Source organism: Bifidobacterium sp. ESL1130, assembly GCF_058507935.1.
Genome location: NZ_CP196379.1, coordinates 115,343 through 346,028, shown reverse-complemented (window position 1 = coordinate 346,028; position 230,686 = coordinate 115,343). Strand labels below are relative to the sequence as shown.

Annotated in this window: 153 protein-coding genes, 5 tRNA genes, 1 other RNA gene, 5 pseudogenes and 1 riboswitch (2 of these 165 cut by a window edge); of the genes and pseudogenes, 57 read left to right on the top strand and 107 right to left on the bottom strand. The window is 57.5% G+C overall.

The window, feature by feature from the left end:
* The 5 genes from ACSYSO_RS01245 to ACSYSO_RS01225 all read right to left on the bottom strand — a co-directional run.
* Positions 1 to 56, bottom strand: partial view of an exo-alpha-(1->6)-L-arabinopyranosidase gene (locus ACSYSO_RS01245; protein WP_491701838.1) — the 5' portion only. The gene continues 2,200 nt to the left of window position 1, outside the view; only the first 56 of its 2,256 coding nucleotides appear in the window; it begins with the start codon at positions 54 to 56; its stop codon lies off the left edge, out of view.
* Between the two features lie 290 nt (positions 57 to 346).
* Positions 347 to 428, bottom strand: a tRNA-Leu gene (locus ACSYSO_RS01240).
* An 80-nt stretch (positions 429 to 508) separates the two neighbouring features.
* A complete protein-coding gene (locus ACSYSO_RS01235; protein ID WP_491701837.1) occupies positions 509 to 1,252 on the bottom strand; it encodes a non-canonical purine NTP pyrophosphatase in 744 nt (247 codons plus the stop codon).
* Between the two features lie 80 nt (positions 1,253 to 1,332).
* Positions 1,333 to 2,073: a ribonuclease PH gene (gene rph, locus ACSYSO_RS01230; RefSeq protein WP_489799181.1), complete on the bottom strand. Its 741-nt coding sequence runs from the start codon at positions 2,071 to 2,073 to the stop codon at positions 1,333 to 1,335.
* Between the two features lie 91 nt (positions 2,074 to 2,164).
* Complete coding sequence (locus ACSYSO_RS01225; protein WP_489760615.1) at positions 2,165 to 2,824, bottom strand: Pr6Pr family membrane protein; 660 nt, start codon at positions 2,822 to 2,824, stop codon at positions 2,165 to 2,167.
* Between the two features lie 163 nt (positions 2,825 to 2,987).
* Here ACSYSO_RS01225 and ACSYSO_RS01220 point away from each other — a divergent pair, with 163 nt between their 5' ends.
* Positions 2,988 to 4,307, top strand: a complete 1,320-nt coding sequence (locus ACSYSO_RS01220) for a nicotinate phosphoribosyltransferase (RefSeq protein WP_489760614.1) — start codon at positions 2,988 to 2,990, stop codon at positions 4,305 to 4,307.
* Here the strand turns inward: ACSYSO_RS01220 and ACSYSO_RS01215 are convergent.
* From ACSYSO_RS01215 to dnaK, 6 genes and pseudogenes are all read right to left on the bottom strand, one after another.
* The gene (locus ACSYSO_RS01215) at positions 4,291 to 4,974 is read right to left on the bottom strand and encodes an HAD family hydrolase (RefSeq protein ID WP_489760613.1); all 684 of its coding nucleotides are present in this window, start codon (positions 4,972 to 4,974) and stop codon (positions 4,291 to 4,293) included. The genes ACSYSO_RS01220 and ACSYSO_RS01215 overlap by 17 nt on opposite strands.
* A 58-nt stretch (positions 4,975 to 5,032) precedes the next feature.
* Positions 5,033 to 5,395 (bottom strand): thiamine-binding protein, encoded by a 363-nt coding sequence (locus tag ACSYSO_RS01210; protein ID WP_489760612.1) that lies wholly within the window; start codon positions 5,393 to 5,395, stop codon positions 5,033 to 5,035.
* Between the two features lie 484 nt (positions 5,396 to 5,879).
* A pseudogene (locus ACSYSO_RS01205) lies at positions 5,880 to 6,377 on the bottom strand (heat shock protein transcriptional repressor HspR); the annotation flags it as partial.
* A gap of 71 nt (positions 6,378 to 6,448) precedes the next feature.
* A complete protein-coding gene (locus ACSYSO_RS01200) occupies positions 6,449 to 7,480 on the bottom strand; it encodes a DnaJ C-terminal domain-containing protein (RefSeq protein ID WP_489760611.1) in 1,032 nt (343 codons plus the stop codon).
* Positions 7,481 to 7,607: 127 nt separating this feature from the next.
* Complete coding sequence (gene grpE, locus ACSYSO_RS01195) at positions 7,608 to 8,369, bottom strand: nucleotide exchange factor GrpE (RefSeq protein ID WP_489760610.1); 762 nt, start codon at positions 8,367 to 8,369, stop codon at positions 7,608 to 7,610.
* Between the two features lie 2 nt (positions 8,370 to 8,371).
* Positions 8,372 to 10,246, bottom strand: coding sequence for a molecular chaperone DnaK (gene dnaK / locus ACSYSO_RS01190; RefSeq protein WP_489760609.1), 1,875 nt, complete (start codon positions 10,244 to 10,246; stop codon positions 8,372 to 8,374).
* A 517-nt stretch (positions 10,247 to 10,763) separates the two neighbouring features.
* Between dnaK and ACSYSO_RS01185 the strand changes: the two genes are divergently transcribed.
* Entirely contained in the window at positions 10,764 to 12,278 is a 1,515-nt protein-coding gene (locus ACSYSO_RS01185; protein ID WP_489760608.1) for a glycoside-pentoside-hexuronide (GPH):cation symporter, read from the top strand.
* 163 nt (positions 12,279 to 12,441) lie between these two features.
* Here the strand turns inward: ACSYSO_RS01185 and ACSYSO_RS01180 are convergent, their stop codons facing one another.
* The 5 genes from ACSYSO_RS01180 to ACSYSO_RS01160 all read right to left on the bottom strand — a co-directional run bounded on the left by ACSYSO_RS01180 (position 12,442) and on the right by ACSYSO_RS01160 (position 17,481).
* Positions 12,442 to 13,221, bottom strand: coding sequence for a hypothetical protein (locus tag ACSYSO_RS01180; protein WP_489760607.1), 780 nt, complete (start codon positions 13,219 to 13,221; stop codon positions 12,442 to 12,444).
* Positions 13,218 to 14,024: an ABC transporter ATP-binding protein gene (locus ACSYSO_RS01175; RefSeq protein WP_489760606.1), complete on the bottom strand. Its 807-nt coding sequence runs from the start codon at positions 14,022 to 14,024 to the stop codon at positions 13,218 to 13,220. The genes ACSYSO_RS01180 and ACSYSO_RS01175 overlap by 4 nt, the downstream gene beginning before the upstream one ends.
* Before the next feature lie 58 nt (positions 14,025 to 14,082).
* Positions 14,083 to 15,012 (bottom strand): HAAS signaling domain-containing protein, encoded by a 930-nt coding sequence (locus ACSYSO_RS01170; protein WP_489760605.1) that lies wholly within the window; start codon positions 15,010 to 15,012, stop codon positions 14,083 to 14,085.
* Positions 15,013 to 15,070: 58 nt separating this feature from the next.
* The gene (locus ACSYSO_RS01165; protein WP_489760604.1) at positions 15,071 to 15,511 is read right to left on the bottom strand and encodes a PadR family transcriptional regulator; all 441 of its coding nucleotides are present in this window, start codon (positions 15,509 to 15,511) and stop codon (positions 15,071 to 15,073) included.
* A 239-nt stretch (positions 15,512 to 15,750) separates the two neighbouring features.
* Positions 15,751 to 17,481 carry an MFS transporter gene (locus ACSYSO_RS01160; protein ID WP_489760603.1) on the bottom strand — a complete coding sequence of 577 codons (1,731 nt, stop codon included), beginning with the start codon at positions 17,479 to 17,481 and terminating at the stop codon, positions 15,751 to 15,753.
* Positions 17,482 to 17,853: 372 nt separating this feature from the next.
* On the opposite strand from ACSYSO_RS01160, the gene ACSYSO_RS01155 reads away from it, so the two are divergent.
* From ACSYSO_RS01155 to ACSYSO_RS01135, 5 genes are all read left to right on the top strand, one after another.
* Positions 17,854 to 18,129 (top strand): glutaredoxin domain-containing protein, encoded by a 276-nt coding sequence (locus tag ACSYSO_RS01155; RefSeq protein WP_489760602.1) that lies wholly within the window; start codon positions 17,854 to 17,856, stop codon positions 18,127 to 18,129.
* A 1-nt stretch (position 18,130) separates the two neighbouring features.
* Positions 18,131 to 18,658 (top strand): class Ib ribonucleoside-diphosphate reductase assembly flavoprotein NrdI, encoded by a 528-nt coding sequence (gene nrdI, locus ACSYSO_RS01150; protein ID WP_489760601.1) that lies wholly within the window; start codon positions 18,131 to 18,133, stop codon positions 18,656 to 18,658.
* Positions 18,659 to 18,897: 239 nt separating this feature from the next.
* The gene (gene nrdE / locus ACSYSO_RS01145; RefSeq protein ID WP_489760616.1) at positions 18,898 to 21,057 is read left to right on the top strand and encodes a class 1b ribonucleoside-diphosphate reductase subunit alpha; all 2,160 of its coding nucleotides are present in this window, start codon (positions 18,898 to 18,900) and stop codon (positions 21,055 to 21,057) included.
* A gap of 1,326 nt (positions 21,058 to 22,383) precedes the next feature.
* Positions 22,384 to 24,987: a YhgE/Pip family protein gene (locus tag ACSYSO_RS01140; protein ID WP_489760600.1), complete on the top strand. Its 2,604-nt coding sequence runs from the start codon at positions 22,384 to 22,386 to the stop codon at positions 24,985 to 24,987.
* The gene (locus ACSYSO_RS01135) at positions 24,984 to 27,272 is read left to right on the top strand and encodes a YhgE/Pip family protein (RefSeq protein ID WP_489760599.1); all 2,289 of its coding nucleotides are present in this window, start codon (positions 24,984 to 24,986) and stop codon (positions 27,270 to 27,272) included. Before ACSYSO_RS01140 ends, ACSYSO_RS01135 begins: the two co-directional genes overlap by 4 nt.
* A 34-nt stretch (positions 27,273 to 27,306) precedes the next feature.
* Here ACSYSO_RS01135 and ACSYSO_RS01130 read toward each other — a convergent pair whose 3' ends face one another.
* The gene (locus ACSYSO_RS01130; protein ID WP_489760598.1) at positions 27,307 to 28,296 is read right to left on the bottom strand and encodes an AraC family transcriptional regulator; all 990 of its coding nucleotides are present in this window, start codon (positions 28,294 to 28,296) and stop codon (positions 27,307 to 27,309) included.
* Between the two features lie 196 nt (positions 28,297 to 28,492).
* On the opposite strand from ACSYSO_RS01130, the gene ACSYSO_RS01125 reads away from it, so the two are divergent.
* The 3 genes from ACSYSO_RS01125 to ACSYSO_RS01115 all read left to right on the top strand — a co-directional run bounded on the left by ACSYSO_RS01125 (position 28,493) and on the right by ACSYSO_RS01115 (position 32,835).
* Positions 28,493 to 29,788 carry an MFS transporter gene (locus ACSYSO_RS01125; protein WP_489760597.1) on the top strand — a complete coding sequence of 432 codons (1,296 nt, stop codon included), beginning with the start codon at positions 28,493 to 28,495 and terminating at the stop codon, positions 29,786 to 29,788.
* A gap of 74 nt (positions 29,789 to 29,862) precedes the next feature.
* Positions 29,863 to 31,434 carry an alpha-L-rhamnosidase-related protein gene (locus ACSYSO_RS01120; RefSeq protein ID WP_489760596.1) on the top strand — a complete coding sequence of 524 codons (1,572 nt, stop codon included), beginning with the start codon at positions 29,863 to 29,865 and terminating at the stop codon, positions 31,432 to 31,434.
* A 99-nt stretch (positions 31,435 to 31,533) separates the two neighbouring features.
* On the top strand, positions 31,534 to 32,835 hold the full coding sequence (locus ACSYSO_RS01115) for an MFS transporter (RefSeq protein ID WP_489760595.1): 1,302 nt from the start codon (positions 31,534 to 31,536) through the stop codon (positions 32,833 to 32,835).
* Positions 32,836 to 32,921: 86 nt separating this feature from the next.
* On the opposite strand, the gene ACSYSO_RS01110 is transcribed toward ACSYSO_RS01115, so the two are convergent.
* The 10 genes from ACSYSO_RS01110 to menB form a co-directional block, all read right to left on the bottom strand.
* Complete coding sequence (locus ACSYSO_RS01110; RefSeq protein ID WP_489760594.1) at positions 32,922 to 34,742, bottom strand: ABC transporter ATP-binding protein; 1,821 nt, start codon at positions 34,740 to 34,742, stop codon at positions 32,922 to 32,924.
* A 26-nt stretch (positions 34,743 to 34,768) separates the two neighbouring features.
* A complete protein-coding gene (locus ACSYSO_RS01105) occupies positions 34,769 to 36,625 on the bottom strand; it encodes an ABC transporter ATP-binding protein (RefSeq protein WP_489760593.1) in 1,857 nt (618 codons plus the stop codon).
* Positions 36,626 to 36,899: 274 nt separating this feature from the next.
* A complete protein-coding gene (locus tag ACSYSO_RS01100) occupies positions 36,900 to 37,469 on the bottom strand; it encodes a MarR family winged helix-turn-helix transcriptional regulator (RefSeq protein ID WP_489760592.1) in 570 nt (189 codons plus the stop codon).
* 228 nt (positions 37,470 to 37,697) lie between these two features.
* Positions 37,698 to 39,155 carry an amino acid permease gene (locus ACSYSO_RS01095; RefSeq protein ID WP_489760591.1) on the bottom strand — a complete coding sequence of 486 codons (1,458 nt, stop codon included), beginning with the start codon at positions 39,153 to 39,155 and terminating at the stop codon, positions 37,698 to 37,700.
* Between the two features lie 562 nt (positions 39,156 to 39,717).
* Positions 39,718 to 40,770 carry a ketol-acid reductoisomerase gene (ilvC, locus tag ACSYSO_RS01090; RefSeq protein ID WP_489760590.1) on the bottom strand — a complete coding sequence of 351 codons (1,053 nt, stop codon included), beginning with the start codon at positions 40,768 to 40,770 and terminating at the stop codon, positions 39,718 to 39,720.
* Positions 40,771 to 41,935: 1,165 nt separating this feature from the next.
* Positions 41,936 to 44,620, bottom strand: a complete 2,685-nt coding sequence (locus ACSYSO_RS01085) for an InlB B-repeat-containing protein (protein ID WP_489799203.1) — start codon at positions 44,618 to 44,620, stop codon at positions 41,936 to 41,938.
* Positions 44,621 to 44,703: 83 nt separating this feature from the next.
* Positions 44,704 to 44,844, bottom strand: coding sequence for a hypothetical protein (locus tag ACSYSO_RS01080; protein WP_489799205.1), 141 nt, complete (start codon positions 44,842 to 44,844; stop codon positions 44,704 to 44,706).
* A 168-nt stretch (positions 44,845 to 45,012) separates the two neighbouring features.
* On the bottom strand, positions 45,013 to 45,309 hold the full coding sequence (locus tag ACSYSO_RS01075) for a DUF234 domain-containing protein (RefSeq protein ID WP_491701836.1): 297 nt from the start codon (positions 45,307 to 45,309) through the stop codon (positions 45,013 to 45,015).
* 113 nt (positions 45,310 to 45,422) lie between these two features.
* Positions 45,423 to 47,933 carry an AMP-binding protein gene (locus ACSYSO_RS01070; RefSeq protein WP_491701835.1) on the bottom strand — a complete coding sequence of 837 codons (2,511 nt, stop codon included), beginning with the start codon at positions 47,931 to 47,933 and terminating at the stop codon, positions 45,423 to 45,425.
* 275 nt (positions 47,934 to 48,208) lie between these two features.
* Positions 48,209 to 49,054, bottom strand: coding sequence for a 1,4-dihydroxy-2-naphthoyl-CoA synthase (gene menB, locus ACSYSO_RS01065; RefSeq protein ID WP_489799211.1), 846 nt, complete (start codon positions 49,052 to 49,054; stop codon positions 48,209 to 48,211).
* Between the two features lie 99 nt (positions 49,055 to 49,153).
* On the opposite strand from menB, the gene ACSYSO_RS01060 reads away from it, so the two are divergent.
* Positions 49,154 to 49,570: a PaaI family thioesterase gene (locus ACSYSO_RS01060; protein WP_491701834.1), complete on the top strand. Its 417-nt coding sequence runs from the start codon at positions 49,154 to 49,156 to the stop codon at positions 49,568 to 49,570.
* A 235-nt stretch (positions 49,571 to 49,805) separates the two neighbouring features.
* Positions 49,806 to 51,227: a DASS family sodium-coupled anion symporter gene (locus ACSYSO_RS01055; RefSeq protein WP_489799214.1), complete on the top strand. Its 1,422-nt coding sequence runs from the start codon at positions 49,806 to 49,808 to the stop codon at positions 51,225 to 51,227.
* 12 nt (positions 51,228 to 51,239) lie between these two features.
* On the opposite strand, the gene ACSYSO_RS01050 is transcribed toward ACSYSO_RS01055, so the two are convergent.
* Both ACSYSO_RS01050 and ACSYSO_RS01045 read right to left on the bottom strand, forming a co-directional pair.
* Positions 51,240 to 52,604: an ATP-binding protein gene (locus ACSYSO_RS01050; RefSeq protein ID WP_489799216.1), complete on the bottom strand. Its 1,365-nt coding sequence runs from the start codon at positions 52,602 to 52,604 to the stop codon at positions 51,240 to 51,242.
* Between the two features lie 228 nt (positions 52,605 to 52,832).
* Complete coding sequence (locus tag ACSYSO_RS01045) at positions 52,833 to 53,531, bottom strand: histidine phosphatase family protein (protein ID WP_491701833.1); 699 nt, start codon at positions 53,529 to 53,531, stop codon at positions 52,833 to 52,835.
* 57 nt (positions 53,532 to 53,588) lie between these two features.
* Between ACSYSO_RS01045 and ACSYSO_RS01040 the strand changes: the two genes are divergently transcribed.
* The 8 genes from ACSYSO_RS01040 (at position 53,589) to ACSYSO_RS01005 (ending at position 64,183) form a co-directional block, all read left to right on the top strand.
* Positions 53,589 to 54,167: a DUF4235 domain-containing protein gene (locus ACSYSO_RS01040; protein WP_491701832.1), complete on the top strand. Its 579-nt coding sequence runs from the start codon at positions 53,589 to 53,591 to the stop codon at positions 54,165 to 54,167.
* 695 nt (positions 54,168 to 54,862) lie between these two features.
* Positions 54,863 to 57,904, top strand: coding sequence for a hypothetical protein (locus ACSYSO_RS01035; RefSeq protein WP_491701831.1), 3,042 nt, complete (start codon positions 54,863 to 54,865; stop codon positions 57,902 to 57,904).
* Positions 57,905 to 58,142: 238 nt separating this feature from the next.
* Positions 58,143 to 59,246, top strand: coding sequence for an iron-siderophore ABC transporter substrate-binding protein (locus tag ACSYSO_RS01030; protein WP_491701830.1), 1,104 nt, complete (start codon positions 58,143 to 58,145; stop codon positions 59,244 to 59,246).
* An 86-nt stretch (positions 59,247 to 59,332) separates the two neighbouring features.
* Entirely contained in the window at positions 59,333 to 60,253 is a 921-nt protein-coding gene (locus ACSYSO_RS01025) for a FecCD family ABC transporter permease (protein ID WP_491701829.1), read from the top strand.
* Positions 60,254 to 61,333 (top strand): FecCD family ABC transporter permease, encoded by a 1,080-nt coding sequence (locus tag ACSYSO_RS01020; RefSeq protein WP_491701828.1) that lies wholly within the window; start codon positions 60,254 to 60,256, stop codon positions 61,331 to 61,333. It begins immediately after the preceding gene.
* Entirely contained in the window at positions 61,330 to 62,256 is a 927-nt protein-coding gene (locus ACSYSO_RS01015; RefSeq protein WP_491701827.1) for an ABC transporter ATP-binding protein, read from the top strand. Before ACSYSO_RS01020 ends, ACSYSO_RS01015 begins: the two co-directional genes overlap by 4 nt.
* Positions 62,257 to 62,330: 74 nt before the next feature.
* Positions 62,331 to 63,299, top strand: a complete 969-nt coding sequence (locus tag ACSYSO_RS01010) for a siderophore-interacting protein (protein ID WP_491701826.1) — start codon at positions 62,331 to 62,333, stop codon at positions 63,297 to 63,299.
* Positions 63,300 to 63,397: 98 nt separating this feature from the next.
* Entirely contained in the window at positions 63,398 to 64,183 is a 786-nt protein-coding gene (locus tag ACSYSO_RS01005) for a nitroreductase family protein (RefSeq protein ID WP_489799233.1), read from the top strand.
* Between the two features lie 154 nt (positions 64,184 to 64,337).
* Here ACSYSO_RS01005 and ACSYSO_RS01000 read toward each other — a convergent pair whose 3' ends face one another.
* On the bottom strand, positions 64,338 to 65,198 hold the full coding sequence (locus ACSYSO_RS01000) for a TrmH family RNA methyltransferase (RefSeq protein WP_489799234.1): 861 nt from the start codon (positions 65,196 to 65,198) through the stop codon (positions 64,338 to 64,340).
* A 76-nt stretch (positions 65,199 to 65,274) separates the two neighbouring features.
* Positions 65,275 to 65,622, bottom strand: a complete 348-nt coding sequence (locus tag ACSYSO_RS00995) for a hypothetical protein (RefSeq protein WP_489799236.1) — start codon at positions 65,620 to 65,622, stop codon at positions 65,275 to 65,277.
* Between ACSYSO_RS00995 and ACSYSO_RS00990 the strand changes: the two genes are divergently transcribed.
* Positions 65,613 to 66,113, top strand: coding sequence for a hypothetical protein (locus ACSYSO_RS00990; protein WP_489799238.1), 501 nt, complete (start codon positions 65,613 to 65,615; stop codon positions 66,111 to 66,113). The two genes, ACSYSO_RS00995 and ACSYSO_RS00990, sit on opposite strands and share 10 nt — an antisense overlap.
* A 38-nt stretch (positions 66,114 to 66,151) precedes the next feature.
* Here the strand turns inward: ACSYSO_RS00990 and ACSYSO_RS00985 are convergent, their stop codons facing one another.
* The 9 genes and pseudogenes from ACSYSO_RS00985 to ACSYSO_RS00945 all read right to left on the bottom strand — a co-directional run bounded on the left by ACSYSO_RS00985 (position 66,152) and on the right by ACSYSO_RS00945 (position 74,632).
* Complete coding sequence (locus ACSYSO_RS00985) at positions 66,152 to 67,411, bottom strand: hypothetical protein (RefSeq protein WP_491701825.1); 1,260 nt, start codon at positions 67,409 to 67,411, stop codon at positions 66,152 to 66,154.
* Entirely contained in the window at positions 67,386 to 68,024 is a 639-nt protein-coding gene (locus ACSYSO_RS00980) for a DUF1310 family protein (protein ID WP_491701824.1), read from the bottom strand. Before ACSYSO_RS00980 ends, ACSYSO_RS00985 begins: the two co-directional genes overlap by 26 nt.
* A gap of 432 nt (positions 68,025 to 68,456) precedes the next feature.
* A complete protein-coding gene (locus tag ACSYSO_RS00975; RefSeq protein ID WP_489799244.1) occupies positions 68,457 to 68,720 on the bottom strand; it encodes a hypothetical protein in 264 nt (87 codons plus the stop codon).
* Between the two features lie 225 nt (positions 68,721 to 68,945).
* Positions 68,946 to 69,884, bottom strand: a complete 939-nt coding sequence (locus ACSYSO_RS00970) for an aldo/keto reductase (protein ID WP_489799246.1) — start codon at positions 69,882 to 69,884, stop codon at positions 68,946 to 68,948.
* A 159-nt stretch (positions 69,885 to 70,043) separates the two neighbouring features.
* Positions 70,044 to 70,140: signal recognition particle sRNA small type (gene ffs / locus ACSYSO_RS00965), an RNA gene on the bottom strand.
* Between the two features lie 302 nt (positions 70,141 to 70,442).
* Positions 70,443 to 71,585, bottom strand: a complete 1,143-nt coding sequence (locus ACSYSO_RS00960; RefSeq protein WP_491701823.1) for an inositol-3-phosphate synthase — start codon at positions 71,583 to 71,585, stop codon at positions 70,443 to 70,445.
* 248 nt (positions 71,586 to 71,833) lie between these two features.
* Positions 71,834 to 72,511: pseudogene (locus ACSYSO_RS00955) on the bottom strand (response regulator transcription factor).
* A gap of 8 nt (positions 72,512 to 72,519) precedes the next feature.
* Entirely contained in the window at positions 72,520 to 73,770 is a 1,251-nt protein-coding gene (locus ACSYSO_RS00950; RefSeq protein WP_489799250.1) for a sensor histidine kinase, read from the bottom strand.
* A gap of 166 nt (positions 73,771 to 73,936) precedes the next feature.
* A complete protein-coding gene (locus tag ACSYSO_RS00945) occupies positions 73,937 to 74,632 on the bottom strand; it encodes an ABC transporter ATP-binding protein (RefSeq protein ID WP_489799252.1) in 696 nt (231 codons plus the stop codon).
* Positions 74,633 to 74,864: 232 nt separating this feature from the next.
* Here ACSYSO_RS00945 and ACSYSO_RS00940 point away from each other — a divergent pair, with 232 nt between their 5' ends.
* Positions 74,865 to 77,279 carry a transglycosylase domain-containing protein gene (locus tag ACSYSO_RS00940; protein WP_489799254.1) on the top strand — a complete coding sequence of 805 codons (2,415 nt, stop codon included), beginning with the start codon at positions 74,865 to 74,867 and terminating at the stop codon, positions 77,277 to 77,279.
* Between the two features lie 207 nt (positions 77,280 to 77,486).
* Here the strand turns inward: ACSYSO_RS00940 and leuA are convergent, their stop codons facing one another.
* From leuA to ACSYSO_RS00860, 16 genes are all read right to left on the bottom strand, one after another.
* Positions 77,487 to 79,451 (bottom strand): 2-isopropylmalate synthase, encoded by a 1,965-nt coding sequence (leuA, locus tag ACSYSO_RS00935; protein WP_491701822.1) that lies wholly within the window; start codon positions 79,449 to 79,451, stop codon positions 77,487 to 77,489.
* Positions 79,452 to 79,703: 252 nt separating this feature from the next.
* Positions 79,704 to 80,324 (bottom strand): DUF5701 family protein, encoded by a 621-nt coding sequence (locus ACSYSO_RS00930; protein ID WP_489799258.1) that lies wholly within the window; start codon positions 80,322 to 80,324, stop codon positions 79,704 to 79,706.
* Between the two features lie 105 nt (positions 80,325 to 80,429).
* On the bottom strand, positions 80,430 to 81,503 hold the full coding sequence (locus tag ACSYSO_RS00925) for an aspartate-semialdehyde dehydrogenase (RefSeq protein WP_491701821.1): 1,074 nt from the start codon (positions 81,501 to 81,503) through the stop codon (positions 80,430 to 80,432).
* Positions 81,504 to 81,637: 134 nt separating this feature from the next.
* The gene (locus tag ACSYSO_RS00920) at positions 81,638 to 82,180 is read right to left on the bottom strand and encodes an ACT domain-containing protein (protein WP_489799843.1); all 543 of its coding nucleotides are present in this window, start codon (positions 82,178 to 82,180) and stop codon (positions 81,638 to 81,640) included.
* Between the two features lie 88 nt (positions 82,181 to 82,268).
* A complete protein-coding gene (locus ACSYSO_RS00915) occupies positions 82,269 to 83,102 on the bottom strand; it encodes an aspartate kinase (RefSeq protein ID WP_491701820.1) in 834 nt (277 codons plus the stop codon).
* Between the two features lie 88 nt (positions 83,103 to 83,190).
* On the bottom strand, positions 83,191 to 83,793 hold the full coding sequence (gene recR, locus ACSYSO_RS00910) for a recombination mediator RecR (protein WP_489799606.1): 603 nt from the start codon (positions 83,791 to 83,793) through the stop codon (positions 83,191 to 83,193).
* 132 nt (positions 83,794 to 83,925) lie between these two features.
* Complete coding sequence (locus ACSYSO_RS00905; RefSeq protein WP_491701819.1) at positions 83,926 to 84,066, bottom strand: hypothetical protein; 141 nt, start codon at positions 84,064 to 84,066, stop codon at positions 83,926 to 83,928.
* Positions 84,067 to 84,095: 29 nt separating this feature from the next.
* Positions 84,096 to 86,918, bottom strand: coding sequence for a DNA polymerase III subunit gamma/tau (gene dnaX, locus ACSYSO_RS00900; protein ID WP_491701818.1), 2,823 nt, complete (start codon positions 86,916 to 86,918; stop codon positions 84,096 to 84,098).
* A 70-nt stretch (positions 86,919 to 86,988) separates the two neighbouring features.
* Positions 86,989 to 87,390: an Rv3654c family TadE-like protein gene (locus ACSYSO_RS00895; protein WP_489799612.1), complete on the bottom strand. Its 402-nt coding sequence runs from the start codon at positions 87,388 to 87,390 to the stop codon at positions 86,989 to 86,991.
* Between the two features lie 97 nt (positions 87,391 to 87,487).
* The gene (locus ACSYSO_RS00890) at positions 87,488 to 87,895 is read right to left on the bottom strand and encodes a DUF4244 domain-containing protein (protein ID WP_491702038.1); all 408 of its coding nucleotides are present in this window, start codon (positions 87,893 to 87,895) and stop codon (positions 87,488 to 87,490) included.
* Between the two features lie 117 nt (positions 87,896 to 88,012).
* On the bottom strand, positions 88,013 to 88,234 hold the full coding sequence (locus tag ACSYSO_RS00885) for a DUF4244 domain-containing protein (RefSeq protein WP_489799845.1): 222 nt from the start codon (positions 88,232 to 88,234) through the stop codon (positions 88,013 to 88,015).
* A 291-nt stretch (positions 88,235 to 88,525) separates the two neighbouring features.
* Positions 88,526 to 89,080, bottom strand: coding sequence for a type II secretion system F family protein (locus ACSYSO_RS00880; RefSeq protein ID WP_489799616.1), 555 nt, complete (start codon positions 89,078 to 89,080; stop codon positions 88,526 to 88,528).
* A gap of 68 nt (positions 89,081 to 89,148) precedes the next feature.
* The gene (locus ACSYSO_RS00875; RefSeq protein ID WP_491701817.1) at positions 89,149 to 89,832 is read right to left on the bottom strand and encodes a type II secretion system F family protein; all 684 of its coding nucleotides are present in this window, start codon (positions 89,830 to 89,832) and stop codon (positions 89,149 to 89,151) included.
* 64 nt (positions 89,833 to 89,896) lie between these two features.
* Positions 89,897 to 90,904 (bottom strand): TadA family conjugal transfer-associated ATPase, encoded by a 1,008-nt coding sequence (locus tag ACSYSO_RS00870; RefSeq protein WP_491701816.1) that lies wholly within the window; start codon positions 90,902 to 90,904, stop codon positions 89,897 to 89,899.
* Complete coding sequence (locus ACSYSO_RS00865; RefSeq protein ID WP_491701815.1) at positions 90,901 to 92,013, bottom strand: P-loop NTPase; 1,113 nt, start codon at positions 92,011 to 92,013, stop codon at positions 90,901 to 90,903. Before ACSYSO_RS00865 ends, ACSYSO_RS00870 begins: the two co-directional genes overlap by 4 nt.
* Before the next feature lie 201 nt (positions 92,014 to 92,214).
* Positions 92,215 to 94,407, bottom strand: coding sequence for a glycosyltransferase (locus ACSYSO_RS00860; RefSeq protein ID WP_491701814.1), 2,193 nt, complete (start codon positions 94,405 to 94,407; stop codon positions 92,215 to 92,217).
* 134 nt (positions 94,408 to 94,541) lie between these two features.
* Between ACSYSO_RS00860 and ACSYSO_RS00855 the strand changes: the two genes are divergently transcribed.
* Positions 94,542 to 96,836 (top strand): glycosyltransferase, encoded by a 2,295-nt coding sequence (locus ACSYSO_RS00855; protein ID WP_489799624.1) that lies wholly within the window; start codon positions 94,542 to 94,544, stop codon positions 96,834 to 96,836.
* Between the two features lie 344 nt (positions 96,837 to 97,180).
* Here ACSYSO_RS00855 and ACSYSO_RS00850 read toward each other — a convergent pair whose 3' ends face one another.
* The 3 genes from ACSYSO_RS00850 to ACSYSO_RS00840 all read right to left on the bottom strand — a co-directional run bounded on the left by ACSYSO_RS00850 (position 97,181) and on the right by ACSYSO_RS00840 (position 99,520).
* Positions 97,181 to 98,629 (bottom strand): ATP-binding protein, encoded by a 1,449-nt coding sequence (locus tag ACSYSO_RS00850; protein ID WP_489799626.1) that lies wholly within the window; start codon positions 98,627 to 98,629, stop codon positions 97,181 to 97,183.
* Positions 98,630 to 99,315: 686 nt separating this feature from the next.
* A tRNA-Ala gene (locus ACSYSO_RS00845) sits at positions 99,316 to 99,388 on the bottom strand.
* A gap of 58 nt (positions 99,389 to 99,446) precedes the next feature.
* Positions 99,447 to 99,520, bottom strand: a tRNA-Ile gene (locus tag ACSYSO_RS00840).
* A 397-nt stretch (positions 99,521 to 99,917) separates the two neighbouring features.
* On the opposite strand from ACSYSO_RS00840, the gene ACSYSO_RS00835 reads away from it, so the two are divergent.
* On the top strand, positions 99,918 to 100,655 hold the full coding sequence (locus tag ACSYSO_RS00835; protein WP_491701813.1) for a M48 family metallopeptidase: 738 nt from the start codon (positions 99,918 to 99,920) through the stop codon (positions 100,653 to 100,655).
* Positions 100,656 to 100,755: 100 nt separating this feature from the next.
* On the opposite strand, the gene ACSYSO_RS00830 is transcribed toward ACSYSO_RS00835, so the two are convergent.
* The 3 genes from ACSYSO_RS00830 to ACSYSO_RS00820 form a co-directional block, all read right to left on the bottom strand.
* On the bottom strand, positions 100,756 to 109,284 hold the full coding sequence (locus ACSYSO_RS00830) for a hypothetical protein (protein ID WP_491701812.1): 8,529 nt from the start codon (positions 109,282 to 109,284) through the stop codon (positions 100,756 to 100,758).
* Positions 109,281 to 109,781: a hypothetical protein gene (locus tag ACSYSO_RS00825; protein WP_491701811.1), complete on the bottom strand. Its 501-nt coding sequence runs from the start codon at positions 109,779 to 109,781 to the stop codon at positions 109,281 to 109,283. Before ACSYSO_RS00825 ends, ACSYSO_RS00830 begins: the two co-directional genes overlap by 4 nt.
* Before the next feature lie 762 nt (positions 109,782 to 110,543).
* Positions 110,544 to 110,825, bottom strand: a complete 282-nt coding sequence (locus ACSYSO_RS00820) for a calponin homology domain-containing protein (RefSeq protein WP_489760650.1) — start codon at positions 110,823 to 110,825, stop codon at positions 110,544 to 110,546.
* Positions 110,826 to 111,394: 569 nt separating this feature from the next.
* On the opposite strand from ACSYSO_RS00820, the gene ACSYSO_RS00815 reads away from it, so the two are divergent.
* Positions 111,395 to 111,565, top strand: coding sequence for a hypothetical protein (locus tag ACSYSO_RS00815; protein WP_489760649.1), 171 nt, complete (start codon positions 111,395 to 111,397; stop codon positions 111,563 to 111,565).
* A 225-nt stretch (positions 111,566 to 111,790) separates the two neighbouring features.
* On the opposite strand, the gene pknB is transcribed toward ACSYSO_RS00815, so the two are convergent.
* The 7 genes and pseudogenes from pknB to ACSYSO_RS00780 all read right to left on the bottom strand — a co-directional run bounded on the left by pknB (position 111,791) and on the right by ACSYSO_RS00780 (position 122,258).
* Positions 111,791 to 113,926, bottom strand: a complete 2,136-nt coding sequence (gene pknB / locus ACSYSO_RS00810) for a Stk1 family PASTA domain-containing Ser/Thr kinase (protein ID WP_489760648.1) — start codon at positions 113,924 to 113,926, stop codon at positions 111,791 to 111,793.
* A 419-nt stretch (positions 113,927 to 114,345) separates the two neighbouring features.
* Positions 114,346 to 115,239 (bottom strand): annotated as a pseudogene (locus ACSYSO_RS00805) (serine/threonine-protein kinase); the annotation flags it as partial.
* Positions 115,236 to 116,702, bottom strand: coding sequence for a penicillin-binding transpeptidase domain-containing protein (locus tag ACSYSO_RS00800; RefSeq protein WP_489760647.1), 1,467 nt, complete (start codon positions 116,700 to 116,702; stop codon positions 115,236 to 115,238). The pseudogene ACSYSO_RS00805 and the gene ACSYSO_RS00800, both read right to left, overlap by 4 nt.
* Positions 116,699 to 118,309 (bottom strand): FtsW/RodA/SpoVE family cell cycle protein, encoded by a 1,611-nt coding sequence (locus tag ACSYSO_RS00795; RefSeq protein WP_491701810.1) that lies wholly within the window; start codon positions 118,307 to 118,309, stop codon positions 116,699 to 116,701. The genes ACSYSO_RS00800 and ACSYSO_RS00795 overlap by 4 nt, the downstream gene beginning before the upstream one ends.
* A gap of 478 nt (positions 118,310 to 118,787) precedes the next feature.
* Positions 118,788 to 120,753, bottom strand: a pseudogene (locus tag ACSYSO_RS00790) (protein phosphatase 2C domain-containing protein); the annotation flags it as partial.
* A 221-nt stretch (positions 120,754 to 120,974) separates the two neighbouring features.
* Positions 120,975 to 121,535, bottom strand: coding sequence for an FHA domain-containing protein FhaB/FipA (locus ACSYSO_RS00785; protein ID WP_489799640.1), 561 nt, complete (start codon positions 121,533 to 121,535; stop codon positions 120,975 to 120,977).
* 21 nt (positions 121,536 to 121,556) lie between these two features.
* Positions 121,557 to 122,258, bottom strand: a complete 702-nt coding sequence (locus tag ACSYSO_RS00780; protein WP_489799642.1) for an FHA domain-containing protein — start codon at positions 122,256 to 122,258, stop codon at positions 121,557 to 121,559.
* Positions 122,259 to 122,455: 197 nt separating this feature from the next.
* Here ACSYSO_RS00780 and ACSYSO_RS00775 point away from each other — a divergent pair, with 197 nt between their 5' ends.
* Together ACSYSO_RS00775 and ACSYSO_RS00770 are read left to right on the top strand one after the other, a co-directional pair.
* Positions 122,456 to 124,969: a prolyl oligopeptidase family serine peptidase gene (locus tag ACSYSO_RS00775; protein WP_491701809.1), complete on the top strand. Its 2,514-nt coding sequence runs from the start codon at positions 122,456 to 122,458 to the stop codon at positions 124,967 to 124,969.
* A 148-nt stretch (positions 124,970 to 125,117) separates the two neighbouring features.
* Complete coding sequence (locus ACSYSO_RS00770; protein ID WP_491701808.1) at positions 125,118 to 127,691, top strand: CAP domain-containing protein; 2,574 nt, start codon at positions 125,118 to 125,120, stop codon at positions 127,689 to 127,691.
* 91 nt (positions 127,692 to 127,782) lie between these two features.
* Here ACSYSO_RS00770 and ACSYSO_RS00765 read toward each other — a convergent pair whose 3' ends face one another.
* From ACSYSO_RS00765 to ACSYSO_RS00755, 3 genes are all read right to left on the bottom strand, one after another.
* Entirely contained in the window at positions 127,783 to 128,265 is a 483-nt protein-coding gene (locus ACSYSO_RS00765; RefSeq protein ID WP_489760532.1) for a Dps family protein, read from the bottom strand.
* A 227-nt stretch (positions 128,266 to 128,492) separates the two neighbouring features.
* Entirely contained in the window at positions 128,493 to 129,845 is a 1,353-nt protein-coding gene (locus ACSYSO_RS00760; RefSeq protein ID WP_489760496.1) for a hemolysin family protein, read from the bottom strand.
* Between the two features lie 164 nt (positions 129,846 to 130,009).
* On the bottom strand, positions 130,010 to 130,720 hold the full coding sequence (locus tag ACSYSO_RS00755; RefSeq protein ID WP_489760497.1) for a carbonic anhydrase: 711 nt from the start codon (positions 130,718 to 130,720) through the stop codon (positions 130,010 to 130,012).
* Between the two features lie 352 nt (positions 130,721 to 131,072).
* Between ACSYSO_RS00755 and ACSYSO_RS00750 the strand changes: the two genes are divergently transcribed.
* The 6 genes from ACSYSO_RS00750 (at position 131,073) to ACSYSO_RS00725 (ending at position 137,762) form a co-directional block, all read left to right on the top strand.
* Complete coding sequence (locus tag ACSYSO_RS00750) at positions 131,073 to 131,636, top strand: redoxin domain-containing protein (protein WP_489760498.1); 564 nt, start codon at positions 131,073 to 131,075, stop codon at positions 131,634 to 131,636.
* A 401-nt stretch (positions 131,637 to 132,037) separates the two neighbouring features.
* Positions 132,038 to 133,954 (top strand): FAD-dependent oxidoreductase, encoded by a 1,917-nt coding sequence (locus tag ACSYSO_RS00745; protein ID WP_489760499.1) that lies wholly within the window; start codon positions 132,038 to 132,040, stop codon positions 133,952 to 133,954.
* Between the two features lie 236 nt (positions 133,955 to 134,190).
* A riboswitch (guanidine-III (ykkC-III) riboswitch) is annotated at positions 134,191 to 134,252 on the top strand.
* A 10-nt stretch (positions 134,253 to 134,262) separates the two neighbouring features.
* Positions 134,263 to 134,580, top strand: a complete 318-nt coding sequence (locus ACSYSO_RS00740; RefSeq protein WP_489760500.1) for a DMT family transporter — start codon at positions 134,263 to 134,265, stop codon at positions 134,578 to 134,580.
* Positions 134,581 to 134,597: 17 nt separating this feature from the next.
* Positions 134,598 to 135,176, top strand: coding sequence for a GNAT family N-acetyltransferase (locus tag ACSYSO_RS00735; RefSeq protein ID WP_489760501.1), 579 nt, complete (start codon positions 134,598 to 134,600; stop codon positions 135,174 to 135,176).
* Between the two features lie 271 nt (positions 135,177 to 135,447).
* Positions 135,448 to 136,422, top strand: coding sequence for an alpha/beta hydrolase (locus ACSYSO_RS00730; RefSeq protein ID WP_489760502.1), 975 nt, complete (start codon positions 135,448 to 135,450; stop codon positions 136,420 to 136,422).
* A 170-nt stretch (positions 136,423 to 136,592) separates the two neighbouring features.
* Positions 136,593 to 137,762 (top strand): ATP-binding protein, encoded by a 1,170-nt coding sequence (locus ACSYSO_RS00725; RefSeq protein ID WP_491701807.1) that lies wholly within the window; start codon positions 136,593 to 136,595, stop codon positions 137,760 to 137,762.
* A 335-nt stretch (positions 137,763 to 138,097) separates the two neighbouring features.
* Here ACSYSO_RS00725 and gdhA read toward each other — a convergent pair whose 3' ends face one another.
* From gdhA to ACSYSO_RS00710, 3 genes are all read right to left on the bottom strand, one after another.
* Positions 138,098 to 139,444: an NADP-specific glutamate dehydrogenase gene (gdhA, locus tag ACSYSO_RS00720; RefSeq protein ID WP_489760504.1), complete on the bottom strand. Its 1,347-nt coding sequence runs from the start codon at positions 139,442 to 139,444 to the stop codon at positions 138,098 to 138,100.
* 169 nt (positions 139,445 to 139,613) lie between these two features.
* On the bottom strand, positions 139,614 to 140,765 hold the full coding sequence (locus tag ACSYSO_RS00715; RefSeq protein ID WP_491701806.1) for a virulence RhuM family protein: 1,152 nt from the start codon (positions 140,763 to 140,765) through the stop codon (positions 139,614 to 139,616).
* A gap of 472 nt (positions 140,766 to 141,237) precedes the next feature.
* Complete coding sequence (locus ACSYSO_RS00710; RefSeq protein ID WP_489760507.1) at positions 141,238 to 141,771, bottom strand: very short patch repair endonuclease; 534 nt, start codon at positions 141,769 to 141,771, stop codon at positions 141,238 to 141,240.
* A gap of 87 nt (positions 141,772 to 141,858) precedes the next feature.
* On the opposite strand from ACSYSO_RS00710, the gene ACSYSO_RS00705 reads away from it, so the two are divergent.
* From ACSYSO_RS00705 to ACSYSO_RS00695, 3 genes and pseudogenes are all read left to right on the top strand, one after another.
* The gene (locus ACSYSO_RS00705) at positions 141,859 to 143,097 is read left to right on the top strand and encodes a DNA cytosine methyltransferase (RefSeq protein WP_491702037.1); all 1,239 of its coding nucleotides are present in this window, start codon (positions 141,859 to 141,861) and stop codon (positions 143,095 to 143,097) included.
* A 52-nt stretch (positions 143,098 to 143,149) separates the two neighbouring features.
* A pseudogene (locus tag ACSYSO_RS00700) lies at positions 143,150 to 143,401 on the top strand (ATP-binding protein); the annotation flags it as partial.
* Between the two features lie 49 nt (positions 143,402 to 143,450).
* Positions 143,451 to 145,529 carry a toll/interleukin-1 receptor domain-containing protein gene (locus ACSYSO_RS00695; RefSeq protein ID WP_489760508.1) on the top strand — a complete coding sequence of 693 codons (2,079 nt, stop codon included), beginning with the start codon at positions 143,451 to 143,453 and terminating at the stop codon, positions 145,527 to 145,529.
* Between the two features lie 68 nt (positions 145,530 to 145,597).
* Here the strand turns inward: ACSYSO_RS00695 and ACSYSO_RS00690 are convergent, their stop codons facing one another.
* Together ACSYSO_RS00690 and dcm are read right to left on the bottom strand one after the other, a co-directional pair.
* Positions 145,598 to 147,052 (bottom strand): Sau3AI family type II restriction endonuclease, encoded by a 1,455-nt coding sequence (locus ACSYSO_RS00690; protein ID WP_489760509.1) that lies wholly within the window; start codon positions 147,050 to 147,052, stop codon positions 145,598 to 145,600.
* 108 nt (positions 147,053 to 147,160) lie between these two features.
* Positions 147,161 to 148,438, bottom strand: coding sequence for a DNA (cytosine-5-)-methyltransferase (gene dcm, locus ACSYSO_RS00685; protein ID WP_489760510.1), 1,278 nt, complete (start codon positions 148,436 to 148,438; stop codon positions 147,161 to 147,163).
* Positions 148,439 to 148,781: 343 nt separating this feature from the next.
* Here dcm and ACSYSO_RS00680 point away from each other — a divergent pair, with 343 nt between their 5' ends.
* Positions 148,782 to 149,708: an HNH endonuclease family protein gene (locus tag ACSYSO_RS00680; protein ID WP_491701805.1), complete on the top strand. Its 927-nt coding sequence runs from the start codon at positions 148,782 to 148,784 to the stop codon at positions 149,706 to 149,708.
* A 120-nt stretch (positions 149,709 to 149,828) separates the two neighbouring features.
* On the opposite strand, the gene ACSYSO_RS00675 is transcribed toward ACSYSO_RS00680, so the two are convergent.
* On the bottom strand, positions 149,829 to 152,657 hold the full coding sequence (locus ACSYSO_RS00675) for a phosphoenolpyruvate carboxylase (RefSeq protein ID WP_489760535.1): 2,829 nt from the start codon (positions 152,655 to 152,657) through the stop codon (positions 149,829 to 149,831).
* A gap of 583 nt (positions 152,658 to 153,240) precedes the next feature.
* Here ACSYSO_RS00675 and ACSYSO_RS00670 point away from each other — a divergent pair.
* The gene (locus ACSYSO_RS00670) at positions 153,241 to 155,112 is read left to right on the top strand and encodes a threonine/serine exporter family protein (RefSeq protein WP_489760537.1); all 1,872 of its coding nucleotides are present in this window, start codon (positions 153,241 to 153,243) and stop codon (positions 155,110 to 155,112) included.
* A 424-nt stretch (positions 155,113 to 155,536) separates the two neighbouring features.
* Here ACSYSO_RS00670 and ACSYSO_RS00665 read toward each other — a convergent pair whose 3' ends face one another.
* The gene (locus ACSYSO_RS00665) at positions 155,537 to 155,731 is read right to left on the bottom strand and encodes a hypothetical protein (protein WP_491701804.1); all 195 of its coding nucleotides are present in this window, start codon (positions 155,729 to 155,731) and stop codon (positions 155,537 to 155,539) included.
* A 213-nt stretch (positions 155,732 to 155,944) separates the two neighbouring features.
* Between ACSYSO_RS00665 and ACSYSO_RS00660 the strand changes: the two genes are divergently transcribed.
* The 7 genes from ACSYSO_RS00660 (at position 155,945) to ACSYSO_RS00630 (ending at position 164,185) form a co-directional block, all read left to right on the top strand.
* Positions 155,945 to 156,544, top strand: a complete 600-nt coding sequence (locus tag ACSYSO_RS00660) for a DUF624 domain-containing protein (RefSeq protein ID WP_489760538.1) — start codon at positions 155,945 to 155,947, stop codon at positions 156,542 to 156,544.
* Positions 156,545 to 156,555: 11 nt separating this feature from the next.
* Entirely contained in the window at positions 156,556 to 157,671 is a 1,116-nt protein-coding gene (locus ACSYSO_RS00655; protein ID WP_489760512.1) for a LacI family DNA-binding transcriptional regulator, read from the top strand.
* Positions 157,672 to 157,836: 165 nt separating this feature from the next.
* Positions 157,837 to 159,240 (top strand): GH32 C-terminal domain-containing protein, encoded by a 1,404-nt coding sequence (locus ACSYSO_RS00650; RefSeq protein ID WP_489760513.1) that lies wholly within the window; start codon positions 157,837 to 157,839, stop codon positions 159,238 to 159,240.
* Between the two features lie 114 nt (positions 159,241 to 159,354).
* Positions 159,355 to 160,674, top strand: coding sequence for an ABC transporter substrate-binding protein (locus ACSYSO_RS00645; protein WP_489760514.1), 1,320 nt, complete (start codon positions 159,355 to 159,357; stop codon positions 160,672 to 160,674).
* Positions 160,675 to 160,724: 50 nt separating this feature from the next.
* Positions 160,725 to 161,579, top strand: a complete 855-nt coding sequence (locus ACSYSO_RS00640; protein WP_489760516.1) for a carbohydrate ABC transporter permease — start codon at positions 160,725 to 160,727, stop codon at positions 161,577 to 161,579.
* Positions 161,576 to 162,412: a carbohydrate ABC transporter permease gene (locus ACSYSO_RS00635; protein ID WP_489760518.1), complete on the top strand. Its 837-nt coding sequence runs from the start codon at positions 161,576 to 161,578 to the stop codon at positions 162,410 to 162,412. Before ACSYSO_RS00640 ends, ACSYSO_RS00635 begins: the two co-directional genes overlap by 4 nt.
* A 657-nt stretch (positions 162,413 to 163,069) precedes the next feature.
* Positions 163,070 to 164,185 (top strand): mucin-binding protein, encoded by a 1,116-nt coding sequence (locus ACSYSO_RS00630; RefSeq protein ID WP_489760519.1) that lies wholly within the window; start codon positions 163,070 to 163,072, stop codon positions 164,183 to 164,185.
* Positions 164,186 to 164,470: 285 nt separating this feature from the next.
* Here the strand turns inward: ACSYSO_RS00630 and ACSYSO_RS00625 are convergent, their stop codons facing one another.
* Positions 164,471 to 165,946 (bottom strand): ATP-binding protein, encoded by a 1,476-nt coding sequence (locus ACSYSO_RS00625; RefSeq protein WP_491701803.1) that lies wholly within the window; start codon positions 165,944 to 165,946, stop codon positions 164,471 to 164,473.
* A gap of 566 nt (positions 165,947 to 166,512) precedes the next feature.
* Positions 166,513 to 166,737: a hypothetical protein gene (locus ACSYSO_RS00620; RefSeq protein WP_491701802.1), complete on the bottom strand. Its 225-nt coding sequence runs from the start codon at positions 166,735 to 166,737 to the stop codon at positions 166,513 to 166,515.
* Between the two features lie 785 nt (positions 166,738 to 167,522).
* Here ACSYSO_RS00620 and ACSYSO_RS00615 point away from each other — a divergent pair.
* Together ACSYSO_RS00615 and ACSYSO_RS00610 are read left to right on the top strand one after the other, a co-directional pair.
* Positions 167,523 to 168,650 (top strand): ABC transporter ATP-binding protein, encoded by a 1,128-nt coding sequence (locus tag ACSYSO_RS00615; RefSeq protein WP_489799684.1) that lies wholly within the window; start codon positions 167,523 to 167,525, stop codon positions 168,648 to 168,650.
* 382 nt (positions 168,651 to 169,032) lie between these two features.
* Complete coding sequence (locus ACSYSO_RS00610) at positions 169,033 to 170,490, top strand: DUF4032 domain-containing protein (RefSeq protein ID WP_489799686.1); 1,458 nt, start codon at positions 169,033 to 169,035, stop codon at positions 170,488 to 170,490.
* Positions 170,491 to 170,658: 168 nt separating this feature from the next.
* On the opposite strand, the gene rlmB is transcribed toward ACSYSO_RS00610, so the two are convergent.
* Both rlmB and dcd read right to left on the bottom strand, forming a co-directional pair.
* Positions 170,659 to 171,651: a 23S rRNA (guanosine(2251)-2'-O)-methyltransferase RlmB gene (rlmB, locus tag ACSYSO_RS00605; RefSeq protein ID WP_489760489.1), complete on the bottom strand. Its 993-nt coding sequence runs from the start codon at positions 171,649 to 171,651 to the stop codon at positions 170,659 to 170,661.
* Positions 171,652 to 171,918: 267 nt separating this feature from the next.
* Positions 171,919 to 172,500 carry a dCTP deaminase gene (dcd, locus tag ACSYSO_RS00600; protein ID WP_491701801.1) on the bottom strand — a complete coding sequence of 194 codons (582 nt, stop codon included), beginning with the start codon at positions 172,498 to 172,500 and terminating at the stop codon, positions 171,919 to 171,921.
* A 472-nt stretch (positions 172,501 to 172,972) separates the two neighbouring features.
* Between dcd and ACSYSO_RS00595 the strand changes: the two genes are divergently transcribed.
* Positions 172,973 to 173,043: transfer RNA gene (locus tag ACSYSO_RS00595), tRNA-Gly, on the top strand.
* A 204-nt stretch (positions 173,044 to 173,247) separates the two neighbouring features.
* Positions 173,248 to 173,883, top strand: a complete 636-nt coding sequence (locus ACSYSO_RS00590; RefSeq protein WP_491701800.1) for a GNAT family N-acetyltransferase — start codon at positions 173,248 to 173,250, stop codon at positions 173,881 to 173,883.
* A gap of 269 nt (positions 173,884 to 174,152) precedes the next feature.
* Here the strand turns inward: ACSYSO_RS00590 and ACSYSO_RS00585 are convergent, their stop codons facing one another.
* From ACSYSO_RS00585 to ACSYSO_RS00555, 7 genes are all read right to left on the bottom strand, one after another.
* Positions 174,153 to 174,566, bottom strand: coding sequence for a sterol carrier family protein (locus tag ACSYSO_RS00585; protein WP_489799692.1), 414 nt, complete (start codon positions 174,564 to 174,566; stop codon positions 174,153 to 174,155).
* A 308-nt stretch (positions 174,567 to 174,874) separates the two neighbouring features.
* Positions 174,875 to 175,081, bottom strand: coding sequence for a hypothetical protein (locus ACSYSO_RS00580; RefSeq protein ID WP_489799694.1), 207 nt, complete (start codon positions 175,079 to 175,081; stop codon positions 174,875 to 174,877).
* A 139-nt stretch (positions 175,082 to 175,220) separates the two neighbouring features.
* On the bottom strand, positions 175,221 to 176,840 hold the full coding sequence (locus ACSYSO_RS00575; RefSeq protein WP_491701799.1) for a D-alanine--D-alanine ligase family protein: 1,620 nt from the start codon (positions 176,838 to 176,840) through the stop codon (positions 175,221 to 175,223).
* An 83-nt stretch (positions 176,841 to 176,923) separates the two neighbouring features.
* On the bottom strand, positions 176,924 to 178,204 hold the full coding sequence (locus ACSYSO_RS00570) for an aminotransferase-like domain-containing protein (protein ID WP_491701798.1): 1,281 nt from the start codon (positions 178,202 to 178,204) through the stop codon (positions 176,924 to 176,926).
* A gap of 42 nt (positions 178,205 to 178,246) precedes the next feature.
* The gene (locus ACSYSO_RS00565; protein WP_491701797.1) at positions 178,247 to 182,623 is read right to left on the bottom strand and encodes a lipid II flippase MurJ; all 4,377 of its coding nucleotides are present in this window, start codon (positions 182,621 to 182,623) and stop codon (positions 178,247 to 178,249) included.
* Positions 182,620 to 184,917, bottom strand: coding sequence for a DUF6049 family protein (locus ACSYSO_RS00560; protein WP_491701796.1), 2,298 nt, complete (start codon positions 184,915 to 184,917; stop codon positions 182,620 to 182,622). Before ACSYSO_RS00560 ends, ACSYSO_RS00565 begins: the two co-directional genes overlap by 4 nt.
* A complete protein-coding gene (locus ACSYSO_RS00555) occupies positions 184,914 to 185,633 on the bottom strand; it encodes an NUDIX hydrolase (protein ID WP_489799702.1) in 720 nt (239 codons plus the stop codon). Before ACSYSO_RS00555 ends, ACSYSO_RS00560 begins: the two co-directional genes overlap by 4 nt.
* Positions 185,634 to 185,741: 108 nt before the next feature.
* On the opposite strand from ACSYSO_RS00555, the gene ACSYSO_RS00550 reads away from it, so the two are divergent.
* The gene (locus tag ACSYSO_RS00550) at positions 185,742 to 187,157 is read left to right on the top strand and encodes a CCA tRNA nucleotidyltransferase (RefSeq protein ID WP_491701795.1); all 1,416 of its coding nucleotides are present in this window, start codon (positions 185,742 to 185,744) and stop codon (positions 187,155 to 187,157) included.
* Between the two features lie 119 nt (positions 187,158 to 187,276).
* Here ACSYSO_RS00550 and ACSYSO_RS00545 read toward each other — a convergent pair whose 3' ends face one another.
* The 8 genes from ACSYSO_RS00545 to ACSYSO_RS00510 form a co-directional block, all read right to left on the bottom strand.
* Complete coding sequence (locus tag ACSYSO_RS00545; protein WP_489799706.1) at positions 187,277 to 187,966, bottom strand: LytR C-terminal domain-containing protein; 690 nt, start codon at positions 187,964 to 187,966, stop codon at positions 187,277 to 187,279.
* A gap of 93 nt (positions 187,967 to 188,059) precedes the next feature.
* A complete protein-coding gene (gene rsmA / locus ACSYSO_RS00540; protein ID WP_491701794.1) occupies positions 188,060 to 189,112 on the bottom strand; it encodes a 16S rRNA (adenine(1518)-N(6)/adenine(1519)-N(6))-dimethyltransferase RsmA in 1,053 nt (350 codons plus the stop codon).
* Between the two features lie 104 nt (positions 189,113 to 189,216).
* A complete protein-coding gene (locus ACSYSO_RS00535) occupies positions 189,217 to 190,707 on the bottom strand; it encodes a resuscitation-promoting factor (RefSeq protein WP_491701793.1) in 1,491 nt (496 codons plus the stop codon).
* A gap of 676 nt (positions 190,708 to 191,383) precedes the next feature.
* Positions 191,384 to 191,457 (bottom strand) — tRNA-Thr (locus ACSYSO_RS00530).
* A gap of 313 nt (positions 191,458 to 191,770) precedes the next feature.
* Positions 191,771 to 192,757: a DsbA family protein gene (locus ACSYSO_RS00525; RefSeq protein WP_491701792.1), complete on the bottom strand. Its 987-nt coding sequence runs from the start codon at positions 192,755 to 192,757 to the stop codon at positions 191,771 to 191,773.
* A gap of 180 nt (positions 192,758 to 192,937) precedes the next feature.
* Entirely contained in the window at positions 192,938 to 195,238 is a 2,301-nt protein-coding gene (locus tag ACSYSO_RS00520; protein ID WP_491701791.1) for a serine/threonine-protein kinase, read from the bottom strand.
* A gap of 33 nt (positions 195,239 to 195,271) precedes the next feature.
* A complete protein-coding gene (locus ACSYSO_RS00515; protein WP_491701790.1) occupies positions 195,272 to 197,143 on the bottom strand; it encodes a glycosyltransferase family protein in 1,872 nt (623 codons plus the stop codon).
* Between the two features lie 87 nt (positions 197,144 to 197,230).
* Positions 197,231 to 198,256 (bottom strand): glycosyltransferase family 2 protein, encoded by a 1,026-nt coding sequence (locus ACSYSO_RS00510; protein ID WP_491701789.1) that lies wholly within the window; start codon positions 198,254 to 198,256, stop codon positions 197,231 to 197,233.
* Positions 198,257 to 198,465: 209 nt separating this feature from the next.
* Between ACSYSO_RS00510 and ACSYSO_RS00505 the strand changes: the two genes are divergently transcribed.
* Together ACSYSO_RS00505 and ACSYSO_RS00500 are read left to right on the top strand one after the other, a co-directional pair.
* The gene (locus tag ACSYSO_RS00505) at positions 198,466 to 199,530 is read left to right on the top strand and encodes an acyltransferase family protein (RefSeq protein ID WP_491701788.1); all 1,065 of its coding nucleotides are present in this window, start codon (positions 198,466 to 198,468) and stop codon (positions 199,528 to 199,530) included.
* A gap of 149 nt (positions 199,531 to 199,679) precedes the next feature.
* On the top strand, positions 199,680 to 202,718 hold the full coding sequence (locus tag ACSYSO_RS00500) for a DUF4422 domain-containing protein (RefSeq protein ID WP_491701787.1): 3,039 nt from the start codon (positions 199,680 to 199,682) through the stop codon (positions 202,716 to 202,718).
* A gap of 106 nt (positions 202,719 to 202,824) precedes the next feature.
* Here the strand turns inward: ACSYSO_RS00500 and ACSYSO_RS00495 are convergent, their stop codons facing one another.
* Positions 202,825 to 203,646 (bottom strand): ABC transporter permease, encoded by an 822-nt coding sequence (locus ACSYSO_RS00495; RefSeq protein ID WP_491701786.1) that lies wholly within the window; start codon positions 203,644 to 203,646, stop codon positions 202,825 to 202,827.
* A 244-nt stretch (positions 203,647 to 203,890) separates the two neighbouring features.
* Here ACSYSO_RS00495 and ACSYSO_RS00490 point away from each other — a divergent pair, with 244 nt between their 5' ends.
* Both ACSYSO_RS00490 and ACSYSO_RS00485 read left to right on the top strand, forming a co-directional pair.
* On the top strand, positions 203,891 to 205,612 hold the full coding sequence (locus tag ACSYSO_RS00490) for a glycosyltransferase family protein (RefSeq protein ID WP_491701785.1): 1,722 nt from the start codon (positions 203,891 to 203,893) through the stop codon (positions 205,610 to 205,612).
* 88 nt (positions 205,613 to 205,700) lie between these two features.
* Positions 205,701 to 206,798 carry an acyltransferase gene (locus ACSYSO_RS00485; protein ID WP_489760281.1) on the top strand — a complete coding sequence of 366 codons (1,098 nt, stop codon included), beginning with the start codon at positions 205,701 to 205,703 and terminating at the stop codon, positions 206,796 to 206,798.
* A gap of 98 nt (positions 206,799 to 206,896) precedes the next feature.
* Here ACSYSO_RS00485 and ACSYSO_RS00480 read toward each other — a convergent pair whose 3' ends face one another.
* Genes ACSYSO_RS00480 through ACSYSO_RS00470 form a run of 3 tightly spaced genes read right to left on the bottom strand, consistent with a single transcriptional unit; the run spans position 206,897 to position 211,979 of the window.
* Entirely contained in the window at positions 206,897 to 208,543 is a 1,647-nt protein-coding gene (locus tag ACSYSO_RS00480; RefSeq protein ID WP_491701784.1) for a glucosyltransferase domain-containing protein, read from the bottom strand.
* Between the two features lie 37 nt (positions 208,544 to 208,580).
* The gene (locus ACSYSO_RS00475; RefSeq protein ID WP_489760284.1) at positions 208,581 to 209,570 is read right to left on the bottom strand and encodes a glycosyltransferase family 2 protein; all 990 of its coding nucleotides are present in this window, start codon (positions 209,568 to 209,570) and stop codon (positions 208,581 to 208,583) included.
* 45 nt (positions 209,571 to 209,615) lie between these two features.
* Positions 209,616 to 211,979 (bottom strand): RICIN domain-containing protein, encoded by a 2,364-nt coding sequence (locus ACSYSO_RS00470; RefSeq protein ID WP_489760285.1) that lies wholly within the window; start codon positions 211,977 to 211,979, stop codon positions 209,616 to 209,618.
* Positions 211,980 to 212,386: 407 nt separating this feature from the next.
* Between ACSYSO_RS00470 and ACSYSO_RS00465 the strand changes: the two genes are divergently transcribed.
* Positions 212,387 to 214,090 (top strand): cell wall-binding repeat-containing protein, encoded by a 1,704-nt coding sequence (locus tag ACSYSO_RS00465; protein WP_491701783.1) that lies wholly within the window; start codon positions 212,387 to 212,389, stop codon positions 214,088 to 214,090.
* A 186-nt stretch (positions 214,091 to 214,276) separates the two neighbouring features.
* On the opposite strand, the gene ACSYSO_RS00460 is transcribed toward ACSYSO_RS00465, so the two are convergent.
* Complete coding sequence (locus ACSYSO_RS00460; RefSeq protein WP_489760267.1) at positions 214,277 to 216,070, bottom strand: cell wall-binding repeat-containing protein; 1,794 nt, start codon at positions 216,068 to 216,070, stop codon at positions 214,277 to 214,279.
* 196 nt (positions 216,071 to 216,266) lie between these two features.
* Complete coding sequence (locus tag ACSYSO_RS00455; RefSeq protein ID WP_489760268.1) at positions 216,267 to 221,507, bottom strand: Ig-like domain-containing protein; 5,241 nt, start codon at positions 221,505 to 221,507, stop codon at positions 216,267 to 216,269.
* 244 nt (positions 221,508 to 221,751) lie between these two features.
* Between ACSYSO_RS00455 and ACSYSO_RS00450 the strand changes: the two genes are divergently transcribed.
* Both ACSYSO_RS00450 and ACSYSO_RS00445 read left to right on the top strand, forming a co-directional pair.
* Complete coding sequence (locus ACSYSO_RS00450) at positions 221,752 to 222,939, top strand: nucleotide sugar dehydrogenase (RefSeq protein WP_489760269.1); 1,188 nt, start codon at positions 221,752 to 221,754, stop codon at positions 222,937 to 222,939.
* Positions 222,940 to 223,042: 103 nt separating this feature from the next.
* A complete protein-coding gene (locus tag ACSYSO_RS00445) occupies positions 223,043 to 223,945 on the top strand; it encodes a glycosyltransferase family A protein (RefSeq protein WP_489760270.1) in 903 nt (300 codons plus the stop codon).
* Positions 223,946 to 223,991: 46 nt separating this feature from the next.
* Here the strand turns inward: ACSYSO_RS00445 and ACSYSO_RS00440 are convergent, their stop codons facing one another.
* The 3 genes from ACSYSO_RS00440 to ACSYSO_RS00430 form a co-directional block, all read right to left on the bottom strand.
* Positions 223,992 to 226,199, bottom strand: coding sequence for a cell wall-binding repeat-containing protein (locus tag ACSYSO_RS00440; RefSeq protein ID WP_491701782.1), 2,208 nt, complete (start codon positions 226,197 to 226,199; stop codon positions 223,992 to 223,994).
* Positions 226,200 to 226,553: 354 nt separating this feature from the next.
* Complete coding sequence (locus ACSYSO_RS00435; RefSeq protein WP_489760272.1) at positions 226,554 to 228,704, bottom strand: cell wall-binding repeat-containing protein; 2,151 nt, start codon at positions 228,702 to 228,704, stop codon at positions 226,554 to 226,556.
* Positions 228,705 to 228,899: 195 nt separating this feature from the next.
* A protein-coding gene (locus ACSYSO_RS00430; protein WP_489760273.1) for a cell wall-binding repeat-containing protein crosses the window boundary here: on the bottom strand, positions 228,900 to 230,686 show its 3' end. It continues 4,240 nt past the right edge of the window; only the last 1,787 of its 6,027 coding nucleotides appear in the window; its start codon lies off the right edge, out of view; its stop codon occupies positions 228,900 to 228,902.

Sequence of the window (230,686 nt, the reverse complement as noted above, 5' to 3'; positions counted from 1 at the left end):
GCCTGTTCCTCGATGCTGAGATCGCTTGCCTTCGTTGTAGGGTTCTGATTGCTCATATCTCGCCTTTCGTGAGATTCGTGGACGCATTCTCCATTGAGCGCCAAGCCCACCGATGTGTTCATGGTTGCTATTCCTGCTGCATACCTGGCACCACCTGTCCGAACCGAAGGAACGGACCGTGCAACCTCGCATCAGCCGAAATATTAGGCTCAGTCTAGCAACACTAACTGCGCACCGCAAGCGTGCTCGGCATAGCTCACATTATATCTGTGAGAAATATCCATAAAGACCAGCTAGCAGTAGGGTTTACGCGATATAGCAACATTGCCCGACCACACTCCACAAGTGCGCGCAAAGGGACTTGAACCCTCACGACCTAAGTCACAGGAACCTAAATCCTGCGCGTCTACCAATTCCGCCATGCGCGCGCGAACTTAAATCTATCAGCCAGCCAGGAATTCGCCGCCTCCACATGAGTCAGCAGTCGCCCATCGAGTATCAATCACATCTAGCCTTCTTGATCCCACAACTCTGCCTCAAGCAACCGAACCACCGACGGAGCCAAAGCTTCAAATGCGCGACGCCGATGAGATATGGAATTCTTGACTTCCGCACTCATCTCCGCGCTGGTAAGCGGCGGTTTGGCACGTCCGTCACGCACACGCCCGGGCTGAACGTCAGGGACAAAAATCGGGTCGTAACCAAACCCATGACTGCCTCGCGGCTCGCGCACAATACGCCCCGTCATTTCACCGGTTGCCACCGTCTCGTCGAACTTTACTGCGGAAACCGGCTGCCGAGGCATCTCGCCCGTCTCATCCAGCCAGTCCTCAGAACCACCGAACGCCTGCGTCTGCGGTACAGCGAGCGCTGCAGCGCAGCGGAAGCGCGCCTGGCGCAAATCGTCTGGAATGTCGGACAACTGATTGAGCAACAGGGCCGTATTCGCCTGATCGTCACCGTGCTTGCCTGCCCATCGTGCCGAAAGAATGCCCGGCGCGCGTCCCATCACGTCCACGATAAGACCGGAATCGTCCGCAAGTGCAGGCAGACCGGTACGTTCGGCCACACCACGCGCTTTGAGCAGCGCGTTTTCTTCGAAGGTGACCCCGGTCTCCTTGACGTCCGGCAGCTTCAGAGCGCCGGCCGAGACCAGCTCCACGCTGCCGGCCTTGTCTCCCAACGCCTCGTTGAGGATGGTGAGAATTTCAGGCAATTTACCTTCATTGTGCGTTGCTACGACAATTTTCATGATGTTCCTGTTCTCGATGCGTTGACGGCGCGTGCAAGATACCACACGAATCAGCTGGATACGGGCTCGGCGCCTTCGTGCTAATCCTGTGCAAGTGCAGCGCGCTGCGCCTCCTGCAATGCTTCGTTGCCCTGTTGCGCCAAGTCCAACAGCTGTGCCAATTCTTCGCGCGTGAAGGGCTTATGCTCGGCGGTACCTTGAATTTCGATGAATGCTCCGGAGCCGGTCATAGCCACGTTCATGTCGGTCATGGCGTTGCTGTCCTCCGCATAAGGCAGGTCAAGCATGGGAGTGCCGTCGACAATACCCACGGAAACCGCGGAAATTTGATCGGTCAGCACACGCTGCGCCGAAGGGATCTCATGATGGCGTTCCGCCCAACGCAGTGCATCCACCAACGCCACATAGGCACCGGTCACCGAAGCGGTGCGCGTCCCCCCGTCTGCTTGCAGCACGTCACAGTCGATTTGAATCTGGTTCTCTCCCAGCGCTTTGGTGTTGATCACACCGCGCAGGCAACGACCGATAAGACGGCTGATCTCTTGCGTACGGCCGCCTACTTTGCCTTTGACAGACTCACGCGGCGTACGCTCTGAGGTGGCGCGTGGCAGCATGGCGTATTCTGCGGTCACCCAACCCAAACCGGAATCCTTGCGCCAGCGCGGCACTCCGGGAGTGAAGGTGGCCGTGCACATCACACGCGTATTGCCGCAGCAGATGAGCACCGACCCTTCGGGATTGTCAGTGAAATGTCGGGTGATGCTTACCGGGCGCAGCTCGTTCGCGCGCCGTCCGTCAGGCCTGTTCACAGTATCGTTCATCGTTCCTTCTTCCCTCAATATCTACCGTCAATCTAGCATCACACGCTAACTGACAGTCGGCCGCGCCGCACGCGAATCGCCCACGGAACGCTTACCGACGCTTGCCTGCCTTGACGGTTTTCACTTCACCGAGCAGCGGTTTCGCCGGCAGTACCTTATCGATAAGGAAGAGGAAAAGACCGAGCACAATGAAGAAGACGACACACATGACGCAGTTGACCACCAACTGCTCCCAGCTGATTTGCGTCAGGTCGATGAAGCCATACGGATAGGGGTTGCCTTTCGGTTCGGGGCCGGAGTGGGGCCACAGCGCTGCGCGAATAAGAACGAACGCCAGGTAGAACGGGAAATAGATGAGCCAGGAGAAGATGTAATGCCATTTGAATCGCCGATGCTCATCGAAGAAGATGAAGTCGATGGTGGCCATGATCGGCACCACCATATGCAGGATGGTATTGGTCATCACACCAAACACGTATTTTGCGGTGGCCGGATCGGTCGGCGGCAGCACGAAGAACGCAATAAGACCGGTGACGAGGATATACAGCGTCAGCACACCCTTCAACCATGCCGGAGGCTGCTTGAGACCCGCGATCGAAGCGATGCCGGCCCACAGCATTACCAGCCCCAACACGAAATTCGTCTGATAAGTGAAATACACCCAGAAACTCAGGTTCCCCCAAGCAATGCTCGTCCAAGTCAAAGCAAGGACACCGATAACAATACGATACAGTCCAACGAAATATCTCATAATGCCACCATTCTACGAACCAGCACCGAGATGCACCTACCTCATGCTGCGTTCACGTCGCTCTGCCGCCATAAAATGAGACCAACAAGACAACGACACACGGCGCCTCGGGCGGCAATCGCCGAACCGTACGATCGCAGGCACCGGCACGAAAGGGACAGCAATGGATTACTCGCCAGCGTTGATGACCGATATGTATGAGTACACCATGCTGGATGCCGCGCTCAAAGACGGCACAGCGTCGCGCAAATGTGTGTTCGAGGTGTACACACGCCACCTTCCCGAAGGCCGCCGCTACGGCGTGGTAGCCGGAACCGGCCGCATCCTCGATGCCCTGGAGCACTTCCACCTGGACGAAAAAGACCTTCGCTTCCTTGCCGATCAGCACATCGTGAGCGCCGAAACCATCTCCTGGCTCGAGCATTTCAAGTTCACCGGCTCCATACGCGGGTACCGTGAAGGAGAAATGTTCTTCCCCGACTCCCCCATCCTGCAGGTAGAAGGCACATTCGCCGAATGCACACTGCTGGAAACGCTGGTGCTTTCCATTCTCAACTACGATTCCGCAGTGGCGTCAGCGGCCTCGCGCATGACGACCGCCGCCAAAGGGCGCCCTTGCATGGACATGGGAGGACGACGCACCAACGAGTGGGCAGCCGTCGCCGCCGCCAGAGCCTCGGCAGTGGGCGGATTCAAAGGCACCGCAAACCTTCTCGCCGCACAAATGTACGGCCTCAAACCCATCGGTACGGCGGCGCACTGCTTCACTCTGCTGCACGACAGCGAGCGCGAAGCATTCCAGGCGCAAATCGACGCACTGGGCACCTCCACCACCCTGCTGGTGGACACGTACGACATCGAACAAGCAGTGAAAACCGCTGTGGACGTAGCCGGGACCGAACTCGGAGGCGTGCGCATCGACTCAGGAGATTTGGCCTCAATGGCGCAGCGTGTACGCGGCGAACTCGACGCTCTGGGAGCCACCAACACGAAAATCACCGTGACCAACGACTTGGACGAGTATGCGCTCGCTGGGCTGCAGGCCGCTCCGGTGGATTCCTATGGTGTGGGCACCATGCTGGTGACCGGGTCGGGAGCTCCAACTTGCGCCATGGTCTACAAACTCACCGAACGCGAGGGAGCGAATGGGCGCATGGAGCCGGTCGCCAAGAAGTCAAAAGACAAGGCCAGCGTGCCCGGATGCAAGCTCGCCTGGCGTTCGTACGAATACAATCTGGCGAACGCCGAACATGTGGTTTCCGGCTCGGAAGAAGCGTTGCAGTCTTTCCAACCGGAAGACGATTGGCGGGATTTGCTGGTGGACTTCATGCGCGACGGTCAGGCTGACAGCCAGTTCCAAGGGCATGAGGCCATTGCCCAGGCTCAGGCGCATCACGCCAAGGCTCTGGCAGCCCTACCTATTACTGCACAATCGCTGATGAAGGGCGATCCCGCTATTCCGACGGTTATCGACGTGCTGTAAGCCGCTGCGCCACGTAGGCTTCCAGCGCCGCCGCATCAACGCCGTCATAGCCGTTGATGACGGCAAACTGGGGGCCTTGTGATACGTCGGAATTATTGAAACCAATCTGCGCAAGCGTGGTGGCACCTGAGCCGGCGGCCGCAGCAAGACCTGCAGGAGAATCCTCGACCGCAACGCAGTGCGCCATGTCTTCTGGAACGATGCCAAGCAGTTTGCCGGCAGCCAGATACGGCGCGGGATCCGGTTTCTTGGGAAGGTCGTCCGAACCGCTGACAAACCCCACAAACGCCCCTTGCGGCGCCTGTTTAACCAGGTTCTCCGCCATCACACGGGGCGAGGCAGTAACCAGCACTGAGGGGATGCCCGCCGCAATGAGCGAATGCAGCACGTCGAGCACGCCCGGCGTCCACGGCATGCAACGCATCTCTTCTTCGAACACCGTGGTAATCAGGCTGTCTTCAATCTCTTCAATCGGCATCTTGGTGCCGCGTTCTATCATGCGGGCAGCCACCACTGTGAGGGGCTTACCGGCATTCTCCCAAGCCAGTTCCTCATCCCACTCGCCGCCATGGGACACAGCCAACTGCCGTTCGGCCTCGTGCCAAATCGGCTCAGAATCAATCAGTGTGCCGTCCATATCCCACAGCACAGCTTTGAGCAGCCCCATGCCGCCTCCTCATCTCTCATATTGCGGCACACGGCCAGAAACGTTTATGTTGTTTACCTTAGCGTCGCTTAAGAATCTCGTCCACCAGCTTCGCTTTTTCGTGTATCTGACCGGTAAAGCCAGGGCGAATATCAAGTTTGAGCGTAACACCGGTACGGTAGCCCTGAGCCGCAAGCTTCATGGTAGCGTCGCGAACCGTTTGCAGCACATCGTCAAGATCGCCCTCAATGTTGGTAAACATGGCGTTGGTCTCATTGGGCAGTCCGGACTCACGAATCACCTCAATGGCCTGCGCCACAGGCTCGCTCAGTTCAGTACCCACGCCGCTTGGGGCAATAGCCACTGCAGCCACCGTATTGATGTAAGGTTTGCCGGTTTCCGGGTTGTTCGGCACGTCCTGCCGTTCTGCGTTTCTATCCATACTGGACCACTCTACTCAGTGCGCATCGATTTGGAAAGCGCAGCACCACCATACGGAAAGCGATACCGAAGTTCACGTCAGCGGGAGGCACACCCATACGGCGACGACCACCCATGCGGCACTACATCAGCGTTACAGCAGTGCTACATCAGATGCCTCACGCCATGAAGTTGTGCCACAGCACCAAGGCCCGGGCGTCGGCAAACGCATCATGCACTTGGGAATCCGCATCGACACCACCGGCCGGATTGGCATGGCGGCCGTGCGGCCTGTAGCCCAGAGCCTGAGCAACGTTCTTACCCTCATGGTCGGTTCTCACGCCCCGTCGTGCGCCCTCAAATTGGGTGCGATATGCACCGTCGTGGTGCACATCCATGTTGTAATCGGCACCATCCGCCTCGCCGCGCTCTGCACTACCGGCACTGAACCCGACCGTGTCATCGTCAATGAGCAGATCTTCATCAGAGGTCTCGGGACTCCATGGCCGCATGGGCAGCTCGCGCGTCCTGCCACGTACCTCATCACGCCAGTGCCGCGCCTGACGCGAATGCTGAATCTCGGTGATACCACCATCCGCATCAGCGGCGAAAATGCTGGGCTGGGACGCGTTTTTGAGCCGCTGCAGCTCACGAGTGAGCTGCCGGTTCTCCTCTTGCAAGCGCAGGATGTGTGCAATACCCGCCAGGTTGATACCTTCATCCTGACTCAGCCGCTGAGCTTGCACCAGCCGATCAACATCACGCAGCGAGTAGCGACGAGCACCACCCTCAGTGCGCTGCGGAACCACAAGCTCCTGCCGATCATACTGCCGCAGCGTCTGCGGATGAATATTGGCCAGCTGTGCCACCAAGCCTACGCTGAACACAGGCAGATCAATGTCAAAGCCAACATCGTCCGCACCGTCCAAGTCGGCTCTGCGTTCAACCAACGCCACTGCGCATAAACCATACAGCGTGCGCATCTGTTGCGTTACCCGTGCCACTGCTCACCGCCACCTTTCGTCACGTTCCGCGCTTCGCGGCAGATATTTCAACATACCCCTATGAGGTTGAATTATTCACGCTCCTGGGCCACTTGCCCAGCAAAATCAGCGGAATGCTTGTCAAACTCCTTGGCATCATGCTTAAGTTCCATACTTGGCTTTGACGGCACGCGGATTTCCACCCGCCCCACAAGGTCACCATCACGGCCAGGCACACCCTTGCAGCGCACGCGCACTTCGGTTCCGCTCGACGTACCCGCCGGCACGCGGAAGGTTTCCGTTTCACCGTCAAACCCGACGGCTTTCACCCTGGCTCCAGCCACGGCCTGCCCGACCGTCACCGGCAACGGCATCACAATATCGTTGCCCTCCATAGAGAACTTATCGTCCTCAGTCACCGTGATATGCAAATACATGTCACCCGCGGCACCGCCGTTCACACCGGTTTTGCCTTTACCGGGCAAGCGTATCTTCTGACCGCTTTTCACTCCGGCCGGCACATGAGCCTTAAAGGTCCTGCCATCCGCTTTGAGCGAGACGGTAGCTCCCTTTACCGCTTGACGGAACGTCAGCGTGATCTTCGAGTTGCGATCGGCACCGCGCACCGGCTCTTTAGGCTCTTGGTACCCGCGGGCGTCTCCATACTGACTACCCGGTGCGGCACCATATCCGGCACCGGTTCCGCCTGGGGCACCAGAGCCGAACATCGAGAAGATATCGTTCAGGTTCCCCGGCCCGCCGCCGGATGTGGAGAATCGCACGTTTTGTCCGTTCCCGCCGCCGAACATGGAGCCAAACATGTCGGAGAAGGCATCGGAGCTGAATCCGCCTTGTCCCGGGCCCGAACCTCCCGCGAACCGAGCACCGCCCATGCCGAACTGACGGATGGCATCATACTTCTGACGCTCATCTTTATTGCTCAACACATCGTACGCTTCGGAGATATCCTTGAATTTCTCCTCGGCTTCCTTGGTCTTGTTGAGGTCGGGATGATATTTGCGTGCCAATTTGCGATACGCTTTGGTAATGTCACTCTCGCTTGCGTCTTTTTCAACGCCCAAGGTTTTATAAAAGTCTTTGTTTAGCCATTCATTCTCAGCCATTGTTCACCTCTCCAAGGTTCACTATCCCAACCCAACGGGATCTCACCGCCACGTAACAGAAACGGGCACAACTTCTTGCCTTCCCAGCAAGAGAGACTGCGCCCGTCCATGACTTGTACGGAAACCTCTATGCCTGCGGGGAAGCCACCACAACGCGAGCCGCGCGAATCACGCGATCACCGATGCGATACCCTGCTTCCACGACGGCATCGACCGTCTCGCAAGTGGCCTGAGCATCAGGTCTGTGCAGCACGGCCTCATGGCGGGTGGGGTCAAATTCCTCGCCCTTCTCGCCGAACTTCTCTACGCCGAACTTCTCGAAGGCTTTATCGATCTTCGCAGCTACAGCGGTAAAGGATTCATCCATCTCGCTGTGCTCACGAATACGATCAATGTCGTCGAGAGCGGGAAGCAGCGCGGTGAGCACGTCGATAATGCCGTGTTCACGGAAGCGGCTCTGCTCTTTTTGCGATCGGTTGCGGAAGTTGACGAACTCGGCACGCTCACGTTGCAGAGCGTCAAGATACTCAGCGGCTTCCTTTTTGGCCTGCCCTAGGGGAGTCAAAGTATCCCCTTCTTCAGAGACACCCTCACCCTGGCCATCACCTTCGGTTGATGCCGTCTCGTCTTGAGTCGTCTCTGCCACAGATTCCTGACCTGCAGCGTCACCAGCACAGTCGCCCGATGCTGCACTTTCTGCCTCGGCAGCATTCTGGTTCTCGTCAACGTTATCGTCAGACATCTTCACCTCCTGTTCACCGGTCGGCTCAAACCGACTACGAGAGTCTGCCAGAGACCCGTCCGATGCTGCGGCGCTCGGCGCGCGCAGCATCGGATCATCAGGATCCGGCAGATCCCTCAAGTAGTCGTCCTTGTCGAACCCGGACATGGTTACTTGTTGTCCTTATCGTCGTCATCGTCCACGACTTCGGCATCCACCACGTCGTCGTCAGAGGAGGATGCAGCGCCGTCCGAAGAGGCATTTCCTGCGCCAGCGGCATCTTCTGCACCTTGCTGAGCATAGAGAGCCTGGCCGATCTTCTGCGAGGACTCGGTCAGCTTGGTCTGCGCGGACTTGATCTTCTCAATGTCCTCGCCCTTCAGCGTTTCCTTCAGCTCGTTGACGTCGTCGGTGACCTCCTTCACCACGTCGTCCGAAAGCTTGTCCTTGTTGTCGGCAACCATCTTCTCCATCTGGTAGGCGAAGGATTCCGCTTGGTTGCGCGTTTCCGCGTCTTCCTTACGCTGCTTGTCCTCAGCCTCGTGCGCTTCGGCTTCCTTGACCATGCGGTCGATCTCTTCCTCAGGAAGGCTCGAACCGCCGGTGATGGTCATGGACTGTTCCTTGCCGGTGCCCTTGTCCTTCGCGCCGACGTGCACAATGCCGTTGGCATCGATGTCGAAGGTGACCTCAATCTGAGGAACGCCGCGAGGAGCCGGGGCGATGCCAGTGAGCTCGAAGGTACCCAGCGGCTTGTTGTCGCGAGCGAATCCACGTTCACCCTGATAGACCTGAATGAGCACGGAAGGCTGGTTGTCTTCTGCGGTCGAGAAGACTTCCGAACGCTTGGTGGGGATGGCGGTGTTGCGGTCGATGAGCTTGGTCATGACGCCGCCCTTGGTCTCAATGCCGAGGGAAAGCGGAGTCACGTCGATGAGCAGCACGTCCTTGCGGTCACCCTTGATGACGCCGGACTGCACAGCAGCGCCGACAGCCACGACCTCGTCCGGGTTCACGGACTGGTTCGCTTCCTTGCCGCCAGTCAGATCCTTAACCAGATCCTTGACAGCAGGCATACGGGTGGAACCACCGACGAGCACCACGTGGTCGATGTCGTTCACGGAGATGTTCGCATCGCTGAGCACATTGTTGAACGGGGTACGGCAGCGGTTGAGCAGGCCGGAAGTCATCTCCTCGAAGTGAGCACGGGTCAACGTCTCGTCAAGGTGCACCGGAGTGCCGTCGGGAGTCATGGCCAAGTACTGCATCGAAATCGAGGTCTCGGAAGAGCTGGACAGCTCCTTCTTGGCCTGCTCAGCAGCTTCCTTCAGACGCTGCAGCGCAATCTTGTCCTTGGCCAAGTCGACGCCGTACTTGTTCTTCACCTGGCTTACCAGCCAATCAATGATGGCCTGATCCCAGTCGTCGCCGCCGAGCTTGTTGTCGCCGTTGGTGGCCTGCACCTGAATGGTGGCGAAACCGTCGTCGTCCTTGCCGATCTCCAGCAGGGAGACATCGAAGGTGCCGCCGCCCAGATCGAAGACCAGGATGCGTTCGTCTTCCTTGCCCTTCTCCAAGCCGTACGCAAGCGCCGCGGCAGTAGGCTCATTGATGATGCGCAGCACGTTCAGGCCCGCGATCTTGCCCGCGTCCTTGGTGGCCTGACGCTGTGCATCGTTGAAGTATGCCGGGCAGGTAATGACCGCATCGGTGACAGGCTCGCCCAAGTATGCTTCCGCGTCCCTCTTGAGCTTCATGAGAATCTGCGCGGAAATCTCCTGCGGAGTCCACTTCTTGCCGTCAATCTCCACGCTCCAGTCAGTGCCGATGTGGCGCTTGACGGAGCTGATGGTGCGATCCACGTTGGTGACAGCCTGACGCTTGGCCACCTCGCCAACAAGCACCTCACCGGACTTGCTGAACGCTACCACGCTCGGCGTGGTACGAACGCCTTCAGCGTTCACGATGACGGTGGGCTCGCCACCCTCAAGAGTTGCGATGCATGAATTTGTAGTACCCAGATCGATGCCTACTGCACGTCCCATTGTTAATGCTCCTTCTATGTTGAAGTCTCTGTACGGTCTCGCTCGGCTTGGCCCGCACGTCTGTGCAGATGTGACGAACCGATATCCGTTTCACGTTCCAAACCTGAGCCTACATCACTCAACTTTCGATTGTCAACTTTTATTCCCATTTTCCCGAAAGAAAGTTGAGCCAGGGGCACTCATGTTTGAAAAATCGCAGTAAATCTATATTTTCAAAGAAATCGCACATCTTTACACGTCACAATTTCCGCCCAAAGACGAAAATAACCAACCACAGACACACCACCTCTCGCGAACTCCCTTGCAAACGTTCAAAATCCTTCGCCGGTACAGATATTCGCAGCACAACATTCCAAATGTTAACTGAACAAAAATTAACACAACTTTTCATTTTCACTCAATTTTTGAGTTATGATATGCACACGACTTTCACACAGGGCAATGCAGCTGCCGAAAGTCGAGCACGCTGATCCACGCTCGTGAACGAACACTTGCGTAGAGACACACGAGGAGAACAATGAACAAGTTCAAGCAATCAATATCGTATGCGGCCGGCGCGTTCGGCCACGACGCCTTCTACGCGGCATTCGCCACGTATTTCGTCACGTTCGTCACCAGCCAACTTCTGGAAGACAAAGACGGCGGCCAAAGCAACGTATGGCTTATCGGAACCATCACCACACTGATGGTGACCATCCGCATCATTGAAATCTTCTTCGACCCGCTCATCGGTGCCCTCATCGACAACACCCACACCCGCTGGGGCAAGTTCAAGCCTTGGATCATGGGCGGGGCAATCGTCAGCTCACTGGGATTGGTACTGCTGTTCACCAACTTCTTTGGGCTGACCGAATCAAGCCCCGTGCTGTACCTCATCCTCTTTGTGATTGTGTTCGTCATCGTAGACTTCACCTACTCCGCAAAGGATGTGGCGTTCTGGGGCCTGCTGCCTTCGCTGAGCCTCGAGTCGTCGGACCGCACCAACATCGGCACCGTAGCCCGCTTCGGCTCGACCTTGGGATCGACCGGCGTAGCCATCGTGCTCGTACCCATCAACGTCTGGTTCTCCCAACATTTCGCAGGAACCACCGGTGACACACAAACACGCACCGGCTGGCTCGCCTTCGCCATCATCATCTGCGCCGTCTCGCTCATCGGTTCCTTCCTCACCTGCTGGGGCACCAAAGAAGGCGAAAGCGAGATTCGCAAGAACACCAAGAGAACCTCGTTCAAGGACATCTTCCACATCCTGAGTTCCAACGACCAGCTCATGTGGGTATGCGCCTCCTACCTGCTCTTTGCGCTGGGCTGGAGCGTGGCCAGCTCGCTGCTCGTATACTACTTCCGCTACGTGCTCGGCCATCCCGAGGCATATTCCGCAGTAGGCGTCATCCAAGCCATCCTGGGTATTCTCTCGGTTGTCTCATTCCCCACCCTGCAGAAAATGTTCACCCGCAAGCGCGTGCTCGTCGGTTCCATCATCGTGATGATCGTCGGCTTCGTATGCCTCTTCCTGAGCGGCAACAACGTAACGATGGCACTCATTTCCACTGGCGTGCTCTACGTAGGTCAGCCGCTCATCTTCCTCTCCGTGCTGATGACCATCACGGATTGTGTGGAGTACGGCCAGCTCAAGAACGGTGTACGCAACGAGTCCGTCACCCTTACCGTGCGGCCATTGCTCGATAAGCTCGGCGGCGCAGTAGCCAACGGCGTGGTGAGCATCGCCGCCATCGCCGCAGGCATGACCGGTTCCGCCACAGCCGCCGACATTTCCGCCAGCGGGGTTGCGACCTTCAAGGTCTACATGCTCTACGCGCCCGCCATTCTCATCATCATCTCCGCAGTCATTTTCTCCGCCAAAGTGACGCTCACCGAGAAGAAGCACAGTGAGATTGTGAAGCAACTCGAAGAGAAGTTCGACAACAAGGACACGGCAGCCGCAGGAGACAGCGAAGCTGTTGCCGCCGACACAAGCGCCACCGACAGCGGAAACGCTGCCCCAGCGTCACAAGCTGCCACGAAAGCCTAGCCAAACATAGGAAATTCACAAGATGCCTGACCGAGTGCTGCACTTGGGTCAGGCATCTTGCATGTCAGGAGATCTGCAGACCACAGCCCCCCCCCACGCAACCATCGTCCGCACGTGAATCAGCCACAAGGACCATGCACATCAATCAGCCGCCAGCCCGCAACTATTTGATGTAACTCAATTTCAGCCGAGGCACTACGAACCGGCGGCCAGCGAGCGCCAGGATCAGCACCACCACATTGGCAATCACAGGGGCCGCCCGCACCGTACTTTGCGCCGTCACCGTCGTTGAAGCAGACCCATCCCAAACCATTACCGGCAGAATATTGACAAACTGACTCGCCCCCGCAAACTCAGAATTCACGCCAATCGCAAAGTCAACTCCGTTTGAACGCACCGCCGGCAGCAGAACCACACACCCCTGAATCACACTGAACCCCACATACATCAACAGCGCCGCCACTGCAGAGACCACTGGCGACCGGAATACGGCCGCCACACACGACACCACAGCCACCATGCCCAATGCCGCAGCAATACCCAGCAGCCGCGACCCCAAATCGTAGCAAGCCACACCCGGAACCGCAGATGTTTCAACGCCACTGGACGACAACGCATGCCAAGTGAAGGGAAACTCGACAAGTGTGGCTGCCAGCAGTATCACTGCATACGCACCCACTTTGACGTCAAGACCTGCCAACGGCCCTTGCGGAAGCGTCAACAGGAAATAATCATTGCCCCCATTGGCATAACGGTACAACTCCCACGCAAAGAAACAAAACAGCACACACCAGTCCACCATGCGCACCATGCTCGCCACTGAAACCGCCACCATTTGACCGTTCGCCGCCACATTCACCACATCACATGCCAGCAGCACCGCAATGGCACCAAGTGATGGCGCCACATACCGGCGCAGCTGAATCAACACCTCGGCAATCATGACCGCTCCTCAACCTCATAGTGACTCATATGGTCCTTAAACGCCTGTTCCAGACTGCCGGATTGAGCACGGAACGTCTCCACCGGACCACTGGCTATGATGTGACCGCCCTCAATCATGATGACTTTGGAAAACACCGATTCCACTTCCGCAATGATGTGCGTGCTCATAAGAATGGTCGCACCATCGCCCGCCGCTTGGACTATCACCTCCAGCAGCTTGTCTCGCGTATACGGGTCCACGGCAGCAAGCGGCTCGTCCAACACATACAGCGGGCAACGGCGCGCAAACGACAGCACCAAGTGCAACTGTTCGCACTGGCCTTTCGAGAATGTGCCGATCGGACGGTCGAACGGCAACTTCAGCCAACGCACCAAACGATGTGCTTTGGCCTCATCGAAATCCTCATACCGCCGCACAAACTGGCATATGCATGAGGCCGCCGAGAGGAAAGGATACAGGTACGGTGCATCCGGAACATAGGCGATGCTGGCAGATGCCGGAGCACTTAACGTGCCAGAGAACCGGTTCGACATGCCGGCGAGCACTCTGATAAGCGTTGTCTTACCTGCACCGTTGGGGCCGAACAAGCCGATGACATTGGCGCCGCCCATTGAAGGAGTCTTGCCTGCGCTTGTGGTCGAAGCGCAGGAATCATAACCATTACGAGCGTTTTGCCCGACGTCCGGCCGCTGCAACGAGAAACTTACGTTCGGCACGTCCACAACCACACGCCTGCCGTAGCGCACCGAGAAATTCTCGAATCTGACTAGGTCCTCGCTATCAATACGATGTGCACCCATGATCACCCCTAATATATACGTATGCCTTACTGCGTTACCGCCCTACTGCGTTACCGCGTTACCGCCTGGCGGATATTGCATTCGCTATGTTGATCTCACCAAAAGGAAGACGCTGATTGAGTGCAGTGATGTCAAACCCGGCCAGCGCAAAACCGATAAGAAAGACCGCGATGCCGACCGTCAGCAACACAGCGGCCCTCAACCATTCCCGGCGCGTCATAGACCAACGGCGCCGCTTCTTGTCCCGGTTGTCTCCTTGACGCCGAGATCCGTCATGTCGCAGCGCATCCCCATCCCCGCGCTTGATGAACAGCATCAATATTCGCTGCACCACCTGCCAGGAAATCCTCGCAAAGAACACGGTAACCGAGAGTACGGGGGACACAAACAGCGCCGTCAATGCCAGCAATGTCAAGCCCGCACCCAGCATCATCAGCATGAAGACAACGTTCCCACGAAACAGCCCCCACACCGCAGCGGCAATGCCGAACAATCCAGCAGCGAACCCTGAAACCAGTACGCTCCACACCAGCAGTGCGACCATCCAGATCAAGACATACACGCATAAACCCAGCGCCACAACCGAGAAAAGAGCCGACGCCCAGAAGGGCGAAGCAAGCACCAGCAGCACCCAGAAAACCGGATCGCTCAGGCGAGCACCCCACGATAGCGTTCGCGGGACTACCGGCAACTCGGCAATAATAGAGGCCGCAGCAGCCTCCGGAGATTCCATGCCCGCAATGATTTCGGCCTCAGCCAACGCAGCCCCGCGCGGCAGCGGTACCACAGCAGACGGCGCATCTCCGGGCAACAACGACGGGTTCGGCTGCACATTGAGGGAAGACTCACACAGGTCACTGATAATCTCGTCGTAATATCTGAGCGCATCTCGCCGCTCTCGCCTAGGGCAACGACGTAACGCCCGGTTGAGTCGCCCCAAGTATTCACGTTTGGTGCGCGGCTGGCCTAATTCATCTTTCGTGCCCATATTTCCGTTTGAGACACAAGCACCACCAAGCCCCATTTCCCGTTGCACATGCATGCCCTCACCTCTTATCAAGCGAATACGGAGTGCGAGCGTCATCGCTGCCAGCCGCTTGTTCCCTGCGATGTTCAACCGCCGCTACAGAGGCCTGAAGCTCACCGTCGGCACCACTCTCATCCTGCATGCCAGCGAGCGCGCCACCGGTTTGCACAAAGTCATAGACGGCACGCACTTGGGAGCGACTCTCCAAAAATCGCGCAATACGTTCGACGCCCGATGGCGTGATGCTGTAGTAGCGCCGCAATCTGCCATTATGCTGAGCGGAACGCTGAGAAACAAGACCGTCAGAGGCGAGACGACGCAGCACCGGATACAGTGTGGATTCTGTCATGCCCAAGGATTCCGGCAAGCGTTTGACTATTTCATACCCATACGATTCTTGCCTGCGTACCACGGCAAGCACGCACGCCTCGATAAGACCATGTTTCAACTGCGAATCCACATTTCCCTGCTTTCAACGACTCTCGTCAGCCTTTTCCATACTACGCAATAGCATATACTATATATTACATAGTATATGTACGCAAGCCGCCCCTCTGGAAAATATTTCAACCCTCGCCACCCGCGCCACCCTGCACCATCATCCGCACACGCGACAATTACGTTCGCTTCCCATATGCAAACTGCCGCCACACCGAATCGCTCGGCGCGGCGGCAGCCCCATAAAGTTCAGTACAGCATTTAGCGCTCTGCACCGCGCTTTACCACACGCGCAATCCATACCGAAGCAAGCAGACCAATCAGCAGCATCACTATCGACGACGCCAACGTCCACTGCCCTGCCTCAATGAAACCGCTCCGCAATTCCTCAACCACCTGCGGCCCAAGAGACCCAAGACGGCCATGCGTACCCTGCGCGGCAATGCCTGGAATCACCGAACCAGCCGAGTCACTGAGTGAAGCAGTAAGCCCAATCACCGCACCGGCCGGAAGACCAGATATCGCCACAAGCTTGGCCGGCACAATACGACCTATGGCAATGGCCAACACGGCACCCGCCACCGCCGAGCCCACACCCGTACCCAGCTGACGCACCATGGACTGCGTGGCCGATCCTTCTCCCGACTGAGCCACAGGCACCCCCGAAAGCACAAGGCTGGTCAACTGCGCCGAAGCCAAGCCCAATCCAAAGCCATAAAGCAACATAGACACCAGCATCGCAATCACCGGCACCCCAGGATTCATCAACACCAGCGTGCCCACCACACCAAGCGTCTCCAACACCAACCCCAGCTGCACCGTTCCCGCCGCACCAAGCTTCTTCGTGAACGCACGCGCCAACGCACCGGAAACAATAGACCCCAGCCCCATGCTCGCCACCAGAGCGCCGGTGGCCATCATCCCCAAGCCACGCGCATTGATGAGATAGAGAGGCAGCACAAAGATGACCGCGAACTGACCGGCAGCAATAGCACAAGCGGCAATGTTGCCCAAGCTGAACGTAGGGATATGGAAGAGCGTCAGATCAAGCATGACCGGCTTACCCTTGGCGGCGCGACCGTTTTCGGTATGGATGAACAGAGCGAAGAAGAGCACGCCCAGAACGATGCAGATAGGGATGACCGAAACCGGCCACGATTGACCCCATTCGAAGCCACCAATGGAAAACTTGCCGACTGGTTTCCACCATCCATACGTTTCGCCTTCGATGAGACCAAAGATGAGGAACGCCGCCCCCAGCGCAGAAAGAGCCACTCCCGCCGGATCCGCAAAACGTTGCTTACTTGCGCCACCAGTGCTACCCGCAGCGACCGCAGCAGTGCCGGCAGGCGCAGGGCGACGAGCCACGCCACCGGTCTGCGGCACAAAGAAAATGGCGCCGATAAAGACAATAAGACCCAACGGCAGGTTCACCAAGAATATCCAGCGCCAGCCAATGGTGGAAGTGAACAGACCACCAAGCAGCGGCCCCACAGCCGCGGCAGCGCTCATCACCGAACCCCACACACCAAACGCGATAGCCCGATTTTTGCCTCGGAACGACGCCGAAACCGTCGAAAGAGTGGACGGCATAACAAGCGCGCCACCAACAGCTTGCACCGCACGCGCCGCCAACAGCAACGCCACGCCATGCGAGCATGCTGCCGCAATGGAACCGGACACGAAAATCACCACGCCCACCTGCAGCGTCGTCTTGCGCCCACGAATATCCCCAAGCTTACCGAACGGCAGCAGTAACGCAGCAAGAACGATGTTATAGAGCGACGTAACCCACTGCGCATCAGTCAGATCGATGTGAATCTCACGAATCATGGTAGGCATGGCCACATTGACAATGGAACTGTCCAGCACAATCATTGCCAGCCCAAGCGCCAGCACCCATAGCGCATTCCACGGAGCCGGCTGAGCGTCATCCTTTGGCGTTTCTTTGATTTTCGCACCCTCAGAGGGCTGTATATCATCACTCATCATACCTCGATCCGTTTCTCCTCTGCAGCGCACACAGTAGAATTCGGCGCCCTAATCCCTCGAGCCTATACGACGGCACCGCAGACCGCAAGCGGCGGAGCAATACGCACTCTCAGCAAACTCTATAGCCCCGTTTGTCTATTTATGACACCCCTTTTTAGGCATCTAAAATTCGTAGTGTGACCTCTGCTACATTAGACCAGTTTCACCTAACTTGGATTTTCCGCGCAGGCACTAGGGAACCTTGGATTACGCCACTATATGTAGTGTTCGACGGTGCGACACGACACTACAAACAGTGTTTTCTTTGGAAGCCCACCCGTGTAGGCTATGTACTTGAACACGATAAAGCAAGAACAAACCATGGAGGCCACGATGACTGTAACCGTATTTTCCAAACCGCATTGCCCGCAATGCATGGCCACCATGCGCCAGATGAAGCGTCAGAACATTGCGTTCGAGACCGTCAACCTGGCAGAGAACCCGGAAACGCTCAAGCAGCTCATCGAAGCGGGCTATCAGCAGGCACCCATCGTCATCACGCCCAACGCCTCATGGAGCGGTTACCGCCCAGACCTCATCCGCGAGCTCGGCGACGGGACCGAACAGTCCTCCACCATCAACAAACAAGCTGAGGAAGTGCTGGCCTGACATGACGCAAGACAACCAAGCAGCCACTGCAGCGGAGATTGATTCCACGGCATCCGTCTCCCCCAGTGCACCGGAACATCCCGCACAGGGCGAGCACATCGGCTCGGTTGTCTACTTCTCGTCAACCTCCGGCAACACGGCACGGTTCGTGGAAGCCTGCGGATTCCCCGATGAGGGCATCAATGTGTACCGCATCCCGCTGCGCCCCAAAGAAGCGCCGCTGGAAGTGCGCGAACCATATATTCTTATTGTGCCCACGTACGGCGGAGGCAACATCGCCAAAGCAATACTGCCGCAAATTCGCAAGTTCCTGAACGGACACGAGAACCGCAGCTTCATTCGTGGCGTCATTTCCTCCGGCAATCGCAACTTTGCCGATGCGTTCTGCGCAGCGGGAGACATCATCTCCCGTAAGTGCCACGTGCCGTTCATGTACAACTTCGAGCTGCTTGGCACGCCAGACGACCACCGCCAGGTGCGTGAAGGCGTCAAAGACTTCTTCCTGCAGGCGCAGAAGAACGAACAATAACCGCGCCGCGCAAGCGCAAGATGCATCAACGCAGGCACGCTGCGCCAGTACTTGACACTGCGGCAATGCACCAAAATTCGCGGTGAGCCAAGCCGCGCAGAGCGGACGCGTACCCTTGAAACGCGCAAACCGCCACCAATATTTCAATATCGATTCACAATCAGGGCCGCCGGACCATTCCGGCGCCACACACCGAAAGGGAACACCAACCAATGGCCATCAACGACAGCGCGCTGGACATGGACAACACCAGCGAAGCCGAGGCGTTCGACCCGGAGCACGACTACCACTCGCTCAACGCGATGCTGAACCTCTACGACGAGAACGGTCAGATTCAGTTTGATGCCGACGTGGAAGCCGAGCGCGCCTACATCGAGAGCCACGTGGAGCCCAACACCATGCACTTTGCCTCCACGGCCGAGCGCATCAAATACCTCGAAGACAACCTGTATTACAACAAGGCCGTCTTCGACCAGTACTCCGCAGAGTTCCTCGACAAGTTCTACCAGCACATCGACTCCTTGGGCTTCGAGTTCGAAACCTTCCTTGGTGCCTTCAAGTTCTACCGCTCCTACGCGTTGAAGACCTTTGACGGCAAGCAGTATCTCGAGGACTTCCCCCAGCGCAGCGGCGCCGTGGCACTCGAACTCGCCGCCGGCGATGAAGACGCAGCCATCAAGTACGCAGACGAGATCATCTCCGGCCGCTTCCAGCCCGCCACCCCCACCTTCCTGAACTTGGGCAAGGCGCAGCGCGGTGAGCCGGTAAGCTGCTTCCTGGTGCGAGTGGAAGACAATATGGAATCCATCTCACGCGGCATCAACTCCGCGCTGCAGCTGAGCAAGCGCGGCGGTGGTGTGGCACTTCTGCTCACCAACCTGCGTGAACAGGGCGCCCCCATCAAGCACATCGAGAACCAGTCCAGCGGCATTGTGCCCGTCATGAAGCTGCTTGAGGATTCCTTCTCCTACGCCAACCAGCTGGGCGCACGCCAAGGCGCCGGTGCAGTGTACCTCAACGCTCACCACCCCGACATCCTGCGTTTCCTTGACACCAAGCGCGAGAACGCCGATGAGAAGATTCGCATCAAGTCCCTGGCTCTTGGCGTGGTCATCCCCGACATCACGTTCGAACTGGCCAAGCGCAAAGAGAAGATGGCGCTCTTCTCCCCCTACGACGTGGAGCGCGTGTACGGCAAGCCATTCGCCGACATCTCCGTGACCGAGAAGTATGACGAGATGCTCGCCAACGACGAGATTCACAAGACCTACATCGATGCCCGCGAGTTCTTCATGACCCTGGGCGAGGTGCAGTTCGAGTCCGGTTACCCATACATTCTCTTCGAAGACACGGTCAACAAGGCCAACCCCATTGACGGCCGCGTCACCATGAGCAACCTGTGCTCCGAGATTCTGCAGGTCCAGGAACCCAGCACCTACAACGACGACCTGAGCTACGACCACATCGGCCGCGACATCTCCTGCAACCTCGGTTCCCTCAACATCGCCAAGGCGATGGACGGCGGCTTGGCAGATCCGGTCGAGGCAGCCATCCGCGCACTCACCTCGGTTTCAGACCAGACTCACATCGACTCTGTGCCGTCCATCAAGCGCGGCAACGACGAAGGCCACGCCATCGGTCTGGGTCAGATGAACCTGCACGGCTTCCTAGCACGCGAGCACATGCACTACGGCAGCGAAGAGGCACTGGACTTCACCGACATGTACTTCATGACGGTGGCCTTCCACGCCTACAAGGCTTCTCACAGCCTGGCAGTGGAGCGCAACACCAAGTTCGCCACTTTCGACAAGTCCGATTACGCCAAGCCTGCAGGTGCCGGCAACTACTTCGACAAGTACACCGATGGCAGCCGTTCGCTTGAACCGCGCACGCAGGCCATCAAGGATCTCTTCGAGCGTTTCGGCATCGCCATTCCTACAGTCTCTGACTGGGAGCAGCTGCGTGACGAGATTCTGCGCGACGGCATCTACAACGAGTACCTGCAGGCCGTGCCGCCCACCGGTTCGATCTCCTACATCAACCACTCCACGAGCTCGATTCACCCGATCGCCTCGAAGATCGAGATCCGCAAGGAAGGCAAGGTGGGTCGCGTCTACTACCCGGCTCCCTACATGACCAACGACAACCTCGACTACTACGAGGATGCCTACGAGGTCGGTTGGAAGAAGACCATCGACACGTACGCCGAGGCCACTCAGCACATCGATCAGGGCCTGAGCCTGACGCTCTTCTTCCCTGCCGAAGTGACGACCCGCGACCTGAACAAGGCACAGATCTACGCTTGGCGCAAGGGCATCAAGACGCTCTACTACATCCGCATCCGCCAGCAGGCGCTGGAAGGCACGGAAATCGAAGGCTGCGTTAGCTGCCAGCTGTAAGGCTCTCAGTAGAAGCTCATACTGCACAGTGGATTTCCAAGTATGCGCCGAATGGCGTGGTAACGCCTGCAGTATGAGCTGAACTACAATTGGCCCTGTGACAACCTTATTGGGTTGGCACAGGGCCAATCTAGTATCAACACGTTCTTCAGCACAGCACCTTTCAACACACCATTTCTCAACACGAATTTCTCAGCGCACCATTCCTCAACACAAACCTCCCGCGTAACATCTTTTAGCACGATTCTCCCAACGCAAGATCTCCCAACGCAACATCCCTCAACACGCCATTTATCAACGCAAGATCTCCCAACACGAATGTCTCAGCACAGCATCCCTCAGTGCAACATTTCTCAGTGCAAGACCTCTCAAGACGAACCTCCCGCTCAGCATCTTTCAACACGAACCTATCAGCACAGCATTTCTCAGCGCAACATCTTTTCAGCACGATTCTCCCAACGCCATATCACCCAATTAAGCCACGTTTAGTTCCCATATCCCAAGTAATGAGCGAGCTACACATATATGAAAACACTCGATTCCCTCATCAGCAAGCGACGCTTCTGACGCGCACAACGCACTGACCGCTACAAAGCCGCCGCTCATACACGTCCAGCGTCGGTTCAGTCGCAATTACTCTGCCTTACGCAACAGAACCGACTCCCGCGCACACTCAACGACGCTTTAACCGCAACCGCCCCCACCTAACGCAACCAAACCGACACCCATCAACATTCAGCGACGGTTTAGCCGCAATCACCCCGCAGCACGCAACAGAACCGACGCTGAATACACGTAAACGACGGTTCTATTGCGCACAACGCATCCAAAGCAACAAAACCGACGCTGAGCGCCGGCAAGCGACGGCTTGGTTGCTTTTACCATGCCACGCGCTACGAAACCGACGCTCATACACGCTCAGCGACGGTTTAGCCGCAGCCACCATACCCAACGCAGCAAAGCCGACGCTCATGAAAGTTTAGCGTCGGTTCAGTTGCGATTGCTCTGCCTCACGCAACCAAACTGACGGCCCATACATGCCCAGCAACGGTTTAGACGCAATCACCCCACCAACGCAACAAAACCGACGCTCATGAACGTTTAGCGTCGGTTCAGTTGCGATTGCTCTGCCTTACGCGACCAAACCGACACTCACGCGCGACAAACCGATGCCCGCGTCTTGGCAATGACCGCCCTCTACCCCAACAATTGTGCCACAAGCAAAAAGAGCGGCTTCTCAGCAGTCGTGCGTCGTATCCCTCCCAGCCCGCATGTTAAGGTGACCGAGGACGCTCAAAGAGTTGGCACTGAAGGTTGGAGGCCAGTATGAGGCGCGCATTTGCGGTGGTGCGCCGGGACTTGAAGCGTATGCTCAAGGTTCCGGCGGCCTGGATTATCCTATTCGGGCTTGTGTTCATCCCTCCGCTCTATGCATGGTTCAACATCGCCGGATTCTGGAACCCGTACGGCAACACCGACGGCATCAACGTCACCGTAGTCAACAACGACCGCGGCACCTCCTCACCGCTCACCGGCAGTATGAACTTAGGGAAACAAATCACCGGTCAGTTGAAGGCCAACCATCAGCTGGGCTGGAATTTCGCCGATGAAGACGAAGCCATGCGCAGAGTGGAATCAAGCGAAAGCTACGCCGCCATCATCATTCCCAAGGATTTCAGCTCGCGCATGGCAGGCGTGGTCGCCGGCAAGGAAAACCGCCCTAAACTCGAATATTACGTGAACGAGAAAGCCAACGCCCTCGCCCCGCGCATGACCGACACCGGTGCCTCCACCGTAGAAACCCAGGTCAATGAAACCTTCGTATCCACTGTCAGCAAAGTGGTTTCAGATACACTCAACAATGCCAACAGCAGCATCTCACAGGCGAGCAATACCGCCACAGCACAAACCATTGACGATCTGACCCATGTGCAGAGCACCGTGACTGCGCTGCATAACGATATTGCCGACCTCAAGACCAGCTTGGATTCCATCCCTTCCAACACCACCAAGGCAAGAGGTAGTCTGGCAGAGTTGAACCGGCAAGGCACTCAAGCAGGCAAAGATCTCAAACAAGCATCCACCGCCATCACCGACTCACAGCAAGCGCTCAACGACTTCTCCGCACATGCCGGCCCCACACTCGACGAAAGCGCAAACTTGCTCTCCAACGCCACGCAGAAAGGGAATATGGCGGTCAACTCGGTGGCAGGCGGGCTGAGCGTTGCCAACAGTACCGTGTCATCGTCGCTGGCGAGCGCCAGAACCATCGTTGCCAACAACACCAAACTCATCTCGCAGCTGGAAAGCCTCAACCTGCCCAACGGCAGCACCCTCGTCTCCAAACTCAAGCAGCAGAACACGCAGCTGAACGATTCAATCAATGCGCTCACCCAGCTGAACAACGACAGCGGCACAGCTCTCACCGACACGCAGAATACCGCAAACAGCATCACCACCGCCGCGCAGACCACGCTCGACCAAACCAGCAAAGCACGCCGAGCGCTCATGTCGGGCGCTCTGCCCAAACTCAGCACAGGGTTGAACTCACTGGCGTCAAGCGCATCACAGGTCGGCTCAGGCCTGGAATCACAACGTTCCCTTATCTCGCAATCCACGCTGGTGCTTGACGAGCTCGACAGAGCGGTCGCCAATGCCGAGAGTGCGCTCGATGGTACCAGTTCAGGACTGGACACCATATACAACCAGCTGGGCACGCTCATCACCGACATTCAGGCGATAAGCGCTTCGTCCACACTTGAGGGAAGCGGGCTGCTCGGCAAAGTCACCGGCTCGAACGGCGAGCTCGACACCGCCAAGGTCGCTTCATTGATGCTTTCACCAACCGTGCTCGACACCAAAGTGGTGTATCCGGTCAAGACATACGGCTCGGGAATGGCGCCGTTGTTCACCAATCTGACATTGTGGGTGGGCGCGTTCATGCTGGTGGTGCTGCTCAAGCTGGAGGTGGACGACGATGAGATTGAAGGGCTCACATCGGCGGAACGGTACTGCGGAAGATGGATGTTGCTCGCTCTTATCGGCGTGATGCAAGCCGTCGTCACGGTACTGGGCGAGCTCATCATCGGCGTGCAATACCAGAGTGCACCCATCTTCATCCTGACCGCCATACTGGCCTCCCTGGTGTACGTGAGCATCACCTACGCGCTTTCCACCACGTTCATGCATGTGGGCAAGGCGCTGTGCGTGGGGCTGCTGATCGTACAGATCCCCGGCACTTCCGGCCTGTACCCTATCGACATGGTACCGGGATTCTTCCACGCGATGTATCCTTTCTTCCCCTTCACCTATTCCATCAACGCTTTGCGCGAGACCATCGGCGGGTTCTACCGCTACGATTGGGGCATCAACATGGGCAAGTTGCTACTGTTCGGCGTGCTGTTCTTCGTGGCGGGCATGGCTCTGAAACCGCTGATGGGCAACGTGGCGCAACTGGTCGACCGCGAACTCAAGGCCAGCGACATCATCGTTTCAGAGACCCCGCTGCATAAACCTAACGAGTATCCGCTGTCCCAGGCAGTGCGGGCGCTGGCGGACAACGAAGAGTACCGCGAGTCCATAACCGAGCAGGCCAAGCGTTTCGTTCGTCTGTACCCCAAGCTCATTCATGGTGGATTGGCCGTAGGCCTCGTGATACCGGCCGTGCTGGCGCTGGTCTTCTCGCTCACCACCAGCGCCAAGGTGTTTGTGCTGGTGGCCTGGATCGTGTGGTTCCTGCTTGTCATCATCTTCTTGCTCACCGTGGAGGTGATGCGTGACAGCTTGATGCGCCAAGTGCGTTTGGGCTCGCTGGACGAGCGGGATGTGCGCGAGATGATCAACGATTACCACAAATCCAAGCGTCGCAGGCCGCACGGGAAAACAACCGAGAGAGCCGTGCCGCAAACGCAGGAAGGAGACGCACAATGAGGACCATGTGGAAACTGTTCACTGGCGATGTACGCAGAATGACCTCCAACGTCGTCTCCATTATCATCATGATCGGTCTCGTGGTCATTCCGCCGCTGTTCACCTGGTTCAACGTGACAGCCAGCTGGGATCCGTTCGGCAACACTCGAAACCTGAAATTTGCCGTAGCCAACACGGACAAGGGCTACAAAAGCGATTTGGTGCCCATCAAAATCTCCGTGGGCGATCAGGTGGTCAGTCAGCTGCATGAGAACAGCCAATTGGACTGGACGTTCACCAGCAAAGACGAAGCCATCGAAGGCACAAAGTCCGGCGAATACTACGCAGCGGTGATTATTCCATCCGATTTCAGCAAGACCATGATGACGCTGTTCTCTCCCGGAGCCAAACACGCCACACTTGGCTATTACACGAACGAGAAAAAGAACGCAGTGGCATCCAAGGTGACCGGTCAGGGCGCCGACAGCATTGCCAAGCAGGTAAACCAGATGTTCTCGCAGACCATCACTACCGCCGCGCTCGCAGTGGCCTCGGGTCTGATCGACGAAATGAACGAGCCGCAAGCCAAGCAGCGCATGAGTTCGTTCAGCACCAATATCACCGACTTTTCAACCCAACTCACCCAAGCTGCAGCCAATGTGCACGCTTACGGTTCACTCACCACCGCCGCCACCGGGCTGTTGGAAGATTCGAATCAGCTGCTTCACACTGCCAACAGCGATGCAAAACACGCATCAAAGCAGCTCAGCGGCACCGGTTTAAATGTCAAAGATGCAACTAGCGCGCTTGATCTCGCAACAGCAGCAACAACCAATGCGCTCAGCGCGAGCACATCCAGCTACACCGCTGTGCGCAACAACGTGGACCAGGCGTTTGCTTCCACTGGGAAAATGGCCGGTGACCTCTCAGAGAGCCTGCGCAAGCAAGCTGGGCTGGTGGGCAAACAGGTTGGGCAATACCAACAAGTCCGCACCGCTCTGGCGGCCCTGCACACCGACGACCCCGCCGGCTTACATGCTGTGCTCGCCGCCTTGGATGCTGTCATCGATCAGCAGAACGACTTGCAGCACTCGCTTGAGCGCACAGCCAACTCGTTGGCCAGCACCAACGCCGACGCGCAAAAACAGCATGATGAAATCATCACGCTCACCAAACAGGCGCAAAACAACATCACTGAGCTCAACACCAATCTGAGCGATACCCTAAAGCCTCAAATCAAGAAGATTTCAGGTACATTGAGCCAGGTCAACACGATTCTGGGACAGAGCGCGGGAACACTTGACGACAATCTGGACACCCTCGATTCCACCACCGGGAAGGCCGCCGGCAAGCTCACTTCCACACAGCAGCAGCTGAACGAAATCTCACAATCGCTCATCACAGCCAGCGACCGCCTCTCTGACTTCAACACCAAACTGGTTCAGGCGCTGAACAGCGACGACATGAGTCAAGTGAAGAAACTGCTGAGCGGCGATACCGAACAGCTGTCCGGAACGCTGGCCGCTCCCGTTGAGCTCGAACGCAATGCCGTCTACCCTGTAGAGAATTTCGGCACATCACTCACACCGTTCTACACGTTCATCCCGCTGTGGGTAGGGTCGCTGCTCATGGCATTGACGCTGCAAACCACAGTTTCACGTAAAACCAAGCGTCAACTGGCTCAGGAACGCACCGGTTGGCATTGGGCGCATGTTCGCGCAAAACAAGCACGCCGAGACCGCGATAACGACCTTGATAAGACGGCCAGTCTGACGGTCGATCAGGCCGGTACACTGTTCGATGAGCCGAAATCCTACCAACTCTTCCTCGGCAGGTTCGGCATTTTCACACTGATATCGCTGATGCAGAGTACGGCATCGTCCGCCGGCACACTGCTGTTCCTGCGAGTTCACGCCGTTCACCCGTTGCTGTTCATGTTCTCCGCCTGGGTTTCGGGACTGGTGTACGCCTTCATTATTTACACTCTGGTTGCCTGCTTCGGCACCATCGGCAAAGCAGTGTCGGTCATCATTCTTGTCATGCAGGTTTCCGGATCTTCTGGATCGTACCCCCTACAGGTGCTGCCGAAGTTCGTGAGTGCAGTCAATCCGTTCCTGCCGGCAACTCACTCCATTCAGGCTGCTCGCGCCGCTATAGCGGGCATATACGACGGGGATTACTTCAAAGAGCTGGGTATACTGCTTATCTTTGCCTCCGTAGCACTTGTTATCGGACTGGTCACACCGAAACCGACGAAGCTGAATACATGGTTCAACAAGGGAGCCGAGCGCACCAAGCTGATTTGATGGGGCACGGTGGGCGACAGCAGCAGGCCGCCGCTCAAATGTGCCTGTTGTTGAGACGGTATTTGTCAGGGGTAATACCAAGGTAGCGCGTAAACAAACGGAACAACGAGGTCACGTTGCGATACCCTATCGCAGCACTGATCTCCTGATTGCTCAGATCCGTCCCGTTCATCATCTTCTGAGCCTCAACAAGGCGGCGCCTATCCAACAGCTCCTGAAAACTCTTACCGGTGGCTTTTTTGAGTTTATTGCTCAAGTAGTTGCGATTGTAGCCGAATTCATCAGCCACCGCAGCCAGACTGACCGTATCGCAGTGCTCGTTAATATAGGCGATGATGGGAGCCACCTGCTCCGCCTGCATATTGCCGAAATCGATGACACTTCTGGAAATCAACGCTTTAAGCTCAATGATCAACGCAGAAAGCACGAGCTCCATCGCACGGTTGCGCTGCGCGGACGGGATGCCTTCCAAACCCATCTCGATAAGCGACTCAACCAAGTTCATAGGCACGGCATGCCCTTGAAGGTCGAAAATAATCAGATTGCCATGCAACGTAGAGGCATTGCCCACATTGGCGATGAGCTGGGCGATGACATTGAGTGATTCCGGCACCATGGTGAACATCGAAGCAATATCAGCGTTCTCCTGAATGAGGATATTCACCAAAATATCATCTTCGCCCGTATAGGAAATGCGGTGAGGCACCGCCTTATCCAGCAATACCAGACTGCCCTCATGCATCTCGATCAGCTCGTTGTTGATGTACTGCGTGCATCGGCCGGAATACATGTAATTCATCTCGATAAAGCTATGGGTGTGCTCAGGAACGTACGAGAACCGATTGTTCTTGGAAATGGCGATGCTGCCGTCCTTGAAGAACACCCATTCGGGCATCTGAGGAACCGGACCGTCACTGAAGTCCAAGTTCATGTAGTTGAAATTGCTGCCACCTTGCGCCAACTGACGGCGTTCGACATCGTTGTGCGCGTGCAGTGCCCGTTCGAGCTTCTGAGAAAACACCACACCTTCATGCTACTTCTAGGTATCGAGCCAGAGACGGCCGAACGCGAGGGGCACCACAAGTCGAAACGATGTTCGCACACGAATCTGTGAATATGCAATTAAAGTAAGAGTCTGCCAGCATTGCGGCTCCATCAGCACATTATTATCATAAATTTTACGTTCACACGCATCTCGATCAACGAAGAAAGAGGAGAACATGGGACAAACATCTGAATTCAGAAGATACCAGCCTCTCGCAATCGCAGCTGGAATCGGCTCAATACTTGGTTCCGGAATCATTGTGGGACTCTCTGCAACCATTACGGTATGGCAGCAAGGGCTCAACCTGACCAATGGACAGGTAGGCATCATTTCCGGAACCTTAACATTTGCAATCGCTGCCGGATCGCTGCTTTCCGGGCAAATCACCAAATACGCTGGACTGATCCGCTCGTTCAACTGGCTCAACTTCATCTATGCCATCGGTGCGCTCATATGCGTATTCTCAGGCAACTATGCGATGCTATTGGCCGGAGTCATCATCACAGGGTTCGCCTCTGGCGCAGACCTGCCCATCAGCCTGACGGTCGTTTCGCACGATTCCCCCAACGAGAAAACGTCTGCGCAGCTGGTCTCATCCACTCAGATCTTTTGGCAGATCGGCGTGCTGAGCTCTTATGTGGCGGCGTTCTTCGTCTCCAAAATCTCAGGAGCCACCGGAGCACGTATCGTATTCGCACTGCTGGCACTTGTCGCAGCCATCACTTGGCTGTGGCGGCTCCTTTCCAGCAAGTTCCGTGCTTTCCACGAGGAAGCCGATGCACGTATAGCTCAAGAACGTCAAGCCCAGGCCGATAGCGGCAACACTGTGGTGAACGGCACCAATGACGTCACCATTCGCAGCGTCTTCTTCTCAAAGGGCAGTTCAAAGTACGTTCTTTTCTTCACCTGCATCATGGTCTTCTACTTGGCTTGGAATCTCCTGGCCAACACATTCGGCCAATTCCAGACGTTTACGCTGGTACAAGCCCACGCCAGCCAGACCTTCGCCACAGGCGCCGGCATCGTGCTCAATCTGCTTGGCCTTGTGACCACCTCCCTCTTCGCCTCGCTGTCCGGCGGCAAGTGGCGCAATATCGTCTTCGTGGTGGCACAGATCATCCAGATTGCAGCCATGCTTGGTCTGGCGCTGTCCAGCTCTTCTCTGTGGCCCATCGTCATCGCCATCGGCTTCTACAACATCGGCAACAACCTCGCCGGTGAAGCCATGTACAAAGTGTGGACCCAGGAGTCCTTCCCCGTAGAGGTTCGCGCCTCCGTACAAGGTTTCATCAACGGTTTCTCACGATTCTGCTGTGGCCTGTTTGCTCTCATCACCCCGGCTCTCGTGGTGCCTTCAGCCATCCGCGGCACCATGTTCGGCTTTGCGGCTCTGCTCACCGTGGGGCTCATCGGCGGCTTGGTGATGATCGCCATGCAGAAGAAGTACAACGTTCGCGAGCTGGATGCCTAGCATCCCGGCAATACCTGTGGTGACGGTTCCACGCGCAACCGTCACCACACCATTCGCTTTCGAAAGGAACATCATTGGGTTTCACATTCCAAATCAACAGTGACGTCAAATTCAACCACAACCAATCGCTGCTTGCCAAAGCGAATAAGCTGCGGCCGGCGCTGCACACCGACACGGTCGCACCTGCGGGAACCGGCACGCTCATCCAAGACGCGGCATCACTGGGCGGTGTGCGTATCGTCACCGATACCGACGCAAAGAAACAATCATCGCCAATGAAGCGAGGAGACTCAGTCATTCTCGATTTCGGCGACCACATGGTGGGGCACTTCTCCATCCACATCGAATCGGTCGGATCGCCCATGGATGCACCGCTGACCCTGCGCCTCAAATTTGCCGAAATGCCGGTGGAGCTTTCACAGGACAGCTCCACGTATGACGGCTGGCTCAGCAAATCCTGGATTCAGGAGGAAACCATACATCTGGATGCTTTGCCGACCGACCTGGAACTGCCGCGCCGATACAGCTTCCGCTACGTGGAACTCACGGTGCTTGATACATCGCCCAAATGGCAGGCCGTGTTCAGCAACGCCACCGTGCGCACCGTCAGTTCGGTCACCGCTATGCCCCACGAGAGCGTGAGTCACGACCCCGAAATCCAGAAAATCTACGAGGTCGGATGCAAAACGCTGCAGGACTGCATGCAGGAGGTGTTCGAGGACGGGCCGAAGCGCGACAGAAGACTGTGGACCGGAGACCTCCGCCTACAGGCACTGGCGGACTATGCCACGTTTGACGACACCACACTCATCAAGCGTTGCCTGTATCTCTTTGCAGGCATGAATACTGAGGACGGGCGCATATCCGCCAACGTGTTCGTGGATCCGGATATTCCGGACGACACCTTCCTCTATGACTACGGACTGTTCTTCATATCGTCCCTCAGCGACCTGATGGAACACGAACAAGACACGGAAGTGCTGCACGACTTGTATCCCATCGCCAAGCAGCAGATGGACGTGGATTTGCGTTTTGTGGGAGAAAACGGCGAACTTCAACTTGGCGATACCCCGGTGTTCGTTGACTGGTCCAACGACTTCGACAAGACCACCGCGGTGCACGGCATTCTCATCTATGCGCTGCGCCAGTTCATCACCCTCACCACGCTTGCCGGCAACGACGCTCAACCCTACGAAGAGCGGTTGCGGGTATTGGTCGAATACGCGCGGACCAACCTGTTCGACGCCAGCAAGGGACTGTTCGTTTCCGGCCCCGACGCCGAATGCAACATCGCCAGTCAAACATGGATGACGCTGGCACACGTGCTTGACGACGGCGGCAACCGAGAGCTCATGACCAACGCCGTGCGCAGCCTCTTCCCCGTCACCGGCATCGCCACGCCATACATGTACCACCACATCGTCGAAGCATTGTTCGTCGCCGGCCTCACAGACGAGGCAGTCAAGCTCATGAAAGGGTATTGGGGCGCAATGGTCCGTCTCGGCGCCGACACCTACTGGGAAGCGTTCGATCCCAATGATCCGAATTATTCACCGTACGGCAGCACACTCATCAACAGTTACTGCCACGCTTGGAGCTGCACTCCGGTGTATCTCATCAAAAAATATTTGCCCCTGAACGATTAGGAGCAGCATGGTGCCGGGCGCAACAACGCTCCGTTCGCCACGTCCGGCACCTCCCATTGATTCTGTCATCGCATTCCAATACCAAAGGAGGTATAGGTTATGTCAGTCCAAACGAACTCTGCTGCCGTGCAGCATGACACCCTACATGATGAAGAGTTGGCACCCGACACGGGAAAACCGGTCAGTGCAGTAAGACTGGTACGTTTCGGGGCGGGATTCATCTTCTTCAACGTAGCATTCATGACTGCCGGAGGCATCGCCTCATCGGTTTTGCTTCCCGCACGCTTCAACACCTTGGGTATTGGTAAAGGCGAAACCATCCTCGGCACCATGAACTCCGTCAGCATCGTCTTCGCGCTCATCGCCAACGTCGTGTTCGGTGCGCTCTCCGACGCTTCTCATAGCCGTTTCGGGAAACGAACCCCGTGGATTATCGCCGGAGCTCCCGTTGCCGCATTGGCATACTACATGACCTCTATTTCCACCTCACTGGTCTCGATTGTGGCATGGTGGTCTTTGTTGCAAGTCGGCCTCAACTGTATGCTCGCATCCTGCGTCGCCGTTCTTTCCGATCGTGTTCCCCAAAAGTTCCGCGGCACCATGAGCGCGTTCTACGGTGCCGGGCAGATTGTAGGACAGTCTTTGGGCACCATGATAGGTTCGGCTTTCATCGACAACCCCAAAGTCGGCTTTATCATCGGTACCGTCTGCTGGCTCTTTATAGGCCTCATCACGGTCTTGCTGATGCCACGTGAGCATTCTGCCGCAAACAGTTCAGCCGCCAAGTTCAGCGCGAAGCAAGTTGTACTCCAGTTCCGGCCACCGACCCACGGTGCCGCCGATTTCTACAAGGCACTCATCGGCCGTCTGCTACTTATTCTCGGCTACAATATGATTGTCGGTTTCCAACTCTACGTATGCATGCGCTACATTGGGCAGAATCAAAAATCAGCTGCAGCCACCGTATCTTCCATGGCCATGATCACTATGATCATATCGCTCATCATCTCACTGCTTTCAGGCCCGATCTCCGATAAATTGGGCAAACGCAAACTTCCTGTTTTCGTCTCCTCGGTAGTCATCAGCTTCGGTATCGCCATACCATGGCTGTGGCCTACGAAAACGGCCATGCTCATCTATGCCGGGCTCATGGGACTCGGATATGGCACCTATACGGCCGTTGACCAAGCGCTCAATATTGATGTGCTCCCCAATCCCGACGAAGCAGGAAAAGACCTCGGCATTCTCAACCTGGCGAACACACTGGGACAAGTCGTAGCCCCCATGGTCGTCTCACCGATAGTCTCTGCAACGGGAAGCTACTTCCTTGTCTTCCCCATTGCAATCGTCGCGGTCATGGCAGGTGCTTTCATTATCCTCACCATCAGAAAAGTGAAATAACAATCAAGCGGCGCCAACACAAAACGGGCGGGTGCGCTTCCAACTCAACCATTGGAAGCGCACCCGCCCGTTATCTGCGTTGTAAACTATGCCGCGAGCTGGGAGAACTGGCTGTTGTAGAGGTCGGCGTAGAAGCCGCCCTTCTTCAGCAGTTCCTCGTGGTTGCCGCGCTCAATCACATCGCCGTGGTTCATCACCAGGATCATGTCAGCGTCCTTGATGGTGGAGAGGCGGTGCGCGATCACGAAGCTGGTGCGACCAACCGTAAGCTGATCCATGGCCTTCTGAATGAGTTCCTCGGTGCGGGTGTCCACCGAGCTGGTGGCCTCGTCGAGAATCAGAATCGGCGCATCCTGCACCATCGCGCGTGCGATGGTCATAAGCTGCTTCTGGCCTTGAGAGAGCGATGAACTCTCATTGAGCACCGTATCGTAGCCTTGCGGCAGGGATTGGATGTAGCTATCCAGTCCCACAGCCTTGCATGCATCCTCGATCTGCTTGTCGCTCACGCCCTTCTTCGAGTACGCAATGTTCTCCTTGACTGTGCCATGGAACACCCAAGTGTCTTGCAGCACCATGGAGAACTGGTCGTGCACATTGGCTCGCGTGACCTTGGCGGTATCGATGCCGTCAATCGACATGGAACCACTGTTGATGTCGTAGAAGCGCATGAGCAGATTGACCATAGTGGTCTTGCCGGCACCCGTGGGACCAACAATGGCGACCTTCTGACCAGCCTTCACCGAGGCGGAGAAGTCGTTGATAATGGTCTTGCCCGGCACATAGCCGAAGTTGACATCCTGGAACTCCACGTCACCGCGTACGCGCTCATCCTTACCGAGCAGCTCAGCCTTAGCGCTCTCGTCGCTCATCTCAGGCTCCTCAAGGAAGTCGAAGACGCGCTCGGAGGCGGCGGCGCAACGCTGCAGGTTCTGGAAGGCCTGCGCGAACTGAGACAGCGGCTGAGTGAAGAGGCGTACATACATCATGAAGGCCACAATCACACCGAACTCAATCTTGCCATTGAGCGCGAGCGAAGCACCCACGATGCACACGACCACGTAGCCCAGGTTGCCAATGAAGTTCATCATCGGGTTCATGAGGCCCGAAAGGAACTGGCTCTTCCACGCAGAATCGTAAAGGTCGTTGTTGTACTTCTCGAACTGACGGATGGAGTCCGCCTCACCGTTGTAGGCCTTGACGATGGTGTGGCCGGCGTACATCTCTTCGACATGGCCGTTCACATCGCCCAAAGCAATCTGCTGGCGGGTAAAGTACTTCTGCGAGACCTTCATGACCACCAGCATGAGCACACCACCGATCAGTGCCGTCACAATGGCGCAAAGCGTCATGATCACGTTGTTGGCAAACATCATAACCAATGCGCCAACAAACAGGGTCACCGAGGTAATGAGCGAGCCGAGGGACTGGCCGAGCGTCTGGCCGATGGCATCCACATCGTTGGTGATGCGGGAGAGCACGTCGCCGTAGCTGGTCTTGTCGAAGTAGCTCAGCGGCAGCTTGTTGATCTTCTTGGAGATGTCACCACGCAGATTCTGGGCAGTGCGCTGGGTGACGGTAGCCATCATCCAGCTCTGTACATATCCCAGCAAGGCGTAGGCCAAATACAGGGCAACCAGCGTCCAGGCAATCTTGGTGACCGCACCCATATCGATGGAGCCGAGCACCGGCTTGCCGTTCACCAGAGCCGGCAGACCTTTCTGAATCTCGTTGGTCATGTCCTTGAGCTTGTCGGGGCCGATGATCTGGCAGATGGTGCCAGCGGTTCCCAAAACCAAGGCGATGACGACCGCCGGTATGTACTTCTTGCAGTAGCGTACGAGTTTCATCATCACGCCGCTGAAATCGGACGGTTTCTCTACCGTCCTGCGCATTCTTCTTGGCATTTCGTTCCTCCTTACTTACTCGTGCTTCAGGCTGCCAGCTCGTCGGGGCTGAGCTGGGACTGCGCAATTTCCTTATAGAGTTCGCAATTGTCCAACAACTCCCGGTGCGTGCCGATGCCCGCCACCTTGCCGTCGTCAAGCACCACGATGGTGTCGGCGTCCATAATCGTGCCGATACGCTGGGCCACGATGAGCTTGGTCGTTCCGGCAGCCTTTTCTTTCAGGGCATCCCGCACAGCGCGGTCGGTCTTGAAGTCCAGAGCGCTGAACGAATCGTCGAAGATAAGCACTTCGGGCTTGCGGTACACGGCTCGCGCAATGGACAGACGCTGCTTCTGCCCGCCAGAGACGTTGGAACCCGACTGAGCGATGGGAGCCTCCCATGTGCCGTCCATACGTCCCACGAACTCGTCGGCCTGAGCCACCTGGCCAGCCTTGCGTACATCGTCGAGCTGCTGCTCGGTAAGCCCCACATTCTTGGAACTCTGCGCGATAAGCTCAGCTTCACGCTTACGCCCCTTGGCATTGGAAGTATCTGCCAACTCCACTACCTCGGTACGCTCGGCCTTGGATCCGTAACTTACGTTGGATGCCACGGTGCCCTTGAACATCACCGACTGCTGAGGCACATAGCCCAAGCGGGCGCGCAACGCTTCGGTATCCCAATCCTTCACATCCACGCCGTCAACCAACACTTGGCCTTGCGTGGCGTCATAGAAGCGAGGCACGAGGTTGACCAGCGAGGTCTTGCCGGAACCTGTAGCACCGATGAAGGCGACTGTCTGACCCTTTTCCGCCTTGAAGGAGATGCCTTCAAGCATAGGCTTGCGTGCGCCGGGATAAGTGAACTGCACGTTCTTGAATTCCACCGTACCGTTCTGCCCTTCCTTGCCGGAAATGGCAGTGCCGGACTCCACGCTCGGCTCGGTGTCAAGCACTTCCATGACACGCTGAGCCGACACATCCGCACGCGGCCAGAGCACGAAGACCATGCTCACCAGCAGGAAGGCCATAACCACCTGCATGGAGTAGCTGGAGAACACGATCATGTTGGAGAAGACACCCAGCTTGCTGGTGGCACCGGCATCCTTGATGAGGTAGGCGCCGATCCAGTAGATGGCCAGACCCAAACCGTTCATGACGGTGTTCATGACGGGCATCATGATGGACATGGTGCGGGTGGTGAAGAGCTGGGTATCGGTCAGGTCTTTGTTGGCCTTATCGAACTTGTTCTCCTGGTAGTTCTCGGCATTGTAAGCACGCACCACGCGCAGACCAGTCAGATTCTCGCGCGCCACCTGGTTGATGTTGTCGGTGAGCTTCTGCATGGAGCGGAACTTGGGGACAACGAGCGCCATGATGATCACCATGAACACCAGCATGGCCACAGTGGCGATACCAGTGGCCCAAGTCCATTCGTCACCCTTGCCCAAGATCTTGCACACGGCCCACACCGCTTGGATGGGAGCCTTGAAAATCATGAGCACACCCATGGTGATGAACATCTGAATCTGCGTTACATCGTTGGTAGAGCGGGTGATAAGGCTTGCTGTGGAGAATTTGTCCATTTCGGCGGGACCAAAGGATTCCACTTTACGGAACTCGAGCGAGCGCAGACGCTGGCTGAACGAAGCTCCCACGCGGGCCAAGAAGTAGCCCACCGCCACGGCGCATACAAGCGAACCGAGCGATATGAGCAGCATCTTGCCGCCTTCTTTCCAGATCTCCGACATCTCACTGCCTGGGGTCTCCACCAAAGTGGTGACCTGAGACATGTAGTCAGGCAGCTTCAGATCGAAGAAAATCTGCCCGACCATGAACGCGAGACCCAGCAATAGCTGCCCTATCTCCGTTTTGGAGAGGTATTTGCTAATGCGAAGCATTGGTTCCCCTTTCTTTCTTATGTTGCGCGCGGCATGTTCACCAATGGCATCTGTGCAAAACGTGTATGCCATTGCCTTATGTCATCCCGCAACAGCCGAGCCACATAGTCAGTGGCTTGACTTGCTGGATACGGGTTCGCTTACCGAGTACCCTTAAATATCTTCTAGTGTTAACTATTTAGTGTAGTGATTGATAATGTACTCTGTATCACTGACAGAGATCAGACGTTCTCCGCAGGGCGTATATGCCCTGTCCGCCCAAAACAGCAAACCGTTATGCTACCTGACTTTGCCAGTCCACACTACAGTCATCACCAACGGCCGCGATTGCGCCGTCATCGCCCCGAGCATCGACTCGCTTACGAGCACGCTCATCGAACGCATGCGCAACCACTTCACGACTCGGCCTAGGCTCACCCGGCTTACACACCGACATATAGGTCATGAACTCCTCGACCAAATCGACGAATTCTCGCGTACGCCGCTCCCCCATCTGAGAGAACACCCAGCGCGTCACCGAACTAATCTCGTCATTGGCACTCTTGGCTTCAATCTGCCCTTGTTGCGTCAACGAGACCAGAATATTGCGCCGATCCTTCGAATCAATGCAACGAGTGACCAACCCTTTCTTCTCCAATGAACCCAGCAAGGCCGAAATACGACCGGAGCTGGCATGAAGCGCCGCAGCAAGTGCGGACGGGGTGGATGTGCCATGCCGAAGCAGGTGATGCAGTACAAAAGGTCCGCCGCGGTTCGAGCGATCCAGCTCATGCCACATCGCCGACCTTTGATGATGCAGACTGTCATGAAGCGCACGGAGCGCCTCTTGTTCGAATCCTTCCATGCGTGAACACCTCCTCACAAAGTTAATTTACACTAAATAATATCTTACAGTGTAAATATTTCTGTAAGCAAATCCCATTCACGCCGAATTGCCAAACACCCGGCAGACACGCCCACGCTATACATCCACCGCCTCCGGTGCGCGGCATGACCACTGCACCTAAACAGTTCAAGGTGCAGCGCACCCCAGAATCCACCGGCAGCGGCTCATCGGTACTTCCTGCCAGCATCATTGCTCAAGCATGACCCCCGCTTTACGACCGCGAATCAGGCTATACCCACCGAACAGCGCCAACCATGCCAACCCTGCAAATGCCGACCCACGCGTATCGGACGAAATAAACAACGTGGCATAAACGAACACAAAGAACGCAATAACCAGCACACTCGTCACCTTATATGCAGGCATCACGAAACCATCAGGATCAAAATCTTCCGAACGGCGATATTTGCGGTGCGCCACCATAATGAGCACATAGACGAAGATGATTACTGCGCTGGACGCCGAAGAAAACAGCACGAACGCGCCAGAAACCTGCGGAATAGCATTGATGATAGGAGCAAGCACGATAAGAGCCGCCGAAGCGACAATGGCGCGAGCCGGCACCTTGCGTTTCGAAACGCCCGCCAAAGAACGCAACCTCGGCGACGGCGACTCCCCCGCGAGCTGGAACAGATGGCGTCCCGCAGAGTAAAGCAACGAATTGAGCGCCGAGGACGCCGCTGTGATGACCACGAAGAACACCAGTGCCGCCGCCCATTCAAGCCCCGCATATTGGAACACCATGATGAACGGGGAAGCGAACGAGCCGTCCTTGTTGGGCTGGAACGTACGCCACGGGACGATGAGCATGATGGCCAGCAGCGCCCCCACATAGAAGATGAGCACTCGCACAATAATCTCATTGATGGCCTTGGGCAGCACCTTGCGAGGGTTTTCCGTCTCTGAGACAGTAACGCCGACAAACTCAATCATCTCGTAGGCAAAGAAGACCATCTGGAAGCTCATGAGGAACGCCAACGGACCGTTGGGCGCGAGTTGCAAACCGTTGAAAATATTGTCGAACCCAACATGGCCGGCCGCACCGGGATGATCCATGCCCTGCACATGCACCGCCGGGTAATGATAGCCAATCACCAACATCACCACTGCAGTGGCAATGAGACCCACAATAAGCGTGATCTTAATCATCGAGAACCAGAATTCGGTCTCACCGAACGCCTTGACGGCAATAAGGTTGATCGTGACGAGCACAATAAGGAAGCAGATTTCGATAAGCCACTGCCAGCTCTTAAGATTAATACCGAACGTGTTGAAAAAGGTGACGAAATAGGTGCCGACCGCCGTGATTTCGGTCAGGCCCAGCAAAATCAACACAATCCAGTAGGTCCATCCAGCAAAATGCCCCCACCCGGGGCCAAGATAACGGCCAATGAAGCTGATGAATGTGTGCTGGTCAGGATCCTTATACATCAGCTCACCGATAGCGCGCATGAGCAGGAACATGATCACACCCACCGCAATATAGACGAGCACAATGCTTGGGCCGGTAAGCGCGATGGATTTGCCAGACCCCAGGAACAGACCCGTGCCGATGGTGCCTCCAATGGCAATGAACTGTACATGCCGGTTGGAAAGCCCACGCTCCAGCTGGTTGTCTTTAGTGCTGCCGCTACTACCGCTCATGTTCCCTCCACACGTACCAGATGGCAGTAGCCCCATATTCCAGAACCCAGATGCCATGCAGATTCGCCAATTTAGTATTGATACCACGGCGTAAGATACCGTATCCAACTACATTCGCGCAATCACAACACCATGGTAATGCTCAGACTCTAACCCACATGGCGCAATAAGCTCATAGATATGCCAACATATGAAACGCCTCACAGCAGCTACACGCGCTGCGAGGCCTCTCACCATGGTGTCACCGTTCCGTGAGTACTGTTCTGAAGCACTCACGCATAGCGCGATTCCATGAATGGCGGAATTCCAACGTTCTACAAGTACGTCAATCGTACACTGCAAACAAAAAGTACTCACGGAACGCACTCAGAACGCATTGCACGCCCAAATTAGAGCCACGCATTTCAAGAGTGTCGGGATTTGCGCATTGTTCAATGTGTGCTCGACCATCCCCAAGAAAATGGTCCTGTTGGACAGTGCAGTCACCCAGATATACAAAGGGAGCAACCCCGCACTGAGCTGGAGGTCACTCCCTGAGCTAGCTTACGCTACTAAAGGCAAGTTACTGCACCTGCGAGCGGGCGATCTTGCCGGTGAAGGACTCGTCCTCGTCCTTGTCGGCGGCCGGGCCGTTGTTCCAGGAGAACATGGCGCGCAGCTTGGGGCCGACCTCTTCGATCTTCTCGTGGCTGTACTTCTCCTGCAGCTCCTTGAAGTGCGGGGCACCGGCAGCCTGGTCGTCCATGAACTCCTTGGCGAAGGAGCCGTCCTGGATGCGCTTGAGCTGATAACGCATGCGATCCTTGGTGGACTCGTCCACCACGGTGGAGGTGAAGTCGCCGTACTGGGCGGTGTCGGAGCAGGACCAACGGTCCTTGTTCAGGCCGCCTTCGTTCATGAGATCGACGATCATCTTGAGCTCGTGGCACACCTCGAAGTAAGCGATCTCGGGCTGGTAGCCGGCCTCGGTGAGCACCTCAAAACCGGTCTCCACCAGGTGGTTCACGCCACCCATGAGCACGTCCTGCTCACCGAAGAGATCGGTCTCAGTCTCCTCGGTGAAGGTGGTCTTGATGGCGCCGGCGCGCAGGGCGCCCAAAGCCTTGGCGTAGGCCAGCGTAATGGCCCAGCCGTCGCCCTTGGGATCCTGCTCAACGGCAACCACGACGGGAACGCCGCGGCCTTGCGTGTACTCGCGGCGCACGATGTGGCCGGGGCCCTTGGGGGCGACCATGAAGACCAGGTGCTCCGGGCCGGGCTTGATGTAGCCGTAATGAATGTTGAAGCCGTGCGCGAAAGCAAGCGCCGCGTCGGGCTTCATGTTCGGCTCGACCTCATCGCGATAGATTTGCGCCTGGTACTGGTCGGGAGCGAGGAACATGATGATGTCCGCTTCCTTAGCCGCGTCGGCCACGGACTTGACTTCGAGGCCCTGCTCGCGGGCGAACTCGACGGACTTGGATTCGGGGCGCAGGCCGACTACCACGTCGACGCCGGAATCCTGCAAGTTGCGCGCGTGAGCGTGGCCTTGCGAACCGTAGCCGATGATGGCTACTTTCTTGCCGTTGAGATTGGCGAGGTCGGCGTCGTCTTCGTACCAGATTTGTGCTGCCATACTGATGGCTCCTTTTGTTCTACGTGTTGATCGCTTCAACGTTTCGTGCTGCGGGTGCAGCGTGTGGCTTTGCGCCGGTGAGCTCTTGGTGCAACTACGGCAAGCAAGTGAGTGCTCAAGCCTGCCGCCGGTTGGCAACGGCAGGCCCAGGCAAATCACTTCAAGTCCACGGACAGGTGCGGGATTTTGTCCCATATGTGACGAGCATAACTCATAGCGTTGGACGCAAGCGGGGCGTGTCCGACTGGTGGACACGCAACTTACTCGTTACTTCATCCGAATATCCGACGCTTGTACTCACTCATTGGCGGTCATGTGGCGCGCCCTCCACCATATGACGGCGATTCCACCGCAAACACCACCCTCAGCAGTGGAATCATCATCGCCCACGCACCTACGCACCCAACGCAACACAACCGACGCAACGCAACGCAACCGACGTTCACGCCAGCTCAGCGACGGTTTGGGTGCACCAACGTCATCCAACGCGTCAGAACCGTCACTCACACCATCTCACCGACGGTTACGACGCGCACCCCGCACACAACGCAACCAAACCGACGCTCACATCGCCTCAGCGACGGTTTAGGTGCACGGCACTCACCTTACGCATCAGAACCGTCGCTCAGGCTCAATCAGCGACGATTATGCTGCGCACCACTCAACCCACGCAACCAAACCGACACTAACACTCGCTCAGCGTTGGTTCCGTTGCGTTACCATACCCTCACGCAACAAACCCGCCGCTCACAGCGGCTCAGCGACGGTTACGTTGCGCCACCATAACAACAACGTCAGATCCGACGCTAATGCCCGTTCACAAACATCACAACGAACAAACCGCACTTACCACAGCAAAACCCGACACTTATATTCACTCAGCAGCGGTTACGTTGCGCACTCTGTACCAAACGCAACAAACCCGTCGCTCACACTGGACCAACGTCGGTTTAGCTGCGCACCACTCAACCCACGCAACCAAACCGACACTAACACTCGCTCAGCGACGGTTACGTTGCGTTACCGTACCCTCACGCAACAAACCCGTCGCTCACATTCACTCAGCGTCGGTTTAGTCGCACGGCGCTCACTTTACGCAACACAACCGACGCTTACACTCGATAAGCGACGGTTCCACTGCACCAACAGTCAGGTTGCCTGCATGTCACTGGGCCATACGACGATTCCGCCACCAACGGAACAACGACGCAGCACCAAGCAGTACGACCGCCACCAGCACCGACACCGCAACACCCTGACCACCAGTAAACGGCAACGCATACTCCACCGTCGCCCACTGCGCATACAAGATCACACCACCAACTGGAAGCTTGTCGTAGGATTGGTTTGGCCAATACGTGGTACCAGTCCCATCCGCCTTCGTATTCCAACCATTAAACCGGAAACCACGACGAGCAAACCCGTTATCCGCAACCATGGCACTACCATCAGTCACACCAGCAGTGGCCGCGGTCGCACCGGTCACCACACCATCACCCGGATTCGGATCATACGAAATATCCGCCGCCAACGGCTGCCACCCCGCATACACCACCGTATTCGCCAACACCGGAGCAGAAAACACATAAGCCGTATCACCATCAAACGAACCGGAAGCACCCGACTTCGCCGTCTTCCAACCAGTAAACCGATAACCAGACACCTTGCCCGTGTCACCAACCATCCAACCAGACCGATCAGACGTACCCAAGTTGAACCCAACCGTCTGAGAGGCCGGAGCAGCCGGAGCAGCATGACCGGCAGGCGCGTTCACATCAAACGACAGGGTCTTATCGGACCCCCACACCGCATACACGGTGATACCAGGCGAAGCCATCGTCACCTGAGTCTTCACATGCGACCGAGCATCAGACCACTTAGCCGCATTATCAACAAACCCAACCGGACTATCAGCCCAACCCAAGAACCGTGCCCCAGTCCTGGAAACCATAGAACTATCCCAGCAATCAGCATCCTGATCAGCGGTCGCCAGCTTGATCACCGCACCAGACGGATAGCGTGCAAAACAACCAGCCGTCAACCCAGACGACGCCGAACTCACCGGAGCATCACCAGACAACACCGGCACCTGCCCACCGCCACCATTCACATCATAGCCAAGCGAATACAAAACCCGCTCCCACTGCGCATACAACGTGATACCACCAACCGGAAGCTTCACCAAATCACCCGGCCGATACGTGTCACCACTACCATCCGGTTTCGTATTCCACCCAGTAAACGCATACTCCTTACGCGTAAACCACGTATCACCAGCAACCTTCACCGTCTGATCAGTAGACCCCTTCGACGAGTACCGGTTCCCATCACCTTGACCACCATTCTCATCATACGAAACAGCCTGAGGGTCGGCCTCCCACTGCGCATACACCACCGTATCCGCCACCACCGGACTCGTGAAATCATACGCCGCGGCCTCGCTCTCACCTTGCGGATCCGCATACGCCACACCCGCATACGACGGACGCACCGGCCCCACCTTAGAGATCTTCCAACCCAAGAACCTATACCCCGGCACCTTGCCCGTGTCACCAACCATCCAACCAGACCGATCAGACGTACCCAAGTTGAACCCAACCGTCTGCCCTGCTGGAGCAGCCGGAGCAGCATGACCGGCAGGCGCGTTCACATCAAACGACAAGGTCTTATCACTACCCCACACCGCATACACCGTCACACCCGGCGAAGCCATCGTCATCGTGGACTTCATATGCGACCGAGCCACACTCCAATCAGCCGCAGTATCCACCACTCCCAACGGCGTATCACTCCAACCCAAGAACCTGGCACCAGGCTTCGTCAACATCGACGAATCCCAACAATCCGAATCCTTACCAGCCGTCGCCAACGAGAACGAACTGCCATCCTGATAATGCGTAAAACAACCCGACGTACCAGTTCCAGCGACCTGAGACGGTAACGAACCCACACCACCATTCGCGTTGTACGTCAACGGATGCGAGGTTGCAAATGTAATATCATCCAAATGATTACCATTATTCGGCAAAATCGAATCTATATTCTTAAAGGTGAACCGAGTAACCGTCTGCCCTGCAGGCACCGTATATGAGCCTGTATATGTCTCCCACTGGCCCGCATGATCGCCAGCAGCAGCATTCGTGACTTTCGTAGCAATCACTGTGCCCACCGGTCCGACTACATCACCACCTTTACCATTCGCCACCGTTCGCGTGGCCTGCTGCGCCGTCTCTTGACCCGGGGCACCAATCTGCACACTCAACTTATCAAGATAGCTTGAATCCCTAGATGCATGCTTAAGACTCCACGTATACAGCGTTCCCGGTACGGTAGCAATATCCTGATAAATACCGGTACCAGCCTGAGATGCCGCCAGCTCAGCATAGATATTACCATTCGACTCACGCTGCAACTCCACAGCATCTTCCAACTGTTCAAGGCTAGAAAGATACTCCGCAGGTCCTGCTGACCAGCCCGCTTGAGACACCTGCGTCGAATCCCAGCCGAACTGCGCACTATCGAACGAAGCAGGCAAGGTGTACCACATATATTGGCTCGAACCATAAGTTCCAAGAACCAAATTATGTTTACGACTAATCGAAGTCCAACCACCCATCCAAGTGAACATCGACGTTCCCGGATAACTGAAATCCGTATTCACCAGCTTCGTCGGCAATCCACCATCACGAACTGTGCCAGACTGACTTTCTACGCCTGCCGAACTCAAGCTATCAGAACTCAGCTCCTGAGTCGTAGCATCATCGCTATTCTTGGAACCCTGACCAGACCGCCCCGCAACGGTCCCTACACCATTCTTGCTCTGCCCCAGCAAACCCTCAACACCACTCACAGACTGAGTGGGTACACCAGCACCATCACCTACAACCGGAGCGCCACCCTGCGTTCCAACACCATCACTTAACGAAGAGGCATTTACATCACCCCCCCCCCGGAAATCGCGGAGTCACCGGCAACGTCGGCCGAAGCAAACGCCGAAATCCCCAGCACCACAGCCAACGTCACTGCCGTAGCAGACGCGGCAACCGCACGACGCTTAGTACTCATACGAGCCATAACCACATCTCCATCTTCACATGCGCACACCAACTACACGTGCACACTACATCACAAATAACTCCATTCACTTTAACAGAACCCGCATATATTCACCAAACCACATACAGCATCATGCCAATTAACAACCACAACCTCACCGCCAGCACACGGCAGCAAAGCCGTCGCTCACTCGTACAGCTTCTCAGCATCCACTAGCAGCAGCTCTCCGCCATACTTAGCTTTCGTTGCCTCTCGCACTGACTGCTTAGTAAACAGGGCCAGATGTGTCGTCGTATACCCGTCAATCAGCCCGATTCGCTCGCTCAACGACTCCATAGCACGCGTCTCGTTGGAAGTATTACGCCACTTGCATTCGCCAAGCAGCACCGTCTTAGACTGCGGATCTCCTGCAACCACATCAATATCAGTCTGCTCACGTTTGACCGGGTTCGTCCCCCACCACTTGCAAAACCGCGTAGCCAAGAACGCGAAAAGGTCTGATACTTATCTACCGAGAGAGTGCAGTTAACGGTTTCTCGATTAAGAGGAACACGATTAACTTAATCATAATACTCTTATTTGTACTTGCTGAGAGACTACCGCTTTTCGGTTGCACCAAGCCGGAAGCGCTGCACTTTGCCGGTGCTGGTTTTTGGGAGCGACGCAACGCGGTAGAAGCGATGCGGGACTTTGTAGTGTGCCAAATGTTCGCGACCAAACTGGCGCAAGGCTGCATCGTCATGAATGAGACTCGCAGTAGTCATAGGAGACGCAGCTGCCGCAGCCATACCAGCACCAGCAGCCGTATCTGCTGAGGACGCAACCAGTGAAACTGCACTAGCTGGGGCCGCAACGGTCGAGACTTTGCCAACCACAGCAGTCGAAATCCCGGCAACTGAAGCCACATCTGAGACCTCTGCTGCATCGGTTGCAACATCAGCCGCGCCATCACACACTACATAGGCCACCGGAACCTGACCCCAGCGCTCATCAGGCTCAGCAGTCACTGCAATTTCAGTGATTCCTGGGCAGTCAGCATACACGCGTTCGATCTCTTCCGGATGCACGTTCTCACCGCCAGAGATCAGCATGTTGTCAAGCCGCCCATCCACATACAGGTAGCCCTCCGCGTCCATATGCCCAACATCACCGGTGCGATACCAACCGTCAGCGGTCAGCTTCTTGGCAAACAGTCCAGAAATGTGGCGTGGGTCACCATCTGTTTCACGTGAAACACAAGACTCCAACTCTGCCTCAAATGCGTGCTGGGCAACATCATCACCCCCGGAGACATCTCCTACATACCGAGTCGGCAACTCCTGGCCTGCGCCATCCGCCACAGCAGCGGAATCACCAGTCGCATGCTCCAAACGCTGCGACACCAACCCCGAAGTCCCAGCAGACCGCAAAGCAACAGCTGCGTCACCAGCATAACCAGCAAGCTGCATCAGCTGCGGATTGATATCATCCTGAATGTAACCGGTGGTAAGCGCGTCGGTTTTGAACTGAATTTCACCAAACTGCACACCATCGGAAGCCACTGTGTCACCAGAAATCACTGCGCCGCCAGCAATCACCGCACCATCATGGTTAGACTCTCTACCGAACCGAGCAGAACCACCAGCAGCATCAACACTCTCAAGCGGAGCCAACCGCAGCTGAGTGGTGAAATACGGCTTGCCTACCGATAACAGTCGGCTCATATCCTTGCTGTCAGCAAGCCCGGTTCCCACCACCTGCGAACAGGTTTCGGTCATACCATACGAGCGCACCACCGGCATATCCAACTGCGCACACTGCTCCAGCATAGCCACGTCGGACTTCTCCCCACCCAGGATGAAGCCTTTGAACGCGCGATTATACGGGGAGCGCTCGCTGCTGCGCAATGCCACCAATTGTTTGAGCATGGTCGGCACTACAGAAATCCATGTAATCGGCTCATCGGCGAGCGCCTGCGCCACCTCACCCGCGTCAAAATGTTCCACAAGCCGCACCGTAGCACCGAAAATCAGCCCTCTGAGGACGATTGAATACCCGCTGATATGAAAAATCGGCACCGTGCACAGCCACTCGTCGCCCGGCTGTACTCCCAAACTCAACGCCACCGACGTGGCCGAAGTGAAGTGGTTACGCACGGTCTGTTTGATACCTTTGGGCCGCCCCGTGGAGCCTGAGGTAAACATGACGCTTACCACTTGAGTATCGGCGAATTCGTGAGGAATCGCGTCCCTGGGCGATGTGAGGTCGACGGCCGCCGCGAATTCGCAAGTGTTGTCGATCAGCATTTGCGCGGCAGCCCACGCGTCACGACTGCCTTTGTATTCAGGAGTCGGCAGGTCGCGGGCCTTGACATCAGGTTCCGCACTGGATCTGCCCCCACGCATGCGAGTCGGTATGTTATGGGGCTCGGCATCAGATTCCGAGCTTGGACTGTCAACACGCATGCAAGTCGGTACAGCATCGTGTTCAGACTCACGCTCATCAGCACACGCCTCAAGCGCTTCGACAACTTCAGCTGTATCAGCCTCGTGCCGCGCAGCTCGCGCGAGGGCGAAAATTTCGCTAAACCGCAGGAACTGTGGCATACCGGCAGCAACACTGCCGACTTCGGTCGAAACGAACCTTCCTTGTACCAATTCATCGTCACACAAGCACACGGACACTCCCGCGTCTTGCATCTGGCTCAGCAGTTCCTCGTCAGTCAAGCGCCGATTGAGCCACACCACCGTCTTTCCGCGCAACAGCAGCGTCACCGCCATCAGATAGCCGCGCATGGTATTGCCAGCCAGGAGGGCTATGTTCTGAGCGATGAGCTCTGGGCGCTGCTGCGAGCGCTCCAGCACGTCGATGATGGCATCGAGTTGAGCGTCGTCAATGGTATCGTCTCGACCTGCAGCCTTACTGGTGTCACCAAAACCGATATTAAGTTCAGCGCCGAGATCAGGTATACACGTTCTGAGCACGCCGAATGCGTCGAGCGCGGCACCGAGCGAGATGCCCCACTCCAGCACCTGCGCGAACGTATAACTGGTCTCGCCGTCGCTCACCGCCACAGCGTTCGGCGTGAGCCGCGCTCGCTTGATCACCCAGTTTTCCATGCCACTCATCCTCGTTCCTGCACATTTGAACGAAACGTACCCACTTGCGTCAATATTCAGCGTAAATAGGTACATTTCGGTCAACAATCACCGCTTTCATGAGCGAAATGTACCCATATCGCAGGCCCGAGCTCGCAGGTGCGTACACTTTGGTCATTCTGTAATCAATGGTCGTTGTCTAACTCCCAACACCCGCCGCCTGCGGTACACGGCACGAGCGATGGACAGACGCTGCTTCTGCCCGCCGGACACGTTCGAACCGAACTGTGCGAGCAGCCGACCGATCACGGGAACTGCGGGTACTTACTGAAGTCGGGCTTGCGCTTCTCGTTGAACGCATCTCGCCCTTCTTTGGCCTCGTCGGTGGTGTAGTAGAGCAGCGTGGCGTCGCCACCGAGCTGCTGCAGCCCAGCCAACCCGTCGGTGTCGGCGTTCATGGCAGCCTTGATGAACCGTAGTGCCATCGGCGACTTCTCAAGCAGCTCGTGGCACCATTGCAGTGTCTCGGCCTCCACGTCGGCCAGCGGCACCACCTTGTTGACCCAGCCCATCGCCAGCGCCTCATCAGCGCTGTAGAAGTGATCCATAAACCACACCTCTTTGGCTCGTTTCACACCGATGGTACGAGAGAGCAGACCGGCTCCATAACCCGCATCGAAACTGCCGACCTTGGGGCCGGTCTGACCGAACTTGGCATTGTCGGCGGCAATGGTCAAGTCGCACACTAGCTGGAGCACGTTGCCGCCTCCCACTGACCAGCCGCGCACCATGGCGATAACCGGTTTGGGGATGATGCGGATGAGCCGCTGCAAATCGAGCACATTGAGCCGAGGCACGCTGTCTTCGCCCACGTAGCCGCCGTTGCCGCGCACACCTTGGTCGCCGCCGGAGGAGAACGCCAAATCGCCTGCACCGGTGAGAATGATGACGCCAATGCTCGCATCGTCGCGGCAGATCGTGAACGCTTCGATCATCTCGGAAACAGTGAGCGGAGTAAACGCGTTACGCCGTTCGGGGCGGTTGATGGTGATTTTGGCGATACGCCCTTGCCTCTCAAACAGTATCTCCCGGTATTCCTTCACGGTCTCAAACACCGGCTCGACACCAGTTTCAGCTTTGCTGTCAGCCACAGTTCCTCCTTATTCCTTGCGAATCATATAATGCAAACAACATTCAACGCCGCCGACAACGCCGGAGGCAGGCCCCAATACCACGAAAGACCCCGTATCATGCCGTTTGCAGCACACATTGGTATCCAGCATACCGAAGTCTCAGCAAGCAAGGTAGTTGTTTCGCTGCCAGTAACCTCCAACCTGCTCCAGCCGTATGGTGTGCTGCATGGAGGAGTCAACGCGGTTCTAGCCGAAGAAGCCGCGAGTTTGGGCGCTTTGGCAAACCTTGAGGACGGCTTGGTGCCGGTCGGAGTGGACCTGAATGTGCATCATTTTCGCCCTGTGACTTCGGGCACGGTTAGCGCGACCGCCACTCCCGAGTTCATCGGCCATACCTTGCAGACGTGGCACGTGAAGCTTGAGAACGAAGGCACAACAACCGCTTCAGCCACCGTCACCGTGGCAGTGAAGCACCGCGGGGCACAGACGGCAGCAGAGTCCCCCTCGCGCAGCACGCCCGATGCCGCAAAGTAGACAGACAGCACCACAGACACAACCCACAACCACAACCACAACCACAACCACGGTAAGACAAAGTCAAAGCGAAACCGGACAAAGCAGGACAAGACCGGACAACCCAATCTGCCCATCCGCCCAGCTGTCACAGCATGTCCGCCCAAAACCACGCCCTGCGGTGTACAGTAAGACGAGATATCCCACCACAGCACACTCAGCAGAGCAAGCAACGACTCTGCCAGTAAGGAACATCATGACCGCCACCAAAACCAAACACATACCGCAGATTATCTTTGCCTTATGTTGCCTAGGCCTCATCGGCATGTGGTTCACGCCCGCGCCCGCCGGAGTACAGAGTGCAGGGTGGCACAGCTTCACCATCGTGCTGATGTTCCTGGCAGGGTGCGTGCTTAACGTCATTCCGCTCTCGGTACTCTCGCTGGCCATGCTCAGCCTGCTCGGTCTGACCGGTACCATGGATGCCAAAACGCTGTTTTCGTTCTTCGGCTCCGGACCAGTGTGGCTGGTGCTGTTCGCCTTCTTCATGGCCATCGGCTTCCGTAACACCAATTTGGGGGCACGCCTCGCTTACTGGCTCATCGCCAAATTCGGCTCCGGGCCGCTGCGGCTGGCCTACATCATGGCACTGGTGGACCTGATTCTCGCGCCCGTCATTCCCAATACCAACGCCCGCGGCGCCGGTATTCTTTTCCCTGTCAACCAGTCACTGGTGGAAGCGCTGGATGAGCCGAAGGGCACCGGCAAGAACACAGTGAGTTCATACCTGACCCTGGCCACATTCCATCTGAATCTCGTGCTGGGAGGCTTGTTCTACACGTCCATGGCCACAAACCCGCTCGTGGTGAGTCTGGCCGCCAAAACATTCGGGGTGCAGGTCTCTTGGCTGCAATGGTTCGAGTATGCCAGCGTGCCCATCCTGCTGGCAGCAGTGCTGATACCGCTGGTCATCATGGCAGTCCACCGCCCGCAGGCTACCGATTTGAAAGCCGTGCAGAGCCGTGCCGCAGAACAGCTCAGAGCCTTGCCGAAGATGGGTGTTTATGAATATCTGATGATTGCCGTGTTCGCTCTGGTCGTGGTGCTGTGGGCTACATCCTCCCAGACCGGAATCGATAACACCGTAGTGGCAATGCTGGGACTGACCGCACTGTTGCTGTTGCGCATCGTCTCGCTCGACGATGTATTCGCCGAAAAGCAAGGATGGAACATCCTGCTGTGGCTCGGCCCGCTTATCGGCGTTACCGAATTCCTGAACAAGACCGGCGTGGTGGCTTGGATGAGCCACGTGCTCACATCCAGCATCGCCGGAGTGCCGGTATGGATCGCAGTGAGTGTGCTGGTGGTGCTGTACCTGTATGTGCACTATCTGCTTACCAGCGTGCTCGTGCACGTACAGACGTTCTTCATTCCCTTCGCCGTTATTCTGGTGGGTCTCGGCGTCAAGCCGATCGTCGCCACCATGCTGCTCGGCCTGCTCACCACCGTCTCACCGGGCACCACCCACTACGGCACGGGCACCGCCTCCATCTACTATTCGACCGGATACGTGACCCAGAAGGAGTGGTGGAAGGTCGGGTTCCTGGTCTCTGTGGCAGAACTGGCCATCTACGCCGGCGCAGGCGCACTGTGGTGGAAGGTACTCGGCCTGTGGTAAAGCTGGCCGCTATCAATCCAGCAGCCAGCGCCACGCAGGGACGACTCGGATACGCCCCTCAGGTACATCTATAACCTCGCTCTGGTCGAAGGTGACAATAGTCGCCTCGGCCAGACCGTATTGGCTCATAGCAGCTTGCAGGGCGCGGACTTCGCGATGTTTCGTAGCCTCATGTTCCAAGGACCAACACACCTGAACGAGCTGATAGGCCTCTTGTGTCAGCGCATCACCGACGATGAAGTCGACTTCGTACCGCTGGCTTTTCTCTTCCAACAGCAACCGCGCCACGCTGCCGTCGCGGACCAACCGCTGACTACGCCTCAGTTTGAGGAACACTGCGTTTTCAAGCCGTTGCCCAGCTTCTTGCGCAGCCGCCTTAGAGAAGGCTAAAAACATACCCGGATCCACAGCATATACTTTTGCAGACGCACGGGGATTGCTCGCCAAAGCTCGCGAAAATTCCGGAACCCTGAACAGCAAATACGCGTCCTCATAATATTCCAGCAACAGCGATAGCATTTCGCGCGATGTACGCAGACCACGGCCAGCGAATTCGCCACGTACCTTGTTCACGGAAAGCTCGCGCCCCGAACCAGCCAAGCAGCGCGACACAAACCGTGCCGCCACCACGGGATTGCGCACATTATAGCGCTCCACTACATCACTGTTCACCGTTCGGTTCGCATAGTTTTGCAGCAGTGCGACCACATCCGGTTGTTCCAAACCCTGCACGGAGATAAAACCGCCCCGTTCCAAATATTGTGAACAGAGTTGCTTCAACTGTGCTTCTTCTGCAGCAGTGGCGATTATCCCATTCTCCGTCTGCGGCAGCGTCGCAGTATCCATGCCGTGGAATCGCGTAAATTCAGAGAAGCTCATGGGGAACATCTCACGCGAGAGTGATCTGCCGCGAAACTCCGACGCTACTTCTGTGGACAGCATCTTTGACGATGAACCGGAAACGTAGATAGTGACTTTCTGCGTATCTATGATGCGCCGAAGTGCCACACCCCAGTCCGGCACCTCCTGGATTTCATCGAAGAACAGGTACGCTCCCTCTTCCCTCGCCTCGGGGTGCAGTTCATAGAAGCTTTCTACTACGTCGTTGATCAAGGTGGGAGCATAGGGGCGCAGGCGTTCATCTTCGAAATTAAAGTACAGTAGGTGCGACTGCGGGCATTGCGTTTGAGACAAAACCCGTCCCATCTCTTGATATAAGCGATACGTCTTGCCGCACCGCCTCACGCCAACAACAACCTGCACAAGGTTGCCCCGAGCGGGCTGCAGTATGTCGCCAAGTTTCACATCGCGAGCGAACACTTCAGGGACGCCTAGTTCCTGCTGTTCACGAACGATGGCAGCTACCAAATGGTTCACGTCGCCCTCAATTCTGCATCTTGAAGTATTAAACTGCAAGTTTTATATCTATCTTGCAGTATAGCACTGCAAGATTCCTTAAACGACATGCGAATAACCTTCGTTACCATCACCAAGAAATCAAACTTGCAGTATCATTTTGCAAGTTTGATATCTATCTTGCAGTTTCATACGGCAAGCTTGATACAAAACTTGACGAATTACACTGCAAGTTAGACTTCTGCGACATCACAGATTCCAGTGTTCAATGACACGATCGTTCTTGTAATAGCCAAGAGAAGAGCAATGGGCAGTGTCAAACCGCAGCAAACGCGCCTGCGCAGGCTCAAGACCCAACCATTGCGTTGCCACCAAGCGCAGCACATGCGCATGAGCCACCAGCAGCACATCATCCCCGGAACGAATCGCCTGATCAGCACGCTCGACCACACGCTCGGCACGCTGCGCCACCTGTTTCACAGTCTCACCAATTCCGTTGTGCACCGCCACCCGTTCGCCAGAAGCCAGTTCCGCCTCCCAGTCACCGTCCATATCCGCGCCCAGCACCTGCGGACCATCCGCCCACAGCTCCCAGCGGCGGCCGAGCGCCTCGCTCACCTGCTCGCGCGTGCGCCCCTCAGCCCTGCCATAATCCCACTCAGCCAGCTCATCCATCACCTTAAACTCGCCAAACCCGGCCAATTGAGCGGTCTGCCGCGCCCTACGCAAGGGGCTGACCCATATCCGCTCCGGCGCGAACCCCTGCGGGTACATCTCCCGCACGCGCGCCCCGCCATCCACAGCCTGCTCACAACCTTCATCGGTCAACGGCAGATCCGTGCGCCCCGTATGCTGCCCGGTCACGCTCCACTCGGTCTGCCCGTGCCTCATCATTACCAAGTAACCCGGCGAAGAGGCTCCATTGCCTGACGTAATGTAATTACTCATAGGTCAACTATACCGCGCAAGAACGCGCTATCAGCCGCTGCCCGTAATATGTAAGACATGAGCAAACGAGTTCGGAACGGCCAGGGTCATCTTTTCAGCTCGCGCAAGGCTCCCACCGGCGCGCATATCGCCGACGAGTCCGCCGCGAGAACAGAACTCCACGCCCAGCCCCAACCGGCCACGCGTGCCGATGCCGCACCATACTCATCCCCGGACTCCACAGCACCGACTGCACGCCGAGGAAGGCATGCACGGCAGAACTCCACAGATTCCGCTTCCTCTGAGACTCGCTCCTCCGCAGACGAAGCAGTGAACACGCTGCATCAGGTGGACGAGCGGGTGAATCGCGCTCGCACACGACTTCTCACCGACCCGGACACATTGGGAGACAAGGTTCTCAAAAGTGCCCTCCCCTCACTCGCCGGCGCTCTTGGCGGCAAGATATTCCAATCCGCATGGGACCGGACCGTCACACGCCAAACCAAAGGCGACGACCAAGCAGCCAAGCGCCAGCAAGGACTGTTCGCCAGCATCATCTTCGCCGCGATTTCCGCCGCATTCGGCGCGGTCATCAGCGAGCTTTCCACACGTGGAACCAACGCCTACGTGGCACGGCGCCAGCACAAGCGTAAGTAGCAAGAGGCAGCACCCCCACCTTCAACGCCATCCATAGCAGTCCAAGAAACTTCGGCATTGCAGCCAAGGCGCAACAAGAAAACCCAGACACCGGATGCAGCCCTGACCCACAGCAGGGCATGGCGCGTAACTTCCATGCCATGACCTAGTAGCGCAACATAATTACGCTAAAAGCCGATATCTTTTTAGTCACTGCTTTCTCGATGCGTTATGTAACCTAGCACACACTTTGCAAGAGTAGGGCTCATCCTACCAGACAAAATAGTGCCACTTTCTCCATTTAGCGCACCATTGCGACTGCTTTATTGCTCAATCTGTACATTATTGACCCTTTACAAAGCGTCGCTGGCTTAACAAATTACACAACTTCCACTATTATGTACAGTGCAAAAAACGCAGATGCGCGCGTCGCTCATCATGACAACGCCGCCGTACAGCAGAAGGAAGCCACCGCATCGGAGGAATTCGTAGACATGCGACCAGGAGAACGCAACACAATGCCCAGTAGGCACAACAGGTACTGCCAGCACCACAAGTCACTACCCAATGCAACAGCGAAAACACCGCGCCACGCAAGCGACACACCCCGCCCCCTTGCAGGCAGCACAGCGGCCACCCACCACATCACACACGCAAAAACTATACATCGTAGCATTATTTGTCTATTATCTGTATTCAGCACTCTCATCACCCTAATGCTGCCGACTTCCTCACCCCTCGGCTCCCGCCTCGCTGGCAGCACCGCCGAAGCCAGCACCATCGACCAGCAGCTCGCCGACGACACCAGCTCCGCAAACCAGTCAAGCGGCATCGATACCAAAACCGCCGCGGACGACGACCCCAACTGGCGCAACACCACAGCCCCCACACACGACGGCGCCGAACGCACACCGGTGCTCTACAAAACACTGGCGCAAAACAACAAGGTGGACACCGAGAACGACGAGATGCGCCTTGACTTCATCGTGCGAGTGGCCCACGGCGAAGTGGATACGGACCAGGACAACCCCGGCATCCGCATGCTCTACGACTTTGGAGACAGAGACCCCGACCCCGACTACGGCCATTCGGTACCATACGACAAAACACTCCCAAAAAAGGACGGCACAGGCAGCCAATCCCACACGGCAAGCCAGTCGTTCAACTGGGCTACCAACATCAACGAAGGCTTCACCATCCTCAAAGTCGTTGAGTCAGGGCACTACGACTACCTAGTCATCTCGTTCGAAGGCGACCTCAACTACCCCGACAACGGAACCTCAGCATGGGATGCATCCGACAAAAACGGCCTGAAGATAACGCAGAACGTCTACGTCATGGTAGGGCCTGCGGCAACAAACACGTACCCGTACATATCGAGCGGCTCACTCACCACCAAAGACCTCGAAAGCTGGCCGTTGACCTCAAGCGTGGTCAGCAAAGCCCAGGTCATCGTCTACCCCGGCGCCTGCCCATTGAAGAATTTCAGCAGGGGCTGCGGAGTACCTCAAGCGTTCGTTGGATGGGACGGGCACCCCTCACTGTGGAGCGGAGGGCAGGCCAACTGGGGGCTTCTGCTCGACACGGACATTGTCAACCAGTTCGGCAGCACCATTGCTCCTGCCGGCACCGCACCCGCCAACTCCTTCTTTGTGGAATGGTACGATCCGGCAGCGAACTGGTTCAACGAAACCGACCCCTGCCTGCGCCACACGTCATTCAAATACCAGTGGCTCGGCCTGCAGAACGGCACCGACTGGGTGCCCATCACCGACCTGACACCCACCGCAAAAACCGTGACTGGTCAGCCGGCAATGTACGAGGGAATCCCACCACAACCCGTAGCAGGCAACAACACGGGCAGCAACGGCGACACGAACGCCGCCTTCAACAGCACGCGCAACTCCTACAGCATCATCGCCAAAAACGACAACGGGGTACTCGAGCGCGCACAAAACGCCGACGGATCCATCGACTTCGCCAAAGCGGTCAAGGATCAGAAAAACTACAAGCACCCCAGCATGCCAGGCCTCGACGGATATTTCAAACTCGTCACCTGGGCAGTGAACCCCGAAGGATGCGACGCCAGCAGCGCACCGTACGGCGACGTCAACAACCCCTACGACCCCTCGCACCCCACCAATCCCGGCGTCACCGTGAGCATGGCCAAAACCAACCAGCGAGAAGTGGAACGCCAGATCGAATCCGGATGGACCGTAGACACCGCCTTCTACAAGTTTGACATCAAAAGGCCAGCCACCCCCGCCATCACCAATGTGACCGACTCCGCCAATGCCACCATCAGCAATTCGCAGTGCAAGGCCATCGTCATCGGCAACGCGGCACAATACGCCCTAGGCGACATCTACGCGAAGTCCAAAGCCACGCATCCCAGCATCCACGGCACCGGCACCCCGGGAGACTCCATCACGCTCTACTCCGACCAGCCGGACGCCGAAGACCGCAAGGTCATCGACAAAACCGACCCGGAGAACATCGATTCCCAAGGCACACTCGTCGGCACCACCGTGGTGAAACCCGACGGCACATGGACCGTCAACGACCCCGACCCCGTCACCGTCGGCGACAACACCCTCAAATCGCGGCGCTACCACGCCTACCAAACCGAAATCAACCTCAATGATTCCAGCAGCCTGAACACCGAGAACATGGAACGCACCTCGAAGTTCTCGCCCATAGCGCTCATCTATTTCCACTCCGCGGACATAGCCCCGACCATCGACGCCGTGACGGTGCCACACACCCACAATGGTCAGGCCATCGCCGACAAAGTGACGATCAGCGGCACCGTCACCCCCAAGAACACGGGATCGATGCTCAAGGTATACGCCAGCGTGCACAAAGAAGACACCGACACCATCGTCAACGTCGGCGGCAATCGCGGCGACGACGACAAACACGACCCGGCTCCGGCAGGCTCCCCCGCCCCCACCACAGGCAGTAGCACCGCCAAGATTCCGCCCAACAGCGACCTCATCTACACCGAAACATTCGCCAACACCGGTGAACAGCCCTGGAGTGTCAGCATCGATCCAAGCTGGTTCATCAACAAATCGAAGAACGGATCCGGCAAATTCTACACATTGACCGCCGCGCTCACCAATACCGACGGAGACATCTCGGCCCTCGACCTGGACGAGGAATACATCAGCATGTTCGCCCCCATCGTGGTCATCGACTCCATCAACGGCCTCGGCATCTCCGGACACATCACCTCCGCCTATCCCAAGAGCGGCCAAGACGGAAAGTACTCCACCGTCCACATCACCTGGCCTGCCGAGGTCTCCGACCTGGCCCCCGTCGCCACGCAGGCCGACGAGCACGGCTACTGGCATTTCGATCTGCCCGACGGCCTCTACCAAGGTTCGATTGACGTGCAAGCCACCGATCTGGCACACAACGAGTCAGCCAAAACCACCCAGGCCTTCACCGTCACCCCCGAGCAGGGCAACCTGCCGACCACCGGAGCCAGCCCACAAACCCCACAGTTACTGTCCATACTGTTCGCCCTTGCCGCAGCGATCATCGTGGCACTGCTCAGCCACGCCAAGCAGCAGATGCGCTGCGGCGGCCTGCACCCCCCACATGCGCTCCCACGGGCACCTTGGCATCACTGGCATGCACACACATATGCCAGTACACACGCCACGGGGCATGCCCGTCACCGCGCGCTGCACCATCAAGCAATCGCACACGCCCGGCACCAGCGCGGCGCCCACCACGCACGGAGACACTAGAAGGCACTAACGCAGGTTATGGCTGTGAGCGGGGCAACAGTAAGCCGCATGCCCGCTCACAGCCATATTCCCCTCATAGACGTCACGCACGTCTCATATGCCATGTACACCTCATCACAACCGTACGCTCTAATATCACAAAACCCGCAGAAAGTAAAGTCTTTTCTTTCCTCGCTACTACTGCTAGATTGGCCAAGCTTATACCAATCGAAGCATTGACCACAGGAAAAGAGTCACCATGCCATCAACCAGCACCAACGCCACGCTTCGCAGACTGCACAAACCACTCATCCGCGCAGCCGCCGCAATCATGGCCGTGGTATCACTCGCCAGCCTCGCGGCCTGCGGCGCCAAGGACGACACTCCGGACTGCTGCAAGAAGGACGACTCCTCAGCCAGTGCCGAAAAGGCCGGTAAAGACGGGTTCCCCGTCACCATCAAGCACCATTGGGGCGAGACCACCATCAAGTCCAAACCCAAGCGCATTGCGACCGTGGGCTGGGGCAGCGCCGACAACCTCATCGCGCTGGGCGTGACCCCCGTGAGCATCCAGAAGAACACCTACGGCAAGACCGTTCACGACGGCTTCCTGCCGTGGACCTACTCCGCTCTTGAGAAAGCCGGCGTAAAGAGCGCCGACATGCCACAGCTGCACGACGAATCCGACAGCATCGACGTCGAAGCAATCGCCGCGTCCAAGCCCGACCTCATCCTCGGCATGCAATCCGGAATGACCAAGAAGCAGTATGAGACGCTGAGCAAAATCGCCCCGACCATCGCCTGGCAGAAAGTCTCATGGGGCGACCCTTGGCGCAGCATGATCACCACCACCGCCCAAGCCATCGGCGAACCCGAGCAGGGCAAAAAGCTCATCTCCAGTCTGGAATCCCAGCTCAAGGACGATGCTGCCAAGTACCCGCAACTGGCCGGCAAAACCGCCTCGGTCATGGCGTTCGACTCCTCCAAGCTCTCCAGCTTCAGCATCTACACCACCACCGACGTGCGCCCGCAACTGCTCAACGACCTCGGTCTGAAGACCCCCGAATCCATCACCAAGGCCTCGAAAGGCACCACACAGTTCTACAAGGACATCGCCTCGGAGAACGCCGACCAGTTCAACGACATCGACATCATCGTCACCTACGGCACTCCCGACCTGCTGGCAGCCATGCAGAAAGATCCGCTGCTGAGCAAGATTCCTGCCGTCAAGCGAGGATCGGTCGTAGTGATCGACAACAATTCCGAAATGGCGAACGCCCTCGACCCGAGCGCCCTTTCCATCCAGCAGACCGATGCGCAGTACGTCAAGCTGCTGGCCGATGCCGCAGACAAGGTGCAGTAACCATCACCACGCGCCACAATCACCACACCATCCTCATATACGCGCTGCTGCTGGCCTGCCTGGCAGCGGCGGCCGTATGCTCCGTCATGTTCGGATCGCGAACAGTGAGCTTCGACGACATCACCCGCGCACTGAGTACCGACGCACATGACATCGCAGCTTCCGCGGTGCGCCTGCGCATCCCGCGAACCGTGCTCGGCGTGCTGGTCGGTGCCAGTCTTGCCGTGGCTGGCGCGCTCATGCAGGGGGTCTCGCGCAATTCCCTTGCAGACCCCTCACTGCTCGGCCTGAACACCGGCGCCGCGTTCGCCATCGTCTGCGCCATGGCCTTTTTGGGCCTGAACACACCGTCCGGCTACGTGTGGGTGGCTCTGGTCGGTTCGGCGCTCACCGCAGCACTCGTCTGGGCGGTGGGATCCATAGGCCGCTCGGGCCCCACACCGCTCAAACTCACACTCGCCGGCGCGGTGATCAGCTCCTCGCTCAGCTCACTCACCTCGGCGGTTCTGCTACCACGGGCTCAGACCATGTCGGACTACCGTTTCTGGCAAGTAGGCGGCATCTCCGGCGCCCGATTCAACTTGATGATGCCGATTGTGCCGCTACTGGTACTTGGGCTGATCATCGCACTATGCGTGGCGCAGTCACTCAATACGTTGGCACTCGGCGATGAACTGGCAGCAGGACTTGGGGTAACACTCAACCGCACACGGCTCATGGCGTGGGCCGCTGCGGTAATGCTCTGCTCCGGAGCCACCGCTCTGGCCGGTCCCATTGGGTTCATTGGTCTGGTGGTGCCGCACGCGGCCAGGCTTGTGGTCGGGCCTGACTACCGCCGCGTCATTCCCATGTGTACCGTGCTCGGCCCTCTGCTCCTGCTTGCCGCAGATGTGTTGGGACGTATCATCACCCGACCACAGGATGTGGAGGTCGGCATCGTCACTGCAGTGCTCGGCGCCCCCATCTTCCTGTATCTGGTGCGCAACCGGCGCATGGCGGAGGTGTAAATGAGCGCGCATACAATCAACGACGCAGCATTGAGCGCCGAAGAGCCAGAACGCCGCATCGCGCAGAGGCTGAGCCAGTCACGGCGACGAGCCGCAGCGCGCAGCGCCATCGTGTTCACAGTCCTAGTGGCGGTTGTGGTGGCGCTGCTATACATCGATCTTGCGTTCGGCCATGATACCTACTCATTCGCCGATATCACTGCCGTACTGACCGGTCAGGATGTTCCCGGCCTCAGTTTTGTCATCGGTGAGCTGCGGGCGCCCCGTGTGCTGCTTGCCGCCTTGTGCGGTATGGCGTTCGGCTTGGCCGGCGCCAGTTTTCAGCATATGCTGCGCAACCTTATGGCCAGCCCCGACATCATCGGCATCACTGCCGGAGCCAATACTGCGGCAGTATTCGGCATTATCATCCTCGGTATCTCCGGCACTCAGCTGTCTCTGCTGGCCGTAGGTGGAGGACTGCTCACCGCTTTGCTGGTGCTATGGCTTTCATGGAACGGTGCGCCCAACGTCAACAAGCTCATCTTGATGGGCATTGGCTTGGCCGCAGCCCTCAATGCCGTCACCTCGTGGATTTTGATGCGCGCCAACCAGTGGGATATGCAGGAGGCACAGCGTTGGCTCACCGGCAGTCTAGCCGATGCCGATTGGCAATCCGTGCCCGCGTTGGCTTTGGTGGTGTTGGTGGCCGGTTTATTGCTGGTTGCGCTCAACCGTCAAGTGGACGTGTTGCGGTTCGGCAACGGCATGGCAGCGGGACTGGGTGTGCGAGTAAGCGCCACGCAGGCAGCCGTACTCCTGTTGTCAGTGACGCTGCTGGCCTGTGCGACCGCAGCCAGCGGCCCGATCTCGTTTGTCTCGTTCCTGGCAGGCCCCATTGCCTCACGCTTGGCCGGACCAAGCAGACCTGCCATAGCACAATCCGGACTGGTGGGAGCCGCCTTGGTACTCGCGTCCGACGCAATAGCGCAGCATCTGCCATTCGCACAACTGCCGGTCGGCGTCGTCACCAGTCTCATCGGAGGCCCAGTACTGGTGGTGTTCATGATCCACACGGCCCGCACCAAGGAGAACGCATGAGCAGCTATACCAGCCACGATGCCGACCACCAGCACCCGGCGCATACTCTCGAAGCGCACAAGGTCAGCCTGTCCTACGATCAGCGAACCGGCAGACGCGCCAACGAGGCTCACCATGTGGTGGACGAACTTTCACTCACTGTCCCGGCGCACGAGGTGGGAGTCATCATTGGCCCCAACGGATGCGGCAAATCCACGCTGCTCAAATCCATGGCACGGCTACTCAAACCCGTACACGGCGATGTGGTGCTCGACGGCAAGTCCATCAACTCGCTGCCCACACGCGAGGTGGCTACCAAAGTGGGGTTACTGCCTCAGTCCCCCATCGCCCCGGCCGGTATCACCATCGCGGATTTAGTAACTCGCGGACGCTACCCCTACCACGGTATGGGCGGCGGATGGAACAGTGACGACGAAGCGGCCGTAGCCCACGCATTGCACGTTACCGGGCTTGCAGACCTGGCGGACCGGCCGGTGGACGAAGTCTCGGGAGGCCAACGGCAGCGAGCCTGGATCGCACTGGCGCTGGCACAGGAGACGGATGTGCTGCTGCTGGACGAACCGACCACTTACTTGGACATCGCCTATCAGATCGAGGTGCTCGATCTGTTGAGCCATCTCAACGCGAGCGAGGGCGTCACCATTGTGATGGTGCTGCACGACTTGAATCTCGCCGCACGGTACGCCGACTGGATGCTGGCTATGAGCCACGGGAGGCAGGCAGCATTCGGCACGCCGCACGACGTGGTGACGCAAGATTTGGTTCGCGACGTGTTTGGTCTTGATGCCACAGTCACCTATGACCCACAGACCGGGCTGCCTGCCATGACTCCAGGAGCGGCGCATTCATTGGTGAGCCAGCGCCAGCAAGACCGCCAGCACCAGACCCACACCAGTACCGATTGCACTGAACGAGAACCATGACCATGAACCAAGCCGCAAAGCAAGCCACAAATCGCCCCATGAACCAATCCATGAATCGCCCTATGAACCAGTCTATGAACCAAGAACCTGACTATCAGCCGTTCCTTGTCCACATCGCCAACAAGATTCGGCTTTCGCCGCACTTCACACGCATCGTGTTCACCGGGCCGGAACTCGACCATTTCGCCGACAATGGCTACGGCCAGCACATCAAAGTGATGCTGCCATTGAGGGGGATGCACGCTGACGGGATGCATACTAGCGGAGCGAGCGATAGCGGAACATACGCCGACGGAACGAGCGAGAGCGGAGCGCACGAGAATGAAACGCACGCAGGTGCAGGTGAAAGCCGGAGCCACAACGCGACTCCGGATTCTTCCCTTTGGGGCGACCCGTTGCTGTTCGACCACGATTCCATAGCCCGAGCCGGCTGGTGGGATCAGTGGCGCGCATTGCCCGAAGAACGGCGCAACGTGTTCCGCACTTACACCATCCGCCGGGTCGAACAACAGCGGCGAGAAGTCTGCGTTGATTTCGTCACCCACCACGGCGCAGGTCCAGCCGGCACGTTCGCAGCCACTGCGCAAGTCGGCGACGAAGCAGTACTCATAGGGCCGAACTCACGCGCTTGTCACTCTGCCGATGCCATCACCTTTCATCCAGGCGAGGCCTCTGAAATAGTGCTTGCCGGCGACGAAACCGCCGTTCCTGCGATTTCCTCCATTCTCGAAAGCTTGGCCCACAGCGGGTGGAGCGGCCATGCAGAGACATTCTTGGAAGTGCCCGAGGCGGCTGATGCGCTCGAGCTCGAGGTGCCGAAAACCATGAGCTCCATGCACTGGCTCGCGCGCGGGCGGGCTCAACGCGGACAACGGTTGCTCGCTGCCATACCGGCGTATGCCAACGAACCGCAATACGCTTGGATAGCCGCCGAGGCGGATACCACACATGCTTTGCGCCGTCTGCTCACTAGCGAGATGCACATGCCCAAGCCAGCCGTCACATTCTATAGTTATTGGCGTCAAGGCAAGCCGGAACTCTGAGACTCGTGTCAGGTTCCGCAACAGCAATTAGGTTGTTCGCCATACCCCAGTAGCAAAAACTTCTCGACCTATGCCGCCAGACGTGGCACAATATTCGCATGACTTCATCTATTTCAAGTACGAACGAAACCATCGCAACGCTGCTGAACCGCCGTTCGATTCGCAAGTTCACCGCTGAACCGATTGACGACGAGACCGTGGCAACATTGGAGACCACTGCGCAACGTGCGCCTTCCAGCCAATATCTGAACGACTGGTCAGCTATCCGAGTCAAGGACCAAGCCATCAAGGATAAGATTGCCGAGATGGGCAATCAGCCTTACATTGCACAAGCTCCATTGCTTTACATATTTGTGGCCGACGAACACCGCAACGCCGCCATCGCCCAGCGCAAGGGCATCGATGTGCACTCCGACGAATTCACGCTGAATTCCACGTATCGACTCGTTCAGTCACACAATGATGCCGTGCTGGCACTGCATGCTATGGAAACCGCAGCCAATGCACTCGGCTTGGGTTGTGTGGTATTGGGTACGGTGCTGACCGATACCCCGCAGCTCATCGAGCTGCTTCACCTGCCAGAGTTCACATATCCTGTGCTTGGGTTGGCTATTGGAAAGCCGGATCAGCAGCCTGAGTTGAAGCCTCGCATGAATCGTTCTGCTCAGTTCTTTGATGATACGTATCCCGCGAACGACGAGGCGATGCTTGCGGATATGGACGAGTTCGACGAGACTGTGCACCAGTACTACGATCTGCGCAACACCGACCGCCCTGTGGACGCATTCAGCGACCAAGTCGCCACCAATGCCAAGGCGCGTGGCGTCTTTGATCTGGCGCTCACTAAGTATGCTGAGCAGCAAGGCTTCCGCCTCGACCGCTGATACGTTCACTAGCGTCTGCATATGCAAGGGGCAGTGCCGAATTATTGGGCACTGCCCCTTGTATATTTGTGCCAACTCACACGAACGTCTAACGCTCACCCAACGTTCGTCTAACGCTGTTTTCCGCCGTTTTCCACTGCACTTCTGGTGCCATTCAGTGCAGTGCGATGTTGCGCTCCATACGCTGTTGCAGTGCGATGCCGGTGGCTACGGAAACATTCAACGATTCCGCTTCAGGAATCATCGGTATGGAGACAGTGGCCGAATTCATACCAGATGCGTCAAACGACGGGCCACGTTTCTCGCTTCCCATCACGAAGGCAAGCCGGTCATCGATATCGGTCAGCGCGCGCAGGTCAGTTGTCCCATGAGCATCGAATGTCACTGGGCGAATATGCTCGTCGTTCAGGAACGCTCGCAATGCTCCGGTTTCTGCGAGCACCACTGGCAGGGAGAACACATACCCTCGTGAGGAGCGGATAAGACGAGCATCGGTAATACGCGTCAGATCGCTGTCTACCAACACAACGCCGGCCGCACCAAGCGCATACGAGGTGCGAATAATAGCACCGATATTGCCCACTATTTTCACCCCGTCGAGCACCACGATGTCGGACTTGGTTCCGGCGAGAGCATCAAGTGACAGCGCTCGGGGTGCCAATGCCACACCAAACAGCTTGGGTTTTTTACCGACTTTGAACAGCTCTTTCAGCACATCGTTGGTCACTGGCCTGACCGGTATGTGCCGGCGTTCGGCCTCCTGCACAACACTATCTTCCGGCGGGAAGTGTTCTGCAAAGTAGAGTTCCTGAACCTTCACACCAGCACTGAGCGCTTGTAATGTAGGCTCTTCATCTTCCAAGAGAATCGTTTTCGCGGTGGTTCTGGAATGTTTGGTGATATCCAGGATGCGCTGCACTGCAGGATCATTCTTGCGTTCTACCGGATCACCGAACCGCTCGTCAAGCCGACCTTGTTGTTGTTCGTTGTCTCGTTCACTCAGTTGTTCACTCATCGTTTCTACCACCATTCCTCAATCAGAACCCTACAAAATCTGCCGTCTTGTACGGTGCAATTGTACACATGAATACCTATCTATCCGCTATTCCCAAGAGTTGTTCCGAAGCCGTAGCAATCTGCCTGTGTGCACCGCTAGCCCACTGTCCTTTGGCAGAGTCTTCAAAAATGTCAGCATACGCGTTCCAGTCTCTGCGTGCTTGGTGAAGGTGCAGATTGATGCGACCATCAGTCTGTACCCGTTGCCATTGTGCCAGCCCCCGGTGGGCACTCGCCACAACCTGTTGGATGACGGCCCGTTCAGCGTCACGCAATTTTCTTGCGAGCGCTTCACGTGCTTCCCGCAGCGCTTTCTCTGTATGCTGGATTGCGGCTTGACGTGCATCATCAGCTTGTTGCTTCGCTAATGCCAATGAACTCATTGCATGCTCCTTCTCGGTTGCGAGACTGCTTCCTGCACTGCAGATTCGACTGCTCGGTGACATTGTTCAACGCGCTCACGAGCCTGTTCGACCAGTTCTATGCCCGTTTTCACCTCTTGCCTGCCACTGACGATATACGTATCAATAGTTCTCCTGAGCTCATTGAGCGCGGTTTCCCCTCGTTCGTCTCCCGTACGCCTGATGAATTGCACTGCGTCTACTTCGAGGTCATTCATGCACCTTATGTAGGCTTGCTGCTCGCTGATGAGCGCTTCTTCCTGTTCGTCAAGCGCACGCATGCATCCCAGCTGTCCGTCTTGCTCTTCTTCCGCCATCATGCTGATGCGTTTGCGATGCAAGCGACGCTCTTCGCTTGCGTTCTCATCAATGCCAGCCTTGCCGCAGTGCCGTGCGGCAGTATGATGAGGGAGGCTGCTCGGGCTTGCGCTATATCTTCCGGTCGGACGCTTTTGGTTCTCTACACATGTTGAAGATTGCGATAGCCACAATGAGGGTGTTCCGTGATATTTCATTGCAATGCCTCCAGTTGACGCGCCAACGCTTGATCGGTGGATACTTGTGTTTCGATAGCCCGCTCTATGTTCGACGCAGTCTCCTCGAATTGTCGGCAATGCTGCGCGAAGGCATCAAGCACATGAACGTAATGGTCTTTGTGTTGGTTGGATATGGTCTCGGGAGTGGCTCCACCAGCCGCCAGTGCATCGAGCACCTCACTGCCGTTGAGGTGCTTACCGATTGCCGTGGCAGAACGGCAAGTGTTACGCCACTGTTCGTCGGCCTGACGTTCTGCCTGATGTATCACCATCTCGAATTCCGCAGCCTCGTGCACGCTCAGATTATTCATGCCCGATACCAAGATACGTGCTTCCTGTTCGTCAAGCCATATCGACTGCGCCCCAGTCAAAGCGCCGCCACCGGCTTTGGCTAACGCACTACGCTGCGCATCCAATGCTCTGCGCGCAGTGGTCACCTCGTTGCGCACCACGTCTATGTCGGGCTCAGCCAATACCAATCTGCCATTGCTGTCAAATTTATACCCTCCCCAATTGTGTTGTTTGGAAACATGATCGCCTACACCATCACCACCGGCATCAATCGATTGCACCAGTTTCAGGTTTCCGATGTATTTGCCGCCAAAACCAACAAGACCGACAATATCTTTCGGATCTACATAATTATGAACGTTGCCGTTACGGTTCAGCTTCTCGACTTGCCGTTTTTGCAACGGTGTAAGTGTCCTGTAAATGTTGGGACCTTGATATAAATGGCCTCCTGACACCCTTTTGATCTCTTCGTCATTCAAACTAGCGAGCGCATATTGTCCGTCCATTGAGCCAAGAGAATGTCCGTAAACATCCACAGTGGCATTGGGATACTTAGCCATTGTTTTTTTCAGCAAAGCTGCGGAAGAGCGAAACTGTGCGGGAGGTATGTATGGCGCCTTCACCATTCCCGGCACAACAGTAGACGATAGGATCTCGAGGCCAACAGGAATGTTGGTGGACGTCCAATCCTTCCACTGCCGACTACCCTGATACAGCACAGTCACATGATTAACCTGCTCAGCTGGCGCACCAGGCGATTGGTCTGTTACCACATACGACTGCAACCCGTTAGGCAAGTCCACCACTTCAGACACATGCCCCACCGTAGTCTTATCGTCAAGCTCTACTGGATCACCTACTTTATGAGCCTCATACTCTTTTTCGGCAATCTTTCTGTGCTGCTCATCAGTGTATTGCTTACTGGTACTCATGATGGCCTCCACTATGCGTCATACCGGCATTCCCCTTATCCGACGGACGTGATTCCTCTGGCTTATGGAATCCTGACGAACCATTGTCCCTAATCATCTTGTCCAACAGTCCAGAACCACCGCTAGCGCCCCCAGATAATGGCACTCGAGTCCCGTGTTCCTCTACATCACGACTCAAGCTGATCTGGATATACAATCGCTCATCGTCATTAACGATGAGCTTCACCAGAATTTTACCTACTTGATTAAGCTCCGTACTGTCGTCATCGACGACATAAGACTGTATAACGCCCTCGGGAGTGTATGCTTTCGTGTCCCAAATACGTATACTCTTATCATATATCCGTTTTGCGTCTTCACTGTGCGCAATGGCGCTCATCTCGTCTTTCGGTATAGGCTTCGGCGAGAAAAGCTTCATCAAACCGAAAGCACTCCCCTCCCATGCAACAACAATGCCCAGCAGCACCAACAGTATGATAAGCAGCGTGTGAGGCTTACGCCTTACTGGCTTTGCAACAATAGCAGGACCATACGGCCCTTGGATCCACTGCCAACCATTCTCGTCAGGATGCGCACCGGCAGCACCGTCGCCTCGCACACCTTTTCGCTTGCGCCATAAACCCATCTTGCACCACCCTTCCAACTGCCGACTTTATTCGCATAATTGTATTATCGGTAACCATAGCAGACTTGATTGGTAAGCACACCTAACAACGCGCCGAACAATCTACAAACAATTAGGCAATACCACACAATTCATCTCGACACATTCCCGCGTGCTTCTATGCTCAACCTACTCCCACAACGCCCACACCAATAGACACCGGTGCACAGTAAATACCATAAACAACAACCGGACGCGCCAAGACAGCAGCACTCATACCAAAACGACGCTCACTACGCGCCTATATTGCAAGTCATGGTCCCTAATAAATAGCCACTTTGGGCAACAGAAGGACCACACAACCAAAACCACAAGGCAGCCACACGACAAGAACCGTTCTGCTCATATACACTCTACACTCGCGAAGCGTTCACACGCCCCGCAGTCTCATGACTACCGCCGGCGCGGCTTAAACCCACGCTTACGCGAGTGCTGCTTGCGCCCAGCTCCTGATCCAGCCCGCATCGACGCGAACACCGCAGTATCTTTGGGATCGCGGTGAGTCAAATGCCAGTTCCCGCAAAATTCACACTGATACACCCACAGCTCAGTCCCGCGCTCGATGAAGCTCTGATCTGCGGCACGCAGAGCCGTGGCACGGTCGTGATACATAATCTTATTCGACTCGGTGCAGCGCTTCGGGGTGAAATAGTGCATGTTCACATCCTAGCCGCATGCCACCCACCACGCGCAAGTGAGGAACCCTATCCACGGTCTGCACGAAACATTCGCAGTCCCCACCACACCACGCGCAACGCAGAGAGCCCTGCTGCCCCACGCGCAAACCAGCCACGCACTGGGACAGTTTCTGACGGCGGCAGGCCCCAGAAGCGTGCAACGCAAACCGTCAGCACATGGGGCTCGCCACCTTCTTTTTACCGCTTAGGGCAAATCATGCCCGGCAGAAACATACAGGTCATACCATTCCTGAGCGCTCAAATCTACCTCTGAGCCCGCCATCATCTCACGCAACCGCCCGGGATTCATCGACCCCAACAACACCTGCATATTCGCCGGGTGGCGCAAAATCCAAGCCACAGCAATCGCATTCTTCGTCACCCCATGCGCCTGCGCCACACGTTCCATTTCCTCATTAAGCTCCGGATATTGCGGATTATCAACAAACACACCACCGAAATAACCAGTCTGGAAAGGGCTCCAAGCCTGAATCGTCATACGCTTCAGCCGCGAATAACTGATTAACCCACCATCATGATCTAGGCTCGGTTCATCCGCCATGTTCACGTGAATCTCCTGATCCACCATGCCGGTATGTCCCAAGCTGAACTGCAACTGGTTGACCTCAAGCTCCTGCCCAACCGCACTTTGCAGCATTTCCACCTGCATAGGATTGACGTTGCTCACGCCAAAATGACGCACCTTACCACTGTTCTGCAACTCGTTGAACGCCTGCGCCAGCTCATCAAGATCCACCAACGTGTCCGGCCGGTGCAACAGCACAAAGTCCACATAGTCGGTCTGTAGATTCTCCAACTCACTGTCCAGAGCCTCCAGCAGGTGCTTTTTTGAGAAATCATAACGTGTGATGGTGTTCGTGTCCGGGTTGTTGTAAATGCCAAACTTGGTCTGCACATACACCGATTCACGGTCAACGCCCGTATCTTTGAACGCCTGACCGAAACGCCTGCTGCTCTCCCCTGCGGTGTAGCAGTCAGCGGTGTCGAAGAAGTTTACGCCACCGTCCAGCGCCGTCTGCACGACTTCTTGAGCCTCGGCAGCAGTTTTCTCGTGGATGCGCATCACTCCCAGCGCCACACGTGAAACCGTAAGACCCGATGTGCCTAATTCTTGCTGTCGCATTCATTCCTCCTCGAAACTTGACAAACCGCCAACGCCGCAACCAGCCTTGTTGCGCTGTGCCGCGCCGACACTTGCAGTTCCATCTTCTCACGCATGGTCGAGAACAGACTTACACAGCGACATGATTCAAAGCAAAGCCAACGCCACTGTTGAACTTAAAAGAGTAAACCTTCACGCACCCGACAGAGGCCGCTTACCCTTGCTGCATTCCTGCCCTGGGGGGATTGGGCGACATAACGCCACGTGAAGGCTTGACCAGTGTACCGCCATGCTCAGACCGCACGCCACAAACCACGCAGCGTACATTCCGTGAGTACTTTTCACGCAGCTCAACGCAATAGCATTTTGAAGAATGGCGGAATTCCAACACTTTCAAAATCAGTCTCCGACGATGACCTCGGAAGAGTACTCACGGAACGAAAACAGCATGAAAAAGGGGCATGAAGCCCACTGGCTATATAGAAAACTCCCACAGCACTACTCATTTCGGTAGTAACTGCGGGAGTTTTACGTTTGAGGTCTTAGTTTTAAGGCTTCTTCATCGCTTCAGCTTAAAGCTCAGGCGTTCCAAACGTCCTTGCCGTTAGCCTTGGCATCGGCCACATCAGCATCGAGGCTGGCCTCATCGGCCTCAACCTCGCCTGCGATGAACTTCTCAACCAGCTGGCGAGCCTCATTGTCCTCGTGCTGCACAGCCGGGGACTTCATGAAGTAGGAGCTGGGGGCAAGCACCGGGCCGGCCAGACCGCGGTCGAGCGCAATCTTGGCGGCGCGCACGGCGTCGATGACGATACCGGCGGAGTTCGGTGAATCCCACACCTCGAGCTTGTACTCCAAGTTGAGCGGAACGTCACCGAAAGTGGTGCCTTCCAAGCGCACGAACGCGAACTTGCGGTCGTCGAGCCACGCCACATAGTCCGAAGGACCGATGTGCACGTTGCGGTCTTCCATGTCGTGAGGCACGATGGAGGTGACGGCGCGAGTCTTGGAAATCTTCTTGGACTCCAGGCGGGAACGCTGCAGCATGTTCATGAAGTCCATGTTGCCGCCCACGTTGAGCTGGTAGGTGCGGTCGATGCGCACGCCGCGATCCTCGAACAGGCGCGCCATGACGCGGTGGGTGATGGTGGCGCCCACCTGGCTCTTGATGTCGTCGCCCACAATCGGCACGCCGGCGTCGCGGAACTTCTGCGCCCACTCGGGGTCGGAAGCGATGAAGACGGGCAGGCAGTTCACGAAGGCGCAGTGCGCGTCCATCGCGGCCTGAGCGTAAGCCTTGTCGGCCTCTTCGGAACCGACGGGCAGGTAGCTGACCAGCACGTCGGCCTTGGTGTCGCGCAGCACCTGAGCCACGTCCACCGGAGCCTCGCTCGACTCCTCTACCATCTGGCGGTAGTACTCGCCCAAGCCGTCATAGGTGGGGCCACGCTGCACGGTGACACCCAGGTTCGGCACCTCTGCGAACTTGATGGTGTTGTTCTGTGAGGCATCAATGGCCTCGGAGATGTCCTTGCCAACCTTGAGCGCATCCACGTCAAAGGCCGCCACGAACTCGATGTCGCGCACACGGTATCCGCCGAAGTTGTTGTGCATCAAGCCAGGAATCTTGTCCTCGTCCTTGGTGTCCTTGTAATACTCCACGCCCTGAATCAGCGAAGAAGCACAGTTACCTATGCCTGCAACAGCCACGCGAATGCTCATAATGACTCCTCTAAAGTTTCTACATGTTGTTCCAACACAACAGTTTAGCTCAAAATGCCGAAAACCGAATATCCTAGCGCAACACGGACCGCAATCAGCATGCCGCCCGCAACAAACCAGCGACGAGAGAGACGGAAAATACTACGCACGCAGCAGCCAATTGAAGACGCTCCTCGCTCTGCTTGCAAGGCACCATGCACCATACGCCGTAAGTCACGAGCCATACGCCACAAGCCGCATGAACCCGCCTACTTGGTATCCAGCCCGGCCTTGTACCACAGCACAGCTATGTTTACCCGCTCCCTGACACCGAGTTTGCTCAGCACACGGCTCACTGTCTTTTTGACAAAGTCAGGTTGAATTCCTAGCTGTTCCGCGATTTCAGCATTGGCAAGCCCCTCGCTGACCAGAGACGCTACTTCGAACTCGCGCCGGCCCAGCGTTGCAAATCGCTGCTGCAGCTCCTGCTCCACGTTATTTGCTGTTTCATGAGCAATGCCTCATTTAATCACTTCACTGGTAATACGAGGAGTCAGTATGGCATCCCCGGCATATACCGATCGGATTGCCCGGCACAGATCCGCTGTCTTCACATCTTTAAGCAGAAAACCAGACGCGCCTGCGCTCAAACCACCGAAAGCATAGTCGTCTTGATCGTACGTAGTCAAAATAAGCACTCGAATCGACGGGTAACGGTCTTTGATGACGCTGGTAGCGTCCAAACCATCCATCACCGGCATGCGCACATCCATGAGCACCACATCCGGAAGAGGCTGCCGCTGACGACTGCACGTATCCAGCAGCTCGAGGGCTTCCTGACCGTTCCCCGCCTGCCCTACCACCTGCAGCATTGGGTCCTTGGCGACCATGAGAGCAAACCCCATTCTGGCAGGGCGCTGGTCGTCAACAATCATTACACGAATCATGGCTTAGGTCACGCTCCTTGCTGCTCGCTGTCTGATACCGTAGGCGGAATAGTAACGTGTACCATCCAGCCGTTGGTGCCCACACCCGCTTCGAAGGTACCGCCGCGTTCCTGTACAAGGCCTTGGAGACGACTCAGTCCAGTTCCGGTACTGTCCGCCTTTGTAGCCTTCTGACCGTTATCTCTGATAGTTATGGCAACAGCGCCCTCAGCGTCATGATCCCACGATATTACGATGCGATCTACTGATTGCCCGTGCCGAATAGCATTGGTGACAGCTTCTCTCGTAATAGTGAAGCTCAAATCGGCTTGCACGCTATCTTGCGGCCTGCGCCCCGTCTCGGTGAACGCGACAATCATGCCTATCTGCCTGGCATGGCTGAGAATCTGGTGAATGTCATCCCATTGATGTTGCCGCCCCTCCTGCGAGCGCTGCGATGCATCCGCAGTACTGGCAGACTGAAGCGCTTTCACGGCTATTCTGGTATCAGCCAGTCCCTGCCTTGCCAAATCGTTGATCATCGTTATGGCATCATCGATTTCAGGGTTCCCGGTACTGTTGTCAAGTCCTTCAGAAAGCGCAATGATGGCAGTAAGATCGTGGCCGACGCTGTCGTGAAGTTCTGCAGCGATTTTCGATTGGTTGACGGCCTGATCACGTTCCTCCGTGAGATGCAGGCTGCGTTCCCGCTCGTTGATCAGCGCTTGCTCCGATAGATATCGCTCTCGCTGGGTCCTAGAAATAATGCCAAAGAACACGCATAAGGCAAAGCACAGAACCGTTGGATAGAGCAGCCCAGTAGAACCATCATGGTGCCATACAGCAGCCACAGCAACGCTAGCCACTCCAAACATGCCAGCCAACAGGAGACTGATAGTGAGCGTCAGCGGCTTTCGGGTTTCTACCGTGCAGGCGTATATGTCCACAATCCACAGCAACAGTAAATACGTATATGCTGAGCCATATAGCACAGCTGTAATAAGCATAAGCACCGATATGGCTAGAACACTCACTGTTGGCCGCTGCCGCCTCAACACCAGAAGCGCTACTGCCAGAACAATGATGATGACGAACAGCGGCAAGCCCCACACTGTGGTATCGCGCATACGCTGCAAGGTCTGATTGGCGACATTGGGGGAGAGCAGCAATCGCGTAACGAGCACGGTCTCATACAAGGCGCAAAAGAAGACCATCACATACGCCATGGTCGGACGGTTCCAAATCTCAATCCAACGACGTAGTTTTTCACCCCACTTCATACGTTCCCCCTTGCCCTCACAGTATCAGCAGTGCAGCTAGATGGCTTTTTTAGCTAGTTTACGGAAGATGACGGCGCTGACTATCACCCAAATGGCTGCTACTATGGTCGCGGTCATCAGGGAAGAAATTGAAGCGATGTCGTTCAGATTTCTTGCGGCTGAAGCGCTAGTGATCAGCGCCAACGGGTAGGGCACCGCCAAAGACGGTGACGCAATCGAAAGCACGCAGCCAACCAGCGTGAGTACGAACATGATGGACATGGTACCGGCGAAGGACTCCGTTTTCGCTGCAACCGCTTGAGTGAGCCAAGTCCACAATCATCTGCCGCACTTCCACGACGGCCTCGGCATCAAGGCCATTAGTCGGCTCGTCGAGCAACAGGAGCTCAGGCCGCGAAATCAACGCCATAGCAATCCCCAGGCGCTGCTTCATGCCCAGCGAATACGCGCCGGCTTTCTTGCCCTCATGCCCGCGCAGTCCTACTTTGGTCAGCACGGCAGGCACCGCTGAGCTTGGCAACCCCAGATAATCGGCCACCATCCGGCAGTTGTCCAATCCAGACAACCCCGGGTAGAAGCTGGGACCTTCGATCATGGAGCCTACTCGTCCAGGCTGGAGACGGCTCTTGGAACCCACTTGCTGCCCCAGCATCCACATCCTGCCGGAACTGGAGGCAGTCAGGCCGAGCAACAGTTTCATGGTCGCGGATTTGCCTGCACCGTTTGGTCCGAGCAAACCATAGACGCCGCCTAGCGGTACTTGAAGATTCAAGCCGTCCACCGCATTGAACTTGTCGTACGATTTCACTAGATTCTCAGTCATCACAGCCAGCTGTGGACGAGCCTCTTGGTATTCACTCATGTTTTCACCTTTCCGTGCAACTTGCCTAATGTCTATACAAGCCTCGTTCCTGCAGCCGTGCAATCAGCACAACGAATATGTCCACTTGAGTAGACACACCTATATATGGTTCATAGTCGCGCAGCGGTCGCATGCGAACGAATGACAGCAGCGTCACACTACCCTTACGCCACTAAGGGATTTGAGGCTGCATCCATGGCTTTTCTCAGGGGCAGCGGTTACGGTAGTGGCTATGTCTTCTAGGGAACGAAGGGCTTCAGCTCACACCGCAAACTCCCGCGCACGCAGCGCGGGACGCACCACCGCCTCGCACGCCGGGGCAGGTGGAGGCACTGCAGCCATGCCCGTTCCCGCTCCGCCGATTCCCAGCAGGAACGGCTCTCAAGGCAGCGGGCGGGGCAAGTATGAGAGCGTCGATTCGCAGCGCAGCACACGCAAGAAGTCGTCACGCGGTTCAGGCAATGGTGGCCGGGGACCCGGGCGCGGGCGGAACAACAAAAACAACGGCAAGCCGCGCAAAAAGCATCATATTTTCCTGTGGCTGCTGGGCATTCTGGCAACGCTTCTGGCACTGGGTGTCGCCGCGTTCGCCTATCTGTATGTCTCCACCGAAGTGCCGCCGCCAGAAAAGATGGCCATGGCGGCGAAAACAACCGTCTATTATGCCGACGGCACCACCGAGATGGGCACGTTCGCCGAGCAGAACCGCGACATCATCGACTGCTCTGCCCTGCCCAAATACGTGGGCAATGCCATCGTGGCCTCAGAGAACCGCACGTTCTACCAGGACAAGGGCATCGACCTCAAGGGCATCGCCCGAGCATTGGTCAACAACCTCTCCGGCGGGGCCAGACAAGGCGCATCCACCATCACCCAGCAATACGCCGAACGGTATTACTTGGGACAGACCGACACCTATCTCGGCAAGATTCACGAGGCCATTCTCGCGTTGAAAATCGCGCAGACGCAAGACAAAGACCAGGTGCTCTGCAACTACATGAACACCATCTATCTGGGGCGCGGCGCATACGGCATCCAGGCGGCGGCCAAAGCCTATTACAACAAGGACGCCAAAGACCTCACACTGCCCGAGGCCGCCATGCTGGCCGGCATCATCCCCGCACCGACCGCATGGGACCCGGCGGTCAGTCCCGACATGGCGCAGAAACGCTACGTGCGCGTTATCAACAGCATGAAGGACGAAGGGTTCATCTCCGCTGCAGACAAAAAAGCCGCACAGACACCACCGCAGACCGTGCCGCAACAGACCCAGCCCAACTGGTACGAGGGGCCGCAAGGGTACCTGCTGCAAATGGTGCGCGACGAGCTCATCAACAGCAAGACCTTCACCAAGAACGATCTTGACACCGGCGGGTACAAAATCGTCACCACCATCGACAAAGCGAAGCAAGACACCATGTTCGACGTGGCCAGCCCCAGCAAGGGAGGCAAAGGCATCGTACCGGACGGCATGCAGATAGGCGGCATGAGCGTCGACCCCAAGAACGGTGCCATCCAATCGGTCTACGCCGGCGACGACTACCTCACCAAACAGCTCAACAACGCCACCCAAGCCAAGTACGAACCGGGTTCCACCATGAAGCCGTTCGCGCTCATGGCAGCCGTGCAGGCGGGCGTGAGCCTCAACACCGTGTTCAACGGCAACTCGCCGCGCACCTACCCCAACATCGCAGCCCCGGTCAAGAACTTCGGCAACGAGCAGTTCGGATATACCAACCTGTACAACGCCACAGCCCACTCGGTCAACACCATCTACATGGATTTGCAGGACCACTTGGGTGCCAAGACCGTGGCCAAGACCGCACAGGAGGCCGGCATCAGCCCCAAGCTGGTCAACGGGGACAACCCGTTCACCGTGCTGGGCAACGACGCAGTGCATATCAGCGACATCGCCCAGGCGTACGCCACCATCGCCAATCAGGGCAACCGGCCCACGGTGCACATCGTGGCCAGCGTGAAGGATGCCGAGAACAAGGACATGTACAAGTCGCCGGTGGACGCACAGCCCGTGTTCAAGTCCAACGATGCGGCATTGGTCACCAAGGCGATGACCGGCACCGTTCAGTACGGTACCGCCACTGAAGCCAAGCGGATCGGCAAAACCGTGGCAGGCAAGTCCGGTACCGCCAACGACGGCACCGCAGGCAGCTTTGCCGGCTTCACACCCAATACGGTGACCGTGTTCGGCATCTGGTACCCGGACGAGAACGGCGCACCGCGCGAAATCCCGAACTTCGGGCGCTACACCGGCGGCAGCGACTATCCGGTTCACCTCTTCACTGAGTACATGCGCCGAGCATTGGCCGATACGCCGAACGAACCGTTCCCCGTAGCCAAAGACACCGGCAAAGTGGGCGGCCCGGATGGGTCGTGGGGCACCGGTGCCGGGCGCGGCAGCTCCGCCGGTAGCGGCGACGTCGATACCACACCGCGCCGCTCGTACGGCACCAAGCCCAATGAGGGAAGCCAGGATGGCACCAACGGCACCCCGGGCGCGACCAACGGACAGGCTCCGGCAACCGTCCCACAGCAGAACGCCACACCCCAGCCGACCACGCCGAACGGGCAAAGTGGGCAGGGCGGCGGAACACCACCGGACTCCGGTCAGCCAGCACCAACACAGTAACGTTGGGCAACGCATAAAGGTCTCGAACTTGACACGTACAAGTTCGAGACCTTTATTATTTGCTTCAACTGCTACTGCGGCTGTTGTTCTTGCCTCGCCCTACCGAGCGCACACAGCCAGCCCAAGCCGACGGATTGTGACGCGAACACGCCGTACGGTGCCCATAACAACACCACACGGCATGCACGCCAGCCGAACAGCTCCGCACTACCTCAGCGAACGGTTGATGGCCGAGATAATGGCTTTGAGCGAGCTGGTGGCAATGGACGAGTCGATACCCACGCCCCAGATAACACGCTCGTCTGCTTCCCCGCCTATACGACACTCCACATAGGAGGCCGCCAACGCGTCGGTTCCGGCCGTCATGGCATGCTCGGCGTAATCCTGCACAGACACCTCGAACCCAATGGAATTCAGAGCGTTCAGGAATGCATCAAGCGGTCCATTGCCTCGACCGGAAACCTTGCGCTCCACCGGTTTGCCGTCCCCCTCAAGCTGTGCGAACGCCGGATCGGCGTCCAGCAGCGTGGCATCAAGCTTGGTGTCGGAACCGTTCTCGCCGGAGGCGATGGACACGTTGAGCAGTTTGAGACGTCCCCACTGCTCAAGGGTCTCATCCCCGCGATCTCCCACGGCTTCCCCGGCAGCCACGGTACCCTGCTCTTCAACAGGCAGATACTCGTCCTTGAACAGGCGCCAAATCTCGTCGTCCTTCACCTCGCGGTCGGACGTGTCGGCGTAGTTTTGCACCACTTTCTCGAACTCCACCTGCAAGCGCTTGGGCAGGTCGAGGTGATGGTTGGCTTTGAGCAGATACGCCATGCCGCCCTTGCCGGACTGCGAGTTGACGCGAATGATGGCCTCGTAGCTGCGGCCTATGTCTTTGGGATCGATAGGCAGGTAAGGTACCAGCCACAGGAAGCTTTCCAGGTTGGAATCGGCCATATCCGCGGCCATGCTGCGCGCTTCCAAACCCTTCTTGATGGCGTCCTGGTGCGAGCCGGAAAATGCGGTGAAGACGAAATCACCCACATAGGGGTGCCGCTCGTCCACTTTTACCTGGTTGCAGTATTCGACCGTCCTGCGGATCTCAGGCACATTTGAATAGTCGATCTGTGGGTCAATGCCTTGGGTGAGCAAGTTCAAACCCAAGGTGAGCAGGTCGACGTTACCGGTGCGCTCACCGTTGCCCAGCAGGCAGCCTTCGATGCGGTCGGCACCGGCCAGCAGACCCAGTTCGGCAGCGGCCACACTCATGCCCTCATCGTTGTGAGGATGCAGCGAAAGCACAATGGAATCGCGGTCTTGGAGATTGTTCGACATGTACTCCACCTGGTCGGCGAACACGTTGGGCGTAGTCATCTCCACCGTAGCAGGCAGATTGATGACCATGCGGTGTTCAGGAGTAGGACGAATCACGTCGATGACGGCGTTGCACACCTCGAGCGCATACTCCGGCTCGGTACCGGTGAACGATTCGGGGGAATACTCGTAATACAGCTCGGTTTGTCCGGCATCTCCCTCCAATTCGCGGCACAGCACCGCTGCGTTGACCGCCAGTTCCTTGATGCCGGAACGATCCTTGCGGAACACCACCTCACGTTGGAGCACGGAGACGGAATTGTAGAAGTGCACGATGGCGCGCTTGGCTCCGCGCAGGCATTCGTAGGTCTTGCGTATCAAGTGTTCTCGAGCTTGCGTGAGCACCACGATGGTGACGTCGTCGGGGATGAGTTCACGCTCGATGAGCAGACGCACAAAATTGTAATCCGTGTCGGAAGCGGAGGGGAACCCCACTTCGATCTCTTTGAAACCCATGGAGATAAGCAGGTTCCAGAAGCGAAGCTTGCGCTCATTGTCCATCGGGTTGACCAGCGCCTGATTGCCGTCGCGCAGATCGACCGAACACCAACGCGGGGCGCGCTCCAGACGCTTGGAAGGCCAGGTACGCTGCGGATAGTCAAATGGCACCTGCAGGTTGTAGGCGGCATACTTGGAATACGGCATGGCGCTGGGCTTTTGCGGTTCACCGATGAAACGTGAAGGAGCAAGCAGCAGGTCGTTGTTCCCTCCATTTGATGCCGCAGCCTGCGCTGCGAGGTCGAATACCGACGATTGACTACCGGTCTCAGCGCCGGTGCCATGCAGCTCGTTTGACTGACCTTGACCCATTGTTCCTCCTTCTTGGTGTTGCGGCGCGGCAGCGAAACCGCGCGGATGCGTAAGCAATAAAGCGCCCGGCTCTCCGGACGCTCAGTTGCAGATGGTGCTGCCACGCTAACACGGGCAGTGCCGCCATGCGACGGCTGTTCCAGAGTATGGGCATCGAAATGTCACTTTTGCCATGCCGGCTGCCAGCTTCCCGCTGCCCGCTGCCTGCATAAGGGCCGGTGTAAGGAGAGATAGAGGTATGTCGAGCTCTCGCTACCGGAAGAGCGAAACACCGCGCCGCGCCACGCAGAAGGCGTTGCCCAGCCACGTATGGCGCGAGTTGGGCCACACCGACCCTAAGCGCGGTGCTCTTTGACTGAGCCAGATGCTCGGATATCGACCGTCGGAACTGCGCGAGCCGAGCAGATTGAAACCGTTCTTCTGCAGCAACCAGTCAGGATGCTGGGTGGCGATGGCAAGTCCTTCCTCGAGGGTGAGCGGTATGCGCTCGTCCGAATCGATGAGTTTGCGCGCCACATCCGGCTCACGGTTTACGTAATTCGTCCCGGTATGAGGATCCACAACCAAGTAGAACGGACCTTCGGGCGGCTCGAAACCGGGCTGGGGCAGAAAACTGGCAACATCGCGCGGCGGCATGGTGGTGAATCCTGCCAGGCGGTTAATGCTCGTTCGCGCTATAAGCGACTCCGGGGACACCAGCTCGTGGGTAGGAACCAACAGAATGTTCCTGCCTAAATCACTGGTTTTGAGCGCTCCCAACAGCGGTTGAGCCAGAGCCCGGAACGCTTCGGAACTCATGTCCGCCACATCCGGGTATCCCAGCGCCACTATGCGATCGAGCTGCCTGCACGCTTCCTCATATGCCTTCGACATGCCTCCAGTATCACACATGCCTCACCCGTTGGCGCGCGATAGCGCTGACAGACAAGACGGAAGGCCTACTGTGGCAGCAATGATGCAGACAGCACAGAGGGGAAATCAGTCAAGCCGGTCGGCAAAATGCTTGCGGGCGATGAGCTCGGCCAGCTCCACGGCATTCAGCGCGGCACCCTTACGCAGGTTGTCGTTCGTGATAAAGAACGACAGACCTTTGTGCCCGATCACCGCCTGGTCTTGCCGAATGCGTCCCACAAAGCTCGGGTCGCGGCCGGCAGCCAGCTGGGGAGTAGGAATATCGTTGAGCTCTACTCCAGGAGCACCGTTGAGCGTTTGGCGAGCCTCGTCGGGCGTAACATCATGTTCGAACTCGGCGTTGACGCTCATGCCATGCGAGGTGAAAATACCCACTCGCACACAGGTGCATGAAGCCGCCAAATCCGGCAGGTGCAGAATCTTGCGGCTTTCGTTGCGCAGCTTCTGTTCCTCATCGGTCTCCTCCGACCCGTCCGAGGCCAGGTCGCCGATGAACGGCACCACGTTGAACGCAATGGTGCGCGCCACCTTGGTGGGCTCGGGGAAGTTGATGGCAGAACCGTCGAACACCAGCTGATCGGCACCTTGGTCAATCGCGGTACGTGCCTCGTTCATCAGCTGCTCAACTCCGGAACGACCCGCGCCAGAAACAGCTTGATAGGAGCTGACGATAAGCCGCTTCAGGCCAAACTTGTCAGCGAGAGGCTTGAGCACAGGGATGCAAGCCATGGTGGTGCAGTTCGGGTTGGCGACGATGCGCTTGGGGATGGTATCGAGGTCTTCCGGATTCGCTTCCGCCACCACCAGCGGCACGTCGGGATCCATACGCCACTGCGAGGAGTTATCGACCACGAACGCTCCGGCCTGGGCGAACTTGGGCGCCCACACCTTCGAAGTACCGCCGCCAGCCGAGAAAATGGCGATGTCAATGCCGCTCAAGTCAGCGGTCGCCACGTCCTCCACCGTAATGTCGTGCCCCTGCCAGTTCAACACGCTACCTGCCGAATGGGCGGAGGCCAGGAATCGCAGGTTGCGTACGGGGAATGAACGCTCCGCCAGCACTCGGCGCATCACCATGCCCACTTGACCAGTGGCGCCCAATACCGCCACATCAACGCCATGTTCGTTTATCTGAGCCATAGTAGCCCTTTCTCGGGTTGGCTGACACCTGGGAATGTAGATCCTGCGTCAGCCGTTGTGTCTTCCTAGCAATCATCGGGGTGGCTCAGCAATGCACCGAGCCTGTTCAGTTATCCTGGCTCTTGACTCGTCGCTCAGCGCCCGGTACCGCCGTATACGGTAGCTTCCACCTGTTCGGCGTCCAGACCGTAGGCTGTATGCAACGCGCGCACCGCGTCGTCCAGTTGAACCAAAGGCACCAGTGCCGCGATACGAATCTCGGACGTGGAAATCATGAGCACATTGATGTTCTGCTCACTCAGCGCGGTAAAGAACTTGGCCGCAATGCCGGAATGGGTCTTCATGCCCACGCCCACCACGGCCACCTTACCGACCTCCGTATTAACGTCGCAAGACTGATAGCCGAGCTTCTCCTCGTTGCGTTCCAGGGCTTCCTTGGCCAAGGCGGTGGAAGCTTCCGGCAGAGTGAACGAGATATCGGCAGTGCCCGTGGACGCACCGGCCTGCACGATCATGTCCACGTTCACACCTGTGGTGGCGAGGCACTCAAAAACGCGCGCCACCATGCCGGGCTCATCGTGCACGCCGCGCACGGTGATGAGGGATTCACTGCGGTCATGGGCTACGCCGGAGATGACGGGAGCCTCCTGGCCGAGGTCGGGGAACAGGTCGCCCATGGACTCGCAGGCCGCACCGGAAGCTGCGTCAGTGCCGTTTGCACCGGTGCTGTTTGTGTCAGTGCTGTTTGCGTTGGTCTCGCTCATATTATTCGGCCTTTCCTTGTGTGCGTGCCACCTCATCGGCGGGCACAGCATGTTGACGATGCGGCGGCTGCTCGCCCACGTTCGGCAGACTCCTCGCATCCACACCTTCGGGCACCACCAACGTGCCGGGGCGACTCGAGAAGGAACTGCGCACATGCAGCGGCATGCCAAAACGCTGCGCATACTCCACACAACGCAACGCCAGCACCTTCGAACCACACGACGCCATTTCCAAAATCTCGTCGTAGCTGATAACGGGGATGTGGCGCGCTGTGGGAACAATGCGCGGGTCGGCGGTAAAGATACCGTCCACATCGGTGTAGATTTCGCACACTTGGGCACCCAATGCCACGGCGAGCGCCGCTGCGGAGGTGTCTGAACCACCTCGACCAAGCGTGGTGTAGTCGCCTTCGGTGTTGATGCCTTGGAAACCGGCCACAATGGCGACACTGCCCGAATGGAGGGCGCGGCTCACTCGTTCGGGGTTGACCGCTTTGATGTGTGCGGCTCCGAACTGCGCGTCGGTCATGAACCCGGCTTGAGATCCGGTAAACGAATAGGCGCGCTCGCCGGCAGACTGGATGGCTATGGCGAGCAAGCTCATGGAGATGCGCTCGCCTGCGGTCATCAGCATGTCCATCTCTCTTGCCGAGGGATTGGAGTCGATGCTGTGGGCTTGGTCAATGAGGTCGTCGGTAGTGTCTCCCATGGCGGAAACGACTACTGCCACATCATTGCCGGCGCGCCGGGTCTGCACGATGCGCTTGGCAACACGCTTGATGGACTCGACATCCGCTACGGACGATCCACCGTACTTCTGCACGATTAGAGCCACGACCCACCCCTTTCTCTCTTGTGGAACACCGCCATTATAGGGATGTCACACCGACCATCCGCCCTGTTCTTCACGATGTGGGACGCGCTCAGGCTTCTTGACGTCCGGCGAGCGCTCGTCCCAGGGTGATTTCGTCGGCATATTCGAGGTCGCTGCCTACGGGCAGACCGCTTGCCAGGCGTGTAACTTTCAAGTCCAGCGGGGACAGCAGCCGGCTGAGATAGGTGACGGTGGCTTCGCCTTCGATGTTGGGGTCGAGTGCCAGAATCACTTCTTTGACTTCGTCGGTTTTGAGCCGTTCGAGCAGGCCAGCAATGGCGAGGTCACTGGGGCCGATGTTCGCCATGGGGTTGATGGCACCGCCCAGTACGTGGTATACGCCGCGGTATTCACGGGTACGTTCGATGCTCATCACGTCTTTGGGCTCTTCCACAGTGCAGATCACCGAGTGGTCTCTTCTAGGGTCGGCACAGATGGGGCAAGGGCTGGTTTCGCATACGTTGCCGCAAATATCGCAGAACCTTACTTTTTCCTTGACTTCCCTGATGGCGTCTGCCAGGCCTTCAGCTTCCTCATTGCTGGCGGAAAGCAGGTAGAAGGCGATGCGTTGGGCGCCTTTGGGGCCGATGCCGGGAAGCTGTGCGAAAGCGTCGATGAGACGTTGGATGGCTCCGTCATATGCCATTGCCATGGTGTTCTCCTCTCCTTGCGGTGTGCGATGTTCGGCGGTGCAGCGTGTGCGACGTACGGTGTGTGCGACGTACGCGGTACGCCTGTGCTGCACGCGGTAGGTTAGCGGCACATGCCGTACCGGCCATACCGGTTACAGGTTGTACCGGTCGTACATGCCGTACATGCCGTACATGCCGTACAGGTTGTACCAGTCGTACCGGTCGTACATGCCGTGCAGGTCGTACAGGTTGTACCGGTCGTACAGGTCATACAGGTCATACAAATTGTGCAAATCATTTTTGAGTTATGTAGGTATCGGCACTATTGGTCGTCGGGATGATGACTGATTGCCTTGATGTTCTTCGGGTTTTTGGGGTCCGTTGCCGCGAACTCCTCAACCTTTTTGACTTCGAACAACTGTTTCAAATCATCCACGCTCATAGCGTTTGCGGCACCAAGTGACTGGTCGTCGAGCGAATAATCATCATCTTCCGCCGCTACTTGTGGTGTTGCACGAACGTCGGTATTCTGCTGCTGCCTGAACCGATCGAAGTCAGGCCGCGGCAAGTCCGGACGGTCTTGTGGGGATGGTCGATCTGTGTCAGCCGAACGTGTATCCGACGACTCGCTCGACGCACCGGCACTCGATGAGACTGTGCTCGATGAGGCTGTGGAAGATGCCTGGGAAGCCAAGCCGTCTGCTTCCGCATTACCGTCTTCGGGCACCGCCCATGGGTCCACCCCGTCACCGACATCCGGAACAGACACATGCTTGTGTTGTACGGCATTGTCGGCCTGCGGCGCGCTCTCACTTGGCAACTGGCTAGCGGGCGAAACCGAGGCATCGGAACCTGAAGCGGATTCAGTCCGATCGGTGCCGGCAGTCGCCATCGGGTGCTGCCACGGGTCGTAATCCGGGTCATCGAGCACAGTGTCGGGCCTCATGGAGGCTTGATCTGACACGTCTTGAGACAGCGATGAAGGTTCGCCTGCATTCACACCGGCAGCCCACGGATCAGTATCCTTATCGGCATTTACCGACAAAGGATCATCATGCTGTGAGTTGTCTTCCGGCGCAGCGGTCCGTGTTCGGTGAGCGGAATCGTCGGCGTCCGGTTGAGCGTCCTCACCGGCTTTCTTCCGGGTTTTGGGTTGCGAACCTTCATGTCCAGATGCCAGCGCGGCACCGGCGTCAGGCAGCCCCACCTTGGCAAGAGCTATCTTGCGCTTGACCTGTGCCAATTCTTCGGGCTTCATGCGTTTAGTGGACACCACTTGTTCACCATTCGCAGCCACCCCTGTGGGAGCGATCATCACACCCGGCCCGAACACCACACGTACCGTTTCAAGCACCACGTGAGAGGCTTTCTGACCGTTGTTGTCAGCATCGGAGGCGAGCGCCAATGCGAACGCATGCTGGCTCAATGCCGAGTCGAAAGTCATGGCCAGGCGGGAACGTCCAGCCTGATTGGTTTCCAGTACCACTTCGGGCACTTTGTCACGCGACACATACTCGCCCACACCTTCGGGCAGCGCTTTGAGCACCATATCCCATTTCTCGTCCGGCGAGGCTGACGTATCGACTTGTCCGACATGCTCGAGCACTGCTTTTTGCGCTGCGGACAGTGTCGGCGTTTCGGTCTTGGTTGTCTCGTCAGATGCCGTTTCACCACTGGCATCATTGGGCACATTGCCAGCAACATTCTGCTTCGCGCCATTATCTGGCGTTGTGGCAGCATTATGCTCCTTTGCAGGGTCAGCTGTGGAAGCCGCAGGAGTGTTAGCCGAGTGCGTAGCGTCAGCTTGCCCTTGGGTTTGGGCTGGCTGTGAGCTGGGGACACCAGCTTGGTTCGGCTGCCTGTTGCGGGCTCCAGCGAAACCGCTTCGCACCGCCCCGCCAGCGTTACCGTTGCCGGACGAGCCGACGAAGTTCGACCTCCCATTGCCGGCAGATGCGCTTGCATTGGCAAAACCGCCTGCTACAGGTGCCGCACCAGCCGCAGCATTGCCACTGGCAGGTGCCGAGACCTCCGCAAAGCCGTTCTCCCGGCCGGCAAGCAAACGTGCAGCCAACAGTTCTAAGCGCATGCGTGGCGAGGTGGCACCCACCATGTCGGCAAGCGCCGAATCGATGATCTCCGCCATCGCCGAAAGCGACGACAATCCCAATGCCTTCGCCTGGCGATTCAAACCATCCAAGTCTTGTTCTGCATCGTCACCGAGCACAGATGCCGCACCGGCACCTCCCAGTGTCAGCACGAGCATGTCTCGCACTCGGGAAAGCAGGTCTTCAACGAATCGTCGCGGTTCAAACCCGCCGACCACAACATTCTGTATAACCCCGTACAGACTCTCGCCGTCCCCTTCAACCACGGCATCAATGGCTTCGCCAATAAGCTCATCCGGCGTGAAGCCAAGCAGCGCCACAGCGGCATCATAGGCAATACGGCCATCCTCGGCACCTACCATCAGCTGGTCGAGCACGGAAAGGGTGTCTCGCACCGAACCGCCACCGGCGCGCATCGCCAGTTTTAGCACACCTGGTTCGGGTTCAATATGCTCCTCGACACACACATGCTCCAAGAAGGGGCCCATCACCTCTTGCGGCACCAGCCTGAAGGGGTAGTGGTGGGTACGCGAACGGATGGTTCCTATCACCTTGTCCGGCTCGGTTGTGGCAAAGATGAACATGACATGTTCCGGCGGCTCTTCCACAATTTTGAGCAATGCGTTGAAGCCCTGCGAGGTGACCATGTGCGCCTCGTCGAGGATGAAAATCTTGTACCGGTCTCGCGCCGGCGCGAACGCCGCACGCTCACGCAGTTCACGGGCATCTTCTACACCGTTATGGCTCGCCGCGTCGATTTCCACCACATCGATTGACCCGGGTCCGCCTGTGGCGAGATCTTTGCAGCTGGCACACTCACCGCAGGGATGGGATGTGGGACCTTGCTCGCAGTTGATGCAGCGCGCCAAGATGCGAGCCGAACTGGTCTTGCCGCAACCCCTGGGGCCGGAGAACAGATAGGCGTGGGTCAGCCTGCCGTTATCCAATGCCTTCGAGAGGGGTATCGTAACCTGATCCTGACCGATGACTCCGTCAAAAGTGTCAGGACGATATCGCCGATAGAGTGCAAGTGCCATACCTACTAACCTACCTTTACCTCGCTATCTTCACCAACTCGCTCACCACCGCACGCGCACGGCGAAAGCGTTAAGAATCACAGTCCACAGGCCCTGCGCGAGAGGTGGCCGAAACACGTGCCACCACAGGCACACCGGTTTCCATGTACACGCAGACACGCACATCCCCCTCCCTCTCATCCACTGTGCACGAGACGAGCGTACCCGCGTTGGCGCTGACCTGCCGCTGCGCGATGCCGCACACATCATGGTGACCTGCTCGAAATGCTTGTGCCGCAGCGATCGCGCCTTGATCAGCGGCACTACGCGCCCGAGCCATGGAGAGCAGTATTCTGGCTCCAGCCGCTAAGGCGATGAGCAGCACTGCAGCCATCAGCACGAGCACTACACCGTTCACCGTGCCAGCCCCCTCGTCACGCTTGGTCAATGAAGACGTGAGGCGTTGGCATATATTGCTGTGATGAACTGCCATAACTTTGCCTTTCCCACATATATCTGCTGTATCTCGCGCTACGCATGCCTACGTTGACTCGGCTTGACCCGGCAATACCACAGCATTGGCTCAGTCATCACTGCTCTGCTCCGGAAGCTTTGCCTTGTACCACTGTGGGCAGCACATGCATGGGATCCGGTACCACCGGGCAACTGACGATTGCGGTCACTTGCCCGGCACTACGCTGCAATGAGACGTCCGCTTCTGTTCCAGCTGCGCGTTTGGCGGCATCACGCGCTTTGCCATCATCTTGGGCGATGATGGCGGTGCGCACTGCAGCAGCCGCAGCATCTTGACAGTTCAAAGAAACCGTGGATGCACGCGTCAGCATGAGCAGCAGCACCGCCATTACCACAACGGCGGGCAATATCACTGCATATTCAGCCGTAACGGCGCCTTCATCCGCCCGCCGGAATTGGGCAAGCAAGGTTGGGTGTTTGTGCAGCCATGATCGAACGTTCGCGGACGTGCCACACGCATTCATCGTGTTTGAGGCTTTAACCGCACGATTGATATACCGCCAAAGTCTTGTTCCCGACTTCCACATGCGCTGCGCTACCATTGCACGCCCCTTATCTTTCCATCCACGCCACGAACTGGCTCAAACCACGCCGAGCGCTTTCTTCACGATTTCCTCAAGCAGCCCTTTTACCATGCCAGATTTCAACAGTGCCACCAGCAACGCACCAAAACCTGTGGCCGCCACGAGCACTATCGCATATTCAGCAGTTGCAGCACCTTCGTCATGTTGTGAGATGGCGGTGCGCATCTTCATATCAAGCGTGCACATGTTGCGTTTTATACGTTCGCTCAGTGCCGCCATATGCCCTGTTGCCTGCTGTACCAGTGCGTTGCCGCCGGAAATTACCTCTATAGCTTGAGTAGTCATGATGGTCTCCTTCAGTGTTCAGTTCAGTATCGTTTCCTTTGATTCTTATGTATCGCCTGTTCTGTGACGATGATTCCAGTGTGCCTTGCCGCGCACGGTTTGCAGATCGTTTTGAAGTAATGTGGTCGAATGGTCGGGGTTATCCACATTTGAGGCGTGTTGCGCTATTACATTGCTCAGTTATGCACATAGTTATCCACGTTTCGCCGATGAGACGCTCTCTCCTCACACGGTGAACGACGCAATCGAGGGAATAACACCAATAAGTATGAATGCAGGAAGAAAGCACAATCCCGTAGGCATCAACAGTTTGACCGATAGTTCAGCAGCGGCCCGCTCGATGTGATGACGGCGGCTTGCATCCATCTGCTCCACAGCACTCTCCAAACGACCAATAGGAGACGCCCCATGCACCCACGCGTCTTCCAATGCGTCACGCAGCACTGCCACATCCTTACCGGCAGCAACAACCTCCGAGTCGCCTTGCCTTGCGGCAACCCATGCATCACGCCAATTCAACCCTTGCAACAACGCTGTGGAGACGCTGCGCAACGATGCGCCAAAGGCTCCACCTGCCAGCGTTCCGACCACAGCCAGCGAGCGCGGAATCGAAACTCCCGAACTCAACGCAACCGACATCATACGCAACACCACCGTGAGCGAAGGAGCAGACCGTTTTACCTGCGCTCTCACTAGGCGTACAGTTGTGAGCTTTGGCCTTGCCCGCCACAACGCCCACAAGAAACCGGCAGCCAAAGCCGCCCATACCGTACTGTTCATCGTTCCCTTCTTCCTCGCATGAGCAATATTGCGTACGCAATGTCTGCTCAACCACTGAATTATCAGCGTCACTCCATAGCGTCGGCAACGCCCGACATCAGCGAGCGCATCCACAGCAATCCACCCGCATAAGCCAATAAGCCGAACACCAGGCACACTCTTCCGGCGGCAGCACCAAGCAGGAACGGCACTGGATTGGTTCCCAGAAACTGGCCAAGCAGCAGCGTACCCACTGGTAGCGCAGTAAGCAGTTTTACCGTAGATTTGGGCACGGCGAAGGCATTGCTCACTTGATCATCAAACAATCTCATACGCCGATACGAGTCCGCTACCGCATCGAGACAATGCGAAGCTTCACATCCCAAGCTTTCGCTAAGCAGGCAAGCCATATGGAGTTCTGCAGCCATCTGACTTACTTGCTGCTCCGTCTCACCTGGACCGGCACGGTCATGCAGCATGCCGCGCAGTCGGGAAACATTGGGCAGCACTGGCGTAGAGCTGATACGATGCTCTCCGTCAAATCCAGTGAACGCACTGGTAAGCGCCCCTCCGGAACGCACATGGCCACGAACCGCATCGATGACTGAAAGTATACCTGCCGAGTCCGTTGGCCGGCCGCGCTTCACACGCCACACACCTGTTCCCATCCTTGCACGACGCGCTCGCAACCTCATTGCCAGTGGCACTCCCCCGGCAAAGCGCAACACCACTGCGGCAAAACAACACCATGCCGCCCAAGCCGCACTATTCATCGCCCACCCCTCTCCAGCCGAGTTCGCACATTCCAGCAAACTCCACTCATTCCCGCCCGGTGCATCATCGGCTCCTCTCCTCGATTGCCCATCGGCGGGCAAATTGATCCCATTTTGAGCCGGCCGAAGCCCGACCGTCCCCATTCCACTGCGCCACGACTCGCCCATACAACCTGTCACCTTCGGCCTGCAGCACGCCAATCTGCGCGATACGCCGTTGCCCGAATACACGTTCCATATGCAATATCACGTCGAACGCATCGGCTGCCAGCACGGTGAGCGCCCGCCGATCCAAACCTGCCAGCAAACCCAATGCAAGCAAACGCGAGGGCACCCTGACCACACTGTCCGCGTGCACGGTAACCATGCCGCCATGATGCCCCGAGTTGAAGGCACGCAACAGATCCGCGATCTCTTCGCCTCGGCATTCCCCAAGCACCACACGGTCTGGCCTCATGCGCAGCGTGGCCTTGACCAGTTCCGACAATCCCACAGCTCCCTTCCCCTCCACGTTGGCCTCGCGCGACACCAGCGACACATAATTGCCGCGCCCCACATCTCCCAGCTCACGCACTTCCTCCACGCTCACCAAACGCTCGCTCGAATCGCACTGCCTCAACATCGCTTTGAGCAGAGTCGTTTTCCCTGTGCCGGTACCACCCGAGATGAGCACGGTGGCATGGCGGGCCACCAGTCCTTTAAGCACGGGAAACCATTGAGGCGGAAACATGCCTCGCAACCCCAGGTTGCTCAGTCTTGGCACGGTGCGGCTGGGAAAACGGATGGACAGAGTAGCGCCCTGCGGCACCAGTGGAGCGATAACAGCGTGCACCCTCACCCCACGCTCATCGGCAGCGTCGGCAATCGGACAAGCATCATCGAGTCTGCGCCCCAGTTGAGCGCACAGCTGCGTAGCATATTCACGCACCGTCTGCGGCGAACGGAAGGGGATCGGAGGCTGATACTCGCGCATTCCGTCGCCACTGTCCACCCACACGCGCCCATCACAGGTAACGGCGATGTCGGTGACCTCCTCACGCTGGGCCAGCTGCTCCAATGGACCAAACATCATGGTTCATCACCTGCCCTCAACTGTTCCTCCACACAGTCCGCCAGTTGCCGCATGGCAGTCTTGGCACCTTTGGGAACACTTTGCAGCCCCAGCCCCTCTAGCAAGTCTCCGGTACTTTTGACATCTGGCCTGACCGGACCGACTACCTCCCGTTCCAAAAATTCCGAGGCATCCAAGCAGGAGACCACACCCCGACCACGCAATGTGCCACGCGGTTCAACGCCCAGCACAGCCAGAGCCGGCAACCGCTCCCCGTCCGCATCCTTGGCATCGGGCCATGAACCCGAGCCAGGCTCTCGCGCTGCCGAAAGGCCGAGCAGGATACGCGCCCGGTTAGCTCCCAGCACCGAAAGTTCCGTCACCACCACACGTGGCGAACGCGCCAGCTCTGGAATGTCCGCCTCCAGCAACCCCGTGCCAGCATCCACAATCACCACGTCCACAGTGCGCGACAAGGCCTGCAATACGGCTTGCACGTTCCACCATTCGGGCGCTTCACCCTCCCACGGGCTGAACGACAGCACTGCGATGCCTTCCCATTGCGGGAGCTGTCGCACCAGCACTGAACCGGAAACCTGCCCTAGAGGAAGATCTATGCCACCGAAACGCAAGCCTTCGTCATTTTCCAGCCCAAGCAGCACGTCGAGACCGCCTTTGCGGAAATCGGCATCCACCAGTGCACATCGTCTGCCACGTCTGCTCATCTCCAACGCAAGCATGGCGCAAGAGGTGCTCAGACCAACCCCTCCACTGGCACTTTCCATCACCACCACGTTGCGCAGGCACCCAGTGTCACTCGATGCAAGAGGCTTGGCTCCCACACTTGGCCGACTTCTCTGGTAAGGTTTCGCGCGCGCTCGAGGCTGTATTTCCCCGCGCTGCGGCTGGAAACTCGGAGCCGCGCGCGCTAAAGGCTCCGACCCCAGATACTGCGTCCCTTCATCTTCATCAGAAAAGGAATGCTGCGACACCGCCGCAGGCAGGGGATGCGGCCCGGCCTGTGGGCGTGGCGGCAAAGCACCCGTCTCATCGGTCTGCTCGTGCACCTTCCGCGCGTAGGAACGGCGAGGCGTGTATGGCTGTTGCTGTGTGTGTTGTTCAATGTTCATGCCCTCTATTGAACGGCATATCGAGCAGTTGGAACAGCAAAAACAATGAATGTGGACGAATGGTCGGGGTTATCCACATTTGAGGCGTGTCGCGGGGCAACACCGACCCGCGAACAGCCTTAAACATACGCAAACACCTGCAGTCCCGCCAGTATCACAGAGACTTTACCGCGCCGGTGCCTCCTGCAAATCCTGCGGCGCCTACGACTCCTTCGGCTCCTGCGTGTCGAAAATCCGCTCCCACACCTGCACCCCGGCCATGTCCGCGGCACGATACTGCGCGGAAAGCGTCTCCCAACGTTCCATAAGCGCCTTTGCCAGACGCACGCCGTCCTTCATCTGCCTACGGAACAAACCACTGTCGCGCTTCACCCAAGCCACGGAATTGCCATCGGGAGAGGTTACCACAGCCGAATCCACGCCGGTATATGACTGCCACACCGTACGCTCGGCCGGTATTGCCACGTCGGGACGCACAGCACGCACACCGCTGCGCTTGCTGGCCAAAGCCTCACCGAGCGCCGCCACACGAGACAGTCCTGCAGCAGCATGCCCGGCAACCTGCACCCCGTCACCGAGTTCGCGCGCAGGCTCGGGGAAATCAGCGGCATCCGCATGCAAATCAGTGTCGGCAAAACCCTGACGAGCCTGCCGTACCTCGTCCAACTTGCCCGGCATGGATGAGACGACATATTGAGGTCCGCGCAGCACATCCTGCAAGGCCATGTGCCGCAGTTTCACCCCGGAATAGATGAACTTCAGCCCCAGTTCGGCATCGCCGTACACCATGTCGTACGCAAAGCGCAGGTTGGGCTTGGGCGAATGCAGCAGCGCGCAAATCCACCGGTTGCGCTGAGTGAAATACTCCTCCCACGTGCGCCCGGGATCCTTGTCATGCCAAGCCTGATGCCAGACAGCCACCCCCGGCAGACTCACCGTGGGGAACCCGTGCTCACGAGCGCGCAACGCATATTCCATGTCGTCGAACTTGATGAACACCGGCAGCGACAGCCCGATCTCGCGCATCACCTGCACGGGAATGAGGCACATCCACCACCCGTTGAAATCAGCGCCGGCACGGGCATGGAGCGAGGGAGTGTCGCGCAGCGGGAACGCAGCGAAATCATGGTTGTAGCTGCGGCCACGGCTCGGTTTCATCCAGTAGCGCGAAGGGTCGAGGCGCTCACCCTGCGTGTAGAGCACCGTACGGTTGTCAAGGTGGAACATGCCACCACCCACGATGGTCGGCTTGCGCGTGTAGTCCGCAAATTGCAGGGCGCGCAGTATGGATTCCGGCTCGCTGATGGCATCGTCGTCGAGCAGCAGCGTGTAGGCGCTGGAACCGGCCTTGAGCGTCTCGAACATACCGCGAGAGAAGCCTGCCGAACCACCCATGTTGCTCTGCCGGATGTAGGTGAGCTTGTTCCCCAGTTCACCAGCCAGCGGCTCGAAACCGGGCTGCGCTTCCACCAAGTCGGTGCCTTGGTCGACGCAATATATGGTGTCGAGTCGCTGCAACAGTTCAGGCTCGCTGCGCATGGCTTCAAGCTGGTTCATGCAGTAGGTCGGCCGGTTGAACGTAGTGATGGCGATAGACAGGGTGGAGGGCTTGGGTGCGGTGCGCTCCGCCTCGGGCACACTCCAGGCGGCATCGGCGACGGTGAGCACGGAACCGCGGCCGGCTTTGGCATCGAACCAGAAGTAGCCGCCGTCGATGAGGTTCGTCATCGGCAGTATGACTTCAATATCGCGGTACTCGCCGTCTAAGTCGTGTGCCTTGGACCTATCAGTGGCGCTTGGGGATCCCTGAGAAGACCGAGCGGCACTATTCGCGGCAGCCACAGCAGCAGCTTCAGTGTCGACTCTCTCCTCGCGACGGGCAGCACCGCTGGCATGCCTGCCAACTGCACCCCCCTCCAAACCGGAGCCGCAGACGAGTTTCTCCACCGGAGAGAACAGGCCTCGACCGGTCGATTTGAACAGTGTGATTTCCCCGTTGCCCTTGACCCGCGCCGAGAAGCGGACGCTGGTTACCTGAGTCCAGTGCTTCCAATAGGAGGCTGGGAATGCATTGAAATACGTGCACAGCGAGATGTGCGCTCCGGGGGCGAGCGTGAGCGATGTGCGTGAGTTAATGGTGACCTGCTCGTCAACAGGCCGTTGGCCGGTCTCGGCCGCCGACCCGGTGACCCCTTGCGCCACCAAGCGAGAGAAGTCGTCTTGGCCCATATTCGTAAAGTCGAGCCGCTGCATCTTCAACCGCGGGTCGATGGCCGTCTCGGACAGCTTCGGCCGAGTCCACTGCGCGGCATAGAGCGGCAGTGTGGCATCCTGATCGCGCACCGGGTAGACGACGCGGCTGGCAACGGTCCAAGCGTTACGAGAAATAGTCATAGTGTCAGTATATCCACAGGGCAGAGCGGAACGAAACATCGCAGGACAGAGCGAAGCCAAGACAGACAATCACACCGGCAGCCGCAGAGCTCGATCCCAGACGAGCGTACTGAAGCACCGGTATACTGATGTGCATGGCTGAAACGGCGAATACAGACGCAAATGCACCCCTGCGCGGCGAGGGGACGTGGAACACGGTGAGTCGAGTGGTGTTCCCGGGCGACGACGCCGACACCATCATGCCGCTCTATGCTCTGCGCTGGACGCGACCCACCTCCGGCGCCGAACTGTTCGACAGCGTTGAAGCGTTGCACAGTGCCGGTCTTGCCGGGATGAATCGAACCGAATTGGGTGAGCTGGCACGCAATCTGCCTGCGGGTAACGCCAGCAGTAACGACGACGCTACGCTGGGTGGGGCGCTCGCCGAACGCACACGCACCGCCGTCACGCTTGCCCCTGGCGCACATGTCTCGTTCTGCACGTATTTCAACGCTTTTCCCGCTTCGTACTGGCAGCGTTGGACGGACGCGCGCACGGTACGATTTACGGCTCAGGTTTTGGGTGAGGGCAGTGTGACGCTGTTCCGCTCCACCGCGCGCGGGTTGGCCGAGCAGGTGCAGCAGGTTCGCGTGGGCGGATCTGACCATGTTTCTGACAATAATCTTGAACTTCATCAAGCACCGCACCCCCCGCAAACCGCACGCATCAGCGTGGACATTCCGCTGAGCGGCATGCTGGACGGCGGCTACTTATGGTTCGACGCCGCCGCGCAATCCAGCCACCGTTTGGAAATACGAGACGCGGCGTGGCAGGTTCCAGCAGCACAACAGGCTCCCACAGCACACAACCACACCGCAACGGGCCGTGTCTCCATAGCCATCACCACATTCAATCGTCCCTCATACTGCCTGCGCCAGTTGCAAACCATCGCCGCCGAGCCGGCGTTGCGCGAGCGCCTCGACACCATCTACTGCGTCGACCAAGGCACCGATTTGGTGTCCGACCAGCCCGGATTCACCGATGTTGAGCACGAACTGGGCACCCAACTCACCTATCTGCAGCAGCGTAATATCGGCGGTTCTGGAGGGTTTGCACGCGGCATGCTTGAATCGGTCGAGGCCGGCAGCAGCGATTACACGATTCTGCTGGACGACGACGCGATTACCGAGCCCGAGTCGCTACTGCGCGCAGCCCGGTTTGAGGATTATGCAAGGCGCCCCGTGCTGGTGGGCGGCGGCATGTTCCATCTCGACAACCGCACCATGCTGCACGTGCAAGGCGAACGGTTCGACCGCTCCTCCGTACAGGCCGCCCCTCCTGCGGGCGCCGCATACAATCACGATTTCGCGCGCTCCGCACTGCGCGACTCTCCAAGCCTGCACCGCCGTTTTGACTGCGATTACAACGGATGGTGGATGTGCCTCATCCCCAATTCGGTGATTGCCGAGATCGGTTTGCCCATGCCGTTGTTCATCAAGTATGACGACGTGGAATATGGCCTGCGCGCCAAAGAGCACGGGTACCCCACAGTCGGACTGCCCGGCGTGGCCGTCTGGCATCAAGGCTGGCACGACAAGGACGTATCGCGCACGTGGGAGGAGTATTTCACGCAGCGTAACCGTTGGATTTGCGCGCTGATGCACTTCCCGGCGGCAGGCGCGCGCACCACGTTCCGGCTAGTGTACGAGGACGCTCATTTGGGCGTCAAGCTGCTGTACTCAGGCATGAAGCTGTACCATATGGCGCTGCGCGACGTGATGCGCGGGCCGGAGTACATTGTGCAGACGCTGCCCACCAAGCTCGCCGAGGTGCGCGAGGCCAGGCAAGGATTTGCGGATTCTACCGTGCATCGGGTTGATGAGATTGGTGCCGGCGGCAGTGCACAGGCCGGTGGCGCACAGACTGGTGCTGCACAGGTCGATTCCAGCAGCAACAGCGATATCACCTCCGCAATCACACAGAATGCCGTCAGCACACAGCACGTCGCCGGCACCGCCAGCAGCACAGCGCGCCACGGCAGCAACTCCAATTCTGCCGTCCCGGCGGCTGCCTCCAGGTTCGCAGCAAACCAGCCTCCCATGGCTCGCAGCACATTCCGGAAGAACGCCGCCAAAGCCGTGGTGCAGGCCGTGCTGGCCGGGGCAAAGCAGGATGGTAGGCGCGACCGCGAACCCCAAGTGGAGATGGCGGCAAAGGATGCAGTCTGGCCCTCGTTCTCGTCCGTCAGTTCTGCGCTGGTCACCACCAACGATGGCGACGGCGCGGTGTGGATGCGGCGCGACAGTGCACTGTACCGTCGCAATCTGCGCGAAGGTCTGCGCATGGCTCGCACTCTTACAAACCATTGGGATGAACTGGCACAACGCTACCGTTCCAGCAATATCTGGAGTTTCGAAACGTGGCACGGCATCTTCGGCGAAATACGGTAGCCGCTTGGGCGCGGCCGGCTAGGTGCACAGACGACAGGTGACCAGTCGCAACTAGGCGTCTGCTCAACTAAACGCACGGCCGGGTAGGTGACCAGTCGAGCGCACAGTCGCCCAGACCAACACGTGGTGTCATTGGTCGCAGAACAGCAAACTTCTTCCCATCAGCGTCTCATCTACTTCTCTTTTGCCTGTAAAAGCAAAAAAGAAGCAAATGGCAGGCAAAAGAGATTTCGTTGCAATTCCAACGATTCCCCACATAGCGAGACCCGAAATCACACTACCAAGCAAATGGCGTACAAAAGAACGTCGAAAGGAATCACAAACTCCTCAAACACGAACTTGCCTCACGCCCATATCGGCACATAACGCGCGTAACGACGCCCGGCATCAGGGTCAGCAAGCTTGATAACATTACGTTCCAAACACTCCTTAATAACACGCGAAACCTGAGATGACGCGCTTGCCGGCAACCCAAAACGTTTACGCAACGAACCATTAGTCATAGGCTGTCGCTGGACATACTGCACACACGCATGCCAATACGCCGCGTCCACTCTCTGCTGCGGCGTAAGATTTTTGAACTCGGTTTTCTGCAATAAAATAACACGCACATTGTCGCCCGGTTCTTCAACTTCGGGCGCTGGCATAAGCGCCTGTTCACAAGAAAGTACCACCTTGTCCCAGCCAGAACCAGCTTCCTCACACAGCCCTAAACGGCGAGCCAGCGCCGCCAACCGTTCATTACGCGAGTGTGGCGGATCATTAATCAGGCGCGAAAGATCCACAAGAGAACGCCCCGGGTTAGTAAATTCGATACGCCCTTCGAAAATATTGATGATGGGCCCAGTACCCGTGATGGAAAAATCCTGGTGAATGAGCATGTTGGCACATAGCTCACGGACAGCGAGCGGCGGAAAAGTGCATACCGTCCGGCGAACAGCACCTTCGATACGCTCCTCTTGCGGTAGCAGCGCCTCGATATAGCCCAGCATCTCATCCAACTGAGCATAGCCTCCAGTGAATGTCTTGCTGCGTGAGAGCGAGATTGGAGATGCACCCTCGTATTTGATGACACGTAGCGCCTTACGAGAAACCGTAGGAAAATCATCCAAGTCATTGGCAAACATAAGCGCACCCAGATTGGTGATAGCGTAGGTGCCGTCGTCGTTGGACACCACGATTTGCTCACGTTCGAAGTTATGTAACATCTGCGCGGTTGAAGCGTCGTCAGGAAGCCCAAAACCTCGCTTGTAACTCGTTACGTTCAGCCGCCGCATCACCGTCTCAGCACTCAACCCCACAGCCGCATATTGCAACTCAAAGACTTCTGCGCGCGTGCGGCGCCAGAGTTCTTCCTCACGTTTGGAGCCATGTTTGAGTTCCTGCGTGGATGTGCCAGTGCGGACATACGCCAGACCACGCCACAGCACAGGACGGTACTGCGCAGGCCAAATGCGCAGCACAACCACAGCAGCCCCGTCAATTTCGGTACGGTCGAAGGTGAAATTGGCGTTGTCAGAAAGATGCTGTCGCAGCCATAGTTCCAACTCCTGATTGCCGTAGAACGTGGCTTTCGGATCAAAGTTCGTACCAACGATGGCGTGTGAAGCATCGTCAATTCCCCAGATTTTGTAAGCATGCGCATGGGCCAGAAGCGCAGCAGAGTTGGCAAGGGCAGAGATGTCTCTGCCGATGCGATCGGGGTCGGTATTGCTGCGTTTGAACTCTAGGCATTCACTTTCAGTGCTGTTCGCAGCAAGGGCGCGCACTAAATTTTCGAGATTGTCCTGCATGAGTTCACCCCGTTTCTGTTGGTGGACACGCTTGTCTTGCACCGCTTGGTTCCGCTAGTCGCAATACACAAGCTCCACCCATCATACCTTCTTTTGATTATAAAAGCAAAAGAGAAGCAAATGGCAGGCAAAAGAGATTTCCGTTGCAATTCCAACGATTCTGCACATCTAGAAGACCAAAATCACGCTACCAAGCAAATGGCGTGCAAAAGAAACAAAGTAGAGCGCATGCGCCACATTTAGTTCCTATAGCCCTTTAGCCCTATAGCCCCAATTCAGATTAAATATATGGTGTGTCGTTTGTTGACTCCTCATTACAGTTCCGCTAGACTCATTACTAAATGCACGAGGGTTGATCTGCTTAAGAAATTGAGCATGATCCCCACGAGAGGAGCGCTTGCAGATTCTGTAAGCGCTCTTTTCATACCGCCGCGAGATGAGAAGGTTCAATGCAAGTCAAGGATAAAACTTGGGTTATGTAGCAAAACGTGGGCTTTATGAGGTGTCTTTACCCTTGCGTGAGTGGGTGTGAGGGAGTGAACTTAAGGGTTAAGTAGCAAAACCATTAATCACACCAGGCGCTTTTACTCCCACAAGATCAAACACCTGACATAAAGCCCACGTCTGCTTCATAAGACAAAAATAAACCCAAGAACCGCTATTTTCCGCTGTTCTTGGGTAATCTGTGGAGCTAGCCGGGTTCGAACCGGCGACCCTCTGCTTGCAAAGCAGATGCGCTACCAGCTGCGCCATAGCCCCGTTGTGCACTGTTCCAAGGCGTACTCACCAATGTCATGAGCTGAACTTGGAACTTGCGTGGGCCCGGAAGGACTTGAACCTTCGACCTCATCCTTATCAGGGATGCGCTCTAACCAGCTGAGCTACGGGCCCAATCGCACGAAAACGTACAAGAGAACAGTGTAGCAGCCAGCAGCGAAGAGTCAACCAGTGCGTGTTGTCGCGTGTCGCGGCCATATGACGGGCAGTACCGCGCCGCAGCAATACCCACGCATTGGCCCGATCAGCCGATGCTATTCCCGCGCACCCATCTCGGCAGCATGAAGAAAGCACACCCCCAGTCCCACATCCTGCGTATATCTGCATAGCTGCGACAGAACCCGCGCATTGACTTAGCAACGCATGGCACGTCACCAGACAGGATTGCAGTTGCCACGCACCAGAACAGCAGTACCAGCGCACGTTAGCGCACCACGGCACCTTGACGGGCGTTCCACCAACGCAATCGCATTTCACCATCCAAGTCACCAACGCGCGAGACAATACCGTTATGCACCGGAACTCAGCCCATGTTCAGCAAGCCGCCCGCACCACACGCACAACGCATGCCGCACGCACCGCGCGCGTGATATCGCGCTCAACGCTCATTGTGGACGGACTGAACGTGCAGGTAACCCGCAAGACCATGAAAAGCATGGTACTGCGCGTGCGCCCGCTGCCCAACAGCACAGAGCAAGCACCCATACCAGCGCAGCACAGCAGCGCAGAGCACAGCATCAACAACGAGATGCACTTTCAAATCGAGGTGAGCGCCCCGGCTCGAGCAAGCGACGAAGCCATCATCTCGTTCGTTCGCTCCCGCAAGCCGTGGATCGAACGACAGCTGGAGCGTTTGCGCGAGACGAGCGAACAGCCATCATCCAACGCTGCCTCGCCGAATTTTGAGTGGACCGACGAACGTCTGACGCAAGCGCGAGCAAATCTCACGGCACAACTACCCGACCTGCTGCGACGATGGGAACCGGTGGTGGGCCGCGCGCCCTCGCATATAACCTTGCGACTGATGCGTTCGCGTTGGGGATCTTGCACCCCTGCCACGGGCCGTATTCGGCTCAGCCTGCAGCTGGGGCTGATGGATCCGAAATTCCTAGAATACGTGCTCGTGCACGAGCTAACGCACCTATGGGAGCGCGGCCACGGAGAGGCATTTCAGCACCGCATGGACTCCTACCTACCGAACTGGCGCAAGCTGCGCGGCGAACTCAACCGCGAGGGGCGGCTCGGATAGCCTCCCACGAGTCAACTGGCCGACTAGGTCCAATCGACTCGCAGCGCGCGGCACACAACTCACGGCTCGCAGCCCGCAAACGGCAAGCACAGCGCCGCCCCTACGCCGCCAGCCGGCGCTTGTACCAGTTCAGACCCAACGCCATGCCACCGAACGCCAGCGCAATCGCCAGGCCGATCAGCGCGCCCTTGCCGCCGGACATGGGCAGCGCAGCCACACCGAGAAGAGGGTCAGCGTCGTAGGTGTAGGTGAAGGCGTACGCCGGCTGTGGGCGCTGGGCGGAGGTGCCGCCCAACGAAATGGAGTCCACGCTCACTTGTACCGTACCGGTCTGCGTGCTGGCAGGCACGTCCACCGTCCACGCCTGTTTGCTCATATCCCACTCGATTTCGGCGGCTTGCTGAGTGCCGTCCGCCGTGGTGAACGTCGTCTTGTCCGAAACGTTGTAGAACCTGGGCGCACTGGCGATTGGCGTGGCGCTTGTGGTGTCCGCAGCAGACCCGAGACTGTCGTTGCCCAAGGCACCGAGGTCTCTGCTGCCCCACACCCACAGGTTGTTCTGCACGTCGCGCGCATACGAGGAGCTGCCGCCTTCGTCGATGTCCGCGACGGTCAACGGGGTGCCGTCCTTGAACTTGATCTCGTTGGGCCAGGAGACCGAAGCCGCCGCGCTGCTGCCCAAACCAAGCTGGCCCTGGCTGTTGTCGCCCCAGGCCCACACGTGGCCGGCTGAGTCGAGCGCCAGGGTGGAGCCGTAGCGGGAGCTGACTTTGGTGAACGTACCGGCCTGTACGAACTTGGGCGCGTATTGGTCGACGTCGGTGCCGTCGCCAAGCCCTCCGGCCATGTTCGCATCGTAGGCCGCTCGGGTCGGGCTGTTGACCGTACCGGAGTTGCGGCCCCACGCCCACACGTTGCCGGAGGAGTCGATGGCGAAGGCGGAGTGATGCCCGGCGCTCACCTGCGTGAACTTCACACCGGTGGGAAGCGTGGCGTTCACCATCACCGGCACATTGCTGGAGGCGGCGGAGCCAGCCCCCGTGCCCAGCTGGCCGTGGCCGTTGCTGCCCCAGGTGTAGACGTTGCCGTCGTCGCCGAGCGCCATGGCAAAGTTGGCTCCGGCACTGACCTGCGTGAACTTCACCCCGGCGGGGAGCGTCACTGCCACCGGCTGGTTGCTGGAGACGGTGGTGCCGTTGCCGAGCGTGCCCGAACCGCCTTCTGGCGAGCCTGCTTGGTTGCTGTTGTTGCCCCACGCGTAGGTCAGGCCGTCGTCGCCGATGGCTAGGACGAACGTGTTGTTGCTGTCCGCGTCGGTCGACATGCTCACCTGCGTGAAGTGGGCGCCGCTGGCTGGCGCGGGCACAACGGTGGGCGTTTGGAGGTGGGTGCCGGTCTGCCCGGTGCCGAGCCATGCATCCGTCCCCACGCGCGAGTTCTCGCCCCACGTGTAGGTGTTGCCGTCCGAGCCTATGGCCACGGCACTGGATCGCCCGGCGCTGATCTGCGTGAACTTCACCCCGTCCGGGTTGATCTTGCCGCTTGGCGAACCGGCGCCGGCCACCTTGTCGGTGCCTAGCTGCTGGTCGTTGTTGTTGCCCCACGAGTAGGTGTCACCGTTGGTGGCTTGGGCGAACGCGAAGTGGTCGTTGCCGGCGTTCACGCTCAGCACCTTGGAGCTCAACGGCATGGTGATATCCATGGTTTTGCCGCCGGCGAGCGGCCCGTGGGTCGCGTTCACCGAGTAAGCACCGTAGTGCGCTTCGAGAGCGATGTTCTTGGTCACTGCAGTGGTGAACGTGTACGGTGTGGAAGCTCCACTCTCGTACCACCCGGTAAACGCTTGCTGCCCGGTGGGCGGCGCGGGGTCGGCTGGCCAGGTGGCCTTGTCGCCCTTGCTCACCGATTGGTTCGGCGGAGCTGCGCTAGTGCTGTCCTTCACGTCGAAGCTCACGGTATACACGGGGTTTACCGGATCGTACGTGTATTGGAACCGGTAGTCAGGCTGCGCGTTGTTGCCGCCCAAGACGATATCGCCTATGTTCACGCTCACTGGCCCCGCTGCAGCACCGGCCGGTACAATCGCTCTCCAGACCTGTTTCTCGGTGTCCCATATCTCGCCCTCGGAAAGGTGCTGGGCATCGCCAAAGCTCATGCTTCCCTGAGGCAGGGTGTAGAACGACGGTGAGATTATCTTCGGCGTATCGTAGAGGGCCGGATCACCCACGGCAGTGGAGAATGCGCGTCCGTATTCCTCGTATCCCCAGCCCCAAGCCTTGCCCTTTCCATCCACGGCGTACGAAGCGAACCGGGCTGCGCTGACCGAGGTTGCGGTCAAAGCGGACCCGTCTGCAAGCTTGACCTGCGTGGGCGTGGTGACCGAAGTTCCCACACTGTGGCCCAAGCCGAGCTGATTCTTGCTGTTGTAGCCCCACGACCAGATATGACCGGCCGAGTCAAGCGCCAACGTGGAACCGAAGCTCGAACTCACTTGGGTGATGGGACCGTTAATGTTCACCTTGACCGGGCTGCGCTGATCGGTGGCGGTGCCGTCGCCGAGCATGCCCGTTGCGTCGATGTCATCTCTGTGAGACTCATTGCCGTCTACGTCGTACTTGATGGTGCCTGAGTTGCGTCCCCAAGCCCATAGGTTACCAGCCGAGTCAATGGCGAAGGCAGACTGGTAGCCAGCACTGACCTGCTTGAACGTCGTAGCGCCGGTATCGACCATCACCGGCACATTGCTGTAAGCCACGGTGGTGCCGTAGCCGAGCTGTCCGTTGCCGTTGCTGCCCCAGGTGTAGATATGGCCATCATCACCCAACGCCATAGCGAAATTGCCACCAGCGCTCACCTGCGTGAACTTCACCCCTGCAGGAATACTCACCTTCACTGCAGTAGCGCTGTTGGCGATTGTGCCGTTGCCCAGCGTGCCAACGCCGCCGGCCTCGTCGGCAGCCGCGGCCTGATTGTTGTTGTTTCCCCAAGCATAGGTATTGCCGTCCGAACCGATAGCCAAGACGAACTCGTTCGCCAAGGCCCACGGCTTAGCCGCGCTTATCTGTGTGAAGGTAACTCCGGCGGGCTTCACGACCTTAGTGGCCGTTTTGACGTACGTTTCATTACTGCCGACGTTGAGCAATGGTAGCGACCCTTGCCAGCTGTTGATACCCCAAGCATAGGCGTTGCCGTCCGAACCGATGGCCACCGCGCCTCTGCCCAATGTCGAGATTTGCGTGAACTTCACCCCATCGGGGTTGATTTTGCCCTGAGGGTACTCTCCACCAGCTGTATTGCCCGTGCCAAGGTCATAGTGGCCATTCGCGCCCCAACCGTAAGTGTCGCCATTGGCGGCTTGTCCGAAGGCGAACGAGTCGCGTCCGCCTTCCACCTTCATCAGCTTGCTGCTCAACGGCATGGTGATGCTCACGGTGTTGCCGCCGGTCACCGGGCCGCGCTTCGGAGACACCTCGTAGGAGCCGTACTTGGCCTGGAGTTTGACATTGCCGGTCACCGGCTTGTCGAACATGTAGGGCGTGGAGCTGCTGGCCTCGTACCAGCCGGTAAACGCCTGCTGACCGGAGGGCGGAGTGGGGTCGGCCGGCCACTGCGCCAGTTTGCCCTTAGTCACCGATTGGCTAGGCGGGGCCGCACTGGTGCTGCCGGCCACGTCGAAACTCACGGTGTACACCGGGTCAACCGGGTCATAGGTGTAGGTGAACGTGTAATTGGGCTGGTAATGAATGGTGGCTATCGCAATATATTGCATCTCCACAGTCACCGGGCCGGGCCCTGCGGAAGCGGCGCTCGGCACACGCAGCGTCCACAACTGAGCGTCCGCGTCCCACGCACTGCTTGAGGCCGTCCGCTGCTTGGTGCCGAAGTATATGGTATTGGCATCAATACGATAGAAAGGCTGGGAGCAGAGCACCGGCGTGGGCTGTGTGGCACCGCCCTTGTCTTTGGTGGACGTTGTGCCGAGCTGCTGGAACTCCCGGTCGCCCCAACCCCACAAATTGTTCTGCGAATCCAGCGCGTAGGAGAAGAAACCGCTTGACTCGACCCGGGTGGCGGTCAGTTCCCTGCCGTCAAGGAACTTGACCTGCGTGGGCGTGCCCACGGCCTGAGGGGAACTATAGGTCAGGCCCAGCTGGTTGCGGCCGTTGGCACCCCAAGCCCACACGTGGCCAGACTTGTCGAGCGCGAAGGTGGAACCGTACTTGGAACTCACCTGGGCAATAGGCACGTTCAGCTTCACCTTGACCGGCTTGCGCTGGTCAACGGTGGTGCCGTCGCCCAGAGCACCGGTCATATTCGCGTCTCCCGAATGCAGATAATTGTAGGCCACTGTGCCGGAGTTTCGACCCCAAGCCCACACGGCACCAGTCGAGTCGATGGCAAAAGCGGAATTGTGCCCCGCCTCGATGTCATTGAACGTGACGCCGGGAGCGTCCACCATCACTGGCACGTTGCTGTACGCCGCAGTGCTGCCGTTGCCCAGCTGCCCGTTGGTGTTGGTGCCCCACGTGTAGACGTGGCCGTCGCTGCCGAGCGCCATGGCGAAGTTAGCTCCGGCGGAAAGCTTCGTGAACTTCACGCCCGCCGGCTGCTGCACCTTCACTGCGGTGGCGCTGTTGGTGATCGTGCCGTCACCCAGCGTGCCCACTCCGCCTTCGTCGCTGCTGGCGGCAGTGCCACCCTGATTGTTGTTATTGCCCCAGGCGTATGTCTGCCCGTCGTCTCCCAACGCCAGCACGAACACGTTCTGCCCCCAGCGCGGGTTGGCCATGCTCACCTGCGTGAACTTCACCCCGGCGGGCGCGACCACCTTGGTGGGGCTGGCCACGTTGTTGGCGGTGGAGCCAACATTGAGAATAGGCACGGTATTGGCCGTGGTTGGCTGGTTAAATCCCCACGCATAGGCGTTGCCGTCCGAGCCCAAGGCGATGGCCGCATATGATTCACTGCTGATCTGCGTGAACTTCACCCCGTCAGGGTTGATTTTCCCCTGCAGACCGTTTGAATCCTTTTTCCCGTCACCGTACTGGTATCCGTCACCTTCGCCCCACACATACGTGTCGCCGTTCGTGGCCTGGGCATAAGTGACGTTGTGCGTATTCGCACTCACGCTCGTAATCTTGGAGCTCAGCGGCATGGTGATGCTCATGGTGTTGCCGCCGGTCACCGGGCCGTGGGTCGGGTCGACCGTGTAGGTGCCATAATGGGCTTTGAGCTGGATGTTGCCGGTGACGGGCTTGTCGAACGAGTAGAGCGTGTTGGAGCCGTCCAAGTACCAGCCGGTGAATATCTGCTTGCCGGCGGGCGGAGCCGGGTCGGCGGGCCACTGCGCCTTGTCGCCCTTGAGCACGGTCTGGTCGGCGGGCGCTGCGCTGGAACTGCCGGCCACGTCGAAGCTCACCGTGAAGGAGAGCGGCGCTGCGATATAGGTGTAGTCGAACGTCACCGGGGTTTGGGTGGCGCCGTTGGCGATCTTCCAGTCGATGGTGACGGTGGTCACGCCAACCGCACCTGCCGGCGTGGTGACGTTCCAGTTGCCGCTGCCCCGGTCCCAGTCGAGCTTCGTGCCTGGTTTGGCCGAAGATCCCGTACCGAAGGAGATACCGGTTACGTTGATCAGAGGCGGGTAGACTGCACTGGGCATCATGGTATCGCCCTTGCCGGCTCCCACACCGCGCTGACTGTGGCTGTCAGCCCCCCAGGAATAGAGGAATTTCCCAGACGAACCCAACGAACTTGCCAGCGCGAACGCAGTGCCGTTGCTGACGGTAACGCTCGAAGGAGAGAACGGCACCATTTGGTTCGCGTTCCCACCGCTGGGAACTTGAACCGGCGTGGGTGTAAGTGTCTGGGTCGTGTTGCTCAGACCGAGCTGACCGGAAGCGTTGGCACCCGTGGCATAGACGGAGGATGCATGGAAGAGGGTGGACCCTTGGCTGCTGCTGATGAACGTGATGCGCTTACCCGACTGAACCGAAACCGGAGTCGGCTGATCCACGGCCGTCCCTGTGCCCAACGTGCCGTCTTGGCTGAAGCTGATGCCAGCGGACGAGACCGTGCCGGAGTTTGCTCCCCAGACATAAGCACCACTGTTGGGAGAGGGAGTAAAACCACTGTTGTAGCCTGCGAAAACGCTCGTGAACTTCAGATTTGCGGGCGTGCTCACTTTCACGGGTACGCTGCTGGAGACGGTGGTGCCGTTGCCCAGCTGGCCGCGTGTGTTCGTACCCCAGGCGTAGACGTTGCTGTCGTTGCCCAAGGCGAGCGCAAAGTTGCCGCCGGCGCTAAGCTGGGTGAGCCGCACGCCTTGCGGCAGCTGCACTTGCACCGGGGTGGCGCTGGAGACGGTGGTGCCGTTGCCCAGCGTGCCCACCCCGCCTTCTTCGCCTGGGGCTGCGGCCTGGTTGTTGTTATTGCCCCACGCATAGGTGTTGCCGTCGTCGCCCAGCGCCAAGGTGAATGAGTTGGCAGGGTTGAGGCTTTGCGATTGGGACACTTGGGTGAACTTCACACCCGCAGGCATCTTTACCGCAGTAGGCACGGTGAGTACGGAATCGGTGGTGCCTGTGCCTAGCCAAGGGGTCTTGCCAGCCGCCGCGTTCGCGCCCCACGCATAGGCCTTGCCGTCCGTGCCGAGTGCGGTGACGCTGCTGGTGCCGGCGCTGAGCTGGGTGAACTTCACACCCGCAGGGGTGGCCACCTTCACCGGTTTGTCTTGGTCGGCGGCGCTCACTGACGAGCCCGCACCCAGCTGCCCGGAGTCGTTGCGCCCCCAAGCGTACGTGTCTCCGTTGGCGGCCCGTGCCACGGTGAACCCGTTGCCGGCGGAGACTTCGAAGAACTTTGAGTCCAAGGGGGTCTTCACGGTTACGGTGGTGCCGCCATGCTCCGAGCCGTATGTTGGGCTGATGGAGAACGGCGCATAGCGGGCCGTCAACGTGGTGGTGGCGTTGATGGGCTGGTCGAAATCATAGGGAACGAAGGAGTTTGGAGCACTCGACCATCCCAGGAACACCTGATCGGCGCTGGGCGGGACGGGGTCGATCCCCGGCCGTATGGCGTGCTCGCCCTGCGCCACAGTCTCGTCTGCAGGTGCGCCGCTGCCTTTGCCAGCATCGAAGTGCACCTGGTAGGTGGGCGAAAGCGTGTATTTGAAAGATTCCTTGTAGCCAAAACTGGGCTGGCTGCGGCCGTCAACCTTGTACGAGAACGAGATCGGCTGCGTGTCGTAACCCAGAGAGATGTTGGTGACCTTGTACGGAGTGGTGTAGCCCACCCAACTATCGGTTCCAGCGTCGTAGGTGAAGCTGTTCACCACGGCACCAGCACTGGTGAGCACGCGGTTGCCTTGTATGGTGATGGGGACGAGCCTGTATTTACCTGGGCGGGAAATACCGTCGTGGATATCCTGCGTGCTGTTGTATTGCTTACCGTAATACAAGTCGCCGGCCTTGCTGACAGCCAGATTGCGGCCAATCGAGGCGAATGTGGTGCCTCCGGGAATGCTCACTTTGCTGGCCGTCAGCTTGATCGCAGGCGCGGTTTGCCCTGCCGGCGGTGTGGGAGCCTCTTCCAAAGCCTCATCGTAAGCACCCCACGTGTAGATGCCGCCTTGGTCGTCGAGCGCCCACAGGGACGCACCAACATAATACCCGTCACTGATCGAGATGTCGGTGATCACGGTGCCGGCGGGGATTGAGGGCCGCACCGACGTGGTCTCGCTAGAAACGGTGCTGCCATCTCCAAGGAATCTGCCGGAATTTGGCCCCCAGTTATATACCTGTCCGTTTGTGGTGAGGACCATGAACATTCTCACTGCGCTACCGTAGGCGAAGTACCTCGTGATGGCTTTCGCGACGGGGCCGGCGCCCGCCGGCATGGCAACCTTGGTCATGTTGAAATCGGGCACGGTTGAGGCAGGAAGCGAAGCGTCGTATACCCACGTATATACATTACCGTTCACATCCACCGCGATGGCAGAACCATCGTGCGCATCAAAACTCTTGAGCTTGGGGTCGCCGGGAGCCACCGAAATCTTGGTGGGCACGTTGGCATACCCGCCCACGTTGCCGTAGCCCAAAGCATTTTTCTGTCCCCACCCCCACAAGTTGCCGTCGGTATCGATGGCGAAGCTGGCATTGGCGGCCACGTCGATGGAGGCGATGGTCACTCCTGCCGGGAACGTGGGATTGACGGGTTTGAGGATGTAGCTGCCGTAGACGGGAATGTCAGCGGACGGTTTATTGCTCATGTCGGTGCCGTTGCCGAGCTCGCCGTGACTGTAGTCCCCCCACATCAACACCTTGCCAGTGGCGTCAAGCACCATACGCGTCGTGTTTTCTCCCGCTATGTCTTTCACCTTGGCATGGTTGGGAAGGTCAACGCACGAGGGCATACTGTTGTTGCCATTCGTGTACACACCATCTCCAGGCAATTTACCCCATGTGTACAGCATGCCGTCCTCACTGACGGCCATCCCATCTGTCTTGCCTTTCTGCATTGCCCGAACTTTGGTGAACTTCGTGGACTTGGGAATGTGGACGGAGACGCGGGTGCCGCCCAAGTCCGGGCCGGTGGTGGGGTCGACGGTGAGCGCGCAGTCGGCGTTCATCTCTTGGGACTGCACCCCCCCCGGCCTTTTTGAGCGGTGTCGGTTTGCGCCTGTGCTTGCGAGATGAGCGTCTGGCTGCCAGGAATGGTCTGGGTGCTGGTCGGTGCCGCTCCCAAGGCTGGGTCGAGCGCGTCGGCCACGCCTTGCGAGGGGTTGATGTTCAGCACTACGGTGCACGCGGCGAGAGCGACGGCCGCCAGCACGGTGCGCAGCTGCACGGATTGTGGAATCTGGCTCAGCGTCAGTTGCGCTGCGGCCATGTCAGTCTTGTGGCGGGCGCCGGTGCCTGTGGTTGAGATGTGCTCTGAGTTGTGCCGTTTGCCATATGGCTCCGTAGAGAAGTTGGTACCGGCGCCAGCCACGGATGCCGCACTGGGAGCAGTGTTGGACGATGCCGTAGCCGAGTCGCCTGCAGGCGTAGCGTCACGCCGCGCGGTAGTGTGACGACCCATCCCGCGTCCGGTTAACGCGTTCCAGAAGTTCCGTATACCCTGCATACCGTTGTGTGTAGCCCGCATTGTAGTACTGCTCCTCCGCCTCGGGTCGCCGCGCTCGGCACTGTCCAAAATATATTCAGGTTATCAACGGGTGTTAGAACGGGAATATCCACGATTTTAGGCAAAAATGCGCCATTTGCACAGCATCGGAATCAAATGTGCGGAAGGTACAAAAACATGCCGAAGCCCAGTCAGATTGTGACCACAGTCACTAGTTTTATTTATACAAGAGTCTCATACATGCTGAATAAAAATATCCCATATTGTGACGAGAGTCACACTACAAAATATGCATATACCCGCCCTCCGGTATAGCGCACACCGACATTGCCACCTCACCACATATGCTGCACACACCCCACCGTCGCTTCCGCACCACTCACCCCTCACCGCACCCCACGCTCACCGTCGCTTCCGCAACACCACCGCCACAGCACAACACACCCATCGCACCTACCCCTCACCGCTTGCACCACACACGCCCACCAGTGTTTCCGCAACACCATCCGCCCCTGCACTACCCTTGCCGTTCACAGCAGACGCCCATCGCAATCGCCCCGCTTTCATCGCACCACCACCCCTCACCACACCACCCTTCATCGCCCTCTTCCACGGTGACGCGAATACCGGCATTGCCACAGATATCGACATTGACACAAATATCGACAGAAAACGGGCTATTTCTGTCGATATTTGCGCCAATGTCCAAAAATGCGTCAACTGAGCGCGGGAGCGGCCGCACCAGTCATCCGCGCAACCGAACTACTTCCCTGCGACCGCTTGAGCCAGCGCCTGCCGAGTCCAATCGCTCACACTCATGTGCTGTTTCCCAGCGCTATCTTTAATCAGCGTCCACAACGCATCGCTCACACGAATTGTATGAGGTTTGAGGTGCTCGGTTTGCACTTCCCACGCACGCCCGCTGAATGGCGTTATCGTTGCACCCGGGAAGCCCTCATCTGCTTCCTGCGACCAACGATCAATCATCTCTTCAGTAACAACTGCGCCATTGTCTGCAATGAATACGGTATCATTGTTCTTCATTTCAGTTCCTTCCTCGACGTATCTCAGTAGCAAATCCACGAGTCAAGTAATTCGCATGTATTACCAGTACCGACCCGTCAGCGCCTCGCACAAACACAAGTTCGACAGCACGTCCTTGCAAATCAAAACCGATAGTTGCCCACCGTTGCGGCTCACTCTCTCTATCTCTGCGGCGAATTGTCGCTCCCGATGAGCCAGTCTCGAATGCTGAGCGTATCTGCTCGGAAGTAAGGCCATGCTCGAAGGCATGCGCATGAATAATAATCCGCATACATAGAAGAATACCATAGCGCATACGTTACGCCAAATCAACATCTTCCTCATTGCCTATCCTCAGTTACACCAAATATTCACTGCCCGTAGCTGGCAAACATTCCAATTCATCCGCGCAAATATCAGGCCAAACCACCCATCGCAGAGCAACCCTTATCATCACTCCGAACCCGCTAAATCATTGGCTTTCGTAGCCCTATGTCAGTGATTATGGAAGTTCCTATGTCAGTGATTTGGAAAGTTCTATGTCATGATTATGGAGATCTCTAAGTCAGTGATTTGAAAACTACTATGTCATGATTATGGTAGTTCCTACATCAGTGATTTGGAAAACGCTAGCTCAACTCGGTGAGGAGCTTGGGATACCGGCAGAGCAGCGCGCAGTGGTGTACCGTGGCGAAGACGGCATTGCCACGGATGAATTCCGCGTGCTGCAGGCCAAAGACTACCTGCATTTCTCAGCATAACCGGAGAGTTTCTGCGCGCGGCGCGAATGCCGGCAAGGTGATGCACGCGCCACTCTTGCCGCAAATGCCGACATTGACACAAATATCGACAGAAAACGGGCTATTTCTGTCGATATTTGCGCCAATGTCCAAAAATGCGTCAGCTGAGCGCGGGAACAGGCGCACCTGCAGCGTTCAACCGCCCACGCAGCTGCCGCCGGCGCCCGGCTTGGGACCGGCCCGGCCTTACTGCGCCGCTCCGGTGCCCGGCTTGGCGCCGTTGGTACCGGTCGAGCCGTTGGTGCCGCCCGTGCCGGAACCACCGGTGCCACCAGACCCTTGCCCGTTACCGGAACCGCTGCCATTGCTGCCGGATCCGTTCTGCCCGCCGGTCGTACCTGAGGACTGCGCCGGCCTAGTGGTGAGCGTGACCGTGCTGCCCTTGGCCGCGTTGCCTCCGCTGGGAGACATGCCCGTCACCACGTCGTTCTCGCTGGTGGCGTTCGGCGCGCTGACTTGGAAGCCGAGCGAAGTGAGCGTGCGCTTGGCATCCCCCAGCTTCTGGTCGACCACATTCGGCACCGAGCTCATCTGCGAGGGATCCTGCCCCTTGGAGATGAAGATGGTGACGGTGGAATGCTGATCCACGTCCGCACCGGCCTGCGGGTTGACGCGGGAGACCTGCCCGTCAGGCACCGTAGCCGAATACTCCTGCTGCACGCTGGCGTTGAGCCCCAGCTTCTGAATGGCCTGCGTGGCCTGGTCGGTGCCCTGCCCCACCACGTCCGGCACCTTCACCTTGCCGGAGGAGACATACAGTGTGAGGATGGACCCACGCGACTGGCTGCTGCCGGCCTTGGGGTCGGTGCGCGTCACCATGCCCTGAGCCACGTCGGCGCTGTCCTCCTCTTGTGCGGTAGACGTGACGCGGAAGCCTGCCTTGGTAAGCTTCTGCCGCGCCTCCTCCTGCGATTTGCCCTTCACATTGGGTACGGTGGTCGCCTCGGGGCCGGTGGAGAACCAGACCTTCACCTTCGAACCCTTCTCGGCCTTCTGCCCGCCGTCAGGCGTTTGGTGCGTGAACGTGCCCTTGGGCTCGCTCGAATCCGCGTCGTGCATCACTTCCATCTTCAGCCCGACGCTTTCCAGCTGTTCGCGGGCTCGATCCTCGGTGGTGGTGGAGCTGAACGTGGGCACGGTGACCATTTCGACTTTTTTGTTGTTCAGCGCGAAGAGCACGCCGACAGCGGCCAGTATGACCACCAACGCACCGATGATGGAACCGATGATGATCTTCTTTTTCTTCTTGCGCTTGGCATCGTTGGCCTGCTCAGTGCGCGATTTCACCGCCGTCTGCACGCCGGCTGCTTCGCCCTCGTAGCCCAACGGGCTGAACGGCTGGGTGGCGGTCGTCTCCACCGGGCTCAACGCCTCGGTGGCGGCCGTCTGCTCGGCCTGCTTGCGCGCCTTCATGTTCGACAGGTCAGTGAGCGGGTTGAAGGCCGCCGCCACCGGCACGCCGCCGTTCATGAAAGTGAGGATGTCGTCGCGGAATTCGGCTGCCGTGCTGTAGCGGTTCTGCCTGTCCTTGGCCATGGCCTTGGCCACGATCTGATCCCACATCACCGGCAGGCCGGGCACGATGCTGCTGGGCGTCTGCGCCACCTCGGAGACATGCTGGTAGGCGATGGAGACCGCCGAATCGCCCATGAACGGCGCCCGTCCGGTCAGCATTTCGTAGAGCACGCAACCGGCGGAATACAGGTCGGAACGCATGTCAACGGTTTCGCCGCGCGCCTGCTCCGGGGAGAGGTACTGCGCGGTGCCCACCACACCCTGCGACTGGGTCATGGTGGCGGCCGAATCGTCGAGCGCGCGGGCGATGCCGAAGTCCATCACCTTGACAATGCCCTGCTCGGAAATCATGATGTTGCCGGGCTTGATGTCTCGATGGATGATGCCCATGCGGTGCGAATAATCCAGCGCACTGAGCACCCCGAGCATGACCTGTTCAGCATCTCGCTGACTCAACGGGCCGTTGGCCTTGATGATGTCGCGCAGGGTCTGCCCCTTGACATACTCCATCACCAGGTAGGGCACACGTTCGGTGATGCCGCCCTCGCCGACGATGGTCTCCTCGCCGGAATCGTAGATGTTGACGATGTTCGCGTTGTTCATCTGCGCCACGGAGTGCGCCTCACGGCGGAAGCGACGCAGGAAGATCTCATCGTTGGCCAGGTCGGAGCGCATGATCTTGACGGCCACGACGCGGCCGAGACGTGTGTCTTGGGCGATGCGGACTTCCGCCATTCCGCCCCTGCCGATAAGCTCTCCGAGTTCGTAGCGGCCGTTTTCCAACGACGTAGGCATACTCACGCTCATAGTTGCTCCTTCCAAAATTCGCTGGGTTCATGTGTTGTGCTGTCGGCCAGAGGGTGCTCGGCGTGCGGATGCTCGGTACGCGGCGGCTGGCTCGGCGGCATAGGCTGCGGGTCCGGCGGGTCCGGGTCGGGCGGAACGCTCGGCGGTTGCGCGTGTTGGGCCGGTTGGCCGCGGTGCACGCTGAAATGCTGGGATTGTGCGGACACGCTACGCACCAGTTCGGTAGACATGACCCGTAGCTCGGTGCTGGCGGTGGGCACGTTCTGCACCGTGTGCGCCCCGGACGTCGGCACCACGGGCGCGACCGCGCTCAGCGGCAACGCAACACCGCCGGGGCGCTGCGCCGGAGGCGGGGTGAGGGATGCCGCAGTCTGCCCGTCCGAGCGATGACCAAACCGTTTCGGCTTGGCACCGGCCGCACTGGAGATGCGCCTGGGCAACCTGCCCGAACGCGGCACGATGAGCGTGTCTTCGGCTTCGGTGCGCTGGTCGAGCAGTCGCCGTTCGATGCGTGCCAAGGTATGCGAGACCACGAGTGCGTCCTTGGGCCTGTCGAGCGGATCCTTCTCCAGCATCGACATGACGAACTGTCGCAACTGCAGATCGACCGTCTCGGGCAGCGGAGGCACCTTGTCGTTGACGTGCGCCGCGGCGATCTCGACGGGAGTGGCGCCGGTGAACGGCCGGTGGCCGCACAGCCCCTCGTACGCCACCACGCCAAGCGAATAGATGTCGGACTGGGGCGTGGCCTGCTTGCCTTGCGCCTGCTCGGGGGAGATGTATTGCGCGGTGCCCACCACCATGCCGTCCTGGGTGATCTGCGCCTGGTTGGTGGAGGTGGATACGCCGAAATCGGTGATTTTCACCTCACCGTCATCCGAGACCATGATGTTGGCCGGCTTCACGTCGCGGTGAATCACACCGTGCGAATGTGCCACGAACAGGCCGCGGGAGGTCTGGATGAGAATGGGCAGCAGTTCGGTGGGGTCCATGGCTCCCTTGGCGCGGAACCAGTCGGCCAGCGAGTCACTCGGCACGTACTCCATCACAATGAAACCGATACCGTCATGCTCGTAATACTCAAACAGAGCAGCGATGTTGGGATGCGCCAAATCGGCGGAATTACGGGCTTCCATGCGCAGCCTGCGCAATTTGGCCACCGAGTCCTTGATATCGGCGCGCAACGCCTTGACCGCCACATCACGGTGGAGCTGGATGTCATAGCCTTGCCACACCTCACCCATGCCGCCCTGCGCGAGCCTGCGGTCGAGGCGGTATCTGCCGTGTACCAGCTGTCCTTCTACGAGTCTCATTGTTTCAGCGCCTCCTGCAGGAGGGACTTCATGACCGGGCCTGCAGCGGTGGCACCGAACGTGTCCACGTTGTGCACTACCACGGCCACGGCCACCTTCGGGTCGTCCGCCGGGGCGAAGCCCATCACCCAACCGTCGATGCTGGAATTGTTCTCGCCGATCTGCGCGGTGCCGGTTTTGGCGGCCACCTTGACACCGGGAATGCCCAAGCTCGGATCCTCCTTGTTGACCACGGACTGCATCATGGAATTCAGCTTTTGCGAAGCGTCACGGCTCATCACCACATCCTTGGGCAGGGCATGGGTCTGCGAGATGACGGACAGGTCGCTCGAACGCACCCGATCGACCAGCGTGGGGCGCATCAGCACACCGTTGTTGGCGATGGCTGCGGCAATCATCGCGTTCTGCAACGGGGTGATCTGCACGTCGCCCTGCCCGATGGATGCCAACGCGAGCCGGTCAGGAGCGGGGCTCTGCGGGAACTTCGACGCCACGGCCTGCATGGGCAACCCGGTTGACGACGAGCCGTCCACGGCAATGGAGGAATCGAAACCGAACTTCTGAGCTTCCTTGGCCACAGCGTCCGCCCCCAGCGCCAGCCCAAGCTGTGCAAAGGCAGTGTTGGAGGAGTACGTAAGCGCATCTTCGAATGAAATCTGACCGTTCACGCCGTTGGCCCGCGATTCCACATTGGTGAGCTGCGTGGAAGTGTTCGGCAGAGTGAAGCTCGCCCCGGCGGGAATCATGGTGTCTGGCTGGTATTTGCCAGTGGCCAGCGCCGCAGCCGCAACCACGGTCTTGAACGTGGACCCCGGCGGGTACAACTGCGAGGTGGCGCGGTTGAGCATGGGATTGGCAGGGTCGGAGGTGATCTGACTGTAGGCGAGGTTGGCCTGCTTGCTGTCGTGGGTGGCGAGCTGACCGGGGTCGTAGCTTGGGGTGCTGGCCATCGCCAGAATGCGACCGGTTTTCACCTCGATCGCCACTGCGGCACCATCCTTGCCGCTCAACCCGTCGTAGGCAGCCTTCTGCATCTGCGGGTCGATGGAGGTCTCGATGGAGGCACCCTTGTTTTCGGTGCCGTTGAACAGGGTCTTGAACTGTTGCCAGAACAGTTGGTTCGACTCGCCAGTCAGCAGTTTGCCGCGAGAGGCCTCGATGCCGCGGTCGGCGGTCTGCTCGATGGAGAAGAAGCCGGTGATGGGGGCATACAGCTGGCCGGAGGTATAGGAACGCTGGTATTCGAACGGGTCGTTGACCGGGTCGGACTTGGCCATCACCGTGCCGTCCGAGGCCAGAATCGAGCCGCGCGGGGCTCCGAGCTCACGGTACAGGCCGCGCAGGTTACGAGGATCCTGATTGAGCTTGTTGGAACCGATGGCAGTAATCATGGTGCTGGAGAATCCTAAGACAACAAACAGCACGAGCACGGCGGTGAAGAGTTGGCGCAGGTATTTGTTCATTTCACGCCTCCTCTGGAGATAACCTCAGTCTCGTAGCCGGTAGCGGCCGCATTCGCGCCGGTTGTACCGCTCACGGGCGAGTCCGCCCCAGACGCGGCGGCGGAGACAACAGCCCTGTCGATGGCCTGCGTCGACATCTGCGAGGTCGGCGGAAGCGGAGCGGGAGCCGGATGTGCGGCAGGCGGGGACGCCGGACGGCCGGACTTCGGTTTGCTGTGCCCCTGACCGTTCTCCCGGCTTTTCTGCACATCCCGGTTGTGCAACGCCACCATGGCCTCCACCTGCATGGTGTCAGACAATTCGCCTTCCGGCTCAGGCTTGTTGGCCGCGTTCGATATGACCATCAGCAGGGCAACCAGCGCGTAGTTCGCCACCAAAGAGGAACCGCCCGCAGCCATGAAGGGCATGGTCAAACCGGTCATGGGGATCACCAAAGTGATACCCCCCACCACGGTGAACACCTGGAACGCCATGGTGAACGCCAGGCCGGAAGCCAGCAATTTGCCGAATCCGTCCTTGATTTTCATCGCCGTCACAAAGCCCGACGCCACAATGATCAAGTACAACACCAAAATGGCCAGCAAGCCCGCCAATCCCAGCTCTTCGCCCAAGGAGGCGTAGATGAAGTCGGAGTTAGCCAACGGCGTGATGGCCGGGTGCCCTTGGCCGATGCCGGTACCGGAAAGACCACCCGAAGCCATACCGAACAGGCCGGTGACCAGCTGATAGGAACTGCCGTACGCACGCGAATAAATCTTGGGATCGAAGGGGTGCAGCCACCCGTCGATGCGATAGCCCACATGCGCGAATATCTTGGAGGCGAACACGGCAGCCACAGCGAACGCCACACCGCCTATGATCAGCCAGCTGCCACGACCTGTAGAGATATACAGCATGGAGACGAACAGCGCGAAGAACATGAGCGACGTACCCAAATCACGCTGCACCACCAGCACACCGATAGCCACCACCCACACGATGATGATGGGGCCGAGATCCTTGATGCGCGGCATCTGCAAGCCGAGAATCTTGCGGCCACCGACCGCCAACCGGTCACGGTGGTCAAACAGATACGCGGCGAAGAAGAACGCGAGGAACAGTTTGGCGAACTCACCCGGCTGCAGCGTGTGACTGCCGAAACCAATCCAGATGCGGGCACCGCCAATTTCCTTGCCCAGCCCTGGAATCATGGGGGACAGCAGCAACAACAGACCGACCACCATGCTCACATAGGAGAACCGGCGCAATATGCGATAATCGCGCAGCGCCACCACGAACACGCACGTAAGCGCCAAGGCGATACACACCCAAATAAGCTGCTGGTACGCCACACTGGTGTGGTTCGAAGCGTCAATACGCGCAATCATCATGGTGCCGATGGCGGTGAGCAGCACCACGCACGGCAGAATCTCCTGGCTGGCCCACGGCTGGAACTTGACCAGCAACGCCCACAGCAGCACGAACATGGCCGCCACCGCCACCAGCATGACGACGTATTTGCTCGGCACTGTGCCACTGGTGCGTTCGAACATCTGGAAGAAGACGACGGCACTGATGGCAAACGAGAGCAACAGGAGGAACAGTTGGCGCAGACGCGTGGCGATCATCGGGCGGCGCTCCCGTCCGGCGTTGCCGCATTCGGGTCGTCGGGAGCCGGCTTGGACGTGTCGTCCTGCCCCTCGCTGGAACCATGCGCGGAACGTTCGGCAGACTCCTTGTCTTTGCTGGCTTTCAGCGCCTTGATCTCCTTTTTGATGAGCGCAACGTGCTCGTGCGCGCCGTCAAGAGAATCTACGGCTATGCCCTCGCCAATCTGATCATTCCAGGACTGCGGCAAATCCTTCACCTTGATGTCGGTGGTTTCCACCTCATGAGACAGCCCGGCACCGAACAAATTGGTATTCACACCCTGGTAAATCGCCACCTTGCCGTTCGCTTCACCCAGGAAGTACTTCGTTTGGCTCCAGTGGTAGGCTCCGGCGGCACCGAACAGCACCGCAACCAGCAGTACTGCGGCCGCAATGGCAGCATACATGCGCGCGCGACTCTTACGCTTGCGCACAATCTGCTTGGCGTGATGCTGCTTCCGGCGAATGGCCATGGCCACATCAGGATCGTTGGGATCGGCGGTAATACGACCGTCGCGCTTCTTCACCACCGGTATCTCGCTCGTGTCGAGATCCACCTTCTCGCCGATCTCTTCGCGCACGGCCGAGGGCTGCGCCACGTGGAGCTTGGGAGCTTCCTCAAGCTCGGGAGCCGTCGGTATGGGTGCCGTGGAAACGTCGGCAACATGCGCCGCATGGGCGCCCCTGCCTTTACCTTGACGAGCCGAACGGTTGCGGGTTGCATGATTGGGCGCGGAGTCGGAGGCGCGGGAAAGCCCTGCACCGGGGGCCGGAGGCTCGTTGCTGCCTGCGATGGCCTCCACGAAATCTGCATGTGCAGGAGCCGGAGGCATCATATCGCCGTCGGCAGCAGTGATCTCATCGTCCAACGACGTGCGTTCGTCGGCCAGAGCCGGCACCGGTGTGGCAGCCTGCGCACTTGCAGCAGCAGGTTGGATGGCAGGCGGCATCGGCTCAAGGACGGCAGCATCATGCCCGGAAAACTCTGCGCCAGAAGCGCCGTCGCGGTTGAACTGTGCTGAATCAGGAACATTCGGTTCAACTGGTACGGATGCGGCAGCGGGGTCGGATTTAGGCGCAATGGCTGCCGGAAGCGGGACAGCAGGCACCGGAACGTCAGTTGTGCCCCCAGCAAAGCCGTCGCCGGCACCAGAAGATTCCCGCTGCCGGAGCTCCGCGTTGAGATGCTGCACCTCAAAATCTTGCGTATGCGCCGCTGCCTGGTCGCTCTGTGCCTGACTGCCCTGTGTTTGACCGTCCTGTGCGTGGCTGTTCTGCGCGTGTACCGACTCAGATACTCCCTCAGCCGCCGCTGGAATCTCGCCTGAATCCGCAGCAGAAGAACGCCCTGCAGCATGGGCTCCATGGCTTGCGCTGGCATTGGCGGCATCCTCGTTGGAAGGCGATCCTGTGGGTTGCACGGTGATACGTGGCATGGTGGCCGTGATGGGATCTTCGATCTCCGGCAGGGCCGCGTGCTGCGCGTGCGTGCGGTGCGTCAGTTCAGCGGCTCGTTGGGCGGGAGAGCCCTTGCCTAAACGCAACGCTGGGGTACTGGCCACCGGAGCCTTGACGATGTCGGCAATGGCCTCAAGGTTCGAGCTGGCGGCACCACCGACCAACGGGGTTTGGCGCGGCGGCTCAACTGGTTCCCCGGCACCTGCCATGGCCGCCTCATCGACCGTGGAAAGCGCCGAAACCGGCAGGGCGTCACCAATCACGGCAGTGACATTGTCGGTGCTGCCGGCCTTGAGCGACATGGCCACCAAACGCTGCGCGCACTCCTCGGGCGCCGCGATGGCATCCATCACCTCTTCGATGGTGGAATCCTCCAGCACGCCGCACAGGCCGTCGGAACACAGCAGCCAACGGTCGCCCGGCCGCGCTTCGAAAATACCGACGTCGGGGCGCGGATCGATGTCGAAATCACCCAGCACACGCATCACCACGTTGCGCTGCGGGTGATTGCGCGCCTCTGCCTCGGTGATGCGGCCGGTGTCGATGAGATGCTGCACGTAACTATGATCGTGCGTCATGCGGCGCAGTTTGCCGTCGCGCAGCATGTATGCACGCGAATCGCCGATGTGGGCGCACACCCAATGCCCGGAGACCAGCGCCACCGCAGTGACCGTGGTGCCCATGCCGGCCAGGCTGCGCTCGCGCTTTGCTTTGCCGACGATGGCGTCGTGCGCGGCCAATACCGAGGTATCCATCATCGAGGCGACGGCTTCGACGCTGCTGCCGGCATCGCTCTGCTCAATGTGGGCCAGGGAGCGGATGGCGATGGTGGAGGCGGTGTCTCCGCCTGCGTGGCCACCCATGCCGTCGCAGACCGAGACCAGTCGGGAACCGGCGAACGCGGAATCCTGGTTGTTGCTGCGCACCGTGCCCACATCGGAGACGGCTGTGGAACGCAACGCCAGCGGCTCTTCGGCGTCAGCAGCGGGCTGCGCAGGTTCAGCAGGTTCGGCGGGAGCGGGTTCAGATTCGCTCTCGACCGCGTTCAGTTCGACGGTCGGCGGGTAATGCGCGTCGCCGGCCTCACCTGCGGAAGTATGAATGTCGGAGATGTCGGCAATATCAGCATCGCCGTCGGCGTAGGCGTCAACGCCGGAATGTTGAGGAATCGAGGTGTCAGTCATAGTCACCTCAGCTCAAAGGTCGTGGCGCCGATGCGCACCGGAATGCCTGACTTCAGCACGACCGGAGCGGTGATGCGCCGCTGGTTGACCACCGTGCCGTTGGTGGAGCCCAAGTCCTCGATGGCCCACGCGCCGGTGACCGGATCCGAATAGACGCGTGCGTGCTGCGAGGAGGCGAACTCGTCGTCAAGCACCACGGTGTTGGAGGCCGAACGGCCAAGTGTGATGGTCGATCCGGTCAGCGGCACCGACGTGCCCGCCAACGGTCCGTCGATGACAGTAAGCAGCGTGGGTGTCTTGTTGGAGGTGCGGTTGGCGAATCGGGACCTAAAACCGCCGACCTCGCTGGAGGTACGCACGGACGCCACCGGTGAGTTGAGCGCGGCCGGGGCAGGAGCTGCGGCAGCCTTACGCGCACGGCGGTCGCTTCTGCGGTGCGCCAAAGACTTGCGGGGACTGAACGTCTCCACATCTTGGCGCAACGAGCGCATTGCGAGCCATACGAAAACCCACAGTAGGGCGAGAAACCCGTACTTGAGGATGGCGAATGTCAGTTCGGTCATACGTTTCGGCTTCTGCTCCAGCTACTCCGTGTCCTGCGAAGAGGCCCAATAGAGAATGCGGGTGCGGCCAATGGTGATGGTGTTACCGTCCAGCAGTGTGGCCGCCGGCACCTGGTGCCCCTCCACATACGTGCCGTTGGTGGAGCCCAAATCGCGAGCCACCACGCCGCCGGGGGTGATATCGATCTCCAAATGGTTGCGCGAGATGCCGGGATCGTCAATCACAATGTCACAGCCCGAACCGCGACCGAGCACCGTCTTGGGCTTGGTGAGCAGGTACTGGCTGCCGCTGATCTCCAGCATGGGGCTGTCCTCGGACTGGTCGTCCGTGGTGACGGGCACCGCGTTGCCCTGCACCGACTCCGAGGAGAGGTTGAAGTTACCGGCGCTCAGGCTCATGTCTTCTTCGAAAATCACCACGACCGGGCCAACGAACGCGTAATGTTGGCTCTTGGCGTATTGGGTGAGATTGTCGGCGAGTTCGTCCGCCAACGTCTCACTACCCCACTGCTCGATACGGTCGAAATCAGGGGTGCTGAGCTTGAAACGGTACTCGTTGGGCGCCACGGTGCGGTCGCGGCCCACAGGCATGGCCTCCGCATCAATCTCACGCTCGAGCGCGCTGGAGAGGTCAACTGGCTGTAGGTCTTTCGAACCAAACTTCGAAAAGACACCGTTGACTGCACCTTCGACACTCTTCTCAAAACGGTCGAGAACGCCCATAGTGACTCCTTTCTTCTTGACCCCATCTTACGCGATGCTACAAACCGAACAAAACGAGAGGCCGGCGCAATGCCGCTCAAGCACGGGAACGTGCCCTGCGCCACACACCCCGGAACGGCGCGGCGCACGGCACGAAACGCCCTCAAAGTTCAGTCGCCCACACTCAAGTTCACCGCATGCTCCGTATACTGAGCCCCATGAGCAACAAGACACAGCAGAACCAGCCTCGGACCGACGAGAGGGACGCCATCGCGCAGTTCCCCCGGCGCAACGCGCGTACCTCACGTTTCCGCGCCGGAGCCCCGCACGGCGCTCAGGTGGTCGGCAACGGGCAGCGCATGCTGTTCCTGCGCTCAGGCGGACCGGAGGATCTGGTCTCCTCGCTGTGGATGAATACCATCTCGCCGCTCACCGGGCAGTCACACGAGACCTTGCTTGAAGACCCGAAAAGCCTGCTTGACGGCAGCGGTGCCGAGAACATTCCCGACGAAGAGCGGGCTAGACGCGAGCGCGCACGCGAAGGAGGGCAGGGCATCGTCGCATATTCGGTGGATGCCGCAGGAACGCGCGCGGTGTTCACGCTGGGGTCACGGCTGTTCATGACCCAGCTGCCCGGAGGAGATACGGATGTGGACGCTACTGGGGATGCCGAAGCGACCACTGGCAACAGCATCGAAGCGACAGTAGCGTTGAGTGGGACTCCCAATGACAAGGAAGGCGACGCTGCAGTCGCGCCGGTCGAAGCCACGCGGGAACTGGCCGCGGCAACGCTGAGTGAGACGCAGTGGCAGCCTGTGCTCAACCCGCGCATTTCTCCGGATGGAGCGCACGTGCTCTACACCACCGGGTCACGGCTGGTAATGGTGGATATTGACGATGAGCACCACAGCGCCGCCACCGGTGAGACGGACAGTCCCAATCACCACGATCACCACGATCACCACGATCACCACGATCACCACGGTGAGCATAGCCACACAGCCTCCTACACCGAAGGCGACGCCGTGCACACGGTGTGGAGCCTGGGCGAAAGCGATTCCGGAGATGACGCCGACCCCACGCAGCGCATCGGACTGGCGGAATTCGTGGCCGGCGAGGAGATGGATCGGTACGACGGCTTCTGGTGGGCGCCGGACTCGCGCTCCGTACTATTCGAAATGTTCGACAGCAGCAACGAACCCATGTGGTACCTGAGCGACCCGGCCAACCCGCAACGCCCGGCCCAAGGCCGCCGTTATGCGCGCGCACTCACCACCAACGCCTCGGTGCGCATGGTGCTGGCCCACCTCGATTTCGACAGTGAGAACCGATATTGCGGCATGGACGTGCAGAACGTGATGTGGGACCGCGAGGCCTACGAATACGTGGCCGCCGTCAACTGGAGTGAGGGGCACGACCCGATCATGCTGGTACAGAACCGCCGGCAGAACCACGACCAGGTGCTCAGCATCGACGCCTCAGGCATGACCGAGGTGCTGGAGGAGCACGAGAACCCGCAATGGCTTGATCTGGTCGCCGGAACGCCGGCACGCACACCATCCGGCCACCTGGTATGCGCCATGAACGACATGGACACCGACACCAACCGCCTCACCTTGGACGGGCGCGCGTTCACACCAGTGGGATGGCAGGTGCGCGAGGTGCTGGATGTCAACGAGGAGAACGTGCTCGCGGTGGCGCAGCGGGACGCTCGCAACTATGCCGTGGTGACCATCAGCTACGACGGCACACTCACGGAAGTCACCCACGCCCCCGGAGTGTGGCGCGCCAGTCGAGCGGGCAGCGGCATCGCAGTGTTCGGCAATGACATGGACAGCCCGCAGGCAACCCTGATGCACACCAGCACTCTTCTCGGCAGTTCCTCACCCCTGCACAACGTTGCCGCCGCAAGCAAGAACGTCGCCGTCATCACCAATCACAGCGCAGATCCAGGCTTCACGCCCAACGTCAGCTTTGCCAGACTCGGCGCGCACCGACTGCACACCGCCATCGTGCGGCCGAGCGCCGGGAGCCGATGGGCAGGCGCAGCCACACTTCCCGTACTCATGAAACCCTACGGTGGCCCCGGATTCCAGCAAGTGACCCACTCCCAAGCCGCATACTTCGACGCGCAGTGGTGGGCTGACCAGGGCTTCCTCGTGGTCATCGCGGACGGACGCGGCACCACCGGGCGCGGACCGCTATGGGACCGCGCCATCTTCGAAAACATAAAAGCCGTCACCCTCGCCGACCAGATCGAAGCGGTGCAGGCACTGCCGCAAGTCGCACCCGAAGCCGACCTGGAGCATGTGGCAATGATCGGATGGTCGTACGGAGGATTCCTCTCGGCACTGGCCGTGCTCGAGGCTCCAGACGTTTTCCACGCGGCCTGTGCCGGGGCTCCTCCCACCGATTGGACGCTCTACGATACGCATTACACCGAGCGGTATCTGGGACTTGACCCAGCGGCGTACGAGCGTAACTCGATTGTGGCGGATGCTCCGGGGCTGCGCCGTCCGCTCATGCTCATCCACGGGTTTGCCGACGACAACGTAACCATCGCCCACTCGCTGCGGCTCTCACAAGCGCTTATGGCCGCAGGAAAGCCGCACACCTTCCTGCCGCTGACCGGCATCACCCATATGACCAACGACGAGACGGTGGCGGAGAACCTGCTGACTCTGCAGCGCGATTTCCTCGTTGATGCCTTGGGCTTGGAGGGCCGGATGTAGGCGCTTGCCTGCTTGCGATCAGACGCGGCGCAGCTTCGTGGTAGGGTAAGCCGGTAGGCCCATGGTCACTTTCCGAACGGTAAGGTAATGTGATGTCTGTCACATATCATAAACTAGGCGAGCCCATTCCCTAGAGATTGAGAAGACTATGGCCATTACCACCAATGCGACCATCGCCGCCACTGTAGCAGCCGCGCTCACCGCCCCAGCCACCGCAGCAGTTGACGCCACCACGCTCGTGCGCGCAGCAGACGAAACCACCCAAGGCAGCATCACCGAGAACATGACGCGTTCCAAGCTGGAGGAAGCCCAAGCAGCAGCAGACAAGGCTGCCAAAGAACTCGCCGCCGCGCAAACTGCACTTGACGGAGCCACCGCCGACAAAACCGCTGCGGGAAAGCGGTTTGATGAGGCCGCCAAGCAGCTCGCCACCGCCAAAGACAAGGTGACCACCGAACAAAGCAACGTAGCTGACGCACAAGATAAGGTAGCCAGCGCACAAGCCGACGTAGAAGACGCGCAAAACGAACAAGACAACGCCAATGCCGCACTGGCAGCCGTTCCGTCCAAAGAACAGGCGCAAAAGAACGTTGACGACGCCACTGACGCCAAGCAGGATGCCAACACCAAATTCGAAGCCGCCAAGAGCACCCGGAATGCGGCAAAAACCGCAGCTGACACCGCAGACAGCGACTTCGCCAACGCCAAGACCCAACGTGACGGCGCCAAAAACGACGTGGCCGCCGCCACCAAAAAAGTCAACGACCTCTCCGGCGTTCCCGACACCACTGAAGGCGCACGAACCGCACTGGCCAAGGCACAACAAGCCTCTGCCGCCGCCCGCAGCGACCTGACCGCCAAGCAGGCGGAAGCCGAGAACAAAAAGGCGGCCATCGCCACCGCGCAGGCAGCAGTTGATTCAGCCAAAGCCGCACAAGCCACAGCCGACCAAAACGCCGCCGATAAGAAGGCCTATGCAGACAGTGTGCCGGAGTTGCGCAACCAAGGTGCCAAAGCGTTCTTTGAAAGCCGCGGATCGACCGCAGCCATGAAAGTGCTCGATATCGGTGAAGCCGACGGCATCATTACGTACGGGGATCCCAAATCAACGGTTTCCCTCGAAAACATGAAACGAGCGTTGCCGTTTATGAAGGAATGCAACGATCTGCGCATCAAGGACGGACTGCCCCCCCTACGGGTCAGCGACGACCTGATGGCAGTGGCAGAAGTGCAGACGCAGTGGGCATCCCGCACCCCCGGAGGCCAGCACAAACTGCAATGGAATACCGCGGAGAATCTGGGCTGGGGATACTCCCGCACAGATCCGTTCACGGCATGGTACGACACCGAAAAAGAGTACTTCGAGAACAATGACTGCAAGCCAAACGGGACAAAGGCGTGCGGGCATTATTACAACATCATCGATACGACATACTATTACACCGGCTTTGCCATATCTACAAGCCCCAACGGTGGAGGATCGATTACCCACGGGCAGGAATTCGCCCCAGATGCCGAAGTGATGGAGCGGCCGGGATACGTCCCGCCCGCAAACAACACAGGCACAGCCAGCACTAGGCAAGCTGGCTTCCCGAACACCAAAGAAGAGGACTACGACACCTATGTCGCGTCCTTCAACGCGTACGTCAACAAACTTGATTCAGCGGACGCCGTGGCACAGCAGGCACAAGCAGCGGCACAGAGCGCAGCCGATGCGGTCACTCAGGCCCAGACAGCCTATAACCAGGTAGTTGCCGCAGCCGATGCAGCCCAGACCGCGGTGACCGATGCGCAGGCCAAGGTGACGCAAACCAACAACGCCGAGGCCTCAGCACAGGCGGCGTACAACACTGCGCTGGCTTCAGCCACACAGCAGGCTCGCGAGTTGGCGGCGGCCAAGGACGCCCTGACCGAAAAGCAAGACGCGCTCACCCTCGCCGAGAAAAACGCGGCCAATACCCAAAGCGCTGCAGAGATAGCCCGGCAGACGCTCGCTAGTGCCGAAACTGCGCTTACCGCAGCGCAGAAGGCACTGGATACGGCGACGAAAAATCTCACCACCATGCAGAACATCGCCACGAATCTGCCTACGGTGCTCGCCGAGGCACAGAAGCGCGTGGAACAAGCCGGCGTCAGCCTAGGTACCATGCAGAAGCAGCTGGATGCCACACAGCAGGATCTGACTGCAGCCCAGGCAACTTTGACCAGCGCCGAGCAGAAGGTGACAGACGCCGAAAAGGCCGTAGCCGAAGCGCAGGCAGACGTTGACAACGCTGCCGCCGCGCTTACCGCAGCACAGGGTGCTTTCAACGCAGCAAAGAAAGCCAACGATACGGCGCAAATGCAGCTCACCGTAGAGCAGGCAGCCGCAAATTCCGGGACCGAGTCCGGAGACGGTTCTGGTTCTGGGTCGAATTCTGGTTCCGGAGCCGGGTCGGGTTCTGGTTCAGATCCTTCACAAAAGCCCGGCGGCTCAAACGTAGAAACAGCGGCCAACAAGCCGAAACCTAGCGATTCCAAGCAAAATGATCCTGCTCAGAACAGCGCAGCAAACACTACTAAGCCGAGTGACCCAGCAGACCCGAAAGCGGCTCCCCAAGCCGCCGATCCGCAGCTAGCCGAGACCGGAACCGCACTGCCCGTAGCACTGTTGGCAGCGGCAGCACTTGCAGGTGCGGGTGCCGTGCTCATCAAAGCAGCTCAAGGCAAGAAGCGCTTCTAAAACTGCAAGGGGGCAGCGGCGACGCCAACGCGATAACCGCTGCCCCCTTGCAGCCCACAGATCAGCCACACAGGCCAACCCCTCGGACCAACTACTTGATGAGGTGGCTGTTCATGAACCAGTTGAAGTGCTCCAGCTCCTGCACGTGGTCCTGAATGATGTTCGAGCTGATGATGTCGAGCTCATCCAGTTCCTTGATGGCCTCGCGCTCAGCCACAATGAACTCAGCATAATAGTCGATGAGCGCCTTGAGGTAGTCCTGGGTGTTCTGGCGCCCCTTGAGCTCAAACGGCGTCCAATCGCGCTGCGAGAGGATGAAATCGGGACCACCCTCGGCGCTGCCGCCCAAAGTAGCGATGCGTTCGGCGGTCTCGTCGGACATGTTGCGCACCGAATCCACCTCGGGGTCAATCATCTCGTGCACACTGATAAACTCAGGGCCGGCCACGTTCCAGTGAGCGTGCTTGAGTACCAGTGCGGACTCCTCCTCGTGCGCCAGGCACTTGAGCAGCACCTTGACGGTCTTGTCGGATGTGGCCTCGTCCAAGCCGGGATTCAAAAACTTATCTACCATGATGGTTCCTTTCGTGAAGTCATTCATGTACCACTCCTTAGTCTAGTGTCTTGCCAAAGAGAATGAAAGCCAGCACCATTCTTAGCCGTGAGCCCAATCACAATGTCCGCCCAACAAACCGACAGTTGTGTGCTATACACACGACAGTTACCACCGCCCCTGATGCCGTGTTCCCACGCGCCCAGTGCAGATACCCCGCAGCCGCCGGCACTGCGGCGGCACCAAATCTACGCCGTTGCCCTACCCTCAGCAGACTCCTCACCAGCGTCAGCACCAGTTCCGTCATCGCCGCTTTTGCGTACTTCGAGCGTCTCGATGCGCCGACCGTCCACCTGCGTCACCGTCATGTCGTAGCCATCGTCAGAATGCAGCACATCGCCCTGTTCCCCCATCTTGCCGGTGCGCGCCAAGAAATACCCGGCCACCGTCTCGTACGGCCCGTCCTCCAGCTCAATGCCGGTCAGATCGGCAAAGTCCTCAATGGTCATGCCGCCCTCAATCGTGGCCACACCATTGACGAACACCGGCTCGCCCTGCGTGCGCTCCCCGCCCGGCTCATCGGGCAGATCGTACTCGTCGCGAATATCCCCCACCAATTCCTCGGTCATGTCTTCCAACGTCACAATGCCGTCGGTACCGCCATACTCGTCAATCACCACAGCAAGATGCACTCCGCTCTTGCGCAGCAGCTCCAGGCTCGGCAGCAACTTGGACGTGCCGGGTAGAGAGATGCCGGGGCGCACCACGTCAGCCACCGTGCGCGCCTTCGGGTCGCGAATATCGAGCAGGTCACGCACGTGCACAAAGCCGAGCACATCGTCGAAATCCTTGCCGGTGACCGGGTACCGCGAGTATGGCATTTCGCGCACATAAGCCGCCGCATCGGCAAGCGTTTGCGCCCCATCAAGGAAAATCACGTCGGCGCGGGGGCGCATCACTTCGGCCACAATAGTGCCGGATGCGTCGAACACATCGTCAAGAATCGTTCTCTCGTCAGGGCTGAGCCGAGAATTGGAATCCACCAACACGCGCAGCTCGTCGTCGCTCACCTCGCTGGCAGTCTCGTTCGGATCAAAGCCCAAGAGCCTCACCAAACCGTTCGTACACTTGGCGATGGCCCAGATAATAGGGCGGCACACTTTGGCAAACACGTCGATGGCCGGCACCACCGCGCGGGCGATCTGCTCGGTGCGCTGCATGGCGATGCGTTTGGGAACCATCTCGGAGATGACAATGGAGAAGAAGGAGATAACAAGCGTGAGCACAATGGTGGTCAGGGGGGCCGCCACACGAGCCGGCACACCCCAGCTTTCCACCACGGGCACCACAAACGGCGAGATCGACGATTCCCCGAACGAGGCGGACAGGAAGCCGGAAAGCGTCACACCGATTTGCACAGTGGACAGGAATGTGTTGGGGTCGCGGGCGATTTTCGCCACCCTGGCTCCTCGTGCGTCCTGCGCCTCCATCTGGTCGAGCTGGGAGCCACGCAAGCTCACCAAAGCCAGCTCGGTGCCGGAGAACACCGACCCAAGCACCAGAAAGACGAAAATCAGCAGTATGTTAAGCCAAAGCGACATGTCTCCAGTCTATCGGCGCATGCGGATGGCGGAATAAGGAGCCGGCGATATGCCGGTAGAGAAGCCCCTCAAAGGCATCAAGTCAACCTGAAGAGGCCGGCAATGCCGTATCGGACCGCCAGCGAGCACCAAAGTTGGGCGAACATGGGAGCCTTGCCACGCTCTTAGAACGAGAGAACCTCAACCTTGCCTGACGTGAGCAGATACCGAGCTCCGACGATGGCGACACGCCCTGCTCCCAAAGCCTGTGCTATTACCGCCGAACCGTCGACCAATTCTTCGATGGTGCGCGCAATATGAACACGCTCGAAGTCGTCCGCACTCTCCAGGTCGGCCTCGCGCGCCTGCTGCACAGAGGCCCCCACGGAACGCACTACGATGGACTGCGACTGGGCAATGAGCTCGCTCAGCTGCTCGTCACGTTCTGCAACGTCACCGTTCAGCGACGCTTCCAGCTTGCCCAAAGCTTCAACGGCCGAAGCCACGGCCCCGCAGTGTTCATGCCCAAGCACCACGATAAGGCTTACGCCTAAGTGATCCACGGCATATTCGAGCGAGGCCACGACTGCCGCGTCAATCATCTGCCCGGCAGTGCGCACGGTGAACATGTCGCCAAAGCCTTGGTCGAAGATCAGCTCGGGAACCTCACGCGAATCAGAGCAGCAGAGCACCGCCGCTTGTGGATGCTGCCCCGCTGCCAAGGCCTCTCGCGTCTGCGCATCTTGGTGAGGGTGAGTGGACGCTCCGGACGCGAAGCGCGCGTTACCTTCCAGCAGGCGGTTCCAGACGGCGTTGGCAGCTGGCTCTTTGGCGGCTGATTCGCTGGCGGCTGATTCGTTGCCGTTACTGTGTTCTGCCACATCGATGCCAGTCATGCTGTCCCTCCGCTCTGAAGCTGCGACTCCACTATCTCTATGAGCACTATATCGCTTTGCGTTGTCTTGAAACCGAAAACCTGGGTGCGCAAACGACCTCATAAAAGCGCTTACTGCTATCAGCCGTTGCGGCGTTACCAGCGTTACGGCGTTACCATCATTACGGCGTTCCTGCCGCAAATTCGTTCCTGCTCTGCTAATTTGTTCACATCGTTAAAGTGTGAGCAGCGATACACCTTTCACCTCTAACTATTTATGACACTTCGCGATAGCATGGATGAGGGTCGCGCTACGGCTATGCAGCGGCACAAATACGAATCTGTGTATGTAAACGAAAGACAAGGAAAACGCTATGACAATGCTCCAGCACGAGGTGACGGACTTCACGGCCAACATCTACCAGAACAATGAGTTCAGCAAGCTCACCAAAGAAGACCTGCTCGGCCACTGGTCACTCATCTTCTTCTACCCCAACGATTTCAGCTTCGTGTGCCCCACCGAGCTCGAGGATCTCGCGGATCACTACGAGGAGTTCAAGGCAGCAGGCTGCGAGATCTACGGCGTCTCCCACGACACCGAGTTCGTGCACAAGGCGTGGCACGAGGCCAACGACAAGATTGCAAAGATTCAGTTCCCGATGGTGGCCGACCCCACCAACCGCCTCTCACGCGACCTCGACAGCTACGATGAGGAGAACGGCCAGGCCGAGCGCGGCGACTTCATCATCAGCCCCGAGGGCAAGGTCGTAGCCTACGAGGTCATCTCCTCCAACGTGGGCCGCAACGCAGAAGAAATCCTGCGCCGCGTGCAGGCCAGCCAGTTCGTGTACGAGCACGGCGATGAAGTCTGCCCCGCAAAGTGGACCCCGGGCGACGAAACCATCGAGCCGAGCCTGGACCTCGTCGGCCAGCTCTGATCTGCTCAATCTCATCTCACCACTCTGATCTGATTGCTTTGATTCGGACTGATCTCGTCTGATTACCTTGATCTCATCACTCTGGTCACTCTGGTTTCAGCGGCTTGTGATCGAAATGTACCCATTTTGTTGCCCAAGAGAGGGAATCGGGTACATTTCGATTACAAAAGTGCCATTTCCTGGCCGAAATGTACCCCAATCCGAGTCCGGAAGCACTGTTTAGGTACGTTTCGGCCATTACGGCTCGGAAACCGAGACTCAGGAACAGAACTAAGCCGGGGTTAAGGGTTGGATCAGCACGTTGAGCCAGTTAGTCGGCACGGTCGATGAACCGACACCTAGATTGGTCACTCTGCCGACACACGTGCGGCTAGGCAATCGCAAGAAGAAGTTAGGACAACATGAAGCAGCAAGACGATTTATATGATGTGGTGGTCATCGGCGGAGGGCCTGCGGGGCTTACTGCCGGGCTCTACCTGGCCCGCGCCCGATACCGCGTGCTCATTCTTGAGAAAGAGGACTTCGGCGGGCAGATCACCATCACTTCCGAAGTGGTGAACTACCCGGGCGTAGCCTCCACTGATGGCAAGGCGCTCACGGAGACCATGCGCCAGCAGGCTGAGGATTTCGGCGCCGAATTCAAGGCCGCCGAAGCTTCCGGGCTTGAGGTGGACGGCGACATCAAAACCGTGCACACCGACCGCGGCGACATCCGCGCTTTCGGAGTGCTCATCGCCACCGGTGCCAACCCGCGCAAGCTCGGATTCCAAGGCGAAGCGGAGTTTGCCGGCCGAGGCATCTCATACTGCGCCACCTGCGACGGCGAGTTCTTCAACGGTATGGAAGTGCTGGTGGTTGGCGGCGGTTTCTCCGCGGCCGAAGAGTCGGTGTTCCTCACCAAATACGCGTCGAAAGTGACGATTCTGGTGCGCGGCGACGACTTTACCTGCGACGCTTCGGTGAGCGAAGAAGCCAAACGCAATCCCAAGATCGAGATTCACTACAATACCGAGCTCAAGGCTGTTGCTGCCGGCCAGGGCGGACTGTCCGAGGCCACGATTGTGGACCGCAAAACCGGTACGGAATCGGTGTGGAAACCTGCGGAAGGCGGCCCGTTCGGCGTGTTCGTGTTCGCTGGGTATGTGCCGCAGACCGACATGCTCAAGGGCATCGTGGAACTGGATGAGCACGGATATGTGGTGACGCACGAATATTTGCAGACTTCGGTGCCGGGCGTGTATGCGGCCGGCGACTTGCGCGAGAAGAACCTGCGACAGGTGGTCACCGCTGTTTCCGATGGCGCTGTGGCCGCGGTGGAGCTGGAACGCTACGCCAAAGATATGAGCGAGAAGACCGGTTTAATGCCCCCTCGCCCAACCACGTCCGCGTATGAGCAGCGGGAAGCGGATAAAGCCGCCGCATCGGCCAGTGCCGCTGCAGGTGCGTCGGTTTCGGGCGCTGCCGGCGCATCTTCCGCGACCACCTCATCCACCTCCTCGGCTGCATCCGACCGGTCTTCTCAGACTGCTCGATCCGGCAAAGCGTCAGGATTCTTCAACGATGCCATCGTCAAGCAGCTGAATATGGTCTTCGGCAAGATGAGCGAACCGCTGGTGCTGCAGTTGGAACTTGACGGCACCCCGCTCTCGCGCGAGCTGGAAGGATTCATCGGTGAGCTGGTCGAGCTAAGCGGCGGAAAGCTGAGCAGCGTAGTCTCGGACGGCATTGCGGATAACGGCACTGAAACCACTGGCACCGCTGGCGACTCTCACGTTGCCGCGAACGCTCATGCTGCATCGCAGGACGCAACCGGCAAAGCCGTCTATGACCCAGCTGAGTCCATGCCCACAGCTCGCCCGTGCGTGCGCATGTGCAAGGTCGGCGCGAACGGCGAACCGGTACCCACCGGTCTGGCGTTCCACGGTGTGCCCAGCGGTCACGAGTTCAACTCGTTCGTGCTCGGCCTCTATAACGCCGCCGGCCCCGGCCAAGGTGTCGATACCGACAGCACTGCGCGCATCAGCGCCATCAGCAGTGGCGACGCAGAACGTACGGAAATCATGGTCCTGGTCTCGCTGACCTGCACCATGTGCCCCACCACCGTGCTCTCCGCCCAGCGCATTGCGGCCGGCAATGAGAAGGTCACTGCCGAAGCATACGACATCTCGCACTACCCGGATTTGCAAAGCCAGTACAACGCCATGAGTGTGCCGTGCATCGTTGTCAACAAGACCGATGCCGCAGGCAACACCAGCCAGAAAGTGGAGTTCGGCAAGAAAACCGTGCCCCAGATGCTCGATCTCATCGAGCAGGCGTAGGCGATGGGCAAGCCCTGATCTGCGTCATTTCGTTCCCTGAGTACTTTGTGAGGAATTTTCGAGAATAGTATTTCAGGAATCGTTGGAAATCCGCCATTCTCTGTTTTGGTTGCTCTAGAAATTCTCCCAAAAGTACTCACGGAACGAAAATCAGGCCAGATAGGGCTTGCTCAAATGAGGGGGTGTGCTTGCCGGACTTTTTATTCCCGGCAAGCACACCTCCTGCTATGCTCAACGGTAAGGCCCGAGCGGGTCTCCGGACGATGCCAAGTACCCGGTGCGCGACAAGACTTGCCAAGGGGAACGCTATGGTTTCGTGGGTTGTGTTGGTCATGTCGGGGATGTGCGAGGCAGTGTGGGCCACTGCGCTGGGGAAATCTGAAGGCCTCACCAAACTGCTGCCGAGTATCGTGTTCGTGGTGGGAATCCTGGCTAGTATGGGCGGTCTGGCGTATGCCATGCGCACGATTCCGACCAGCACAGCATACGCGGTTTGGACTGGCATCGGTGCCGCATTAACCACCGCTTACGCCATGATTACGCGCGCAGAACCGGTCTCACTGGCCCGCATCATCCTAATTGCCATCCTGGTGGCCTGCGTGGTCGGGCTGAACACGGTGCACTAACCCCGGAGGATATCAACATGAACACTACGGCCGCAAACAGCACAACCCGCACACCGAGCGGCACCACGTACCGTCTATGCACCACCGACAATACTGATCTGCTCTGCCGCATGGGCGCCAGCACCTTCCGTGACACTTTCGCCGTGTGCACAGCAGACGACGATATGGAACGCTATCTTGCCGAGGATTTCAACCACGACCGAATCGCATCAGAACTGCGACGCGCCGACTCGACCTTCTACTTGGCGAGCGTCGATGATCAGCCGGCCGGATATCTGAAAATCAATGTGGGAGAGGCGCAAACCGAGCCGATGGGCAGCGAGTTCCTGGAAGTGCAACGCTTGTACGTTCTCCCGGAATTCAAACGGCACGGCATGGGGTCCGAGTTCATTCGCATCGCGTTTCGTAACGCTGAAGAGCGAGGCCTGCACCAGGTCTGGCTGGGCGTGTGGGAAGGTAACAAGCCGGCGCAAGCGCTCTACTCCCGCATGGGTTTCAGCTTCTTTTCCAGTCATACGTTCCAGGTCGGTTCGGACCCACAGACCGACCTGATAATGAAAACCGACTTGAACACGAACCACGCTTGGCGGCAGTAAGGATCGACCCCTGCCACCAGCGAACCGAACCGCTTCTGCCAACACCGCTAGCCCGCCGATGAACACCCCCTAGGTGTTCCAGTCAATATGCGTTCTGTTCGAGACGCGTTCTGAGCAAGACGCGTTCTGAGCAATATGCATCCCAGCCAACGTGCGTTCCAATCAAGACACGTTCCAGTCAAGACACGTTCTGATCAATACGCATTCCGCGCAAAAGAGACAGCCGATACCCGCACGCACCGGACGCGATACTATAGCAGCGGAGGGGCCTATGGAGCATGTTCACGCACACCGGCGCAGACGCGGTGCCGCCCTAGTGAAGATTGCCGTCAGCATTGCAATCGGCCTAGTCATCGCTCTGATACTCGGCCCAGTAGTGTGGCCTGCCAGCGTGCGGCGCGACGGGCAGACCGGCACCGCGCAAACTCAGACGAACTCAGACGGCGCAGGCAGCAACGGCGGTGCACACCCCGGCGCCACTGATCCCAACAACCGGTCTACCAGCATTCCCACGCTCTACTTGCACGGCTACCACGGCGGGCATGTCAGCACCGACAGCATGATCGCCTACGCGCAAGAGCACGATGACGCCACGAAAGTGCTCACCGCCACCGTCTCCCCGGCAGGAGAGGTGAGCCTTGCCGGCGACTGGCGCAGCGATGCCAAACGACCGCTCATCCAAGTGCTGTTCGACGACAATACCAACACCGATTACGCCGCCACCAGCGAATGGGTTCACAACGTTCTGGTAACCCTGCAACAGCGCTACCGCATTACGCAATACAACACCGTGGCGCATTCGATGGGCAATCTCGTAGCAATGTACTACCAAGTGCAATATGGGCAAGACCCAAGCCTGCCGAAGTTGCGGCGGCAGGTCAATCTCGCCGGTAACTTCGACGGGATCATCGGAGCTGACGATGCGCCCAACATGAACCAGATTCGCGCCGACGGCTCCCCCAGCTACCAAAACCAGCATTTCCGCTACCTACTCACCCACCGAGCAGGCTACCCCAGCGGCGTGCACGTGCTCAACATGTACGGCAACCTGGACGACGGCACCAACTGTGACAACAATATTTCGGTGGCCTCGGCGCGCTCGCTCGGCTACATTCTGCGCGGCGAAACCGCAAGCTACCGCGAGGTCGAGGTGCACGGCGCGATGGCCCAACACAGCAAGCTGCACGAGAATCCCAAAGTCACCGCGCAAATCGACGATTTTCTGTGGGGCAGCACCGAAAAGTAACGAAATGCGCCGCGCAATTGGCAGCGTGATACATTGGCGGCCTGCCTACTGATGAATTATCGGAGCACCTACTGATGAATTATCGCGATTCCTACTGATGAATTTGCAGGACTGCTACTGATGAATTATTATAGATTCTACTGATGAATTATTATAGAAGGGAGACCGCAATGATTTCGCGTACCTTGGCGAGCCAATTCTCCGATATGCTTTCATGGTTTCCCGTCCTTTCGCTCACCGGCCCGAGGCAAAGCGGCAAGTCCACACTGCTACGCGCCGCGCTCCCTGACTTCGAATATCTCAATCTTGAAGATAGAGCGACGCGAACCAGCGCGCTCGAAGATCCAGTCGGTTTTTTGCGTTTGCGCAGCGACCACCTCATTATCGACGAAGCACAATACGCCCCCGAATTATTTTCCCAGATCCAAATCGAGGCTGACGCGCGGGCGACAATGGGACAATACGTGATTTCCGGTTCGCAGAATTTCCTGATGCTCAAAAACGTCAAGCAGTCTTTGGCGGGGCGTGTGGGCATGTTACGCCTGCTGCCGCTTTCGTTCAACGAGGCGCAGGAAGCCAGGCCCGAGCTCACCGTTGACGATTTCATGTTCCGCGGCGGATACCCTCACCTGTACGACAGCAGCATGCCGGCGAACATTTTCTATCGCAACTACCTCGATACCTACGTTAGGCGCGACGTCACTGAATACCTAGATGTGCGCAACGGCAGCGAATTCACCCGCTTTGTCGGCTTGTGCGCCCAGAGTGCGGGGAACTTGCTAAATCTGAGCTCGCTGGCTCGTGACACAGGCATCACTTTTAATACCGCCAAGCAATGGCTCTCGATTCTCGAAAGCAGTTTCATTGTGTTCCTCCTGCAGCCCTACCATTCCAACGCGCGAGCACGCTTGACGAAGACACCGAAGCTGTACTTTTACGATACAGGCCTGCTGAACTTCCTACTCGGAATTTACTCAATCCAAGACTTACGTAGCAACCCTAAGCTCGGCGATATCTTCGAAAATCTTATTATCGCCGAAACTATGAAACGCTATAAAAATGCGAATGCGGACGACAAGCTGTATTTCTATCGCGACACCAAACAAGCGGAGATTGATTTGGTTGACATCTCCGATCGTCGTGCTCCGGAACTGATTGAAATCAAATCGGGTTTAACGCCAAGGCCGGATGCATTCAGACACCTAGCAAACGTTGGCACAGAGATGGACATTCCCCAAGATCGCAGAACCGTAGTGTACCGAGGAAGCGAAGAGTTCAGCACAAAGAACGGCCGTTTCTTGCCGGCCAGCGAGTATTTACGCAACGGGCTGGGGCGGTAGGTCCGTTCGCCGTGTATCGCGAATGGAAACCGCAGCAGAACGACACGAGTGCAAGGACATACACACCGAGCTGTGGCTAAGCCGTCTGACTGAGTTCTGCGAGTAAAGCGCTGGTCCAGTTGCACAACTGTGTCTTTGTTCTGACTCTGAGTCATGATAGCGATGGAAGTAGCGACGCCGCCGTGGTCAACATTGAGGAAGTAGTTGTAGGAATTCTGCAGTCGTTGACGACTTTTATCATCTTAGGATATACGCATGGCGAGCAAACAATCGTAGACGTTTACCATGCGGGCGGGCATAGCTTGCCTCTGCCATGTCCGCCCGCACTGCCCGCGCTACAGCACACCTTGAGCCACCATCGCGTCGGCAACTTTGACGAAACCTGCCGCGTTGGCACCGAGCATGAGATCACCCTCGGAACCATACTCCTTGGCCGCCTCGAGCGATTTGGACACGATACCTTCCATGATTTCCTTGAGACGCGCGTCGGTTTCCTCAAACGTCCACGAAAGTCGGTACGAATTCTGGCTCATCTCCAAGCCTGAAACCGCCACACCACCGGCATTCGCCGCCTTTGCGGGGCCGAACAGCACACCTGCCTTGCGGTAGACCGCAATGGCTTCCACCGTGGAAGGCATGTTTGCTCCCTCGCATACCGCCTGGCAGCCGCCAGCCACGAGCGCCTGCGCGGCCGCCTCATCAATCTCATTCTGGGTAGCGCACGGCAAAGCGATGTCGCACGGAACGCTCCACACGCCGGCCGCTCCTTCGTGGTATTCGGCGCCCGGCACACGCTCGGCATACTCCTTGATCCGGCCGCGATGCCCCAGCTTGATGTCCTTCACCACGTCGAGGTCGATGCCGGCCGGATCGTAGACATACCCGTTGGAATCAGAGGCCGTAACAACCTTCGCGCCAAGCTCCTGCGCCTTTTCGGTCGCGAACACAGCCACATTGCCGGAACCGGAAACAACGACGGTCTTGCCTTGGAACGAGTCACCTTTCAGCACGCGCAACGCTTCGGCCGTGTAGTAGCACAGGCCGTAACCGGTAGCCTCGGTGCGCGCCAGCGAGCCGCCAAACTCCAAGCCCTTGCCGGTCAGCACGCCGGAATATTCGTCGCGGATCCGCTTGTACTGGCCGAACAGATATCCGATTTCACGGCCGCCGACGTTGATGTCTCCCGCGGGAATATCGGTGAACTGGCCGATATGACGGCTCAACTCCGTCATGAACGCTTGACAGAAACGCATCACCTCACCGTCGGAGCGACCGCGCGGGTCAAAATCAGAGCCACCCTTGGCACCACCCATCGGCAGCCCAGTGAGCGAATTCTTCAGAATCTGCTCGAATCCTAGGAACTTGACCACAGACTCGGTAACCGTGGGGTGGAAGCGAAGGCCGCCCTTATACGGGCCGATGGCGGAGTTGAACTGGACTCGATAGCCGCGGTTGACCTGCACCCGGCCCTCATCATCCACCCAGGCCACACGGAACTTGACGAGTCGTTCAGGTTCGACCAGGCGCTCCAGAATGCCGTTTCTCTCGTACTCCGGATGCGCTGCCACCACCGGCTCGAGGCTTTCGAAGACCTCACGCACGGCCTGCAGGAATTCAGGCTGGTCGCTATCGCGGCGCTCAGCCTGCGCGTAAACCTTATTTAGATATTCATGAGTGAACATGTATTCTCCTGTACGTTTTTGGCAAGTATTGACAGAACACAACCTGTACACCCGATGTACTGCCACAACGGGCGACGAATTCAGTCTATACGAGGCGTGCGGGAGAGAACGGTGGCGTCCCTACAGTTGGACATTGTCCGTAACGAGCCAACCGTCATCATCACTGTTGCTACAGTTGCTCCACGCGTTCAGCGAATTTGTCGAAGTCAGAACGTTGAGTTTTCTCAAACTCAGCAAATTCCGCGAGCGCCTTACTGTCCGCTTGTTTCTTGCTTACTTTGCCGCGGCCGGGCAACGACGAACTGCCGGTAAGCGCGATGTACTGGTCGCACAGCACCGCACAATCAGACATCGTCGTAATCGTGTGGTTGCGCACCCGCAGCTCCGCAGCGTCAAGGAAGCCCGAAACCAGCTGGTTGAGGTGGCTGATTTCCTCTTGCGAAAGGTAGTTTTTGGCTACTGTTACGTCGCGCGAGTGCACGCGGCCTTCCGGCGAGCCCTTCCAACTAGTCAACCCCATGTGCGGCTTACCTGCATCGGCGCGAGCGCGGATAATTTCGGCCGCCGTATGCCCGCTGACGGCGTAGTGGAAGCGGTTCTGTACGCTGGCGAAGAAGTCGCGCGCCGTGGGTGATTTCGGGTCATAGTCCACGCTGATATCTTGGAACAGGTCGGTGATTTTTTGGTAGAAGCGACGCTCGGATGCACGAATGTCGCGGATGCGATCGAGCAGCTCGTCGAAATAATCTTCGCCGAACGGCCGTCCGTTCTTCAGCATGGCGTCGTCGAGCACGAAACCTTTGATCACGAATTCCTTGAGCGTGGCCGTAGCCCACTGACGAAAGTGTGTGGCCTGCTTGCTGTTCACACGATAGCCGACGGCGATAATGGCATCGAGGTTGTAGAAGGAAATATCCCGCACAACCCTTCTGCCACCTTCGTTTTGAACTTGTTCAGAAATTGTACAAGTTGCGTCACGTTCAAGCTCACCCTCGTCATACACATTACGCAAATGCCGCGTAATTGTCTGCGGCGTCACCCCAAACAGCTCCGCCATCCCGCTTTGCGGCATCCAGAATGTCTCGTCTTGGTACCGTACCTGCACTGGCACATCCCGTCCGTCTTGCTTGTATAGCACAATCTCGGCCTGTGCTCCCTGCATGTCACTGTTGCCGCCCTCCGCGCCAGTGCTGCGCTTACTGTTATCAGCCACCTTAATCGCCTCCCATAATACTTTTGCACGTATCGATTCACCCGTCATACACATTCTAAAATGCTGCCTGCGCAAGCTTGGGCGGACATGTAAGTTTGCAGAATCCACTTCATTATGCTGCAACCGCAGACCGCAATCACATAGCGAAGCGATCCGATGGAACCGTTCGCGATATCTCCCGAAAGTGAATGAATTCAACCTCATATTTGAAACTCAAAACCGCATGCTTCCAAGGAAGAAACCTTCTGCCGCACAAAGCGCGCTCTCCACGAGCACGGCGACATGATGACGTGTCCAAGTATCCTACCGCCCTCACACAGGCATGATGAAACGACGCGCAAGTATTGCGGAGCACAAAGCACAGGCAGGAGAACGATGAAAAGTGCAATGACAGCGCAGGAAGCCAGCGAGCGCGGTGTGCAAACACTAACGAGCACAAGTGAACGTAAACGAACATCATCGAAACCCCGGAAAGCAACGAGAGGCGGCGCAGACGCCCCTGTCTCGTTGGAATACAGCAGCCACTCCCGTGCTGGACGCACATGGATACGCCCCGCTTGCTCCCCGTGACACCTATGCATCATCCACCTGCACCCCGCCCCACAATCTCCTCATACAAGCGCTCAAGGCGTTCTGCACGCTTAAGTTTGGTCAGTTCGCACTCCCATACGGTGATGACTCGCCAGCCGGCGGCTTCCAGTTCGGCGCGTTGGCGCACATCGCGCTCCCTGTTGCGCAAAAGCTTGACCGTCCAGAACTCAACGTCGGACTTGGGCATGGAGAACTTCTCACACCCCTCGTGCATATGCCAGAAGCAGCCATTGACGAACACCATCGCACGCCACTTGGGCAGCACCACGTCCGGGTGGCCCGGGTAGCGTTTGTCGTTCTTACGGAAGCGCAGCCCACGGGAGAAGAGGTAACTGCGCACCAGGACCTCAATGGAAGTGTCCTTGCCGCGGATACGCGACATGGTGTAGCTGCGCGTGCCGCGGGGGTATTGGGAGGGTGCGAACGAGGTTCCAGGAGCTGCAGGTGGGGCAGAAGGTTCAACTCCCGACTCATTCGGGGAAGATTCCAGTCCCTCTTCCACATTCCCTCTCATTTCTGCCATAAATCTATTTCATGCCAAATCCGCGACATTGTGCGTGCGCCTTCAGGCGGGGCGCGCCAAGTCATTTTGTAGTTCCAGCATGCGACAATAGGGGAAGTTTGTGGCGCTCATCCGAGCATCGTTAGCTCGACGAAGCTGCACGGTAAGAGAAAACAGGGGGCACGGCATGACGCTGAAAGCAGTGGACCTTTTGCCGGTGCCGGTGGCATGAGTCTGGGGCTCATAGAGGCTGGAATAGACGTAGTCGCAGCCTACGAATTCTGGGATGTCGCCGTAGATACCTACAACCTGAATTTCCCCGGGAAGGCGCATAAGCAGGACCTTGGAGATATCAAGACATCAGTGGAACTTATCTCCGCGAATCAGCCAGACATTATCGTGGGAGGCCCACCGTGTCAGGATTTCTCAGGTGCCGGTCTTCGGGATGAGGGTACTCGCGCCTCACTCACCAAGGCTTATGCCGAGATAATCGCTCAAGTCAAGCCTCGCGCTTTCGTGATGGAAAATGTTCCAAATGCATTGAACAGTAAAGCATATGAAACCGCCAAAACCGTATGGATCAAAGCTGGCTATTCCATAACTGAAATGGTCGTGGATGCCACCTATTTCCGAGTTCCGCAGCACCGTAAACGCTTGGTGGTGATGGGTTTCAGAGATATAGACTGCAATATCAAGAACGAACTCGAACTCGAAGAAACTATCCTGCCTAGAACTCTGACCGGCCCAGAGTACGACACATTCCCGGATTTTTACTACCGCCATCCGCGCAGTTACACACGGCGCGCAGTTTTTGCGCGCACCGAGCCAGCCCCCACGATACGAGGCACAAATCGTCCACGGCCAGCAACTTATATGGCCCATGTCAACGATAAGTCAAAGGGCAAAAGCATTCAAGCTCTGACGACAGCGCAACGCGCCGCAGTCCAGACTTTTCCAGAAGATTTTAAGTGGTCCACCAAATCCAAAACGCTCGCCGAGCAAATGATAGGAAATGCCGTCCCGGTGGAAATGGCTCATAGCATTGGTTCGGCTTTAGTCCGAGTGTTAGAACCTAAACCAGGCTACGAGGCTAAACCCTCGTTCGAGCAGTGGTTACAGGACACACATAGGTACACCACCGAGTCCGCAAAGGACGTTCTGTCCAGGCTCCGCCGTGCGTTTATCGCATGCTCAATTTTTGACGAGAATACAGCGAATACAGAAACCACCGCAAAGCAGATTGACGAATCCCCAAGTATCGCACAGGCCGCTAAGACCGAGATGAAACGGGCAATGAAGTTGTGGGGCGAATACGCTCATAAATCCGAGGAACCAAATAACATATAATTGCTAATTAAATACAGAAACTCCGCTCTCAACGAAACAAAGGGGCACAAAGATGGTAGAATCTACTGAAGGGATTCTGTTCAACTTCGAGTGGCAGGCGCTCAAGCTTCTAGGCAAAAGCCTGTACTCAAACGCGTGGTCTGCGATTTCTGAGCTGGTTGCGAATGGACTTGACGCCGGCGCATCCGAAATGCTTGTTTTTGTTGATACCAGCAACCCTTCTTCTGCGACAATTGAAATCATGGACAATGGAAGTGGGATGAACGAGGAGGGAATAAAAAAACTATGTCAAAATTGGATACGACCGCAGAAAGCACAAAGACAGGTATGTAGGCGTGTCGCAAGAAAACGTCATGGGACGCAAAGGCATAGGCAAACTTGCAGCCCTGTACCTTTCGGACGATTACGACATAGTCACAAAAAGCAAAGATGGCGGGACCCTGTGCTGGAATTTGCATTACGACCAGCAGGCGGCAGATACTGATTCAGAAGAAGAAACATCAAAACCTCAGCTACTTCCCAAAGCCGTACCGCCCGAACTGCATATCCCCAATTGGGACTCTGTCGAATCCGGAACCGTTCTACAACTTCGCGGTGTCAATTTGAACCATATTAGGACCGCCGGATATGAACGACTCTCAGTCAGGCTCGCCAATCAATTTCTGCGCGGCGTAGGTAATTCAACAAGTATCCAACTCGCAGTTGTAGAGAATGACGAAACACCCGAGTTCAAGGAAGTGGAAAAGGAGGTGGCAACTGGCAATTTCGCCTTCATTACCACAGATGCTGAAGAGCAAGGCAGTCTGATTGATTCTGCGCTGCGTAAGGAGATGAAAAATATTCAAACTTCCTATATGCGGAATAGAGTTTTCAGCGAAAACGAGGGCACCGAAGCAGGGCAAAGGAAGATTGAAGAACAGGTGGCTACCGAACCCTCGGGTGCCGACACTCGGCAAGTCAGTATTAAAAAAGTGCTGATTCCCTACCGAAAGGGCGAACTTAATACAAGCTACTGGCATATTCCAACGTTTAAAGCGTTCAAGAGTGTTTCCAGTGGCCTTTCAAGCGCGGTCAGTCCGACTGGAATGATTCATTTTGAACCACGCGAATTGGTGCCAAGCACAGAAGTTGCTGATCGTGCAGTAGATGCCAAAAAGGGTAAGGACATTAACTATAGGCTTTCAGGCTGGATTGCAATTCATGCGACAATCAAGCCTGCTGCTGCGCAAACAAACGACGAGCGTTTCAAAAAGAACAACTATTACAATCCAAATTCATTGCGTCTTTATGTACGCGGAAAATTGGCCGACGAAAATCTATTGCCGAAACTCGGCATTACCCAGGCATTTCTCAACTACGTCGAAGGCGAAATTAGCTTCGATATTCTCGACAATGATGATTTACCAGATATAGCAACATCCAGTCGTCAAGGATTTGATGAACACGATAAGCGGTGGGAAAAGCTCATAAGTATTGTCCGACCAATTGTACGCGATCTGATTCAGCAGCGGCAAGAATTAGCTGATACACAGCGCAGCTTAGCTACAAACATGCGTAACCAAATCGAGGCCAACGCAAATGCAGAAGCAGTAAGAACAGTTGCCAAAGAAATTTCGACAGATGAGAGCATTCCTCAGCAATCAAAAGAACACGTTGTCGATATTGTGCAAAGACAGCTTAAGGGAGAGAAGAAAGTCACTTCCAAAGAGGAATATGCGGTATTCCTCTCACACGCCACCAGAGATAAGCGTCTAGCGGATTTTATTTACTACGTACTCCTTGAAAAAGGCGCGACTGACAACGAAATATTCTATACAAATGAGCCATACGCAGATGATTTGGCAATACCAGGTGATGAGGCTGAGCGACAACGTGAAACGCTTGAAGATTTGATACGCCAGAACATCGTAAGCAAGAATACCATGGTTGTATTTGTCACAAGCCCTAATTTTTACGACTCACAGTACACAATGTTTGAAGCAGGCGCGGGTTGGGCAACTAGATCTGTAACGGATTACGAAAGCATTACGATACGTTTTAGCGACATACCAAAATATCTTAATCATGGTGAGTATAGAACGGGATTTAGCAGCGATGATGATTCCATATCACTCGCCAATTACTCGGTCATTGTCGAATTGCTAAACCTCGTAATCGAGCACATCAACAGAGGCCGCGGGATACAAGGCCGTGAACCAGTTCGGTCGATATCGTCATTGCCAAAATTGACCCCACTCGAACTGAAGGAGCAACATAAAACACAACGCGACTTCTGGGATTCAGACGTGCTGAAAATATGGGAAAACTATGTTGAGCAAGGTCTTGATAATGGGGACACAAAACTCTCTGTCTATGAAAATCAAATAAGGCAAACACGAGATGAGCACGACACTAGAAATGCGAAGCTGTCGGACATTTATAAGCGTTCATGATTTATAGCATCAACATTCAGAGTGCTTAAAATTACCATGTTTGTACGCACCAGCTGTACAGCCGAACTCTAGTCTGCCGCGTTCATCTGCTCGTTAACCACTTGCGCAACATAGTTTCTGTCCAGCCAGAAGCTTTGCTTGGGGATGGTTTCATCGTTGGGCAGGTCTACTGTGTCCGCACTGTTCCGGCCATGAGGGCGGATGTGGAAGACATGGTTGAAGGCCTGGCCGGGCAGCTTGCTGGGGCCTTCGCCACAGTAGTTCACGGACTCACGGCGAACCAGCACGTCATGCAACTGCCGCCATACCGGCTGAACGTACTGTTCGATATCGGTCTCGGGCATGTTCCAAAGGAAAGTACCAGCGAAGGTATCGGTCTCGGAACCACTATCTTTGCGCCTACTGCGGCCTTGCGCCTGGAAATCTGCAATGAGAAACTTGTTCTCCTCAAAGAAGCGGTAGATGAACGAATCATGCCACGCCACGCCCGCGTCACCCAACTCCGCCCACTGCTCCTGCGTGATGTAGGGAAACGACATATTCTGCTCCGGACGTCCGTTCTGATAGATGACAACCGTTTTGAGCATAGTGACGTTGGCCGCGGCGAACTGCTCAATCTTACCGACGCTCTTCTGCGATGAACCAAGCATGCGCAAAGCTAGTATGGAATTGGCGCTCTTCGCTGCCGTTGTAGGCAGACCCAGGTCCTGCGTAATCTCCCGCACCGTCTTTCCTATATACTGCTGTGTCTTCGCTCGCACGAACTCGTTCAACGACTGGTCCGGACTCATCGGCAAGCGCTCCTGCCGACCTGTTCCGGAGAGCCGCTGCCGGGCAAGCTTCGTCATATAGGAAGCCTTGTAGCTGAAAGCACGCTGCTTGGCTCTGATGGTTGTTGTGTCTGAATCAGGTGGAGCAGGAGCATCCCGCAATGAAGAAGCAGCCGTGGCACCCTTGGTGCACGCAGCCAAGTAAGTGGTATCGGATTCGCTAAGCTGGTCGGCTTTGCCTTCCGCCACCTTTGCCTGAATGTAAGCCCAATCCTCCTGAATTGTTTTTAGGTCCTCTAAGTCATAGTTAAGCAGAAACGCATCAAGCAGAACGCTATCAAGGATGGACTCATGCTTGTCTCCGCGGTCATCGTAGTAATAGACAATGATGATGTTGCGCGACTTACGCCAGAACTGTGAATTTTCAAAAGTTTCGCTCGGGAGTTTCAAATAATTGATAATGTCAAGGACGAGGCGTTCCTTCGCGGAAGTCATACCGTTCTTCAGATGCTTCAGTGGAGTGACTTTGAGCTCATACCCTACTCCGCCAATTTGTATGTCCGGCTGCGCGTCTGAATTGATGGGATAATGCAAGACCGATTCCTCAACTATCTGCCCAAGAGCACCTTTGTTCCCAGACTTCTCTCCGCGGCCTGTTTTGTCGAGGGCCCGGAAAGTCTTACCCTTGGCGCTGAATAGCATGGTAGAGACGACATCAAGGTCGCTGTAGTTACGCTCCTCGTTGAATTCCATCGCACCGTCTCCTGCATAAAGTTCACACTGATTTCAATGTACTGAGCCAAGGCGACAGCATAAGTTGCACGGAAGAAAAGAGACCAAAAAACGGAAGGAATCTGAAGATTACCTTTCTTTTGCCATATCGGCGGCAATTACTTGGCCAATACTGTGGGGAATACCCACCACTAAAGCATTTCCCATGCAGAAGGCACGATGACCATCACTCATGCCGGTGTCGGTCCAACCTTTCGGGAACATCTGCAGCTGATCGAGTTCGTCGGGGACCAACCGCCGCACCCTGCCATCTTCTGCCATAACAGCATGCTTCATACGGCTTGGTCCGCTGCCACCCTCGCTGGTCAGAATAGTGCGCGATGGCTTGTCAAGGCTGTCGGGAAAATCCATGCCCCCTTCGGAGTAGTTGTATTCAAAGCCGGTCGAAGAGGTACGTTTCTCTTTCTTAGGACCCTTAAGATATTGCCATTTTGAAAGAGACGACTCGTCAATGAAGTATTCTTCAGGTACTTCACTATCAGAAACGACGATTTCGGAAAGCGTGGCGCAATGGCCACTAAATTGCGGAGTAGCTCGGCACGTGGCAACATGGCCATTCTGCATAACTCCCGCATTCTCAAAGTACGAAACCTTCTCGCCTTTACCGAAAGTGTCGCTTACCGCTACAGCGTCGAGCGAAATGTCACGAAGTTTTAACGCAGTATCCGAGTCTTTCGCAATCGGGAACGCTCGGGCCATGACTCCGTTCTGGAACAAAACTTCCGCAAAGTCCCATATTTCTTCTGTCTTGACTCCGTAGATGTAGGTACGGCGTCGTTTCTGGGGCATGCCATAGTCTGCGGCGTTGATAACCCGCCATTCCACGGAATATCCCAACGCTGCCAAACATGAAAGGATGATGGCGAAGTCACGCCCGCGCTGGGAAGCCGGGGATTTCAGCAAGCGATCGACGTTTTCCAGCAAGATATATTTAGGCTGTTTGAATTCAAGCATGCGCCGAATCTGCCACCAAAGCACACCCTTCTTGCCTTCGATACCACCCGCGCTGGAAAGGGTACGGGCCACGGAATAGTCCTGGCACGGGAAACCACCCACGAGCAAGTCAAAATCAGGAATCTCGCGCTCCCCGCGCTCAACTTCATCGAGCACTTTCTCGATATCTTCATTGATGCAGCTTCCAGCGCCAAACCGCTTTTCGTAGGCCCTCCAAGCAAACTGCTTCGCTTCGGAACCGTTCGGTTCCCATTGATTCGCCCAAATCGTGGAAAAAGGCCCAGCAGGTTCAAGATGAAACTCAGGGCGTTGGGGGTCGTCATAGCCATCGAGCCCAAGACGGAAACCGCCGACGCCGGCAAACATCTCCGCCACTCTGATTTCCCCGCTCATGGCACCCTTCCGATCCGAACATTTGTTCTAATATATCTAAGTAGATTATAGACCCTTCGAGACAAAAGATCAAGTCAGCATAAGGCAAAACTTCCAACAGTGCTCGACGCCTCCTTCAAGCACCCAACCAGGCGTGTAGCACTGCCGAGAATAGATGCCAATCAATCGCTAGTTTTTCATAAACGGCACCGTCTTGCCCACGTTGGTCCCGCTCGCACCCGTCGCCGACCATTAGCGTTCAGTTACCGTATCTCCTAATTCGTCCGTTGGTTCGCTGAGTGGGTTCCCGCCCATTCATTATGCTGAAACGCAGCAGGAATCATTGTCGATGGAGGTGCAGCGCATGCCCAATCTCATCCCTCCCTATGTATATGCCCCAGACTGCGAAGCGCTTGTGAGGAGTGTGGGCACCAGTCCAACGAAATCTGACATAACCAAATTGAAAAACCTTGTTCGTACACGATTTAACGCATTTGTACAAGGCAGCCACGACCCGCAGCGCCGAAAGAGACTACCGGCCGTTTATGGATTGCTGAACCTCGCGGTGGATGTGTACGCCAGCAAGATTACCTCCCAGAGCGCAAACGATACCGCCGCAACACTGGATATGCTGGAAAGCTTCTTTGTGCGATACAGAACCTGCGTCTGCTCGCAGCCGGTATGGAAGGACGTAGTGGGCGACTGGTATAAGCAGCTACACAGTATGCATAGCAAAAACAGCAAAACAGGGATGAGCTCTTCAACACTGAGACAACAGATTGGACAGCTTTATCAGGCGGAATTAAACCGAAGACCGCAAGATCTATCGAATGAACGATTTGCCGCAATGCTGAGAAAACGGAACTTTCTCGAACCATCATTCAGTACGTGCGCCGATTACATACTTACCACCTTGGAGAACCATTTTCGGCGCAAGGATGGCAGACCTGCCAACGAACTCATAGCCCCAGACCGCAACACATATGAGTTCGAACATATTCTTCCTAGGCACCTCACGGCTTCTTGGTGCAACGAGTGCGGGCTGCGGGATTCGGCGAGGAAAGTTTCGTCGGACCATCTCAACCACATCGGCAACCTGGCATTGATTACCACACCCAACAACGATGAGGCAGGAAATCACGCGTTCGCCAGCAAACAAGCCGTTTATCGCAAAAGCGGCATGGCGCTGCTGAATCAGGTAACCTACTTCGGCCATTGGAATTTCACCACCATCGCGATGCGGGCGTCTTTCTTGAGTCTGGAAGCCGTAAAGTTGTGGCCGCTGCCATGATTTTCCCTCAAACTGATACCACGCCCTCGCATGAGGCACAATAAACGCAAACTCCTGCATATATCATTTGTTGTGATGATATACGCAGGAGTTTTGGTTTATTTGCGCTTCCGCCGAGTATCACCCCGTGTTCTGCAAACCGGCAGCCACGCCGGAGACCGTGCAGAGGATCAGGTAGACGAAGCCGCTGCGCTGCTGGTCCTGGCTCAGCTCGGCGTTCGCCATCTTCGGAGCGGAGGCGGATTCTCCGCTCGGCGCGGCCTTACCAGCCGCGACCGCCACGCCAGACTTACCGGCGGCACCCTTGGCGCCCTGCGCCCCAGCCACTGCTCCGCCATCCTGTGCGTCCTGCACGGCGCGCAGGCTCTTGAGTGCGAGCACCTGCGTGACCGAGAGCACGTCCACATACGGCGAGCGGATGCGGATGGCTTGCCCGAGCACATGGCGGTGCTGCAGCGGCCATTCGTCGCCGACGATGGCGAGCACCCACTTGCGGGTCAGCGCCATCTCGCCAAGCACCTTTTCGTTGAGGTCCGGCCGGTCGCCGAGCGCCAGATACATGCGTGCGATGCGGTCGTCGGTCTTTGCCAGCGACATCTCGATGTTGTCGATGAACGTGGAGAACACCGGCCAGTCGCGATACGCGGCCTGCAGCGTCTCCAAATCCCCAAAGCTCTCGCACGCCGTACCAAGCCCGTACCATGCGGCCAGGTTGATGCGCGCCTGCGCCCAGGAGAACACCCACGGAATGGTGCGCAAATCATCCAGCGACTTGGCACCCAAGCCTCGCTTGGCAGGCCTGGAGCCGATGGGCAGCAGGCCGATCTCGGTCAGCGGGGTGACGGTGGAGAACCACGGCGTGAAGTCCGGCGTGCCGAGTAGATCAAGGAAGCGCTCATGGGCCGCCTTGTCCAACGCGCCAGCCATGCCCCAATACTTCTCAGTCATTTCGGTGTTGGTCTTCTCCATGCTCGGTGCGCTCTGCAGCAGCGTCGCCGCGGCCACGGACTCGACGTGACGCACCGCCAGCACCGGGTTGCCGTAGCGAGCAAAGATGCTTTCACCCTGTTCGGTAAGCTTGAACCGGCAGTTCACGGAGCCGGCCGGCTGCGCAAGCACCGCCCGGTTCGCCGGCCCGCCACCACGACCGACCGCACCACCACGCCCATGGAAGAGCGTCAGATCAATATCATGAGAGGCAGCCCATTCGGCGATGCGCCGCTGCGCGTCATGCAAAGCCAGCGTGGCCGTCGTCGGTCCGGCGTCCTTGGAGGAGTCGGAATAGCCGAGCATCACTTCCATCTTGCCTCCGGTGGCCTTCAGCCGCGCCTTCACCTCGGGAATCTTGATGATCTCTTCGAGCGTATCCACCGAATGTTCGAGGTCTTCAAGCTGTTCGAACAGCGGAATGACGTCGATGACAGGCACATCAGCGGGATCGGCAAACGCCATGCGATTCAGCTCGAACACGTCACGCACATTGCCGGCGGACTTGGTGAACGAGATGATATAACGCCGCGCGGCCTTGGTTCCGCTGCGTTTCTGGATGGCTCCCAGCGCTCGGAACGTGTCGAGCACCTCGTGGGTCATGGGCTGCAGCGCCCCGCGCTCACCGTTCAACCCGTGCTCGCGGATGTCCTCCAGTGCGCGGGAATGCACGACGGAATGCTGGCGGAACTCCATCTCCACGAGGTAGAACCCGAAGGTCTGCGCCTGCCATATCACCTGCTGTAGTAGTCCGTACGCCGCCCTCGCAGCACCGGCAGCTACCAGCGAGCGCTGCACCACCAGCAAATCCTCGATATAGTCGTCGCACGAAGCGTACATAAGGTCGGCGTTGCGGGCGATGGTCTCGTGCAACCGGTCAGCGATAACCAGCATGACCGCGCGGTGCAACTCCTGGGTGGAGATGAGCATCGCCTTGTCGGTCAGAGTTTCGCTCATCTCCTTCTGCCGATTCCACAGGCCGATCAGCTCGGCGCTGGCCGGCGTGGTTTCCGCTTCCATGGTCAGGTTGGTGCCGGCGGTGCGGGTGGCACGTTCCAGCGCGGCGATGGCATGGTCGCTGAACTTGCGCGCCACGGCACGGCTGACTTTGGCCGTCACGTTCGGATTGCCGTCGCGGTCGGAGCCGATCCATGAGCCGGGGTGGAAGAACGCCGGGCACTGCGGCGCCTCAAACCCGGCTTTGTCGCCCAACAGCCAGTCGTCGAAACGGCGGTAGACCTGCGGTATGGTGTCAAAAAGCGTATTGTCGAAGATGTCGAGAATAGTATCGGCCTCTTCCACCGGTGTCGGCTTCTTCAGCTCGATGGGCGAGGTACGGAACAATGCGTCGATCTCGTTGTACAACCGACGATAGTTTTCACGCTTGTCGGCACCGCCGAGCAGCTTCCCAGCACTCAGCAAGTCAGCGATACGACGGATTTTACCCTCCACCGCCTTGCGCCGCGCCTCGGTGGGATGCGCGGTGAAGACGGGGTGAAACTCCAGCTTTCCCAGCAGTTCGCGCGCTTTGGCAGGCCCCATTTCTCCGATGAGCTGATGGTAGGCACCGGTCAGCTCGTTCACCGGGTCGATGGCCGCGTCCTCGCTCACCGCCGCTTCACGCTCGTGCAGCACGGAGACGCGATGGTTCTCCTCGCACAGGTTGGCCAGGTGGAAGTAGGTGGTGAAGGCCCGGGCCAGCAGTTGCGCGTCATGCACGTTCAGCGCGTTGATGGTCTCGACGGCGAGCGCATGGTTCTTGTCCTGCTCTTTGACGGCCGCCGGGTCGGAGGCGTACTGCTTGGCGCTGGCCTTGTTGGCATAGTCGAGCACGGTGTCAAACAGGGAGCGCAGGTCGCCGTCGTACTCTCCCAGCACGTCGCGCAGAATCTTCAGGCACAATGCCATGTCGGCGTCCAACGAGGCCGGCAACTCCCGCTCTTCCGGAACCTTGATACCCACGCCCGAGGTGAGCGGCGACGCACTGTTCGGCTGGCCGGGCTGCGCCGGCTCTCGCCGTCCATCCTTCCTGCCCTGCCTATCATGATGCGTACTGGTTGATTCATGTGCTCGTGTCATCAGACACCTCCTTGGCCCAGCACCGGGTTGCTCGGTCAGCAGGCCTCTGCGGCTCCTCCGCAGTTGTGGTGCCTGCCGTTGCGAACCCAAAGCCCGGTCGGCTGGTTGGTTGCAGTGCCCACTTTATGCGACGAAACAGGAGTATGCGCGAAAATGTCCGAATTTATCCACAATGTGGTCATAGATATCGGCGATAGCGCGATGGCAGCCATATATGAAGCGCAAGCCGGACCAAACCTGGAATCCGATGCATGCCCAGCGCGTACAATATTTAGCGCACCACGCATCGTTCACATTATCGAACTAACAGCAGGGATGAATGCAGCACGGCAAAGCGAAGGCAAGGGCATTGTCAGAGAACGAAGAGAACAGCACAAACAATTTAGTCGACAGAGAACTCGACGACAATCTGAACGGGGGCGAGGCGGCGGTGAGCCGTTACCACACGCATTCCGTGCCGCTGGACATGGACGACATCGAGCGCGACTGGGACACCCCGGTAGCTGAAGCCAGCTTGGCAGCCAAAGCCAGCGTCATCCTGCGCGTGGGCACACTCGACCTGGGCTCGGGCACCGGCAGCTTCCGCGTGCGCGAGATGATGCACCGCATCGCCTATCCGCTGGGAGTGCACGTACGCGCCGACGTGGGTCTGACCGACGTCGAAGCCTCGTTCACCGACGGGCACGAGCGCCTCACCGAGGTAATCGACCTGCCTACTACCGGTGTCAACACGGAACGCATCTGGCTGCTGGAACATTACGCCGACTGGTTCAACGTGAACCTCGGCAAAACCGCCATCTATCATGTACGTCCGGCTATATCCGAGGAGCTCGTGGAGCGCTTGGGCACTCCGGAAGCCAAACGTTCCGCCATGCGCGCCGTGCAGCAGGCGCACCGTGCCCGCGAACGCGCCGAGAAGGTGCGGGCCAAAAGCGCTGTGCGTGCAAAACGACGCGGTTTCAAACCGCCGAAGGGCCAATACGCTGAACATTTTGACCACGTTGATGGTGCATATACCACCGAGTATGCCGGCACTTCAAACCATGCCGACCAGTTCGACCATGCCGATCATTCCAACCAAACTGCCGGAACTGGCGACCGCGCCAACATCGGCGACACCACCGGCCGCATCGACGTCAGCACCGACACCGCAACGCGCCAATCATCTAACCATACTGTCGCCCATATTATCGATGTTTCACGTGAAACATCGAGTCCGCGCAACGCCGCACCTCAAGCCGTCAAGCGATCTGCAGCGCAGCAGTCTGGGCCACAGCAGGCCGGAGCGCAGCAATCCGCGCAAGAGCAACCGCAATCCCAAACCCAAACCGCTCGCACCAGCGGCACCAACGGCATCACCGTCCGACAGGCGCACGAACGGTTAAGCCTCATCGAACATCGCAAGCCACTGTATGCCCCGTGGTTCTCCGGCCTCGCCTCGGCCATCGCCTGTGCAGCCTTCGTATTCTTGCTCGGCGGTGGCCCATACGACATGATCGGCGCATTCGTGGGCGCCGGCATCGGCCAGTGGCTGCGCCGACGCATGTTCGCCCGCCACCTTAATCAGTTCTTCGTCACCTTCGCGGCAGTGGCGGCAGCAGCCTTGGCTTGCATCGGCACGCTGCGCTTCATCGGCCTGTTCGACCCGGCTGCCCTGCGCCACGACACCGCGTATATTGGCGCCATGTTGTTCGTCATCCCCGGTTTCCCGCTGATTACCGGCGGTCTCGATATTGCCAAAATCAACTTCCCATCGGGCTTGCAACGGCTGTTTTACGCGCTCTCCATCATCGTCATGGCCACATTGGCAGGCTGGATGGTGGCCACAGTGGTCCATCTCAACCCGCAGGGTTTCGAACCGATGAACCTGAACCCGTGGATCAACGGTTGCCTGCGGTTTGTGGCGGCGTTCTGCGGTGTATGGGGGTTTTCGGTACTGTTCAATTCACCGCAGCGCATGGCTCTCGTTGCTGCGACCATCGGTGCCGTCACCGACACGTTGCGCCTGACCATCACTGATTTCGGGGTGCCGCCGGAGGCTGCCGCACTGCTGGGTGCCATGCTGGCGGGGCTGCTCGCGAGCGCCTGGCGTTCCGCGGTTCGTCACGGTTTCCTGCCGCCGCACCTGGGCTACCCACGGATCTGCCTGACGGTTCCGGCAATCGTCATCATGGTGCCGGGCATGTACATGTACCGTGCCATGTTCTACCTCGGCCAGTTTGATACGCTTGACGCGCTGAATTGGGCGTTCCGCGCGTTCATGGTCATTCTGTGTCTGCCCATCGGCTTGGCCATGGCCCGCGTGCTTACCGATCGCACTTGGCGTTACGACCTGTGAGCAGCAGCTGCGACAAACAGCAGCAATGCGAAGGATTCGCCGCAGCACTGAGCCGCACAGCACGGCAGCACGCACAACACGTAGCAGCAGGCCGCGCACCGAATATCACGCAGCACAGCACCGCACACCACGCAGCGCGGCAGCAGGCAGCACGCCACACAACCGCACAGCACACAACACTCAGCAACGGAAATGCTGCGTTACCCCGATCCTACGCGCCAGAACCGTCACCCACCCCGATTCAACGACGGTTCCGTTGCATACACCGCACCCAACGCAACAAAACCGACGCTAAGTACGTGGCAGCGACGGAAACGTTACGTCAGCTCAACGCCACGCAACAGAACCGACGCTCACCCCGCCTCAACGACGGTTCCGTTGCATACCCCGTGCCCAACGCGTCAAAACCGACACTTACTTCGACTCAGCGACGGTTCTGTTGCGCTTGTTTACCGTCAGAACCGTACCACCGCCAGTCAAGCGCGATACCAGTGCACGATTCGTTGACGATAAATGCGTCAACGGCACCTTGTTCGAACAGATGAACAACGACCGTGCAAAGCGATGCGCGCGCCACATTATAGTCGTCGACCGTGTAGGCACGATGGACTGCGTCCATGCAAAACGATGTTGCCTCAGCACCGCAACAATGCAAACACCAATTCGGCAGGCTGAACTTCGCCCACGCAGAGTATGCTAAACCGGCAAGTGATGGCGACGCACGGTAATGTTGGGCGGAGATGCTGTAGCGCTTAACCCCAACCGTCCCAACCGTCCCAACCGTCCCAACCACCACCGAACGCACGCCACCGACCAAAGGAGCAACGAGGCAATGAGCTGGATGTCACCCGATTCTAAATTCATGCAGGGCGTCGCAGACTTGACCGACGCCATATGGATCAACATCCTGATGCTGCTTACCTCCATTCCCGTCGTCACCATAGGCGCCGCGCTGGCAGCCGGCCACGATGCCAACCGTCGCGCCTTGGCAGGTCAGGGGCATGTTACCGCGAATTATTTCCGCGCGTTCAAAGAGAATTTCGCCAAATCCACCGCACTGTGGGCGGTATACGGCATCGTTGGCGCCGCTCTGGTGTGCACATGGATATTGTTACAGATTACGCCGCTGCTCATCCCGAAAATCGCGTTCACCCTGCTGTGGATTGTCGGCTTTGAGTGGACATGGGCTCTGCAAGCCCGGTTCTCCAATTCCGTCTGGGGCACATTCAAAAACGGGCTGATTTTCGGGGTCTCCTATTTCGGCACCACATTGGCGCTGGTTGCCATCGATGCCGTGTTCGCAGCCTTGGCGCTGGCCTGCTGGTTCTACCTTCCGCAAGGCCTGTTCCTGCTGCTGGTTTTGGGCTACGGCACCCTCATCATGCTCCATATCCCGCTGCTGGAACGTACATTTGAGCAGTACACCAAGTAACATCACAACGTATGGGAAGAGTGACATTGCAGGACGTGGCCACGGCGGCCGGCGTCTCTACGGCGACGGCGTCGTGGGCCATCAACAACAACCGCAATGCGCGCATTCCGCAAGCCACCCGCGAGCGAGTACAGCAAGTGGCGCTGAAACTGGGCTACCATCCGAACGCTTTGGCGAAGGGTTTGGCGCGCGGCTCGTCGTCGTTGATCGGTTTTATCAGCGACGGGGTGGCAACGTCCCCGTTCGCAGGCCAGGTGATCCGCGGTGCGCAGGACGAGGCTTGGCGCAACGGCAAGATTCTGCTCATCGTTGACACTAGCGGCAAACGTTCCATTGAACGTTCCGCTTTCGATTTCATGATGGAACATCAGGTGGAAGGCATCATCTACTCGTCATGGGTTCACCAGGCCATCACGCCACCGGCCGAGCTGCACGCGGAACGCGACGTGCTGGTCAACTGTTTCGATGAGGGGCACCGCTTCCGTTCCGTGGTGCCCGACGAGCGCCAAGGCGGGTACAGCGCCACGCATCTGCTCATCGAACAAGGCCACCGCAACATTGCGTTTCTCAATGATCCCAAGCCTTCCCCAGCTTCGACAGGACGTTTGCTGGGGTACAAGCAGGCGCTGGAGGAGGCCGGTATTGCCTTCGACGAGTCTCTGGTCATCGCCGCAGCGTCGAATCAAGAAGGCGGATATGGTGCTGCCGACGCGCTGCTGAACGCCGGCGTTTCTGCCGCATTCTGCCATAACGACCGTCTCGCCATGGGCTTGTATGACGCGTTGCACGAACGCCAAGTCAGCGTTCCTGAAGACATTTCGCTTGTCGGCTTCGATAACCAGCAGGTCATCGCCGCGCATTTGCACCCGAGCCTGACCACCATCGGCCTGCCACAGTACGAGCTGGGAGTGCTGGGCGTGCGTATGCTGCTTACCATGCACGGCGCCGATGTCGATGTCAACTCAGGTACCGGCTCTGACGACGAGGCCGCAGCAATCAGCAACAGCACCGCTGACACCAGCACATCATCCCAAGACCACCGCTCAACCCCAGCATTCACCACACTCGGCAACGCGCAGCTTGTGGAATGCCCTGTGGTGGAGCGGGCCTCCGTGCGTCAGATTTGACAGCCGCGATAAGCGTGCTATTATCTGAAACTATCAACTGAGCTTAAGCGATTAACCTCAGTTGTGACAATGATTGTCCAGTACACAAGTCTGCCTGTCGGAGCCTTCCCGCACCGTCATGCACGACTTCGCCGCAGCCAATGCCGGTTGCGGAGAAAGGTATCAATGAAGCTGTATTATCAATTCCCCGGCACTTGGTTCGGCGACTGCATGCCCTTTGGCAAAGGGGACGATTTCTTCCTCTTCCATCAGCGCGACAACCGTAACCCCGTACCGTTCGGAGAGCCGTTCAGCTGGTCACTGGCCACCACGAAGGACTTCGTGCACTATGAGGATTACGGCACCGCCATCCCTCGCGGCGGCGACGACGAACAAGACCAGTTCATCTACGCCGGCTCCGTTTTCGAGGCCGAGGGGCAATATCACGCGTTCTACACCGGCTACAACCGCGATTACGAGGGGCAGGGCAAGCCCTCCCAGGTACTCATGCACGCCGTAAGCGACGACTTGTACCACTGGGAGAAAACCCAAGACGCACTTACCTTCACGCCCCAGCCCGGCTACGATCCGGACGACTGGCGCGACCCATGGGTAATCCGCGACGACGAACACGACCAATACCTGCTTATCCTCGGCGCCCGTCTGCAAGGCCCCAAGAGCCTGCAAACCGGCCGCACCGTCAAGTTCACCTCGAAGGACCTCACCAACTGGACGTTCGAAGGCGACTTCTGGGCACCAGGCCTGTTCACCATGCATGAGATGCCGGATCTGTTCAAGATGGGCGACTGGTGGTACCACATCGTCACCGAATACAGCGACGGCCACAAGATGGTGTACCGCATGGCAAAAAGCTTGGAAGGCCCGTGGATCGCACCTGACGATGACGCATTCGACGGCAGTGCCTACTACGCCGGCCGCACGTTTGAGCTCAACGGCAAGCGCGTGCTGTTCGGCTGGGTAGGCACCAAAGAGGGGAACGACGACGCCAAGAACTACGAGTGGGGCGGAGCGTTCGTGCCGCATGAGGTCTACCAGCGCGAAGACGGCACGCTGGGCTGCCGCCCGGTGGATACGTTGTGGGACGCGTTCAATGAACGTCAGCCGATTGCCGACGTGACCATCGAAAGCCCGCACGCCCGCCAGGAGCAAATCCTGTTCCAGAACACCGGCGACCTGTATGCCTTCGAAGCCGACGTAAAATTCAGCGCGGGCACACGCTCGTTCGGCCTGCGCCTGCGCAAGAACGAAGAGGACGGCCGTTCCTACCAGTTCAAGTTCCCCGTGGCCGAAAACCGTTACCTGTTCGAAGGCAGCCCCAACTGGCCTTGGTTCACCAATATGAACATCGGCACCGAACGACCGCTCGCCCTCGAAGCAGGACGCACTTACCATATGCGGCTGGTAGCGGACGATTCCATCGCCACCCTGTACGTCGACGGCGTGGCACTTAACGTGCGCATGTACCAGCACACGGGAGATGCGCTGGCCGCCTTCGTCACCGACGGCACAGTCGAACTTTCCAACATTTCCATCGCCCAAGGCCTAAAGGAGGACTCCAGCGACCAGTAACCGAGCGCTACTGGCATACCGTGGCCGGGCTCGACAGGGCAGTCGGCCTGGCCCACGAAAACCACAATGTTTCACGTGAAACAACATGATGAAGTTGCCAAAGGAGGCATACGAATGAACAAGACAATGAAGGCAGTCGCCCTGGTTTCGGCAGCGGCACTCAGCGTTTGCGGGCTAAGCGCCTGCGGCAGCTCGAGTTCAAGCTCAGACAGTGACGGACACGTCTACTTCCTGAGCGGGAAACCCGAACAGCAAGACGAATTCAAGCAGCTCGCCAAAAACTTTACCGACAAAACCGGTATTCCCGTAGACATCTCCGTGGCCTCGTCCGGTTCGGGAGAGCAGACCCTCAAGAGCGAGCTGGCAAAGTCCCAGGCACCCACCCTCTTCGAAGTCGACAACAATGACTTCGCCAACTGGACCGACTATTACGCCGACATGTCGAAGACCTCAATGTACAAGGACCTGCAAAAGCCCGAATACGCCCTGAAAGACGGCGATACCGTGGGAGCGGTGCCCTACTGCATGGAAAGGTACGGCATCGTCTACAACAAGGCACTACTCAGCAAGTACTTCGACGCCGACTGGTCCACGGTAAAGTCCATCGACCAGCTCACCAACTTCGATGCACTCAAGACCGTCGCCGACGAAATCCAGAAGCATAAGAGCGATCTCGGCGTCAAAGGCGCGTTCTCCTCGGCCGGCTTCGACTCCAGCTCATCCGGCCGCTACGGCGACCAGATGGCGCACATCCCGGTGTACTACGAGTACAAAGACCAGAACACCACCACCGAGCCCGCCACGGTGAGCGGCAAATACCTGCCCGAGATGAAGCAGCTCTTCGACCTGTACGTCAACGACTCCACCGTTCCCGCCTCCCGGCTCTCCGGCGCCACACAGGACGATTCGAACTCCGAATTCGCCCTCGGTGACGCAGTGTTCATCCAGAACGGATCTTGGGCCTACGCACAGCTCAAGGGCCAAAAGGTGGAAGACAAAGACATGGGCGTGCTGCCGATCTACATGGGCATCCCCGGCGAGGAAAACAACGGACTGACCGTCAGCTTCAAGTATCTTGCCATGAACAAGAAGTCGTCCGAAGCCGATCAGAAGGCGACCGAAAAGTTCCTCGACTACATCCTCAACGATGATTCCGCACGCAAGATCGTCACCAACGACATGGGCTTCGAAACCCCGTTCAAGTCGTACGCCGAAGCCGGTTTCAAGACCAAGAACCCCATTCACCGCGCCAACGACGCCTATGCCAAGGCAGGCAAGAACGACGTGGTCATCTACCCCCTTCCCAGCCAACAGTGGGTGCAGGACCTCTCCGGCGCTCTGCTCGAGTACGCACAAGGCACAGGCAAGTGGGACAAGGTGAAAACCGCCTTCGTCGACAACTGGGCCACGGAATACAAGGCCTCGCAGAAGTAGGATGGCAACCCGCGCAATCGCGCGGGTTCCTCATAGGAGGAAGCAACAACATGATATCTATGGCCGGCAAGTCAATTCGCCGCTGGTGGGCACTCTTTGCCCTACCAACGGTGGCAGCCTTCACCATCGGCTTCGTAGTGCCCTTCATCATGGGCCTCTACCTGAGCCTGACCAAGTTCAGCACGGTGACAGACGCCAAGTTCGTAGGACTGAAAAACTACAAAACAGCGCTCGCTGATCCGGAGTTCTGGCATTCGCTGTGGTACACGGTAGCGTTCACCGTGGTGACGGTAATCATCGTCAACGTGGTAGCGTTCGCCATTGCCTACATGCTCACCAAAGCCATCAAAGGCGCGAACATCTTCCGTTCGGTGTTCTTCATGCCCAACCTGATCGGCGGCATCATCCTAGGCTACGTCTGGCTGCTGCTGCTCAACGGGGTTCTGGCACACTGGGGAAGATCAATCACCTACTCCAGTACGTACGGTTTCTGGGGCATGGTGATGTTGTACTGCTGGCAGCAAATCGGCTACATGATGATCATCTATATCGCCGGCCTTCAATCACTGCCAAGCGACGTGATCGAAGCGGCTTCGGTGGACGGCGCCAGCGGACGGCAGACCCTGTTCCACGTCACTCTGCCGCTCATGATGCCATCCATCACCGTGTGCACGTTCCTGACGATGACGAACGGATTCAAAGTGTTCGACCAGAATCTCGCGCTTACCAATGGCGCTCCCTCGAACACCTCCGAGATGATCACCCTCAACATCTACCGCACGTTCTACGGGCGCGTCGGTTTTGAAGGCGTGGGCCAAGCCAAGGCGGTCATCTTCTTCGTCATCGTTGCCGTGGTGGCACTTATTCAGAACAAGCTGACGACATCCAAGGAGGTGGCGGCATGAACCGTAATGTCAAGCATCCGGCACTATGGACCGCACTGTTTGCAGCGGTCTCGCTGATTTGGATTTTCCCGATCATCCTGGTGGTCATCAACTCGTTCAAAAAGCGCTCATACATCTCGCAGAACGCGTTCTCCATCCCCACCGGCGAGGCTTTCGCCGGGCTTGAGAACTACCAGCGCGGCATCGACCAAACCGATCTGATTGCCAGTTTTGGCTGGACGTTGGTCGTGACGGTCGGCTCCGTGCTGCTCATCCTGGTGTGCACCTCCATGTGTGCATGGTGGATCGTGCGCGTCAACAACTGGGCCGCCAAGCTGCTGTACACGCTGTTCCTGTTCAACATGATCGTGCCATTCCAGATGGTGATGTTTACCCTTTCCAAGATGGCCGACCTCCTCGGGTTCAACACCCCGTGGGGTTTGTGGATCATCTACCTGGGCTTCGGCGCGGGCTTGGCGGTGTTCATTTTCACCGGCACGATTAAAGGTATTCCGCAGGAGTTGGAGGAGTCCGCAATGATTGACGGCGCGAGCGTGCCGCGGATTTTCTTCGGCATCATCGTGCCGATCATGAAGCCGACCATTATCACCGTCGCCATTTTGGAGACGATGTGGATATGGAATGACTTCCTCCTGCCCTACCTGACGCTGGACATGCGCAAATACAAGACCATGTCCATTGCCATCCAGTATCTCAAGGGCGGCTACGGTTCGGTAGATATGGGCGCAATGATGGGCTGCCTGGTGCTGGCCATCATTCCTATCGTGGTGTTCTACCTGTTCTGTCAGAAGTACATCATCAAAGGCGTGCTCGCCGGAGCTGTGAAAGGCTAAACCGGGCGCTGCGCTGAGCAGCGGCACTCCCGGTGACGGAAACGTCGCAACGCCATCAGCAGCAACGGAACCGTCGCTCACACTCGCTCAGCGACGGTTCCGTTGCGCTACTGCACCCCCACGTAGCGTTTCCGTCGCTCACACTCGCTCAGCGACGGTTCCGTTGCGCTACTGCACCCCCACGTAGCGTTTCCGTCGCTCACACACGCTCAGCGACGGAAACGCTATGCACACCGCACCACAAACCACCAAACCGTCTCTGACGCGGACTCAACGTCGGTTGTGTCGCGAAAGGTTGTGTATGCGCAACAAAACCGACGCTGGCAAGTACTGAACCAACAAACCAACATTCTCACACTCAGCGACGGTTGTGTCGTGCACGCAGCATCCCAAGATACTGAACCGTCACTGACATAAACTCAACGTCGGTTCAGCTACTTTAGCCGAACTCAGCGCGACAAAACCGTCACTCACACCGCCTCAACGACGGTTACATCGCATCCCACACACTCAACGCAACAAAACCGACGCTCACGCGGACTCAACGTCGATTCCGCTGCGTACGCTGCACCTCATTTCATCAAACCGTCCCTTGCCTCAGCATGCACTGGACCAGCAACCGACCAATCACTCTCGCCAGTAACCACCCAAGCCGGCATGCCCACCAACAAGCAGAACGAAGCCGGCACCGCCTCCACCACACCGGCCACCGTCACACCTAAGACCATTGCCGGTTATACTCCCCTGTCCGCGGCCAACCTGTCCAGCCTCACACCACAGCAACGCCAAGACCTTGCCGCCACCGTCGGCCCGAACGGACTCAATCTCGCATCCAGTCTCGACACCCTGCCCCAAGCAGTCAGCAACGGTACATCAATGAAACAATTCTGGGCACAAGATGTTTCCAATACCATCTACTATCCGGGAGCCGCCAACACCTATTACAGCAGCGACGGCACCATCGCGAGCGCCACCACTCCCGGCGCCACTCTGGGCTACGGCAACACCGATGCCTACTACATTTACACCGGCCAACCGCAGACCATCAACGCAACTTGGATCAACCTCGGCACCAATCAGACAACCAACCCCAAACCTGCAAGCGGAACCAAAGATATCGACCGCTCGCAAACATTCACTGGTTTCACCAACGATAGCTTGAACGCCACACTCACCGGCACCATACCCGCGCATCACCACCCGGTAAGCCAAGATCCCGGCATCACCAGAAACGCCGACGGCACCTACACGATTACCTCCACATACGACACCGACACTGGCACCGACCAAAACTATTACATCTATTACGCGGCCAACCCCACGGAAACCATCACCAAGAACATCACCCGAACCATCACCTACATGTACACCAATGGCACCCAAGCGCAGCCCGACACTGTGCAAACCGTCACTTTCACACGCATCAAAGAAACCGACCCCACCACCAATGCTGTCTCCTATACCTCTTGGATCGCCGCGGCCGGAAAAACGAGTTTTGACTCCGTAGACAGCCCAAGCATTACCGGCTACACCCCCGACATGCGGAACGTGGCAGCACTCACCGGCATCACCATTGACAGCCTGGATTCGACAGTGACGGTCACCTACCGCAAAACCATCAAAGCACTGCCCTTCACCGGCGGAGCCACGACTGCATTGGGCGCCGTACTCGTCGGCGCGCTCACAGCATGTGCACTCACTGCCGGGGCACTGCTGCTGAAACGCAAGCAACAACGCCTTATCAGACAAGTTGAGCTGGGTGAGACAGATTAGGCGGATACTGCTCGGTCGGCGGCACCTTAGACCAGCCCAACTCAACTCGCTTCATTCCACCGCAGCTGAATCTCCAAGCACATCATCCCAGCCCAGTCCAGACTGCTACAGCCTAACCTCAAGTTCGACTCGAAGTCACACTCGAATTTAACTTTCGTCTCTCGTCATTTGCCCCTACCTGCGGCGTCACCACTGCGCTATGTACCCTATCTATCGGTGCGCCCTCAGCATGCGCGCTCACCGCCAAGGCACTGCCGCTGAACTCATGCAACGCCCAGCAAGCCCTCACACACGCGCGAAATACGCTCCCACCGACCACAAGGGCACATTGGTCAGCCAGTCCTGCTCACGGAATCCACGCATTGACGACCGGTAGCCATGCAGTCCGGTCTCACGGCACACCGTCTTCAGACTTTTCGCATGAACGTTTTCTTCAGCTTTGACTTCGATTGGAGCTGCAGCGCCACCGTGTTTGACTACGAAGTCAATCTCCCCGGAACCATTTTTGGATGCCCAATAGTAGGGGGACTGCCCGGCCGCCACCAACTGTTGGCAGACATACTGCTCAGTCATCGCCCCCTTGTATTCCTCAAGTCCCGTATTCCCGAGCAGCAACTCACCGGCATCAACGTCCATTGCTGCTCCAAGCAACCCCACGTCGAGCATGTACAGTTTGAACGCCGATAAATCCTCATACCCTCGCAACGGCAAGGCTATTTTGGACAGGCGGTAGACACGCATGGCCAAACCAGAATCCACAATGAACTGAATGGCTGTCTCGTACTGCGCGCTACGAGCACCTTTAGCAATATGCCCAAACACAAACTTGTGATTCTCACGGCTCAGGTGGGCGGGAATAGAGCGGAACGCCAGGCGCACGCGTTCCGCATCCACCGCAACATCGCCATGCAGGTGCTTGGAAAAATCGCGATCATACGCAGTCAGCAATTCACGCTGCACAGCGCGCACTGCCGCGTAATCGTCGCGCGTGCGGGCGCGTTTCGCCAGGCTGCTCCACGGCTGCGTTTCGCTGCGCCGACTCGACTGCCCCGCACTGCGCTGACTCACGTGCCCCTCATCTCGATGAATCGGTTGCACATCTGTACCGGGAGCGTCTGCACAGAGAGTGTCTGCACCGGAACCGCCCGTCTCGGTACCTGCCCCAAGAAACACGTTCACCGCTTCCGGCATGCCGCCAACGTAATAATATGTGCGCAACTCCCGCTGCAGATCGGCCTCGAACGCCGTAAGCCGCTCAAAGTCGCCCTCACCTATCCACCGTGCAAGCTGCTCTTTGCCTGCCGCGCGCAGGTACTCCAGATAGGTGAGTGGAAACATGTCGAGCATGTCAACTTTGCCGACGGGGAACGAACGCCCGGCGTGATAGGCGATGCCAAGGTACGACCCCGCCGCAGCGATATGGTATTCCGGCATTTCTTCAGCGAACGCTTTGAGCAGAGACAGCGCGCGAGGTTCCTCTTGGATTTCGTCAATAATCACCAGCGTGCGACCCGGTTCAATGTTGACTCCAGTGAGCAGCCCAATGTTTTCGATGACCTGTTGCGCCCGGTATTGCGGCGCGAACGCGTTGCGGCTCGCCTCATCCAGCAGGTTCACATAGGCGTACGAAGCGTAGGTGCTCTGGCCCAAATGGAGCAGCGCATAGGTTTTGCCGACCTGACGCGCACCGCAGAGCACCAGGGGTTTGCGGCGAGCTGACCGGCTCCAGCGCAGCAGTTTATCGTCGATATCTCGATACATGCCTAGCTCCTCGTTTCTTAATCCGTGCAGCCTGTAAAACCGGCTTTCTATAAGGCTTCCGCTTACTGCAGAGCACTTTTCATGCGCACTGTAAGCAAGTATATCGCACTTTTCATGCGCACGATAACCACACTTGATACACTTTTCGAGCGGAAGGTATAGCACATTTCTACACTTTTCTTGCGCAATATATCAGCGCACTTTTCGAGCGCAGTCCCTTTGCAGTGCCGCATCAATCGCCACACATTCCATGCACAACAGACTCACACTGCCAGAAAAGCGATAGAAATTGGCTGTTTTCTGTCGCTATTCGTGCCATGTCCAAAATGTACCCAAATACCATCAGCACCACGATTATGGGTACATTTCGGTCACCATATGCCCCATTCATGACCAAACTGTACCCACTTCCAGATGCAACCTACCACAATAGGTACAATTCAGACACCAACCGTACCCTTCGTAACCAAACCGTACCCACACTCCACCACAAGCACAGTAGTGGGTACGATCCGATCACCACACTCCACTTTTATAACCAAACCGTACCCATCTTCCGGCGCAAACTACCAAAGCGGGTACAGTCCGTCCAGCCCACGAGGTCCATACAACCCCGATCCGTCAGCCCGACGGTCGACAGCCAACCAACCCAATCCATCCAGTCCGTTCAGTCCACCCAACCCCACCAGCTGACTAGATCCACCCGATTCAACCAGCACAGCCAACCCTCCAGCTCGCCAACCAGTCAGCTCAGTCCAACCCGCACCCAACGCGTCAAAACCGACGCTCACACCACCTCAGCGACGGAAATGCTGCATCAACCTCGCTCTGCGCAACAGAACCGTCACTGCGCGCAAGTCAGCGACGGAAACGCTGCGCTGCCTCACTCCCATGCAACAAAACCGTCGCTTACTCCGACTTAGCGTCGGTTTTGTTGCACACCCCGCGCCCAACACGTCAGAACCGACGCGCAACAGTCAGGCTGCCCATCTCACAAAACCACATATGCCACCTTTATGGAAATTGCTCATTCGAACCCACGTCTACACCGGCGCGAGATACCAACGCAATGCGAGCGCGGAGTTGATATCGTCTTCGGAAAACGGCGTCTGCAACCGTGCGCACAATCTACCAACTCACCAACCACTCGCCCCAGCCACTCGACCCTAGCCACTCGGTCCGCACTGAACTTCTACTGCACTATTGATCACCGCCGCAAATATCGACACAAGCCACCCGTTTTCTGTCGGTATACGCGTCAATGTCCAAAAATGCGTCAACCCTGTCACCCAACACAACTCGCCATCCAACCACCACCGCCCCAACACCATTTCAGGTCAGCAACTGGAATCACACACAAGGCAACCAACGCGATTCCCGACCAAAATTCGGAAAACGTCGCCGCACCCCGTCAAAGCCGTGTATACTAGAACACTAACGGCTCGCCGGAGAGACCTTCGCGCGGGCTGCGTAACAAACACTGGAGTTTCAGAGCCGAAGTTGGCACCAAAGCACCAGTAAAAAGAACCCTTCACAACGGATCGTTCGGCACGTACCTGCCGATGAAAGGAACATCATGGCAAAAGTCACTTTTGACAACGTCACACGTATCTACCCGGGCAATTCGGAGCCCTCGGTAGACAACCTCAACCTCGACATCAAAGACGGTGAATTCCTCGTGCTCGTCGGCCCTTCCGGCTGCGGCAAGTCCACCACCCTACGCATGCTCGCCGGCCTCGAAGAGGTCAACAAGGGCAAGATTTTCATCGGCGACAGGGACGTCACCACCGTTCAGCCCAAGGACCGCGACATCGCCATGGTCTTCCAGAACTACGCACTCTACCCCCACATGACCGTGGCCGACAACATGGGCTTCGCGCTCAAGATTGCCGGCACACCCAAGGACGAGATCCGCAAGCGCGTGGAAGAGGCGGCGAAGGTGCTCGACCTCACCGAGTTCCTCGACCGCAAGCCCAAGGCACTCTCCGGCGGCCAGCGCCAGCGCGTTGCTATGGGCCGCGCCATCGTGCGTAAGCCGAAGGTCTTCCTCATGGATGAGCCGCTCTCCAACTTGGACGCGAAGCTGCGTGTGCAGACCCGTACCCAGATCGCAGCCCTGCAGCGCCAGCTCGGCGTCACCACCCTGTACGTCACCCACGACCAGACCGAAGCGCTGACCATGGGCGACCGCATTGCCGTCATCAAGCTCGGCATCCTCCAGCAGGTAGGCGCGCCGACCGAGCTGTATGATCGCCCGGCGAACGTGTTCGTGGCCGGCTTCATCGGCTCGCCTTCCATGAACATCAACACCCACCCGGTGGTGGACGGTAAGGCCAAGATTGGCAGCGATGCCGTGGATCTGCCTGCCGACGCGGTAAACAAGCTGACGGCCGAGGACAACGGTCAGATCGTGGTTGGCTTCCGTCCCGAAGACGCCGATTTGGCTGACGCCGACGACACGAACGCCTTCTCCCTCAACGTGGTCAACGTAGAGGATTTGGGGTCTGACGGATACATCTACGGCAACATCGTCACCGACGGTTCCGCCGCCGAAGCCACAGCCACCATGAGCGACCAGAACAAGCTCACTACCATCCGCGTGAACCCGCGCAAGCTGCCGAAGGTCGGAGAGACGGTCAAGATCAAGATCGATCCGACCAAGATGCATCTCTTCTCGCCGGCCTCTGAGCTCCGCCTCAACTAGGATGCCAAGGTCAGTAACTGACCGGTTCGCATTCAGTTAGCGTGCAATTGTAGAAGTCCCGCACAGCCCAACCGCTTGCGGGACTTCTGCGCGTTACGGCAGCCGAAGTATCAGCCGATGCCCGCCGCTGTACGTACAGCCCTGAGTACGCACACGGCACTGTACACACATGGCCCTGAGTACAGCGGTGTGCACAGCCCCGGGTACAGCGGTGTGCACACATACCGCCATGCATACGTACAGCGGTACCGCATACACGCCCCCATTGCATACGTACAGCACCACATACACGCCACCTCCTAAATACACACCACCGCATACAACCCAACCAAAACCACCGACCCATCCGCGCAGCATCGCGCGTTGCCGCTACATTGGAGGTATGAAATTGACCGGATCTGAGCAGATGGACCCTCGCGTAATCAAAGCGACGTCCGTAAATGTGGACGCCAACAGCGAGACCATGGCCGAGCCGCGCGCGCTCAACATCACTGCCGCAAGCTCAAATCCGAAAATGTTCACCTTGCCGTGGGAACTGCCGCTGGCGCAATGGCCCGAAGACCTGCTCGCCAACCTGCCACGAGGCATTTCCCGGCACGTGGTGCGATTCGTGCATGTGGGTGACGAAATCTACGCGATGAAAGAGATCACCAGCCGTATGGCTGCCAAAGAGTATGAGCTGCTACGCAGGTTGCAAAAGCTTGATCTGCCCACCGTCCGCCCCATCGCCGTAGTCACGGGGCGCCACACCAAAGATGGCGAACCGCTGGAATCCATGCTCGTCACCAAACAGTTGAAATTCTCCCTCCCCTACCGTGCCTTGTTTGCTCGAAACCTACGCGCCGGAACTGCAGAACGTCTTATCGACGCTCTCGCCGTGCTCATGGTACGTCTGCATTTGGCAGGCTTCTACTGGGGCGACGTCTCCCTTTCCAATGTGCTGTTTCTGCGCGATGCCGACGCATTCTCCGCCTTCTTGGTAGATGCCGAGACCGGAGCCCTCCACACCTCACTGTCCCTAGGCCAGCGCAGCTACGACATGGACCTGGCGCGCACTAATATCATCGGCGAACTCATGGATCTCAGCTCGGGCAAACTGCTACCCGACAATGTGGACGAAGTGGAGGTGGGCAACCGACTCATCGAACGCTACGATTCGCTGTGGGCCGCACTCACCGATGAAGAAGACTTCGGACCCGACGAGATGTGGAAAATCGAAAAGCGCGTCAACAAACTCAATGATTTGGGCTTTGACGTGGACGAGTTGGAAGTCAAAACCGCGCCAGACGGCAACCGTGTGCTGGTGCGACCGCGCGTGGTCGATGCCGGCTACGCGTCGCGCAAGCTGCTGCGGCTCACCGGGTTGGACGTGCAGGAGAATCAGGCACGCCGTCTGCTCAACGATTTGGATGCCTACCGCGCCTCCACATGGCGAGATGGCGAAGAGCTGGAAATCGTGGCCACCGACTGGATGCGCGAAGTGTTCGAGCCTACTGTGCGCATGATTCCAGCGCAATACCGTTCACAGATTGAGCCTGCGCAATTTTTCCACGAAGTACTTGAGAATCGTTGGAAAATGGCAGAAAAAGCGGGGCACGACGTGCCGACTGCACTGGCTGCGGATGATTACATCAAGCATGCGCTGCCGCAGTACGGTTTGGATTCAGAAGCATTGGCTGAAATCAACGCCGATGCCGACTCAGGCGTCATCGACGAGCGCTCGATCTACGGCGATTCTGCGGACTTTGGCGGTGCCGACGGAGCCGGGAGCACTGGCGACTTCAACGCCGATGATTCCGACGATGAATATGACCAAGACGCCTCAGTCTGGGCGCAATAAACCCTGAGAGCCGACCAAATTCATTCAGTAGGGACGTTTTCGCGAAAATGCGAAAACTGAATATTCAAAACGGCGATTTTCCAACGATTCTTTATTCCGCAAATCGTCTCAATACCGAAAAACATCCCTATTGAATGAAGATTGCACAGCGGCCTCACCACACACCAATCAGGCCGCGTCGCCGGCTTTCTGCCGCGCACGGGAGACGGCATAGAGGCTGATGCCTGCCGCCACCGAAGCATTGAGCGACTCCACATTGCTGCTGATCGGAATGCCTGCAATCGAATCGCAAGCGTCACGCACCAGACGGCTCAAGCCTTTGCCTTCCGAACCGAGCACCACCACCAGTGGGTCAGTCTCGAACCCGGACTCTCCCACCACGGCACTGCCACCACCGTCAAGTCCGACCGCGTAATATCCGCGCTCCTTAAGGGCCTCGATGGCCTTGGTAAGATTCACCACGCGCGCCACCGGCAAATGCGCGGCAGCGCCGGCTGAAACCTTCCACGCAGCAGCCGTGACAGAAGCCGAACGACGCTCCGGCAGAATCACACCGTTGGCACCAAACGCCGCCGCCGAGCGGATGACCGCGCCGAGATTCTGCGGGTCGGTCACACCGTCAAGCGCGATGAACAGCGGACGTGCAGTCATGCGAGCAGCCACAGAGCTCGCCTCTTCCATGGCGTGCGACTTTTTCTCAGCGCGATCGACCAGGTCACGCAGCGAGGAGTACTGGTAAGGCTGCACCTTCAGAATCACACCCTGATGCGTCTTGGAGTGGGCGATGCGGTCCATTTCGAGCCGGTCAGCCTCCAGCAGGTTAAGGCCTTGCTGCCCTGCCAAACGCACGATGTCGCGCGTACGGTCGTCGTGCTCAATGCGTGCGGCGATGTACAGCTGCGAACTCGGCACACCAACGCGCAGCGCCTCAAGTACCGAGTTGCGGCCGAATACCAAGTCGTCGGAGTCCGAAGCGTACTTGGTGGCACGACGGCGCGCAGCGAGACGCGGATCGGAGAATTCCCGCTTCTCATTGCGCTTCTTGGCTTTATATGCCTTGTGGTACGTACGATCCTCGGCGCGGGGCGTGGGGCCCTTGCCCTTCAATGCATTGCGATGTTTCCCGCCCGAACCTTTAGTCGGGCCCTTCTTATTAGCCATGCTCCCATTGTCCCAGCACCCCGCGGCAACGCTTATGCCGCAGGCGGTTCACACTCGACGCAGCGAATATGAAGTATGACAGTTGTACTGTTGCTGCATCGCAATCAGGTAAACTGTACCGTACCGCGTCCGTTTATTCGTGGACGCCTGAATTATGCTAATCCTGCAACGGGAACCTTGCTGCACACGGTGTGCCGTCTCAACTGCTCGATGCCACTAAAGTGACGCACAGCCCCGACGCACAGCCCGCGTGCGTGTCCTCCCAATTCAGTCCTCGATATGCGCGCGATAGAAGTGCTCGTAGGAGCGCGAAGGCGTAGGGCCGCGCTGACCCTGGTAGTGCGACCCTGCGCTGGACGACCCATAGGGATGCTCAGAGGGCGAACTCATCTCGAAGAAGCACATTTGCCCGATCTTCATGCCCGGCCACAGCTTTACCGGCAACGTGCTCACGTTCGACAGCTCAAGGGTGATGTGCCCCTCGAACCCCGGGTCGATGAACCCGGCAGTGGAATGGGTGAGAATACCGAGGCGCCCCAGCGAACTCTTGCCTTCCAGACGCGCCGCCATGGTGGGGTCGAGCTTGATGTACTCCCATGTGGAGCCGAGCGCGAACTCGCCGGGGTGCAGAATCCACGGCTCGTCCGGGCCGACCTCGAACTGTTCGGTGAGCGCGCCCTGGTTTTCCGCCGGATCCACATAGGTGTAGGCATGGTTGTTGAACAGACGGAAATAGCGGTCAAGGCGAACATCGATGGACGCCGGCTGCACCATGGAAGGATCCCACGGCTCGAGCGAGATGTGGCCGTCGGCTTGAGCGGCGAGAATGTCACGATCGGAAAGCAGCATGAATCCAGTCTCCTTGGGTCGCGCCGGCGCTCGGACTGACGGCCGGCATAGTCTGGTTCCAGTCTAGCCGCTGCCACAGGCAAGGCGCGTGGTACACGCCAAATTCCGTTTCACAGACAATTCTCAGGTAATTCCAGCTTTCCTCGGAGCTTGAGGTAGTTATATAAGAGTTGTCAGCAACAACTGGCCGGGCACAGTCCCAGATAATTGAATCCTTTCTTCTTTTCTCTTCTCCTTACCCCGGTGCCAAGCCCACCGGGGTTTGTTGTATCTGAAGCGAGCGTGGAGTTCGCTCCGCTCGATGCCGGTACCTAGGTCTGCGCATTCCAGCTTAAGTAAGGTCATGCAGCCCAGCAGCAACGCGCAGAAGCACAGTTCATGCCTATGACCGCACCTGCAGCGACACGGCCGCGCACATTGTTATGTAAGAGAAACTGTGGTATGGTGAAGCCCGTATGCGCTTGCGCTACATGCGGATGTAGTTCATCGGTAGAATGGAAGCTTCCCAAGCTTCAGAGGCGGGTTCGACTCCCGTCATCCGCTCCGTTACGACTTCTACAACTTCGTCAGATGTTATGCTACCTTCACCAGCTGGTTCCATATGCTGGACTTCGGTTTACTCCCCTTATGCGAGAGGGCATATACCATGCTGCTAACCGGCATGTGCTGCGGCCAGGGTTGCACTGCGCAGCCCGGATAGGCATCCCATACACCCGGCTACCACTACGCAACAGGGAAGGACACGACATGATTACCACGCAACGCCTCGTATTGAGACCTTGGAACACCCATGATGACGCCGAAGCCCAGTCCCTGTTCCATTACGCCAACGACGCCGAGGTCGGGCCGCGCGCGGGATGGCCAGCACACGGCAGCGTGCAGGAAAGCCGCGATACCATCACCAATGTGCTCAGCGACGACGGTACTTTCGCCATCGTGCTGCGCAACGACGCCGACAATGCCACTACCGCTAACGACAGCAACGATACCGGCACCGCCAGCGGCCCGATTGGCAGCATCAGCCTCAAGCCCATGGAAGACGACATCATCGCCACGATCAACAGTGACGATGCGTTGCGCGCGCAATACGGGAATGACCTGCTCGGTGCGCGAGCCATCGGATATTGGATTGGCAAACCCTTCTGGGGACAAGGCTTGACGTCTGAAGCTCTGACCGCACTGTTGGACTACGCGTTCAACGACTTGCAGGTACCGGCCGTTTGGGGGCAACATTACGACAGTAATATCGGCTCGCGCCGTGTGATGGAGCACTGCGGCATGCACACCGTGTGCAGTGGCATCGACTGCGATTACCCACTGATCGGCAAACGCTACCCGTCAACCATCCAAATGATTACACGCCGCGAATGGCAGGCGCGATAACCAGCGAATCTCGAGACCTATCCCCCATTGCCCAATTCATTGGCGCGATGGGGCTTACTTATAGGCCTCATATTGGGGTTCGCTCATTCCGTGAGTACTTTTTCGAGAGGTGCGGCATAACCGTCAGTTGAAAACCGCGGTATTCCGCCATTTTTATTTTTGGTTTACCCGCATGCGCTCGAAAAGTACTCGCGGAATGAACGTGAGGGGAGCGAAGGTAACGAAGGTAGAGGAAGTAACGCAAGCTTTACTCGCAGCAAAATAGGCGGTTAATCAAGCGGCAGTAGGGCGGAGAGGTCGTCGCGCTCCCCTACTGCGGTAATGCGGCCGGCTTCTTTCTCCTCGGCCCACTGGGTCAGACCGCAAGCCAAGCGCAGCCAAACATCCGGTTCCAGCTCAATAACATCCGGAGGGGTGAGGTTGTGAGGATCCGAGGCCGGACCGTCGAGAATCTTGACGGCGCTCCATGGGGCCACGCGCACTTCCACCCCAGGACCGGGAGCCTTGTTTTCCAGTAAATAAAGCGAGTAACGCACTGCCATAGCCCAAGTGGGGCGCGGCAAATCGGGCGAGAACGCGAGCCTTGCCTCCAGCGATTCGCTGCGATGGGGTTCGGCGGCAGATCGCCACTGGTCGAACGCACGCATGCCTTTGGAAATATCTTGCTCTCGAATTGCAGCCATGCGCCCATTATAAGCTGGACATGCCGCCGGACTATGATACACGGACCATGCGCAACGGACGCGTGGACAGCGGCGGGCGCAACAGCAGACACACTCCACGTCACCGAATCGAGATTATAAACAGCAGACACACAATCTGGTTGATGTCTCCGATTATGAATCAGTACCACCACAACCGCCGCAATACACCGCTACAACGGTATGTATAACGAAAAACGGCTGCCCCAAACACCACACGGTGCTCAGAACAGCCGCAATAAGGTTCCCTGCTGCCTCAGCTCAACAGCGCGGCAGCGGGGAACAAACAATCAGGCCAAGCCTGGCGTGGTCGGAATCTCTCCGGTTTCCTTGTCAAGACCCAAATCGACGGGCGAGGAACTGTTCTCCCAAGGCTCCTCCCACGGATCGTAATCCGGATTCTGCTGCTTACGCACATACATGGCGACGACTACAGCGAGCAGACCTCCGAAGAGCAGCGCAAAGAACTTCCAACCGTTCGAAGACTTTTTCTCCATGACGGCTCCTTTCTGATTACTGTTGACTCGCCCTTTCAAGCCAACTCTAGTATCTATCATAGCTGATGGAATGTGAAAAGTCTGTGAGTATGGACAAAATCTGAACAGCAGCGCCACACATCCACACTACGCTGATGCTCTAGGCACGGTGCTCGTTCAGCACGGACTCCACCAGGTAGGAGTAGAGGTCACCCAAATTGTAGCCAGCCGCCACAGCAGCTTGCGGCAGCTGCGAAGTAGACGTCATGCCCGGCGCCACATTGGCCTCGAGGAACTGCGGCACACCTTGCTCATCCACAATGAAATCAGTGCGGGAGATATCACGCAAACCCAACGTTTCATGTGCTTTTTTGGCTGCTGTCTGCGCTGCTTTCAGCGTCTCCTGCGGCAAACGGGCCGGCACATAGAAATCTGTGGGGCCAGGGACGATACGAGCCTCATAATCGTACCTTCCCTCCGGCGTGGACACCTCCAGTGGCGGCAACACCAGAGACTCACCGCCGATGTCGAGGATCGACACCGAAATCTCCGTACCGGCCACAGCTTGCTCAACCAGCGCCACATCACCGTATGCAAAGCAGTCCACCATAGCTTGCGGGAGCTGCGCGGCATCATCCACACGAGTGCAACCCAAGGCCGAACCACCCATGGTGGGTTTGACAAACAGCGGCAATTGCAGCGACTTGACCAGCAAGTCCACAACCCTGCCGGCACCAAGCTCACGGAACATGGCCTCGGGCAGCGTGACCGAATGCGGTGTGGACAGGCCACCGAGCTTGCGTACCATATTCTTGGCGATGGGCTTGCTCCACGCGGTGCGGGATGCCTTGGGGCGGGAGCCGATATAGGGCAGTCCCTCCATCTCGAGGATGTCACGAATCGAGCCGTCCTCACCGATGGCACCGTGCAGCAGCGGCCAGACAATGTCGGGGCGAGTTGCCGGATCGGCAAGGTAGTTCAGCAGATCGCCGTCCATATCGTGGAAGGCAACGTTCCAGCCGGATTCCTCCAAGAACCCGCCGACACGATGACCGGACGCAATGGAGACATCGCGCTCATGGCTGAAACCGCCACATATCACCAGCACGGTGGTGGAGGACCGGTCAACGCCGAGACCTGCTCCAGAGAGCGTCGGCAACGCTGAATCAGAGTTACTGCGCGCGTGCTCACCTCGATGCTCAGGGAAGAGAATCGGCACGAAGTCAACGTCACGATCCTGCTCACCAGACATGTCACGCATATCGGAGAGCAAACCGGCAGCGGCATCAGTATCGCCAGCAGCGGCATCACCAGCAGCATCAACAGATACAGGACTGGCGAAATCTTTCGCTGCCGTAGCCGCGACAGCGGCGCCGTCAATCATAGGGACCGAGAGGGAAGCCACACCACCGACGGAAGGGGCAAAGTCAGAGCTGTCCGACCGGTCAGTCATGAAAGAGTAGCCGGTAGTGGCTGCAGCATTCGCAGATGCACCAGAATCATCGGCAGCATCGTCAGCGGCATCGCCATGAATGGCCTCAGCCCACTCATTGTGTACCAAATCGGCACTATCATCTGCGGAAACCTCTGCTGCCGAATCCTCCGGCAAGCCAAAATCAATCGTGCCGTTGGACTCGTCGGAACCTGACGCGGCACCCGCAGCATCAACCGAGTTGAACAGCGAGGTAAGTATCTCGTACGAGTTCCGCTCGTCTGCTTCAGCACCGTCGCTCGTCTGCTTGGCCGGCAGCCATGAATCACTCTGCAATGAATCGTCCATCGTATACCCTGCTTTCGTATTGTGCCGAATGTGCTGGTTATGCAGCTTGGGGTGAGCTGCAACCGTAGTGCATGGCGCGCCGGTCAGCCGCGTGGCCCTGACGTGCCGAAAAGCTCCGCGGTCTCACGCTCGGCTTCCATCACCCCGGACAGGCGGCGAATCCCCTCGCGAATCTCAGTGGGTGTGGGGTAGCAGAACGAGAGACGCATATGATGCGTGCCTTCACCGTGCAGATAGAAGCCCGTACCGGCCACATACGCGACTTTCGCCGTGGTGGCGCGCGGCAGCATGGCCTTTGAGTTGAGTTCGTCGGGAATCTTAAGCCATATGTAGAACCCGCCCTTGGGCTTGTTCCACGAACAGTACGGCAGATATTCCTTCAACGCCGTGTCCATCGCATCGCAACGTTCCTTGTACATACCCCGGTAGTCGGCGATCTGCGCTTTCCAGTCGAAGTTGTCGAGGTAGGTGGTGATGGTCATCTGGCTCATATTCGGCGGGCACAGGATGCTCGCCTCATTGGCGAGCACGAGTTTTTTGCGAATTCCCGGAGGTGCCACAATCCATGCGATGCGCATGCCAGGAGCGATGATTTTGGAGAAGCTGGACAGATAGACCACGTTCTCACTGTCCATGGAGCGCAGAGCAGGATAGGTCTGGCCATCAAAACCGAGCAGGCCGTAGGGGTTATCCTCCACAACGAGCACATGATATTTACGGGCGATCTCGAGAATGCGCGGACGGCGTTCCACGCTGAGCGTGACACCGGCGGGGTTGTGGAAGTTAGGCACGGTGTACAGGAACTTCACCTTTTTGCCGGCAGCCTGCTGATCCAGGATGGTCTGTTCGAACGACTCGGGAATCAACCCGTCCTCGTCGGTGGCGGCATTGGCCACTTCCACTTGGAACGAGCGGAACACACCAAGTGCCCCCACGTAGTTCGGGGCTTCGGAAATCACCACATCTCCCGGGTCGCACATGATACGCGTAACCAAGTCGATGGCATTCTGCGATCCGTTGGAAATCACCACATCATCAGCCTGCACGTCGGTGATGCCCTCAAGCTCCATGATCTGCAGCACGTCCTCACGCAGATGCGGATCGCCCTGCGCAGAGCCGTACTGCCACGCCTGATCGCCCTTGTCGCGCAACATTTTGGCCAGCAAATCGGAAAGCTCATCGAACGGCATGCGCTTCAAGTAGGGCATGCCGCCGGCAAGCGAGACCACATCAGGCCGGGATGCCACGGAGAAGAGCGCCCGAATCTCGGAGGCCTGCATGGACTGAGCCCTCGAGGCATAGGAATCGTACCAAGGGTCGTTCCTGATGACCTTCGGAGTGGGTGTGCTTGCGTCATTCACCATGCGTTCCAAGCCTTTCCTCAAGCGTATGTTCACAGCGATGCATTAGAAGAACTGCACTTTGACGATGTACAGATGGTTCTCGGGCAACGAGTTGGTGGGCACCCAGAGCATGAAGTCCTGAGAGGTGACCTTCTTGTCAAGTTTCACTTCCGTGGTACCGGAGGCGTCGAAGCTGAACTGTGCCACCTGCTGACCGGTTGTCGGATCATGGGTGGTGTTAGCGAGCAGCTGGGCGTTGCCGCCCGAAGTACGGATGGTAATCACAAACTTCGAGACTTCCTGCGGCTGGCTCAAGTGCATGTAGTACCCATAGCCGTCCTGCCCGTCGGGACGAGTGAGGAACGTCTGGGTGTCCACATCAAACGGCGTGGTGTTCTCCGGCTTGGCCTCTTCCTGCGCTTTAGGCTTCTTCCTGTCCTCGCTCTTGGGCTTATCATCCTCGGTGTTGCCGCTGAACGGCACCTGGTTGACGTGCATGTTCGGCCACGGGTCGGGAGAGGAGTCACCGATACCGCCCTTGCCTAGCAGGTTGAAGACCGCGAATCCGGCAGCCGCAAGCACGACCACAATCACTGCCACGATGGCGATGACTTTGGTGGTCACCTTGCCGAACAGCGGAGTATCTGCGATATCAGCACTGCCCTTGGTCTGGGAGGCCGGCGTGAAGCTGGGAGGCAGTATCTCGCCGCCCGCAGCCTTGGCGGCCTGTTGTTCGGCGCGCAGGGCACGAGCGGACTCGTTCCCTGGCTCTATGGGCATGCCGTTGGGGCCAAAGACGGGGATGCGGCCAGTGGCTTCGAAGGAGAGACCACCGGTGTCTTCGCCGACTGCACCAGCGCGCGAGGCGTGCGTATTGAAGTCGAATTGTGTGGTGGACTGGTTGTTCTGCTGCACCACTTCGAAGTCGGGGAACAGCGAATCGTCCGCATACGCGTCGATTGGCCTGAAGGCCTGCGCCATCTCGGCTGCGGCGATGTCATGAAAATCCATACCTGCGCCGGTGTCTTCGCCGTAAGACTGGCCGGTTTGCGGCGGCGCCGGAGCGGCAGCGGGCTGGACGGCCTGCTGACCGCGCTTCCAGAACCGACGAGACGACTGCTTGGCCGGAGCAGAGGTCACAGGAGCGGAGGACTCTGGATCGGAGGGCGCAGAGTGGTTGGAGGGCACAGAGTAGTTGGAAGGCACAGAGTAGTTCGCTTGCGCCGCCGGCATGGGGGGCATGGCCGCTGTGCTGGCAGCCGCCGAAACGGGCTGCGCCTGGCCTTGCGGCTGGATGGAAGCGGGCATCGAGCGCTGCTCGGATTGCGCGCCGGACTGGGCGGCAGACCGCCGAGCCGCACGCGCTGCTTGACGAGCTGCCTGCTGAGCCACAGCATCACTTTGCGCTGTACTCCGGGCATTGGCAGGTGCACCCGCGGCGCTGCCGTTGCCGACTACTGTACGCGATGAGGTTGCTGCACCATCCGCTGTACGAGCAGCCTGATCTGTGTGCCCTGTCGCGGCACCATGCGTCGATTGCTGCGCCAAACCTGCGGCCACTCCCGCAGCTCCAGCCGCACCAGCAGAAACCGCAGAGACAGCAGCGGACTGGGATGCATCTGCGGAACCCGTAAGTTCACCCGGCAGCGCAATCACATTGTTCTTGCCCACGGCGCGGAGCTTAATCATGGCGATGGTGGACGGAGCCTGACTCTTGGGACGGCTCAAATCCTGCTCGCCAAGTTCTGCCACAGGCGTCCAGTCGCCCAGCAGCGCCATCAGTTCGGAGATCGAAACCATGGAGATGGTGGGAGATTTGCCGTCCTTGTCGGCGATGCCCGAAGCATTGGATTTCGCTTCGGCGTACTGCACCGTCAGGCCACGCCGGCAGATAACCTGAAATTCTTCAGGAACATCTGGATCAAACCTACTGAAATCAAAGGTTTCCACATTTGCAGTGGTCCGCCCGGTGAGTATGGCATACAGCAACGCCGAGGTCTGATAGATGGCGATGCGTTCCGCATCCATCTCCGGCGCCTGCACAAAGTCGGAGAACAGCGCACTGACCGGAGCATCGGCAATCTTCACACCATCACTGGTGACGCGCACCATGTCCGAACTCAACGTATGCAGGTTCAGGCCGTCAGAAAGCAGCTGATGCAGACCGTTTGCCACCTCACCCACAATCGAGCGAATGGCTTCCATGCTCAACGTGCGCCCGCTGTCGGGCTTCATATAGTCGCTCAGCGCCTCACCCTCGTCAAGATGGGTGACCAGCACCGGCACACTGCCAACGTGTTGCATCTGGCTGACTTGCGTGAACATGCTGCTGCGCGAGAGGGCAAGCGAGGATGCCACCGCCTCGGTGTGGGCGATGGACTGCTTGTCGGTGATGACGAACATCTGGCGCTCACCGCCAAGCACCTGATCCTTGACATGCCAAGCCTCAATGCCGGGAGCTGAGCGCAGCTGAGCCACCAACGTGTATCGGCCGATGGCAACGTCTCCTGGCTGAGGTTTCATAATATTTCTAGCTCCATGGCGCACATGAACAACTGACTGTCTTTTTCTTTCACCCATTCTAACCGCAGGAGTGACCGGGGCGGGTGCCGGAGGCTCCGGAACGGAAGGGCGGGGGGAACTGTACAGGATTCTTGGCTCCTGCAAACGCGGACTCATCACCACCCGGTACGATTCGCTGTCGTCAGGAATGGCGTGTTGGGCCACGTGAGGCCGCTTGCCATTGGGCTGACCGAGCACCGCGTTGATGATGACGTCGCCGGAATGATCACGGACACGTGTGATTACATCGGTGGCAACGGTGACCAGCTCACCGGTTTTGAGCACCCACAGCGTGCCGAGGTAGAGCACTACGACAAGCACCGCAAGCACCGCGCATATGGCCACGGCCTGTATCCAGTTCATCTGGCCCGAATGCGCCTCCAAATGCGCACCGAACAGTGCGTAGACGGCATGCTGGAGGAGCAGGCCGCCGACCATGGCCACTGCCATGGCGATGATGCCTTTGGCGAACGTGCCGGTCAGCCGCCTGCCGTCGAGGTTGTTATCGAACCGTTTTCGCAGCATACCCACCAAAACCGGGAACGGCAGAAGGTAACTCACCGATATGGTGGCACCAAGCAGGGCAGCCCAGTTGTCGGGGCGAATGAGCACGATACCGACCATCAGAAGCACCACTTGCAGACCGGCTTGCAACACCACAAACAGGAAGGGATGGAAACCGTCCTCGAAGGCATAGAAGGTACGCTGAATGATGAGATACGTGGACGACAGCGGCAGGCTAAACGCCAGCGTGATGAGCGGCCCAGACATGAGCAGCGCCTCTTTCACGCTCACCGATGGCAGCAGCGCCAGCATGATGGGCACCGGCATCACCACGAATACCGCAGTGAAGAAGCACATCAGCAGCCATACGTTACGCAGCGATTGGCTCAGGTCGGCGCGTGCGGAACCCAAGTCCCGGTCGGCGATGGACTGGGCGATGCGCGGGAAAATGGCGGTGGCCACCGACACCGCAATAAGCGAGTATGGCAGGATATAAATCGTGTAGGCGTTCTGGTAGCTGGCGTTGCCGGCAACCTCGTACAGGCTGGTGTGCAGCTGTTCGTGGGCCTTGAGCGGAGCCGAGGTGGTGACGCGTGTGTTGATGATGTTGGCAATCTGGTCCACGATCACGATGCCGATGCTCCATGCGGCCACCGATCCCATCTGGCGCAGGCCGATGCCGTGCAGGCCGAACTTGGGGCGGAACCGGAAACCTATCTTGAACAGCGGCAGGAACAGGACGAGCGCTTGGAAGGCCACACCGAGCGTCCACGCGCCGGCGGTGAGCGCCACCTTGTCTCCCGTCCAAAAGCTGAGCGGCTGCTTGTCTGACTTGCCGAACAGCACAATGAAGGCAGTGAAACCTATGCAGCTGATGACATTGGCTCCCACAGAACTCCACGCATACGTGCCAAAATGGTCCTTGGCGGCCAGAATCTGCCCGAGCACGGTGTACAGCCCGTAGAAGAAGACCTGCGGTACGCACCATAAGGTGAAAGAAGTGGACAGTGCCAGCATGTCGGCGCCGCCGTCCACGTAGACGCGCGTAAGCCAAGGGGCGGCGAGCCCCACGATGACTGTGACCGCCAACAGCAGGGTCATAGCGAAGGTGATGAGCTTGTTGAGCTTCTCCTCGGCATCATCCGCTTTGAGCGTGCGCACGATCTGCGGGACAAGCACCGCGTTGAAGATGCCGCCGGAGACAAGGGTAAAGATGACCTGAGGAATCTGGGAGCCGGCCTGGTAGGCATTGGCGGCCAAACCGGTGGTGCCGACTGCTGCGGCAAGCAGAATGGTGCGAATCTGGCCAGTGACACGCGACGCAGCGGTGCCAGCAGCCATGATCATGGAATTACGGCCTACGGAAGAACTCATTCGTCGGGATCCTTCTTGCGGTGGAACTGGCGCCACAGACCCAACGCGCCCATGGCCAGCGCGGCCACCACAAACAGTTTTCCGGTCACGTCGCTGATGCGCAGCGTGCTGGTGATGTCTGTGGATTGAGGTGCGGAGAATGTGGTACCGTCGCGGTCTCGTAGGGATAGGTGGGCAGTGGCAGAGCCGGATGTGGAGACACGGATCGCGAACGTGGTTTGCGTCTCGCCGCGTGCCGGAACGGATACCTCTTCGAAGCGCGACGTCACGATTTCCATGGAGTCGGTGAGCGACGAGACTTCGACACGTACCGGATAGGGATGATTGTTGCTCACGGTAACCGGCATTTTGGCGGATTCACTCACCACGGTGACCGGTTCGGACGGGGTGATGGAAACCCCTCCCAAAAGCTGCTGAGACAGGGATTGGGCCTTCTGCACCGTCTGGTTGCCAAGCGAAGTGTCTCCGGTACCGCTCAAGGCATACAGCGCCAGTCGGTCGTGCAAGGCAGTGATGCTTTCCACCCACTCCGTACCGCTCTGCGATCGTTTCGCCGCGCTGCCGGCATCCCGCCGAGCCAAGGACTGCGGTCCGTCCTGTTCGGAGGACTGCTTGTCCTTGCCGGTGGTGCCGTCGCCGTCTCTCGTGGCTTTGGCTGCATGCGCGGTGTCCAGCACCGATGAGCCGAACCGCAGAATATCTTGCCTGCTGCGCGACAGTGCAGTCAGGTTGTTGCGCAACGCCTGGTCCGTTTTTTGGCTCACACCCGATTCTTGGGGCAGCAGGCGTGTGGCGGCAGCGCCGGAACGATAGGGCTCCGCCCCGTTGAGCGACTCCAGATTGGAGAGCGACAGCCAGGATGCCTGTTCGATGGACTGCATCAGCGCTTCGGCTTCGTCACTGGGTTCAGCGGGAGAAAGGCAGATGAGCAGGTTGCGCGAGGCGTACGGCTGCTCCATCTGGTAGAAGGCGCTTTGCGCCATGAACCGTGAGACACGACCGGCACTGCTGTTTTCGGCTGTGGCACCGGCATCGGTTGGTTGCCCTTGCGCCAGCTGCGTAAGTTCCTTTTGCGCGGCCAGCACCGTGACATCGCCGGCATCGGTCGGCACTTCGTATTTGTCGGTATGCACAGTCGAATCGCTTTGACTGTTGAGCCCGAACGGGGCAATGACCGTGGAATACCCTTGTCTCTTGGCCTGGGTCAACGCTTCTTGCGTCCAGTTGCCTCTGCCTTGCCACGCATAGGCGGTAGGCGCGGACACCAAATTCCCGGAAGCTTCATGATACTGGCTCACGCTGGTTTCCGCGCTCCACGAACCGTCGGTGACGCCGGCTCCGGAATAGCTTCCCGGGTCATTGTGCGCGGCGTAGGCAGTGATGTCGAAGTTACCCGGCTGCATAACACCGTCAGTTTTCTGAGTGGTACCTGAAGCCTTGGCATAGGCGGGATCGGTAACCACCTGCAGGCCAGGATGGCGCGCGATGAGCTGCTTGGGGTCAAGCTTGGTACTGGTGCCGCTGGCTTTCGCCTCGCTCGCGGCACGCCGGTCATTGCTGACATTGCTTGGCGTGACGATGGAATCCGAATTCTGGCCTTTGGTCATCAGCGTATTGAGTTTGTCGCTTTCAAGATCCCACCCGTCCGCAGTGAGCGGCAGCACCACGGTGACTTGCATCGCCGGGGTGGCGCTCTCCTGCAGTCCATCTCGCGAGCGGGTCAGGAACGTATGCAACGTGGCGGTCGAGGGTTTCCTGCTGCCCGGTGCCGCAGCGTCTCCAGCGTTGTACTCGATAAGCACTGGTTTGGGACCCCAGGAAGCAAAGGCCTTGAGTGTCTTCTGATCGCGGTTTGCGTCCACGCTCACCGTTGCTTTGCCTTTGGGCACCAGGGCCGGCACGTCGACGCTGCCGAGTTCGTCGGGGGTGGGGATATGCGTGGCGCTTTGCGACCAATCCTGGAAATCCGAGCGGGAAACGAACGTGTAGGCCACGCTGGTGGATATGCTCAACCGACCCGCCGGCAGCTCTTTATCCGTACTATTACGCACGGTGATCGTGGAGTGGTAGCCCGATGTATCGCTGACCACCGGGGTGGCTTGCACCACGGAAAGCGCCGCTTTGGGCTTCTCCGCCACACTGGTCACCTCACCTTGAGTGTTCTCCTGCGCTGCTGCCAGCGTCGGGTTGGCCGCGCCCACAGTCAGGCACAGCGCGGCTACGCCTGCCGCACAAGCGAGAGCAAGCCGTTTGAGATGTGCACGCATACGAGGCACATGGGAGTGAGATGTCACGCTTCTGCCTGCCTGTTCAGTTTGCGGGCGTACAGCCACACGATTTTGCGTTCATTAGGGTAGCTCAGCACTTGGTCTAGCGTGTCGAAATCCACCCATACCGCATCTTCGGCCTCCCTGTCCGGGTCCCCTTCCACGCTCAGCTCGCCTCCTACTTGGCGCAAGGCAAAATGGTGCACCAGCTTGTGCACGCGCTGTTCGGTGCCGGTAAACCAATAGTCAGTGGTGGCGATGGAATCGATAACCTCACCCTGGATGCCGGTTTCCTCTCGAATTTCGCGCACTGCCGTCTGCCTGGGGGTCTCCCCTTTTTCTATATGACCTTTGGGCAGGCACCATTCCAAGTGCCCGCTGCGCGAATGCCGGGCAATGATGGCGACGCGCCCTTGATCGTCGAATACCAGACCTCCGGCGGAATATTCACGCACAGCCGGAAGCTCCTGCGCGTCGAGCGAAGCGAAGGTGGCGGGAGTGTCGTCGGAACGTTTATGCGGCATCACCGCTGGGGTCGGCGTGCCATCCGACTCGTCCCCCTGCCCTGCGGCATCCGCCACGCCGGCGTGCAACCGCTCAGGCCGTGACTGTGAAGTGTATCGCAGTATATCTGCCTGTACGCCTCCTGTCGAACCGGCCGTTTCCCCAGCATTCCCGGCTTTTTGGGCGCGTTGACCCGAAGTCCTGGCCGCCATGCGCGCCAAATCCGCGGGTGTAATCATGCTTACCACTCTACTCAACCCGATGTGCAGATGGGGTGAAGGTATGCTGGTAGGCACGTGAATGTGTTGTGCCGGGCGCGAAGCGCGGAGAAAAGAAAGGTGCCCTCAGTGGATTTTGCAGTGTGGCCGGAAGCTATGGAATTGGGGCGCATGTTTGAGGCCCAGGGTTTTGAGCTGGCGTTGGTGGGCGGTCCTGTACGCGATTTGCTGCTGCACCGTCCCAGCCATGACCTCGACTTCTGCACGTCGGCACGTCCCGACCAGTTCGAGCCGATTCTCAAGCGTTTCGGCCACGACGGCTTTTGGGACATGGGCCGTAAGTTCGGCACGCTCGGAGCCATGCGACGCAGAGAGGACGGCACCGAAATCAAAGTGGAGGTGACCACCTACCGCTCCGACCAGTACGATCCCGAGTCCCGCAAGCCCGAGGTGAGCTATGGCGATAGCCTCGAAGGCGACCTGTCCCGCCGCGATTTCACGGTGAACGCCATGGCGCTACGGGTGCCCGACCTTGAGTTCATCGACCCATTCGGCGGTGCCAACGACTTGGCGCGCGGCGTGTTGCGCACCCCGGTCGATCCTCGTCAATCCTTCGACGACGACCCGTTGCGCATGATGCGCGCCGTGCGGTTCGTCGCCCAGCTGGGCTTCCGCATCGAGCCGGATACCGCCGAAGCCATCACCGACATGACCGATCGCATCTCCATTGTTTCCGCCGAACGTGTGCGCGATGAGCTGATCAAACTGCTGCTTTCCGAACGCCCGCACGAGGGGGTGGAGGCACTCGTGGACTCCGGACTGGCAGATATTGTGCTGCCTGAGATTCCGGCTCTTCAATTGGAAATCGACGAGCACCACCGCCACAAGGACGTCTTCGGCCACACCCTTATGGTGCTCGACCGTGCCATCGCCCTGGAAACCGGGCCGGACGGACCCGTGCCCGCGCCCGACTTGACATTGCGCCTGGCCGCTCTGCTGCATGACATCGGCAAGCCTGCCACCCGCCGTTTTGAAGCACGCGGCAAGGTGAGCTTCCATCACCACGATGTGGTGGGAGCCAAAATGGTGCGCAAACGCATGAAGGCGCTGCGCTTCGACCACCATCTCATCGCCGATGTCAGCGAGCTGGTCAACCTGCACCTGCGCTTCCACGGCTACGTGGACGAGCCGTGGACGGACTCAGCAGTACGCCGCTACGTCAAGGATGCCGGTCCCCTGTACGAGCGTCTCAACCGTCTTACCAGAGCCGATGCGACCACGCAGAACCGGCGCAAGGCGCTTATGTTCTCCTCGGCGATGGATGAGATGGAAGATCGTGTGCGTGAACTGAAAAAGCAGGAGGATTTTGACGCAATCCGCCCTGATATCAACGGCAACGAAATCATTGAGATTCTGGGCATTGAGCCGGGGCCACTCGTAGGCCGTGCGTACAAGCATATGCTTGATTTCCGCCTTGACCATGGCCCGGCGAGCCGTGACGAGGCTGTGGCCGAGCTTAAACGCTGGGCGGCAGAGCAAGACTAAGGCACGAGCGGCAGGTTGGCACGTCAGCGTGGATATGCCGGCCTTGATGGCCATGTTGCCGAAGGTGACGGGCCATCGTTAACGCGGCAGCCTGGCGAGCCGAATCGACTCGACGACTATCAACTATTGTCGCTGGGATTGTCGTCTCTGGGCGACGAAACGATTGGATCGTGCACCAAAGCCTTGGGAAGCTTGGACTTGTCAACCTTATCCAGCGGCGTGCATCCCTCTAGGTTGGTGATTGAAGCTCCGGCCGCCGGCACGCTCTTCGTCTCCACCAAATCGTTGAACGTGGCCCCGATGACCACATCCACCAAATCGTCCGTTCGGTCGTCCATCACCATCTTGGCATCGGAGAAGTTGGCGTTGAGCGTGTAGGCGTCGGCGATGGCATTCACACCGTAGTAGATGGTGGTGCGCTTAACGTTGGTATCTTCAAAGTTAGAGATTGAGACCACTGAAAAATGACGGTTTTCCAGCGCCTCACCCACAGCTTTTGCAAAGCCGGTCGACGAGGTACCGTTAAGCACCCTTACCGACACCTCTGAATTGGCCATGTACACGGCTCGATCCTTGGTTTTGTGGTCGGCGTTCTTTTCCGCTGGGGCGCACACCGAAGGGGAACCGAAATTCACTGGGCCGCCGTCCTCGGCGTTATCTTTCGGCTCACCGCCGAGAACATGGAAAAACACCAGCAACGAAATGACGAACAGCACCACCATCGCCGCCACGACGATGGTAAACACCTTGTTTTGCCGTTCACGCACGTAGCGCTTGCGGGCCTCACGTTCGTCCCCCATGTGCGGCATATCTGCTCACGTCCTGTCATTACTCAGCGCGCTATCGGTGCGCATTATCGTGACTCTCATTTTAGCGTCTATACGTGACGCTGCAGGCAAGCCTTATTGTGCTGCGGCCGCAGCCAGCGTCGTGAACTCCTCAATGGTGAGCGTCTCCCCCCGGCGTGTGGGGTCGATGCCGGCCTGCGCGAAATCCTCGTCACTGACCAAACCCTTAAGTGCGGCATGTAAGGTTTTGCGCCTCTGGCTAAACGCCGCATCGATCAATCGGAACACTGTTTCACGGCCGTCCAGCGCCGTCTGGCTTGTCCGTGCTTTGCGCGTGAACAGCACCAGCGCCGAATCGACGTTGGGCGCAGGCCAGAACACGTTGCGCCCCACCACGCCTACGCGCTCAGCATGCCCATACCATGCCAGTTTTACGCTCGGGGATCCATATATCTTCGACCCGGGCTTGGCGGCAAGGCGGTCAGCCACTTCCTTCTGCACCATGACAAGGAAGCGGTCCAAGTTGGCGAACCGTTCAAGAGCCGTGAGCAGGATGGGAGTGGCCACGTTGTACGGCAGATTCGAAACGAGCGTAAAGGATGGCAAGCGCTCCGGGCTGATCTGCGGCAGGGTTTGCGGACTCATGTCCAGCGCATTCATGTTGACGACGGCAAGGCGCGAGGAAGCCTCGGGCATGAACTCTGCCACCGTTTCGGGCAGCCGCGCGGCCAGTGGCGGATCTATCTCCACAGCTGTCACGTGCGCTCCGGTTTCCAAGAGCGCCAAGGTGAGCGAACCAAGGCCGGGCCCTACTTCTACAACGTTGGTGTCGGCTCTCACGCCTGCCTCGCGGACGATGCGACGCACGGTGCCTGGGTCTATGACGAAGTTCTGCCCGAGCTTCTTGGTTGGGCTGATGCCGGCTTCAGCAGCGATACGTCTGATATCTGCGGCGCCAAGCAGCCGTCCGGAAGTAGGCACCCCATCCCCTGCCGGTTGCGCGTGGAGAGCAGATGCCGATACGTTTCCCCCAGCGTGTGCAGATGCATTGGACGGAGACACAGCCCAGTCGGGTGAGCCGAGGGCAGCAGCATTCGTGCCATCGGCTTCAACGCGGGTACTACTCGACACGAAACTGTCGGCGCGGTCGGTATCAGGTTTGCTCATGCTCTAAACCTACAACTGCGCGCGAACCAATGCGGCGCGCGGCGCACGCTCTCATGGTTAGCAACGCACAAAACCCTCTGCGGGACACCACTACACCCGTACGATCAGTACCAGTTGTATTGTCTCCAGTGGTTCAGAGCGGCGGATGGTGAACCGTATCGACCTTTGATGTAGTTCAATCCCCAATTAATCTGGATGGCGGCGTCGTCTTTCCAGTTGGCGCCATAATCACCCATCTGCTTGCCCGGCAATGCCTGCGGTATGCCGTACGCACCACTCTTTGGATTTCCCGCATTCCAACGCCAACCGGACTCTTTGTTCCACAAGGTGACCAAGTCGGTGTACTCCTGCCCGGTCCATCCGTACGCCGCGGCAGCACCCTGCGCATACACCTGAGCTTCATGGGCGGAAGCATGCCACAAACCGCTCGGTGTCGGCTCAGGAGCCGGCTCCGGTTTGGGGGCAGGAGCTGGTTCCGGCTTCGGCTGAGGCGCAGGAGCAGGCTGAGGGGCAGGGGTTGGAGCCGGCTGTGTGCTGGAACCGTTACCGTTTGCATTTGGCTTGGAATTCTGGTTTCCGGAATCGTTCGGCTTGGGGTTATCTTTGCCTTTGTCGCTCTCTTTGCCCTTATCGGTGTTGCCTTTACCAGCGTCCTGATCGGTCTTATCGGTGTCTTTGCCGCCGTTGCCTGGCTTGGCACCGTGAGCGTCACCGGAATCTGCACCATCCGGACTTGCGGCAGGAGCTGCAGGACCCACCGCAATGATTTCATCCATGGCGGCCGTGGTGACGGTCTCCGACTTGAGTGCTTTGCCCTCGGCCTGACCGTCCACGTAAGTGACGTCGTACACCTGTTCTTTTGTGCCGGTCTGCCCCACTTGCCGCACCTGCTGCTCCCCAGGCTGCAACGAGGCGTCCACTACAGTATGGGACGCAAAGGGAATGGAAATCATCTGAGTCTCATCGCCATGAGTGACTCGCTGGACTCGCAGGATGGTGTTGCCGCCGTCCTCTTCCACACTGATGCGGTCGTCTTTGCCTAAAGCGATGTTCTTTGAATCAAGAATCGAAGCGGCAGACAGCTTGCCATCCGGCGCGACGGAGGTGTTGCCGTCTGCAATGACCGTGACCGGGCCTTCTTTGTTGATAACAAGCCCGCCGGTGAGCTGATTGTAGACATTGCTGATGTTCACCGTCACCTTGGCGGCGTCCTGCTCGCTGGATTTGAAAAAGCTGAGCAGCTGGCTGGCCGAGGTTGCGGAAGTCCAGAACGGCACCTCCTGCCCGTCAATGGTAATGGTGGCTTGGTAGGCGCTGTTCATGCTCACTACGGAATGGTTCTGCAACGCACCGCCCGTAGTGGACTTGACCACGTCGTGAGTCTTGGTTGTGATGCCCTGCTCTTGCAGAAGCCGATCCACGCTCTGCGCATACGTGGTGACCGTACGCGTCTCACCGTTGACCGTCAACGCCACGGTCTTGCGCGCCGAAACCATAAAGGCCACCACGCACACCAGCGCCACAGCAGCAACGCACACCATAATGCGTATGCGCCGCATAGTTACAAACCGCTGTGGTGTCCATCGACGTGCCATAAGCTGCCCTCCAACTGGCACCGCGCCCGCATATTGCCTACTTCCAAGACCTGTTGGCCTTGCATTTCGCGACTTTCCGTTCCCTTGAAGTCGCCTTCTCTTGTCTCACATCATACCTGTTTGCATAGGACGAACATGCCGAATATCACTCTGTGCAAAATCCTTGGATATGCTTAAACCCCTGATATATCCACCAAATGCGCATATTATGTAATTCATCTCACAGTCCCAACACTCCTATTCTCCATCCTTTACTTACCCCTTGCGCGTTCAGTAGGGACTTTCGGCCGACTAACGAGTGACTAGGGCAGCACCAGCAATAGTGAAATGTTCAGTAGGGACGTTTTCGGCCAGCTTCACGCGATTCCATATTGTAAAACACTGCAATTCCGCCGTTCTTGTTATTCCGTTACAGTGGAAATACCTCCAAACGTCCCTACTGAACGAAATCGGATGCGCATGGTGTGCAACAGGGAACATGGCGATACGGAGGTGGTGACGCGGAGAAGAAAAGGGGCGGAAGCGAAGGGGATACTTCCGCCCCTGGGCGGAACAGGTATGATTCCGCCTTGTGCAGAAGCCCGAGTTGGTAAGGCCTCTGCGCACTTACTCGAGGAAAGAATGTTCGCTGGCCAGTCCACCAACTTTGTATGCCTGGCTACGTTGCCTTCTGGTGAGCCTCCTGTCGGGATCGAACCGACGACCTGCCGCTTACAAGGCGGCTGCTCTGGCCATCTGAGCTAAGGAGGCGTTTCCTAACGTATGCGAGCAGCCGAGGAATCTGTTTGCAAAAACGACCCCTCACACCTCGCGCAAACGCAAAGATACTTCACATTATAACGCATGAAACCCGAACTTCACATTTTCTCCGTGCGTGTCGCACTGAACCAGCATGCAGTGCATACCAATCAAACGACGGCCGCAGTAGCCGTCCGCCCATACACCATCTCTGCGCTGCAGCATTCACAGACGCGTTCTAACATGCACGAGGCGCGCCGCAGACCCATAAGCTGCGACGCGCCCACACGGCTGGAGCCGGCAAATCACTCACCGTCATGCCATATCAGACCAGAGCGTTCGCCTTGCCTTCGGCACCAATGCTGGGCATCTGGCCAGCTTGGCCGACCTGGTTCTGCGCCAGGCCGAGAGATTGCAGAATGGCAGCTTGCTGTGTCATCTGCTGGCTGGCAATCTGATCGGAGTCAAGCCGAGTACCGTTGATGGTGACGGTAGGCGTGCTCATACCGCCCTTGAGCTGACCGGACGTGTGCCACAGCTCAGGGCGCTTGACCGTGTATTTGTAGGCGGCATTGATCCAGTCGTCATATTCGCCGCCGAACGCCTTATCTGCCACGTTCTTCGGCACTCCGGCCTTCAGAGCCTGCTCTTTGATCTGATCATTGCTCGTGGGCTTGTACCCGGAGCCTTCTTGAGGCTGGAAATCCTTGCTATAGAGGTTGTCGATGAAGCCGAGCAGATGATCGGGGTTCGGGTCGTGCGAGGCAACGTAGCTGATGGCTCCGGCAGCACGCGTGGAGTAGTGATCCGTGGAGTTGGGATCTTCAAAATTCATGGGATAATAAGCCAAGTTCACCTGACCTGCATCCAGCATTTGTTTGAGCATGGGCCCCACCTGCTGATGCAACGCGCCACACCCAGGGCACAGCGGGTCCATATAAATCTCTACGGTAGGCGCACCGGGCGCCTTCTTGTCGAACCCGTCACGGGAGAAGAGGAAACCGCCCTGCTTGTTGGCACCCTTGGGCGTGACCTTTACCTCCTGCAGCTGCGCATACGTCTGCTCGGCGGTAACGGACTTCTCCTTGCGGCTCTTGTATATGTTGGTCCCCACAATGCCTGCAATCACCGCAATAACCAGCACGATGACCGCCACAACCACCACACCGACCGTGGTTTGCTGGCGGCGCTCCTTGGCCTCCTGCTCAGCCAGCGCCTGCGCTTCCGCCTCTTCGCGTGCGCGCCTGGCAGCACGCGTCTTCTGCTTGGTCTGCTGTGCCGCATTCCGGTTTGGTTTGCCTTGCTGTGCCATGTGTTCCCTTCGGTCTGCGTGACGATGAACCGCATACGCCGTGCTGTACGACTGTCTATGGATTCATCCTAGTGCATAGGTGCACATTTCTCCGCCACCGGCACAGAAAACCAGACAGCCAAACTACAGACCACCCGCAGGTCAACCAGACGAACCAGACAAACCAGCCAGCTCTGCTGCTCATACGAACGCAGCGCTGTGTTGGGCAGCGGCACCAGAAGACGCATGACCATCGTTCCCGGCGCGGCGCGTGAGCAGGCGACGCATGTAACCGGCTCCCAGGCGCAACTTGTCTGACTTTGGGCCGAACGCAACCGCGCACCATGCCAAAGCGGCACATCCCGCCAAAAGCAGCGTGCTGGGGGAGAGGGACGGACTGTATGCGTACGGCAACGCAAGATTCCAGCTGCCGATTGCCAATTCGTATTGGCCAGTCGGCAGGCCGAAGAGCAGACTGACTGCAGCCGGTATCACTGCGGCAATCAACCAAGCCAGCAGCGCCACAGGCACGCTGAGAGCAAGTCCTTTGAGCATGTGCCAAGGTAACGACGCAACACGTTTGGCGGAATCGGTTTTTTTACGTGCACCGCCTCGTTTGTATTCACGCCGAATCTGCGCATCCTCACTCAGGCCCAACGCAACAAACAGCCATATGAATGCAGCCATCACCACATATGCGGCTTGGGGGAGGAATGCCGCCAATGCGGCAAGCGCCAAGGCAAGCAGCCATATTGGCAGCCGCGAGCGCTTGGTGAGCACAGCCCGGCGCGAACGCGCGAATGCCTCAGCGTCCATCTCCTGCTGCTCGGGGCTGGGAGCCGGAGGCTGGGCGGGGTACGGAGAGTATGGCTGAGCAGCATATTGTTGGGCAGGATACGTCGGTTCTGGCTCAAACGCTGGGCCAAGCGTTGGCTCAAGCTGTGGCTCAATGGACGCAGGCTGCGCATATACCGGCGGCTCTGGGGTGCCGTATGGCGGAGCCGGGGTGCCGTACGACGGTGCCGCGTATTGCTGCTGAACCGGCGGTGCCACTGCCTGTTGCAGCACGGTAGTGCTGTTGGAGAACGCACGCGGATCTGCTGCAGGAGCATGCGGCATAACACGGGTGGCAGCCGGCATCAGCGCTGTGGACTCACCAGATTCCGGCACCATCGCCGATGCCGCAGGAGACGGGCTGGGTGGGGGAGCGGGCAGCGCCATGGTCGCGGCAGCTCCATCACCGAGGCAGACCGTGGGTGGCGTTTGCGCGAAACGGTCAGCATGCGCCACTTTCGGCACCACAACGGTCGGTGCGCTGGCAGGTGCCGGAGGTGCGGCGAACGCAGGCATGGTGCCGTCGTCCTCGGCGCTCCACAGCTTGCGCAGGTTTTTGGTATCGCTGGGTTCCGGCGATGGGGATTGGGTTGCGGATGAAGCGCTCTGCACCCCATGCAGCGGCACCACACCGGTGGGCATTCCCGTGGTTCGAGACAAGTCGGCGAGACGATCCAACGCTGAACCTGGTGGTGCCCCAGGCACAGCACCGTCAAAAGGGAGGTCCGCCCCAATCCCCGCCAACGGATTCATGGAATCGGAGATAATCGCGTTCAACAGCTCCTCAGGGCTGCAACGCTTTGACGGGTCGGGGCTCAGAGCCTTGCGGAAGGCTGCGAGCGTGTGGGGCGGCAGTCCGGCCAGGTTGGCGTTGCCGGCAGCCTCACGTTCCAGCACCGCCATCATCGGTTTGACGCCGAACACCGGCTGCCCGGTGGCCGCAAAGGCCAGCACGGAGGCCAAAGACCACCAATCCGTTGCCTCGCACGACTCTGCACCGTCAATGATTTCGGGGGCAATGAATCCAGGGGTACCCATAACCAATCCGGTGCGGGTGACGTGGCTTTCACCCTCGGCCATGGCTATGCCAAAATCCACCAGTACCGGCCCCGTGGCGGAAACCATCACGTTGGTGGGTTTGATATCTCGGTGCACGATGCCTTGCGCATGCACCGCATGCACTGCGTCGATGAGCTTGCGCGCCAGACGTTCCAAATCCACGCCTTCGTACTTGCCGTTCGCCGCCACATCGTCGCGTAAATTGCGCCCTTCGATGAGTTCGGTAACAATGAACGCCAGCGAATCATCGAGTTCCATATCCACAATCGAGCACACGCCAGGGTGACGCACCCTCTGCAGAGACATGGCCTCGCGGCGCAACCGTTCGCGGGCGGTGACGCGGGGACTGCGGCTGCTCGAATTCCCTGAGCTGGTGCCATCGCCCCCATCGCCTAGAGAGCCGGGACCAAACTCATCGTCTTCGGCGCCCTCTACGCCAGTCTCGTCGTCGTTAAGCGATTCGCGCAGAATCTTCATGGCATAAATCTGACCGCCATCGTCGTGCACGCGCCACACAGACCCCATCGCGCCACCACCGACGCGCGAGACCAGCGTATAGCCGCCCACAATCTGGCCGGACTCCAAGTCCAGCGCATTCAAATCGCTCATATCACCATCTTAGAGCCGGCGCTAAACGCAGGATCAGTTCATGCCGAGATAATTACGCCAATACTTCTCGCTGGTCAATGTAGGACGCGCCGATTCATATTCTTGCCGCAAGCGCTCGATGTTGGCCTTGTAGTACGTGAGATCCCTGCTGTAGCGCTTACGAATACGCTCGTAGCGAGCAACGTCTTTCACCCGGATGATGCCCTTACGGTTATACCAGTCAATCACCACAAGTTTGCGCTTGCCTCGGATGGCCGCCGCCGGGTAAACCCAGCCAAGCAGCGGGATTACCCCGTACCCTTCTCCAGAAGTCTTACGCAGGCGCTGCCCGTTATCAGTAACATAGTCCTCGACGTGTTCGAGCGCGGAACGCTGCCCCTGCTGTTCTATGCGTCTATAATCCACTTTCCTGATGTCAAAACCATGCAGGTCGGGGTCGGCGTCAGCCTGAGCCTGCAGCTCCTCGAAACCTACAAGCTGTTCCTTGTTCTTGTTGGCTGCCATGAATGTCTTCTCGGCAATGCCAGGCTGGCTGATGAACTTCGGACCCTTGAGGAAGTCTTCGAACGCGTCGAGGCAAAGCTCAGCATTGGCATACCCAAACTTCTTGAGCTCGAGACGCACGTTGTTTTCCAACTCGTGCATAAAGTCCGACTTGGGGGCCATGCCGCACGTGGCTTGAGCAACCATGGTGTTGCGTGTGGTCTGGTAGCGCTCCACCGCGGCGTTGTAACGTTCGTGGAACGACATGTGCCACACGCACAAGCTGTTCATGGTGATGAACTTGGTCTTGCAACGAATGCCATATTCGGCGTCGTCGCAGCGGACAAAAACAGGCAGCGGCAAACCGTTCTTTTCGATCACCGAGACAGGAATGCAGCAATACCACCACGCGGCATACATATTCTCTCGCATGTATGCAGTGGGCTCAAACGTCTCGTTGTAAATGAGTTCACGGAACTGTGTGAGCCTGAGCTGCGGCTTGCATGGAGCAAAAGTACCCTCGGGGGTCATGTGCCCGATGTCTTCCCACTGGTCTTCGCCAATCTCATAATTGAGCATGGCGCCACTGATCATAGCTTCTTCATATTCAGGCTTGACAATGCGCAACAAGTTGTACGTACGCTTGATGGACTCCGGGGAGACCGCCACGTCATCGTCCATAAGCAACACGTTCGTGGCTTTTGGCTCCTGCGCCATGGCCGTAAGCATGCCACGGGTGAAGCCACCGGCGCCACCTACGTTGTCGTTGGGAATAATCTTGACATTGTCACCGCTCAGCGCCTCAGCGTCGAGCGTGCGCCCGTTGTCGATCACATACATGTGGAAGTGGTCGGAGATATCCTCACCGGCGCGCACAATCTTATCCTTGATGAGATTGACGTTGCCGATGATGTAGCTTTCCTTCTTGAACGTCGTGGTGGCCACAGCCAGCTCAACGGCGCGAGGTTCGCCTTCAAAATCGAGCGAATAGTAGCTGTCGCGCATCTCAACGCGCCCTTCGGTCTCGATATCGAAGCCGGTGATGACCATGTCATCGGTGACCTCGAGCTCCATATCAAGGCTCTGCCACTCATCACTGGCGGCAAGACTGTGCTCTGTGCCTTCCACACGGACGGCACGATCCGAGAAGGTGTCACCGTAATTTTGACGCACTGTGCACGCCGCACCACGAAGCTCCAAGTGCAGTGCAAAGCGAGTAGCGCGAGTGTAGCGGCGCAGCTTCATGACGGACAATGAGTTGAAATAGGTGTCAAAATCAAACAGGCCGGCACGGCTCATCGCCCACACCTGCTCTTCTTCATCGAACACCAGCGGATAATCAGCACGACAGTACATACCCGGGTATGCTGCCGACCTCGGGTTGGCTTCCAACACAATGTTCGCAAACTTCATACTCGGCATCTCGCTCTACCTTTCCTACACGGTCAAACACCGGTTCACTGGTGCCCATCTAACCACAGCGTGCCAATAACTGGCCTCTATTCACAGCTAACTGTCAGTCTTGCCTGCCTTGTCCACAGACTCAGGCGACTCATCTTCAGCAGACGATTCGTCACCGGCTCCGAGTCGCTGTTCCTCGACCAAGTAATTCGGCCGTTGCTTGGTTTGTACGAACACGCGCCCCAAGTATTCTCCAATTACGCCTAAGCCAAGCAGCTGAAGCCCTCCTATGAGCAACAGCACCACCATCAAGGAGGCATAGCCGGGTACATCCACGCTGTCTACCAGCACACGCACCGTAATGATTGCGGCATACACCACAGCTACCACAAAGGCTATGAGACCGGTGTAAGAGGCAATGCGCAGCGGTGCCGTGGTAAAGCTGGTGATGCCGTCCATGGCCAGCTGAATGAGTCTCCAATAGTTCCACTTGGTTTCCCCGGCAGCACGCTCGTCGCGGTCATAGAGAAACTCAATCTTTCTGAACCCGATCCAACTAAAAAGCGCTTTCGAGTTGCGTTCTGACTCGTCAAGCTGTTTCAGTGCATCCACGCATTTGCGATCCAGTAAACGGAAATCGCCAGTATCCTCTTGAATATCAACACTTGAGACCTTGGCCAGCACGCGGTAATACCACCTGCTCGTCATCCTTTTCAGGTAGCTTTCGCCCTTCCTGCTGCGGCGCCTGGCATACACATCCTCATAGCCCTGCAACCATAACTCTGCCATCTCATTGATCAGTTCAGGCGGATCCTGCAAATCAGCGTCGATAATCACCAATGCGTCTGTGCTGACTGCCTCGATTCCCGCAAACATGGCTTTCTCTTTACCGAAATTGCGAGAGAGGAAAATATAATCCGTATAGTCTCGATCGGCAGCATACTGCTTAATCAGAACACGTGTGTCGTCCTTCGAACCATCATCAACGAACATCAGCCGGTATCGCAACTGTGTTCCCTCCCGCTTCAGGCCGCTCCCCACCAAGCCATCCAGCCTATCGAACAAGGCAGGCAACGATTCCTGCTCATTGAAACAAGGCACCATGACGGTGATTGACTTGGCTACAGCCCCCATAAGCATCCCTTCACATCTCCACACCCAATGCTTCTCCAGACTACCTCACCGAAGGCAATGTCCCAAAAGCCGACAATGCATGCCCAACAACCATGTCGAGCATGAACCGACTAGGCGCACACTCAGCTCCTTCTAGGTTGTCTCGGCTACAATCACGATTGTGCGAAGCCGGCACCCTCATCGGGACCTATTGAGAAAGGGCACGCAGCATGTCGTCCAGGATTAAGTATTTCGACGTTGCCAAGGGCATCGCCATGCTCAGTGTGATACTTAGCCATACCATCGGTGCCGTAGACGTCATGGCCGATGCCGGAACCGGCTGGACGGCCATATCAAACTTCTGTTTCTCGTTCCATATGCCGCTGTTCTTCATTCTTTCCGGATTTTTCATGCATCCCGAACGGACATTCAACTGGTACAAGGAGACCCGGGAGCTGCTAGCCACCTATGCCGTAACCGCAGGGGCGATCATCGTCGTCAACACCGTTCATGTCAAGCTGCGCGGCGGCAACGCGCGACAGACGCTCGCAGATTGGCTCGCGGCGGCATTCTACGGCGCAGGCGGCAATGCAGAGGTGCCGCTGTGGGACATTCCCGTCTTCATCGGTGCCATCTGGTTCCTACTCGCACTGTTCTGGGCTCACCTGTTCATGAATGTGCTCAACAAACTCAGGTTTACCGCAGTGTGGGTAGTGCTCCTGGCTCTGACCGGTTATTTCAGTGCCAAACTCGTGTGGCTTCCCCTCAGCATTCAGTCCGGCATGACCGTCACCCTATTCGTATACTTGGGATGGCTCGCCAAACAATATGATGTGCTCAATCTGTTCAAGCGTATGCCGTATCTCTGGCTCATCCCCATACTTGTCTGGGCGGTGTTCGTCTGGAAGTTCTCAGGGTTCAGCATGGCGATGAACCAATACGGAGACCATCCGCTGCTCGCCGTTGTCGGATCCATCTGCGGCGTGATATGCATACTCGGCATCGCCATGCTCATCGAACGCTTCATTCCCCCACTCACTGCGGCATTCGCACATATCGGGCGTTTCACCCTGCCTATCCTGTGCACCCACATTCTTGAGATCAACACGTTCCCATGGCCAAGAATAATCACGCTGCTTATCAATACCACCGGCACCAGCGGCGCGATCCTAATCTCGTTCGTAGCTAGGACCGCATTCGACTGCTTCCTCGCCTGGCTCCTGTACCACACCCCAAAAGTGAACAAGCTATTTTTCCCGTCACTCAACAAAATAATTCAGGCCTCTCATGCGTAAGCCCAACCAGGCTACACGCTGGCATACGAGCCGGTTGCCATCTCCCATTTCAGCCCACATCGCAGCTTCATTCCGCGCTGTGACTAGAATATGGGACACTGACGTACTGCCGACTGCCAAAGCCTGCCCGATAGAGGAGTAATGTTTCCATGCCGAAGATATCCGTGATTATTCCGGCCTATAATATTGAGCCCTACATCGCCGAGTGCCTGCACAGTGTCAGCGCCCAAACATTCAAGGATTTCGAAGCAATCGTCGTTGACGACTGCAGCACCGACCGCACGGGCGCGCTCGCCGATGAGCTCGCCGCTCAAGATAGCCGTATCACTGTGGTGCACCACCGCGAAAACCAAGGCACCCACATCACTCGTAAAACTGGTGCGGAACAGGCCAGCGGCGACTACACCTTCTTCCTTGATGGGGACGATGCGCTTGCATCCACTATGCTCCAAAGTCTCAGCGACGAAATTGATAGGGAGCCGACTGACATCCTGCACTACGGGCTTACGGTGGTGGCAGCCAACGACCTGCAGGACAGCGAGCGCCAAGCGTTCGACACGTTCAACAACGCTCCCACACAGCCTTCTACCGGCTTGGACATTGTGCGAGATATCTTCGACGAGACTCGCGGATATCAGGTGGATTGGCGCTTTACGCAGCGCCTGTACCGCACGGAGCTTCTGCAACAGGCATTCTCACAGATGACCAACGATCGCCTCGGTCGTTCCCAGGATGGCTACGAATGCTTCGTGATTTCGGCACTTGCTCAATCATACCGCCCCATCAAACAGTGCAATGGGTACATCTACTATTACGGCCGCGGTATCAGCGGTACCAATGAGATTTCGGCAGCAAAGTACGGCAAGTACTGTTCGGATTTCAAGGCCGATTTTGACGCTGCCTACGCTTTTGCCCGTACCACAGGCTCGTCCGAAATCGAGGCATGCGCCGAAGGTTTCGAGCACAAGGCCACTGAGATTTTAGCGAATGACTGGCTGGTGCGTGTTGGCGAAAGCGACAAAACAACTGCAGCAGATGCCATGACGGACGTATTTGGTTCCGCGGTCACTGCACGTGAGCTGTACCGTTTTGTGCGCGATCGTGCATACGAGTTTGTGTCCAGTCATACAGTTCCCGAACCAGACGATGATCTGTACCACTGGATGCGCATTGCGCAGTCGTTGCGTGCCACTGAGGTGGATACGCAAACCCAGGAGGATCGTTACCTAGCCATGCGTGGAACGGCGCTCGGCCACGTTAACGATTTGGATGCCGCACGCAAGAAAGCCGCTTATGCAAATCAAAATGTGCGCATTTTCGTCACCACGCACAAGGATGCGGACATACCTCAGGGTAGCGTGTTCCAACCAGTGCAGGTAGGCCCCGGCAATAAGACAAATCGTTTCGCATATAGTTTCCACGACGACGAAGGCGAGAACATCTCCAACAAGAACCCTCGTTATTGCGAACTCACTACGCAGTATTGGGCGTGGAAGAACGTTGACGCCGAGTATTACGGCTTCTGCCATTACCGGCGTTACTTCGATTTTTCGCCAGTCCAGCATACGGAAAATCCGTACGGCGAGGTGATGGACGATTATATTGACGAGCAAGCGATCAAACGCTACCAGCTCGATGACCAGAGTGTGCAGGATGCTGTGCAAGGCTACGACATCATCACCACTGGTATCAAAGATCTTCGTCAAACCATCGACCAACATGGCACTCCTACCGAGCTGTACCGTGCGGCCCCCTACCTGCACATGCAAGACCTGCGCACCGTATACCAGATTATCTGCGAACAGCAGCCCGAATATAAGGCAGATGCCGACGCGTTCCTCAACGGCCATCATTCGTGCTTCTGCAACATGTACATCATGCGCAAGCAGCAGTTCTTCGACTATTGCGAGTGGATGTTCCCCATTCTCGAGGAGTTCGAGCGACGCACCGACATGAGCCTGTACAGCAAAGAGGCATTGCGCACGCCCGGGCATCTTTCCGAGCGCCTGTTCAACATTTGGCTCATGCACCGCAGGCGCACCCAGCCGGGGCTGAAAACCAAGGAACTGCAGTGCGTGCATTTCACCAATCCTGAAGCCCGCCAAGAGCAGTGGCCTCCGGAAGTAGTGGGCAAATCCATTGTTCCAGTGGCGTTCGCTGCGGACGATAATTATGTTCCCATGCTCACCACCACCATCTATTCGATGCTCGTCAACGCTTCGAAAGACCGTTTCTACGACATTTCGATACTCCAGCGCGACATTAGCGGTGAGAGCCAGCGCATTATGCGTTCGTTCTTTGCTCAGTTCCCGAACGTCGGTCTGCGTTTCATTGATGTGCGCCGCGAAATCGCCGGCTACTCGCTCACGACCGCGAACGCGCACATCAGCATCGAAACCTATTACCGTTTCCTCATCCAAGAGTTGCTGCCCTTCTATAACAAGGTGCTGTATTTAGACGCCGATCTGGTGGTTAACGGTGATGTGGCGCAGTTGTACGACACCGACTTGGGAGACAACCTGCTTGGCGCAGTACGGGATATCGACTATCTGGGTAACCTCAACTTCAATGACGGCGAGCGCTTGGCATACAGCAAGAGCAAGCTAGGCATGACGAACCCATACGACTACTTCCAGGCGGGCGTGCTGCTGCTCAACACTAAGGCGATGCGTAACCGTTACAGCATGGAGCAATGGCTGAAGTTCGCCTCCAACCCCGACTACATCTACAACGATCAGGATGTACTGAACGCGTGCTGCGAAGGCAGTGTGTGCTACCTTGACTGGTCGTGGAATGTGATGCATGACTGTGCCGGTCGAGTCGGCAACGTATTCACATTTGCACCTGACGCCATGTATGACGCGTATATGGCTTCGCGTGAGCACCCCCAAATCATTCACTATGCCGGGTATCAGAAACCATGGAAGGAAACGGACTGCGACTTCGCGGATGTGTACTGGTCATACGCCAGGCAAACACCGTTCTATGAGCGTCTTTTGTCAAAGGCCTCCGACTCGGCAAGCACCGACATCGCCTCGCGTATCGTGCATGACGCATTGACGCACCACGAACGTGCCGTATCGGAGAACAACATTGTTCGAAAGTTTATCGACCCACTCGCGCCCATCGGCAGTAAGCGGCGTGAAACCATGAAGCAGGCCGTTCGCACCATGCGTGGCCGCGAATAGCAGAAGGTACAACCACCAGTATATGAAATCACCTCGATGCCGTCAGACACCGAGGTGATTTCATATACCGCCCGCGCACGAATTCTGCATACGCGCAGTAATGGCGTTACAGAACTTCAGCGAATTTGGGACTGAACTTGCGGAACACGTAAATACCCAAGCCGAAGATAACGGCGGTCAGCACGTAAGGAATAAGGGACACCAACGGGTTACCGATCATGGTCCACACCGTGTCAACGTAGTCTGGGGCCAGCAGGTTGTGGCGGATATCCATGATGATTTGCGTCGAGGGGTTAATCATGAGCAGCTTTGCGGCCCACGACAGGCTCGGGTTGTTGGAAATCATGGAGATGGGGTAAATCACTGGTGTTGCGTAGAAGAGCGCTTGAAGCACCACTTCCCAAATGTGCGTGACATCGCGGTAATAGACGTACATGGTGCCCAACAGCAGCGCTACTCCAAGGGCAAGCAAATACAGCTGCACAACGCTTAACGGCACCAGCAGCATACGCCAAGTGAACTCCGCATGCCCAAAGAAGCCGAAGAAGATGATGACCAGCAAGTTGATGAGCATGGAAATCATCGAACCCATGGTGGTGGAAGCGACCACAATGTAGTTGGGGAAATGGATTTTGCGCAACAAGTCGCCACGCTCCACCACAGCGCGCATACCCATACTGGTCGCTTCATTGAAGAAATTCCACAGACAGGTGCCGCACAACAACGATACTGCATACGTTGGGGTTCCATCATCGAACTTCAAGAAGCGCACAAACACGACATACATCACGGCGAAGAGCATCAGCGGCCGCAGCACCGACCACAGCACGCCAAGGAACGAACCTTGGTAACGCAGCTTAAAATCAGACTTGACCAGCTCCTTGAATACCACCAAAGCGTAGTGGTACTTAGACTGGAGTTGTTTCACAAAATTCTTCACAACCAACCATCCTACTCTTACGCTGCACCTGCACTATGGCTCGCACCCACAGTATCGGATAGTGCATCATTTCACTGCTCAACCATATATGTTTACTCGCAGCGTCTGATAAGTCGCTCTCGTCTGCTTCGCTCCGACGCGCGCATTCACCTTCCGCGCAACAATCCTCGCGTACAGTATGGTCGTATAGTCAAACACATTCTCTGACCGCATCACTTGAGAAGGTTGAGTTATGGGAACACCACGTCCGATTCGCGCAAAACGATGGGCATACCGCACCGGCAGCATACTGGCAGCGACAGTCACATCGCTGTATGGCATACTCGCCATCGCCCTCTGTACGATAGTGCTAGTGGTGAAATACGCCATACATAAGCAGGTACTGGAACTGCCGTTCTACCGAACGGATAATCCTATAGCCACCGCTGTAGCAGTACTGGCGGTGGCCGCATGCTGCGCGCTGGCCATCTGGCGCGCGACCAGCAATAAGCAGCCAGCAAGGAAGCTTCACTGGCCTACCGCTATATGTACCAAACCACTTCTGTGCACAGCCCTCGCCAGTGTGTTGGTGTTCGCCGTACAGGTGCTCATCATCGTTTCCATTCAGTACATGCTGCGATGGGACCCCGGTTTCATGCTCGATTACGCCAAAGACGCTGCCCAAGGCAAAGATCTGAGCCAGTACCGCTGGTATTTCAACACCTACCCTAATAACGTGTATTTTGAGGGATACATGGTAGCGATTACCAAGTTTGCTTTGTTCATTCGCATAAACCCGGCAATGCTACTGGCCAGCATCGGCGCACTGTGCGTGACCATAGCCGGGCAGCTTTCCGCAGCAGCTGTCCAGGAACTGCTGCACAAGCCCATGGCCACATACGCACTGTTCGGCGTGTACACCGTACTCATCTCACTGTCATCGTGGGTGAGCGTTCCCTACACTGACACCTACCTGACCGTGTTTGTAGCCGCCGCGGTACTGTGTTACATCAAATCCATACACGCTTCCCGACCGGTTGTCTCAGCGCTGTATTTTGCAGGTGCCGCACTCGCCATAGCATTGGGCAGCATGTGCAAGCCAACCATTTGGGTGTTCGCCGTTGCTTTGGTGCTATCTGAATTGCTGCGTATACTGCTGCGACTTCGGACAGCCAAGCGGGTACTTGCCAATCTCGGTATACTGGTCGTCCTCAGTGCGTTATGGGTTGGAGCCGCCATGCCAGCGCTCCAGCGAGCCATCGATATTCCTGTCGACAAGCAGGATTCCTTCAGCTATACGCACTATTTGATGATGGGCATCAACCCTCAGCAATATGGGGTGTTCAACACCCATGACGTTGACTTTTCCGCCAGCCACGGCACCGTAAAGGCGCGTGAGCAGGCTGATCTGCAGTTGGCACGCCAGCGATTCGACAACATGTCGCCTCGTGAACTCGTGAGTTTCTATGTCAAGAAGCTTTCCATGACGTTCTCGGACGGCACCTTCGGCACCGGACGCGAGGCCGGCGGAGAGTTTCCCGTGCCTGAGCAGTACCGGTACCCCAACCCGCTGGGCAGCGTCTCAGAAACGTTACGCAACGTGTTCTATTTTGGCCCGCATCGGCATTCCATGCTGCGCCTGGCTGAACAATGCGTCTGGTTTACCGTGCTTATCGGTTTGCTCTTCGCCGCGCTCAAACCGCATTGGTACAAGTCAGAGCGGGACAGGAACAACCAGACAGCAATACTTACCTTCCTGCGGCTATGCATGCTTGGGGTCACGCTGTTCCTCATGCTTTTCGAGACCCGCTCACGGTATCTGTACTCATTCTCACCCATCATCTTGGACTTAGCTGTATACGGCCTGTACCAGTTCTGCTCTCGCTGCGCACAGCTGTCCAAACGGTGGAAGGAGCGACGCTCAGAGCACCAGCAGAGCCGCGAATCGGTTCCTCATCCAGCCAACGCACGCTAACTTCAGAGCCGCTATCTCGTCAGTTGGTGATTTATCGCCGTACCATAGAAGGTAAGCTGCATATACGCATTACAAGGAGAAAGACATCGTGGGCACCAGTAAAGGCCGTATCGCTGGATTGGATCTGGCCAAAACCATCGCAATATTCTTGGTCATCCTCATCCACTACTCGTTCTATTCGGGGTTCATGCATAACACCACATTGAGCAATGCGGCTACAACGTTCACTACGGTCGGGGTGCCGCTCTTCTTCATGGTCAACGGTTATCTGCTCATGAACGGGCGCTTCTCCATGCCCAAGCACGTGCACAAAATCGGCCGCATGGTGGCGGTACTGCTTATCTGGAAGCTCATCACGCTACCGATTATGAGCGTGCTGAACCATGCCGCCATCAGTTGGAAGGATGTGCCGGCATATCTGCTCGGCGGCTCCTACGAGGCTGCACCGCTGGGATATTTCTGGTTCATCAATGCTCTGCTTTCCATCTATATCATCTTCCCGCTCATCAAAATTGCCTACGACCATGAACAAGGCCGACGCTATCTCGCAGGCATCACTGCTATACTCGCAGCACTCATCTTCGGTGTCACCCTCGGCAACAATCTCTGCGATATCATTTCCACATCTTCTGGCCACCATCTTGGTGACATCTTCTCCTCATTGAACGGTTACAATCTACTGGGCAGTTACGGCTACGCCTTCGTCTACTTCGTGATCGGAGGGTACTCCAATCACATCGCCTGTACACTGCGCCGCTGGTGCAACGAACGCACCGCACTGATGAATACCGCGCTCATCGTCGGAGGGGTATTGGACTTCGCCTTGCTCTTTGGACTGCAGCGCTACCAAGCACGCACCAAAAACGTTGCCTTCTATGTGGAGAACGGCTACCAAAGCACAACGGTGCTTATCCTCACCGTCGTGCTTTTCCAATTGTTCCTGCAGGTGCGGCACCTTCCCGTGTGGCTTGACACCATCATCAGCACCACTGGAGCCAATACGCTTGGTGTGTATTATCTGCACCTCATGCTCATCTACACGCTCAGCAATGCCGCTAAGCGCTTTGCACTGTTCAGCAGTGTCTCGCTGCCTGCCAACCTAGGTCTGGTACTGCTAATTTTCGCGGTTGGCACGGTAATCAGTCTCATCGGCAAACGCATCCCGGCAGTCAAATTCCTGTTTTAAGCGTGAGCCGTGCGCGCAATATAATACAGCACGCACGCGCGGCTCAGACTCACACTTGGTCCGCCCAGCCCCAACCGTTGACACTCTGACAGATCCGACTAGTAGAGCGCCAGGTAGGCATCGTGCCCTGAGAAGACGAGTTGTTCGTCCAAGTCGATGCCATTCCAGTTTTTACCTTCGAAATGAGCTTCATACACAGAAGCCGGCATGTCGATTTTCGTCAGGTTCATGCCACCCAGATAGTTAAGCATTTCGAAGTTGGAATATTGTGTGTTCATGATGCGCCGGTTCAGCTCATGGTTCTGGTAGCGCACACTGCCATATTTCACGTTCACATTGGTATCAGGTGTAATGGCGATGGAAGTCACTTCCTGGTGGGATTCACGCTCGTATTCATGAATGCGGTCAATGACTTGTGCAGCGTAGTCACGATCCTGCACATTGCTGATGAACGTGTCATATGCCATATCGGAAAGCGACAAGCAGCTGCCGATTACCGCCAGCAGAGCCACCACCGTCACACTCATGGTCGCGATCTTTCCTGTCCTGCTATTGGCCTGCCGCGCACGCACAACCTCGCCGTCAGCACCACCAGCGCCGTCAGCAGGCTGATGGCCCGCAGTATCGACCGCAAGTTCGCCTTCGGTACCGTCCGGGTAGCGACGGAACACCGAGACCACCAGCACAGCTGCCGTGGCGCCGAAGACAGCCCATACCGCCATATTGCTGCGCGGAGTGAGCAGCACATTCTGCTCAATATAGTGCGGCGCAAAAGCAGCGATATACGAGACCACCACAGCGCAAACCAGCTGCAGATAAGGCAAGTTCTTCCATTTCATCGCCGAAACCACAGCCAACGCCACAAGCCCGACCACAAGCAGAGTGACGCTGAACTTTGGCAACAAACCGTCAGCATTGTTGAGCATGGACGGCTGGTAAGCAATGACCGTAGCAATATTGCCAAGCATCGTGCGAATATTCAGCTTGGCACCGCGCCCAGGGTCGACGATGTATCCGATGCGAATCAGGAATTTCACGATTACGACGTTGAACAACGAACCGAACGCCGCAATCGCCAACGCGAGCGCCCACCGTGCCACCGTACGCATACGAGCCTTTGCTGCTACACCGCGGTTTCGATCGAGGCACCACCCAATCAGCACAAACGCCAAATAGTAACCTACCAGGCTCTGATAGCAGCCTAACGCCACCAGCAAACTCATCACGCTCCCCAGCACTGACCACACCGTGGGCTTGCGCAGTGTCAAGACAGCGGCCAGAGTGACAAACAAGGAGCCGAACGCTGCAGAAACAGCGCTCTCGGGGAACAGGATAAACTCCATGACGAACACGTTGATCCACACCAGAGAAAGCACCAAAACTAAGCTGCAGCGGCGTTTGAAACCTTCAATGCCGCTGAGCCGCGAGAACGTCATGGTGAGCATGGCAACAGATGCGGAGAATGCCAGCACTGCCAGCACCATAAAAATACGTTGGTTGAGCACCAGGTTCAAGCCGAGTTTATCGGTGAGCATGGTTATCAGCCACCAGGTATACCTACCATTTTGTAGGTACCAGAACGCATTCTGGTTGGCGATGAGATGGTATGAGTCCACCGAGAAATGCATCCTGCTCAGCATGGGCATGAACGCTACGACGTTGAGCACCAACGCCAAGAGCGTGATGACGACTTCTTGTTTATGCGAAATTGCGGAGCTCGACCGCTGTTCCGGCTTATGTGCCATAGGTATGTACCCTCTGTTTGAGTCAGTAAATATTAAATCAGATACGCTTTTCAACAATATAGCGCGGTCTCTGCTTAACTTCCATGTAAATGCGCCCCACATACTCGCCTACCACACCAATGCCGGAAAGGATCAAACCGCCCAAAATCCACATTGAGCACATGAGCGATCCCCAGCCTGCCACGGCATGCCCAGTACATAGTGAAATCAGCACGTAAATAAGCATAACAAGACCAATTGCTACGGAGATGACACCAGTGGTGGTGATCATGCGTAGAGGTTTCACCGAGAAGGATGTCACTCCTTCCAACGCGAACGAAACCATTTTGGTCAACGGATATTTAGACTCTCCTGCAGCACGCTCCCCGCGCTTGTAGAACACTTTGGAGGTGGGGAAGCCAAGAGACGGCACAATGCCACGCAAGAACAGATTGACCTCGGTGTACTGAGACAGCGCTTCCAACGCTTCCCGGCTCATCAACCGGTAGTCGGCATGGTTTGAAACGGTTTCGGTACCGAGCCAAGCCATAGTGGCATAGAACATTCCAGCAGTGTTGCGCTTAAACCATGAGTCCGTGTCGCGGTTGTCACGCACACCGTACACGATGTCAGACCCTCTGCAGTAATCCTGAACCATTTCGTCGACGGCATTCGGGTCATCCTGCAAATCGGCGTCCATGGAAACAGCGGCGTCGCACCCCAAACGCAACGCCTCCATCAGCCCCGCATACAAGGCATTCTGGTGCCCGCGATTGTGCGAGAACTTGACGCCATGGATAGCGCTTTCTTCCTCGTGCAAAGCTTCGATCAAGTGCCATGTGGCATCTTTGGAACCGTCGTCCACCAGTACCACAAAACTATCTGCCGTTATGGCTCCCTGAGCCTTAAGCGAGGCAAGCTTGGCACGCAGGATGGGTGCCGTGATTGGGAGTACGTCCTCTTCGTTGTAGCAGGGGAGCACAAATGCCAAGCGTGGCGCAGCATGACCTGTCGTTACCGGTTTGCTGCGCTTCGCTTCATCATTCATCTGCTCGTTGCCACTCATGTTTTCCAGTCTAGACCATGGGTGCCATCAGTTCATGAGAGCACCGGTCACCTCATTGAAATGACGCATACGGCCGTCGATTTTGCGCCAGCCTTTTGTCATCCACCCCATCACCGGATCATAGTACACGGTCTTGCCGCCGTTCGACGGCAGTTTCATCCATCCGTACACCGTAGCACCGGTGTAGGTGTTGAAGTAGTACCAGTTGTTGTCTATGTATTGCTCGCCAGTCACCATCTTGCCGTTGGCGGTGCTGTAATACACCCACTTGCCCCCGTTTGAAGTGAGATGTTCCCAACCGTGGGACATGGCACCGGTTGACTTGTTGAAGTAATACCACCCGCCGAACCGGTAGTCCTCACCGTATACCATTTTGCCGTTCTTGTCGTAACGCACCCATTTGCCACCGTTCGACCAGACGTGCACGTCCTTATTGACCGCCATATTGCCGTCGTTGCCGAAGTACCGCCACGCGCCATCAACTCGCTGTTCGCCATGCAGCATGTGTCCGCTCTTGTCGTAGTACACGCGCCGACCATCGGGAAGCGTCTGCCAACCCTTTACGAAGTTGCCGTTCGCGTCGAACCAGTACCAGCTCTTGCTGGATGGGTCATACACTTCCTTGGAGCGTGCGCGCACACCGTTGTCGAACCAGGCCTTCACACCGTTCACCGTCGCCCAACCGTTCTTACCGGGCTGATAGTCGCCGACTGGTACCAACCTGAACTGCTGATTGGCCTGCCCGTTCGCGGCCCACAGCTCAAGCTTGGTGCCTCGAGCGCTGTTGGCACCAGTGATGTCCCACACGCGGTTCTTGTTACCGGCGTACACCGATGCTATGTAACTGATACCGCTGTTGTTACGGTATATGGTCCATTTCTGATTGGACTGCCCGTTGGAGGGGAACTGCACTATCGCAGTACCGTTGCGCAGGGAAGGCCCTGACGCATCAGCCACCTTGCCGCTGTGCACGGCTTGGATGCTATACTGCCCGTTGCCAAGCCCTTTGAGGGCAAATTGCTGGTTGGGTTGACCGTTGTAGGTCCACGTGTCGAGCTGCACGCCGTTGTTGTGACTGCCTCCGGTCACGTCTGCTACCAGATATTTATTCTTGCTGCTGTATGCCGTAAGAATGTAGTAATTCCCGTTTTTCAGGTTGGTTACTTTGTTGCCCAAACTGTTCAGATTGACACCTGCCGGGTCGTAATCCACCCATTGCGCGTTGCCGAACGCATTGAGATCTACATTCCCGCTAATACCGGCTACGCCACCTTCGTTGGTGTACTGCCAACCGCGGTCATTTGAGGAATAACCAAACCCGGTACGTGCACCGTAGCTCGCCACCCATCGGGTCTTGGAACGGATATTATTCGAGTTCAACTCGTTGTTCAGGTACGAAGTGTAGGAATACACCGAAAGATTGTTGTACCCTGCGGCTTGCAAGCGGCTCCACCACGAATTGACAATGCCGTTATACACTCCCGGTGTGGTTGGATGTGTATGGCCTCGCCAAGTCCAGTTTTCCAAATCATAAAATACCGGATAACTTAAATCCGATGGCTTCACACCGGCCTGCCGCAGCAACGAGACTACGTTGTTGCCTTCTGCCGTAGCCGAGTTGTTGTCGTACGAATACGAGTAGAGGTAAATGCCGAAAGGAATCCCCAAACGCTTACATTCACTGATATTCCGTTGGGCTCTTTCATCGAAACCATTACCCCAACCGTAGCCGATGCGAATAATCGCGCCTTCCACACCGGAGTTCTTGACCGCATTCCAGTTAATTTCACCTTGATGCTCAGAGACGTCAATAACCCCCTTGGCTTGCTGCGCAAAGAGGTTACCACTTCGTTCAAAGAACGCCGGGGTGCCCTTGTATGACCCCCAATAGGCACCATACTGGTTGTTCTGCAATGCCGCATGCTCTACTTTTGGTTGTGCGGTGCTCGTGTTCAAGATTTGCGCAGGAAGCCGAGAAGATGCAACGTATGCGCTAGACGTTACAGCACCTTGTGCGCTGGTACCGGTACCAGCATGCACGTCTGCATTACCCTCCGCAGCATCAGTCTTGCCCACCTGCACCAATGAATCTTTTACCTTCTCAACAGCAACAGGAATGAAAGACTCACCATCAGTCTTCTGCAACGGATCAGGCTGTTGCTCCGGGGTGCCAACCAACGCCGGATCAGTAACTGTCTGGCCGGTCTCGATGTTCTTCAGCTCGCCATTCGGAGTCTGCACCAAATCCTTTGCAACCGCCACAGAATCGTCTGGAACGTTCTTGGCCACGTTGTCCGGAAGCGGTTGTGAAGGGTTGTCAGGCATCGAATCCGCAGTCGCCGTGGCCTGGTCGCCGATAGTAGAGACACCACCTTGCACACCGGACTGCATTTCACTGCTCTGCACTACAGTATCGCGCCCAGTTCCCTCAGCGGTTACACTCGCGGGCAGCGTGAACCCTGCGGTAACAAAAAGCGCCAAACATGAAACACTGCTTATCAACGACCGCACCAAAAATCCCATCATCGCACCCGCCTCTAACGTATTACATATGATTCCAAATCACAATCAACAACAAACAGGATTCATAATTTGGATATATTCTTTTCCCTATACCAAAAGTGTAAACTAAGCCCTCTAATTCCTCACGCTTGCAAAACCTTAATATTCAGCAATATTCAATTACTTTAAAAATAACGACATATTCGCACTATGCACACGTAAGCAAGCAGGAATCTAGCGAACGTTTTGAGTACTATTGACCGTGACGTAAGTCACGAATAACGTAAGGAGCAAAAGTGCACATACCAGTATTTTTCAAACGAGGCACAGCCCTCGCTGCAGCTCTGGCATTGACATGCGGAGCAGCATTTGTCGGCACGCAATCAGCCCAAGCAGCCACCGTTAATGAGACCACGACCAACCTGACCTACTTGCAGCAGCTGAACACTCTGCGTGGCAAATCACGCACACCGCTTACACAGGCACAGGTCGTCGCCGCCCAGAAAGCCGACAACAACTCGGTGATGAAGGAAAGCCAAGTTCCTCTCGAAGGTACAGATGGCAAACCACAGCCGGAACTCAAAGTCAATTCCGATCTCATGAAATGGGCTGAGACCCGTGCCACCGAGCTCGCCAACGCTGGCGGCAACCTGAGCCACGACAACATGTACAACGGAGCACCGGATTGGGCACAAGAAAAGGCATACAATCTTTTCCAGTCACCCAAGTACGAGAAAGGCGACGCTGCGTTCGGCCCTGAGGCGCTGGCGTTCAGCAGCGCAGGCTCCAGCCCGATTGATTTGTGGGCCAGCGAACTCAACGCCCAGCCGGGCAGCAAGCGACAGGGCTACGGCCACTACCTTACCGAGGTGAGTCCTCTCGCCAATATTGCAGGCCTAAGCTGCAAGACGGTTGAAAAGGGATCATTGACTGGCGGCACCGTCTGCGCGTTGGAAATCGGTTACGATGTCGGCAAGGGCACCACACAAACGGTGAGCGAAGCGGCCGCAGCCAACAAGCCTGACCCCAACAGGCCATCGTTGACCCGCCTGTCCGGAACACTTCGCTACGACACTGCTGGCATGGTTGCGAATGAAGCCTTCCCGAAGACAGCTTCAACGGTGGTGCTCGCCAGCGGCGGCAACTACCCTGACGCGTTGGCCGCCTCCGGTCTGGCTGGTGCGCTAGATGCCCCGGTCATGCTCACTGACGCCAATACGCTCTCCAATCAGGCCAAGGAACAGATTACCCGTTTGAAGCCGTCTCGTGTCATTATCGTCGGTGGTACTGCTGCAGTATCCACGAACGTGGAACAGGCTGTAAATAAGCTGGTTTCGGCGCAGAACGTGACCCGCATCGCCGGCAGTACCCGCTACAACACCGCCGCCAAAATCTACGAGCAGGCCGGACATTTGGGTGCAGAATGGTCTGATACGGCCATCGTGACCACCGGTGGCGGTTTCGCTGATGCGCTTTCCGTGTCCCCGTACGCCTATGCCAAGCACGCTCCCATTTTCTTGTCCGATAGCGCGACCGGCCTGGACGACCAGACTGTCGCGGATATCGCAGCATACAAGTTCAAGAAGGTAATTGTGGTCGGCGGCACTACCGCTGTCCCGGCTACCGTTGAGTCTCAGGTGAAGAACAACGGTGTGAAGAGCATCGACCGCGTGCAGGGCTGGAGTCGCTACGCCACCAGCGAGGCCATCGCCAAGTATGCCGTCAACGACGGTACTCTTGGAGTCTCCAACCCGGTGTTTGCCACCGGTGCCAACTTCCCTGACGCGCTTGCCGGCAGCAGTCTTGCTGGTTCCAAGAAGAGCGTGCTGGTACTCACCAACCCAGCTGATACCAACGATGCTGACGTGACGGCCACCCTGAACTGGATGAGCCAGAGCAAGGGCAGCATCAAGCATGGCTACGTCCTCGGCGGCGAGAACGCAGTAAGCTCAACTGTTGCTTCCACCATTGCTGACAAGCTCGCTCTCAACCTGCAGTAATTGCAAATAACTGCATAGCCAAACACCGGCTTTACTGGCCGGTACGGTCAACAGTAGGGGGTGTGCGCTATTACGCGCACACCCCTTTTACATACCTACAGCGGCATGGTGCTGTGCCTGCGAATACCAGAGTTATTGAGCATTCTTGAACCCTCGCAGGCAACAGCTGTTGAGCCGTACCAGCTTCTACTCGTAATACAGGTTTAAGGTAGCTGAGATATTCTGCGACGTCGACTTGCTCACTGCATTCTCACCGCCCAAGATATAGGCCTGCTTAATACTGGCCTTACTTTGCCCCAGCCAAGATAACGTAGCTGACACATCTTTATCGTTGGCGTCAGCCGGGTTGGTGAGTACCAGCACGCTCTTCTTGGAACCAGCAAGACTACCGCCTGCCAGAGCGTCAGGGAAGTTGGCGCCGGTGGCAAACACCGGGTTGGAAACCCCAAGCGTCCCATCCTTCACGGCATACTTAGCAATCGCCTCGCTGGTCGCGTAACGACTCCAACCCTGCACACGGTCTACAGTCTTCACTCCAGCAGACTTCATCTGTGTTTCTACCTTACTCGGCACAACCGTAGTGCCGCCAACAATGATGACCTTCTTAAAACCGTAAGACTTCAGATCAGACACCGTCTTGGAGTCCAATCCGTCCTGACTGTCAGCCAGGAAAATCGGAGCCTTCTTGGCGTAGGCGTACGGAGACACGGAAAGCGCGTCAGCGAAGCCGCCACCGGTACTCACAATGGCAGTATCGGACCACTTGGCACCAAGTACAGACTTACCTTGGCTCATAATCTGCGCTGCAGTGTCATAGCGCGTGCTCCCAGCAATACGCGTCACACCCTTCGGCACAAGCTTAACCACAGCCTGTTCCACGCTCTTCGATACCGCGCTAGTGCCACCAACAATAACCACGCGAGAAGGATTCAACCTAGTAATCTGGTCTTTAGCCTGGCTAGACAGAGTATTCTCATCAGTGAGCATGACAGGAGCATTCAACGAGCCAGCCAAACCAGACGCAGCCAAAGCATCAGGATAATTACCACCACTCGCAAGAACCACGGTTGAAGCTGTCTGTAGGAACGCCTCCGACACCACTTTACCCGCAGTATCATAACGAAGCTGACCGGAAAGACGCTTCAACGGACGATCCGTCACTACCTGACCGAACTTACCTTGGCAATCCTTACCTTGAATCGGAGAAAAATCAGTAATATAGTTATTACTCAAATCAAGCGTTGAATACTCATCTTGAGTGGGTTGCATCGCCTCAAGCAGCGCTCTCAACGGAGACACATCACGAATCTGATTGTGATCGAGCAACACATAGCTCAGGTTTGTCATTTTCGCCATCGCAGACAGATCCCGAATCTGATTACCGTTGAGTTCCAACTGCGTCAGCTTCGTTAAGCCAGCCAACGGCGAGATGTTCTGAATCTGGTTGTTGGACAAGGTGAACATTGACAGATTTGTCAGGCGCCGCAACGCAGACGTGTCAGTAATCTTATTATTTTGCAAGCCCAACAGTGTCAGCTTTGTCAACCCAGCCAACGGTGAGAGATCGACAATACTATTACCGGAAAAATCCAAGGACTCCAAGTTGGTGAATACTTGCATGCCCTGCAAACTTGCAATTTTGCTGTCACGCGCACCAAACGCAGTCGTATTGGCCACCTGGGCGCTGGTCAGCTTCGATGACACGGAAACATTGAACCGCGCGGCTACCGCACTCGCCAAATTCTTATCGGGGAAGCATTGACTGATAGTACTCACGCCCACGGTACAGGTAGAAGCAGCACGAACAATATCATCCGAATCACTACCTCGAGGACGCAGCGTCTCAACATGAGCAGCAGCCTGACCGCTCACCTCATCAGCAGACGCGGGCACAACACCCGCCAAACAACCAGCCAGCGCCACACTAGCTACAACACCAGCCACCAGTCTCTTGAATAATCCCCTATACCAACCTGCCATACCAGTCCCCCTCGCATACGAGAAACTATCCTGCCAACTCAACAGAACACGAGCAACACCTGTCACTCACACGCCATCTTACGCAGCTCTCATAGCAGCACGCCGACATCCACAACACCCACACACTCATACAACAGTTGAGGGCTAGCCATAACGTATACGCAGGCCAACCCTCAACCAAATAACTCAGCGTGAACTACTCAGCCTTCAACCCCAGCGACTTGGAAATCGTTTGAGACATTGACTTACTCACCGCACTCGTACCACCCAAAATGTAGGCCTGCTTAATCGAGGACTTACTCTGACCAATCCAAGACAACGTAGCCGTCACATCCTTATCCTTGGTATCCGCAGGATTAGTCAACACCAGTACACTCTTCCTGGAACCAGCCAAACTACCACCAGCCAAAGCATCAGGGAAATTAGCACCAGTAGCAAACACCGGATTAGAAACACCAAGCGTCCCATCCTTGACGGCATACTTGGCAATAGCCTCACTGGTCGCATACCTGCTCCAACCCTGCACACGATCCACGGTCTTCACACCACCGCTCTTCACCTGAGACTCAACCTTAGACGGCACAGCCTTGGCACCACCAACAATAATGACCTTCCTGAACCCACGAGCCTTCACATCGGACACCGTCTTAGCAGTCAAACCAGTCTTGCTATCAGCCAGGAAAATAGGAGCCTTCCTCACATACGAGTAGGGAGACACTGAGAGCGCGTCAGCAAACCCACCACCAGTACTCACAATGGCGGTGTCAGACCACTTCGCACCAAGCTTGACACCCTGCTCATAAATCATTGCAGCCGTATCATACCTGGTAGAACCAGCAACACGAGACACACCCTTAGCAGACACCAACTTAGACACTGCTTGTTCCACGTTTTTAGACATAGCACTAGTACCACCCACAATAACCACACGAGACGGCTTCAACCTAGTAATCTGATCTTTAGCCTGACTAGACAACGCAGTGGCATCAGTCAACATGACAGGCGCATTAAGAGCACCAGCCAAACCAGACGCCGCAAGAGCATCAGGATAATTACCACCACTCGCCAAAACAACCGTAGAAGCCCTACCCGGGAACGCCTCACTCACAACCTTACCCGCAGTATCATAACGCAAAGCACCAGCAAGACGGCATAGACCAGGCTGAGCAGCAGGCACAGCAGGAGTAGACGGCTGCGGCTTACCAACACTGGGCTGAGAAGACGAAGGCTTGCTAGGAGCCGGTTTGGAAGGCTGAGGCTTCGACGGAGCTGGTTGAGACGGAGTCGGCTTACTCGGCTGAGGCTTAGCAGGCTCGGTTACTGGCTTGCTTGGCTTGGCAGCCTGCACATACACCGCGGCTTGGGCCTTGTACTGGGAGACCCCAGCCGCCTTACCACCCACGTTGACCTTGCCGACCTTTTGCTTCGACCAGTTGACGCTGTCCCATGTCACGTTCTTCTGAGCAGAAGAACCGTCACTATATCGCACCGTCACCTGAGCAGGAAGCTTGGGCGTTTGGCCCTGGTCCACGGTCAGCTCGATGGGGTCAACCGAAACCGGCACAGCCACCACCGTCACCAATGCGTGCGCCTTCAGGGAAGCTGGCACACCGGCAACAGTACCGGACACATCAACCGCAGCAACGCTCTGGTGCGCCCAATCCACGTTCGACCACGTCACCGCCTTCATCGCAGTAGTACCATCGCTATAGGTCACCTTCACCTGAGACGGCAACGTGGGCGCCTTGCCCTGATCCACCGTCGCAGTCACCGATTCCACAGCAACCGGAATAGCATTCACCTTCACTTTGGCGAGCGCCTTCAGAGAAGCAGGAATGCCAGAGACCGTACCGGAAACGTTAACCGTACCAGGCTTCTGATTCGTCCAATCCTTAACCTCCCACGTCACGTTCTTTTTGACCGTGGAACCGTCACTATAGCGAACCGTGACCTGCGCGGGTAGGGAAGGAGCCTTGCCCTGGTCAACCGTTGCGCTAACCGGATCAACGCTCTGGGGGACAGCATTCACCTTCACCGAAGCAACCGCCTTCAGGGAGGCAGGAACACCAGCAACCGTACCAGGAACATCAACCATACCAACGTTTTGATGCGCCCAGTCCACAGTCTTATCCCACGTCACTGCCTTCATCGCCGTGGTACCATCGCTGTACGTCACCTTTACCTGGGCCGGCAACGTGGGCGCCTTGCCCTGGTCCACCGTCGCAGTCACGCGCTCTACTGACACCGGAACAGCCTTCACCGTTACCTTGGCGAGCGCCTTGAGCGACGTAGGAACGCCGACAACCACACCAGACACGTTGACCGTACCAACCTGCTGATGCGCCCAGTCCACAGTCTTATCCCACGTCACTGCCTTCATCGCCGTGGTGCCGTCGCTGTACGTCACCTTCACCTGAGACGGCAGGGGAGGAGCCTGGCCTTGGTCCACCGTCGCAGTCACCGATTCAACAGACACCGGGATGGCGACCACAGTCACCTTAGCGTGAGCCTTCAGCGATGCTGGAATGTCGGCAACCGTGCCAGGCACGTCAACCGTTCCAGGCTGCTGAGCCGCCCAATTCACTTCGTTCCAAGTCACGTTCTTTTGGACTGTGGTTTTATCGCTGTACGTCACCTTCACCTGAGCGGGCAGCTGGGGCGCTTGCCCTTGGTCCACGCGAGCTGTCACCGATTCTACGGAAACCGGCACAGCTTTCACTGTTACGTATGCGTGTGCCACGAGTGAGGGAATCCCCTCGATCGTGCCGGTCACATCCACCGTACCGGGTTGCTGATTCGCCCAGTCTACGGACTTCCAAGTCACGGTCTTCACCTTGGTGGAGCCGTCACTATAGGCGACTTGCACCGTTGAGGGAAGGTCTGGTCTTTGCCCCTGATTGGTGGTCGCCTGCACGCAGGTAGCCTCGATCGCAATCGCGTTAACGGTAACGATGGCGTGCACCTTCAGCGACCCAATGCCGGCGATGGTACCGGTAACAGTCACCTTACCGGGCTGCTGAGCTGTCCAATCCTTCACTTCCCAAGTCACGTTCTTGAGGACTACAGAACCGTCGCTGTACCGCACCTTGACCTGGGCGGGGAGCGCCGGTTTTTGCCCCTGATCAATGGCTACCACCACATCGCCAACGGCAGTCGGCACCGCTACCACAGTGACTGTGGCATGCGCCTTCAGCGCGCTGATGCCGTCGACCGTACCGTATACATCTGCAGTACCTGCCGACTGGTGCGCCCAATCTTTGCTCTGCCACTGGACCGGTTTCGAAGCCTGCGAACCATCACTATAGTGCACCGTAACGGTGGTGGGCAGCGACGGTGACTTGCCCTGATCGACTCGTGCCGTGACCTCATCGATTCGAGTGGGTACCACGACCACCTTCACCGTGGCTCGGGCCGTCAGCGACGGCTCACCAGCAACCGTACCGGTCACAGTGACAGTTCCGGCAGCCTGATGCGCCCAATCCAGCGCAGCCCAGGTCACATTCTTCATCTGTGCAGAGCCGTCACCGTAGTGCACCTTGACTTGGGCGGGAAGCGTCGGGCTCTTGCCTTGATCCGTGGTGGCACTCACCTCATCGGCCGACACGGCCACCGGCTTATATGTCACCTGCACATCAGGCGGGTTAGTGAGGCCGAAATTCTCCACTGGCCAATTCCTACCGCCAAACACCACCCAGGCTCGGTAACTAGCATCCACCCATACCGGCCTTAACTTCGCTTCAGAGGGAGAGTACGCAGGAATCGTCGCGCTGTCTGACCACGTGTTCCCGCCGTCTATCGACACCTTATACCCCGCCAGCTTGGGTACGGCAACGGCAGGCATTGGCCCGGTTGGGTTCCACGCGTCGCACAGACCGGTTATCGAGCCTGTACCCATCACGGCCGTAGCGGATCGTGTGCTGGCACCTGTTGAAGGACATGTGCTTCCGGAATATTGACGGTATGAACCGTAATAGCCAACTCGTTGCATCTGGGAGGCGAGAGGGGCCGGTTTGGCAGTGGCGACACCATTGGTATCAGTGACATTGACCTTGATGTTACGCTGCAGTACCGCCGACTTCTGGTGCTCGTTACTGAGAATGTAGTTCTTGCCGGCGGTAATAAGGTCTTTGATCATACGGTATTCCACCGATGTCTCCAAGCTGCTGTCGAGCATAGAATCGAAATTATCACGCTGATACTGCATCATCAACGGCCCATAGATGTTGACCATTCCAGTATTGTTTTCGTTGGGGTTATAGGTATCCTTCTGGCCATTGGCAGGGTGATTCAACCCCAAGAGGTGTCCCATTTCATGTTCAAGCGTGTTGGCCCAACTGCGCACCTGGTAATCAGCCCAGTTTTTCCGTGCACCTTCCTTCGTTGAGGAAGTGATGCATTCAGTAACGTAGCCACCGCATGAATAACCCCATGTCACTCCTACTCCGCGGTTTTTTGGGTCGGTATCGCTCTTCCTAGAGAATATGGAACCCACAATGATTCCCGTACTGGTCATTTCCTCGTCAAAATAAGCCATATCGTCGTCATATTGTTTTAGATTCAGATTAATGACGTACTGATTGGCGGAACCCGCATAAACATCGCTGCTAAGCTCGGCGAGCTGTATATACTGCAAGTAATCGCGCGTTGCATCGGCGGAAAACTTACCTGCCTCGCCACCGGAAACGAACGTGATCCGCGACTTCACGAGGAAGAAATCCTTGCCCAGCAACTTATTCCAACTATCCATCGCCAGTTGCAACGCACCGGTGTTCAAGAACGTACTCATCTTGGCGGTTACCGCTTCATCATCGAAAATGACGTGCGGCTTCCCGTCAATAATGGAAAGATGATCACCTGTGGCAGCATGCCACGCGGTTTGATTGTAAAGATCTGTGTTTCGGTAGCACAGGTGCAGCGACTTGCCTCCATCGTTGGAAGCGTTACACCAGAATGGTATCGCAGCCGTATAGTTCTGGCGCACGCCATCGATAGCCACATTGGCATCGCCAAAGGTATCGAAGTCTACAGCCATCGCGTCACCATCATATGAGGGAGACTGCTGCGGCACTTCCTGTTCTGCCGTATCAAGGAACGTGATACCCCGTGCTGCTGCGATTGGCGCTTCGCTACGTGCGCCGGCTGGCACATTCTCTGATGTACCTCCGCGCGGTTCAGCATCCGATTGCGCTTCCGGCCCGTCGACATGCCGCACACTCGGACCAGTACCGAGTACGTCGTCAATCTTATCGGTGATCAGATCATTGGGCGCGGCCTTCGTTCCCGTACTTTCCGCGCGGGACTCGCTAACGTCCGTAATCTTGGCTCCGCTCTCAAGCTCATCGGCCTGTGCCGGCAGAGGAACCGCCATCATCCCCACCGCCAGAAGTCCTGCGCAGAGCGCACCCCACCGTTGTTGCAGACTCTTCTTCTCTCGCATACAAAACTCTCCCTGAACCATAAATCAGACGAGCGTTCCCCGCACACACAACACCACTGCAGCAACCGGTAACAACAGCACTCAGCCTCAAACGAAGCTCACCGGCGATCTGCAGCTCGCAGCAGAATACCCAAAATGTGTTCTATGTCATACTATCAGGTCACATTCCGAATCTGCGGGACCATCGCCGGAACCAATTTCCCCTGCGGCCGATTGGCTGGAACCATAAGTACACTGAGAGACCATGAACATTACAGTTGTAGGCACCGGGTACGTAGGCCTTTCACTGGCCTGCCTGCTCGCACAGAACAATGCCGTTCGCGCACTCGACATCATCCCCGAAAAAGTCAACGACATCAACGCCGGCATCTCGCCGATTCGCGATGCCACCATCACCGAGTTCCTGCAATCAGGCAATCTTGACCTGGCAGCTTCCACCGATGCCGACTGGGCCTACGAACAGCCTGACTTCATCGTCATCGCCACGCCCACCAACTACGACGAGATCAAGAATTACTTCGATACGTCCTCCATCGAGCATGAGTTGAGCCGGTTGAGCGACCAGAGCTGCACGGCCAACATCGTCATCAAATCAACCGTGCCCGTGGGCTATACCGAAAAAATCTCGCAACAGTACCCGAACCTCAGCATCATATTCTCCCCGGAATTCCTGCGCGAGGGCCACGCGCTCGACGACAACCTGCACCCTTCCCGCATCGTGGTGGGGCTACCGCAGCGACGCGAGGAATCCTTGCACGAAGCCGGCGAGCAGTTCGTCGCCCTCCTCAAAGAGGGCGCCGCAGACCAGAACATTCCCAGTCTGGTTCTGCACTCCACCGAGGCGGAAGCCATCAAACTGTTCTCCAACACCTACCTGGCCGTCCGTGTCTCCTATTTCAACGAGCTGGACACGTACGCCGCCTCCCGCGGGCTGGATGCCGCACAAATCATCAAGGGCGTGGGGCTTGACCCGCGCATCGGCAGCCACTACAACAACCCATCCTTCGGCTACGGCGGGTACTGCCTGCCCAAGGATTCCAAGCAGCTGCTGGCCAACTACCAAGACGTGCCGCAAACGCTGATCAAAGCCGTGGTGGATTCCAACGAGACACGCAAAACGTTCATCGCCGACCAGATTGCCGAGCTCAAGCCGAAGAAGCTGGGCATCTACCGGCTGGTCATGAAGAAGGATTCCGACAACTTCCGCGCTAGTTCCATCCAAGACATCATGGCCAAGCTCGAAGCCAAAGGCATTGACTTTGTGATCTACGAGCCGCTGGCAGGCAGCGAATTCAATGGACACACTGTGGTGCGCGATTTGCAGGAGTTCAAACGCGACTGCGACCTCATCGTCTCCAACCGCATGACCGACGAGCTGCAAGACGTGGCCGGCAAGGTGTACACGCGAGACCTGTGGCACAGCGAAGAGTAACCGCAGCCTTCCCACAGTTTGGTGTATCGCATCAGCCGTGCACCAAACCTGCCGCGCGTACTGCAGCACTTAGGCACACGAGCCAACACACAGTAGGAGAGACATGCCCAACAACGACCGGCTTCACACGTGGCGCAACAAAGCACGCCGCTTAGGAACCCGAGCCGGCCGTATGCTGCGGCCGCGCCACCCGAAAATCATTGTGTCCATGACCTCGTACCCGGGGCGCATCGGCACCGTGCACACCGCCATTCAGTCGCTGTTTGCTCAGCGCACATTGCCGGACACGGTGGTGCTGTGGCTGTGCGAATCTCAGTTCCCCGGCCGCGAACGTGACCTGCCCGAGAGCTTGCGCGCGATGCTAGGGTTCGATGTGCAGGTGCGCTGGGTAGATGAAGATCTTAAGCCGCACAAAAAGTATTTTTGGGCCATGCAAGAGTTTGCCGACGACATCATCATTACCGTCGACGACGATCTGATTTATCCCAACACCATGATCAGCGAGCTCATGGCCTCATATGAGCGCTTCCCGAACGCCATCTCTGCCAGCCGCACGCATCTCATTACCTTCAACGCGGACGGCTCGCGTAAGCAGTACAGCGATTGGATCTATGAGGCTCCGCATTTCCACCCGGCCCTAGTAGGCCATCCTTCGCTGCGTTTCCTGGCCACCAGCGGCGCAGGTACGCTGTTCCCGCCGCACATTATGCCTGCGCAAACTTTTGACCCGAAGCGCATTATGGCACTGTGCCCCACCACGGACGACATCTGGCTCAAAATGATGCAACTGCAGGCGCCAGAGCCCATTCCCGTGGTGCCAGCCACCACCAACCAGCTCCTCACCTACGTGGAAGGCACGCAAGAAGAGGCCCTGTGCCACGAAAACACCGAGAATGGCGGCAACGACGCCGTGCTCGAGCGCATCATCACCGATTTCAACCAGCGCGGCGAGCAGTTCGACTTTGACCGCCTGACCCAAGACCCCAGCCTGGATGAGCTGTTATAGGGGTTGTGTGCTGGTGTGCGCACAACCCCTACAGCTCAGCAACAAATTACTCTTCGCGACACAGGTTCAAAGCATCCGAAATGGTGGCAGACATCCCCAAATTCACCGCGGTAGTACCACCTAGAATGTAAGCCTGTTTAACACTGCTCTTGCTCTGACCAATCCAGCTCAACGTAGCAGACACATCCTTATCCTTAATATCAGACGGATTCGTAAGCACCAGTACGCTCTTCTTAGAACCAGCAAGACTACTACCAGCCAACGCGTCAGGGAAATTAGCACCAGTAGCAAACACCGGATTAGAAACACCAAGCGTCCCATCCTTGACGGCATACTTAGCAATAGCCTCACTCGTCGCATACCGACTCCAGCCTTGCACACGATCCACAGTTTTCACACCGGCAGACTTTACCTGCGTTTCCACCTTGCTTGGTACTGCAGTGGTGCCACCGACAATGATCACCTTCTTGAAACCACGCGACTTCACAGCAGACACTGTCTTCGCAGTCAGACCGGTCTTACTATCAGCTAGGAAGATAGGAGCCTTCTTCGCATATGAGTAAGGAGATACTGAGAGCGCGTCAGCAAACCCACCACCGGTCGACACGATGGCAGTATCAGACCACTTCGCGCCAAGCTTCGACGAACCTACGCTCATGATCTGAGAAGCCGTATCATACCTAGTCAAACCCGCGATACGCGTCACACCCTTAGCAGGCACCAGCTTAGATACAGACTGTTCCACACTCTTAGACACAGCAGCAGTACCACCAACAATAATCACACGAGACGGCTTCAACCTAGTAATCTGATCTTTAGCCTGACTAGACAACGCAGTTGCATCAGTCAACATGACCGGAGCGTTCAACGCACCAGCCAAACCAGAAGCAGCAAGAGCATCAGGATAATTACCGCCACTCGCCAAAACAACCGTAGACGAAGACTTCGGGAACGCCTCACTCACAACCTTACCCGCAGTATCATAACGCAAGTTACCCGCAAGACGCTTCGGAGCCAGACCCGCATTCTGATGATCCGTCCATACTGCCCGGAACTTACCTTGGCAGCCCGCACCCTGAATCGGAGAAAAATCAGTAATATAGTTATAGCTCAAATCCAACCAAGAGCCGCTATTTGGTTTCATTGCCTCAAGGAGAGTCTTCAACGGAGACACATCACGAATCTGATTGTGAGCAAGCTGCAAGTTCGTTAGCTTCGTCAAACCCTTCAACGGAGACACATCACGAATCTGATTAGAAGAAAGACTCAAGTTTTCCATCAGATTCGTCAAACCAGCCAACGGCGACACATCACTAACCTGATTGTTAGAAAGATCCAACCACGTTAGCCTAGTCAAACCGCGCAACGAAGACACATCACGAATTTGATTGTTAGAAAGATACAAGGTTGTTAGCTTCGTCAAACCAGCCAACGGCGACACATCACTAACCTGATTGTTAGAAAGATCCAACCACGTCAGATTCGTCAAACCACGTAGCGAAGACACATCCTGAATCCGACTCTGGGCAAGAGCCAAAGAGGTTAGATTCTTCAAACCATACAGTGGCTTGAAATCAGTAAGATGCTCAGACCCTTCAAGATATACCTTTTTAAGCTTCGCTAAACCAGACAGCGGCGATATGTCAGTCCCAGCAAACTGTCCAGTTAATCCAAACTCAGTCATATTGGTGAATACTTGCACGCCTTCAATACTCTTAATAGGCTTAAGTCCATCAAGCAGACTCATGTCCCCGCCGCCAACACCATTTGTGGCAAACCACGTCACACTGTTAATCATCTTGCGAGTAAGTACAGAATCTAACTGCCCACCCGTCCTCCACGCTACCCGCTTGGCAAAATTGATATCCGGGAAGCACTGACGAATCGTAGACTTATCCGGCACACACGACGACCGAGGCGCTACGCTATCAGACTCAGACGAACCCGCACCCATCGAGCTATCCGCATCAGGCGTCACTGCCTTACTGCCAATGCTGTCTTCAGGCGCAACAGCAGCACCATCGCTGGACCCCTCGCTCGCAGCTCCAGTAGCTGCACCACCATCAGACTGGGGATTAGCAGACTGCTGACCATCAACATAAGGCGCCGTCACCCCAGACACAGCAGCACTATCCTGACCACTCACCTCATCAGCAGAGGCAGGAACAACACCCCCCAAACAAACAACCAACGCAGCACCAGCAGCAACACCAGCCACCAAACCCTTAGACACATTTCGATACCAAGACACCACAAACACTCCCTAACAAATAAAAGGAAAGTCTCTCCCACCAACCACACAGTCAGCAGAACATGAACAGCAACACACACCATCCACGTGACCCAGCTTACACACCCCACCCAGCCAACACACAAACAACCAACAACCAAACCACCGCTAACAATCAAAATCAACAACGCCCACACATGCACGCGCGTGCAGAATCGTCACACCAGTGTGCCGATTCACTATCTCCGCAAGACCAACCGTATTATTTGCCGGAATCTATTCCTGACCATAAACAGTTGAGGGCTGGCCGTGCGCTGCGCACGGACCAACCCTCAACTAGTTAACTGCTATTGCCGCAATAGCTACGGCAGTTGCAGATTACCGCTCTTCAGTGGCGTAGAGGAAGGACGAGATATCAGACGATATGCTCTTGCTTACTGCACTAGTGCCACCCAAAATGTAGGATTCCTTAATGCCGGTTCTGTTCTCGCTCATCCAGTCGTACGCATTGTACACATCAGAATCCCAACGGTTACTTGAGTTCACCAGTATGAGCATGGATTTCTTGGAGCCAGCCAAACTGCTGCCCGCAAGCGCATCAGGGAAATTACCACCCGTGGCAAACACCGGAGAAGAGAACCCAAGCGTCTTATCAGCCACACCATACTTAGCAGCAGCAAGACTGGTCGCATACCGAGTCTTACCCTGCACACGATCCACACTCTTCACGCCAGCAGACTTCAACTGAGACTCCACCTTCGCAGGCACAGCAGCAGTACCACCAACAACCACAACCTTGGTAAACTTACCGCTCTTCACCGTATTGATCACGCTCTGGCTCAACCCGGTCTTACTATCAGCCAGCAGCACCGGAGCATGCTTCGCATACGCATACGGAGACATCGAGAGTGCGTCAGCGAAGCCGCCACCAGTGGTCACCACAGCGGTGGAAGCCCACTTGGCACCAAGAGACGACTTACCTTTGCTCATAATCTGAGCAGAAGTATCATAACGAGTAGAACCCGCAATACGAGACACACCCTTAGCCGGCACCAACTTAGACACCGCCTGCTCCACACCCTTAGACACAGCACTCGTACCACCAACAATAATGACACGAGACGGCTTCAGACGAGTAATCTGAGACTTAGCCTGAGCAGACAGTGAGCTTGCATCAGTAAGCATCACCGGAGCATTCAACGCACCAGCCAAACCAGACGCCGCAAGAGCATCAGGATAATTACCACCACTCGCCAAAACAACCGTAGAAGCCTTACCCGGGAACGCCTCACCAACAACCTGACCCGCAGTATCATAACGAAGGTTACCAGAAAGACGCTTCAGCAGAGGGCGCTGCCCATCAGTATAGACCTTGGCAAACTTGCCTTGGCAAGCCTTGCCCTGGATGGTTTCGATATTAGTAATATGGTTGTAGCTGACATCAAGCGAAGAATACTTGTCAGTATAAGGCTTCATGGCAGTAAGCATCGTCTTTAGCGGCGAAATATCCTTGATCTCGTTAGAGCTTACAAACAAAGTAGTGAAGTGTGTGAGACCGGAGAGCGGCGAGACATCAACAATCTTGTTGGAGCTTACGTACAGCGTCTGCAGTTTGGTGAGACCACGAAGAGGTGAAATATCAACAATTTTATTGTCCATCACGCTCAAATAAGTTACATTGGTCAGGCCACGAAGCGCAGAGATGTTCGCAATCTTATTGCTGCCTGCCTGCAACTCGGTTAAGTTAGTGAGACCAGAAATCGGCGATAAATCACTGACTGTATTACCAATGATGCTCAATTGCGTCAAATTGGAGAGCTTACGCAGAGGAGACAGATTGCTCACTTTATTGTAGTTCAGATACAACTCGGTCAACTTGGTCAGACCGCTCAAAGGAGACAGATCGCTGATTGAGTTGCTGCTAGCGTACAACCGGGTCAGGTTAGTCAACACCTGAATGCCCTGCAGGCTGGTAACCTTCGCTTGGATGATAGATACGGAGCGCACCTTCGCAGCTTGCGCGCTCGTCAGCTTCGACGACACCGCGACATTCAACTCTGCAGCCACAGCACTCGCCAAATTCTTGTCGGGGAAGCACTGACTAATGGTGCTGGTACCGGGCTTGCACGTGGATGCAGCCCTGGTGAGGTCACTATCGGCTTCCGGCTCTTCGGCCTGAGCTGCCGGGGCTGCGGGAGCCTGAGGCTGCGCATCCTGGGCCTGAGGAGCAGCAGGCTGCTGACCATCAGCCGGTGCCTCGGCCTCGGGAGCTTGCGGTTCCACAGGCTCGACACCAGGTGTATTCACATCGGCCTGACCCGCCTGAGACGAGTCAACATCGCCCGGTGCGATAGTGTTCAGGTCAGCGGAAGAGTTACCCGCCTCTCCTTGCTGAACTTCAACCTGCGGTGCGTCAGCCTCATCAGCCTGAGCCGAAGACACTCCCACACCCAGTCCGCCTAGTAACGTTGCGGCAGCAACAAGAGCAGCCGTCCATTGTTTTGATCTACGCATATGCCACTGCGGCATGTGTGCTCCTTCATCTCAGATATTTCTCTGGTACCGGCACAACCCGCCTCCGGTGCATGGGCAACAGCACCCACACTGTGACCCATTTTACACCGAGCTCTGAAATACATCACACTTTCGGGTGCCCATAGACAGCAGAGAGGTTGTGCGTTAGTACGCACACCCCCCCATGCTCAGCCAGGCGAACAGCCTTAGTTACTCGGCTTTTAATCCCAGCGACTTGGAAATCGTCTGAGACATTGACTTACTCACCGCACTCGTACCACCCAAAATGTAAGCCTGCTTCACACTCGCCTTACTCTGACCAAGCCAGCTCAACGTAGCCGACACATCCTTATCCTTCGTATCCGCAGGATTAGTCAACACCAACACGCTCTTCTTAGAACCAGCAAGACTGCCACCAGCCAACGCGTCAGGGAAATTAGATCCAGTAGCAAACACCGGGTTGGAGACTCCAAGAGTCCCATCCTTCACCGCATACTGAGCAATAGCCTCACTGGTCGCATACCGACTCCAACCCTGCACACGATCCACACTCTTCACACCCGCAGACTTCACCTGAGCCTCCACCTTGCTAGGTACAGCAGTGGTACCACCAACGATAATGACCTTCTTAAACCCACGAGCCTTCACATCAGCAACAGTCTTCGCAGTCAAACCAGACTTGCTGTCGGACAGGAAGATAGGAGCCTTCCTCGCATACGAATACGGAGACACCGACAGCGCGTCAGCAAACCCACCACCAGTGGATACGATAGCCGTATCAGACCACTGGGCACCAAGCTTGACACCCTGCTCATAAATCATTGCAGCAGTATCATACCGAGTGTTACCCGCAATACGCGTCACATTCTTCGCAGAAACAAGCTTAGACACAGCCCGCTCCACATCCTTAGAAACAGCGCTCGTACCACCAACAATAATCACACGAGACGGCTTCAACCTGCTAATCTGATCCCTAGCCTGAGAAGACAAACTCTGCGCATCAGTCAACATGACAGGCGCATTAAGAGCACCAGCCAAACCAGAAGCCGCAAGAGCATCAGGATAATTACCACCACTCGCAAGAACCACCGTAGCAGCCTTACCAGGGAACGCCTCACTCACAACCTTACCCGCAGTATCATAACGCAAAGCACCAGCAAGACGCCTCACCGAACCCTGACCCGCAGACGGCTGAGACGGAGACGGCTTCGACGGCTGAGGCTTACTTGGCTCAGGCTTGGAAGGACTCGGCTGACTGGGTTGAGGCTTAGAAGGCGTAGGCTTCGATGGAGCCGGTTGAGACGGAGTCGGTTTACTCGGTTCCGGCTTCGCCGGAGCAGGATTACTTGGCTGAGGCTTGCTGGGAGTAGGTGCAGTTGCTGCCTTGCCCGCGGTGAACGTAACGCTCTGATGCACATCGTCATCAGCATGCGAATCGTTGTTACGCCCGTAAGCATCTACCTTCACTGTCACCTTTTGCGCAGTTTTCAAGCCAGAATAGTCCACTGCCACTTGCGGTGCCACAGAACCAGAGAGCGCGCCCGAAGCAGTCTTGGTTACCGCGGTATACCCTGGCACAGTAAGCGTGGCCTTGGTGACCGGACCAGTCACCGTGGCCCTCACCAGTGCCTTACCTGTCACAGTCGCTCCCTGCAATGCAGTCCAGCTAACACCATTATTGGTGGAGACTTGCAAGGAAACCTTGGGCTGAGGCTGATTTTCTGTCACAGCCGCATACGCGTTCACCAAGCCAGCACCGCGGTATTCCGCGCCGTCGGTGGGAGCCTTCAGCTTGGAGTACGTCTCGTGAGCCTGCTGCTTGAGCAGCTTCACTGTCTGGTCTGGCGTGAAGTCAGGATGAATCGACTTAATCAGAGCAGCCACACCAGCCGCATGCGGTGATGCCATCGAGGTGCCGCTCATAGATGCATAATCAAAGCTATATCCGCTGCTGATACTGGATACATATGCCGACACAATGTCACTGCCAGGGGCAG

Coding starts and splice junctions, on each gene's coding strand:
- ACSYSO_RS01235 (WP_491701837.1), bottom strand. CDS start 1,252: ATGAAAATTGTCGTAGCAACGCACAATGAAGGTAAATTGCCTGAAATT.
- rph (WP_489799181.1), bottom strand. CDS start 2,073: ATGAACGATACTGTGAACAGGCCTGACGGACGGCGCGCGAACGAGCTG.
- ACSYSO_RS01225 (WP_489760615.1), bottom strand. CDS start 2,824: ATGAGATATTTCGTTGGACTGTATCGTATTGTTATCGGTGTCCTTGCT.
- ACSYSO_RS01220 (WP_489760614.1), top strand. CDS start 2,988: ATGGATTACTCGCCAGCGTTGATGACCGATATGTATGAGTACACCATG.
- ACSYSO_RS01215 (WP_489760613.1), bottom strand. CDS start 4,974: ATGGGGCTGCTCAAAGCTGTGCTGTGGGATATGGACGGCACACTGATT.
- ACSYSO_RS01210 (WP_489760612.1), bottom strand. CDS start 5,395: ATGGATAGAAACGCAGAACGGCAGGACGTGCCGAACAACCCGGAAACC.
- ACSYSO_RS01200 (WP_489760611.1), bottom strand. CDS start 7,480: ATGGCTGAGAATGAATGGCTAAACAAAGACTTTTATAAAACCTTGGGC.
- grpE (WP_489760610.1), bottom strand. CDS start 8,369: ATGTCCGGGTTCGACAAGGACGACTACTTGAGGGATCTGCCGGATCCT.
- dnaK (WP_489760609.1), bottom strand. CDS start 10,246: ATGGGACGTGCAGTAGGCATCGATCTGGGTACTACAAATTCATGCATC.
- ACSYSO_RS01185 (WP_489760608.1), top strand. CDS start 10,764: ATGAACAAGTTCAAGCAATCAATATCGTATGCGGCCGGCGCGTTCGGC.
- ACSYSO_RS01180 (WP_489760607.1), bottom strand. CDS start 13,221: ATGATTGCCGAGGTGTTGATTCAGCTGCGCCGGTATGTGGCGCCATCA.
- ACSYSO_RS01175 (WP_489760606.1), bottom strand. CDS start 14,024: ATGGGTGCACATCGTATTGATAGCGAGGACCTAGTCAGATTCGAGAAT.
- ACSYSO_RS01170 (WP_489760605.1), bottom strand. CDS start 15,012: ATGGGCACGAAAGATGAATTAGGCCAGCCGCGCACCAAACGTGAATAC.
- ACSYSO_RS01160 (WP_489760603.1), bottom strand. CDS start 17,481: ATGATGAGTGATGATATACAGCCCTCTGAGGGTGCGAAAATCAAAGAA.
- ACSYSO_RS01155 (WP_489760602.1), top strand. CDS start 17,854: ATGACTGTAACCGTATTTTCCAAACCGCATTGCCCGCAATGCATGGCC.
- nrdI (WP_489760601.1), top strand. CDS start 18,131: ATGACGCAAGACAACCAAGCAGCCACTGCAGCGGAGATTGATTCCACG.
- nrdE (WP_489760616.1), top strand. CDS start 18,898: ATGGACAACACCAGCGAAGCCGAGGCGTTCGACCCGGAGCACGACTAC.
- ACSYSO_RS01140 (WP_489760600.1), top strand. CDS start 22,384: ATGAGGCGCGCATTTGCGGTGGTGCGCCGGGACTTGAAGCGTATGCTC.
- ACSYSO_RS01135 (WP_489760599.1), top strand. CDS start 24,984: ATGAGGACCATGTGGAAACTGTTCACTGGCGATGTACGCAGAATGACC.
- ACSYSO_RS01125 (WP_489760597.1), top strand. CDS start 28,493: ATGGGACAAACATCTGAATTCAGAAGATACCAGCCTCTCGCAATCGCA.
- ACSYSO_RS01115 (WP_489760595.1), top strand. CDS start 31,534: ATGTCAGTCCAAACGAACTCTGCTGCCGTGCAGCATGACACCCTACAT.
- ACSYSO_RS01110 (WP_489760594.1), bottom strand. CDS start 34,742: ATGCCAAGAAGAATGCGCAGGACGGTAGAGAAACCGTCCGATTTCAGC.
- ACSYSO_RS01105 (WP_489760593.1), bottom strand. CDS start 36,625: ATGCTTCGCATTAGCAAATACCTCTCCAAAACGGAGATAGGGCAGCTA.
- ACSYSO_RS01100 (WP_489760592.1), bottom strand. CDS start 37,469: ATGGAAGGATTCGAACAAGAGGCGCTCCGTGCGCTTCATGACAGTCTG.
- ACSYSO_RS01095 (WP_489760591.1), bottom strand. CDS start 39,155: ATGAGCGGTAGTAGCGGCAGCACTAAAGACAACCAGCTGGAGCGTGGG.
- ilvC (WP_489760590.1), bottom strand. CDS start 40,770: ATGGCAGCACAAATCTGGTACGAAGACGACGCCGACCTCGCCAATCTC.
- ACSYSO_RS01080 (WP_489799205.1), bottom strand. CDS start 44,844: ATGGCTCGTATGAGTACTAAGCGTCGTGCGGTTGCCGCGTCTGCTACG.
- ACSYSO_RS01070 (WP_491701835.1), bottom strand. CDS start 47,933: ATGAGTGGCATGGAAAACTGGGTGATCAAGCGAGCGCGGCTCACGCCG.
- ACSYSO_RS01060 (WP_491701834.1), top strand. CDS start 49,154: ATGCCGTTTGCAGCACACATTGGTATCCAGCATACCGAAGTCTCAGCA.
- ACSYSO_RS01055 (WP_489799214.1), top strand. CDS start 49,806: ATGACCGCCACCAAAACCAAACACATACCGCAGATTATCTTTGCCTTA.
- ACSYSO_RS01045 (WP_491701833.1), bottom strand. CDS start 53,531: ATGAGTAATTACATTACGTCAGGCAATGGAGCCTCTTCGCCGGGTTAC.
- ACSYSO_RS01040 (WP_491701832.1), top strand. CDS start 53,589: ATGAGCAAACGAGTTCGGAACGGCCAGGGTCATCTTTTCAGCTCGCGC.
- ACSYSO_RS01035 (WP_491701831.1), top strand. CDS start 54,863: ATGCTGCCGACTTCCTCACCCCTCGGCTCCCGCCTCGCTGGCAGCACC.
- ACSYSO_RS01030 (WP_491701830.1), top strand. CDS start 58,143: ATGCCATCAACCAGCACCAACGCCACGCTTCGCAGACTGCACAAACCA.
- ACSYSO_RS01025 (WP_491701829.1), top strand. CDS start 59,333: ATGTTCGGATCGCGAACAGTGAGCTTCGACGACATCACCCGCGCACTG.
- ACSYSO_RS01020 (WP_491701828.1), top strand. CDS start 60,254: ATGAGCGCGCATACAATCAACGACGCAGCATTGAGCGCCGAAGAGCCA.
- ACSYSO_RS01015 (WP_491701827.1), top strand. CDS start 61,330: ATGAGCAGCTATACCAGCCACGATGCCGACCACCAGCACCCGGCGCAT.
- ACSYSO_RS01010 (WP_491701826.1), top strand. CDS start 62,331: ATGAACCAAGAACCTGACTATCAGCCGTTCCTTGTCCACATCGCCAAC.
- ACSYSO_RS01005 (WP_489799233.1), top strand. CDS start 63,398: ATGACTTCATCTATTTCAAGTACGAACGAAACCATCGCAACGCTGCTG.
- ACSYSO_RS01000 (WP_489799234.1), bottom strand. CDS start 65,198: ATGAGTGAACAACTGAGTGAACGAGACAACGAACAACAACAAGGTCGG.
- ACSYSO_RS00990 (WP_489799238.1), top strand. CDS start 65,613: ATGAACTCATTGCATGCTCCTTCTCGGTTGCGAGACTGCTTCCTGCAC.
- ACSYSO_RS00995 (WP_489799236.1), bottom strand. CDS start 65,622: ATGAGTTCATTGGCATTAGCGAAGCAACAAGCTGATGATGCACGTCAA.
- ACSYSO_RS00980 (WP_491701824.1), bottom strand. CDS start 68,024: ATGGGTTTATGGCGCAAGCGAAAAGGTGTGCGAGGCGACGGTGCTGCC.
- ACSYSO_RS00975 (WP_489799244.1), bottom strand. CDS start 68,720: ATGCACTATTTCACCCCGAAGCGCTGCACCGAGTCGAATAAGATTATG.
- ACSYSO_RS00970 (WP_489799246.1), bottom strand. CDS start 69,884: ATGCGACAGCAAGAATTAGGCACATCGGGTCTTACGGTTTCACGTGTG.
- ACSYSO_RS00960 (WP_491701823.1), bottom strand. CDS start 71,585: ATGAGCATTCGCGTGGCTGTTGCAGGCATAGGTAACTGTGCTTCTTCG.
- ACSYSO_RS00950 (WP_489799250.1), bottom strand. CDS start 73,770: ATGAAGTGGGGTGAAAAACTACGTCGTTGGATTGAGATTTGGAACCGT.
- ACSYSO_RS00945 (WP_489799252.1), bottom strand. CDS start 74,632: ATGAGTGAATACCAAGAGGCTCGTCCACAGCTGGCTGTGATGACTGAG.
- ACSYSO_RS00940 (WP_489799254.1), top strand. CDS start 74,865: ATGTCTTCTAGGGAACGAAGGGCTTCAGCTCACACCGCAAACTCCCGC.
- leuA (WP_491701822.1), bottom strand. CDS start 79,451: ATGGGTCAAGGTCAGTCAAACGAGCTGCATGGCACCGGCGCTGAGACC.
- ACSYSO_RS00930 (WP_489799258.1), bottom strand. CDS start 80,324: ATGTCGAAGGCATATGAGGAAGCGTGCAGGCAGCTCGATCGCATAGTG.
- ACSYSO_RS00925 (WP_491701821.1), bottom strand. CDS start 81,503: ATGGCTCAGATAAACGAACATGGCGTTGATGTGGCGGTATTGGGCGCC.
- ACSYSO_RS00920 (WP_489799843.1), bottom strand. CDS start 82,180: ATGGGCGACCTGTTCCCCGACCTCGGCCAGGAGGCTCCCGTCATCTCC.
- recR (WP_489799606.1), bottom strand. CDS start 83,793: ATGGCAATGGCATATGACGGAGCCATCCAACGTCTCATCGACGCTTTC.
- dnaX (WP_491701818.1), bottom strand. CDS start 86,918: ATGGCACTTGCACTCTATCGGCGATATCGTCCTGACACTTTTGACGGA.
- ACSYSO_RS00895 (WP_489799612.1), bottom strand. CDS start 87,390: ATGGCAGTTCATCACAGCAATATATGCCAACGCCTCACGTCTTCATTG.
- ACSYSO_RS00890 (WP_491702038.1), bottom strand. CDS start 87,895: ATGAATGCGTGTGGCACGTCCGCGAACGTTCGATCATGGCTGCACAAA.
- ACSYSO_RS00885 (WP_489799845.1), bottom strand. CDS start 88,234: ATGGCGGCACTGAGCGAACGTATAAAACGCAACATGTGCACGCTTGAT.
- ACSYSO_RS00880 (WP_489799616.1), bottom strand. CDS start 89,080: ATGAACAGTACGGTATGGGCGGCTTTGGCTGCCGGTTTCTTGTGGGCG.
- ACSYSO_RS00875 (WP_491701817.1), bottom strand. CDS start 89,832: ATGAATAGTGCGGCTTGGGCGGCATGGTGTTGTTTTGCCGCAGTGGTG.
- ACSYSO_RS00870 (WP_491701816.1), bottom strand. CDS start 90,904: ATGATGTTTGGTCCATTGGAGCAGCTGGCCCAGCGTGAGGAGGTCACC.
- ACSYSO_RS00865 (WP_491701815.1), bottom strand. CDS start 92,013: ATGAACATTGAACAACACACACAGCAACAGCCATACACGCCTCGCCGT.
- ACSYSO_RS00860 (WP_491701814.1), bottom strand. CDS start 94,407: ATGACTATTTCTCGTAACGCTTGGACCGTTGCCAGCCGCGTCGTCTAC.
- ACSYSO_RS00855 (WP_489799624.1), top strand. CDS start 94,542: ATGGCTGAAACGGCGAATACAGACGCAAATGCACCCCTGCGCGGCGAG.
- ACSYSO_RS00850 (WP_489799626.1), bottom strand. CDS start 98,629: ATGCAGGACAATCTCGAAAATTTAGTGCGCGCCCTTGCTGCGAACAGC.
- ACSYSO_RS00835 (WP_491701813.1), top strand. CDS start 99,918: ATGCACCGGAACTCAGCCCATGTTCAGCAAGCCGCCCGCACCACACGC.
- ACSYSO_RS00830 (WP_491701812.1), bottom strand. CDS start 109,284: ATGAACGCCGACTGCGCGCTCACCGTCGACCCCACCACCGGCCCGGAC.
- ACSYSO_RS00825 (WP_491701811.1), bottom strand. CDS start 109,781: ATGCAGGGTATACGGAACTTCTGGAACGCGTTAACCGGACGCGGGATG.
- ACSYSO_RS00820 (WP_489760650.1), bottom strand. CDS start 110,825: ATGAAGAACAATGATACCGTATTCATTGCAGACAATGGCGCAGTTGTT.
- ACSYSO_RS00815 (WP_489760649.1), top strand. CDS start 111,395: ATGATTATGGTAGTTCCTACATCAGTGATTTGGAAAACGCTAGCTCAA.
- pknB (WP_489760648.1), bottom strand. CDS start 113,926: ATGAGCGTGAGTATGCCTACGTCGTTGGAAAACGGCCGCTACGAACTC.
- ACSYSO_RS00800 (WP_489760647.1), bottom strand. CDS start 116,702: ATGAACAAATACCTGCGCCAACTCTTCACCGCCGTGCTCGTGCTGTTT.
- ACSYSO_RS00795 (WP_491701810.1), bottom strand. CDS start 118,309: ATGATCGCCACGCGTCTGCGCCAACTGTTCCTCCTGTTGCTCTCGTTT.
- ACSYSO_RS00785 (WP_489799640.1), bottom strand. CDS start 121,535: ATGACCGAACTGACATTCGCCATCCTCAAGTACGGGTTTCTCGCCCTA.
- ACSYSO_RS00780 (WP_489799642.1), bottom strand. CDS start 122,258: ATGGGCGTTCTCGACCGTTTTGAGAAGAGTGTCGAAGGTGCAGTCAAC.
- ACSYSO_RS00775 (WP_491701809.1), top strand. CDS start 122,456: ATGAGCAACAAGACACAGCAGAACCAGCCTCGGACCGACGAGAGGGAC.
- ACSYSO_RS00770 (WP_491701808.1), top strand. CDS start 125,118: ATGGCCATTACCACCAATGCGACCATCGCCGCCACTGTAGCAGCCGCG.
- ACSYSO_RS00765 (WP_489760532.1), bottom strand. CDS start 128,265: ATGGTAGATAAGTTTTTGAATCCCGGCTTGGACGAGGCCACATCCGAC.
- ACSYSO_RS00760 (WP_489760496.1), bottom strand. CDS start 129,845: ATGTCGCTTTGGCTTAACATACTGCTGATTTTCGTCTTTCTGGTGCTT.
- ACSYSO_RS00755 (WP_489760497.1), bottom strand. CDS start 130,720: ATGACTGGCATCGATGTGGCAGAACACAGTAACGGCAACGAATCAGCC.
- ACSYSO_RS00750 (WP_489760498.1), top strand. CDS start 131,073: ATGACAATGCTCCAGCACGAGGTGACGGACTTCACGGCCAACATCTAC.
- ACSYSO_RS00745 (WP_489760499.1), top strand. CDS start 132,038: ATGAAGCAGCAAGACGATTTATATGATGTGGTGGTCATCGGCGGAGGG.
- ACSYSO_RS00740 (WP_489760500.1), top strand. CDS start 134,263: ATGGTTTCGTGGGTTGTGTTGGTCATGTCGGGGATGTGCGAGGCAGTG.
- ACSYSO_RS00735 (WP_489760501.1), top strand. CDS start 134,598: ATGAACACTACGGCCGCAAACAGCACAACCCGCACACCGAGCGGCACC.
- ACSYSO_RS00730 (WP_489760502.1), top strand. CDS start 135,448: ATGGAGCATGTTCACGCACACCGGCGCAGACGCGGTGCCGCCCTAGTG.
- ACSYSO_RS00725 (WP_491701807.1), top strand. CDS start 136,593: ATGATTTCGCGTACCTTGGCGAGCCAATTCTCCGATATGCTTTCATGG.
- gdhA (WP_489760504.1), bottom strand. CDS start 139,444: ATGTTCACTCATGAATATCTAAATAAGGTTTACGCGCAGGCTGAGCGC.
- ACSYSO_RS00710 (WP_489760507.1), bottom strand. CDS start 141,771: ATGGCAGAAATGAGAGGGAATGTGGAAGAGGGACTGGAATCTTCCCCG.
- ACSYSO_RS00695 (WP_489760508.1), top strand. CDS start 143,451: ATGGGACGCAAAGGCATAGGCAAACTTGCAGCCCTGTACCTTTCGGAC.
- ACSYSO_RS00690 (WP_489760509.1), bottom strand. CDS start 147,052: ATGGAATTCAACGAGGAGCGTAACTACAGCGACCTTGATGTCGTCTCT.
- dcm (WP_489760510.1), bottom strand. CDS start 148,438: ATGAGCGGGGAAATCAGAGTGGCGGAGATGTTTGCCGGCGTCGGCGGT.
- ACSYSO_RS00680 (WP_491701805.1), top strand. CDS start 148,782: ATGCCCAATCTCATCCCTCCCTATGTATATGCCCCAGACTGCGAAGCG.
- ACSYSO_RS00670 (WP_489760537.1), top strand. CDS start 153,241: ATGGACGACATCGAGCGCGACTGGGACACCCCGGTAGCTGAAGCCAGC.
- ACSYSO_RS00665 (WP_491701804.1), bottom strand. CDS start 155,731: ATGGACGCAGTCCATCGTGCCTACACGGTCGACGACTATAATGTGGCG.
- ACSYSO_RS00660 (WP_489760538.1), top strand. CDS start 155,945: ATGAGCTGGATGTCACCCGATTCTAAATTCATGCAGGGCGTCGCAGAC.
- ACSYSO_RS00655 (WP_489760512.1), top strand. CDS start 156,556: ATGGGAAGAGTGACATTGCAGGACGTGGCCACGGCGGCCGGCGTCTCT.
- ACSYSO_RS00650 (WP_489760513.1), top strand. CDS start 157,837: ATGAAGCTGTATTATCAATTCCCCGGCACTTGGTTCGGCGACTGCATG.
- ACSYSO_RS00645 (WP_489760514.1), top strand. CDS start 159,355: ATGAACAAGACAATGAAGGCAGTCGCCCTGGTTTCGGCAGCGGCACTC.
- ACSYSO_RS00640 (WP_489760516.1), top strand. CDS start 160,725: ATGATATCTATGGCCGGCAAGTCAATTCGCCGCTGGTGGGCACTCTTT.
- ACSYSO_RS00635 (WP_489760518.1), top strand. CDS start 161,576: ATGAACCGTAATGTCAAGCATCCGGCACTATGGACCGCACTGTTTGCA.
- ACSYSO_RS00630 (WP_489760519.1), top strand. CDS start 163,070: ATGCCCACCAACAAGCAGAACGAAGCCGGCACCGCCTCCACCACACCG.
- ACSYSO_RS00625 (WP_491701803.1), bottom strand. CDS start 165,946: ATGTATCGAGATATCGACGATAAACTGCTGCGCTGGAGCCGGTCAGCT.
- ACSYSO_RS00615 (WP_489799684.1), top strand. CDS start 167,523: ATGGCAAAAGTCACTTTTGACAACGTCACACGTATCTACCCGGGCAAT.
- ACSYSO_RS00610 (WP_489799686.1), top strand. CDS start 169,033: ATGAAATTGACCGGATCTGAGCAGATGGACCCTCGCGTAATCAAAGCG.
- rlmB (WP_489760489.1), bottom strand. CDS start 171,651: ATGGCTAATAAGAAGGGCCCGACTAAAGGTTCGGGCGGGAAACATCGC.
- dcd (WP_491701801.1), bottom strand. CDS start 172,500: ATGCTGCTTTCCGATCGTGACATTCTCGCCGCTCAAGCCGACGGCCAC.
- ACSYSO_RS00590 (WP_491701800.1), top strand. CDS start 173,248: ATGATTACCACGCAACGCCTCGTATTGAGACCTTGGAACACCCATGAT.
- ACSYSO_RS00585 (WP_489799692.1), bottom strand. CDS start 174,566: ATGGCTGCAATTCGAGAGCAAGATATTTCCAAAGGCATGCGTGCGTTC.
- ACSYSO_RS00580 (WP_489799694.1), bottom strand. CDS start 175,081: ATGGAGAAAAAGTCTTCGAACGGTTGGAAGTTCTTTGCGCTGCTCTTC.
- ACSYSO_RS00575 (WP_491701799.1), bottom strand. CDS start 176,840: ATGGACGATTCATTGCAGAGTGATTCATGGCTGCCGGCCAAGCAGACG.
- ACSYSO_RS00570 (WP_491701798.1), bottom strand. CDS start 178,204: ATGGTGAATGACGCAAGCACACCCACTCCGAAGGTCATCAGGAACGAC.
- ACSYSO_RS00565 (WP_491701797.1), bottom strand. CDS start 182,623: ATGAGTTCTTCCGTAGGCCGTAATTCCATGATCATGGCTGCTGGCACC.
- ACSYSO_RS00555 (WP_489799702.1), bottom strand. CDS start 185,633: ATGATTACACCCGCGGATTTGGCGCGCATGGCGGCCAGGACTTCGGGT.
- ACSYSO_RS00545 (WP_489799706.1), bottom strand. CDS start 187,966: ATGCCGCACATGGGGGACGAACGTGAGGCCCGCAAGCGCTACGTGCGT.
- rsmA (WP_491701794.1), bottom strand. CDS start 189,112: ATGAGCAAACCTGATACCGACCGCGCCGACAGTTTCGTGTCGAGTAGT.
- ACSYSO_RS00535 (WP_491701793.1), bottom strand. CDS start 190,707: ATGGCACGTCGATGGACACCACAGCGGTTTGTAACTATGCGGCGCATA.
- ACSYSO_RS00525 (WP_491701792.1), bottom strand. CDS start 192,757: ATGGCACAGCAAGGCAAACCAAACCGGAATGCGGCACAGCAGACCAAG.
- ACSYSO_RS00520 (WP_491701791.1), bottom strand. CDS start 195,238: ATGAGCGATTTGAATGCGCTGGACTTGGAGTCCGGCCAGATTGTGGGC.
- ACSYSO_RS00515 (WP_491701790.1), bottom strand. CDS start 197,143: ATGCCGAGTATGAAGTTTGCGAACATTGTGTTGGAAGCCAACCCGAGG.
- ACSYSO_RS00510 (WP_491701789.1), bottom strand. CDS start 198,256: ATGGGGGCTGTAGCCAAGTCAATCACCGTCATGGTGCCTTGTTTCAAT.
- ACSYSO_RS00505 (WP_491701788.1), top strand. CDS start 198,466: ATGTCGTCCAGGATTAAGTATTTCGACGTTGCCAAGGGCATCGCCATG.
- ACSYSO_RS00500 (WP_491701787.1), top strand. CDS start 199,680: ATGCCGAAGATATCCGTGATTATTCCGGCCTATAATATTGAGCCCTAC.
- ACSYSO_RS00490 (WP_491701785.1), top strand. CDS start 203,891: ATGGGAACACCACGTCCGATTCGCGCAAAACGATGGGCATACCGCACC.
- ACSYSO_RS00480 (WP_491701784.1), bottom strand. CDS start 208,543: ATGGCACATAAGCCGGAACAGCGGTCGAGCTCCGCAATTTCGCATAAA.
- ACSYSO_RS00475 (WP_489760284.1), bottom strand. CDS start 209,570: ATGAATGATGAAGCGAAGCGCAGCAAACCGGTAACGACAGGTCATGCT.
- ACSYSO_RS00470 (WP_489760285.1), bottom strand. CDS start 211,979: ATGCAGTCCGGTGTGCAAGGTGGTGTCTCTACTATCGGCGACCAGGCC.
- ACSYSO_RS00460 (WP_489760267.1), bottom strand. CDS start 216,070: ATGGCAGGTTGGTATAGGGGATTATTCAAGAGACTGGTGGCTGGTGTT.
- ACSYSO_RS00455 (WP_489760268.1), bottom strand. CDS start 221,507: ATGCGAGAGAAGAAGAGTCTGCAACAACGGTGGGGTGCGCTCTGCGCA.
- ACSYSO_RS00450 (WP_489760269.1), top strand. CDS start 221,752: ATGAACATTACAGTTGTAGGCACCGGGTACGTAGGCCTTTCACTGGCC.
- ACSYSO_RS00445 (WP_489760270.1), top strand. CDS start 223,043: ATGCCCAACAACGACCGGCTTCACACGTGGCGCAACAAAGCACGCCGC.
- ACSYSO_RS00435 (WP_489760272.1), bottom strand. CDS start 228,704: ATGCCGCAGTGGCATATGCGTAGATCAAAACAATGGACGGCTGCTCTT.